This is a genomic window from Stenotrophomonas sp. KH_029 (assembly GCF_057839765.1).
In genome coordinates this window covers 707049-930219 of the sequence record NZ_CM174498.1, presented here as the reverse complement: position 1 = coordinate 930219, position 223171 = coordinate 707049, and the positions used below count along the sequence as shown (strand labels likewise).

Sequence of the window (223171 nt, the reverse complement as noted above, 5' to 3'; positions counted from 1 at the left end):
CGGATACACGCCGCGCCGGGCGTGCAGATGGTCCAGCAGCGCGCGCAGACTGGCCGGCGCCAGCGTGCAGTGCGCCTGCTCCGGCCCGGCCTGCACCGCGTCTACCGCGCCCGCCTCGAAGCGCCAGGCGCGCTCGCGGTCCATCAGGATCAGCGTGCGCCCGTGGCCCAGGCGCAGCGGCAGCAGCTCCAGCAGCCCCGGCACCTGCCCGGCCCCCAGCACCAGCTCGACCACGTCCCCGTCCTGCTCCCAGCCCAGCGTCTCGACGAACAGGGTGCCGGTGGTGGAGCCCTCGCGGGCACTGCCGGCCTCCACCTGCGCGGCCAGTGCCGGATCATCCAGCAGGCAGCCGCGCCCCAGGTCGGTGATCCACAGCGGCATGGCCGGTTCCAGCACCGCCAGCACGCCCTGCGTGGACCAGCGCCGCACCGCGGCCATCTCCTGCTCGCCCAGACCCACCACCTGCAGGAAGCGCACCCGGCCGTTGGCGGTGTCGCGCGCGGGCAGCTGCGGGTCCTCGACCAGCGCCAGGTGGCACAGCACGGTGGCGGTATCCAGCGCGATCGGGCCGTTGGCATCCAGGTGATGGCCGGCCTCCAGCACGTTGCCGGTGCCGAACACATAGCGCGCCAGGTTCTGCAGCAGGTGCATCGGCCACACCGGCGGCGCGTCGTCGGCGCCCTGCCCCGGTGCGGCGGCCACGCGGAAGGTCAGCTCGAAGCCGTAGCCACTGTCGGCCGGGTCATCGCTCTGCTTGTCGTACAGCTCCGAAAAGCCGTAGCTGACGTAATGCCAGTGCGGGCGCGGCGACGTCGCCCAGTACACGCTGATGCCGTCCAGCGGATCCTGCCCGCCCAGCGTGTGGGAGACGGCGGTACCGAAGTGCTTCGGCGCCTGCCCCGGGTACAGCGCGCCCAACGCCGCATTGAGGGCATCCCAGCCCGGCGTGCCGGTATTGCTGCTCGGTGTGTTGTCCATCGGTGCGGTTCCTGGCCTGCGTAGGCGGGCAAGGTAACCCCGCCGGCCGGATCCGGCCAGCCGGCGTCGTACCCGCTCAGCCGGGCACGGCAACAGGCTGCGGCGGCGCTTGTACCGCCAACAGCGCATGGGTATCGCTGAGCCAGCGGCTGGCCAATGCCGGGCTCCGCGCCTTGGACACCGCCGCGGCCATGTCCGGCCACAGCTTCTCCAGTGCGCCGGCATCGGTGCAGCGCTCGATCTTCAACTGCAGGAAATAGCCTTTCAGGCCCAGGTGCCTGCGCACCGATTCACTCATCCAGTCGTACAGCTGCTTGTACAACTCCGGGTCCTGCTCGCGGCCGGCGGTCAGCGCGCGTGCCGCCGGCGGCGCCACCGCCCCGCCGACGACCTCGATCAGGCCCATCTGCGCCAACTGCGCCAACGCGTCGTCGGGCGCGCGCAGGCCCGGCAACAATGCAGTCAACGCATCGTCATCGCGCTGACCATCGACCATCAGCAGAATGGAGCGCAATGCCGGCGGCAGCCGCCGCGCGCGGTCTTCGATTTCCTGACGGCCAGCGGCCGTCTTGGCATGGATGTAGGCCATGTGTTCCCCCTGTCACCTGGTGCCTTGCCACACGCGGCAGCGGCACTTGGCCGTTGCATACGCGCCCCCTTGCGGCCGCAGCGGAAGCTCGCCCTGGCACGCGCCGTATCCCCCGGCGCGCCCCCGTATCCCCGCCCCCGGCCGCCTCGGCAGCTTACCCCGACACGGCCGGCCATCGATAATGCGCTGCAGCACGTGCGCGTGCCATGCTCAGCCGCCCACCTTGCCGGTCACCGAGTACAACGGTTCGAGCAGCCATTCGTACAAACGGCGACGCTCGCCCATGATGTCGGCCTCCAGCCGCATGCCGGGCCGCAGGGGCTCGGGATGCCCATAGGCGAGGACACTTTGCCGGTCCAGAGTAACCAACACCCGGTACACCGGCTCCCCCGACTCCGGCCGGGTGCCGCTGACCGGCACGGCGCTGCGCGACACTCGAACCACGGTTCCCTGATGGCTGCCAAACTTCTGGTAGGGGTAGGCGTGGTAGCGCAGCAGGACGCGGTCACCTGCCTTCACAAAGCCGATGGCGGCACTGGGTACCAGCAGTTGTGCGCGCAGGGTGGACCCGTCCGGCAACAAACTGAGGACCGGCTGCCCGGCCTGCACCATCTGCCCGGCTTCGACCAGACGGCTGGCAACCAGGCCACCGACCGGGGCACGCAGCAGCAGTTCACCATTGGCCTCCATCTGAACCGCTTCCTGGCCGAGCGCAGCCAGGTCGCGGTTGGACGTGGCCAGGGCGGCCCGCAACTGCTGCGGCACTTCAGCCTGCATCTGCTCCAGCTGTGCCAGGTTGCGGCGCAGGGAAGTCGCCTGCCGCTGCAGAGCTTGCTGGGCATTGAGCACGTCCAGCATCGACTGCTCCTGCTGATTGAGCTGGACCAGGCTGACATAGCGTTGATCAGCGACCTGGCGATAACGCTGAACGGTCTCGCGGCCGATCCGCACCTGCTCGCTACGCGTCTGGATTTCGCCTTCAATCTGGGTCAACTCCCGACGCAATGCATCACGTTGCAGTTGCAGGCCCTGCGCCTGGGCCTGCAACTGCATCGCCTGTGCGTCCTGCAGTTCATGGAGGCTGGCGATCCGCGCCTGCTGGCCTTCGCGCAGCACGTTCAGCGCATCGTCGCCCGCCGCAGTGACACGCGGCACGTTGATAAGCAGCAAGGCCGCCTGCCGTTGGACCTGGTCGCCTTCGTCCGCATGCAACATGGCGACAACGCCAGCGGAAGGCGCCATCACCGTCGACAGCCCCAGATCGGGCACCAGCTCCCCCGCCACCCGGGAGCGACGTGTGTACTCACCAAACAACAGAAATCCCAACACCACGGCCGCCGATACCACGCTGGCCATCGTCAATACCCACAGCCGCATTGGTTGTCCCAGTGAAATGTTCCCTAACCAGCTTCCACGCCTTGCCTCGAGCACCTCCCGACGAAACAACCCGTTCATCGCCCAGCCCCGTCCTGTGACGGTGCTGACGGACAAAACGCCTGCACGATCGCGCCCGCATGCATCACCAGCACACGGTCGGTGCTGGCGATCGTCTCAGGTCGATGCGCAATGATCACCCGTGTCAGGTCCAAGCGGCGCACGGCATCGTTGACCAGGCGTTCGCGCTCCACATCCAGGTGACTGGTCGCTTCGTCCAGAAACAGCAGCCGTGGCTGCCGATACAGCGCCCGCGCCAGGATAACCCGTTGCTTCTGGCCACCGGACAAGGTTGTGCCCATGTCGCCAATCAAGCTGTTGTACCCCATCGGCATCGCAGCGATGTCATCGTGCACCGCAGCCAGTCCGGCTGCCTCCCTAACGCGCGCCTCGTCCAGGCCCTCGTCTTCGAATGCGATGTTGTCACTGATGCTGCCAGCGAAAAGCTGGTCATCCTGCATCACCGCGCCAACGACACGCCGGTAGTGCTCGATACCGATCCTGGGCAGCGGCACGCCACCTATCCGTATCTGCCCCTCGGTCAACGGCAACAGTCCGAGCAAACACTTCACCAAAGTGGTCTTCCCGCAGCCGGAGGCGCCCACGATCGCGACCGATTCACCCGGTTCGATGGTCAAACTGCAGTTGCGCAGCACCCATGGCTCGCCGGGCGCATAGCGAAACCCGGCCCCGTCCATATCGATGCGAAGATTGGCCGGAACGCCCTCGCTCATCGCGTCGCCGTCCGTCAACTCGGGATCTGCCAGTACGATGTCGGCGAGGCGTTCGCCGTGCAGGCGCAGCATCCGGAACTCGATCCATTTGTCGATCAGACCACCAATGCGCAGCGCGAACTGATCCTTGTAGGCCAGATAGGCGATGAGCATGCCGACAGAGAACACGTTCTGCATCGCCAAGCCCGCGCCGATCCAGATCACCGCGATGCGCTCGCCACCGAAAATCAGCTGATTGGCGCTTCCAAAGGCAAGGCCGAAGCGCGCCAGCCATACATCCCGATTGATCGTCTCGCTCATCAGATTGTAGTAGCGCGAGCGCCGCACGGTCTCACGCCCCGCCACCTTGACCGACTGCATGCCGCGAATGGATTCCAGCAGATGGCTTTCTTGGTGGGCTGCAGCAACGAGCTGTCGCTCGGTGCGGTTGCGCAGCGCGCCAAAGGCGATGGCACGAGCGGCCAGATAGAGCCCCACCGCCAGCAGAGTGACCAGCGCCAGCTTCCAGCTGTAAAGCAGCATCATGCCCAAGGTAACGATCGCCATCAGCCCATCGATCAACGCCTCAACGAAAGTGGTGGTCAACGTGCGCTGGATGGCCTGCACGCTGCCCATACGCGACGTGATGTCACCCAAGTGTCGCTTCTCATAGAAATCCAGCGGCAGACGGATCAGGTGACTGAAGACGTTGCCCATCCACTGAAACCCCAACCGGCTGGACAGGTGGATGATGGCCCAACCACGCACCAGCCCGATTCCAACCTGCAGCAGCAGTGCCAAACCAAAGCCAAGACCAAGCACGGTCAGAAGATCGCGATCGGCCGCAATCAGTACGTGATCGACAATCCACTGCATGAGGAACGGCGCCAACAGCACGAAGACCTGAAGCGCCAGCGACAACAGTACGATCATGCCGAGCGCACGCCATAGGCCGCTCACCTTGCCAGTCAACTGCACAACCGAGATGACCGGTACTGCCGGGGAGGCACGCAACTCCGCAGTGGGACTGAGTTCCAGCGCAACACCGGTGAAATGCCGCGAGAACTCGCTCAACGGCAACGTGCGCTTGCCGAAGGCAGGATCAACAATGGTGACGCCACGTTTGCGCACGCCACTGAGCACCACGAAGTGATTGAGGTCCCAATGCAGGATGCACGGCAACTGCAGCTTCCCAAGGTCCTCCAGGTCCAGTCGCAACGGGCGGCACATGAATCCCATCTTGCTCGCGATATCAAGCAACTGGGAAAGCGTTGCACCCTTCAGGGAAAGCGGATGGGCCCGACGCATTCCGCGCAGGTCAATAGCACAGCCGTGATGGGTAGCGATCATGGCCAGACAGGCCAAGCCACATTCCGAGGCTTCCGACTGGAGGATAGCCTCCATCTACTTTCTCCCGTATTCCCCAGCAGCCGCGCACGCGTTTCATTTGCGCCACCGCTCATACAGCGGTCAACTCAGCAGGGCTGATGAAGCTGAAATTCAACAACCTGCATAAGCGCGTGAAAGGATCAGTGATCGACGTTCTTCATCCTTCTCGACACGCTGCGGGACACAAAGAGCGCGGTCAACGCACCAATACCGGTGACAAGACTGCGCACAAACATCCCCTCAACGAAGAATCCGCCGACGATAGTCGCAACCACACAGACAGCGAGTGCAGCATGCCTCCCCGTTGAAGCAAGGGGAGGTGGCACGGCCTCAGTCATCGCTGCGACAGTACACTGCCGACCGTGACGAGGCCGCCGATGGAAAAACCTACTCCGCCAACAGGCCTTCCAACAACAAACCCGACACCGACACCCGCTACGGCACCAACCCAGCCGCCAGCCAGGCCCGTGGAGATACTGCCTGCATAACCCGAACCGCTCACCTGGTCGATCTCATCTCTGGTCAACTGACGCATGTTGAACCTACTCGTTCGCCCCGGGAGTGGGTTGATAAAAATATAGTCACCCCCGGAGTCAATGCACAACTGTCAATTGCGACATGGGCGAACCCGATCCGGCATTAATTTGGATCGCCTGCGCCTCCACATCAATCGCACTGCAAATGTACGTGCAACGATCGACCCGTCAATCGCATACACAAGGACGAGGCCTGCATGAGCAAATAGATAGCCATGATCAAGAACAAGGCGACCATAGAAAATTACGAAGCGCTGATGCCACCCTTGTACCTTCACCCGACACTGTCCCAAGCATAGACAGCGAAGTGCCCACCGACCGCATGCATCTACGTTCGTCCATCGGGACTGCGGGAAGGCGAAACAACTCCACAATCAGAGCAGCGGCAGCCAATCATCCAGCGAAGATGTTGATGCTGGCCCATACGGGCACAGAGTGCAGCTTGACTGCGCCACAGGGGCGGCGAAGCAAGGCACTCGAGCTGAGATTTACACTAACTTCGGCAGCATCGACGTAGCGATGCAACCAAGTGACACCACAACCAATCCGCGACTAAAAAAACGTCTTTCTCTAGGTTTTTGAGATCCAATCCACAGGTGTGATGTGCGCCCTTTGTCTTTTTCAGAAAAATCCGGATTTCACGATGGACGGCGATTCCAATGTGGCGCTAGGCTCTAAGCGCGGACCAACCCGCGATGCAACGAGGATATGAACATGCGCGAGATGACTGAGCTGGAAACCATGCAAGTTGGCGGCGGCGGAATTTACACGGACAACAATCGTCTTCAGCTACGGGATATGGCGGCCAACGCGATCATAGGTGGCATGCTCGGCGGACCTGTCGGCTTTGCCGGCGGACTGGTCTTGGGCGCCATCACCGGTTACCGTCCAAATTGAATGTGGCACGCTAACTTTCCATGCAACGAGCACCGCTCAAAAGAGCGGTGCTCTCTTGCACAAGTACACCTAGAGAGCCGAACTTATGAGGCTTCCAGCTCCATTACTGGCCGGGTGGTTGCTTCGCAAGCTCGGCAGAATTTTCCCAACGAAGCATGTCCAGCCATCCTTCTCACTGAAGCTGCTGGCTAACACGCTCAGCTTCCTGCTGACCTGGGGACTGCTCTTCATCGTGTGGATGCTGATGGGCAGTGAACACTCACTGCCGTTCATCCTCGGTGGTGCCTTGGCGGGTTCACTGCTGTATGGCGTGCTGACTGCTGCGGTCAAAACCAAAAGCGACCAAGCCACGAACAACGACCCACCATCCCAGAGATGGCCCTGACCCTGCCCTGGGGGCTAAGCGGATGCAGGCTGTCGACCCGTACCCGTTACTGGCTCAGCGCGCGACGGATTTCATCCAGTGCCGCCGGGTCGTCCAGCGTGGACAGGTCGCCCGGGTCGCGTTCTTCGGCCAGGGCCTGCAGCGAGCGGCGCAGCAGCTTGCCCGAGCGGGTCTTGGGCAGGGCATTGACGATATGGATATGCGCCGGCCGTGCCAGCGCGCCCAGCGACTGGGTCACCCGCTGCATCATTTCGGTGATCACCGTGCCCGGATCGCCCTGCACTGCCTGGCGCAGGGTGACGAACACCAGCGGCACCTGGCCCTTGAGCTCGTCCTTGACCCCGATCACCGCCGCCTCGGCCACCAGCGGATGGCCGGCGATGCACTCTTCGATCTCGCGCGTGCCCAGGCGATGGCCGGCGACGTTGATCACATCGTCGGTGCGGCCGAGGATGAAGGTGTAACCGTCCTCGTCGCGGATCGCCCAGTCCAGCGAGCTGTACAGCAGCTCCTTGAAATGGCTGAAGTAGCTCTGGATGAAGCGGTCGTCGTCCCTCCACACCGTGCTCATGCAGCCCGGCGGCAGCGGCGGGGTCATCACCAGTACGCCCTTCTGCCCGGCCGCGACTTCCTCGCCGGTGTTCTCGTCGATCACCTTCATCCTGTAGCCAAGATTGGGGAAGCCCGGCGAGCCGAAGCGGACCGGTTTCATGTCCACGCCGGGCAGCAGGGTCAGCGCCGGCCAGCCGGTTTCGGTCTGCCAGTAGTTGTCGATGATCGGCTTGCCGAGCGCGTCGTTGATCCAGTGCGCGGTGGGTTCGTCCAGCGGTTCGCCGGCCAGGAACACGTACTTGAGCGCATCCAGGTCGTGGCGGGCGATGAAGTCGACATCGTGCTTCTTCAGCACGCGGATCGCGGTGGGCGAGGAAAACAGCGTGCGTACGTTGTACTGCTCGCACAGCGCCCACCAGATGCCCGGATCCGGGTTGGTCGGCAGCCCTTCATACAGCAGCGAGGTGCAGCCGCCGATCAGCGGGCCGTACACGTTGTAGGAATGCCCCACCGCCCAGCCGACGTCCGAGGTGGAGAACATCACCTGGCCGGGTTTGCAATCGAACACGGTCTGCATCGACTGCGCCATCGCCACCGCGTAGCCGCCGACATCGCGCTGCACGCCCTTGGGCTTGCCGGTGGTGCCGGAGGTGTAGAGCAGGTAGCTGGGCTCGCTGGATTCCAGCCACACCACCGGAACGTCCTGGTCGCCCACCTCGGCACGCAGGGTGGCGTAGTCGACGTCGCGGCCGGGCAGCTTCGGTTCGGCCGGGTCCAGCCCGCGCGAGACGATCAGCACATGCGGCGGCGGCGAAGCCGCTTCGGCGCAGGCGGCATCGACCATCGCCTTGTACGGAATCACCTTGCCACCGCGCTTGCCGGCGTCGGCGGCGATCAGCAGCTTGGGCTGCGCATCGTCGATGCGCAATGCCAGGTTGTGCGCGGCGAAACCGCCGAACACCACCGAGTGGATCGCGCCGATGCGCGCGCAGGCCAGCATGGCGAACACCGCTTCGGCCATGTTGGGCATGTAGATCACCACGCGGTCGCCGCGCTGCACATCCAGCCGCTGCAGCACGGCGGCAAAGGCGTTTACTTCGCGGTACAGCTGGCGGTAGGTGATTTCGCGGGTGACCCCGGTTTCGCTGGAGATGGCCACCAGCGCGAGCTGGTCCGCACGCTCGGCCAGGTGGCGGTCCACCGCGTTGTAACACAGGTTGGTTTCACCGCCGACGAACCAGCGCCGGAACGGCGGGTTGCTGTAGTCGAGGATCTGCTGCGGCGCCTTGTGCCAGTAAATGCGCTGGGCTTCCTCGCCCCAGAATGCCTCCGGTTCGTCGATCGATCGTTGGTACAGTTCTTCGTAGCGCATGACAGCCCTCCCAGACAGAGTCATGGGATCGAGCATAGTCCGATGACGGCGGACGAACTGTCCGACCTTGGTCGTACGGAGGGCACGCGCGTCCTGAATTGGACGCGGCTGCCGGTGAATCGAGCGCCGGGCCGCCATACCCTTTCCGGCGAATGTCCCCCGGCGTCGGCCGGGGGACATTTGCACAGGGGCCTGCCGGCCGCGGCGGGGCCCTCAACGCTCGCGATGAAGGTGATCGAAGAGCGAAAAAAAACGCCGGGCAAGCCCGGCGTCTTTCAATACGTACCGACCAACGGCCGGTACCTGCCCTTGCAGGAAATCAACCCAACAGGTGGGCCACGCCGGCGCGCTCTTCTTCCAGCTCGGCCAGGGTCTTGTCGATGTACTTCTGGCTGAAGTCGTCCACCGGCAGGTCCTTGACCAGGGTGTACTCACCGTTCTCGGTGGTCACCGCGAAGCCGAAGATCACCCCTTCCGGGATGCCGTAGGAACCATCGGACGGCACGCCCATGGTCACCCACTTGCCGTTGCTGCCCAGCACCCAGTCGCGCACGTGGTCGATGGCGGCATTGGCGGCCGAGGCAGCCGAGGACGAACCACGGGCTTCGATGATCGCCGCGCCGCGCTTGCCCACGGTCGGGATGAAGGTGCCGGCATTCCATTCCTGGTCGTTGATCGCATCGGCGATGGAGGCGCCATCGGCGGTGGCAAAACGGTAGTCCGGGTACATGGTCGGGCTGTGGTTGCCCCACACCACCAGCTTCTCGATGCCACCGACCGACTTGCCCAGCTTGGACGACAGCTGGCTCAGCGCACGGTTGTGGTCCAGGCGCAGCATGGCGGTGAAGTTGCGCGGGTTCAGGTCCGGCGCCGACTTCATGGCGATGTAGGCGTTGGTGTTGGCCGGGTTGCCGACCACCAGCACCTTCACGTTGCGGCTGGCAACCTTGTTCAGCGCCGCGCCCTGGGCGGTGAAGATCTTGGCGTTTTCCAGCAGCAGGTCCTTGCGCTCCATGCCCGGGCCGCGCGGACGCGCGCCGACCAGCAGGGCGATGTCGGCATCCTTGAAGGCCACTTCGGCGTCGTCGGTACCGACCATGCCGGCCAGCAGCGGGAAGGCGCAGTCTTCCAGTTCCATCATCACCCCGCGCAGCGCGGCCTGGGCCTTGTCGATGGGCAGCTCGAGCAGCTGCAGGATGACCGGCTGGTCCTTGCCGAGCATTTCGCCGGAGGCGATGCGGAACAGCAGGGCGTAGCCGATCTGGCCGGCGGCGCCGGTCACGGCAACACGAACAGGTGCTTTCATGGGGATTTCCTCTGCTAAGAAGCTAGGTAGCTGTGTGGGAGATGGCCGCGCGGGCGGGGACTGGCCTGGCGGGGCGGCCGGAACGCAGAAACGGCCCCCTTCACAGGGGGCCGTCGGGATCGGATCAGGCGCTGGGGATGAGCTTGTTCCACTCCGCCACGCGCTCGGCCTGGGCGGCCAGCACGGCGTCGGTGTCGCCCTCCAGGGTGATCGAGTGGATCACGTCGCCCTGCTTGACCGAATCGACGATGGCCTGGCCATCGAGCACCTGGCCGAACACGGTGTGCTTGCCGTCCAGCCAGTCGGTCTTGATGTGGGTGATGAAGAACTGGCTGCCGTTGGTGTTCGGGCCGGCATTGGCCATCGACAGCGAGCCGACCTGGTGCTTGACGCCGTTCTTCTCGTCTTCGAACTTGTAGCCCGGGCCGCCGGTGCCCTGGCCCTTGGGGCAGCCGCCCTGGATCATGAAGTCGGGGATCACGCGGTGGAAGACCAGGCCGTCATAGAAGCCGTGCTTGACCAGGTTGACGAAGTTGGCGACCGTCAGCGGGGCCTTGTCGGCGAACAGTTCGACCTTGATCGGGCCCTGGGTGGTGTCGAAAGTGGCGATGAGGGACATGCAAATCCTTGGGGTACGGGGGTTTGTCGTTAGCCCCATAGGATACACCCGAGGGGGTGCCGAGCGCCTTCAACCATGGGTGAATACCCACCTGGGCCGCGGAGCCCGGGGCAGCCGCGACATGGTGGGGATGGGGCCGGCAAGCGGGCCCCACGGTCTGCGCTCACCGGCCGGCCAGCATTACCTGAATGGGCACCGAGGGGACCCTGAAACGCAGTTCTCGCGATTGGCCGCGCAGGCCGTATAATGTTGGACTCATTTTTCCAAATCCGGCGCCGACTGGCCCCCTTTCGCATGTCTATCGAAAATCTTCGCAACATCGCCATCGTCGCCCACGTCGACCACGGTAAGACCACCCTCGTCGACCAGCTGCTCAAGCAGTCCGGCACCCTCTCCGAGCGCACCGTGCTCGCCGAGCGCGTGATGGACAGCAATGACCAGGAAAAGGAACGCGGCATCACCATCCTGGCCAAGAACACGGCCATCACCTGGGAAGACAAGAAGACCGGCGTCAAGAACCGGATCAACATCGTCGACACCCCCGGACACGCCGACTTCGGCGGCGAAGTGGAGCGCGTGCTGTCGATGGTCGACACCGTGCTGATCCTCGTCGATGCGATGGACGGCCCGATGCCGCAGACCCGCTTCGTGACCCAGAAGGCCTTCGCGATGGGCTTCAAGCCGATCGTGGTGGTCAACAAGGTCGACCGCCCCGGCTCGCGTCCGGATTGGGTGATCGACCAGGTCTTCGACCTGTTCGACAAGCTCGGCGCCACCAATGAGCAGCTCGACTTCCCGATCGTCTACGCCTCGGCCCTGAACGGCTATGCCGGCCTGGAAGACAGCGTGCGCGACGGCGACATGACCCCGCTGTACGAAGCGATCATGCAGCACGCGCCGAAGCCGGAAGTGGACCCGGACGGCCCGTTCCAGATGCGCATCAGCCAGCTGGACTACAACAACTTCGTGGGCGTGATCGGCATCGGCCGCGTGCAGCGCGGCACCCTGAAGAAGAACATGCAGGTCGCGGTGATCGACCGTGAAGGCAAGAAGCGCAACGGCAAGGTCGCCCAGGTGCTGGGCTTCCTGGGCCTGGAGCGCATCGAGCAGGACACCGCCGAAGCCGGCGACATCGTCGCCATCTCCGGTATTCCGGAACTGACCATCTCCGACACCCTGTGCCATCCGGATACCCCGGAAGCACTGCCGGCGCTGACCGTCGATGAGCCGACCATCTCGATGACCTTCCAGGTCAACAACTCGCCGTTCGCCGGCAACAAGGACCTGTCCGGTGGCAAGTTCCTGACCAGCCGCCAGATCAAGGACCGCCTGGACCGCGAGCAGGTCCACAACGTGGCCCTGAAGGTGGAACAGCTGGAAGACGCCGACAAGTTCCTGGTCTCCGGCCGTGGCGAACTGCATCTGTCGGTGCTGATCGAGAACATGCGTCGTGAAGGCTACGAGCTGGCCGTGTCGCGCCCGGAAGTGATCATCAAGCAGATCGACGGCCAGGCCATGGAGCCGATCGAGCAGCTGGTGGTGGACATCGAAGAACAGCACCAGGGCGGCGTGATGGAAAAGCTGGGCACCCGCAAGGGCCAGCTGAAGAACATGGAACCCGACGGCAAGGGCCGTGTGCGCCTGGAATACCAGATCCCGGCCCGTGGCCTGATCGGTTTCCAGAACGAGTTCAAGACCCTGACCCAGGGTTCGGGCCTGCTGTTCCACGTGTTCGACCATTACGGTCCGAAGGAACAGGGTTCGATCGCCAAGCGCCAGAACGGCGTGATGATCGCCAATGCCCCGGGTGCCACCCCGGCGTACTCGCTGGGCCCGCTGCAGGAACGCGGCAAGCTGTTCGCTGCCGAAGGCGACAACGTGTATGAAGGCCAGCTGGTCGGCATCCACTCCAAGGACAACGACCTGACCGTCAACGCGATCAAGACCAAGCCGCTGACCAACATGCGCGCCTCGGGCAAGGACGATGCGATCCAGCTGACCCCGGCGATCAAGTACTCGCTGGAGCAGGCCCTGGACTTCATCGAAGACGACGAGCTGGTCGAGATCACCCCGAAGGAAATCCGCCTGCGCAAGAAGGGCCTGACCGAAAGCGACCGCAAGAAGGCATCGCGCGGCGGCTGATCGGACCCATTGTCGTGATCGACAAGCCCTACAACCCGGATCCTCACAAGCATCCGGGGCTTCACCTGATCGCCTTGCTGGAAGCCAGCAAGGCGGTCCTGGCGCTGTTGGCTGCGACCGGGCTGGAAATGCTCGGCCCGCAGCCCCTGCGCGATGCGGTCAATGCCCTGATCCGGCGTTTCAGTCTGGACCCGGATCACGGCACCCTGCCCTCACTGCTCAACATGATCAGCCCCGATGCGGTGCATCTGGCGGCTGCTGCAATGGTCGCCTACGGCGTCCTGCACCTGTTCGAGGCCTGGGGCCTCTGGCGCGCCAAGGCCTGGGCCTCCTGGCTGGGCTGTGTCACCGCGGGCATCTACCTGCCGTTCGATATCTACGCCATCCTCCGTCACCCGGGCTGGGCCTCGTGGTCGGTGCTGGTGATCAATCTGATCGTGGTCGGCGTGCTCGCCCGCGATATCCGCAAGCGCCACGGCACGCCGCCCCACCCGGCCGGCTGAGTTGCCAAGCGTGGCACCGGCTGGTTAGCCTGAGCGCCGGTTTCCGGAACACCCCCATGCGCCTGTCGCTGACATCGCTGCTGCTCGCCGTCGCGCTGTGCGGCTGCGCGCCATCGCCTGCGCCGGTACAGGCCAGCGAAGCACCGGCAGCGGTGCCGATCGATATCCCCTTCGCCTATGCCGAGACCGACATCGCCGACCTGCAGGCGCAGATGGCCGCCGGCGCGCTGGACAGCGTCACCCTGACCGGCGCCTACCTGGACCGCATCGTGCGGCTGGACCGCGCCGGGCCACGCCTGAACGCGGTGATCGAACTCAATCCCGATGCCCTCAAGGACGCCGCCGCGCTGGATGCCGAGCGCCGCCGCGGCCAGCTGCGCGGCCCCCTGCACGGCATCCCGCTGCTGCTCAAGGACAACATCGGCGCGCGCCCGATGCGCAACAGCGCCGGCTCGCTGGCACTGGCCGGGTTCGGCCCGGATGATGCCTTCCTGGTCACCCGCCTGCGTGCGGCCGGGGCGCTGATCCTGGGCAAAACCAACCTCAGCGAATGGGCCAATTTCCGCTCCAGCCAGTCGATCTCCGGCTGGAGCGCCCGCGGCGGGCAGACCCGCAATCCGTACCGCCTCAGCCACAACCCCTGCGGTTCCAGCAGCGGCAGCGCGGTGGCGGTGTCGGCCAACCTGGCCGCCGCCGCGGTGGGCACCGAAACCGACGGCAGCATCGTCTGCCCGGCAGCGGTCAATGGCGTGGTCGGGCTCAAACCCACGGTCGGCCTGGTCAGCCGCGAAGGCATCATCCCGATCTCCTTCAGCCAGGACACCGCCGGCCCGATGGCGCGCAGCGTGGCCGATGCGGCGGCACTGCTGACCGCCATGGCCGGGCGCGACGACGCCGATCCGGCCACCGCCACCATGCCCGGGCGCGCGGTCTACGACTACACCTCCCGGCTCAACCCGGACGGCCTGCGCGGCGCCCGCATCGGCGTCCTGCACGGGCCGCTGGAGCAACAGCCGGGCATCGCCCCGGCGCTGCGGCACGCCATCGCCATCCTCACCGAGGCCGGCGCGGTAGTGGTTCCGGTGGAACTGCCGACCCAGGGCCAATGGCAGGATGCCGAACGGATCGTGCTGCTGCACGAGTTCAAGGCCGGCCTGCAACGCTACCTGGCCACCTACAACGCCCCGCTGCGCGATCTGGACCAGGTGATCGCCTGGAACCGCGCGCATGCCGGCAGGGAGCTGGCGCTGTTCGACCAGGACCTGATGGAAGCCGCCGCCGCCGTCGGTGGCCTGGGCACGCCGGAGTACATCGCCGCGCGCAGCCAGGCACGCCGGCTGGCCGGCCCGGAAGGCATCGATGCGGTGCTGCGGGCCCAGCACCTGGATGCGCTGATCGCCCCGACCACCGGGGTGGCCTGGCCGATCCGGGCCGGTGCCGGCGATGACTTTCCCGGCGGCAGTTACAGCGCCGCCGCGGTTGCCGGCTACCCCAGCCTGAGCGTGCCGATGGCACATGTGAACGGGCTGCCGCTGGGCCTGCTGTTCATGGGGCCCGCCTGGAGCGAACCGCGCCTGATCGAACTGGGCTACGCCTACGAACAGCGCACCCGCGCCCGCCGCCCGCCGCGTTTCAGGACCGACACCCTGCTGCCGCACGCCAGCCCACCCCGGTAGTGCCGGCCGCTGGCCGGCAACCTCATGATCTCGTCCAGGTACGCCGGGTTGCCGGCCAGCGGCCGGCACTACCGGACGCGGCCCGCATTAACTGTTGGCTGGTTCCGGCTGGATCGCCGAGGCGCCGTCCTCGGCACCGGGCGAACGCACGTCTTCAGCCGGTTGCGGCCCCGGCCGCCGCAGGCCGAGATCGGGCTGCTGCAGCAGCTCGGCACGGGTCCGCGGCAGCGCCTGGGGGTGCTCGCGCGCCAGGAAATCGAGCATCCGTTCGCGCACGATGCAGCGCAGGTCGAAGGCATCGCCGGAATTACGTGCACTGACCAGCAGCCGCACCTGCAGGGTGTGTTCGGTGGTCTCGGTGACCTGGGTCACGCAGACCCGTCCATCCCACAGCGCCTGATCCGCGCAGATCCGTTCCAGCTCGGCCCGGATCGCCGCGATCGGGGCCCGGTAGTCCAGCCACAGGAAGGCGGTGCCCAGCAGGTCTGCGCTGCGCCGGGTCCAGTTCTGGAACGGGTGTTCGATGAACCAGGTCAACGGCACCACCATGCGCCGTTCGTCCCAGATCCGCACCACCACGTAACTGCTGCCGATTTCCTCCACGCGGCCCCACTCGCCCTCGACGATCACCACATCGTCCAGCCGGATCGGCTGGGTCAAGGCGATCTGCAGGCCCGCGATCAGGTTGCCGAACACCGGCTTGGCCGCGATGCCCGCCACCAACCCGATGATGCCGGCCGAGGCCAGCAGTGCGGTCCCGATCTGGCGCACCATCGGGAAGGTCAGCAGGATCAGCGAGACGCCGACGAGGATGATCGCGCCCATCAGCACCCGGCTGAGTACGCGGGTCTGGGTCTGCACGCGGCGGGCGGCGAGGTTGTCTGCCACCTCCATCGGGTGCTCGCGCAGGATCGCCTGTTCGCCGGCAGCGACCGCGCGGACCAGCAGCCAGATCACGCAGGCGGTAAGGCCGATATGCAGCAGCCGCAACGACTGGTCCAGCCAGCGCCCCTGCAGCGGCGTGGCCTCCAGCGCAGGGATCAGCACCAGCAACGGCAGCGCGAACGCCAATGGCCGGCTGATCACCCGCGCGATCCGCGCGCGCCGGTAGTCACGGCCCTTGAGCCGCCGGGTCAGCGCCATCAGCAGCCACCAGCCGGTGAGCCCCACCGCCAGCGCAATGCCGATCGGCCACAGATACAGCGCCGCCTGCTGCCAATCCACCGTCACTGCACGCTCCTGCGTTGGTCTGCAAAGACCGCAGGATGCCAGCACCGCCATGACCGGCACGTCAGCCGGATGTAAGCCGCGCGTGGACGCGGTGCCGCCACGCCAGGCGCGGCGGCGGCCGGGCTTATGCCGCGTAGTGCTGCTGCTTGCGCACGATCGCCATGGCGATCTCCAGCGACTGGTCGTAGTTCAGGCGCGGGTCCACCGACGAACGGTAGGCACGCTCCAGGTCGCGCTCGGTCAGCTCACGGGCGCCGCCGGTGCATTCGGTCACATCCTCACCGGTCAGCTCCAGGTGCACGCCGCCCAGGCGGGTGCCGGCCGCGGCGTGCAGGTCGAAGGACATCTCCACCTCGCCGCGCACGTTGTCGAAGCGACGGGTCTTGTAACCGTTGCTGGTGCTCTCGGTGTTGCCGTGCATCGCATCGCACACCCACAGCACGCGGCGGCCGTCGCGCTTGACCGCATCCAGCAGCGGCGGCAGCTTGTCGGCGATCTGCGCCGCGCCCATGCGATGGATGAAACTCAGGCGGCCGGGTTCGTCGTCGGGGTTGAGCACGTCGATCAGGCGCAGCAGCTGGTCCGGCTGCACCGACGGACCGACCTTGATCGCGATCGGGTTGCGCACCCCACGCAGATACTCCACGTGCGCGCCCTCCAGCGCGGCGGTGCGCATGCCGATCCACGGGTAATGCGTGCTCAGGTTCAACCAGCCCTGCTGGCGCGGCACCTGGCGGGTCAGCGCCTGTTCGTAGGGCAGCAGCAGGGCTTCGTGGGAGGTGTAGAAATCGATCCGGTTGAGGTTGTGCACGCGCACCCCGGCCAGGGTCTCCATGAAGTGCACCGCATCGCCGATCGACGCCACCATCTTCTGGTAGTCGGCGGCCATCGGCGAATGCTGTACCCAGTCCAGGTTCCAGTACTCGGGGTGGTGCAGGTCGGCGAAGCCGCCGTCGATCAGGGCGCGCACGAAGTTCATGGTCATCGCCGAATGCGCATGGGCCTGCAGCATCCGGCGCGGATCGGGCTGGCGCGCGGCCTGGGTGAACTCCGGGGCATTGATCACATCGCCGCGGTAGCTGGGCAGGGTCACCCCGTCGCGGGTCTCGGTGTCGGCCGAGCGCGGCTTGGCGTACTGGCCGGCAAAGCGGCCCACCCGGATCACCGGCTTGTGCATGCCATGCACCATCACCAGGCTCATCTGCAGCAGCACCTTGAGCCGGTTGGAGATCGTGGTCGATTCGCAGTCGCTGAAGTTCTCGGCGCAGTCGCCGCCCTGCAGCAGGAACCGCTTGCCCTCCTGGGCATCGGCCAGCTGCTGCTTGAGCGACAGGATCTCCCAGGAGGTCACCAGCGGCGGCAGCCGCTTGAGCTCGTGCAGGGCCGCATCCAGTGCCAGCGGATCGGGGTAGGCCGGCATCTGCAGCGCGGGCTTGCCGCGCCAGCTGTCCGGCGACCAGGCGGCGTTGGCGGCGGTCACGGCGGGATCGGCTACGGGCGGGGCGGACGGGCTCATCACGGACTTCCGGGGGTGGGGACCGGCCATGGTCGCAGAGCGCGGCCGCGGCGCAAAGGGCCGGGGGCCGGCCGGCGCTGGCTGAACGGTGGAAAACGGCGCGTGCGATCGGCCACGAACGGCATGGTCGTCGGCCGCTGGCCAGGCGCATGATTTGTTAGGGAGTAACACTTGCCAGGCCGGCGTCCCTCTCTCCGTCCAGCCCTTGAGGCCCCCCCCATGAAGCCGTCCCTGCTTGCCAGCAGCATCGCGTTCGCCCTGGCCCTGGCCAGCCTGCCCGTTCTTGCCGCCGTGCCCGATGCCCCCACCCCGGCGGTGACCGATCTCGATGCGGTTACCGTCAGTGCCCGGCTCGACCAGGCCCGCAACGCCCTGTCGCCGGACATCGGCAGCAGCCAGTACCAGATCACCGCCGAGGACATCCAGAAGCAGCCGCTGGGCGCTTCGGCCCCGCTGAGCCAGGTACTGCTGCAGGCGCCCGGGGTGGTCCAGGACAGTTATGGCGGCGTGCATGTACGCGGCGACCACGCCAACCTGCAGTACCGCCTCAACGGCGTGCTGCTGCCCGAGTCGATCTCCGGCTTCGGCCAGACCCTGGATGCGCGCACCATCAAGAGCATCCGCCTGATGGACGGCGCGCTGCCGGCCCAGTTCGGCGAGCGCACCGCCGCGGTGGTCGACATCACCACCCGCAGCGGCGCCGAGCTGGGCAACGGAGGCAGTGCCGGCCTCACCACCGGCTCCTACGGCACGCTCAACCCGAACGCCTCCTGGTGGGGCAGCCAGGGCCGCTGGAGCTGGTTCCTCACCGGCAACTACAACCAGAACGCGGTCGGCCTGGAGAATCCCACCGCCGCACGCCGGCCCGACCATGACGATACCCACCAGGGCAAGGCGTTCGCCGACCTGACCTACCTGCTCAACGACAGCACCCGCTTGAGCCTGTTCGCCGGCTTTGCCAACAACCGCTTCCAGATTCCGACCAATCCGGGCCAGCCACCGCAGTTCGGCTACCTGGACACGGCCGGCTACGACTCGGCCCGGCTCGATGAGACCCAACGCGAGAACACCCGCTTCGGCATGCTGGTCCTGCAGGGCACGCTGGGCGACACCGCCTACCAGGTCTCGGCCGGGCAACGTTACAGCGACCTGGGGTTCAATCCGGACGTTGCCGGCGACCTGGTGTTCAACGGGGTGGCTTCGCAGGTGCAGCGCAGCAACCGCGCCACTACCGCGCAGGCCGATTTCTCCACCCCGCTGGGCGACAACCACACCCTGCGCTACGGCCTGTACAGCAACAACGAGCAGGCGCGCGCGGCCAGCACGGCCTGGGTGTTCCCGGTCGATGCCGACGGCAACCAGGCCGGCACCACCCCGGTCGTGATTCCCGACGCCAGCGCCTTCCATGCCAGCACCACGGCAGTGTATGTGCAGGACCAGTGGCGTATCGGCGAGGACTGGACGCTCAACTACGGCCTGCGCGGCGACCGTTTCAGGGCGTTCGGCGGCAGTGAAGGGCAGCTGAGCCCGCGCCTGGGCGTGGTCTGGAACGCCGGCGACAGCACCACCGTGCACGCCGGCTACTCGCGCTACTTCACCCCGCCGGCCAGCGAGCTGGTCGCCGGCAGCGACATCGCGCTGTACGACGGCACCAGCAACCAGCAGCCCGGCACGGGCAGCACCACGCCGCTGTCCGAGCGCAGCGACTATGTCGACGTGGGCGTGTCACAGCAGGTCGGCGAGCACCTGACCCTGGGCCTGGATGCCTACGACCGCAAGGTCGACCGCCTGCAGGACGAAGGCCAGTTCGGCGCGGCCTACATCTACTCCACCTTCAACTACCGCCGTGGCCACATCCACGGCGTGGAGTTCAGCGCCGACTACAGCAACGGCCCGCTCAGCGCCTACGTCAATGCGGCCTACAACAAGGCGATGGGCACGCAGGTACTCACCGGCCAGTACAACCTGGACCCGCAGGCACTGGCCTACGTGCAGGACAACTGGATCCACCTGGACCACGACCAGAAGCTGACCTCCTCGGGCGGTGTCAGCTACGCCTTTGCCGGGCACAACCGGATCGGGGCCAACTACGTGTTCGGCAGCGGCCTGCGCTCGGACGCCGACGGGGTGCCCAACGGCGGCGAACTGCCCGCCTACCTGCAGGTCAACCTCAGTGCCGGGCATGACTTCAATGCCGGCAGCGGCCACCCGCTGCATGCGCAGCTGGCGGTGATCAACGCGCTGGACCGCAGCTACCAGCTGCGCGATGGCGGCGGCATCGGCGTGTTCGCCCCGCAATGGGGCCCACGCCGCGGCGCCTACCTCAGCCTGCAGCAGGACTTCTGAGCAGCGGGCCCGCCGGCAACCGCCGGCGGGCCGGTCATTACTGGCGGGTACTGCGCTTGCGCAGGGCGGCGAACAACGCCCAACCGGCCAGCAGCGCGAACCAGACCAGGCTCCACATCGGCATGGTCAGGCCCAGGAACTGCCAATCGATGTTGCCGCAGTCGCCGGTACCGGTCAGCACGGTGCGGAACACCTCCAGCGGGCCCATGGTCTCGCTGAGGAAGGCCAGCGGCGGACCGCAGCTGGAGCCCATGTCCTTGGGCAGCAGCTGCACGTACACATGGCGGCCGGCGATGCCGATACCCACCGCAGCCGCGATGAAGGCCAGCACCCCATAGGTGCCCCGCCCCGCCCGCTCGCGCGGGCCATGCAGCGCCCCGATCAGGAACAGCAGCCCCAGCGCAGCGAAGGCCAGCCGCTGGAAGATGCACAACGGGCACGGTTCCAGGCCGATCTTCAGCTGCAGGAAGATCGCATAGCCGAGCAGCCCGGCGCAGATCAGGAACCCCAGCAGGAACTGGGCGCGGTAAGTCCAGCGCAATGGATTCATTGCCAACACTCGTGAAAGTCCAGGGGGCAAGATTAACAGGCCCTCACGGTGTTCAGGCTGCTGGCCAATGCCGTATGTCGGCCTGGCGGACCAGACAGTAGTTTCTGGTCATGTCGGTGATACGAGCTGGGGGAACGGCCTCCGCCGCATCCGACGCCGATGCTTGCCCTGCAGTTGCTGTTGCAGTTGCCGCCTCTACCTGAAGCATCGACCCACCACCCCGCCGACACACGTGCAGCCAAGCGCCCTTGGCGTCCAGCCTCTCCAGAAACGGAAAAACCCGGCACAAGGCCGGGTTCTTCACCGAATTACGGGCGGTGCTCGAAGATTACTCTTCGACGGCTTCAGCCACGGCAGCCGGACGGTCGACCAGCTCGACGTAGGCCATCGGCGCATTGTCGCCGGCGCGGAAACCGCACTTCAGCAGACGCAGGTAGCCGCCCGGACGGGTCGCGTAACGCGGGCCCAGGGTGGTGAACAGGTTGCCGACGGCTTCGTTGTCGCGCAGGCGGGCGAAGGCCAGACGACGGTTGGCAACCGAATCAACCTTGGCCAGGGTGATCAGCGGCTCGGCGACGCGGCGCAGTTCCTTGGCCTTGGGCAGGGTGGTCTTGATCAGTTCGTGCTTGAACAGCGACGCCGCCATGTTCTTGAACATCGCTTCGCGGTGGGCGCTGGTGCGGTTGAACTTGCGGCCGGACTTCATATGACGCATGGGAATGGTTCCTTGATTGAATATTGAATCGGTTGGGTATCGCTGTCGCCTTCCTGGCGTTGTTGCTTGGACTGCGGATGGTCCGTCGTCGGCCCTCCTGGCCGACCGTCACCGCAGGCTATGGGCCTGTCGATGCGAAATGTTGCCGGTGAAGCCCCCGCACCCGAAGGTGCGGGGTCAAGCATCTTGCGTAACGCTGGATCAGCCGAGCATGCCGTGCTGGGCGACACCGGCCGGCGGCCAGTTCTCCAGCTTCATGCCAAGCGAAAGGCCACGCTGTGCGAGGACTTCCTTGATCTCGGTCAGCGACTTCTTGCCGAGGTTCGGGGTCTTGAGCAGCTCCACTTCGGTCTTCTGGATCAGATCGCCGATGTAATAGATGCTCTCTGCCTTGAGGCAGTTGGCCGAACGCACGGTCAGTTCCAGGTCGTCGATCGGGCGCAGCAGCACCGGATCCACGCCGTTGTTGGCCGGCTTGGCCGCACCGCGGTCGCGGTGGGTGAAGTCACCGAACACCGACAGCTGATCGCTGAGGATGTCGGCGGCGGTGCGCACGGCTTCCTCGGCATCGATCGTGGCGTTGGTTTCGATGTCCAGCACCAGCTTGTCCAGATCGGTACGCTGTTCAACGCGGGCCGCTTCCACCGAATAGGCGACGCGACGGACCGGCGAGAACGACGCATCCAGGACCAGACGGCCGATGGCACGGGTTTCTTCATCAGGACGACGACGGGCAGCAGCAGGCTGGTAGCCGAAACCGCGCTCGACCTTCAGACGCATGTTGATCGCCACATCCTTGGTGAGATGGCAGATCACATGAGCCGGATTGAGGATCTCGGTGTTATGGTCGATCTTGATATCAGCAGCGGTCACGACACCCGGACCCTGCTTGGACAGCGACAGGGTTGCGTTGTCGCCGGTATGCATGCGGATGGCCACATCCTTCAGGTTGAGCAGGACTTCAAGTACGTCCTCCTGCAGACCTTCAAGTGTGGTGTACTCGTGCAGCACGCCGTCGATTTCCACTTCCGTGATGGCGAAGCCCGGGATGGACGACAGCAGCACGCGACGCAGGGCATTGCCCAGCGTATGCCCGTAACCACGCTCCAAGGGCTCGATAACGACCTTGGCGCGGGTATCGGTAAGGCGTTCGATCTGCGGACCACGAGGACGCAGAACCTGGTTGGCGGTAACCGTCATGTTGCGGGTTCTCCTAGTGAATCCCCGGCCGTCGCCGGGGATTCTCCAATGTGAATTACTTCGAATACAACTCGACGATCAGCGCTTCGTTGATATCCGCAGGCAGGTCCGAGCGATCCGGCACGGCCTTGAAGATGCCGGCGAACTTGCCGGAATCCACTTCAACCCACGACGGACGCAGGTCGTGCGTGGCAGACACGGTCAGGGCTTCCTGAACGCGCAACTGCTTGGCAGCCTTTTCGGACAGCGCCACGGCATCGCCAGCCTTGACCTGGTACGAAGCCAGGTTGACGGACTTGCCGTTGACGGTGACGCCGCGATGCGAGACCAGCTGACGAGCAGCCGGACGGGTCACAGCGAAGCCCATGCGATAGACGACGTTGTCCAGACGGGTTTCCAACAGCTGCAGCAGGTTCTCGCCGGTGTTGCCCTTCTTGGTCGAGGCCTTCTTGTAGTAGTTGCGGAACTGACGCTCCAGCAGGCCGTAGATACGCTTGACCTTCTGCTTTTCACGCAGCTGGGTGGCGTAGTCGGACAGCTTGCCCTTGCGGGCGGTGGCGCCGTGCTGGCCGGGCTTCTGCTCCAGCTTGCACTTGGAGTCCAGCGCGCGCGCCGGGCTCTTGAGGGAAAGGTCGGCGCCTTCGCGGCGGGCGAGCTTACAGGTAGGACCGATATAACGAGCCATTTCTTATCGCTCCTTTAGACGCGACGCTTCTTCGGCGGACGGCACCCGTTGTGCGGGATTGGCGTCACGTCGATGATGTTGGTGATCTTGTAGCCCACGTTGTTCAGCGAGCGCACGGCCGACTCACGACCCGGACCCGGGCCCTTGATGCGGACTTCCAGGGACTTGACGCCGTAGTCGAGCGCGGCACGGCCGGCCTTCTCGGCAGCCACCTGGGCAGCGAACGGGGTGGACTTACGCGAACCGCGGAAGCCAGCGCCACCGGACGTCGCCCACGACAGCGCATTGCCCTGACGGTCGGTGATGGTCACGATGGTGTTGTTGAAAGAAGCGTGGACGTGGGCGACGCCGTCAGTGACGACGCGCTTGATCTTCTTCTTGGTCTTAGCGACGGGCTTAGCCATTTCTTAGGTCCCTTACTTCCTGATCGCCTTGCGCGGGCCCTTGCGGGTGCGGGCGTTGGTACGGGTGCGCTGGCCACGAAGCGGCAGGCCGCGACGGTGACGCAGACCGCGGTAGCAGCCCAGATCCATCAGGCGCTTGATCGCGATACCGATTTCACGGCGCAGATCGCCTTCCACGATGTACTTGCCGACTTCGAGACGCAGACGCTCGATTTCCGGCTCCGACAGATCGCGGATCTTGGTGGTCGAGGTCACGCCTGCGGCGTCGCAGACCTTCTTCGAACGGGTACGGCCGATGCCGTAAATGCTTTGCAACCCGACCCAGACGTGCTTCTGGGCTGGCAGGTTGACGCCTGCAATACGCGCCATGACGCGGTTCTCCAGCTGAGTGATGGCCGACAGCGCACCAACGGCGCGCCAATCCGGCAGGATGGATCAAAAAGTGAACTAGCGATACTAACAAGGTTCCGGTCTACTTGGAAGCCCGTGAAACACAAGGTTTCACGAACCCGGCCCAGGGAGTGTGCCCAGGCTCCGGCGCCGGATCAGGTTGACCCCGGAGAAAAGGCGCTTTCGTGCCCTTTCCCGGAACCGCCCGCGCTACTCCCGCGCGGGACGACCCGATCTCACCCCCACCCGGAACCGCTGCGGGGGCCGCCCTTCGTTTGTGTGGCCAGGTCCGCGAAGCGGAGGACCATCACGTCAGGAAGACGAAAGTGTAACAGGCTTATCAGCCGCGGGCAAAACCGCCGCGATTGCCGCCCTTCAGGTTGGCCTTCTTCAACAGGCTCTCGTACTGGTGCGACATCAGGTGCGCCTGGATCTGGGCGATGAAGTCCATCACCACCACCACCACGATCAGCAGCGAGGTGCCGCCGAAGTAGAAGGACGCGCCCAGCTGGGTACGCATGATCTCAGGCAACAGGCACACGATCACCAGGTACAGCGAGCCGGCCGCGGTCAGGCGGGTCAGCACGGCATCCACGTAGTCGGCGGTGGCCTTGCCCGGACGGATGCCCGGGATCAGCGCACCCGACTTCTTCAGGTTGTCGGCGGTTTCCTGCGAGTTGAACACCAGCGCGGTATAGAAGAACGCGAAACCGGTGATCAACGCCGCGAACACGATCATGTGCAGCGGTTCGCCCGGGCCCAGCGCATTGGCCACCTTCTGCAGCCAGGTAGCCGAGCTGGCCTGGCCGGACCACATGGCCAGGGTGGTCGGGAACGCGAGGATCGACGAGGCGAAGATGGCCGGGATCACGCCCGCCATGTTCAGCTTCAGCGGCAGGAACGAGGTCTGGTTCATGTACGCGTTGCGGCCGCCCTGGCGGCGTGCGTAGTTGACCGTGATCCGGCGCTGGCCGCGTTCGACGAACACCACGAAATAGGTGAAGGCCAGCACCACCAGCACGATCAGCAGCAGCGCGATGAAGCTCATGTTGCCGTCGCGGTAGGCTTCCACGGTGTGGATGACCGCGCCCGGCAGCCCGGCGACGATGCCGGCGAAGATGATCAGCGACACGCCGTTGCCGATGCCACGCTCGGTGACCTGCTCGCCGACCCACATCAGGAAGATCGTACCGGCGGTCAACGCGATGATGGCGGTGAGCACGAAGCCCATGCCCGGCGCGTATACCACCGGCGCGCCACTGGGGGACAACTGGTTCTGCAGCGCCAGCGCGATGCTGCCGCCCTGCACCACCGCCAGCAACACGGCGCCGATGCGGGAATATTGGGTGATCTTGCGGCGGCCGGATTCACCTTCCTTCTGCATTGCCTTCAATGCCGGGAAGATGTGCACCGCCAGCTGCATCACGATGGATGCCGAAATGTACGGCATCACGTTCAGCGCGAAAATGCTGAAACGGTGCAGGGCGCCGCCCGAGAACATGTTGAACATGTCCACGATGCCGCCGCCCTGCGCCTGCATGAGCGCAAGCATGGCATCGGGATTGACGCCCGGCACCGGCACATAACAGCCAATGCGATAGACGATCAAAGCCCCGACAACAAACAGCAGTCGCTGGCGAAGTTCCGTGAACTTGCCGAGCCCGCCGCCGAGGTTACCAATGCCAGCTTGCGCCATGTCTTACTCCTGTACGCTGCCGCCGGCAGCTTCGATCACAGCCTTAGCACCGGCCGTTGCAGCAATGCCCTTCAGGACGAAAGCCTTGGTCAGCTCACCCTTCAGCACGATCTTGGCGCGCTTGGCGCTGCTCGGGACCAGCTTGGCAGCGCGCAGCGCGGCAAAGTCGATCTCGCCAGCTTCCAGGCGATCCAGATGGTAGGACAGCACTTCAGCGGTGTCCTTGGCGATCTTGGAACGGAAACCGACCTTCGGCAGACGACGCTGCATGGGGGTCTGGCCGCCTTCGAAGCCGGCCTTGATCTTGCCGCCACCCTTACGGGCGAACGAACCCTTGTGGCCGCGGCCGCAGGTCTTGCCCAGGCCCGAACCGATACCACGGCCGACGCGGGTGCGCTCTTTGCGCGCGCCCGGTGCCGGGCTCAATTCATTCAGATGCATGGTCATTGGATTATTCCTCAACCTTGACGAGGTAGTGGACCTTGTTGATCAGGCCGCGAACCTGCGGGCTGTCCTTCAGTTCACGCACATCGTTGAGCTTGTTCAGGCCCAAGGCACGCACCGACAGGCGGTGACGCGACTGGGTGCCACGCAGGCCACCGACGAGGCGGACCTTGACGGTCTTGACGGTGTCATTAGCCATGGTTGAGATCCTCCACCTTCTTGCCGCGCTTGGCCGCGATGCGGACCGGCGACTGCATTTCGGACAGGCCCTTCAGCGTGGCGCGAACCAGGTTGATCGGGTTGCGCGAACCGACGGCCTTGGCCAGCACGTTCTTGACGCCAACCGCTTCCAGCACGGCGCGCATGGCACCACCGGCGATCACACCGGTACCTTCCGAGGCCGGCATCATGAACACGCGGGCTGCGCCGTGGCCGGACTTCACCGGGTGCCACAGGGTGCCGTTGTTCAGATCGACGTCGGCCAGGTTCTTGCGGGCCTGCTCCATCGACTTCTGGATCGCGACCGGCACTTCACGCGCCTTGCCGTAGCCGAAACCGACCTTGCCTGCGCCGTCACCGACCACGGTCAGTGCGGTGAAGGTGAACTGACGACCACCCTTGACCGTCTTGCTGACGCGGTTGACCGCGACCAGCTTTTCGATCATGCCGTCGTCGACTTTCTCTTCGCGGTTACGGTCGCGATCGCGACCCCGCTGCTGACGTTCTTCTGCCATGTTGATTCCTTGATTGATTGAGTATGTACGGCTCGAGGCCGCTTATAGCTGTGGAATGGTGCGGTGGACCGATCGCCCCTGCAGAAGAAGGACGTCGTCCGGCGTAACCCACGCCGGCGGGCAGGCGGAAACGGGGCGATGCCCCGCTTCCTTGTCCCTTAGAACTGCAGGCCGCCTTCGCGGGCTGCATCGGCCAGCGCCTTGATGCGGCCATGGTAGCGGTAGCCCGAGCGGTCGAAAGCGACCTTCTCGATGCCCGCGGCCTTGGCGCGCTCGGCGACCAGCTTGCCCACCTTGGCGGCGGCGTCGCTGTTCTTGCCGTTCTTCAGGCCTTCCTTGACGTCGGCCTGGGTGGTGTTGGCAGCAGCCAGCACCTTGGAGCCATCGGCGGTGAAGACCTGGGCGTACAGGTGCTGACCGGTGCGCAGCACCGACAGACGCGGCACGCCGAGAACGCGGATGTGTGCACGGGTCGACTTGGCGCGACGCAGGCGGGCGATGTTCTTGTTGATGCTCATGATTTGAGTTCCTTGAAAGCTGAAGTAAAGCGGGCTTTTGCTTTGAGAAACCCGGCCGCTGACGGCCAGGCTTCCGTGGAAGTTCCCGCGCCTGATTAGGCCTTCTTGGCTTCCTTACGAATGATGACTTCGCCGGCGTACTTCACACCCTTGCCCTTGTAGGGCTCCGGCGGACGGAAGCCACGAATCTTGGCGGCAACTTCACCGACGCGCTGCTTGTCGTTGCCCTGGACCAGAACTTCGGTCTGGGTCGGGGTCGAGATGGTGATGCCTTCCGGCGCCACGAACACGACCGGGTGCGAGAAGCCCAGCGACAGGTTCAGGTCCTTGCCCTGCATGGCGGCACGGTAACCCACGCCGACCAGCTCGAGCTTGCGCTCGAAGCCTTCGGTCACGCCGTGGACCATGTTGGCCAGGATGGCGCGCACGGTGCCGGTGAGGGCGACCAGCGAAGCATCGTTGGCGGCCAGGCTGGCAACGCCGTTGTCAACGGTGATTTCGACACCGGCAACCTTGGCAAGCGACAGGGTGCCCTTGGGGCCCTTCACGCTCACGGATTCCGGCTGGATGGTCAGTTCAACGCCCTTGGGCAGGTTGATTGGCTTCTTGGCTACGCGGGACATAGTAGTTTCCTTCTCGCCTTAGGCCACGAAGCACAGGACTTCGCCGCCGACGCCCAACTGGCGCGCCTGCGCATCGGTCATGATGCCCTTGGAGGTGGAGATGATGGAGATGCCCAGGCCGTTGAGGACCTTCGGCAGCTCGGACTTGCCACGGTACTGGCGAAGGCCCGAACGCGAGAAACGCTTCAGGGTCTCGATGACCGGCTTGCCCTCGAAATACTTCAGCACGATTTCCAGCTCGGACTTGTTGTTCTCGAGCGGGGTCACGCGCAGATCGGTGATGTAACCCTCGTCCTTCAGGACCTGGGCGATTGCCACCTTGATCTTGGACGACGGTGCCTTCACCGTCTGTTTGCCAACCGCGGCCGCATTCTTGATGCGTACCAGCAGGTCGGCGATGGGATCAGTCATGCTCATAGTCGATACCTTTGAGTGCACCGATATCCGCTTTCGCGAAAATCTTGTGTCTTCCTGGGATGGGCCAGGGCCCCTGGAACGATGGTGGGCCGGCCAGCAGCCGGCGCCATACCCCGCCCTTGTGAAAAGGCAAGACGCGGGAGTATACGGCAAAAAGAGCCCGACTTGCGCCGGGCTCTCTTAATCGGGAAGAAACCTGAACAACCGGCCCCTTCCCCCTGCCCCGCGCCGTGAAGCGCGGGCCAGGTTGCGGGAGCGATCCCTTACCAGCTGGCCTTGCGCAGGCCCGGCACGTCGCCGCGCATGGTGGCTTCGCGCAGCTTGTTGCGGCCCAGGCCGAACTTGCTGTACACGCCACGCGGGCGGCCGGACAGTTCGCAGCGGTTGCGGTGGCGGCTCGGCGACGAATCGCGCGGCAGCTTCTGCAACTTGATGACGGCCTCGGCCTTTTCGTCGTACGAAGCGGTGGTGCTGGCGATGATCTTCTTCAGCGCGTCACGCTTGCCGGCGTACTTGACAGCGAGCTTGGCCCGCTTCAGGTCGCGGTTGACCATGGAGGTCTTTGCCATTTCGGTTTCCTCGACGTATCAGTTACGGAACGGGAACTTGAACGCTGCAAGCAGCGCCTTCGCTTCCGCATCGGTCTTGGCGGTGGTGGTGATGGCGATATCCATGCCGCGAATCGCGTCGACAGCGTCGAAGTCGATTTCCGGGAAGATGATCTGTTCCTTCACACCCATGTTGAAGTTGCCACGACCGTCGAAGGAGCGACCCGAGACACCACGGAAGTCGCGCACGCGCGGCAGCGAGATGTTGATCAGGCGATCCATGAACTCATACATCTTTTCACGACGCAGCGTGGTCTTGCAGCCGATCGGCCAACCATCGCGGATCTTGAACGATGCCACCGAGACGCGGGACTTGGTCACGATCGGCTTCTGACCGGAGACCTTGGCCATGTCGGCGACGGCATTTTCCAGAATCTTCTTGTTCGTGGCCGCTTCGCCGACACCCATGTTCAGGGTGACCTTGACCAGCTTCGGAACCTGCATCGGATTGGTGTAGCCGAACTGCTTCATCAGCGCCGGCACCACTTCTTCCTTGTAGAACTTTTCGAGACGGGTATTCATCAGCGCATCCTCAGGCGTCGAGCGCCTCACCGCTGGAGCGGAACACACGCAGTTTGCGTCCATCCTCCAGCACCTTGAAACCAACGCGTTCGCCCTTGCCCGAAGCCGGGTTCAGCACATTCACGTTGGAGATATGGATCGACGCTTCACGCTCGACCACGCCGCCGGCAACGCCTGCCTGCGGGTTCGGCTTGGTGTGGCGCTTGACGATGTTCACGTTGGCGACGATCACACGATCGCCGTCGACGCGGACGACTTCGCCCTGCTTGCCCTTGTCCTTGCCGGTGTTGACGACGACCTGGTCGCCCTTCTTGATACGGTTAGCCATGATTATCTCCTGTCGCTCACAGCACTTCGGGAGCGAGCGAGACGATCTTCATGAACTTCTCGGTACGAAGTTCACGCGTCACCGGTCCGAAGATGCGGGTGCCGATCGGCTCTTGCTTGTTATTGAGCAGGACCGCAGCGTTGGCGTCGAAACGGATCAGCGAACCGTCGGCGCGACGCACACCCTTGCGGGTACGCACCACGACGGCGTCGAACACTTCACCCTTCTTGACCTTGCCGCGCGGAATTGCATCCTTCACGGTGACCTTGATGATGTCACCAATGTGGGCGTAGCGACGCTTGGAGCCGCCCAGCACCTTGATGCACATCACTTCCTTGGCACCGGAATTGTCCGCGACCTCGAGGTAGCTCTGCATCTGGATCATGATTCAGATCTCCTTATTCAGCCGCACGCGTGATGACTTCCACCACGCGCCAGTTCTTGGTCTTGGACATCGGAGCAATTTCGGTCACGCGGACGACATCGCCTTCGTTGCAGGCGTTGTCGGCGTCGTGTGCGTGCAGCTTGGTCGAACGCTTGATGTACTTGCCGTACAGGGCGTGCTTGACCAGGCGCTCCACCAACACGGTGACCGTCTTGTCCATCTTGTTGCTGACGACACGGCCTTCGACCGTACGCAGCGTTTTGTTTTCAGTATTTTCGCTCATCGCGGCCATCCTTACTTGGTGCTGCCGAGCAGGGTCTTGACGCGAGCAATCTCGCGGCGAACCCGGCGGGTTTCGTGGGTCTTCGGCAGCTGGCCAGTGACCTGCTGCATACGGAGCGAGAACTGCTCCTTACGCAGGTCGATCAGGTGGCTCTTCAAGTCGTCAGCCGACTTTTCGCGAAGTTGTTTGATATCCATCAGAGCACCGTCCGGGTCACGAAAGTGGTGGTCACGGAGAGCTTGGCGGCTGCCAGGCGGAACGCCTCACGTGCCACGTCCTCTGCGACGCCTTCGATTTCATAGATCATGCGGCCGGGCTGGATCTGGGCTACCCAGTATTCCACGTTGCCCTTACCAGAACCCATTCGCACTTCGATGGGCTTCTTGGTGATCGGCTTGTCGGGGAACACTCGGATCCACATCTTGCCGCCGCGCTTGACGTAGCGGCTGATCGAGCGGCGGGCCGCTTCGATCTGACGCGCGGTCAGCTGACCATGAGCGGTTGCCTTGAGGCCGTATTCGCCAAAGCTGACGGCGTTGCCGCTCCAGCTCAGACCATCGTTACGGCCCTTGTGTACCTTGCGGTATTTGGTTCGCTTGGGTTGCAACATTGTCGTTACCTCGCTTCACGAGCCGGGCGCGACGGGCGGTCACCGCGGTCGCCGCGATCATGACGATCGTTGCGCGGGGAGTCGTCCTGCTTTTCCTGGCCAACCTGGGAGAAATCGAAGACTTCGCCCTTGTAGATCCAGACCTTGATGCCGATGATGCCGTAGGTCGTCTTGGCTTCAGCGAAACCATAGTCGATGTCGGCACGCAGCGTATGCAGCGGCACGCGGCCTTCGCGGTACCACTCCGAACGGGCGATTTCCGCGCCGTTCAAGCGGCCACCGACGTTGACCTTGATGCCCAGGGCACCGAGGCGCATCGCGTTGCCGACCGAACGCTTCATCGCGCGGCGGAACATGATGCGACGCTCAAGCTGCTGCGCGATGGACTCGGCAACCAGCTGGGCGTCCAGCTCGGGCTTGCGCACTTCGGTGACGTTGATGTGCGCCGGAACGCCCATCATTTCGCTCACTTCCTTGCGCAGCTTTTCGATGTCCTCGCCACGCTTGCCGATCACCACGCCCGGACGGGCGGTGTGGATCGTCACGCGAGCGGTCTTTGCCGGACGCTCGATCAGGATCTTGCTGATGCCGGCCTGCGCGAGCTTCTTGCGCAGCATTTCCCGCACCTTCAGGTCGGCCGCCAGATAACCAGCGAACTCGGCCTTGTTGGCGTACCACTTGGAGTTCCAGTCCTTGGAAATGCCGAGGCGGATACCAATCGGATGAACTTTATGACCCATGGTGTTTTCCTTTCCGCTTACTTGCCGGCGCCCACAACCACAGTGATGTGGCTGGTGCGCTTGAGGATGCGGGTGCCGCGGCCTTTCGCCCGCGCCATGAAACGCTTCAGGGTCGGACCTTCATCTACCATGATGGTCTGAACCTTCAGCTCGTCGACGTCGGCGCCCTGGTTGTTTTCGGCATTTGCGATAGCCGACTCCACCACCTTCTTGATCAGGTGGGCAGCCTTCTTATCCGAAAACTTCAGCAGGTTGACCGCACGCTCGGCCGGCAGGCCGCGCACCTGGTCTGCGACCAGGCGGGCTTTCTGCGCAGAGATGCGCGCGGAGCGCAGGATTGCTTTCGCTTCCATTGTCATCTCTCCTTACTTGCCCGACTTCTTGTCACCACCGTGACCCTTGAAGGTCCGGGTGATGGCAAATTCGCCGAGCTTGTGGCCGACCATGTTCTCGTTGACGAGCACCGGAACGTGGTTCTTGCCGTTATGAACGGCGATGGTGATGCCTACCATTTCCGGCAGGATCATCGAACGGCGCGACCAGGTCTTGATCGGCTTCTTGCTACCCGCAGCGGCCTCCACCTTCTTGACGAGGTGGTGATCGACGAACGGGCCCTTCTTGAGTGAACGTGCCATGGTCGATTAGCCCCTACGATCGCGGACGATGAATTGCTGGGTGCGCTTGTTCTTGCGCGTCTTGTAACCCTTGGTCGGAACACCCCACGGGGTGACCGGATGCGGATTACCCTGGCCGGCCTTCGCCTCACCACCACCGTGCGGATGGTCAACCGGGTTCATGGCAGCACCACGAACGGTCGGGCGGACACCACGCCAGCGCTTGGCGCCAGCCTTGCCCAGCTTTTCCAGGTTGTGTTCGTCGTTGCCGACTTCACCGATGGTGGCACGGCACTCGACCGGAACCTTACGCATTTCACCCGAGCGCAGGCGCAGGGTGGCGTAGATGCCTTCACGAGCGACGAGCTGCACGGCAGCGCCGGCGGCACGCGCGATCTGCGCACCCTTGCCCGGCTTCAGTTCGATGCCGTGGACAGTGGTACCGACCGGGATGTTGCGCAGCGGCAGGGTGTTGCCGGTCTTGATCGGCGCATCCGAACCCGCGATCACCTGGTCACCGGCCTTGAGGCCCTTCGGTGCGATGATGTAGCGGCGCTCGCCGTCGACGTAGCACAGCAGGGCGATATGGGCGGTGCGGTTCGGATCGTATTCGATGCGTTCCACGCGCGCCGGAATGCCTTCCTTGTTGCGCTTGAAGTCGATGACACGGTAGTGCTGCTTGTGGCCACCACCAACGTGACGGGTGGTGATGCGGCCGTGGTGGTTACGACCACCGGACTTGCTCTGCGGCTCCAGCAACGCTGCGTGCGGTGCGCCCTTGTGCAGATCGGGCGTAACCACGCGCACGGCCGAACGGCGGCCGGGGGAAGTGGGCTTGAATTTCATCAATGGCATGGGATGTACCTCAGGCCTTGGCCGTTACATCGATGGACTGGCCATCGGCGAGACGCACGTACGCCTTGCGCCAATCGCCGCGGCGGCCGGTGCGGTTACGGAAGGACTTGTTCTTGCCCTTCACGTTCAGCACGTTGACCGATTCGACCTTGACGTCGAACAGCTGCTCAACCGCGGCCTTTACATCGGCCTTGGTGGCTTCGTTCGAAACTTCGAAGACATACTGGTTGGAATGTTCCTGCAGGCGCGCGGTCTTTTCGGAGACTCGCGGAGCGCGCAGCACGCTGAAGACTTTTTCGTTGCTGCTCATGCCAGCCACTCCTCGACCTTCTTGACCGCGTCAGCGGTGATGACGACCGTGTCGGCACCGACCAGCGACACCGGGTCCAGACCCTGCACGTCACGCACTTCCACGTAGGGAATGTTGCGCGCCGACAGGTACAGGTGCTCGGAAGCGTCTTCGGTGACGATCAGCGGGCGCTTGCCCACTTCCAGGCCGGCCAGCTTGGCGATCAACGACTTGGTGTTGGTCGCTTCGACATCGAAGGACTCCACGATCGTCAAACGGCCCTGACGGTTCAGCTCGGACAGGATCGCGCACATGGCTGCACGGTACTGCTTGCGGTTGACCTTCTGCTCGAAGCTGCGCGGCTTGGCCGCGAAGGTGACACCACCGCCGACGAAGATCGGAGCCGTCAGTGCGCCATGACGCGCGCCGCCGCCCTTCTGCTTCTTCGACTTCTTGGTGGTACCAGCCACTTCAGAGCGAGTCTTCTGTGCCTTGGTGCCGGCGCGACCGGCGTTGCGGTAAGCAACGACGACCTGGTGAACCAGATCTTCGCTGAAATCGCGACCGAACACGGCATCGGAAACCGAGACCTTGTTGTTGCTACCCGTGATAACGAGTTCCATCGTCATCTCTCCTTATGCCTTGCTAGCCGGACGAACGATCACGTCACCACCCGCTGCGCCCGGAACGGCACCACGAATAGCGATCAGACCACGCTCGACATCGACCTTCACCACTTCAAGGCCCTGGGTGCTCTGCTGCACCGAACCCATGTGGCCGGACATCTTCTTACCCGGGAAAACGCGACCCGGGGTCTGGCGCTGGCCCAAGGAACCCGGCGCGCGATGCGACAGCGAGTTACCGTGGGTTGCATCGCCCATACGGAAGTTGTAGCGCTTGATGGTGCCCTGGAAGCCCTTACCCTTGGTGACACCCTGGACGTCGACCTTCTGGCCAACTTCAAAGATGTCCGCCTTGACTTCGCCGCCGACGGCGAAATCGCCGAGCTGGGCGTCTTCAACGCGGAATTCCCACAGGCCACGACCGGCTTCGACCTTCGCCTTGGCGAAGTGACCGGCTTCCGGCTTGTTGACCAGGGCAGCGCGACGCGCGCCGACGGTCACCTGCACGGCGCTGTAGCCGTCAGATTCGACGGTCTTGATCTGCGCGATGCGGTTCGGGGTTGCTTCAATCAGGGTCACCGGGATGGCCTGGCCATCTTCAGTGAAAACGCGGCTCATGCCAGCCTTGCGGCCCACGAAGCCCAACGAATATTTCTTCGTCATGGTCGTAGTCCTCAGGTCAGCTTGATCTGAACGTCGACGCCGGCAGCCAGTTCGAGCTTCATCAGCGCGTCCACGGTCTTGTCGTTGGGGTCGACGATATCGAGCACGCGCTTGTGCGTGCGGGTCTCGTACTGGTCACGCGCGTCCTTGTCGACGTGCGGGGAAACGAGAATGGTGTAACGCTCGATCTTGGTCGGCAGCGGGATCGGGCCACGCACTTGCGCGCCGGTCCGCTTTGCCGTTTCTACGATCTCGCTGGCCGAACGGTCGATCAAACGATGATCGAACGCCTTCAGCCGAATCCGGATCTTTTGGTCCGCCATGACGGTGGGTTCCTTCGTTAAAAGAGCGACGGACAAGGCCTCTGGGTTGCCTTGTCCCATGAATATCCTGAATGCGGACGCCGCACATTCCTGCGCGGCGACAAGATCTTTCCATAGACCTCAAAAATCGAGGCAGACCGGTCTCCCGATCTGCCCAGACAAAAAGTATAGCGCGCATACAACTTGGCAGTCAACAGGGGTCCTGTTGACAAAGCCTGAATGGCGCGACCCTTCCTGGTCTGGGGAACACGAGGAGCATCCTGCGCCTCTTTTCCCGTTTGGTTACGCCCCGATGCCCTACCCAGGCAACATCGGGGCGCAGATTCTAACAGATTACGCGATGATCTTGGAGACCACGCCGGCGCCGACGGTACGACCGCCTTCACGGATGGCGAAACGCAGGCCTTCGTCCATCGCGACCGGGTTGATCAGGGTGACAACCATCTTCACGTTGTCGCCCGGCATCACCATTTCCACACCTTCCGGCAGTTCGCAAGCGCCGGTGATGTCGGTGGTGCGGAAGTAGAACTGCGGACGGTAGCCCTTGAAGAACGGGGTGTGACGGCCGCCTTCATCCTTGGACAGTACGTACACTTCGGCATCGAAGGTGGTGTGCGGCTTGATCGAACCCGGCTTGGCCAGGACCTGGCCACGCTCGACGTCGTCACGCTTGGTGCCGCGCAGCAGCAGACCGGCGTTGTCGCCTGCCTGACCCTGGTCGAGCAGCTTGCGGAACATTTCCACGCCGGTGACGGTGGTCTTCTGGACCGGACGGATACCGACGATTTCGATTTCTTCGCCGACCTTGATCACGCCGCGCTCGATACGACCGGTCACCACGGTGCCGCGGCCGGAGATCGAGAACACGTCTTCCACCGGCATCAGGAACGGCTTGTCGATGTCGCGCTCCGGGGTCGGGATCCAGCTGTCGAGAGCTTCGACCAGCTTGATCACGGCCGGCACGCCGATTTCGCTCTGGTCGCCTTCCAGCGCCAGACGGGCCGAGCCCGAGATGATCGGGGTGTCGTCGCCCGGGAAGTCGTACTTGCTGAGCAGCTCGCGGACTTCCATTTCGACCAGTTCCAGCAGCTCGGCGTCGTCCACCATGTCGGCCTTGTTCAGGAACACGACGATGTACGGCACGCCGACCTGACGCGACAGCAGGATGTGCTCGCGGGTCTGCGGCATCGGGCCGTCAGCGGCCGAACAGACCAGGATCGCGCCGTCCATCTGCGCAGCACCGGTGATCATGTTCTTGACGTAGTCGGCATGGCCCGGGCAATCGACGTGGGCGTAATGACGGTTTTCGGATTCGTATTCGACGTGCGCGGTCGAGATCGTGATGCCACGCGCCTTCTCTTCCGGCGCGGCGTCGATCGCCGAGTAATCCTTGAATTCGCCACCGAAACGCTCGGCACCGATCTTGGTCAGTGCGGCGGTCAGCGTGGTCTTGCCATGATCGACGTGACCAATGGTGCCGACGTTGACGTGCGGCTTGGTGCGCTCGAACTTACCCTTTGCCATTGTTTTATACCTTGGATATCAGAAAGAAAGAGGTGAAGGCCTGAGCTTACGCTCAGGACTTCTTGATCACGGTTTCGGCGATGTTGTTCGGCGCCGGCTCGTAGTGGTCGAACTCCATCGTGAACGTCGCACGACCCTGGGTCTGCGAACGCAGCGAGGTGGCGTAACCGAACATTTCGCCCAGCGGGATCATCGCGTTGATGATGCTGGCCGAACCGTCACCGGTGGTGCTCGAACCCTGCAGCACGCCACGACGACGGCTGACGTCGCCCATCACGTCACCCTGGTAATCCTCCGGGGTCACGATCTCGACCTTCATGATCGGCTCCAGCAGGACCGGCTTGGCCTTCTGGAAGCCCTGCTTGAAGGCCATCGAGGACGCGAGCTTGAACGCCATTTCCGAGGAGTCGACGTCATGGTACGAGCCGAACACCAGCTTCACCTTGACATCCACGACCGGGAAGCCGGCCAGCGGACCGCTGGTGATGGTTTCGCGCAGGCCCTTTTCGATCGACGGAATGAATTCCTTCGGAATCACGCCACCGGTGATGTCGTTGATGAACAGGAAGTCATCCTTGATCGCAGCGGACAGCTTGGGATCGGCACGGTCTTCAGCGGTGATCGGCGACAGCTCGATCACGACGTGACCGTACTGACCCTTACCACCGGACTGCTTGGCGTGCTTGTAGTCCGACTTGACGTCGGCCATCTGGATGGTTTCGCGGTACGCCACCTGCGGCTTGCCGACGTTGGCTTCAACGTTGAACTCGCGCTTCATGCGATCAACGATGATGTCCAGGTGCAGCTCGCCCATGCCGGAGATGATGGTCTGGCCGGATTCTTCGTCGGTCTTGACGCGGAACGACGGATCTTCCTGGGCCAGACGACCCAGTGCCAGACCCATCTTTTCCTGGTCGGACTTGGTCTTCGGCTCGACAGCCATCGAGATGACCGGCTCCGGGAACACCATGCGCTCCAGGATGATCGGGTGGTCCTGCGAGCACAGGGTATCGCCGGTGGTGGTGTCCTTCAGGCCCACCGCCGCGGCGATGTCGCCGGCCAGCACTTCCTTGATTTCTTCGCGATCGTTGGAGTGCATCTGCAGGATGCGGCCGATGCGCTCCTTCTTGCCCTTCACCGAGTTCAGCAGCTGGTCGCCGGCATTCAGCGTGCCCGAGTAGACACGGAAGAAGGTCAGCGCGCCGACGAACGGGTCGGTGATGATCTTGAAGGCCAGCGCCGAGAACGGGGCCTTGTCGTCGGACTTGCGGCTCAGGGCGATGGTTTCATCGTCCACGTCGGTACCGGTCACGTCCGGCACGTCGATCGGCGACGGCAGCAGCTGCACCACGCCGTCCAGCATGGCCTGCACGCCCTTGTTCTTGAACGCCGAGCCGCAGTACATCGGCACGATGTCGGTGGCCAGGGTGCGCACGCGCAGGGCTTCGACGATCTCGGCCTCGGTCAGCTCTTCGCCGCCCAGGTACTTTTCCATCAGCTCTTCGCTGGCTTCAGCCGCCGCCTCGATCATGAAGGTGCGGGCCGCTTCGGCCTCCGCCTGCATGTCGGCCGGGATCTCCAGGTACTCGAACTTCATGCCCTGCGAGGCTTCATCCCAATGGATGGCCTTCATCTTGATCAGGTCGACCACGCCCTTGAAGTTTTCTTCGGCGCCGATCGGCAGCTGCATCGGCACGGCGGTGGCGCCCAGCTTGGCCTTCAACTGGCCAACGACCTTGGTGAAGTTGGCGCCGGTGCGGTCCATCTTGTTGACGAAGGCAATACGCGGCACTTTGTACCGGTTGGCCTGGCGCCACACGGTTTCCGACTGCGGCTGCACGCCACCGACGGCGCACAGCACGAACACCGCACCGTCGAGCACGCGCAGCGAACGCTCGACTTCGATGGTGAAGTCGACGTGCCCGGGGGTGTCGATGATGTTGAAGCGATGCTCCGGCAAGGACTTGTCCATGCCCTTCCAGAACGCGGTGGTGGCAGCGGACTGGATCGTGATGCCACGCTCCTGCTCCTGCTCCATCCAGTCCATGGTGGCAGCGCCATCATGCACTTCACCGATCTTGTGGCTCTTGCCGGTGTAGAACAGGATGCGCTCGGACGTGGTGGTCTTGCCGGCATCGATGTGAGCCATGATGCCGAAGTTGCGGTAACGCTCGATGGGAGTGTTGCGGGCCACGGGAGCCTCTCAATTTCTTGGAATTCGGATGGCCGAACGCCGCCTTTCGGCGGCCTTCGGATTGGCGCGACACCCCAGGTGCCGCGAAGCGGCACTAGATAGTGCCGCTGCGCCTGTTTTGCAAGGCCGTCAAACTCACCAGCGGTAGTGGGCGAATGCCTTGTTGGCTTCGGCCATACGGTGGGTTTCTTCGCGCTTCTTGATGGCGCCACCACGGTTTTCCGAGGCGTCCAGCAGTTCGGCAGCCAGCTTCTTCGGCATGGTGTTCTCACCACGCTTGCGCGCCGAGTCGATCAGCCAACGCATGGCCAGCGCCATCTTGCGCGACGAACGCACTTCGACCGGCACCTGGTAGGTGGCACCACCGACACGGCGGGACTTGACTTCGACCGACGGAGCCACGTTTTCCAGAGCCTTCTGAACCAGCTCGACGGTGTTCGGGTTCTTTTCGCCGATCACGTCCATGGCGCCGTAGACGATCTTTTCAGCGACCGACTTCTTGCCACTCAACATGACCATGTTGATGAAACGGGCGATGGTTTCACTTCCGTGCTTCGGATCCGGCAGGACTGCGCGCTGCGGCGTATTACCTTTACGAGACATTGTACTTTCCCTTAGCTCTTCGGACGCTTGGCGCCGTACTTGGAACGGCCCTGGCGACGCTTGGCAACGCCGGAGGCGTCCAGCGAGCCACGCACAGTGTGGTAACGCACACCCGGCAGATCCTTGACGCGGCCGCCACGGATCAGGACCACGGAGTGCTCCTGCAGGTTGTGGCCTTCGCCGCCGATATAGCTAATCACTTCTTCCTGGTTGGTCAGGCGAACCTTGGCAACCTTGCGAAGCGCCGAGTTCGGCTTCTTCGGAGTGGTGGTGTACACGCGCGTGCAGACGCCACGTCGCTGGGGGCACTTATCGAGGGCCGGGGAGGCACTCTTATAAGTGGTTGCCTGCCGCGGCTTGCGGACAAGCTGATTGATCGTCGCCATCAGTATGTTCTTCTGAGAGAGGCCAGTGAAAAAACCGGCCATGAATGCGGATTTGTGCGAGCAGGCGTAAAACCGGCCTGCTGAGACAGACGATTGTAGCAACCTGGCGAAAACGCAGTCAAATGCGCACACGCCAAGCCAGCCCTGATCCCGGGCCGTTACAGGGGAGCCTTCTCCATGCCCCCCGTTCAGGTTGTCAAAACCGGCCCCCTTTCGCGGACCGGCCGGCATCCTACCGCATCGGTGGCGATTACGCCACCGCTGGGTTCGGCCGGGCGCGGCCAATGGCCGTGCCCTGCCCCTTCCGATCCGCCCGACCAAGGGTCGGCCACTACCGGAAGATGGTCCGGCCCGAGGGCCGGACCGGTTTCATCACTCGTCCGCTGCCTGGTCGGCATCGGTGGCTTCGACCACCACGTCCGCAACCGGTGCAGCCAGGACCGGCGAACCGGACAGGGTCTGCATTTCCGACTCGGTCAGCCCGGAGGCGTTGCGGCGGCGGTTGGCGTGGTACGCCAGACCGGTACCGGCCGGGATCAGGCGGCCGACGATGACGTTTTCCTTCAGGCCGCGCAGGTTGTCCGAGGTGCCGCGGACGGCAGCTTCGGTCAGCACGCGGGTGGTTTCCTGGAACGATGCGGCCGAAATGAACGACTCGGTCGCCAGCGAGGCCTTGGTGATGCCCAGCAGGACCGGATCGAAACGGGCCGGCAGCTCGTTGCGGACCGCCAGGCGGGCATTTTCCTCGATGACGCGCTGGCGCTCGGCCTGCTCGCCATTCAGGAACTTGCTGCTGCCCTGGTCGGTGATCTCGACCTTGCGCAGCATCTGGCGGGTGATCACCTCGATGTGCTTGTCGTTGATCTTCACGCCCTGCAGGCGGTACACGTCCTGGATTTCCTTGACCAGGTAGGCTGCCAGCGGTTCGACGCCCAGCAGACGCAGGATGTCCTGCGGGCTCGGCTCGCCGTCCACGATGGTTTCGCCCTTGGTCACGTGCTCGCCTTCGAACACGATCACCTGACGGTACTTCGGGATCAGCTCTTCGTGTTCGGAACCATCGGTGTCCTTGATGATCAGGCGCTGCTTGCCCTTGGTGTCCTTGCCGAAGCTGATGATGCCCGAACGCTCGGCCAGGATCGCCGGATCCTTCGGCTTGCGCGCCTCGAACAGATCGGCAACGCGCGGCAGACCACCGGTGATGTCACGGGTCTTGGACGCTTCCTGCGGGATCTTGGCGACCACGTCGCCCACGCCGACGGCGGCGCCGTCCTGCAGGTTGACGATCGAGCGCGGCGGCAACAGGTACTGGGCCGGCAGGTCGGTGTTCGGGATGGTCAGGTCATTGCCCTTGGCATCGACGATGCGCACGATCGGGCGCAGCTCCTTGGCCTGCGAACCACGACGCTTCGGATCGGTGATCTCGCGCGAGGCGAGGCCGGTCAGTTCGTCGGTCTTCTCGATGACGGTGACGCCGTCGATGAAGTCGATGAAGCGGATGAAACCGGCCACTTCCGAAACGATCGGGTGGTTATGCGGGTCCCAGTTGGCCACGGTCTGGCCAGCCTTCACTGCATCGCCGTCCTTGGACGCGATCATCGAGCCGTACGGCAGCTTGTAACGCTCGCGCTCACGGCCGTGGGCATCGAGCACCGAGATTTCGCCCGAACGCGACACCGCAACCAGCGAGCCGTTGGCGTGCTCGACCGACTTGAGGTTGTTGAACTTCACCGAACCGGTGGTCTTCACCGTGATGTTGTCCACCGCAGCCGCACGCGATGCCGCACCACCGATGTGGAAGGTACGCATGGTCAGCTGGGTACCCGGCTCGCCGATCGACTGGGCGGCGATGACGCCGACCGCTTCACCGATGTTGACGATGTGGCCACGGGCCAGATCGCGGCCGTAGCAACGGCCGCAGACGCCGAACGCCGAGGCGCAGGAGATCGTCGAGCGCACCTTGATGCTCTGCACGCCGGCATCTTCCAGCTTGGCGACCCAGGCTTCGTCGAGCAGGGTGTTGCGGGTCACGATCGGATCTTCGTCGTTGCCCGGCAGGAACACGTCCTCGGCCACCACACGACCCAGCACGCGGTCCTTCAACGGCTCCACGACGTCGCCGCCTTCCACGATCGGAGTCATGGTCAGGCCTTCGGTGGTACCGCAATCCACCTCGGTGATCACCACATCCTGCGCCACGTCGACCAGACGACGGGTCAGGTAACCGGAGTTCGCCGTCTTCAGCGCGGTATCGGCCAGACCCTTACGGGCACCGTGGGTGGAGTTGAAGTACTCCTGCACGTTCAGGCCTTCGCGGAAGTTCGCCTTGATGGGCGTCTCGATGATCGAGCCATCCGGACGCGCCATCAGGCCGCGCATACCGGCCAGCTGGCGGATCTGCGCCTGGCTGCCTCGCGCACCGGAGTCGGCCATGATGTACAGGGAGTTCATCGACTTCTGGTCGATGGTCTCGCCCTTGGCATTGATGACCTTCTCGGTACCGATGGTGTCCATCATCGCCTTGGCGATGCGTTCATTGGTGCGCGACCAGATGTCGACCACCTTGTTGTAGCGTTCGCCGGCGGTGACCAGGCCCGACTGGTACTGCTCCTGGATTTCCAGCACTTCGGCTTCGGCCTCGGTGAGGATGCCCTTCTTCTCGTCCGGGATCAGCATGTCGTCGATACCGATCGACACGCCGGCGCGGGTTGCGTAGGCAAAGCCGGTATACATCAGCTTGTCGGCGAACACGACCGTGTCCTTCAAGCCCAGCTGACGGTAGCTGGAGTTGATCAGGCGGCTGATGTTCTTCTTGGTCAGCTCGGTGTTGGCCAGCGCGAACGGCAGGCCTTCCGGCAGGATTTCAGCCAGCAGGGCGCGACCGATCGTGGTGTCCACGATCGAGGTCTTGTTCTGCTTGTTGCCTTCCTCGTCGGTCACCACTTCGGTGATGCGGACCTTGACCCGTGCGTGCAGTTCGACCACGCGGTTGTCGTAGGCGCGCTTGACTTCGGAGATGTTGGCGAAGGCCATGCCCTCGCCCTTCTTGTTCTCCAGCGAGCGGGTCATGTAGTACAGACCCAGCACCACGTCCTGCGACGGCACGATGATCGGCTCGCCGTTGGCCGGCGACAGGATGTTGTTGGTGGACATCATCAGCGCACGCGCTTCCAGCTGGGCTTCCAGCGAGAGCGGCACGTGGACGGCCATCTGGTCACCGTCGAAGTCGGCGTTGAACGCGGTGCAGACCAGCGGATGCAGCTGGATGGCCTTGCCTTCGATCAGCACCGGCTCGAACGCCTGGATGCCCAGACGATGCAGGGTCGGCGCACGGTTCAGCATCACCGGATGTTCGCGGATGACCTCTTCCAGGATGTCCCAGACTTCGGCTTCTTCGCGCTCGACCAGCTTCTTGGCGGCCTTGATGGTGGTGGCCAGGCCACGACGCTGCAGCTTGGCGAACACGAACGGCTTGAACAGTTCCAGCGCCATCTTCTTCGGCAGGCCGCACTGGTGCAGGCGCAGGTACGGACCGACCACGATGACCGAACGGCCCGAGTAGTCCACGCGCTTGCCCAGCAGGTTCTGGCGGAAGCGGCCCTGCTTGCCCTTGATCATGTCGGCCAGCGACTTCAGCGGGCGCTTGTTGGTGCCGGTGATGGCACGGCCACGGCGGCCGTTGTCCAGCAGCGCATCGACCGATTCCTGCAGCATGCGCTTTTCATTGCGCACGATGATGTCCGGCGCGTTCAGCTCGAGCAGGCGGCGCAGGCGGTTGTTGCGGTTGATGACGCGGCGGTACAGGTCGTTCAGGTCCGAGGTCGCAAAGCGGCCACCGTCCAGCGGCACCAGCGGACGCAGGTCCGGCGGCAGCACCGGCAGCACGGTCATCACCATCCACTCCGGGCGGTTGCCCGACTCGAGGAAGGCTTCGACCAGCTTGATGCGCTTGGTCAGCCGCTTGAGCTTGGTTTCCGAACCGGTGCTGGCGATTTCTTCGCGCAGGCGGGTCATCTCCGACTGCAGGTCGATGGTGCGCAGCAGTTCGTACACGGCCTCGGCGCCCATGGCGGCGTCGAAGTCGTCGCCGTGCTCCTGGCGGGCCTGCAGGTACTGCTCTTCGGTCAGCAGCTGGCGGCGCTCCAGGGCGGTCAGGCCCGGCTCGGTCACCACGTAGGCTTCGAAGTACAGCACGCGCTCGATGTCGCGCAGGGTCATGTCCAGCATCAGGCCGATGCGCGACGGCAGCGACTTCAGGAACCAGATGTGCGCGACCGGCGAGGCCAGGTCGATGTGGCCCATGCGCTCGCGGCGCACCTTGGCCAGGGTCACTTCGGTGCCGCACTTTTCGCAGACCACGCCGCGGTGCTTCATGCGCTTGTACTTGCCACACAGGCACTCGTAGTCCTTGACCGGCCCGAAGATGGCGGCGCAGAACAGGCCGTCACGCTCCGGCTTGAAGGTACGGTAGTTGATGGTTTCCGGCTTCTTCACTTCGCCGAAGGACCACGAACGGATCAGGTCCGGCGAGGCCAGCGCGATCTTGATCGCGTCGAAGTCCAGCGTCTGGCGCTGCTGGTTGAAGAGGTTCAGCAAGTCTTTCATGGTGTTTCTCCGAAAGGAGGAAATCTCTTGTCGATGGAGCTGTCAGTCACATCCGGCGGCGCGGCTGCCGGGGCAGCCGCGCCTGCGCGATCAGTTGTCTTCCAGTTCCATGTTGATGGCCAGCGAGCGGATTTCCTTCACGAGAACGTTGAAGGATTCCGGCATGCCCGCGACCATCTCGTGCTCACCGTCGACGATGTTCTTGTACATCTGGTTGCGGCCCTGCACGTCATCGGACTTCACCGTCAGCATTTCCTGCAGGGTGTAGGCCGCGCCGTAGGCTTCCAGCGCCCAGACTTCCATTTCACCGAAGCGCTGGCCACCGAACTGCGCCTTGCCGCCCAGCGGCTGCTGGGTAACGAGCGAGTACGGGCCGGTCGAACGGGCGTGCATCTTGTCGTCGACCAGGTGGTTCAGCTTCAGGTAGTGCATGTAGCCGACGGTGGTGTGGCGATCGAATGCCTCACCGGTACGGCCGTCATACAGCTGGGTCTGGCCGCTCAGCGGCAGGTCGGCCAGGGCAAGCATGTGCTTGATCTCGGCTTCGGTGGCACCGTCGAACACCGGGGTGGCCATCGGCACGCCGTCGGTCAGGTTGCCGGCCAGGCGCAGCAGCTCCTCGTCGCTGAACTGGGTCAGGTCGACGTGGTTGGCGTGCTGGGTCTTGTCGTGGTTGTACACATCGTCGAGGAACTTGCGCAGGTCGCTGATCGCGGCCTGTGCCTCGAGCATGCCCTGGATCTTGCGGCCCAGGCCCTTGGCGGCCCAGCCCAGATGCACTTCCAGGATCTGGCCGATGTTCATACGCGACGGCACGCCCAGCGGGTTCAGCACGATGTCCACGGTCTCGCCCGAGGCCATGTACGGCATGTCCTCGACCGGCACCACGTTGGAGACCACACCCTTGTTGCCGTGGCGGCCTGCCATCTTGTCACCCGGCTGGATGCGACGCTTCACGGCCAGGAATACCTTGACCATCTTCAGCACGCCCGGGGCCAGATCGTCGCCCGCGGTGATCTTGCCGCGCTTGTCGGCGAAGCGACGCTCGAATTCCTTCTCGTGCGCCTGGATCTGCTTCTGCGCGCGCTCGATGGCTTCCGAAGCGTCGTCGTCCTTCATGCGCAGCACGAACCAGTCGGCCTTCTTCAGGCCGTCCAGGTAGGCGTCGGTAACGGTGTCGCCCTTCTTCAGGTTGGCACCGCCGTTGACCACCTTGCCCACGATCTGCGAACGCAGACGGGCGTAGATGGCGCCTTCCAGGATGCGGAACTGGTCGTCGAAGTCCTTCTTGACGCGCTTGATTTCAGACTCTTCGATCTGACGGGCGCGCTTGTCCTTCTCGATGCCGTCGCGGGTGAAGACCTGCACGTCGATGACGGTGCCGTCCATGCCCGGCGGCACGCGCAGCGAGCTGTCCTTCACGTCCGAGGCCTTCTCGCCGAAGATCGCGCGCAGCAGCTTCTCTTCCGGGGTCAGCTGGCTTTCGCCCTTCGGGGTGACCTTGCCGACCATGATGTCGCCGGCGCGCACTTCTGCACCGATGTACACCACGCCGCTCTCGTCCAGGCGGTTCAGCGCCTGCTCGGAAACGTTCGGGATGTCGGCCGAGATTTCCTCCGGCCCCAGCTTGGTGTCGCGCGCGACGCAGGTCAGTTCTTCGATGTGGATCGTGGTGTAGCGATCCTCTTCCACCACGCGCTCGGAGAGCAGGATGGAGTCTTCGAAGTTGTAGCCGTTCCACGGCATGAAGGCGATCAGCATGTTCTGGCCCAGGGCCAGTTCGCCGATGTCGGTGGACGGACCGTCGGCCAGCACGTCGCCACGCGCCACCACGTTGCCCACTTCCACCAGCGGACGCTGGTTGATGCAGGTGTTCTGGTTGGAGCGGGTGTACTTGATCAGGTTGTAGATATCCACGCCGGCGTCGGTGGCGTCGGTGATCTCCACTTCGTTGACCTTGACCACGATGCGGCCGGCGTCGATCTGCACGATCTCGCCGCCACGACGGGCGTTCACGGTCACGCCCGAGTCACGGGCCACGGCGCGTTCGATACCGGTGCCCACCAGCGGCTTCTGCGCACGCAGGGTCGGCACGGCCTGGCGCTGCATGTTGGCGCCCATCAGTGCACGGTTGGCGTCATCGTGCTCCAGGAACGGGACCAGCGCGGCAGCGATCGACACGGTCTGCATCGGCGAGACGTCCATGAAGTGGACTTCCGCCGGCGGCTTGAGCAGCGACTCACCCTGGTAACGGCACGGCACGAACTGCTCGGTGAGCATGCTCTTGGCGTCGGTCAGGGCATTGGCCTGGGCGATGACGTATTCGTTCTCTTCGATCGCCGACAGGAACTCGATCTCGTCGGAAACCTTGCCGTCGGCAACCTTGCGGTACGGGGTCTCGAGGAAACCGTACTGGTTGGTGCGGGCGTACACGGCCAGCGAGTTGATCAGGCCGATGTTCGGGCCTTCCGGGGTTTCGATGGTGCAGACGCGGCCGTAATGGGTCGGGTGCACGTCGCGCACTTCGAAGCCGGCGCGTTCGCGGGTCAGGCCGCCCGGGCCCAGGGCCGAGACACGACGCTTGTGCGTCACTTCCGACAGCGGGTTGTTCTGATCCATGAACTGGGACAGCTGCGAGGAGCCGAAGAACTCCTTGATGGCAGCGGCGACCGGCTTGGCGTTGATCAGCTCCTGCGGGGTCAGGCCTTCGGACTCGGCCATCGACAGGCGCTCCTTGACCGCGCGCTCGACGCGGACCAGGCCCACGCGGAACACGTTCTCGGCCATTTCGCCGACCGAACGCACGCGACGGTTGCCCAGGTGGTCGATGTCATCGACGACGCCGCGGCCGTTGCGGATCTCGGTCAGGACCTTGATCACTTCCAGGATGTCCGAGCTGTCGCCGTGCTCGGCGACCAGGCGCTTGGATTCTTCGTCGTTGCGCTCGCCGAAATACTTGCGGTCGTACAGCACCGCTTCGCCGGTGACTTCCTTGCGGCCGACACGACGGTTGAACTTCATCCGGCCGACCGTGGACAGGTCGTAACGCTCGAAGGTGAAGAACAGGTTGTGGAACAGGTTCTGCGCGGCATCCTTGGTCGGCGGCTCGCCCGGACGCATCATGCGGTAGATCTCGACCAGGGCTTCCAGCTGGGTCTTGGTCGGATCGATGCGCAGGGTGTTGGACAGGTACGGGCCACGATCCAGGTCGTTCACCCACAGGGTGCCCACGGCATCGACGCCGGCCTTGCGGAAGGCCTGCAGCTGTTCGTCGGTGATTTCGTCGTTGGCCTGGGCCAGCAGCTCACCGGTGTTGGCATCGACCACGTCGTGCGACAGGATGCGGCCGACGATGTAATCGTCCGGCACGGCCAGGGCGGCGATGCCCGAGGCTTCCAGCTGCTTGACGTGGCGCGCGGTGATGCGCTTGCCGGCTTCGACGATGACCTTGTCGCCGTCGGCCAGGTCGAAGTTCAGGGTTTCGCCGCGCAGACGCTCGGCAACCAGTTCCAGCTGCACACCTTCATCGGGGTTGATGTGGAAGGTGTTGATCTCGAAGAACTCGGCCAGCATCTCTTCGTTGCTGTAGCCCAGCGCACGCAGCAGGATCGACACCGGCAGCTTGCGGCGGCGATCGATACGGGTGAACAGCGCGTCCTTCGGGTCGAACTCGAAGTCCAGCCAGGAACCGCGGTACGGAATGATGCGGGCGCTGTACAGCAGCTTGCCCGAGCTGTGGGTCTTGCCACGGTCGTGGTCGAAGAACACGCCCGGCGAACGGTGCAGCTGCGAGACGATCACGCGCTCGGTACCGTTGACGATGAAGGTGCCGTTGTCGGTCATCAGCGGGATTTCGCCGAGGTAGACCTCCTGCTCCTTCACGTACTTGATGGCCTTGGTCGACGACTCGCGGTCGTAGATCACCAGGCGCACGGTCACGCGCAGCGGCGCGCCGTAGCTCATGCCGCGCTGACGGCACTCGCGCTCGTCGAACACCGGGTCGCCCAGCTTGTAGCCGACGTATTCCAGCGCGGCGTTGCCGCTGTAGCTGGCGATCGGGAACACCGACTTCAGGGCGGCGTGCAGGCCCAGATCACGGCGCTTGGCCGGATCGATGTTTTCCTGCAGGAATTCGCGATAGGAATCCACCTGGATGGCGAGCAGGAAAGGCACTTCGAGAATCGAGCGCTGCTTGCCGAAATCCTTGCGGATACGCTTCTTTTCGGTGAACGAATATGACGTCATGGGGTCTCACCTTGGCTGTGCGGGCCGCCGTACAGGCGCGACCCGAAGGGAACATGAAAATTGTCAGTTGGAAGTCGCTGGTATTGCCGGCACCAGCACGCCTTCTCCCGCTACTTCCAACTGCCAACTCGCCGGCGTACGGCCGGTAAGGTTGGCCGACCAACAGTCGGCTCTACGCGTCGGCCCGACCGCGCAACAACGACCAAAGGCCGGGGGCTTGCGCCCCCAGCCTTGGCTGCATCGCCGTGATTCGATGGCGAGGCAAGGAACTGCTTACTTGACTTCGACAGTCGCGCCAGCAGCTTCCAGGTCCTTCTTGAACTTGGCAGCGTCGTCCTTCGAAGCGGCTTCCTTGATCATGCCGCCGGCTTCGGCCAGGTCCTTCGCTTCCTTCAGGCCCAGGCCGGTGATGGCGCGGACAGCCTTGATGACTTCGACCTTCTTCTCGCCGGCCGACTTCAGGATGACGTCGAACTCGGTCTGCTCTTCCACGGCAGCGGCCGGGCCAGCAGCAGCGGCTGCGGCGACCGGGGCAGCGGCGGAGACGCCGAACTTCTCTTCGATGGCCTTGACCAGCTCCATCACTTCCATCAGGGACTTCTCGGCGATGGCGTCGACGATCTGTTCGTTGGTAAGGGACATTTTGATTACCTTTGGATAATTTTCTGGGTTGAGGTTCCGTCAGGAACCACGGAAACGTCGACTCAGGCGGTCTCGGCGACCGGCTCGGCAGCGTCAGCGGTTTCACCGCCACCCTGCTTGTCGGCCACGGCCTTGACGGCACGGGCAAACATCGTGGCCGGCTCGGCCAGGACGCGGGCCAGCATGGCCAGGGCCTGATCGCGGGTCGGCAGCGAGGCGAGCACATCGACGTGGCCAGCCGGGAACAGTTCCCCGCCGATGGCCACGACCTTTGCCTGCAGCTTGTCGTTGGTCTTGGCAAAATCCTTGATCAGGCGACCGGCTGCGCCGGGCTCCTCGAGCGAGAACGCGTACAGCAGCGGACCGACGAGTGCGTCTTTGGCGCATTCGTATTCGGTACCTTCCACTGCACGTGCCGCCAGCGTGTTCTTGACAACTTTCAAGAAAACGCCGGTTTCGCGTGCCTGCTTGCGCATCGCGGTCATCTGGGAGACCGTGGTGCCAGCGTATTCGGCTGCGATCAAGGAGTGGGCCTTGGCGGCGACGTCTGCCAGCTCGGCGACTACTTCTTGCTTCTGGGACAGATTGAGAGCCATTGCACTCCTCCAATTGAACTCCGCTTACGGCTCCTGCCGTGTGCGGTCCTGGGCGGCATCCGTCCTGGACGCCGGGAACATCGGGCTGATGTTCCAAGGGTGGGCCGTTCTAGACCTGGATGGCCAACCTGGGAGAACCCAGACGTGCGTAAACCAGAAAAACTCCAGAAGGGCACCATCTACGCAGGGTGATTCCCGAAGGGATCGATTAAGCGGTCGGTACTGCGCCGGCGGCGACTCCTTGCCAATGCGAGCATCCCTGCCCGTCGCCGGTATGTACTGACCGCGCCTGCGGTCTTTGACGGCTATCGTCACGGGGCGGACCCCGCTCGGATTGCCTTCAAATATCGCGGGTGCCGGACCTGGGCCCGGCACCCGCTTGAAACGATTACTTCAGGGTCAGCGACGACTGGTCGACGGTGACGCCCGGGCCCATCGTCGAGCTGACCGATACCTTCTGCAGGTAGGTGCCCTTGGAGGTAGCCGGCTTGGCCTTGATCAGGTCCATCAGCAGCGCCTGCAGGTTCAACTTCAGCGCGTCTTCGGCGAAGTCGGCCTTGCCGATGGTGCAATGGATGATGCCGGCCTTGTCGGTGCGGTAACGCACCTGGCCCGACTTGGCGTTCTTGACCGCTTCGCCCGGGTTGGCCGACACGGTGCCGACCTTCGGGTTCGGCATCAGGCCGCGCGGGCCGAGCACGGTGCCCAGCTTACCCACGACGCGCATGGCGTCCGGGGTGGCGATGACGACGTCGTAGTTCAGATCGCCGGCCTGCATCTTCTCGGCCAGGTCTTCCATGCCAACGGCTTCGGCGCCAGCGGCCAGGGCTTCGTCAGCCTTGGCACCGGCCGGTGCGAACACGGCAACGCGCACGCTCTTGCCGGTACCGGACGGCAGCACGGTGGAACCGCGCACCTGCTGGTCGGACTTCTTGGCGTCCACGCCCAGGCGCACCGCAACGTCGAAGGACTCGACGAACTTGGCCTTGGTAGCGGTCTTCAGGATCTTGATGGCGTCCTCGAAGGCATATGCCTTGCCCGGGACGACGGCGGCCTTGATGGCCTTCTCACGCTTGGTCTGTGCCATCTTCTTAACCCTCCACCACGAGGCCCATGGAACGGGCAGAACCGGCAATCGTGCGCACCGCGGCGTCCAGGTCGGCGGCCGTCAGGTCCGCTTCCTTGGTCTTGGCGATCTCTTCGAGCTGCTTGCGGGTGACCTTGCCCACCTTTTCGGTGTTCGGGCGCTTGGAGCCCGAGGCAATGCCTGCAGCCTTCTTGAGCAGCACGGCAGCCGGGGTGCTCTTGGTGATGAAGGTGAAGGTACGGTCCGAATAGGCCGTAATGATCACCGGCACCGGCAGACCCGGCTCCAGCTTCTGCGTGGCGGCATTGAAGGCCTTGCAGAATTCCATGATGTTCAGGCCGCGCTGACCCAGCGCAGGACCGACCGGCGGCGAGGGGTTGGCCTGACCGGCCTTCACCTGCAGCTTGATGTAACCGACAACTTTCTTTGCCATGAGTATGCTCTCCGGGTGCTAGCGCCTTGCGACTACAGGCTCCCCATCGGACCGGGAATCACGCGTCCCGGCATCGCGTTTTGAATTCACGCAGAAGGCCACCTCGCGGCGGCCCTTGCTTTTGCCAGCTTCCTGGCAGGAAGCCGCGCACTATATCAGGTTTTTTCTTCACATGCCTGTACGGGCACGTGAACGAGGCAAAGCCGGGCGCTGCCCGGCTGGACCCTGCATGGCCGGGCAGCGCCCGGCCCTGCTCAGACGGCCTTTTCGACCTGGCCGAACTCGAGCTCGACCGGGGTGGCACGACCGAAGATCAGCACCGAGACGCGCAGACGGCTCTTCTCGTAGTTGACTTCCTCGACCACGCCATTGAAGTCGTTGAACGGGCCTTCGGTGACACGGACCATCTGGCCCGGCTCGAACAGCACCTTCGGACGGGGCTTTTCCACGCCTTCCTGAACACGGTCCAGGATGGCGGCAGCCTCTTCGTCGCGGATCGGCAGCGGGCGATCGGCGGTACCGCCGATGAAGCCCATCACCTTGGAGGTGTCCTTGACCAGGTGCCAGCTTTCGTTGTCGATGCGCGGAATGCCGTTTTCTTCGTGGGTCTCGATCTGGACCAGCACGTAACCCGGGAAGAACTTGCGCTCGGAACGGCGCTTCTGGCCGGCGCGCATTTCGACCACTTCCTCGGTCGGGACCAGGACATCACCGAAGCGCTCCTGCATCTCGTCACGCACGATGCGATCGCGCAGAGCCTGCGCAACCGACTTTTCGAAGCCCGAATAGGCGTGAACGACGTACCAACGCTTCACAGGTTTCTCCTTATCGACCCAGGAACCACTGGGTCGCTTTCTGAATCACAAAGTCAAATCCGCCCAGCAGCAAGCTGAGGATGATCACGACAACGACCACCACCCAGGTCATGCGGATGGCTTCCTGGCGGGTCGGCCAGACTACCTTGCGCAGTTCGAAACGCGATTCGGAAAGGAATTCACGCGTGTCGCGACCTTTGCCGGTCAGCAGGAACACGCCGAGGCCGGCCACCAGGCCGACCACAACGGCCAGGCCGCGCAGCGGACCGGCCCATGCACTCTGGGACGCATGCTCGGGAGCACCAAACCAGAACCAAGCAAAAAGACCCGCCAGCACCAGGATCGTTGCGGCGGCGTACTTGACGATGTCACCTCCATGGGAGGCGTTGTCCTTGGAATGCTCGATCTTGCTATTCATCCGGCTCTGGCTACTGAGGCGGCATTGCCGCTGGAAGGGAGAAGTGGCACGCCAGGAGGGACTCGAACCCCCAACCTGCGGTTTTGGAGACCGCTGCTCTGCCAATTGAGCTACTGGCGTACAGAAAAAACTTGCCTTCCCTTAGACGGCGAAGGCGGACCGAGGTTCCCGGCCCGCCATTCGCGAGACCGGCAGCGCAATGCAACCGCCGGTATTGCAAAAACTTATTCGAGGATCTTCGAGACCACACCGGCGCCGACGGTACGACCGCCTTCACGGATGGCGAAACGCAGACCTTCATCCATCGCGACCGGGTTGATCAGGGTGACAACCATCTTCACGTTGTCGCCCGGCATCACCATTTCCACACCTTCCGGCAGTTCGCAAGCGCCGGTGATGTCGGTGGTACGGAAGTAGAACTGCGGACGGTAGCCCTTGAAGAACGGGGTGTGACGGCCGCCTTCGTCCTTGGACAGGACGTAGACTTCGGCGTCGAACTTGGTGTGCGGCTTGATCGAACCCGGCTTGGCCAGGACCTGCCCACGCTCGACGTCGTCACGCTTGGTGCCGCGCAGCAGCAGACCGGCGTTGTCGCCTGCCTGACCCTGGTCGAGCAGCTTGCGGAACATTTCCACGCCGGTGACGGTGGTCTTCTGGACCGGACGGATACCGACGATTTCGATTTCTTCGCCGACCTTGATCACGCCGCGCTCGATACGACCGGTCACCACGGTGCCACGGCCGGAGATCGAGAACACGTCTTCCACCGGCATCAGGAACGGCTTGTCGATGTCGCGTTCCGGGGTCGGGATCCAGCTGTCGAGCGCCTCGACCAGCTTGATCACGGCCGGCACGCCGATCTCGCTCTGGTCGCCTTCCAGCGCCAGACGGGCCGAGCCCGAGATGATCGGGGTGTCGTCGCCCGGGAAGTCGTACTTGCTGAGCAGCTCGCGGACTTCCATTTCGACCAGTTCCAGCAGCTCGGCGTCGTCCACCATGTCGGCCTTGTTCAGGAACACGACGATGTACGGCACGCCGACCTGACGCGACAGCAGGATGTGCTCGCGGGTCTGCGGCATCGGGCCGTCAGCGGCCGAACAGACCAGGATCGCGCCATCCATCTGCGCGGCACCGGTGATCATGTTCTTGACGTAGTCGGCATGGCCCGGGCAATCGACGTGGGCGTAATGGCGGGCGCTGGATTCGTATTCGACGTGTGCGGTCGAGATCGTGATGCCACGCGCCTTCTCTTCCGGCGCGGCATCGATCGCCGAGTAATCCTTGAACTCGCCACCAAAGCGCTCGGCACCGATCTTGGTCAGTGCGGCGGTCAGCGTGGTCTTGCCGTGGTCGACGTGACCGATGGTGCCGACGTTGACGTGCGGCTTGGTGCGCTCGAACTTACCCTTGGCCATGGCTGCTTATCTCGAATCGTCTGAAGTGTGGTGCACTAGATGGTGCTCACGAAAGGAATCGAACCTTCGACCTCCTCCTTACCAAGGAGGTGCTCTACCGACTGAGCTACGTGAGCGAGTTTTGAATTATGGCATGAATTTGAATATATTCAAACTCATTCAATGGAGCGGGAGACGGGGATCGAACCCGCACCATCAGCTTGGAAGGCTGAGGTTCTACCATTGAACTACTCCCGCATCGGAAGCCTTGCCACAATCTGAAACTGGTGGAGGGAGGTGGATTCGAACCACCGAAGGCGTAAGCCAGCAGATTTACAGTCTGCCCCCGTTGGCCGCTTGGGTATCCCTCCTTACCACCCTGTCCCGTCGTGCCGAAGCGTTTTCGGTCTGGGGTGGAAGAGCCGTGAATTTTGGGGGTGAACGCGGGTTCTGTCAACAGCCTTTTTGAAATATTTCACGTCGGCCGGCAATTGCCCCGCAGCGACGGGCTATTGGCCCGGCCGCGGCAGGGGTTCGTCGGCGAAGATCGCCAGATGCGGCACGCCATCGGCACCGATCCAGCCGCGATACATGCCCTGGGTGTTGAATGGCGTGGCCGCGCGGCCATCGGCGGACAGCACGATCGCTCCGCCATTGCCGCCCAGTGCCGGGATGCGCTCGTTGATCACCGCACGCCCGGCCTGTTCGGGGCCCTGCCGCAGGTACTGCATGCGCGCGCAGATATCGTAGGCAGCCGCGGTGCGGATGTAGAACTCGCCCCACCCGGTACCGGACACCGCGCAGCTGGCGTTGGCGTAGGTGCCCGCCCCGATGATCGGCGAATCCCCCACCCGCCCGTAGCGCTTGTTGGTCATGCCACCGGTGGAGGTGCCGGCGGCGAGGCGACCCTGCGCATCCAGCGCGACCGCGCCGACGGTGCCGAAGTGGCGTGCGGTCTCCAGGTCGGCGTGGGCCTGGCCGCCAGCCTCTTCCTTCAGCGCCTTCTGCAGCTGCTGCCAGCGTTTTTCGGTGCGGAAATAGCCCGGATCGACCAGCGCGATGCCCTGGCTGGCGGCGAAGCTCTCCGCACCCTGCCCCACCATCATCACGTGCGGCGAATGCTGCATCACCGCCTGCGCCAGCAGGATCGGATTGCGCACCCGCTGCACACCGGCCACCGCGCCGGCGGCCAGCGTGGAACCATCCATCAGCGAGGCATCCAGCTCGTTGCGGCCGTCATGGGTGAATACCGCGTCCTTGCCGGCATTGAAGCTGGGATCGTCCTCCAGCACGGTGATCGCCGTGGTCACTGCCTCCAGCGCCGGCCTGCCTTCCGCCAGTGCCTGGTGGCCCTTCAGCAGGGCCTGGCGCAGGGCGGCGCGCGCGGCCTTTTCCTCGGCCGCGGACAGATCCCCGCGCTCGACCCCGGCACCGCCATGGAGGACCAGCACCGGCCCTGCCGCCTGGGCCAGCGGGATGGACAGGCACAGCGACAGCAGCAACGCGGCGGATCGGGACATCGGCGGGCTCCAGCATGAACGGGCCCCCATCATGCCGCCAAAGGCAGGCACCGGCAGGTCAGGCTCTTCCCTGCCGGAGGCCCTCTCGCCAGGGAATGCGCGCCGGCGGCGGCCACGTACCGGCCCACGACGGGGGCCTAGCGTTGGGGATGGAATCGCTTTCAGGCCTTGCCAGAGAACCTGCCAGTGGTCAACCCCGTAAAAAAGGCGTTAAATGCGCGCCGACCATTCGCGAAAAGTGAATGGGGGACGGGCCTCCCCTGAGGCCGACTCTTTCTTCTTGAGAATTCTCATGCGTAAACAGGCGATGGCGTGGTCGATCCAGCTGGCGTTGATGGGTGTGGCCGCGGCAGCGGGCGCGCAAACCCCGGCAACGACAGGTGTGCAGCAGCTGGACACGGTCCAGGTCACCGGCTCGCGCATTCCGCGCGCCCAGGTCGAGGGGCCGGCCCCGGTCACGGTGATCACCGCCGAGCAGATCCAGGCCAGCGGCTTCACCAGCGTGCCCGACGTCCTGCGCTCGATGACCCAGAACGGCGGTGAGACCCAGAGCCAGCAGTCCGCCGGCGGCGCCGACTTCTCGCCCGGTGCTCAGCAGGTGGACCTGCGCGGGCTGGGCCCGAACCACACCCTGGTGCTGGTCAACGGCCGCCGCATCGCTGATTTTCCGATGCCGTTCCAGGGCCGCAGCAACTTCAGCGACGTGTCCAACATCCCGATCGGGATGATCGAGCGGATCGAAGTGCTGACCGGCAGCGCCTCGGCGATCTATGGCTCGGACGCGATCGCCGGGGTGGTCAACTTCATCCTCAAGAAGCGTGTTGATGGCACCACCGTCGATGTGCGCATGGGCACCACCAGCGAAGGCGGCGGCGAGTCGTTCAATGCCAGCATCGCCAGTGGCTTCGACGCCGGCCGCTTCAGTGCGGTGTACAGCCTGGAACTGCAGTCGCAGACGCCGCTGTGGGCCTACCAGCGCGGCCAGCAGGACTCCACCCAGGACGCGCCGACCGAAAGCGCCCGCGCCGCGCGGCGCGCCTACCTGCGCACCGACTACAACGACGACTACCTGGACCCGGGCCAGCAGAGCTGCGACGCGCTGGCCGACCAGAACCGCGGCAGCACCCGGTATGCCGAGCGCCCGCGCTATGGCTTCTACTGCGGCAGCGACAGCTCGATCGGCTATGGCACCATCCTGAGCAAGCGCCGCGGCGTGAACGGCTACGCCTCGCTGAACTACGCCTTCGACAACGGCGCCAGCTGGTTCGCCGACGTGCAGATGGGCTACCACGACATCGCGTTGATGCGCGATGTAACCCAGTGGGGGCGGATGGCCGCCGATGGCAATGAAGACGGCTATTTCTACAACCAGGCCACCGACCAGGTCGAGTTCTGGCAGCGCCAGTTCTCGCCGGAAGAAATGGGCGGGTTGCGCAACGGCATGATCCGCAGCACCCAGAAGACCTTCAGCGTCACCACCGGTTTCAAGGGCAGCCTGGACGCGAACTGGGACTACGAGGCCTCGTTGAGCCACTCGCAGTACCAATCCTCGATCCGCTGGCCGCAGATCGTCGCCTCCAGGGCCAACGCGCTGTTCCTGGGCGAGCAGCTGGGCGAGTACACCGATGACGACGACAACGTGTTCCCGGTCTTCAATGCCGACCCGGCGCGCCTGTACCGGCCGCTGAACCGCAGCGAGTACGATTCGATCGCCGCCAGGACGACCTATACCCCGAAATCGCGCACCGATACCGCCGCGCTGACCCTGACCAATGGCGAGCTGTTCGAGTTGCCCGGCGGCAAGGCCGGTTTCGCCGCCACCGCCGAGTTCGGCAACCAGTCCTACGCGCTCAATCCCGATCCGCTGGCGACCGGGTACTACTACTACAGCTGGAAGGATTCCAATGGCCACGGCAGCCGCAACCGCTGGGCCACCGCCGCCGAGCTGCGCCTGCCGCTGCACGACACCTTGAACGTGAGCGTAGCCGGACGTTACGACCAGTACCGCTATTCGGGCAACACCATCGGCAAGGCGACCTGGAGCGGCGGCATCGAATGGCGCCCGGTCGACACCCTGCTGGTGCGCGGCTCGTACGGCACCGCGTTCCGCGCGCCGGACCTGCACTACGTCTATGCCGGCCCCGGCAATGACGAGACCAGCGCCAACGACTATTACGCCTGCGCCGTGGATGGCGCCGAGGATTGCTCGGATTACGAGGAAAACCTGATCCGCACCCGCGAGGGCAACCGCAAGCTGGATCCGGAAACCAGCACCTCCTGGAGTGCCGGCCTGGTGTGGTCGCCGGCTATCGGGCTGGACCTGTCGGTGGACTGGTTCGACATCGACATGCGCGACCAGGTACAGGACATGGACGTGGGCACCATCCTGCGCGATGAGGCCGCCTGCCGCCTGGGCGGCGCCGACGCGGCCTCGCCGACCTGCACGGATGCGATCAGCCGGGTTACCCGCACCAGCGATGGCCGCCTCTATGGCGTGCATGTGAGCCCGATCAACATCGCGCGCGAGACCACGCGCGGCATCGACGTGGGCCTGCGCTACCGCCTGGGCACCGGGATCGGCGACTTCATCTTCAGTGGCAACCACACCTGGGTGAAGACGCACGATTTCCAGCAGTTCGAGGGCGACGTGGTGGAGGACAAGTTCGCGGTCAACAGCGGCTTCGACATTCCGCGCACCAAGACCAGCGCCAGCATCACCTGGGAGAACGCCGCCTGGTCGGCCACGCTGTACGGCTCGCGCCTGGGCAGGCTGCCGACCTACGACAGCTACGACCAGAGCTTTGATCCGGACAGCGGCGACAGCCCGTGGATCGGCGCCACCTACCGTTACAACGTGTCGCTGCAGTATCGCTTCGACGACCATGCACGGCTGTCGCTGTCGGTGGTCAACGTGGGCAACAAGATGCCGCCGAAGGACGTGACCTACACCGCCTACCCGTACTACGACGTGTCCTGGTTCGATACGGTGGGCCGGACGATCAACCTGCAGTACACGCACAAGTTTGGCGGTTCGGCGCTGTAAGCGCGGTTTCTGGACCTGCACAGGGCCCGCCGCATGGCGGGCTTTGTGCTTTCTGCGGTATGCGGGATGCGCTCAGCCCCCTGCCGATGTCAACCTGGTCCACGCCGCGCGTACGACAGCAATCACTTCCGGGTCGTGCTCAGGGTGCTGTTGGCACCACACATGATGGGCGTCAGCGGCGTAGGAGTAGGAGTAGTTCACCGGTTGAAAGGAGCCGGGATCCGCGCCGGCAAGCAGATGCTGGTTGTACCAGACGCGGGTGTCGTCCCTGCACCAGGGGCCGTCCACCTTGGCCGTCCCCGGCGCGCAGCGCCCCAGGGCAATGAACTCGCATCCGGTTGAAGGGCGGAACCATAGCTGCTGACGGTCCTGGAAAAAATTACACCCCAGGTCCACCAGCGAAGCAGGATCAACGCCAATGCAGACGTGGCCATGCCGGTACACAGCCTTTCGCCCACGAGCGATACCTGACTCTAGTATCTCGAAGCTGTCCGGGGATTCAGGAAGGGGCCGCATGTCGTGCCACACCCTGCTGCCATCGCTGTAGTAGCCGCCATACCTGGAAAGGCATTTGAAACGCGCCGGATCAACCTGATCGTAGTAGAGGTCATTGCCGTCGCGATCCGCAAGGTAGGCCTGATCGCCCACCACAACCGCATTCCCGACCACGCGGACACGCCCTTGCAGCTTGGCGATGCGTCGCTCCTGGTAGAACAGGTGGTTGCCATCCCCCCAGATCAGGCCGGCCACCCGACGGAAATGATAGGGGTCCGCGCCGTCGACCCGCCGGACAGCTGACAGCCCGTGGGAGCTGCGAAACACATACACATGCTGACCGTCGGTGGTGTATTCGTCGCCAAACCACAGGCGGCAGTCCGGCGTGGCCCTGCGCACGAAGGCGTTGCCACGCTTGTTGAAGCGCAGTACCAGTTTGCGGAAGTAGAGCGCCTTCTGATGGCGCCGCTGCTCGGGCATCCACGCAATCAGCTTGGCAAGCAGAGGATCCAGCTCCGCCATCGCAGTTGATGGCAGGGCGCGTACCTTGCCCAGCCTGCCCTTGCCGACGCGCCACGCGCCCTCCTCGTCCATGCCACCATACGGATACCGTCCCGCAGCCACGTAGCCTTTGGCCTCATCCCCGGCCAGCGAAGCCAAGCACCGGAACATATCCAGTTGCGGGGCCACGTCCTGCAGATTTCTGCCGTCGCTCAGAAAGAACAGCAGCACCTGCTGTTCGGGCAGGTACTGGCAAAGGAACAGTTCTTCCGGGTTGCAATCCGAGCTGTCGAGCATGTCCGCCAGGGCATCGAGTACCTGGCGCTCGTCCGGCAACGGCTGTTTGAGCCACTGCTCGAACAGTGCGGCGGGGACGTGGATCTGGGCGGCGATTGACAGAGGCTCGCTCACGGGTGCTCCGGGTAATAGTGGTTGCCAACGCACGAATCCATTGCGGTGGTTGGCGCGGTGGGAATTGTCCAGCTCTGCTGGCCCCCCAGCCATGCAACTAGTTGAAAAAGCAGAGCCATCCGCCACGGATATCCGGCAGCCAACGTAGGCCCGCAATGCGGGCGAGCTGGCCTTCCGCCTCTGACGGCGCGGCTCTCCAGCGCCTGACGGTTCATCAATCAGCGGCAAAAAGCACTGCATGCACGGTAGTGCCGGCCGCTGGCCGGCTCCTCGCACTGCTGGACGTACCCATCCATCTTTTCCACACTGCGCGTGGAAAGCCATGGGGGTTTGGTGTGGACAAGTGCATGCAAGCCATGCAGCGCAATGCTTTCCGGGCGTGGCGATATTTTGCCCAGCCGTGGGTCGCGGTTTTCCACACACACCGTGGAAAGCGATGGGGGTTTGCTGTGGACAACCTATGGTGAGCGATGCACTGCAACGGTCTTCAGTGGTGGTCATAAATTGACCACGCCGCTTGCGGACGGGTGCGTCGGGGTGCCGGCCAGCGGCCGGCACTACCGGACAGGGGTTTTCCACACGGTGCGTGGAGAGGCGTGGGGGTTTGCTGTGGACAAGTGAGGCGGAGACATACCAGGCAAGGGTTTCGATGCCTGGTCATTTTTTATCCAGCCTACTCCGGTGTGGAATGTGCGCGGCACAAACGCAAACGCCCCGCGCGAGGCGGGGTGTTCGGGCATCAACGCTCGATGCAATCAGACGTTGAAGCGGAAGTGCAGGATGTCGCCTTCCTGCACGCGGTATTCCTTGCCTTCCAGGCGCAGGCGCCCGGCTTCCTTGGCACCGGCTTCGCCCTTGTACTTGATGAAGTCGTCATAGGCGATGGTTTCAGCGCGGATGAAGCCCTTCTCGAAATCGGTGTGGATCACCGCGGCCGCCTGCGGGGCGGTGGCGCCCTTGCGCACGGTCCAGGCGCGGACTTCCTTCACTCCGGCGGTGAAATAGGTCTGCAGGCCCAGCAGCTGGTAGGCGGCATAGATCACCCGGTTCAAGCCCGGCTCGGACAGGCCCAGGTCGGCCAGGAAGGTGTCGCGGTCTTCGTCGTCGAGCTGGGACAGCTCTTCCTCGATTGCCGCCGACACCGGCACCACCTGCGCGCCTTCGGTGGCGGCGCGGGCGCGCACAGCGTCCAGGTGCGGGTTGTTCTCGAAGCCGTCTTCCAGCACGTTGGCGATGTACATCACCGGCTTGAGGGTGAGCAGGAACAGGTCGCGGACCAGCGCCTTCTCTTCCTCGTCCAGGCCGACCGAACGTCCGGCCTTGCCGTCGGCCAGCGCGGCCTGCAGCCTGGCCAGCACCGGCTTGCGTGCAGCCGCGTCCTTGTCGCCGCCCTTGGCGGCGCGCTCGGCGCGGTTCAACGCCTTCTCGACGCTGTCCAGGTCGGCCAGGGCCAGTTCGGTATCGATGGTGTCGATGTCCGACAGCGGGTCGACCTTGTTGTTGACGTGGATGACGTCGGCGTTCTCGAAGCAGCGCACTACGTGGGTGATCGCATCCACTTCGCGGATGTGGGCCAGGAACTTGTTGCCCAGGCCTTCACCGCTGGCCGCGCCGGCAACCAGGCCGGCGATGTCGACGAACTCGACAGCGGTCGGGATGACCTTCTGCGGGTTGATGATCGCCGCCAGCTCGTTCAGGCGCGGATCGGGCACCGGCACGATACCGACGTTCGGTTCGATCGTGCAGAACGGGAAGTTGGCCGCAGCGATGCCCGCCTTGGTCAGCGCATTGAACAGGGTCGACTTGCCGACGTTGGGCAGGCCGACGATGCCGCATTTGATACCCATCTTTGACAACCTCTGGGGTGAAAGTGATTGGAGAAGCAGCGGCGGCGGGGCTGCTTTTCCAATCAATCTCCGCATCCACCAACGGTGGGTGCCTATCGATCCTCTTCCGTGTCCACCAACGGTGGATACCTACCGTACCCACCAACCGATCATTTTCCGCCCACCCATCGTGGGTACCGTCGCGCCGGGTTATTTCGGGGTGTGCAACCGCTTCATCGCCTCGCTGAAATCGCCCTGCACTGCCAGCGGCAGGACGTCGATCGCATCGTCCACGGCGTGGCCGATCAGTACGTCGTCGTCCTTGTTGGCACGGCCCAGCACCCAACCCACCACGCGGTCCTTGTGACCGGGATGGCCGATGCCGATGCGCAGCCGATGGAACCTGCCATGCCCCAGCAGGGCAATGGTGTCGCGCAGGCCGTTCTGGCCGCCATGGCCACCGTCGAACTTGAGCCGTGCCACGCCGGGCGGCAGGTCCAGTTCGTCGTGCGCCAACAGGGTCTGTTCCGGTTCGATCTTCCAGAAACGCTGCGCGGCGGTGACCGACTTGCCGCTGAGGTTCATGAAGGTGGCCGGCTTGAGCAGCCATACCGGTTGCCCGGCAATGTCGACCTTGGCGGTCTGCCCGAACAGCTTGCTGTCCACGCTCCAGCGCGCGCCGGCCTGTTCGGCCAGGGCGTCAATGAAACGAAACCCGGCATTGTGCCGGGTCTGGGCGTGCTCGGGCCCGGGATTGCCCAGACCAACGATCAATCGCAATCCTGTCATCACTCTTCTTCGTCGGTACCGGCGCTGCGCCGGCACATACAGAAACGGCGCCTGCCCCGAGGGACAGGCGCCGCAAACACTTACTCGGCAGCCGCGGCTTCGTCGGCAACGTCTTCCTTGCCGTGCTTGGCGGTCACGATGGCGTCATCGTGGTCCTTGCCCTGGGCCAGGGCCGGGATCTCCACGCCCTTGGGCAGCTTGATGTCCGACAGGTAGATCACGTCGCCCGCCTTCAGCTCGCCCAGGTCGACGTCGATCGACTCCGGCAGGTCGCCCGGCAGGCACGACACGGTCACTTCCTTCAGTTCGTGGGTGACCACGACGTCGGCAGCCTTGCCGGCCGGCGAGGTGTCTTCGTTGATGAAGTGCAGCGGGACGTTGGCGGTCAGGGCCTCGTTCTCGTTCACGCGCAGGAAATCCAGGTGCAGGATCAGCTGCTTGAACGGGTGGCGCTGCATGTCACGCAGCAGCACCTTGGTGACCTGGCCGTCCAGGTTCAGGTCCAGGATGGACGAGTAGAACCACTCGTTCTGCTGGGCCAGCCAGATTTCGTTGTGGTTGAGCTGGATCACGCTCGGCTCGGCGTCGCCGCCGTAGACGATCGCCGGGATCTGGCCAGCACCACGCAGGCGGCGGCTCGCACCCTTGCCTTGCAGTTCGCGCTGGACGACCTTGATTTCATGACTCTTGGCCATTGCTGTTTACTACCTTCGTTGGTTGCCCCGCCCTGCGGCGAAGCGATGAGGGGAACCCCGCGACCAGAGTCCCCCGGGAAACCGCCTGCCGTTGCCGGCAGGCGGGAAAAATCAATCCACGTACAGCGAGCTGACCGACTCACCGAAGGCGATGCGGCGCATCGTCTCGGCCAGCATTTCCGCCACGCTGAGCTGGCGGATCTTGCTGCACACCCGCGCCTCTTCACGCAGCGGGATGGTGTCGGTCACCACCAGCTCATCGAGCTGGGAGTTGTTGATGTTGTCCACCGCCGGGCCCGAGAGCACGGCGTGGGTGCAGTACGCGGCGACCTTGAGGGCGCCACGCGCCTTCAGGGCTGCAGCGGCCGCACACAGGGTGCCGGCGGTATCGACGATGTCATCGACCATCACGCAGGTCTTGCCTTCGACGTCACCGATGATGTTCATCACGGTGGAGACGTTGGCGCGCGGGCGGCGCTTGTCGATGATCGCCAGATCGGCATCGTCCAGGCGCTTGGCGACGGCGCGCGCGCGCACCACACCACCCACGTCCGGGGACACCACGATCAGGTTTTCGGTGCCGTAGGCGCGCCAGATATCGGCGAGCAGCAGCGGCGAGGCGTACACATTGTCCACCGGCATGTCGAAGAAGCCCTGGATCTGATCGGCATGCAGATCCACCGTCAGTACCCGGTCAGCCCCGACAGCGCTGAACATCTTTGCAGCCACCTTGGCGGTGATCGGCACGCGCGAGGAGCGCATGCGGCGATCCTGGCGCGAGTAGCCGAAATACGGCACCACGGCGGTGACACTGTTGACCGAGGCGCGCTTGAGCGCATCGATCAGGACCAGCAGTTCCATCAGGTTCTCGGCGCTGGGCGCACAGGTCGGCTGGATGACGAAGACGTCCTGCTTGCGGACGTTTTCCTCGATCTCGACCTGCACCTCACCATCGGAGAAGCGCGACACCAATGCCTTGCCAGGCCGCACCCCCAGTTCCTTGCAGATGCTCTGCGCAAGGCGCTTGTTGGCGTTGCCGGAAAATACCAGCAGGTTGGGGTGTTCTTGCATCATGACGGTCTCGGGCGGGAGCGATTGGCGGAGAACTGGGCCGCCGGCACCCGGAGGTGTCTGCGGTGACAACACCGCGGCGTATGCACCGCGCCCGCGCAGACATGCGCATGGAGTCGCGGCAGATATCCGCTAGTGGCAGGGGCGGGAGGATTCGAACCTCCGAATGCCAGGATCAAAACCTGGTGCCTTGGGCCTCTTGGCGACGCCCCTGCATCAAAATCAATAACGCTCGAGTACATCAAGCAGTGGCGAGCACTCCACGCCCGCTGCCACCCATGCCCGCAGTTCCTTCGGCAACCCCGCCAGGCCCTGCTGTGCGGCAGTGCGCGTGGCGAACTCGACGAAGCAACCGCTTCCCGACCCGGTGAGTCGTGCCCGGCCGATACTGCTCAACGCTGCAAGCACCGCCTCGACGGCAGGCTCGCGGCGGCGCAGGACCGGCTCGAACGCATTCCCGAGCAAAGACCCGGAAGCGAAGTCCGCTATTTTCGCCTTTGGGGCGTCGCGCGTCAAATCGGGGCTGGCAAAAAGTGCGGCGGTGGGAACGTGCACGCCCGGATCGGCCAGCACGTACCAGGCCGGCGGCAGCGCCAGCGCGGTGAGCTGCTCGCCCACCCCCTCGGCCCAGGCACTGTGGCCACGCACGAACACCGGCACGTCCGCGCCCAGCTGCAGCCCCAGCGCGGCCAGCGCGTCCACGTCCAGGCCGGCGTTCCAGAGCCGGTTCAGGGCGACCAGCACGGTCGCCGCGTCGGACGACCCGCCGCCGAAACCGCCACCGGCGGGAATATTCTTTTCGACGCCGATATCGGCACCTTGGGCGATATTGGCTGCAACTTTCAGCAATACCGCAGCGCGCACGGCCAGGTCGTCGGCCTCGGCCACGCCGGCCACCGAGGCACCGTCACGGCGGATCTGGCCGTCCTGGCGCACCCGCAGGCGGATCGCATCGCCCCAGTCCAGCAGCCGGAACACGGTCTGCAACTGGTGGTAACCGTCGGCGCGGCGGCCGGTGATGTGCAGGAACAGATTCAACTTGGCCGGCGCCGGCCAGTGCGACCAGCCACCGTTCAGCTTCGGCGCGCTCATGGCCCGCCCAGCACCCAGCTGTCGACCACCAGGCGCACCTTGGCGTCGCCGTTGACCGCTTCGATCCGGCGCGGCAGCACCGGGCGGTCGCCTTCGGCCGGATACCAGTCCAGGTACTGGATCTCCCAGCCCATCTGCCGCACCCGGCGCGGACGGCCCTCGCCGTCGCGCTCGACCTGCTCGGCCGGCGCCGCATCGTCGGCCACCAGGCCACGCACCCAGGCCGGCAACTGGTTGACCGGGATATCCCAACCGGTGGCTTCCAGCAGCACCTGCTGGGCGTCCTCGCCTTCGCGCGGCCCGCCGTCCAGCCCCTCCAGGCGCCCGCCTTCATGGTGGCTGTCGCCGGTCAGCTTCCAGCTCTGGCGGGTGACCGGCGCGCTCAGTTCGACCACATACTGGCGCGACTGCTGCTGCCAGTCGATGCGGCCGTTGCCGCCGTTGCGGCCCTTGTTGATCGCCACCCGGCCCTGGAAGGACCACTGCGGCTGCGCCTGCAAGGCCGCCACGCGGGCGGCTTCGGCCTGCTGCGCGGCAGCCGACACCGCGCTCACCACCACCGGCGCCGCCGGCGCCTTGCGCTCGCCCAGCGATACGCAGGCCGACAACGACAGCGCCATGGCCAGCGCGCCGGCGGTTTTCAGGGACAACATGTTCATACGCCGAAGGTCTCGATCACGCGCTGCAGGGCGCGGTTTTCAGGGTCCAGCTTGCGCGCCTCGTCGAAGAAGCGGCGCGCCTCGTCCTTGCGCCCCAGTACCCACAGCACCTCGCCGACGTGGGCGGCGATCTCCGGATCCCTGGCCAGGGTCCAGGCGCGGCGCAGCTGCACCAGGGCTTCCTCGTTGCGGCCCAGGCGATACAGCACCCAGCCATAACTGTCGACGATGGCCGCGTTGTCCGGCTCGGCCACGCGCGCGCGGTCGATCAGCTCCAGGGCCTCCTGGTAACGCTGGGTGCGGTCGGCCAGGGTGTAACCCAGCGCATTGAGTGCGGCCACGTTCTCCGGTTCGGTAACCAGGATCTTGCGCAGGTCCGCCTCGGCGCGGGCGACGTCGTCGCGGCGCTCCCAGGCCAGTGCGCGCGCATACAGCAGCGCGTTCTCGTCCGGGTAGGCGGCCAGGCCCCGGGCCAGCGCATCCAGTTCGCCGGGCAGGTCGTTGCCGCGCTGGCGCAGCTCGGCCTCCAGCAGGTAGGCGTCGCGGCGGGCCTCGTCATCGACGCTGGCGTCGGACTGGATCGCATGCACCTCGGCGAACGCCTTGTCGGCACGGCCGGCCTCGTATTGCGCATTGGCCGCGCGCAGGCGCGCCTCGTCCAGCGCTTCGCCGCCGGGCACGCTGTGGTACCAGTCCACCGCCTCGGCCGGGCGCTTGAGGAATTCGGCGATCTTGCCCAGCAACAGCCGCTGCGCCGGGTCCGGCTTGGCTGCCTGTTTGGACAGCTCGGTGTACAGCGCCAGCAGCGCGGCCTCGTCCTTCTGCTTGGCCAGCAGCGAGGCACGCATGCCATAGGTCTGCACATCCTGTGGGCCCACCGCCAGCACGCGCGCGGCCGAGCGCGCATCGCCCATGGCGTCGTAGGCGATCGCCAACGCATTGCGCAGTTCCGGGTCCTGGCGGCTCTTGGGTTCGACCCCGCGCAGCAACGCCACCGCCTGTTCGGTCTTGCCGGCCTGGTTGAGCTGGCTGGCGTTCAACAGCGCTACCCGCGGCTCGTCGGGGAAGCGCTTGACCACCTCATCGACCATGCGCCGGGCCAGTTCGGGCCGATCCATGCGCATGGCCAGGCGGCCCAGCTCCTGCCAGACCTCCAACTGGTTGGGGATGGCATCGTCATCGACCAGCCCGCCCAGCACCTGCGCCGGCACCGCCGGGTCGCGCCCGCCGCCGATCAGCGCGGCGATGGCGAACTTCCAGCCGCGCGGGTCGGGGTCCTTGAGCAGGGTGGCCAGTTCGCTGCGGGCGGCCTTCACATCGTTCTGGCGCATGTCCAGTGCCGCCGCGCTGCTGCGCATGGCCAGCGAACGCGGCGCGCGCGCCTGCCACAGCGCCAGCGCGCGGGCCGCGCGCGGGTCGTCGTCGGCCAGCATGGCGATGCGGGTGGCGCGTTCGGCCAGCCCGGCGTCGTCGCTGCCGGCCTCGGCCGCCTCCAGGTACCAGCGCGCGGCATCGCCGAGCTTGCCGGCCTGCAAGGCGAATTCCCCGGCCATGACCGGGGTCAGCGGCGCGGTTGGGGCCACCTTTTCCTTGCCGGCCGGGGCTGCCGCCGGCGCGGCCAGGGCATTGGCGGTGAGCAAAGACAGCAGTAGAACGCTGGAGATGCGAATCAATGCGGGCATCGGGGGCTTCTGGCCTTAAAATGACGACTTGAATGGCCAGCAGCTTATCGCAAGCAACTGAACAATGACCCTGTGGGTGCTCGGACTGAATCACCAGACCGCGCCAGTGGAACTGCGCGAACGCGCCTCCTTTGGCGGCGACGCCCTGCCCCGGGCATTGGCGTCGCTGCGTGATACCCCGCAGGTGGCCGAAGCGGTGCTGCTGTCCACCTGCAACCGCACCGAGCTGTACGCGGTGGCCGAATCGGGCGACGCGCTGGCGCAGTGGCTGGAAAGCCATGCCGGCCAGCTGCACGGCTACCTGTACCGGCACGCCGACGCCGACGCGGTGCGCCACCTGTTCCGGGTGGCCACCGGGCTGGACTCGATGGTGCTGGGCGAGCCGCAGATCCTGGGCCAGGTCAAGGACGCCTGGGCGATCGCGCGCGACCACGGCCTGCTCGGCCAGCGCCTGGACCGGCTGTTCCAGCAGACCTTCTCGGTGGCCAAGCGGGCCCGCACCGATACCCGGGTGGGCGCCAACCCGGTGTCGGTGGCCTCCACCGCGGTGCGCCTGGCGCAGAACTCGTTCGCGCGGCTGGAAGATTCCACCGTGCTGCTGGTCGGCGCCGGCGAGACCATCGAACTGGCCGCGCGCCACCTGAGCGAAGGCAAGGTGCGGCGGCTGCTGATCGCCAACCGTACCCTCGCCCACGCCCAGGACCTGGCCAGCCGCCACGGCGGCGTGGCGCTGCCGCTGAGCGAACTGGAACGCCATCTGGGCGAGGCCGACGTGGTGTTCTCGGCCACCGCCGCACGGGAGCCGGTGATTGCCCGGGCGCATGTCGCCGCCGCACTGAAAGCGCGCAGGCACAAGCCGATGCTGCTGTTCGACCTGGCCGTGCCGCGCGATATCGAGGCCGGCGTGGGCGAGTTGCGCGACGCTTTCCTGTACACCGTGGACGATCTGGAACGGGCGGTCGAAGACAACCGCCGCAGCCGCCGCGAAGCGGCCGCCGAAGCCGAGGCGATCATCGAACTGCAGGTCGCCCGTTTCGTGGAGACCCTGCAGGCCAGCGCCCACCAGGCCCCGCTGCGGCAACTGCGCGCCTATGGCGAGGCGACCCGGGTGGAAATGCTGGACAAGGCGCGCCAACAACTGGCCCACGGCAAGCCGGCCGAGGAAGTGCTGGAACTGCTGGCCCATGGCCTGACCAACCGCCTGCTGCACCCGCCCACCGCCGCGCTGCGCGCGGCCGCGTTGAGCGGCGATACTGAACTGACCCGCGCCGCCGAGCGCCTGTTCCCGGCCAAGCCGGGTTATCAACATCCTCCTGTGAAGCACGATGACGCCGACCCTGCGCCGTAAGCTGGAAGCGCTGGCCGAACGCCGCGAAGAACTCGAACGCCTGCTGTCCGACCCGGACGTGGTCGGCGACAACGACCGCTTCCGCGCCTTGTCGCGCGAGTTCGCGCAATTGCAGCCGATCGCCGCCGCCCTGGCCGACGAGGCCCGGGCCAAGGCCGACCTGGCGGCGGCCGAAGCGATGCGCAGCGACCCGGACCTGCGCGAACTGGCCGAAGAGGAAATAGGCGCCGCCCAGCAGCGCCTGCAACAGCTGGACCACGACCTGGCCCTGCTGCTGGTGCCGCGCGACCCGCGCGACGACGGCAACCTGTTCCTGGAAGTGCGCGCCGGCACCGGCGGCGACGAGGCGGCGATCTTCGCCGGCGACCTGTTCCGCATGTATGCCCGCTATGCCGAACGCCAGGGCTGGAAGGTGGAAATCGAGTCCGACAGCCCCGGCGAACACGGCGGCTACAAGGAAGTGGTGGCGCGGGTGGTCGGCCGCGGCGCCTATTCCAGGCTGAAGTTCGAATCGGGCACCCACCGTGTGCAGCGCGTGCCGGCCACCGAATCGCAGGGCCGCATCCACACCTCGGCGGCCACCGTGGCGATCATTCCCGAAGCCGACGAAGTCGATGAGGTGGTGATCAACCCGGCCGACCTGCGCGTGGACACCTTCCGCTCTTCCGGCGCTGGCGGCCAGCACGTCAACAAGACCGAATCGGCCATCCGCATCACCCATGTCCCCACCGGGGTGGTGGTGGAATGCCAGACCGAGCGCAGCCAGCACGCCAACCGCGACAAGGCGATGAAGCGCCTGAAGGCGCAGCTGCTGGATGCCGAGCGCAGCCGGCAGGCGGCGGCCACCGCCGCCAGCCGCCGCCTGCAAGTGGGCAGTGGCGACCGCAGCCAGCGCATCCGCACCTACAGCTTCCCGCAGGGCCGCATCACCGACCATCGGGTCGAAGGCCTGACCCTGTACGACCTGCCCAACATCATCGCCGGTGAACTGGATGCGCTGGTCGAGCGCCTGATCCAGGAACACCAGGCCGACGAACTGGCGCAGTTGGCGGCAGGCAACTGAGCATGGAACCGGGCCGCCAGCAGCTGCGCCAGGCGGTGCAGCGCCAACCGGCCGACTTCATCGCCTGGGTGATGCTGGCCGATGCCGAACTGGAAGCCGGCGACGTACTGGCCGGCGAACAGGCAGCCACGCGCGCGCTGCAGCTGCGCCCGGCGCATCCCGAAGCCCTGGCCCGGCTGGGCCGGGCACGCTGGATGCAGGGCCGGCATGCCGAGGCCGCCAGCGTGCTGCGCCAGGCCGGCGCGCTCGCCCCGCAGCACCCGGGCATCGCGCTGTGGTTGGGCCACGCGCTGGAAGATGCCGGCCAGCCTGAGGCGGCCGCCGACGCCTACCGGCATGCCCACACATTGCTGCCCGGCGAGCCCTACATCACTGCCCAGCTGCTCAACTGGCAGCGCCGCCTGTGCGACTGGCGCGACCTGGAGCGGCTGTCGGCGCAGGTGCGGCAGGCCGTGGCGCAGGGCCAGGCACTGGTCGAACCGTTCGCGTTCCTGAGCGAGGACGGGACGGCCGCCGAACAATTGGCCTGCGCGCGGCAACGGGCGGTGGCGGTCGGCGCCGAAGTGCATCCGCTGCCTGCCGCCAGCGTGCGCGCCCGGGGCGTGCTGCGCGTGGGCTTTTTGTCCAACGGCTTCGGCGCGCACCCGACCGGGCTGCTGACCGTGGCCCTGTTCGAACAGCTGCGCGCGCTGGGCACGCTGGAACTGCATCTGTTCGCGCTCAACCCCGCCGACGGCAGCGATATCCGCCAGCGCCTGCAGGCGGCCGCGCATACCCTGCACGAGGTCGGCGCGCAGCCGCACCGGCGCATCGCCGAGACCATCCGCGCCGCCGGCATCGATGTGTTGTTCGACCTGCGTGGCTGGGGCGGTGGCGGTACCCCGCAGGTGCTGGCAATGCGCCCGGCCCCGGTGCAGGTCAACTGGCTGGCCTACCCGGGTACCTCCGGCGCGCCGTGGATCGACCACGTGCTGGCCGATGCCTTCGTCCTGCCCGACGCCCTGGCGGCGGCCTTCAGCGAAAACGTGCGGCGCCTGCCGCGCGCGTTCCAGCCCTCCGACACCACCCGCACGCTGCAGCCCGCTCCCACCCGCCAGGACTGCGGGCTGCCGGCGCAGGGCGTGGTGCTGTGCTGCTTCAACAACAGCTACAAGCTCAACCCGCGCAGCATGCAGCGCCTGATGGCGGTGCTGCACGGCGTGCCGGGCAGCGTGCTGTGGCTGCTGTCCGGGCCGGGCAATGCCGATGCGCGGCTGCGCAACGCCGCGCGCCAGGCGCAGCTGGACCCGGCGCGGCTGGTGTTCATGCCGCGCCTGCCGCACCCGCAGTACCTGGCCCGCTACGCACTGGCCGACCTGTTCCTGGATACCCACCCCTATAACGCCCACACCACCGCCTCCGACGCGCTGTGGGCCGGCTGCCCGGTGCTGACCTGCCCGGGGACCACCTTTGCCGCGCGCGTGGCCGGCAGCCTCAACCACCACCTGGGCCTGGCCCGGATGAACGTGGCCGACGACCGCGCCTTCGTCGCCACCGCCATCGCCCTGGGCAACGATCCGGCCGCGCTGCGGCAGCTGCGCGCCGAGCTGGCGCTGCGCCGCGCCGACAGCGGGCTGTTCGACATGGCCGGTTTCGCCAGGGATTTCAGCGTGGCCGTGCAGGACATGGCGCGCGAGCGCGGCTGGCAGGGCGCACACGCCCCCTGAGCCACCGCTGCGCTAGGCTCGGCATTCTCCCGTGGATGACCGAGGCACGCCGATGGGCAAGCTCAAGCGCAAGGACTACCAGGCCCTGCTGGAACCGATGCAACTGGAACTGGCGGCGATGGCACGCTGGGTACAGCTCACCGGGCAACGCGTACTGGTGTTGTTCGAAGGCCGCGACACCGCCGGCAAGGGCGGTGCGATCCAGGCCATCGCCGAGCACCTCAATCCGCGCCAGTGCAGGGTGGTGGCACTGCCCAAGCCGACCGAGCGCGAGAGCACCCAATGGTATTTCCAACGCTATGCCGCCCACCTGCCGGCCGCCGGCGAAATCGTGCTGATGGACCGCAGCTGGTACAACCGCGCCGGCGTTGAACAGGTGATGGGCTACTGCACGCAGGACGAGTACCACGCCTTTCTGGCGCAGGCGCCGGTGTTCGAGAAGCTGCTGGTCGACGACGGCATCGTGTTGTTCAAATACTGGCTCAGCGTGGACCAGGCGCAGCAGGAAAAGCGTTTCGCCGAACGCCACCTGGACCCGCTCAAGGGCTGGAAGCTGTCGCCGGTCGACCTGCAATCACGCAGCAAGTACAGCGCCTACACCCAGGCGCGCGAGGCGATGCTGCGCGCCACCCACCACGACACCGCGCCGTGGACGCTGGTCGATTTCAACGACCAGAAGCGCGGCCGGCTGGGGTTGATCCGCAACCTGCTCGACCGCCTGCCCGACACCCGCGTGGACGAACCGGTGCTGGCGCTGCCGCCACTGAAAGGCAAGCTGCACAAGGAGCATTTCGGCGTGTTGAAGCCGATCCAGGCCTTCGATACACCGTAGATCCACACCATGCGTGGATGCTCTCCGTGGCGGCGTCATGGCGCCTGCAATGTTGGTTTTCCACCGGGCGGCAGCGCCGTTCCGGTGGGTGGATCGGTGTCGGGCTGCGCACGGCATCCACGCATGGCGTGGATCTACCCGCGCGCCGGATTGCCGGTCATTGGCGGGCACGCCCGGCGCCGCTCAGCCTTGCTTGATCCGCGCCTCGATGTCGGCGGCGGTCACCGGCCCCAGGAACTGCTTGGCGACCTTGCCGTCCGGTGCGATCAGATAGGTCAACGGCAGGCCCCGCGGGATGGCGAAATCTTCCGGCGGGTTGTAGGTGTCCACGATCACGATCGGATAGGTCACCGGGCGCTTTTCCAGGAACGCCTTCATTTCGGCCGGCTCGATGTCCTCGTAGGCCAGCCCGACCACTTCGATCTCGCTGCGCATCGCATGCAGGGCCGACAGCTCCGGCATTTCCTTGCGGCACGGCGCGCACCAGGTGGCCCAGAAATTGACCACCACCCATTTGCCGCGGTGGGCGCCCAGGTCGTAACTGCTGCCATCCAGCGCCGGCAGCACCAGGCGCGGGCGCTCGGCGGTCTTGCGCTCGAGCGCGGCGGCGGTTTCATCGACCGGGGCTGCCGGTTCGGGCGCTTCGGCCACCGCCGCCGGCGGCGCGGCGGGAGCGGCGGGTTCGGGGGTGGCCGCCGGCTTGTTGCAGGCGGCCAGGGTCAGCAGGCCCAGGGCCATCAGCAGGGGCTTGGCACTCATCGTTTGTCTCCGAGGGTCGTATAGATATCGCTGACGCGTCGCTTGAGCAGCTCGCGCAGCGGCAGCCGCAACGCATCCAGCGCGGCCATCGAGGCATCGCCCAGGCTGTCGTCGCGGTACGGCAGGTAGGCTTCCTTGACCGGAATGCGCATCTGCGTGGTTTCGTACAGATCGGCCAGGGTGAGCTTGTCCAGATCGCGCGCCAGCAGCCAGTCCCCCCGCTCATCGCGGCGTACCACCCGGATCGCCTCCAGGTCGCACAGCATGGTCTGCAGCAGCGAGTCGGTCAGCATCGGCTCCAACCGCAGGATTTCGTCATCGTCCAGGCTGTGGCCCTCGCTGCGGGCCTGCTGGAAGCGCCCGATCAGGCGCAGCAGGCCATAGATTTCATAGCCGGTGGGCAGGCGCAGATCGGCCGGCTGGTAGCGGAACGCGGCGATCGACGAGGCCAGCGACGCACCCAGCAATACCGACACCCAGCACAGGTAGATCCACAGCAGCAGGATGGGTACGAACGCCACCGTGCCGTACAGCTTCTGGTAGGACTGGAAACTGCCCAGGTAGGCGCCCATGCCCCACTTCACCAGCTCCAGCATCACCGCCGCCAGGATCGCGCCGGGCACCGCATGCCGCCATTTGACCGTGTGGTGCGGCACTACCCGGTAGACCAGGGTGATGCACACGAACTCGATCAGGATCGGCGCCACGGTCAAGGACACGTCGGCCAGCCAGCGGCCCTCGCTGGTACCGAACAGCGGCAGCGCGAACACCCGGGCCGATACCGCCAGCGAGGCGGCGGCCAGCATCGCGCCCAGGGTCAGTACGGTCCAGTAGACCAGGAACCGGGTCAGCTGCGGCCGGCCCGAGCTGACCCGCCAGATCTGGTTGAAGGTCTGCTCGACGCTGTTGAGGGTGATCAGCAGCGACACCACCAGCGCGATGAAGCCGGCGGCGGTGAGCTGGCCGGCGCTGGCCGAGAACTGGCGCAGGTAGCCTTCGGCCGCACGCGCGGCATTGGGCACGAAGTTGGAGAACACATAGTCGCTGAGCTGGTCGCTCCAGCGGTCGAACACCGGGAACGCCGACAGCACCCCGAACACCACGATCGCCAGCGGCACCAGCGCGAACACGGTGGTATAGGCCAGCGACGCGGCCGCCTGGAACAGGCGGTCGTCCAGGAAGCGCCGCCACAGGAAGCGGCCGAAGCTGGCGGCCCGGGCGCGATCGCGCACGCGCTCCATCCACAGGTTGAGGGTGTCCAGAGGTTCCATCGGCGCAAGGGTACCTGATGAGGGAGTACGGATACGCATTGGCCCCTGCCGGCGCGCACCTTGAACGGCAAAGGGGCTGTTCCACCGCAGGGCGGGATGTCGCTGCAGCCCCCGCATACGGCCACGCACTCGCCCTCGGTGTGCGGCATCGCCATACTGGTGCCCGGACACGGTGAAGACGGAAGCGAGATGGCGGAAATCCTGGTGCTGTACTACAGCCGCGGCGGTTCGGTGGCCCGGCTTGCCCGCCAGATCGCGCGCGGCATCGGCGAGGTGCCGGGCATGAGCGCCCGGCTGCGCACGGTGCCGCCGGTGGCGGCGGTGACGCAGACCGCACGGCCGCCGGTACCCGACGACGGTGCGCCGTATGTGGAGATCAGCGACCTGGCCGACTGCGATGGCCTGATCCTGGGCAGCCCGACCCGCTTCGGCAACATGGCCGCGCCGGTCAAGCATTTCCTCGACGGGCTGGGCGCCGAATGGGTCAACGGCACCCTGGCCGGCAAGCCGGCGGCGGTGTTCACCTCCACCGCCTCGCTGCACGGCGGCCAGGAATCGACTCTGCTGTCGATGCAGGTGCCGCTGCTGCACCACGGCTGCCTGATCGTCGGCATTCCGTTCACCGAGCCGGCCCTGAGCCACACCACCACCGGCGGCACCCCGTATGGCGCCAGCCATGTGGCCGGCGCCGACGACAACCCGGTGCCCAGCGAGGACGAGGCGATCCTGGCCCGCGCGCTGGGCCGGCGCGTGGCCGATATCGCCCGGCGGCTGGCATGAGCGCGCGCGCGCACGACGCCCTGCTGGCGCTGCTGCTGGTGGCGCTGGCGGCGCTGTATGCGCTGTGGTTCGCCCATGACAAGCACTGGCTGGCCACCCAACTGGTGTTCACCACCCCGCCGCTGCTGCTGGCGGCCGGGGTGTGGTGGCGCCGTGGCAAGGCGGCGTTCTGGGCCGGGGTACTGGCGCTGTTCTGGTTCAGCCACGCGGTGATGAGCGCCTGGAGCCACCCGCAAAGCGCCGGCTGGGCCTGGGCCGAGCTGCTGCTGGCGCTGGCGGTGATCGGGGTGGCCAGCGGGCCGGGCCTGCGCCGCCGCTTCGGGAAGCGCTGAACCGGCGCGTCGCCGCGGCTGCGAGGCGGCGCTGGCGGTCGTATCATCTGCATCCCGGCGCGGGTTGCCCGCGCGGTTCTGACCGCTATCCAGGATGCCCGCAATGGAAGAACTACTGATCATCACCACCGGTGGCACGATCGACAAGATCTACTTCGACGACAAGTCGGACTACCAGATCGGCGATCCGCAGATCGGGATGATCCTGCGCGAGCTGGGCGTGACCTTCCGCTTCAACGTGATCCCGATCCTGCGCAAGGATTCGCTGCACATCACCGACGAGGACCGCGAGCTGATCCGCGCCACCATCGCCGCGCAGCCGACCCGCCACGTGCTGATCACCCACGGCACCGATTCGATGGTGCAGACCGGCAAGGTGCTCAAGTCGATCACCGACAAGACCATCGTGATGACCGGCGCGCTGAGCCCGGCCCGCTTCCGCGGCTCGGACGCCGAGTTCAACATCGGCTGCGCGATCGGTGCGGTGCAATCGCTGCCGACCGGCATCTACATCGCCATGAACGGCCGCATCTGGAACCCGGAGCACGTGCGCAAGAACGTGGCGGCGAACCGCTTCGAAGAAGCCTGATCCGAGGGGCGCCGTTTTTTACTGTTTGCTGGATTTTTTGTAAAAGCACAGCCAGCAAAAAACACAGCTCGAAGCAGCACTTTGCCCGCACCCTCGACAGTTGGCTGGTAGCCATACAAAGCAAAGCACTGCCAAGCGAACAGCGATGCCGCTCTTTCGTTGCGCCCCAGCACACTGTCAAAGGTCGGGTACGGGTGGGTTGGCGGGACCGTTGGGCGCCATGGATGGCGCTCACGAGCCTACACGGACGTACTTGCGGCGTGTCCCGCCAACCCACCCGTACCCGGCCAAGCCAGAGCAGGCACAAACGCGCGGCCGTTGATCTTGATCCAGCTTTGGCTTTGGCTTTGGCTTTGGCTTTCAGCTTCTAAAAAGAAAACAAACCCCCAAAAAAACGCCCCGGCCGAAGCCGGGGCGTGCCCAGTGGAGAGGGATCCGGGCTCAGTACTGCGCGGTCAGGGTGACCCCGGAGAAGGTCGAGTACGCCTTCACCCGCACGTACCAGGTACCGGCCGTCGGTGAAGTGACCGTGCAGGTCTCGTTGTTGCCGCTCAGGTACGGGCGGCAGTTGTAGGCGCTGTCGGTCGGGGCGCTGCCCGAGCGCAGGTACAGGTCGGCATCGCCGCTGCCGCCGGCGATGGTCACCTTGAGCTGCGAACTGCCCGCCGGCACGGCGACGGTGTAGGACAACGATGCACCGCTGGCCGCGCCCAGGCCGGTGACCGGCACGTTGTTCTGCAGGACCGTGCCGCCCGGGTTCGGGTTGGTCCCGCCCAGCGCTGCGGTGACCGCCGCATCGGCATCGACGATGCCCGCACCGCAGCCGCCGGAGCAGGCGCCCGGCAAGGCGCGCGCGGTGTTCTTGAGCAGCGTTTCGACCGCGGCCGGAGTGAGCGCGGTCGGCGCCACCGACTGCACCAGGGCAACGACACCGGCCACATGCGGCGCCGCCATCGAGGTGCCGTTGTAGGACGCATACGAGGCGCTGCCCGGCACCGTGGTGCCGCTGTTGAGCGTGGACAGGATCGCCTGGCCCGGGGCCGAGATGTCGATACCCGCGCCGTAGTTGGAGAAGCTGGCGCGGGCGCCGGCCGACGTGGTCGCCGCCACCGCGATCACGTTGGCGCAGTTGGCCGGCACCGACGAGGACACATTGGTGTTGCTGTTGCCGGCCGCCACCACCACCGTGGTGCCGCGCGAGACCGCGCCGTTGATCGCGTTCTGGTAGGTGGCCGAGCAGCTGCCGCCGCCGCCCAGCGACATGTTGATCACCTCGGCCGGGTTGGCATTGGCCGGCACCCCGCTCACCGTGCCACCGGAAGCCCACACGATCGCATCGGCGATGTCGGAGGTGTAGCCGCCGCACTTGCCCAGTACGCGTACCGGTACCACCTTGGCGTTGAAGGCGGTGCCGGCCACGCCGGTGCTGTTGTTGGTGACCGCCGCGACGGTGCCGGCCACGTGGGTACCGTGCCAGCTGGAGTTGGACGCCGGGATGCCCGAGCCGCACTCGTTGGCGCCGTACCAGTCGCCCTCGTCATTGGGGTTGTTGTCGCGGCCGCCACCGTCGCGCGCCATCGCCGCGTCGTTGATGAAGTCATAGCCGGGCAGGATGTTGGCATTGAGATCGGCATGGTTGGTGATGCCGGTATCGATCACCGCCACCACCACGCCGGTGCCGGTGGCCTTGTCCCAGGCCGGGCGCACGTTGATCGAGGCGTTGCTGGTGCCAAAGCCCCACTGCTCGGACAGCCGCGCGTCGTTGGGCACCAGGGTGGCGTGCATCAACTGATCCACTTCCACGTAGTCCACGTTCGGGTCCGCGGCCAACCGGCGCATCAGCAATTCGGACTCGGCCACGTCCAGGTCGCGGTCGGTGCGCAGCACGGTCGGGCCGATCGCCAGCTGGCGCAGCTTCTGCACGCCCAGCGCGCGCCCCTGCTGCGCCGGTACTGCCGTGGCGGCGGCCTTGAGCGAACTGGCCAGCGCGCTGGGGGTCAGCGGCACGCTGGGGGTTTCCTTGTACTTGACGATGAACTGCCGGTGCACCGGCGCAGACGCCAGGCCACTGAGCTGCACATCGCCGGCGTACGCCGGGGCCGCCAACAGCAGGGTGGAGAGTACGGAAGCGCCCAGCACAACCAATGCACGCTGACGCAAACGGGGTTGCGGATCATGAGACATCGGATTTCCCTTTCAGACAGTGGATGCCGCGATCGCGGCTGAAAATCCGGCCCCGATCCGGGGGCTGCTGAAGCGATGGCGCGGATCGGAACCGGTGGTTGGATCGGTTCCCCTGAAATCAAACCGCCCACACCGACGCTAGTGCTTCGGGTCGCAATCAACAACGTTTCAGCGGCACTTCAGCCAGGTGAAATGTCCGATCTGAGACTTTTCGGGTCGACGGTTTGTGAAAGTGAAGGAACTTCGCGCCTTTCGAATGGTCGCACCACGTCACTTGGTGTCCGTTTTGACCCCATTTGTCCTCAAAGTCAGGACAAGCCTTGCGCGCCGGGGCCTGCGCGCTGTTGCCACCGCTGGACAATGGCTTCGCCGGCATGAAAAAACCCGCCTGTTGCCAGGCGGGTTCGTGGTTCGACAACAGGGGCCTGCGACGCTCAGGCGTCCAGGCGCACCAGCCAACCGTGACGGTCGGGCAGGCGGCCGTACTGGATGTCGGTCAGTTCCTTGCGCAGCGACATGGTCACTTCGCCGGCCGGGGCGTTGATGTCGCCCACCGAGAAGCCCTCGCCCTTGAGCTGGCCGATCGGGGTGACCACCGCGGCGGTACCGCAGGCGAACACTTCGGCGATCTCGCCGGAGGCCACGCCCTGCTTCCACTCATCGATGGTGACCTTGCGCTCTTCGACCTTCATGCCGCGGTCGCGGGCCAGCTGCAGGATGCTCTCGCGGGTGATGCCCTCCAGGATGCTGCCCGACAGCTGCGGGGTCACCAGGGTGCCATCCTTGTAGACCAGGAACACGTTCATGCCGCCCAGTTCTTCCAGGTACTTGCCTTCCACCGGGTCCAGGAACAGCACCTGCGAGCAGCCCTGCGCCTGCGCCTTCTGCTGCGGCAGCAGCGAGGCGGCATAGTTGCCGCCGCACTTGGCCGCGCCGGTGCCGCCCTTGGCCGCCCGCGCGTATTCGGTGGACAGCCAGATCGACACCGGCGCCACACCCTTGGCAAAGTACGGGCCGGCGGGGCTTGCGATCACGTAGTAGCCGGCCTTGTGCGCGCCGCGCACGCCGAGGAAGGCTTCATCGCCGATCATGAAAGGACGGAAATACAGGCTGGATTCGTCGGCCGACGGCACCCAGCTGGCGTCCACGGCGATCAGCTGCCTGAGCGATTCGACGAAGATGTCCACCGGCAGTTCCGGCAGCGCCAGGCGCTGGGCCGAGCGCTGCAGGCGGCGGCCGTTGGCATCGGGGCGGAAGGTCCAGATCGAACCGTCGGCATGCCGGTAGGCCTTGATGCCCTCGAAGATTTCCTGGCCGTAATGCAGCACCGCCGCGGCCGGGTCCAGCTGCAGCGGGCCGTACGGGCGCACTACCGCATCGTGCCAACCGGTGTCCTTGTCCCAGCGCACTTCCACCATGTGGTCGGTGAAGTGCAGACCAAAACCGGGGGCGGCCAGGATGCGCTCACGCTCCTCGCTGCTGCGCGGCTGGGCGGAACGGGTGGTGTTGAAGCTCACGGAAGACTGGGACACCGGATATTTCCTGTTCTGGTTACGGGGAACACCATCACCACCGCGGCGCGGCAGCGGGCGGTTACAGCATGCCGGTTTCGAGCCGGGCGGCCTCGGACATCATATGGCGGCCCCACGGCGGATCGAACACCAGCTCGACGTCGGCTTCGGCCACCGTCGGAATCATTTCCAGCTTGCTGCGCACATCGTCGACCAGGATCTCGCCCATGCCGCAGCCGGGCGCGGTCAGGGTCATCTTGATCTCGACTTCGCGCTGGCCGTTGTCCAGGTGCTTGAGGTCCACTTCGTAGACCAGGCCCAGGTCGACGATGTTGAACGGGATCTCCGGGTCGAAGCAGGTGCGCAGCTGCTGCCACACCAGCTTCTCGACTTCCTCGTCGGAGGCATCGGCGGGCAGTTCCAGCGCCGGTGGCGGCTCTTTGCCGATGGCATCGCCGTCCTTGCCGGCGATGCGGAACAGATTGCCTTCGACAAACACGGTATAGCTGCCACCCAGGGCCTGGGTGATGTAGCCATAGCTGCCGGCCGGCAGGGTGACCGTTTCGCCCTGCGGGACCATGACGGCCTCGCAGTCGCGTTCGAAGTGGACGGGTTCGCTGCTACGGGAGTACATGTGGATCGATATGGGGGTCGCGGCCAATTCCCGCAAGGCGGCCATTTTAGCCCAGCCGCCGCCCACGCGCCGGTCGCCCCGCAAGCCGGTATCCTGTGGCCACTCACAGGAAGATTGCATGTCGCCCACGTCCGTGCCTGTCCACAGCCGCCATTGGCTCTGGCCCCCGATGTTGTTGCTTGGTGTCGTCACGGCCACGCTGGCCTGGTTGTTCATCGCCCTGCTCAGCGGCCGCCAGGCCGGCTGGATGGCGGTTCTGGCCGCGCTGGACATCGCCTTCATGCTGCGCCTGGGTACCTTCCGCGCCGGCCCGGGCCGGGTCGCACTGACCCTGGCGGCGACCGTGCTGGTGGCCGTGGCGGCCAACTGGGGCATCGCTTCGGCTTACCTGGGCGGGTCGATGGGACTCAATCCATGGGATTCTGCGTTGCGGATGGGCCCGTTCATGGCCTGGACCCTGGTCCAGCTGGCCAACGGCGCCGCCGAGCTGCTGTGGCTGGCGGTGGCGCTGGTGATCGGATGGTGGGTGGCACGGTGATCTGCGCCACGACCAACGGTCGTGGGCTACCGCCGGTAGGTCGCCACCGTTGGTGGTGACCGGCCATCGCCACGCCGGAGGCGGCCGGTAGGTCACGACTGTTGGTCGTGACCGTTGCGGCCGCTCCTCAATGCCCGCCGTCGAGCGCCTTCAATTCGCTGACCAGCGCGCTGGCCGCGCCGGCGCCATCGCCGTAGAGCATGCGCGCGTTGTCGGCGTAGAACAGCGCATTCTCGATCCCGGCAAAGCCGGTGCCCTTGCCGCGCTTGATCACCACCACGTTGCGCGCGTTGACCACGTCCAGGATCGGCATGCCGTAGATCGGGCTGGCCGGGTCGGTGCGTGCGACCGGGTTGACCACGTCGTTGGCGCCGATCACCAGCACCACGTCGGTGTTGGGGAACTCGGGGTTGATGTCGTCCATGTCGGCGATCAGGTCGTACGGCACGCCGGCTTCGGCCAGCAGCACGTTCATGTGCCCGGGCATGCGCCCGGCCACCGGGTGGATGGCGAACTTCACCTTGATGCCGCGCTCGATCAGCCGCTGCGCCAGTTCCCAGACCTTGTGCTGGGCCTGGGCCACGGCCATGCCGTAGCCGGGCACGATCACCACCCGCTCGGCGAAGGCCAGCATGGCCGCCACGTCGCTGGCTTCGATCGGCTTCTGCGCGCCACTGATTTCCTGCGCCACGCCACCACCGCCGAAGTTGGAGAACAGCACCCCGCTGATCGGCCGGTTCATCGCCTTGGCCATCAGCCGGGTCAGCAGGATGCCGGCCGCGCCGACCATCATGCCGGCGATGATCAAGGCCTCGTTGCCCAGCACATAGCCTTCGAAGGCCACCGCCAGGCCGGTGAAGGCGTTGTACAGCGAGATCACCACCGGCATGTCGGCGCCGCCGATCGGCAGCGTCATCAGCACGCCCAGCGCCAGCGCCACCACGAAGAAGCTGATGATCGCCACCGGGCTGAGGCTGATCGCCGCCCAGATGCCCAGCACCACCATCGCCAGCGCCACCAGCAGGTTGAACGCCTGCTGGCCGGGGAAGGTGACGCGCCGGTCCAGCCGCCCGTCCAGCTTGGCCCAGGCGATGATGGACCCCGACAGCGACACCGCGCCGATCGCCGAGCCGATGATCGCCAGCGCCAGCACCGTGGCCGATGGCTGGCGTGCGGCCAGGTCGGCCAGCGCCTGCGCGCTCCAGTGGCTGGTATCGCGGTTGGCCAGGAACGAGAAGCGCAGCAGTTCCACCGCGCCGATCGCCGCGGCCGAACCGCCGCCCATGCCGTTGTAGAGGGCCACCATCTGCGGCATGTCGGTGATCGCCACCCGCTTGGCCGACCACCAGGCCACCCCGGTCCCGATCGCCAGCGCGGCCAGGATCAGCGGGACATTGTGCAGCTCGGGCAGGAAGAAGGTGGCCACCGTGGCGATCAGCATGCCCAGGCCAGCCCAGCGGATGCCGCTGCGCGCGGTCATCGGCGAGGCCATGCGCTGCAGGCCGAGCAGGAACAGGGTGGCCGCGGCCAGGTAGCTGGCCTGCACCAGCCACTGCAGCAATTGCGCGCTGCTCACGTTCAAGGCGCCTTCTCCCCGCTGCCGCGCTTGGCGCTGGGCTTGAACATGTCCAGCATGCGCTCGGTGACCACATAGCCGCCGGCGGCGTTACCGGCGCCCAGCACCACCGCGATGAAGCCGATGATCTTCTCCAGCGGGGTCTGCGCGTGGCCCAGCACCACCATCGCCCCGATCAGCACGATGCCGTGGATGAAGTTGGAGCCGGACATCAGCGGGGTATGCAGGATCACCGGCACCCGTGAAATGATCACATGGCCGGCAATGGCGGCCAGCATGAAGATATACAACGCCACGAACCCATCGTTCATTGCAGTCTGTCTCCCAGGCGGTGATCCCGTCCCGCCCATCATAACCATCCGCTGAACCGTTCTGCAGGCCGGTCAACCGATGGCGCGCTGGCGCGTTGTCACCGTATCCCCCTGCGCGAGCGTTACCCTGTGCTGGTGAGCCCCTCACTGCCGCCCCCGCCCACCCCGGCCGATGCCACGCTGCCGGCGTCGCTGGACGCGTTCCTGGCCGGCATCGGCCCGCGCGCGTTCCGCTTCGCCGAAGCGGGCCTGCGCCAGCGCGACGACGCGCTGGATGCCGTACAGGACAGCATGTTGCGGATGCTGTCCTACCGCGACAAGCCGGCCGCCGACTGGGCGCCGCTGTTCTGGAGCATCCTGCGCCGACGGGTAGTGGACCTGCAGCGCCGCCGCGGCTTCCGCCTGCGCTTCTGGCGCAGCAGCGACGAGGCCGGCAGCGAGCATGACATCGACTGGGCCGACCGCGCGCCCGGCCCGGCGCAGGCCCACGAGCAGCGCCAGCAGTACGCCCAGCTGGTGGCGGCCCTGCGCCAACTACCGGCGCGCCAGCGCGAAGCGTTCACCCTGCGCGTGCTGCAGCAGCTGGACGGCGCCAGCACCGCCCAGGCCATGGGCTGCAGCGAAGGCGCGGTCAAGACCCATCTTTCACGCGCCCGGCAGGCGCTGCAGCAACACCTGGAGATCGAACTGTGAGCCGCCCCGTCGCCCCTCCCCTGCACGATGACGACGCCCTGCATGCCCTGCATGCGCAGGCCCTGCAGCAGTTGTCGCCGGCCACCCTGCTGCGGCTGCGCAGCGCCCGCCAGGCTGCCCCCGCCGCGCGCGGCCGCGCCCATGGCTGGTGGATGGCCACCGCCTGCTCGGCGGTGGCCGCACTGGCCCTGGGCTACAGCTTCACCGCCAATCCCCCCGCCAGGCCGGCCACGCCTGCGGTGGCGGCCACGGTGGATGACAGCAGCGACGTGCTCGACGAAAATCCCGACCTGTACGTGTGGCTGGGCACGACCGACCTGGCAATGGAGTGAACATGAAACCGCGACTGATCCTGGCGCTGGCCCTGCTGTCGGCAAGCGCGACCGGCTGGGCGCAGAGCGCCACGCTGCCCGACTGGGAGCGGCTCACCCCGCAGCAGCGCGAGGCACTGATCGCGCCGGTCCGCGACCGTTGGAACGATGCCGCCCCGCCGCAGCGCGAACGCATGCTGCAACATGGCCAACGCTGGCAGAGCATGACCCCCGAACAGCGCGAGCTGGCCCGGCGCGGCCGCCATCGTTTCGAGAACATGAGCCCGGAACAGCGCGAGCAGGCCCGCGCCCTGTTCGCGCAGATGCGCCAGTTGAGCCCGGCCCAGCGCGACGAACTGCGCGCGCGCTGGGAGAAGATGACCCCGGAGCAGCGCCAGGACTGGTTGAAAGCCAACCCGGTGAAGGATCTGCCGCCGCCGAAGCGGTGATGCCCCCAGCGTTGCAATGCTGCCGGGCTGTGCAGCCACCCATGGGGTGGCTCTACCGGGCGCGGGGTAGAGCCACCCCATGGGTGGCTGCCTGGATCAAGCGGCGGCCACCCAGCGGGTTTTCGCCAGCAGTTCGTCGTCCCAGTCGAAGCCGATCGCCCCGTCCTTGAGGAACAGCGCCACGAAGTTGTACAGGTTGCGCGCGTACATCTCGCTGGCGTGCACCGCACCCAGGCTGGCCAGGTTGAGCGGGCCATCGATGGTGACCCCGTTGAACTCGATGGTGCGGCCCGGCTCGGTGGCCTCGCAGTTGCCGCCGGTCTCGGCGGCCAGATCGACGATCACGCTGCCCGGCTTCATGCCCGCCACCATCGCGCTGCTGAGGATCCTGGGCGCCGGGCGCCCGGGCACGGCGGCGGTGCAGACCACCACATCGACCAGGCGCAGGTGCTCGCCGAGGCGGCGCTGCTGTTCGGCGCGCTCATCGTCGGTCAGAGGGCGCGCATAACCGCCCTCGCCGACCGCACTCACCCCCAGGTCGAGGAATTTACCGCCCAGCGATTCGATCTGCTCGCGGGTTTCCGGGCGCACATCGAAGCCTTCCACCTGCGCGCCCAGGCGGCGGGCGGTGGCGATGGCCTGCAGGCCGGCCACGCCGGCGCCCACCACCAGCACCCGCGAGGGGCGGATGGTGCCGGCGGCGGTGGTCAGCATCGGGAAGAAGCGTGGCGCCAGCTGCGCGGCGATCAGCATGGCCTTGTAGCCGGCCATGCCGGCCTGCGAACTGAGCACGTCCATCGACTGGGCACGGGTGGTACGCGGCAGGCGTTCCAGCGGGAAGGCCTGCAGCCCGCGCGACTGGATCAACCCGGCGCGGGTCGCATCGGCCTGCGGGTACAGCATGCCGACCAGGCTGGCACCGGACTTGAGCTGGCCCAGCCGCGCATGGTCCGGCGGTTGCACGCACAGCACGATGTCGGCCTGGGCCAGGCGCGTGTCGTCGGCCAGTTGCGCACCGACCTCCAAGTAGGCTGAATCGGGAAAACCGGCCGCCTGCCCGGCACCGGGTTCGAACCATGCCGTCGCGCCGAGCGCGGCCAGCTTGCGCGCCGTTTCCGGCGTCATCGCCACGCGCCGTTCCCCCGGCGCGTGTTCCTTTACCACCAGTACCTCGACAGCCATGCCCGTCCCCGCCGATCAGCCGATTGTGGGGGGATCGTAACCTACCGATTCGGTTTGGGCAGAAACCATGCCTGTGCCGGGTCAGTGGACGGTGGCGTTCTTGTTGTCCAGCCGGTCGATCACGCCCTGCATGGCGCTGTCGAAGGCGCCGTCGTCGATATGCGCGCGCAGGCGGCCCAACCGCACCATCACCGCCAGTTCTTCCGGCGAGGCCACGCAGAAGCGTACGCCGCGGCGGTTGACGAACAGCAGGCGCGAGGAAATCGGGCTGACCCAGGACAGCTTGCCGGCCTGGACCTTGCCGTCCTTGTCGACAAAATCCAGCCAGCTGCCGATCTCCAGGCCGCGGAAACGGTCGGCGTCGGCATTGTCGAAGTCGCTGACATCGACCTTGCTGCCCAGTTCCACCGCGGCGCTTTCCTGCGCCGGCGGGGCCGGCAGCACCACCTGCGGCAGTTCGGGCAGCGCGCGCTCCAGTTCCGGGCGCGATTCGGCGATCGCCTGCAGGGTATCGTGCAGCGCATCGATCGCCCCGGTGGCGGCGTCGGCATGCACCCCGACACTGGCAAACACCTTGCGCAGCCCCGGATGCCAGGCCTGCAGCCAGGGCTTGCCGACGATCTGCCGGCGCGCCTCGGCCACTTCCTCCAGCATGCCGTCGGCCAGCGCCAGGGCCTCGCCCACCGACGCACCGTCTTCGCCTTCGCGCAGCACGGTCAGGGTCAGATGGTGCTGCCAGGGCTGGCGCAGGAACTCGCCGATCGCCTGCGGCAGGGTCGCATCGGCGATCCGGCGGTCCAGTTCGGCCGCGGCCCGGACCCGCGCCATTTCCAGTTTTTCCTGGCCACGCTGGGTCTCGGCGGCTCGGCGCTCGGCGATTTCGATGCGGCGGCGGTGCTGGGCCAGGAAGTCGCGGAACTCTTCTTCCAGGGTCAGGAAGATCGCCAGGTTCTCGTTGAACTCGGCCACCAGGCGTTCGATGATTTCCTCGACCTTGCCCATCAGCACGCGCTCGGCCTGGCTTTCGCCGGTATTGCCTTCGCAGGCCTCGGCCAGCGAATTGAGCAGCTTGCGCGCCGGGTGGGTCTTCTGCACGAACATGCGGCGGTCGAGCATGGCCACCTTGACGAACGGCACCACCAGCCGGCCGATCAGTTCGCGCGAGCGCCCTTCCAGGTCGCGCTCATCGAGCATCACGTCAAACAGCATGCCGACCAGGTCGATCGCATCCTCGTCCTGCGGGTCCAGCCGCGCCTGGGCCGGGTCCACGCCCAGGCGGGTGGCGCCGGACAGCACTTCGCTCTTCAGGCGCTGGGCCAGCGATTCGCCGTCCTCGCCGATCGCCGCGCGCAGGGTCGCACTCGGGGTGGCCTGCAGCAGCGACAGCACCGACATCATCTCGCGCTGGCTGAGCGGGCGCTGCTGGCCGACCGCCACGCTGGCCGCCGAAGTTGCATCCTCGCGCACATGCCGGGTCTGCTGCAGCAACTCGTGCAGCGCCTCCAGCAACATGCCCTGGTTGCCCTGCAGCGCCTCGCCGGCGTCGCCGCCGTCCTGGCCGGCATGCGCGGACTGCATGCGCCCGCGGCTTTGCGCCCAGCGGTCGGCAAAGCGCCGTGCCCAGGCCGGTGCGGCGGCATCGTCGGCCGCGCTGGCGTGCGGCTCCGGGTCGAGCGCATCGACCAGTTCATCCAGCTCATGGCGCGGCGCCGGCGGGCGCGGTAGCGCACGGCGCGGCGCGGCCATCTGCGGCATCACCCCGGCCGCAGCCAGTTGTTCGTCCAGTTTTTCGTAGTGCTTGCCGATCGGTGCATGCAGGTCGCGCTCGCACAGCTTGATCAGCACCAGGCGCACTTCCGGGGCCAGTTCACAGCCGGCGAAGGCCTCATGGATGGCCACGCCCAGGTGCTCGGGGCTGATCGGGTTGCTGTCGGCGTTGAGCTCCAGGCTGCCGGCGATCAGGCCCAGGCGGCGATCCAGCCGCCCCAGCACCGCTTTCCAGTCGCGCAGCAGCACCGTGGCGAAATTGCGTACGGCCAGCCGGGATTCCAGCACATGCTCGGGCACCAGGCTCAGGCCGTCTTCGATGTGCCCGGCCAGGGTCGCCTCGGCCGACAGCGGCTGCCCCTGTTCCAGTGCCGCCCAGGCCTGGCCCAGGTGGCCGCCGAAGCCGGCCACGATCTCTTCGCGGCGGCGGCGCAGTTCACGCATGCCGTCCAGGAACAGCAGCTGCGACGCACCGGCAGTGCCGGCACGATCGAACAATACGTCGTCGAAACGGGCCAGCACGGTCGCGAACGACGCGGTCAATGCCGGCAGCACCGCCTCCCTGGCAAGCTTCAACAACGCCGGGTCACGACCCGGCAATCCCAATGGATTGGGCGTGGCGATCATGCGAAAAGGCTCCCCACCCTCGCAGGCACAGAATGCAGCATGGAAACAATGAACGCCGGTGCCCCCCAGGCACCAATGTCCGAATGGTAGGCCGGCCGGCCGGTCAGGGACAGTGAAACAGTCCGCACTTTGAACCTCATGGCCGGGTACCGGCAGGCCTTGTATCGTACGGCCAGCGCACACGGGAAGCGAGTACAGGCACGTGAAGGAATGCCGCTAATTAGGTGATGTTCATCACGGTTTGTCGCAAATCGTGCAGAGATCGCGAAAAGGCGCGTCACAAACTGCCGTAACCACGCCGCGCCTATACTTGGCCCTCCGTGAAACCGACCGAGAGACCATGCCCGATTCCCCCGCGCTGCACGCCCTGGACGCCCGCCGTTCGGTCCCCGCCCTGCAACTGGGCGAGCCCGGACCGGACCCGGCGGCCCTGCAGCGGATGCTGGCCGCGGCGGTGCGGGTGCCCGACCACGGCAAGCTGGTGCCGTTCCGTTTCCTGCGCATCGCCGGTGATGCCCGTCACAGTCTGGGGGCCTTCCTGGCCCGGCGCAGCCGCCAGCGCGACCCGCAGGCGTCCGACGCCCAGGTCGAGAAGGACCGGCTGCGCTTTTCACATGCACCGCTGATCATCACCGTCGTCGCCCGGCTCACCCCCAACCCCAAGGTACCCGAGCAGGAACAGCTGATGACCGCCGGCTGCGTCTGTTTCGCCCTGCTCCAGGCCGCCCAGGCACTGGGTTTCGGCGCGCAGTGGCTGACCGCCTGGATGGCCTTCGACCCGGCCGTGCACGCCCACCTGGGCCTGGCCGACAACGAGCGCATCGCCGGTTTCATCCATGTCGGCACGCCCAGGACCGCCGTGCCCGAGCGCGAGCGCCCGGATCCGGCCGCCCTGCTGCAGGACTGGGTGGGCTGAGATGTCCAGCCTGCCCGACGCCGGCGCGCCGCGCCCACCGCTGTACTTGGTCGATGCCAGCCTGTACGTGTTCCGCGCCTGGCATTCGATGCCCGACGAGTTCCAGGACCAGCAGGGCTGGCCGACCAACGCGGTGCACGGTTTCGCCCGCTTCCTGCTCGACCTGCTCGAACGCGAGCGCCCACGGCACATCGTGGTTGCCTTCGACGAGGCGCTGGACGGCTGCTTCCGGCACCGCCTGTATGCGGCCTACAAGGCCAACCGCGATCCGGCCCCGGACGCCCTGCGCCGCCAGTTCGCGCACTGCAAGGCCCTGTGCATGGCATTGGGGCTGGCGGTGCTGGCCCACCACCAATACGAGGCCGACGACCTGATCGGCAGCGCCCTGCATGCGCGCCGCGACGCCGGCATGCGCGGGGTGATCGTATCGGCCGACAAGGACCTGTCGCAGCTGCTGCTGGAGCATGACGAGCAGTGGGACTACGCGCGCAACCAGCGCTGGGGCATGGCCGGGGTCAAGGCGCGCCATGGCGTGCATGCCCACCAGATCGCCGACTACCTGGCCCTGTGCGGCGACGCGGTGGACAATATTCCCGGCGTGACCGGGGTGGGCGCCAAATCGGCGGCGGTGCTGCTGGCCCATTTCGGCAGCCTGGACATTCTTTACGCGCGCCTGGACGAAGTGCCGTTCCTGCGCCTGCGCGGGGCAGCACAGATGGCGGTGCGGCTGCGCGAACAGCGCGAGCATGCGCTGCTGTGGCGACAGCTGACCACCATTGCCCTGGATGCGCCGCTGGACGGCGCACCGGGCGATTTCAGCCGCATCAGCGCCGATCCGCAGATGCTGCAGGGATTGTGCGATGCGCTGCGGTTCGGGCCGTTGACCCGCCGCCGCCTGTTCAGCGCTGCCGGCCTGACCGATACCTCTTCCATTGCCAGCGAGTTCGCATGAACCCCAACACCCAAGCCCCCCAGGTCGTCTACGAAGGCAAATACCAGCGCATGGTGGTGCGCGGCACGTGGGAATACAGCGAGCGCACCCATCCGGGCGGGTTGGCCGCGATCATCATCGCGGTCACCCCCGAGGACAAGGTGCTGTTCGTCGAACAGTTCCGGGTGCCGGTGCAGGCGCCCACCATCGAGATGCCGGCCGGCCTGGTCGGCGACATCGATGCCGGTGAGTCGATCGAAGTCTCGGCGGTGCGCGAACTGGAAGAAGAAACCGGCTGGACCGCCGCGCATGCCGAGGTGCTGATGATCGGCCCGACCTCCTCCGGCGCCAGCAGCGAGAAGATCGCTTTCGTGCGCGCCACCGGCCTGCGCAGGATCGGCCCGGGCGGCGGCGATGCCAGCGAGGACATCACCGTGCACGAGGTCCCGCGCGCGCGCGCGGCGGCATGGCTGGTGGAGAAAATGGGCCAGGGCTATGAACTGGATGCCAAGCTGTGGGCCGGCCTGTGGATGATCGAACACCATCTGGACGGCACCCCGCGTGGCTGATTCGTCCGCCCGACCAGATGCCGCCACGGCCCTGCTCGGGCCGGCGGACCCGCCGCCGTTCACCGTGCACCAGGCGCAGGGCCGCTCACCGTTCCTGCTGATCGCCGACCATGCCGGGCAGCAGGTGCCGGCGTCACTGGCGGGCCTCGGCCTGCCGCAGGCAGAGCTGAACCGCCACATCGGCTGGGACATCGGTATCGCCGGGGTTACCGTGGAACTGGCACGCCTGCTGGATGCCTGGGCGATCACGCAGACGTACTCGCGGCTGGTGATCGACTGCAACCGGCCGTTGGCCTCGCCCACGCTGATGCCGACGGTCAGCGACCACACCCTCGTTCCTGGCAACCAGCATCTGTCGACGCTGCAGCGGCAACAGCGTATCGATGCGATCCACGCGCCCTACCATGCGCGCATCGATGCCGAACTGGAGGCCCGCCAGGCGCAGGCCCGGCCGACGCTGCTGGTGATGATGCACAGCTTCACCCCGGTGATGAATGATGCCGAGCGGCCCTGGCATGCCGGCGTGCTGTACCACCGCGACACGCGATTCGCGCATCGCCTGCTGGATGCGCTGCGCGATGAAGGCGACCTGGTGGTGGGCGACAACCAGCCCTACGCGGTCAGCAGCACCAGCGACTATGCCGTGCCGGTGCATGGCGAAGGCCGCGGGCTGCTGCATGTGGAATTGGAGATCCGCCAGGACCTGATTGCCGATGCCGCCGGGCAGTTGGCCTGGGCGCAGCGATTGGCGCGGGTATTCCAGCAGTTGGAAGCCAACCTCCTATAGAGCCGGGCTCTGCCCGACTACTTCATGTTCGGCCGCCTACACATCCCGACGTCGGCTTCGGATGCTTACACCGCTACGCACCAATCGGCAGTAGCCGCCTGCTTCTAAGAAGTTGCCTGACGTCATGATCCCCAAGCGGCGACAAGCGAGGGTACTTCATCTGATCGAAGACTGAGGCGGCGGTCTCTCTGTCGAAGATATCGATTTTCTTGCACAAGCCCTCCAGGCCGTACACGAAGTAGACATCGTCAAGATCCACTGGTACGTAGTTTTCCTGGCACCCAATAATTCTCCAATCGCTGCCCTCCTCCACTTTTTTATCAAAGAGCGAGTACGCATCGATCAATGTCGGGGAAAGCGTTGCTTTCGCGTCACCAAGGCTTGAAATGGCAGCGTCAGGAGCTGGCGAGAAGAAATCAAAGAACTCGGCAACATGACCGCCGAATATCTTTGAAACTATCCTGCCAAAAGCATATTTACCCTCGTCCAGCCTCAAGCAAAACAGGTCTCCCGGCCGAATATATCTCAGCATTGTCCTAGGCTTCTTGTTCCACCCCCATATCTTCAATTGACTCATCCAGCTCCACTCCCAACGCGACAAACGCAACGCGCATGTTGAAGTGTCGAATACCACGCTTCAATGCAAAAATTTGCATTGCACACCTGGTGTTGGCAAGGAGCGCGAGGTCACCCGTAGAGTTATCACTATTACTTGATCTGGCACGGCTCAACACGGTGTTGTTCGCGCGCCCCCTGTAGCGTCGCCGTCAGACAGGGAACATCCCCCCTGCGGCCGCAGCCACAGCGCCACGCCTACGCCCAGCAGCGCGAACAACGCCGCGCCGTACTGCGCATGGATCATGCCCTGCAGGGCCGCGTCACTGCTGGCACCCGCGCTGCCGCGCCCGGCGTTGGCCAGCATCACCAGCACCGCCAGGCCCAGCGCCCCGCCGATCTGCTGCGCGGTGGCGGCCATGCCCGAGGCCACGCCCTGCTGCGCGGCCGGCACGCCCTGCCCGGCCACGATCCACATCGCCGTCCAGGTCATGCCCTGGCCGATGCTCAACACCACGATGCCCGGCAGCAGCGCCCAGTAGGTGGCACCAAACGGCAGCGCCACCGCCACCGCGGCGATACCGACCGCGCCGGCGGCCATGCCGCGGGCCAGCACCTGGCGCGGCGACCGCCGCTGCAGCATGCGCTCGGTGATGCCGATGCCATAGGTGCACACCAGCGTCGGCGGCAGGAACGCCAGCCCGGCCTGCAGCGCGCTCCAGCCATAGCCATCCTGGAAGTACAGCGCCAGGAAGTAGTACTGCACGCCGAAGCTGCTCATGAACAGCAGGGTCAGCAGCATTGCCGCGCGCAGGCTGCGCAGGCGCAGCAGCGCGAACTGCATCAGCGGATCGCCGCTGCGCCGCTCGATCCGCACGAATGCGGCCAGCAGCGCGGCCGACAACACCAGGCAGCCCAGCGTGCGCGGCGCCAGCCAGCCCCACTCCGGGCCCTGTACCAGGGTGGTGACCAGCAGGCTGCCGCCGAGGGTGACGGTCAGGCAGCCGGCCAGGTCGAACGAGCGCCCGGTCTGCCGGGCCCGGTCGCGCGGCAGCCACCAGCCGCCCAGCACCGCGCACGCGCTGGCGAACGGCACGATCACCAGCAGCACCGAGGACCAGCCCAAGGTCTGGGTGAGCACGCCGCCCAGCAGCGTGCCCAGCGCCAGCCCGCCGGCACTGGCCATCGACCAGATCGCCAGCGCGCGGTTGCGCGGCGCGCCTTCGGCGTAGATCGTATTGATCAACGACAGCGTGGCCGGGAACAGCAGTGCCGCACCGATGCCCTGCACCGCACGCGCGGCGATCAGCAGCCCGGCGCTGTTGCTGAGCCCACCGACCAGCGAGGCCAGCGCGAACAGCGCCATGCCCAGCCGGTACACCCGGCGCCGGCCGAGCAGGTCGGCCGCGCGGCCGCCCAGCAACAGGCATCCGCCGAAGGCCACCGTGTAGCTGCTGACGATCCATTGCAGCTGCTGGGCATTGATGCGCAGCTGCGCGCCCATCTCGTGCAGGGCCACGAAGATGATGGTGGCGTCCAGCGCGATGATCAGCTGGGCCATGGCCAGCAAGGCCAGCGCCAGGCGCGGAAACGCCGGTACCGGTGCGCCGGCGGGGGTCAGGGGGGAGGTCATGCCGACTCGAGGGTACGTAAGAAGGTGGGCAGTCTCATTGATGCCGCTGCATAGATAAACCCGGATACTTCGATATCTGTCATGCATATCCGCATGAATCGGAGCACCGATGGACCTCAATGCCGTACGCATGCTGGTGCAGGTCGCTGAAGCGCGCAGCTTCACTGTCGCCGCCGGCCAGCTGGGGATCAGCCAATCCGGGCTGTCGCGGGCGATCGGGCGGCTGGAGAGCGCGCTCGGCGTGCGCCTGCTCCACCGCAACACCCGCAATGTCAGCCTGACCCCGGATGGGCGCCAGTTCGTCGAACACTGCGCGCCGCTGCTGAGCGGGCTGGACGATGCCGAACGGCGGTTGGGCGATCGGCCGTCCACCCCGTCGGGCGTGTTGAAGCTGACGGCGCCGTCGATGTTCGGGCGCAAGGTACTGGTGCCGTTGGCCGGGCAGTTGATGGCGGCCCATCCGCTGCTGCAGTTCGAGCTGGTGCTCAATGACCGGCTGGTCGACCTGGTCGAAGAAGGTTTCGATGCCGCGCTGCGCACCGGGCCGATCAGCGATGTACGCATGGTGGCGCGTCCGCTGCGGCCGTTGAACTGGGTCACGGTCGCCTCGCCGGCGTACATCGCGCGGCAGGGAGAACCGGCCAGCGTCGATGCACTGCACGGTCACGCCTGCCTGGCGGTGCGCAATCTGCGCAGCGGGCGGCTGGTGGATTGGCAGTTCCGCGAGGCCGACGGCCAGCTGCGCGAGTTCGCTCCACCAGCGCGGATGGTGTTCGACGGCGGTGATCCGCTGGTGGAAGGCGCGCTGGCCGGAATCGGCATCGTGCAGGTGATGGATTTCGCGGTGGCCGACGCGCTCGCCGATGGCCGGCTGCAGCGCGTGCTGCAGCCGTTCGAGGGCCGCAGCCGCGCGCTGTCGCTGGTCTACCCACCCTCGCGGCAGGCTTCGCCGAAGCTGAAGGTATTGGCCGACGCATTGCTGGCCGGGAACTGGTGACCGGGCGTTCGATGACCCGGTAGTGCCGGCCGCTGGCCGGCTGCGCTCCGGTCAGGGGCAGGGTTGTCTGCACGTGCGTTGCGTGCCCGTGCATGGCGTGGAGCCGGCCAGCGGCCGGCACTACCCGGGTGGCATCGCCTGTCGGTGCCCTTCCCCCGAGATGCCGATCACGACCAACGGTCGTGATCTACCGCGCGGTGCCACGGGCGGGAGGCATCGGCCGCGCCGTGGGGGACAACGCAGGGTAGCTGCCGACCGTTGGTCGGCAGGTCGGCATCAACCGGCGAAGCGATCGGTGGCGCGCACCAGCGCATCCACGTTTTCGGCTTCGAACGCCGAATGGCCCGAGGCCGGGCTGATTTCCAGCGTGGATGCCGGCCAGGCCTTGTGCAGTTCCCAGGCGCTCTGCAGCGGGCACACCACGTCGTAGCGGCCGTGCACGATCACCCCGGGAATGTCGGCGATGCGGTGCACGTCGCGCAGCAGCTGCTCTTCCACCTCGAAGAAGCCGCCGTTGACGAAGTAGTGGTTCTCGATGCGGGCAAACGCCAGCGCAAACTGCGGGTCCTGGTGGCTGTCGACGAAGTCCTCGTCCACGTGCAGGAAGCTGGTCGCCCCTTCCCACACGCTCCAGGCGCGGGCGGCGGCCAGCCGGGTGGCCTCGTCGTCGCTGGTCAGGCGCCGGTGGAAGGCCGAAATCAGGTCATGCCGCTCCACTTCGGGAATCGGCTTGAGGTAGTGCTCCCACGCATCCGGGAACAGGCGGTTGGCGCCTTCCTGGTAGAACCATTCCAGCTCCCAGCGGCGCAGCATGAAGATGCCGCGCAGCACCAGCTCGGTGACCCGGGCCGGATGGGCCTGCGCATAGGCCAGCGCCAGAGTGGAGCCCCAGCTGCCGCCGAACACCTGCCAACGGTCCAGCTGGAGGTGCGCGCGCAGTTTTTCGATGTCGGCCACCAGGTCCCAGGTGGTGTTGTCGACCAGGTCCGCATGCGGGGTGGAACGCCCGGCGCCACGCTGGTCGAACAGGATGATGCGGTACTTGGCCGGGTCGTGGAACTGGCGCATCTTCTCGCTGCAACCGCCACCGGGGCCGCCGTGCAGCATCACCACCGGTTTGCCGTCGGGGTTGCCGCATTGCTCGAAGTACAGCGTATGGCGGTCGTCGACCTTGAGCGTGCCGACGTCGTAGGGGGTGATGGCCGGATACAGCGTACGCATGGTGGGACTCCGTGGTTGGGGGCAGGCGCGGACGGGCGGATTCACCACTCGCGCGGGCTGATCAGTTCTTCGACATCCACATCGTAACCATAGCTGCGCGCGACCAGTTCGAAATCGGCGGCGATGTTCTCGCGCGCGGCGGTTTCCAGTTCGCTGTCCTGCGCTTCGAAGGCTTCACCGAGCACGTTGAATTCCAGCGTCGCCGCATGGGTCAATGCCAGCAGCGCGGCGCCATCGGCCGGGCGCTCGCGCTCGATGCGCGCACACAGGCGCAGCAGGATCTGCTGGCCCTGCCGGACCAGCGCCGGCGGGAAGTAGGCGTCGTCGAGCATGTCGGACAGGAACGCATGCGCCTGCAGTCGCGCATTGGAAACGGTCGGGCTGGTAGTGGGCATGGCGCATCCTTTCGAGTGGACCGCCATTCTACCCACGGCGTGTTTCAGCCAGGGTCAGGCGGCGCCGGGCAGACAGCCGCAGGTCACCCGTTCGCGCTGTTCCAGATCGCGCATGGTGCCGACCTGGGTAAAGCCGGCCTGCGCGAACAGCGCGCGGATCGCCGCGCCCTGGTCCCAGCCGTGTTCGATCAGCAGCCAGCCGCCGGGCAGCAGGTGCACCGACGCGCCGGCGACGATCCTGCCGATGTCATCGAGCCCATCGTGGCCGGAGGCCAGCGCGCCCGGCGGCTCATGGCGCAGGTCGCCCTGCTGCAGATGCGGATCGTCGCTGGCGATATACGGCGGATTGCTGGCGATCAGGTCAAAGCGCAGGCCCTGCAGCGGGTCGAACCACGACCCGTGGCGGAACTGGACATTGGCCAGCCCGTTGCGCTCGGCATTGCCGCGCGCCACCGCCAGCGCCGCCGCGCTGATATCGGTGGCGATCAACCGGGCCTGCGGGCGTTCGCTGGCCAGGGCCAGTGCGACTGCGCCGCTGCCGGTGCCCAGGTCGGCCACGGCCAGCGGCCGGTCGGCAGGCAGGCGGGCCAGGGACAACTCCACCAGCAGTTCGGTCTCCGGGCGCGGGATCAGCGTGGCCGGGCTGACCGCCAGGTCCAGGGTCCAGAAACCACGCCGCCCGAGCAGGTAGGCCACCGGTTCGCCGGCCACGCGCCGCGCCAGCAGGGCGGCAAAGGCCGACGCCTCGGCGTCGCCGACCGTATCGGTGGCGTGGGCGAACAACCAGCTGCGTTCACGGCCCAGTACCTGCAGCAGCAACAGTTCGGCTTCATGCCGGCCTTCCACGCCCGGCAGGGCGGCGGCGGCATCGGCAAGCAGCTGGCGGACCTCACGCGGGGCGGCAGTCATGGCGGTTCGGGCAGGACAGGGGCGCGCAGTGTAGTGCAGCAGGCTGGCCCGGTCCCCGGCAGAAACGGGGCGACTGCGACGGAACAGGCGGCTCGGCACCCGGTACCGCCATTGCTTTCACGCATTAAAGATCACATATCAATGTGTATGAACTATCGACTTTTGGACGTTTTCCGACCGACGCTGTGCGTTTGGTCCCGGTTCGGTTCAGGAAACCGCCGCTACGGATAAGCAGGGGCTATCACCGCGGCGCGCAGGACCGAGCTGCAATGTCATTGCGCTGCAAGGCTTTCGGGCGATATGGGCGAAGACGTTCATCCTTCGATCAGACCATTTTGATAGTCTGCATCTATCGCATAGATGCAATCAATGGATTGTTCTTATCGCAAAGGAGCCGCTAACCTGTCATGGCTGCTTCAACCCACCCCCTTTCACCAAGAGGAACAACGATGTCGCTCATCAATACGCAGATCAAGCCGTTCGAAGCCAACGCCTACCAGAACGGCGAGTTCATCAAGGTCTCCGACAGCACCCTGAAGGGCCAGTGGTCGGTGCTGATCTTCATGCCGGCCGCGTTCACCTTCAACTGCCCGACCGAGATCGAAGACGCCGCCGACCATTACGCCGAGTTCCAGAAGGCCGGTGCCGAGGTGTACATCGTCACCACCGATACCCACTTCTCGCACAAGGTGTGGCATGAGACCTCGCCGGCCGTCGGCAAGGCCCAGTTCCCGCTGGTCGGCGACCCGACCCACCAGCTGACCCGCGCCTTCGGCGTGCACATCGAAGAAGAAGGCCTGGCCCTGCGCGGCACCTTCATCGTCAATCCGGAAGGCGTGATCAAGACCCTGGAGATCCATTCCAACGAGATCGCCCGCGACGTCTCCGAAACCCTGCGCAAGCTCAAGGCTGCCCAGTTCACCGCCGCCAACCCGAACCAGGTGTGCCCGGCCAAGTGGAAGGAAGGCGAAAAGACCCTGACCCCGTCGCTGGACCTGGTCGGCAAGATCTAAACCGCTGCCCCATCCCCATTCCCGCCGGTCGGGAATGGGGGTGAACCGAAGCCCGTGCCACGCCCGCGCAGCGCCCTCCAGGGGCCTCGCGCGCGGATTTCGGTTCACCCCCATGTCGCGCAGATGCACCCTTGGGGTACGTCGACGCCACCCCCTTGCCTGAACCAAGGAGTTTTTCGATGTTGGATGCCAACCTCCAGTCCCAGCTGAAGACCTACCTGGAACGCGTCACCCGCCCGATCCAGATCACCGCGCACGTCGATGACGGTGCCAAGTCGCAGGAAATGCTGGAACTGCTCAACACCCTGGTCTCGCTGTCGGCGCAGATCGGCCTGGAGGTGCGCCGCGACAGCGCCGAGCGCACCCCGTCCTTCGCGCTGACCACGCCGGGCCAGGACATCCACCTGGCCTTCGCCGGCCTGCCGATGGGCCATGAGTTCACCTCGCTGGTACTGGCCCTGCTGCAGGTCGGCGGGCATCCGTCCAAGGCCACCGCCGAGCTGATCGAGCAGGTGCAGAACCTGGAAGGCGACTACAGGTTCGAAACCTATTTCTCGCTGTCCTGCCAGAACTGCCCGGACGTGGTGCAGGCGCTGAACCTGGCCGCAGTGCTCAACCCGCGCATCCAGCACGTGGCCATCGACGGCGGCCTGTTCCCGGCCGAAGTGGAGGCGCGCCAGATCATGTCGGTGCCCACCGTGTACCTCAACGGTGAGATGTTCGACCAGGGCCGCATGAGCCTGGAGCAGATCGTGGCCAAGCTCGATACCGGCAGCGCCAAGCGCGAAGCGGCGAAGATCGCCACCAAGGCCGCCTTCGACGTGCTGGTGGTCGGCGGTGGCCCGGCCGGCGCGGCCGCGGCGATCTATGCCGCGCGCAAGGGCATCCGCACCGGCGTGGCGGCCGAGCGTTTCGGTGGCCAGGTGCTGGACACCCTGGCGATCGAGAACTTCATCTCGGTCAAGCACACCGAAGGCCCGCAGTTGGCCACCGCGCTGGAACAGCATGTGCGCGAGTACGAGGTGGACATCATGAACCTGCAGCGCGCCACCGCGCTCAAGCCGGCCGGCGATGACGGGCTGGTCGAAATCGTGCTGGAGAACGGCGCGTCGCTGAAGTCGCGCACGGTGATCGTGTCCACCGGCGCACGCTGGCGGCAGATGAACGTGCCCGGCGAAGACCAGTACCGCAACAAGGGCGTGGCGTACTGCCCGCACTGCGATGGCCCGTTGTTCAAGGGCAAGCGCGTGGCGGTGGTTGGCGGCGGCAACTCCGGCGTCGAGGCGGCCATCGACCTGGCCGGCATCGTGACGCATGTGACCCTTCTGGAATTTGATGACAAACTGCGCGCCGACGAGGTTCTGCAAAAGAAACTGCGCAGCCTGGCCAACGTCACCATCATCACCAGCGCCCTGACCCAGGAGGTCCTCGGCGATGGCCAGAAGGTGAACGGCCTGGTCTACCAGGATCGCATCGGTGGCGATGCGCACCGGGTCGAGCTCGAAGGCATCTTCGTGCAGATCGGGTTGCTGCCCAATACCGAGTGGTTGAAGGATTCGGTGGCGCTGTCGCCGCGTGGCGAAGTGATCATCGATGACCGCGGCCAGACCAGCATCCCGGGCGTGTTCGCCGCAGGCGATTGCACTACCGTTCCGTACAAGCAGATCATCATTGCGATGGGCGCCGGTTCGACCGCCGCACTGAGTGCTTTTGATCACCTGATCCGTACATCCGTTCCCAAGAGCAGTGGTGCTGTCGCCGAAGCTGCCTGAAACGTCCGGGTCCCGGTTTTCCGGGACCCACCTGCTGGGTAAGCCACGCCGTCACCCGGTCCATTACCGCTGAGAGGTCAAAGGAAATGAACCTACGTGATCTGAAATACCTGGTGGCGCTGGCCGACCATCGCCACTTTGGCCGGGCGGCGGCGGCATGCTTCGTCAGCCAACCCACGCTGTCCACCCAGATCCGCAAGCTGGAGGACGAGCTGGGGTTGCCGCTGGTCGAGCGTGCACCACGCAAGGTGATGCTGACCCCGGCGGGGGTGGAAGCGGCAGCGCGCGCGCGCACCATCGTGGCCGAAGTGGAACAGATGAAGGAAGCGGCCCGACGCAGCCGCGACCCCGAAGCGGGCACCGTGCGGCTGGGCATCTTCCCCACCCTGGGGCCGTACCTGCTGCCGCATGTGATTCCCAACATCCGCGAACGCTTCCCGCAGCTGGAACTGCTGCTGGTCGAGGAAAAGAGCGACGAGCTGCTGGGACGGCTGCGCGAAGGCAGGCTGGATGCCGCGCTGCTGGCGCTGCCGCTGGACGATGACCAGCTGCACGCCGAGTTCCTGTTCGAGGAACCGTTCCTGCTGGCGGTGTCCGGCCAGCACCCGCTGGCCGAGCGCCAGCAGCTGGACGTGCAGGAACTGTCTTCGCAGAAGCTGCTGCTGCTCGAGGACGGGCATTGCCTGCGCGACCAGGCATTGGCGGTATGCCGCCTGTTCGGTGCCAATGAAAAATCCGAATTCCGCGCCACCAGCCTGGAAACCCTGCGCCAGATGGTCGCCGCCGACGTCGGCATCACCCTGTTGCCGACCCTGTCGGTGAAGCCGCCGGTGCCGCGCTCGGACAATATCCGGCTGCTGGACTTCAGCGGCGACAACCGCCCCAGCCGCCGCATCGCGATGGTCTGGCGCCGCAGTTCGGCGATGAACGGTTTCCTGGAGCAGCTGGCCCAGCAGTTCAAACGCCTGCCGCAGCGGCTGTTCACGCTGGAGAACAGCGATTTCGCCACCAACGCAGGCAACGCGCCGCGCCGCGCCAGCTGAGCGGCACGCTGAACCGGCCACATCGGCGCCGGCAGCAGGCGGGTCGCATCCGCCCTCGATAGGCAGCACAATAGAACCCAGGCGGCGCCAGCAGGCGCCGCCTTTTGCATGGGCCTTCAACAATCGCAAGGAGCTTCACAATGTCCACTTCCAGCGGACTGCCCCCTTCAATCATCGTTTCCAGCCATGACATGGATCGCCTGGATGCCATGCTCGAATCCCCCGCCGTCAGCCAGACCCCGGCCGCAGTGGCCTTGGCCCAGGAACTGAACCGGGCTACCGTTGTGCCGCCCGAGCAGATGCCCGAGGGCATCGTCATGATGCATTCGCGGGTGGAATGCGAAGATGAGCTGCAGAACGAAAAACACGTGCTGACGCTGGTCTACCCGCGCGAAGCCGATGTCGAACAGGGCAAGGTCTCCATCCTTGCGCCGGTGGGCACCGCCCTGCTGGGCCTGTCGGTTGGCCAAACCATGGAGTGGGACGCCCCGGGCGGCCGCAAGTTGCGCCTGCGCGTCACCGCGGTCCACAACCAGCCCCACGCCTGACCCTGCTGCCGCGCTTGAGCGCTGCGTCCACGTCCCGTACCAGGAGTTGCAATGAGCACCGTTTCGCCGTCCAAACTCACCCAGTTGCGTGACCTGTCCATCGTGGTGGCCGATACCGGCGACGTGGAGGCGATCAAACGCCTGCAGCCGGTGGATTGCACCACCAATCCGACCCTGGTGAAGAAGGCGCTGGACCTGCCGGTGTATGCCGACCTGATCGAACGCGAACTGGCCTGGGGCCGCGAGCAGCAGGGCGCGCGCGAGACCATCGTGGAGGCCGTGGCCGACCGCCTGACCGTCGGAGTAGGCACGCTGCTCAGCAGCCTGGTGCCGGGCCGGGTCTCCACCGAGGTGGATGCCGATCTGGCCCACGATACCGCCGCCACCGTGGCCAAGGCGCGGCAGTTCATCGCCATGTACGCCGCCGCCGGCGTGCCGCGCAGCAAGGTGCTGATCAAGATCGCCGCCACCTGGGAAGGCGTGGAAGCGGCGCGTCAGCTGCAGGCCGAGGGCATCGACTGCAACCTGACGCTGATCTTCAACCCGACCCAGGCGCTGGCCTGCAGCGAAGCGGGCGCGTTCCTGATCTCGCCGTTCGTCGGCCGCATCCTGGACTGGTACGTGGCCAACGGCCAGGCCCCGGCCAGCATCGATGAAGATCCGGGCGTGGTGTTCGTGCGTGGGGTCTATGCCGAATTCAAGCGCCGCGGTTCGCCGACGGTGGTGATGGGCGCCTCGTTCCGCTCGACCGCGCAGATCGAAGCCTTGGCCGGTTGCGACCGCCTGACCATTTCGCCGGACCTGCTGGAGAAGCTGGACGCCGAGCATGGCGAGCTGCCGCGCAGGCTGGTGGCCGTCGCGCCGGAAACCTTGCAGGCCACGCCGGTCGACGCGGCGCGTTTTGCCGCCGACCTGGCCGCCGACCCGATGGCCACCGAGAAGCTGGCCACCGGCATCGACGCCTTCGCCAAGGACCTGGATGCCCTGCGCCAGACCATCCGCACGCGGTTGTAAGCGCGCCGGTGGCTGGATGACAAAGGCCCCGCATTGCGGGGCCTTTTGCTTTGCAGCGGTGCGTGCGCGGTAACGGCATGGCCGTGTGCGACCGTCCTCTCCGTCCAGGGGGATGCCTACGTCGCGCTGATCGGCGGTATCGGCAGTCGATCCGGATGCGACCCTACCGGGGCGCACTGGTAGGGTCGGGTCCCAACCGACTGCCGGTGCGGTGTCCGCGCCCGGTAACGCATGGCAATGATCGACAGCGCTCTCCGGCAGAGGTCATTCCTTCGCCGCGCTGATCGGCGGTACCGGCAGTCGATCCGGATGCGACCCTACCTTTACGGGTCCGGCCCGATCAGGCGTCCACGCCGATCGGGCAACTTACCCCGGTGCCGCCGATGCCGCAGTAGCCGTTCGGGTTCTTGGCCAGGTACTGCTGGTGGTAATCCTCGGCGTAATAGTAGGTCGGTGCCGGAAACTCGATCTCGGTGGTGATCGTACCGTGGCCGGCCTCGGTCAGGCGCTGCTGGTAGGCCTGGCGGCTGGCCAGCGCGGCGGCGTACTGGGCCTGGTCGGTGGCATGGATCGCCGAACGGTACTGGGTACCGGTGTCGTTGCCCTGGCGCATGCCCTGGGTGGGGTCATGGTTTTCCCAGAACACCTGCAGGACCTGGGCCACGGAAATGATCGCCGGGTCGAACACCACCTCGACGATCTCGGTATGCCCGGTCATGCCCGAACAGACTTCGTCGTAGGTCGGGTTCGGGGTCGAGCCACCGGCGTACCCCACCGAGGTCGAATAGACCCCCGGCAGGGTCCAGAATTTGCGCTCGGCCCCCCAGAAACAGCCCATCGCCACGCGGATGCGCTGCAGGCCGGTGAAATCGCCCTGCAGCGGGTGGCCGTTGACGTAATGCTGGTTGTGCAGCGGCAGCGCCTGTTCACGGCCCGGCAACGCCTCGTCCGGGCGCGGCAGGCGCTGCTTGAACGCACCGATGCCCAACAGGCCCTTGGCAATTCCCAACATGGCGGTCTCCTAGGCCGGCAACAGGCCGGCGCTTTCGTCTCCGTCGAATATGGGGTCGTCCGGGGCGCCACCCAAGTCGAGTCCGGCCACGATGCCCTCTGCCTCCGGCCGGGCCAGGTCCGGCACGCAGACCCGCAACACCCCGAACAACGGCAGCTCGCCCATGCCCCCCAGCAGCGACTCGCCGAACACGAACGCCGGGATCCCGGCATCCTCCAGCGCATGCTTGACCAGGTGGGCATCGAACAGGTTGTCGGCCTGGTAGATCACGTGCATGGGTGGGCTCCAGCGGGGGTCGGCCCAGCATACCCCCGGGGGCTGAAGGCGTGCCGACCAACGGTCGGCACCTACCGCATTCTGTCTGGAGAAGGAGCCCCCTGAGTCAGGGGGCGGCGCCGAAGGCGCGGGGGTCTGGGAGACGGTGAAAAGGGGCCCGCGGTTTGCGCAGCAAAGCGTGGGGCGACAGCGCGAATGCGATGGCGCGTCCCCGACAGGCTAAACTGTTGGTCTTTCTACCTTTTAGACTGCGACCGCGCATCATGTCCGAGCCTACCGCCGCCCCCACCGACGCCCTTCCGGAAACCCATGAAAAGCGGGATTTCATCCGTCAGATCGTGCGCGAGGACCTGGCCAGCGGCAAGCATGCTGCGATCAAGACCCGCTTCCCGCCCGAGCCCAACGGCTACCTGCACATCGGCCATGCCAAGTCGATCTGCCTGAACTTCGGCATCGCCGGCGAGTTCAGCGGCGTGTGCAACCTGCGCTTCGACGATACCAACCCGGCCAGGGAAGATCCCGAGTACGTCGCGGCCATCCAGGACGACGTGCGCTGGCTGGGCTTTGAGTGGAACGAACTGCGCCATGCGTCGGACTACTTCGACGCCTACTACCTGGCCGCGCGCAAGCTGATCAGCGACGGCAAGGCCTATGTCTGCGACCTGTCGGCCGAGGAAGTGCGCGCCTACCGCGGCACCCTGACCGAGCCGGGCCGGCCCTCGCCGTACCGCGAACGCAGCGTCGAGGAAAACCTGGACCTGTTCGGCCGCATGCGCGCCGGCGAGTTCCCCGATGGCGCGCGCACCGTGCGCGCCAAGATCGACATGGCCAGCGGCAACATCAACCTGCGCGACCCGGCGCTGTACCGGATCAAGCACGTCGAGCACCAGAACACCGGCAATGCCTGGCCGATCTACCCGATGTACGACTTCGCCCATGCGCTGGGCGATGCGATCGAAGGCATCACCCACTCGCTGTGCACGCTGGAATTCGAAGACCACCGCCCGCTGTACGACTGGTGCGTGGACAACGTCGACTTCGCCCACGACGATGCGTTGACCGCGCCGCTGGTCGAACGCGGCCTGCCGCGCGAAGCGGCCAAGCCGCGCCAGATCGAGTTCTCGCGGTTGAACATCAACTACACGGTGATGAGCAAGCGCAAGCTGATGGCGCTGGTCACCGAACAGCTGGTGGACGGCTGGGAAGACCCGCGCATGCCGACCCTGCAGGGCCTGCGCCGGCGCGGCTACACCCCGGCGGCGATGCGCCTGTTCGCCGAGCGCGTGGGCATCAGCAAGCAGAATTCGGTGATCGATTTCAGCGTGCTCGAAGGCGCGCTGCGCGAAGACCTGGACAGTGCCGCGCCGCGCCGCATGGCGGTGATCGACCCGGTCAAGCTGGTGCTGACCAACCTGCCCGAGGGCCACGAAGAAACCCTGAGCTTCTCCAACCATCCCAAGGACGAGGCCTTCGGTACCCGTGCGGTGCCGTTCGCACGCGAACTGTGGATCGAGCGCGAGGACTTCGCCGAAGTGCCGCCGAAGGGCTTCAAGCGCCTGCTGCCGGGCGGCGAAGTACGCCTGCGCGGGGCCGGCATCATCCGCTGCGATGAAGTGATCAAGGACGCCGACGGCACCATCACCGAACTGCGCGGCTGGCTGGACCCCGAATCGCGTCCGGGCATGGAAGGGGCCAACCGCAAGGTCAAGGGCACCATCCACTGGGTCAGCGCGATGCATGGCGTGCCGGCGCAGATCCGCCTGTACGACCGTCTGTTCTCGGTGCCCAACCCGGACGACGAGTCCGACGGCAAGACCTACCGCGACTACCTCAACCCCGAATCGCGCCGCACCGTCACCGGCTATGTCGAGCCGGCCGCGGCCAGCGCCGCCCCGGAGCAGTCGTTCCAGTTCGAGCGCACCGGCTATTTTGTTGCCGACCGCCGCGATCACACCGCCGCCACGCCGGTGTTCAACCGCAGCGTGACCCTGCGCGATACCTGGTCGGCCTGAGCCGTCCGGGGTCCGCGCGGCCGTACCAGCATCCACGCCTGGCGTGGATCTACGGCTGCGCACCATTGAAGAGGTTACTGTCCCATGTTGTACGCGCAAGTCCACCTCACCCTGCCCGCCTGGATCCACGACCAGATCGATCTGGGCCGGGCCTACCCCGATGACGTCGCCAAGGTGGCGCTGGCGATCGAGCTGTCGCGCCTGAATGTCGAGGCGGAAACCGGCGGCCCGTTCGGCGCGGTGGTATTCGGCCCGGACCACCGCGTGATCGCCGCCGGCGTCAACCGCGTGGTGCCGCACAGCACCTCGCTGGCGCATGCCGAGAACATGGCCTACATGCTGGCCCAGCAGCGCCTGCAGACCCCGCGCCTGAACGATGTACTGCGCCCGATTACCCTGGCCACCTCCTCCCAGCCGTGCTGCCAGTGCTATGGCGCCACCATCTGGGCCGGCATCGACCGCCTGCTGATCGGGGCCAGTGCGCAGGACGTGGAAGAACTGACGCCGTTCGATGAAGGCCCGCTGCCGGCCGACTGGATCGGTGAACTCAACAAGCGTGGCATCGAGGTCGTGCGCGACATCGAGCGCGACGCAGCGCGCGCGGTACTGCGCCAGTACGGAGAGACCAACGGTGCCCATTATTGATCCCCGCGCCGCTGGCGGCGCGCGATGAGCGGCCTGCTGTGCCTGTGCCGGCAGGGCTTCGAGCCGGAACTGGCCGGCGAACTGTCCGAACGGGCGGCCTATGCCGGCATCGCCGGCTATGCCCGCACCCAGCGCAACGACGGCTATGTGCTGTTTGCCACCGAGGAAGGCGCCGCGCTGTCCAAGGCATTGCCGTGGCGCTCGCTGATTTTCGCCCGGCAGAAGATGGTGGTGCTGGCCGAGCTGCCCCAGCTCGATGCGGCCGACCGCATCACCCCGATCATGGCCGCCCTGCAGGGCCAGCAACGCTTCGGCGACATGTGGGTGGAACACCCCGATTCGGATGAAGGCAAGCCACTGGCCGGCCTGGCCCGCGCGTTCGGCAATGCGCTGCGCCCGGCGCTGCGCAAGGCCGGCCTGCTCACCGACAAGCCCAACACCGGGCTGCCGCGCCTGCATATCGTGTTCGTCGACGGCCGCCACGCCTTTGTCTGCGTGGCCGATACCCGCGACAGCGCGCCGTGGGCGCTGGGCATCCCGCGCCTGAAGCTGCTGCCCGACGCGCCTTCGCGCTCGGCGCTGAAGCTGGATGAAGCGCTGCTCACGCTGATGACACCGGAAGAACGCGAACTTCTGGTCAAGCCGGGCATGCGCGCGGCCGACCTGGGCGCCGCACCGGGCGGCTGGACCTGGGTGCTGACCCGCCAGCACGTCAGGGTGATCAGCGTGGACAACGGCCCGCTGCGCGAGCACGTGCTGGAGACCGGCCTGGTCGAGCACCTGCGCGCCGACGGTTTCCACTGGCAGCCGGAGACCCCGCTGGACTGGATGGTCTGCGACATGGTCGAACAGCCGCGCCGGGTTGCCGAGCGCATGGCCACCTGGTTCCGCGAGGGCTGGTGCAAGCATGCGATCTTCAATCTCAAGCTGCCGATGAAGAAGCGCTGGGACGAAACCCGGATGTGCCTGGACCTGTTCCAGGAACAGGCCGGCAAGCCGCTGGTGGTGCGCGCCAAGCAGCTGTACCACGACCGCGAGGAAATCACCGTGCTGGCTTCGCCGTTGCGGTGATGGCATACCGGGGCGTCGGCGCCGGGCGGTGCCCGGCCGACGCCTCGATCATGGCCGTGGTTGCGCGGCCAGCCGGGCATGGCCCGGCCCTACTCCACGTCATGCAAGGAGACGTCCATGCAACCTCGTCCCGCCCTGGTCCCGCTGCTGATCCTGCTGCCCTGGCTTGCCCTGGCCCAGGCCTACACGCCGCCGCCGGCGATCAGCCAACCGCTGCGCGAGGTGCCGGCCGGCGTGCGCACACAGTCGTTGTCCGAAGGCCGGGTGACCCACCAGGTCACGATGTCGGCACCGGCCGGCGAAGCGGCCGTGACCGTGCGCTCGGTACAGCCGGTGAGCGTGGTCGGCCAGTACCGGTTCGCGTTCGCGGCGCTGGACGGGGACGGCGACGGCTTCATCAGCCGGGCCGAGGCACAGGCCAACCCGGCCTTGGCCGATGAGTTCGGCGCGCTGGACGTGAAGCGGCGCGGGAAGCTGGATCGCAGCGACCTGGCCGGTTGGCTGGTGGATTGAACCGCGGGGTTGCATCCACGCATGGCGTGGATCTACGCCGAACCGACAAATCCACGCCATGGATGGAACCACCCGAAGCGGGTAGATCCACGCCATGCGTGGATGCACTTACACCCCGGCCGCGCGCTTCCAGAGCATCGATACCAGCGGCGGCAGCTTGCCGGCGCAGCCCAGCACGCGGCCACGGGCCAGGGTCAGGTGCATCTCGTCGTTGGAGAACACCGTGTTGATCGCATCGAAGCTGTAGGCGGCAATCGTGTTCTCGCTGCGCCGCTCGCGCGCCCAGCGTTGCAGGCGGTGCGCCGACATCCAGTCCTGGCGTCGCTGCTGCGCCTGCAGGACCAGCGCACGCAGCGCGGCCACATCGCGCAGGCCCAGGTTGACGCCCTGCCCGGCCAACGGGTGCACCACGTGCGCGGCATCGCCCAGCGCCAGCACGCGGCCGGCCACATACCCGGTCGCCAATTGCCGCCGCAGCGGGAAGGCCGCACGCGGGGAGGCCAGCGTCATCGCGCCCAGCCGCCCGCCAAAGGCGCTGGTCAGTTCGCGTCCGAACGCGGCCTCGTCCAGGGCCAGCACGCGCTCGGCCTGCGCATCGGGCAGGGTCCAGACGATCGAACTGCGGTGCGCGCCAACCGGCAGCACCGCCAGCGGACCGGTCACCAGGAAACGCTGCCAGGCGGTGGCTTCATTGTTCCGCTCGGTATCGACATAGGCGACCACGCCACGCTGGCCGTAATCCTGGCCGGTCACCTCCAGCCCGGCCAGGCGGCGCAGGGTGGAGTTGGCGCCATCGGCGGCGATCGCCAGCGAGGCGTCCAGCCTGCGCCCGTCCTCCAGCCGCAGGCGCACGCCGTCGGCGTCCTGCTCCAGCGCGTCCACCCGCGCCGGGCAGCACAGCTGCACGCCGGCCGCCGGCAATGCCGCCCACAGGCGGTCGACCAGCAGTTCGTTCTCCACGATCCAGCCCAGCTGCTCGCGGCCCAGCGTGTCGGCGTCGAAACGCAGCTCTTCGCCGCCGGCGGCGTCCCAGACCCGCATGCGCCGGTAGGCGCAGGCGCGCGCGGCGGTCACCGCCGGCCATACCCCCAGCGCGGCCAGCAGCTGGGCATTGTCCGGCGCGAACGCATAGACACGCAGGTCCGCTGCCTGCCGCTGCCAAGCCGGCGGCTCGCGGCCTTCGACCAGGGTCACCTCGAGCCCGGCCCCGGCCAGCGCCAGCGCGCAGGCCGCACCGACCACGCCGCCACCGACCACGATCACATCGCGCGCGCGCCGGCTCATGCGCCCGCTCCCCGGCACAGGTCCGGTACTTCGCCACGGAAACCCATCGCGCCGCCGACCAGCATCGACTGCAGCGGCGTGGCCTGCGCGGCCAGCAAGCCCAGGCTGCGCAACGGCCGCATCAGCGGCGCCGGGTTGCTGGTCAGCCGGGCCAGTCCGCCGGAGAAGGCGATGGTCTGCCGGCGGTCCTCCTCGCGGCGCGCCACATGCGCATGCAGCAGGGCATCGCTGCCCGGGTCATCGGCCGCCGCCACCAGTTCGGCCAGGGTCAGCGCATCGCGCAGGCCCAGGTTGAAGCCCTGTGCGCCGAGCGGGTGGATGGTCTGTGCGGCGTTGCCGAGCAGCACCGCGCGTTCGCCGACCAGCGCCCGGGCCAACACCTGGACCAGCGGGTAGGCACTGCGCGGGCCGCTGTCGAGCAACCGCCCGGCGCGCCAGCCGATCGCCGCCTGCAGCCGCTGCAGCCATGCTGCATCGTCCAGCGCCAGCACCGTATCGGCCTGGTCGCGGGCCACCCCGTGCACCGCGCCGTAGTGGCGGTCGCCGCGCGGCAGCAGCGCGGTCGGGCCGGTATCGGTGAAACGCTCATAGGCGGTGCCGTCCGGTGCGCGCGCACTGCGCACCCGCGCCACGAACAGGGTCTGCTGGAAATCGTGTTCGTCCACGCCGATGCCCAGCGCCTGCCGCACCGCACTGCCGGTGCCGTCGGCGCCGACCACCAGCCGCGCCAGCAGGCAACGCTCGCCATCGGCATCGGCGATGAACACCTGCCGGTAGCCATCGATGGTCGCGCCCAGCCGCACAAAGCGCGCCGGGCGGTTGCGGACCAGCCCGGACAGCCCGGACAGCCGGGTTTCCAGCGCATGGCCGAAATCGCGCGCCACCACCACCTGGCCGAACCACGGCCGCTGGTACTGCGCGGCGTCCATCTGCACGCGGCCGAAATCGCCGGCGCGGCTGACATGGATGCGGGTGATCGCACCGGGGGCCGTGCCCAGCAGCTGCATCACGCCCAACGCGGTCAAGGCGTTGACGGTGGCGGCGGCGAAGCTGAGGTTGCGCTGGTCGAACACCGCCGGCAGCGCGCCGGCCGCAGTGGCTTCCACCAGCCCGACCTTGCGCCCGGCCCGGTCCAGGGCGATGGCCAGGCTGGCACCGACCAGCCCACCGCCCACGATCACTACGTCATGTCGTTCACTCATGCCGGCAATGATAAGCGGTCGGCCGTTGCCGGCGCGTGCGACGCCCTGCCGCGGCAGGCGCTAGAATGAATGCTGAACCCTTACCCGTCGCCGCCATGACTACCCCTGCCCAACGCGCCTTCGTCCTGTCCGTGCTCGTGCTGTTGATGGCCGCGACCCGGGTCAATCATTTCATGGCGATCCCCGATGCCTCCTGGGCGGTGTTCTTCATCGGCGGCTTCTACCTGCGTGCCTGGACGCGCTGGGCGTTCCCGCTGCTGATGGCGCTGGCGATCGTGATCGACGTGCTGGTGATCCGCAGCAGCGGCCTGGAATACCTGCAGCACTACTGCGTCTCGCCCGGCACCTGGATGTTGCTGCCGGCGTACTTTGCGCTGTGGGCCGGCGGCATGCTGCTGCGCCAGGGCTACCAGGGCGCGCACTGGAGCACGCTGGGCAAGGCCGTGGTGCTGCTGGTGGCCGCGGTGGCGGTCTGCCATCTGCTGGCCCAGGGCGGCTTCTACTGGAGCAGCGCGATGGTGGCCGACCCCAGCGTCGCGGGCTGGCTGCAGAACTATGCCGACTGGTTCGTGCCCTACCTGCGCACCGCGGCGACCTATGTCGGCCTGGCCGCGGCCCTGCAGCTGGCCGCCGAACAGTTCGGCAAGCTGCTGCAGGCCCGCCACGACGTGCTGCGCTGAGCAGGGCGCAGGCATGGGCAATCGGCTTTCGCGCATCTATACCCGGACCGGCGACGACGGCAGCACCGGCCTGGGCGACGGCACCCGGGTGCCCAAGGACGCGGCGCGGGTAAACGCCTACGGCACCGTCGATGAGGCCAATTCGGCCCTGGGCGTGCTGCTGGCAGTGCCGCTGCCCGAGCCGGTACGTGCGCTGCTGACCACCGTGCAGCACCAGCTGTTCGACCTGGGCGGGGAGTTGTGCATTCCCGGCCATGCCGCCATCCAGGCCGCCGACATCCAGGCCCTGGAACGCCAGCTGGACCACTACAACGCCGACCTGCCGGTCCTGAAGGAATTCATCCTGCCGGCTGGCGGCGAGGCCGCCGCACGTTGCCACCTGGCCCGCACCATCGTGCGCCGCGCCGAACGCGAGACGGTCGGCCTGGCCCGGCTGGAACCGGTCCGCGCCGAGGCGATCGGCTACCTCAACCGGCTGTCGGACCTGCTGTTCGTGCTGGCCCGCGTGCTGGCGCGGGCCGATGGCCAGGGCGAAGTGCTGTGGCAGCACCAGCGTCGCCACGCCTGACCGGCCCGCCCACCGGAGCCCCCGCCCGCATGCTGGTTTTCACCCACCCTGCCTGTCTGCACCACGATCCCGGCCGTGGCCACCCCGAATGCCCGGCCCGCCTGCAGGTGGTGCTCGATGCCCTGCGCGACGCCTTCCCGGACCAGCTGGACTGGCGCCAGGCCCCGCCGGCCAAGCTCGGCGAACTGGCCCGGGTGCATGACAGCGAACTGATCGACCTGGTGCTCGCGCCGCAGACCGAGCCGGTGCGGTTGATCGACATGGACACCATGACCTCGCCGGGCTCGGCCAGCGCCGCGCTGCATGCCGCCGGCGCCGGCGTGGCCGCGGTCGATGCGGTGATGCTCGGCGAGGACCCGGTGGCGTTCTGCGCGGTGCGACCGCCGGGCCACCACGCCACCGCCAGCACCGCGATGGGCTTCTGCCTGTTCAACAACATCGCCGTGGCCGCAGCCTATGCGCGCGACCGCTACGGCCTGGAACGGATCGCCATCGTCGATTTCGACGTGCACCACGGCAATGGCACCCAGGACATCTTCATCGCCGACCCCGGCGTGTCCTACTACAGCACCCACCAGGCCGGGCTGTTCCCCAACTCCGGGCTGCGCCGCGACCGCGGCGCCGGCAACCTGCTCAACATCCTGCTGCCGCCGGGCAGCGGCGGCTTCCGCTTCCGCAACACCTGGGCCGACGAAATGCTGCCGGCGATCGACGACTTCCGCCCCCAGCTGCTGCTGATCTCGGCCGGCTTCGATGCGCATATGCGCGATCCGCAGGCCGACCTGATGCTGGAAACCGACGACTTCGCCTGGATCACCGCCGAGCTGCGCGGCCTGGCCCGGCGCCATGGCGGCGGCCGGGTGGTGTCCATGCTGGAGGGCGGTTACGACCTGCAGGCGCTGGCCGAATGCGCCGTGGCCCACGTCGGCCAGCTGCGCTGAGGCACCGCGCAGCCGGCCCGGCGCATGAACCTGAACCCTTGCCCGCGCAAGGCCTTCATTGCCCCTATGCAAGGGATGGGGCAAGCTACGATCCGTTTTCGCCCGAATCCGACTACCGCGTGCGCCGAGTCCTCCGCCTGCTGCCCCTCCCCCTGAGCATCGCCATCTGCCTGCCGGCCATGGCCGACGACAAACCGGTGAACTGGGGCCTGTGCCCGGTCGCCGATGTCCTGCCGGTGTTCGACGATGCGCCCAAGGCCGACAAGGCCGCCGCCGCCACCCGCGACCAGCAGGACACCGACATCGAGGGGGACCAGCTGTTTGGCACCACCACGGTGCCGCAGTACCAGGGCAACGTGGCGCTCAAGCGCGGCGACCAGTTCCTGGGTACCGACCACCTGAGCTTCGACACCGAAAGCGGCAACTACATCGCCGAGGGCAACGTCCGCTACCAGGACTCCTCGATCCGCATGCTGGCCAAGCGCGCCGAAGGCAACCAGGAAGCGGACACCCACAAGATCAGCGACATCCAGTACCAACTGGTGTCCCGGCGCGGCAACGGCGTGGCCGAATCGGTCGACCTGCAGGGCGCGGTGGGGCAGATGCACCGCTCCACCTACACCACCTGCGACCCCTCGCAGCCGGTCTGGAAGCTGTCGGCGCCGCAGATCGAAGTGGACAACGATGAAGGCTTCGGCACCGCGCGCAACGCGGTGCTGCGGATCGGCAAGGTGCCGGTGCTGTGGGCGCCCTACTTCAAGTTCCCGATCGACGACCGTCGCCAGACCGGCCTGCTCTACCCCGAGCTGGGCCTGTCCGGCCGCAACGGCTTCGATTACGCCCAACCGATCTACTTCAACCTGGCGCCGAACTACGACGACACCCTGACCCCGCGCTACATGAGCAAGCGCGGTTTCATGCTCGACAACGAATTCCGCTACCTGTACGACGGCGGCCGCGGCGAACTGCTGACCGCCTACCTGCCCAACGACAAGTTGCGCGACAAGGACCGCGGCCGGGTCGAGTACACCGGCTACCACAACATCAACGCCAACTGGCAGGCGCGCGCCAACCTGGCCTGGGTCAGCGACGAACGCTATACCGAGGATTTCTCCAGCAAGCTGCTGGGGGTGACCGCCTCCAACCTGCAGAGCCAGATCGGCATCTACGGTACCGGCGAGAACTGGACCGGCGGCCTGATGGCCGACTACTGGCAGCTCACCGACTACACCCTGACCGAAGACGCGCTGCCCTATGCGCGCCAGCCGCGGGCGTTCTTCAATTGGGACAAGCCGCTGCTGCCGTGGCTGGAAGCGGGCGTCTACGCCGAAGCGGTGCGCTTCACCCACGACGACAACCGCCAGAAGATCATCGATGCCGACGGCGAATACATCCGCTCCGGAGTGGTCGACCCACGCTTCAACGGGTCGCGCCTGGACATCAAGCCGTACGTGTCGATGCCCTTCAGTGGCGCCTCCTGGTATGTCACCCCGACCGTGGCCTGGCGCTACACCGGCTATGAGCTGGACCAGGGACTGGCCAACCAGATCCGCCTGCAGAACCTGGCCGCCGCCGGGGTCACCAACCCGACCCCCGAGCAGCTGCGCGGCAACACCTCGCCCAGCCGCAGCCTGCCGGTGGCCAGCCTGGACGCGGGCATGTTCTTCGACCGCGAAACCACCATCGGCGGCAAGTCGTTCCTGCATACGCTGGAGCCGCGCCTGTTCTACCTGCGCACGCCCTACCGCGACCAGAGCGACCTGCCGATCTTCGATACCCGCGACTTCACCTTCAGCTGGGGCCAGCTGTTCCGCGACTCGCGCTATACCGGCGCCGACCGCCAGAACGATGCCAACCAGCTGACCATGGCCCTGAGCACCCGCTTCATCGACCAGACCACCGGCAAGGAACGCTTTTCCGGCAGCATCGGCCAGATCCTGTATTTCGACGACTCGCGGGTGACCATCAACAACGCCCAGTCGCCGGTGGAACAGGGCAAGTCGGCGTGGATCGCCGATGCCAACTACGCCATCAACGACCGCTGGAACCTGGGCGCCACCTACCAGTGGGACCCCAAGTACAAGCGCGAAGACCTGGCCAGCGTGCGTGCGCGCTACCTGATGTCCAACGATGGCGTGGTCAACCTGACCTACCGGCACCGCTTGAATTCGCTGGCTTCCAGCACCGCGACCAAGGAACAACGCACCCTGCTGGAGCAGGTGGACCTGTCCTTCCTGTATCCGCTCAATCAGACCTGGAGCCTGGTCGGCCGCTACTACTACTCCATCCAGGACAAAGCCCCGCTGGAAATCATCGGTGGCGTGCAATGGGACAGCTGCTGCCTGGCCGTACGCGCCATCGCCCGCCGCTACGTGCGCAACCGCGAGGGTGAGCTGAACAATTCCTTCCAGATCGAGTTCGTGCTCAAGGGCCTGAGCTCCATCGGCCAGAACACGGACCGCACCTTGCGCCGTGCTATTCTCGGGTACTACCGAGACGACCTCTATCTCGTGCCGCCCAGCAATACCGGGGCCGACCGTGACGACTACGATCCGAACCTGATCCCATGACCAAGACCCTTCCCGTTCTACTCGCTTCCCTGCTGGCGGTCTCCACCGTCACCGCACCGTTGCCGGTGCTGGCCCAGCAGGGCCAGCCGCTGGATCGCATTGCCGCCATCGTCGATGAGGACGTGGTGCTGCAGAGCGAACTGGACCGTGCGATCCAGAACATCAAGGCGCAGTACGCCGGCCGCGAGGCCCAGCTGCCGCCGGACGACGTGCTCAGCCGCCAGGTGCTGGAGCGGCTGGTACTGGTCAAGCTGCAGGTCGCCCGCGCCGAGAGCAGCGGGGTCAAGATCAGCGACCAGGAACTGAACCAGGCCCTGAACGCGATCGCCCAGCAGAACGGTTCCAACCTGGATGCCCTGCGCCAGCGCCTGGCCCAGGACGGGATCGATTTCAACGATTTCCGTGCCTCGGTGCGCGACGAAATCACCGTGCAGCGCCTGCGCCAGAGCTTCGCGCAGAGCCGCATCAGCGTCAGCGAGGGCGAAGTGGATGCCGCGCTGAAGCAGCAGGCCACCGTGGGTACCCAGTACCACCTGGCGCACATCCTGGTTGGCCTGCCCGAGGGCGCCACCGCCGAACAGATCGGCACCGGCCAGAAGAAGGCCGATGGCGTCAAAGCGCTGCTGGACAAGGGCGAGCTGGACTTCAACGCGGCAGCCGTGCGCTATTCCGACAGCCCCAACGCGCTGGAAGGCGGCGACCTGGGCTGGCGTTCGCTGGATGAAATCCCCAATGCGTTCGCGCAGATGATGACCCAGATGAAGCCTGGCGACGTGGTCGGCCCGCTGCGCGGCCCGAGCGGCTTCCAGCTGCTGAAGCTGGTCGAAGTACGCGACGCCAGCGCCGCCGGCAGCGGCCAGACGATCACCGAGTTCCACGGCCGCCACATCCTGGTGCGCATCACCGACCAGCAGGACAATGCCGCCGCCAAGGCCAAGATCGACACCCTGCGCGCCCGCATCGCCGGTGGTGCCGATTTCCAGACCGTGGCCAAGGAATCCTCCGAGGACAACAACAGCAAGGGCCAGGGCGGCGACCTGGGCTGGTTCCCGGCCGACGCGTTCGGCCCGGACTTCGGCAAGCAGATCGAAGGCGTCACCGACGGCGGCGTGAGCCCGCCGTTCCGCACCGACGCCGGCTGGCATATCGTGCAGCGCGTGGCCACCCGCCAGACCGATGCCACCACCGACAACCAGCGCGCCCAGATCCGCGAAACGATCGGCCGCCGCAAGCTGGAAGAAGAGTACAACCGCTTCCTGCAGGAACTGCGTGGCGAAGCCTACGTGAACCTGCGCAGCGGCGACCGCGCCGAAGGCGCCAGCACCACCACGCCGCCGCAGTCCTGAGCCCGGCCCGATGATCCCGCAGCTCGCTCTGGTACCGGGCGAGCCCGCCGGGATCGGCCCGGAACTCTGCCTGCGCCTGGCGCAGCAGCCGCGCACCGATTGCCGGCTGCTGGCTTTCGCCGACCCGGACACCCTCCGCGCGGCGGCCACCGCCCTGGCGCTGCCGCTGCAACTGCTGCCCGAAGATGCCATCGCCCGCCAGCCGGGCGATCTGCCGTTGCGCGTGGTCGCCAATGCGCGGCCCTCGCGCTTCGGCCACGCCGACCCGGCCAATGCCGGGGCGGTGATCGGGGCGCTGCTGCAGGCCGGCCAGGCCTGCCTGGATGGCGACCTGGCCGGGGTGGTGACCGGCCCGGTGCACAAGGCGGTGATCAACCAGGGCGGCATCGCCTACAGCGGCACCACCGAACTGCTGGCCGACCAGGCCGGGGCCGAGGTGGTGATGATGCTGGCCAACGACATCGTGCGGGTGGCCCTGGCCACCACGCACCTGCCGCTGCGCGCGGTCGCCGATGCGATCACCGCCGACGGCCTGGCGCGCACCCTGCATACCGTGCACGCCGCGCTGGCCGGGCAGTTCGGCATCGCCGCCCCGCGCATCGCCGTGCTCGGGCTGAACCCGCATGCCGGCGAAGACGGCCACCTCGGCCGCGAAGAGCTGGACCTGATCATCCCGCTGCTGGCGCGCCTGCGCGCCCAGGGCATGGACCTGGTCGGCCCGCTGCCGGCCGACACCGCCTTCCTGCCGGCCAAGCTGGCCGGCTTCGACGCGGTGCTGGCGATGTACCACGACCAGGGTCTGCCGGTGCTCAAGTACAGCGGCTTCGAACAGGCGGTCAACATCACCCTGGGCCTGCCCTACCCGCGGGTGGCGGTCGACCACGGCACCGCACTGGAACTGGCCGGCCGCAGCATCGCCGACCCGTCCAGCCTGCTGGCTGCCACCGGCCTGTGTGCCCGGCTGGCGCGGCAACGTACACTGGCGCCATGACTTCTTCGTATTCCCCCTCCGCCGCCGGGTTCACCGCGCCGGCCAAAAAGCAGCTCGGCCAGCACTTCCTGGCCGACCGCAGCTATATCGACAAGATCGTGCTGGCCGTCAGCCCCAAGGACGACGACCGCCTGGTCGAGATCGGCCCCGGCCAGGGCGCCATCACCCTGCCGCTGCTGCGCCGCCATCCGCGCCTGACCGTGATCGAATTCGACCGCGACCTGATCGCGCCGTTGACCGCCGCGGCGGCCCCGCTGGGCGAGCTGACCATCGTGCACCGCGACGTGCTGCAGGTGGACTTCACCGAGCTGGCCGCCGGCGGCCAGATCCGCCTGGTCGGCAACCTGCCCTACAACATCTCCTCGCCGATCCTGTTCCATGCCATGGAGCACGCCGCGGTGATCCGCGACATGCACTTCATGCTGCAGAAGGAAGTGGTCGACCGCATGGCCGCCGAGCCGGGCAGCAAGGTGTTCGGCCGCCTGAGCGTGATGCTGCAGGCCTGGTGCAAAGTGACTTCGCTGTTCGTGGTGCCGCCGGGTGCATTCCGGCCGCCGCCGAAGGTCGATTCGGCGGTGGTACGCCTGGTTCCGCGCGATCCGGCCACGGTCGACATCCGCGACCGGAAACGGTTTGCCGAGGTGGTCAAGGCCGCCTTCGGGCAACGCCGCAAGACCCTGCGCAACGCCCTCAACAACGTGGTCAGCCCGGCGCAGTTCGAAGCGGCCGGGGTGCGCAGCGATGCCCGCGCCGAACAGCTGGAAGTAGCGCAGTTCATCGCACTGGCCAACGTCCCGCCGCTGGACGGCGACGACGCCGCGCCATGAACCGCACCCGCGCGCGCCGATACCGGGCCGCGCATGCGTAGCACTGCGGGATGGCCACGCCGGGCTGCACGCCGGCGCGGTGATGGGCTCACCTTAAATTGCACGACATTCACTAAACTGCCTGCATGAACGACGCTGCAAACTATGCGATCTCCGTCGAGGTCGCCCCCCGCTTCCTCGACGACCAGTCCACGCCGGAGGACGGGCGCTATGCGTTCGCCTACACCATCCGCATCCACAACCAGGGCCGCATCGCCGCGCGCCTGGTGGCCCGCCACTGGCGCATCACCGATGCCAACGGCCGCACCGAACACGTCGATGGCGATGGGGTGATCGGCGAGCAGCCGCGGCTGCGCCCGGGTGAAGACTTCCGTTACACCTCCGGTGTCATGCTGGAAACCGAACACGGCACGATGCAGGGGCATTACGACATGGTGGCCGACGATGGCACCGAGTTCGCCGCCCCGATTGCGCCGTTCGTGTTGACCGTTCCGCGCACACTGCACTGATGGAGGCGCGCGCATGAGTGTCTGGGCCATCGGCGACCTGCAGGGCTGCTACGACGTCACCCAACGGCTGCTGGAGAAGATCCGCTTCGACCCGGCGGTGGACAAGCTGTGGTTCTGCGGCGACCTGGTCAACCGTGGCGGGCAGTCGCTGGAAACGCTGCGGCTGGTGCATTCGCTGCGCGAGAGCAGCGTGGTGGTGCTGGGCAACCACGACCTGAGCCTGCTCGCTGTCGGTGCCCGCACCGAGGAAGAGCAGCGCAAGGTCAATCCGGACCTGCTGCGCATCGTGCTGGCCGAGGACCGCGACGAGCTGCTGGAGTGGCTGCGCCTGCAGAAGCTGGTGCACGTGGACCGCGAGCTGGGCTGGATGATGATCCATGCCGGGCTGGCCCCGAAGTGGACCACCCAGCTGGCCGAAAAACACGCCCACGAAGTGGAGCTGCAGCTGCACGGCAGCGGCTACCGCAAACTGTTCCGCAACATGTATGGCGACAAGCCGAGCTGGTCGCCGGGCCTGGCCGGCTACGACCGTTCGCGCGCGATCATCAACCTGTTCACGCGTATGCGTTACTGCACCCCGCGTGGCCGGATCGGGATCGAGGACAAGGGCACCCCGGGTACCCAGGAACAGGGCCTGTACCCCTGGTTCGAAGTGCCCGGCCGGGTCGAGCGCGACCTGAAGATCGTCTGCGGCCACTGGTCGGCGCTGGGCCTGACCATCACCCAGGGCGTGCACGCCATCGATACCGGCGCGGTGTGGGGCGGCAAGCTGACCGCGCTGCAGCTGGATACCGATGAACTGCGCGTGGTGCAGGTGCCCGGCCGTGATGTGCCCAAGCCGGTGTCGACGCCACGCCCACCGGCGCGCCGCCCGGCCGGCGATGGCGAGGCCGGCAACGGCCGCGCGCCGCGGCAGCCGCAAGGCCAGCGCCGCGAGCGCGGGCCGCGCAGCCAGCCGCCGCGCCGTGCCGCCGAACCGGCCGGCGACAACGGCGGCAGCACCCCCACCACGGCATGATCCAGACCCGCCACCTGCTGCTGGGCGTACTGGGCCTGCTGGTCGCGGTGGCCGCAGCCTGCCAGCGCGCCCCGGAACCGGCCGCCGCGCCGGCATCGACAGCGCCCAGCGCGGCGGCCCCGGCCGCGGTGCCAGCCTCCCCCCCACTGGTGGCCGCCGCCCGCGGCCAGATCGGGCAGACCGTCCGCTACGACCCGGCCTATGTGGTGCTGGGCTATCCCGGCGGCGATGTGCCGGCCGACCGCGGGGTGTGCACCGACGTGGTGGTGCGTGCGCTGCGCACCCAGGGCATCGACCTGCAGCAGCAGATCCACGAGGACATGCGCGGCAACTTCAGCGCCTATCCGGCGCTGTGGGGGCTGGCGCGCCCGGACCGCAACATCGACCACCGGCGCGTGCCCAATCTGATGCGCTGGTTCGAGCGCCAGGGCTGGCAACAGTCGCGGTCTGCGCAGCCTGCCGACTTCGCCGCCGGCGACATCGTGGCCTGGAAGCTCAACGGCAACGGCCTGCTGCACGTGGGCATCGTCTCGGACCGGCAGCTGGCCGACGGTACCCCGCTGGTCCTGCACAACATCGCGCGCGGCACCCGGGAAGAAAACCTGCTGTTCCAGCACACCATCATCGGGCACTACCGCGCACCGCAATCCAGCGGCGGCCGGCAAGCCAACGGATAACGGCGACCCACGGGTAGGCATCCACCGTTGGTGGATGCAACGCAGCCCGCGCTACCTGCGCCTGGCGTAATCGACGAAATCGAACGCGAACGCGTGCCGCGCATCGGCCGGGTGATGTTCGCGCGCCACTTCCACCCAGACCGCCGGATCGACCGGCGGGAAATGGGTGTCGGCCGCCACCGCCGTATCCACCCAGGTCAGGTGCAGCGTGCTGGCCTGGTGGAGCAGCTGGGCGAAGATCTCGCCGCCGCCGATCACGCACAACTCGCCAGCGCCCTCGCCCTCGGCAAGCGCCGTGGCTTCTTCCAGCGATGCCACCGCACGCATGCCGTCGAACGGAACCTGCCCGCTGCGGGTCAACACCAGGTTGGACCGGCCCGGCAGCGCGCGGCCCAGCGACTGCGCGGTCTTGCGCCCCATCAGGATCGGCTTGCCCAGGGTCAACGCCTTGAAATGCTTGAGGTCGTCGGGAAGCTGCCAGGGCAGGTCGTTGTCGCGACCGATGCCACGGTTGCGGTCCAGCGCCACGATCATCGACAGCTTCATGGCACTCATACCGCCACCGGCGCCTTGATCGCCGGGTGCGGGTCGTAGCCGTCGATGCGGATATCGTCGAACTGGAAGCCGAACAGGTCGGTGACCTGCGGGTTCAACCACAGCGTGGGCAGCGCGCGCGGCGGCCGCGCCAGTTGCTCGCGGGCCTGCTGGACATGGTTGGAATACAGGTGGGCGTCGCCCAGGGTGTGCACGAAGTCGCCCACGCCCAGCCCGGTGGCCTGCGCCACCAGGTGGGTCAGCAGCGCATAGCTGGCGATGTTGAATGGCACGCCCAGGAAGATGTCGCCGCTGCGCTGGTACAGCTGGCAGCTGAGCTTGCCGTCGATGACGTAGAACTGGAACAGGTTGTGGCAGGGCATCAACGCCATCTGCGACAGCTCGCCCACGTTCCAGGCGCTGACCACCAGCCGGCGCGAATCCGGGTTGCGCCGGATCTCCTCCACCAGCCACTGCATCTGGTCGATGCTGCCGCCGTCGGCGGTGGCCCAGCTGCGCCACTGCTTGCCATAGATCGGACCGAGGTCGCCGTTGGCATCGGCCCACTCGTCCCAGATCCGCACCTGGTTGTCCTTGAGGTAGCCGATATTGGTATCGCCCTTCAGGAACCACAGCAGTTCGTGGATGATCGAGCGCAGGTGCAGTTTCTTGGTGGTGACCAGCGGGAAACCGTCATTGAGGTTGAAGCGCATCTGCCAGCCGAACACGCTGCGCGTGCCGGTGCCGGTGCGGTCGGCTTTCTCCGCGCCATGCTCGAGCACGTGCTGGAGCAGGTCCAGGTAGGGCTTCATGCCTTGGCCCCCGCGGCCTGCACCGGCAGCTGCGGCTGCAGCACCGGGGCACGCCGCGACAGGGCCAGCAGCACCAGGCCGAAGGCGATCAGCGGCACGCACAGGATCTGGCCCTTGGTCAGCCAGCCGAAGGCGATATAGACGCCATTGTCGGGCATGCGCACGAACTCCACGGCAAAGCGGAACAGGCCGTACATCAGCGCGAACAGGCCGGCGATCACGTAACGATGGCGCGGCTTGGCCGACACCGCCCACAGCACCACGAACATCACCAGGCCTTCCAGCAGGGCCTCATACAGCTGCGAGGGATGGCGCGCGTACGGGTTGAGCGCGCCGCTGGCGAACTGCTGCTTCAGCGTGGCCAGGTCCAGCTGGTTCAACGGCGCCGGCAGGCCGCTGGGAAACACCACGCCCCAGCTGCCATCGGTGTACTTGCCCCACAACTCGGCGCCGATGAAGTTGCCGATCCGGCCAAAGCCCAGCCCCAGCGGCACCAGCGGGGACATGAAATCCAGGGTGTCGAACAGGTGCAGGCGCTGCTTGCGCGACCACCACCAGGAGGCCAGCAGCACCCCGAGCAGGCCGCCGTGGAAACTCATGCCGCCGTCCCAGACCTTGAACAGCAGCAGCGGGTTGTGCAGGAAGTCCGACAGCGCATAGAACAGCATGTAGCCCACGCGCCCGCCCACCACCACGCCGAGCATGGCGTAGAACAGCAGGTCGGAGAAGCCGTTGGCATCCACCCCGGGCAGGCGCCCGGCCGCGATCCGCCTGCGCCCCAGCCACCAGGCCGCCGTGAAACCGAGCAGGTACATGATGCCGTACCAGTGCACCTTGACCGGCCCAAGCGAGATGGCGATGGGGTCGATGTCGTGGAAATAGATCATGGGCGATGCCTTGCAGGTCAGCGGATATTCTACGGCCGCAACACCTTAACCCAGCAGTTGGGGCGTGTTGGGCAGGTCGTCATCCTCAGACCCGGGAACCGGCGGATAGTGCCCGGCCAGCAGCTCGGAGACCTCCTCGATGGCCAGCAGCACCGCGTCCTGCAACGCACCGTCGCGCAGGCGCTGCTGCATATGCGCGCAGATCGCCAGCCATTGCGCCTGCCCGACCTTGCCGCGCAGCCCGCGGTCGGCCACCAGCTCGATGGCGTGGTCGGCCAGCAGCAGGTAGACCAGCACGCCGTTGTTGTGTTCGGTATCCCAGGTGCGCAGCTGGGCGAAGGCCTGCTCGGCGCGCTGGCGCGGGCTGACCCGGCGCCACAGCGCCAGCAGCGGCAGGTCGGCCTCCACCGCGAACATCACTTGCCCGCCGTGGCGGCGCTCGCCGGCGCTGATCGCCTCGGTGATCGCCTGCAGCCGGGCCGGCGGAAAGGTGCGCCGCACCGAGGGTGAGAACAGATGTCGCCACCAGCGCATTACCAGCCCCCCGAGGCGCCACCGCCTCCCGAACGTCCACCGCCACCGCCCCAGCCACCGCCCCCACCACCAAAGCCGCCACCGCCCCCGAACCCGCCGCCGCTGCCCCAGCCGCCACCACCGCCCCAGCCGCTGTTGCGGGCGAACGCACCGGCCCGGCCCGAGGACAGGCCCATCGCCAGGCCGATCAGCCCGGCCAGGCCGCTGGCCAGCCACAGCGAGGTGAACAGGAAGGCCGCCACGGCCGCGCCGCCGCCGCCAAGCAGGGCGCGCAGCGGGCGCGGCAGCCAGCCCAGGATGGCGCGCAGGAAGCTGCCGACGAAGAAGCCGATCACCAGCGCGAAGGTCCAGCCGTCGCCATCGGGGTTGCGGCTGGCGCGGTGGGTGCTGACCGGCGCCGGCAGCTGCTCGCCGTCGATCAGCTTGACCAGTGCCGCGCTGGCCTCGGCCAGCCCGCCAGCGTAATCATTGGCGCGGAAGCGCGGGGCCAGGTATTCCTGGATCACCCGGTTGGCGATCACATCGGGGATCGCCCCCTCCAGCCCATAGCCCGGTTCGATCCTGACCCGACGGTCGTCCTTGGCCACCACCAGCAGCACCCCGTCGTCCACGCCCTTGCGGCCGATCTGCCACTGCTCGAACACCCGCTGGGTGTACTGCTCGATGCTTTCCGGGGCGGTGCTGGGCACCATCAGGATCTGCAGCTGGCTGCCCTTGCGCTGCTGCAGGGCCAGCGCCTGGGCCTGCAACGCCTGGGTCTGCGCTGCATCCAGGGTGCCGGTGGTGTCCACCACCGGCGAGCTCAGCGGCGGGATCGCCGCCTCGGCCTGCGCCCAGGCCGGCAACGCCAGGCCCAGGCCCAGGCACAGCAGCAACAGGCCACCCAACAGCTGGCGGATGCGCATCGGCTTACTGCGCCGGGGCCTGCTGCGGCTGCGGCGCGGGCGCCGGGGCCGGGGCGGCCTGCGTACCGAACTTGACCGCCGGCGGCTGCGAGATCTGCGCTTCGTTGTCCACGCTGAAGTTCGGTTTGACCGCATAGCCGAACATCTTGGCGGTGATCAGCTGCGGGAACTGGCGCAGGTAGGTGTTGTAGTCCTGCACCATCTGGATATAGCGGCCGCGCGCCACGGTAATGCGGTTTTCGGTGCCTTCCAGCTGCGCCTGCAGGTCGCGGAAGCCCTGGTCGGACTTCAGGTTCGGGTAGTTCTCGGTGACCACCAGCAGCCGCGACAGCGCCCCGCTCAGTTCACCCTGGGCCTGCTGGAACTGCTTGAGCGACTCGGCATCGTCGGCATTGACGTTGACCTGGCCCACCCGCGCACGCGCGTTGGTCACATCGGTCAGCACCTGGCGTTCCTGGTTGGCATAGCCTTCCACGGTCTGCACCAGGTTGGGGATCAGGTCGGCACGGCGCTTGTACTGGTTGAGCACCTCGGCCCAACCGGCCTTGACCTGTTCATCCTTCTGCTGGATGGCGTTGTAGCCACAGCCGGACAGCAGGGTGGCCAGCACGGCCAGCAGCAACAGACGGGAGAACGATCGCATGGCCGGCTCCGGATCTCGATGGACGGGACCGGGAGCATGCCACGTTTGCGGTAAAGCCGATGTGGGTACCGGCGGTTGGCCGGTACCCACGGCGTACCGACCAACGGTCGGTACTTACCAGTTGCCGGCGCCCGGCACGTGGTGCTCGACGGCCCGGCGGCGCATCAGCAGGTTCAGCCATTCCACCAGCACCGAGAAGCCCATCGCCGCGTAGATGTAGGGCTTGGGCACGTGAACGCCCAGGCCATCGAGGATCAGCACCGCGCCGATCAGCAGGATGAAGGCCAGCGCCAGCATCTTCACGGTCGGGTTGGCGTCGATGAAGCGGCCCAGCGGGTTGGCCGCCAGCAGCATCACCGCCACCGACAGCAGGATCGCGGCCACCATCACCGGGACATGGTCGGCGATGCCGACGGCGGTGATCACCGAGTCCAGCGAGAACACGATATCGATCAAGGCGATCTGCGCGATGACCATGCCGAACACCGCCGAGGTCTTGGTGGTGGTGGGGTCTTCGTCTTCGCCGCCGGTGATCAGCTCGCGGATCTCCATGCCGCCCTTGATGATCAGGAACAGGCCGCCAAGGATCAGCACCAGGTCGCGGATGGAGATGCCCATGCCGGCCACGGTGAACAGGTTGGCTTCCATGTGCGCCAGGTAGGCCAGCGACACCAGCAGCAGGATCCGGGTGATGCAGGCCACCGCGATGCCGAGCTTGCGCGCGAACGGGCGGCGCGCTTCGGGCAGCTTGCTCACCGCGATCGAGATGAACACCAGGTTGTCGATGCCCAGCACGATTTCCAGCGCACTGAGGGTAAACAGGGTCAACCAGACGTTCGGGTCGGACAGCAGCTCAAGGTACATGGAAGGAATCCTTACAGGAGGGGACGAGCCGGAGAGGGCTCAGAACAGTTGCGGCAGCAGGACCAGGCCCCAGCACACCAGTACATTGACCATCAGCACGAACACCGCCGCCGAGCCCATGTCCTTGGCGCGGCCGGCCAGTTCATGGAATTCGCTGCCATAGCGTTCGATCACCGCTTCGATGGCCGAGTTGGCCAGTTCCATCGCCAGCACCAGCAGCAGCGAGCCGATCATCAGCGCGCGCTCGACCGGGCTCTGGCCCAGCCACAGCGCCAGCGGGGCCAGCACGACCAGCAGGTAGACCTCCAGCCGGAACGAGGATTCATGCAGCCAGGCCGCACGCAGGCCCTGCCAGGACCAGACCGCGGCCATCAGGATGCGCCTGGGGCCGCGCGGCATATGCCCGATTTCATCAGCCACGGGCGTACGCTCCATGGCTCGGGGCGGGCCGGGACGACGGGGACAGCTCACGGCGGACGGTCATGGGCATCGCTGAATGGGCAATCAATCGATCATTTTGCCACAAGCCCGGCAGACCATTGTTGAACGCGGTCATTGCCCGGGCGCGGTAAAGCGGCGTCGGCGGCCAACTCCTATGATGGGGATCCGCCCGTTCTGGACGCCGGTGCCGGCGCCCGCCCCGAGGAGTCTGCCGATGTTCGACCGCTGCGCCCGCCCCCTGCTGCTCGCCCTGGCCCTGTCGGCCGCCCTGCCCGCCCTGGCCCGCACGCCGGCCGCGCCGCCGCAGGTGCCGGCCCAGGTCTCCAACGCGGCCTGGGGCCAGGACATGGCGCGGTTCGCCACCGCCGACCGCACCGCCCCGCCGCCACGCGGGGGATCGAGTTCATCGGCAGCAGCTCGATCCGGATGTGGGACAGTCTGGCCGCCGATTTCCCCGGGCAGCCGGTGTTCAACCGCGGCTTCGGCGGTTCGGAGGTGCGCGACAGCACCTGGTATGCCGACCGCATTGTGGTGCCGTATGCGCCCTGCAAGGTGTTCTTCTACGCCGGCGACAACGACCTCAACAGCGGCCGCAGCCCGGTGCAGGTACGCGACGATGTGCTGGCGTTCGTGCAGCGGGTGCACCGCGACCTGCCCGGGACCACGGTGGACTACATTTCGATCAAGCCCAGCCCGTCGCGCGCGAACCTGCTGCCGGCGATCATCCAGGCCAACGCGATGATCAAGGCGGCGCTGGCCAGGCTGCCGAACACCGGCTACACCGACATCTACACGCCGATGCTGGGTGCCGACGGGCAGCCGCGGGCGGCCTTGTTCCGGGAGGACATGCTGCATATGACCGGGGAGGGGTACGCGATCTGGCGGGAGGCGTTGGCGCAGAAGGTTTCTTGCGATTGAGGCGGGGGCAACAGCAACAGCAAAAGCAATTGCTTGGTTGCTGAGGGTTGGGCTGGCACGGGTGGGTTGGCGGGACACGCCGTAAACCCATCCTTGGGGGCTTGGCGAAAACATCCATGTTTTCGACAGTCCCGCCAACCCACCCGTGCCAACCCTTCGATGGCAATTCGGCGCGTTTGGGATAAAGAGGGAGAGCGTGCCGACCAACGGTCGGCACCTACCGCAGGGGCGGATTACGGTCGATTCGTCGGTGTCGATTCGTCGGTAGAGCCGAGCCATGCTCGGCTGCTCTTCCCCAAACCAGCGACGAACTGTCCAGGGGGCGGCGGGTAAGGGTTTGCGGGGGTATCTGCGGCATGGATGCCGCGGATAAGCCCCCAGGGATGGGTTCACGGCGTCCCCCGCAAACCCTTACCCGCCGCCCCCACACGCAGACAATCAGGCAATAGCTGCTGTTGCTGTTGCTGTTCCAGCAGTCACCGTCGCCAACACCCTCACCGATAAACGATCGTCGCCTGCGTCCCCTGCCCCAACTCACTGGTCAAGGCGATCTTCCAGCCGAAGCGGTCGCACAGCCGGCGCACGATCGACAGCCCCAGCCCGGTGCCCTGCGGCCGGCTCGGCTCGGCGCGGTAGAACGGCTCGAAGGCCCGCCCCAATGCCTCGGCCGACATCCCGATCCCGGTATCGCCCACCACCACCCGGTCCTCCAGCACCTCCACCTCGATCCGCCCCTCATCGGTGAAACTGCAGGCATTGCGCAGCAGATTGCTGACCACCACCTGCAGCACCCGCGGCGGCGCGTGCAGGTACACCGGCCCGGCGCTGTGCACGAACACCTGCACCGGCCGCCCGGCCAGCAGCTCGCGCGCGTTGTCCACCTCGTAGCGGACGATGTCGTTGACATCGAACAGCTCGATCTGCGGCTCCACGTCTGCCTCGCGGGCCAGGATCAGGAAGGCATCGATCACCGCCTCCATATCGCGCCCGGCGCGCTGGATGCGGTGCAGGCCGCGGCGCAGACGCGGGGACAGTTCGTGGTCGCCCAGCGCCATGTCGCTGGCCACCCGGATCACCGTCAACGGCGTGCGCAGCTCGTGGCTGGCGTCGCGGGTGAAATTGCGCTCGCGCGCCACGTGCGCGGTCACCCGCGTGGCCAGCGAATGCAGTGCCGCGGCCAGCTGCCGGGTCTCGCCCTGCATGTCGGCCGGCAGCTTGTCCGGGGCCAGGTCGGTCGCCTCGGGGTGCCCCGGGTCCCAGCGCGACACCCGCCGCGCCAGCCAGTTCACCGGCGACACCAGCCGCTTGGAGGCCCGGTAGGTGATCCAGGAGGCCCCGTACACCGCCAGCAGGGTCAACAGCACCGGCACGATCCCGAACCAGAACGCCAGCATCTCCGCGCGCGAGCGCAGGAACACCAGGTACAACCGCCCTTCCGGCTGCGCATCCACCAGCACCAGCTGGTCGTCGCCCTTGAGCTCATGGAAGCCGGGCTCAAGACGGCGCAGATTGGCCGGCAGGCTCAATGGCGACTGCCCGGTCTCCAGCAGGTAACCGCGGATGTTCTGGGTATTGGGCGGCGGCTGCATCGCCGAGGCGTCATGCAGCTGCCAGAAATAGGCCGCTTCCTCCCGCAGCGCGCTGCTGACCAGACTGTGCTTGATCACCAGCGACACCAGCCAGGCGCCCAGCAGGATGCCCAGGCTGGCCAGCACGGCTTGGAGGATGAAGACGATACGTATCTTGCGCGGCAGACCGTGCGGCATTACGGGGTCCAGAGCGGTTCTCCGCGATTATAGGAAAGCGCGCCGTGATTCCATCGTGCAAAAAACGACAACGCCCCGGCAAGAGCCGGGACGTCGCCTCGATCCGGGGCCCGCAGGACCCCGCCGGTCATGGCCCAGCCACGAAAAGCAGCGTCAGCTCATCGGTTGGGCGATATCGGCAATACGGTAGCCGGCGCTCTGCACGGTGTGCAGCAGCGGGCGGTCGAACGGCTTGTCGATGATCTTGCGCAGGTTGTACAGATGGCTGCGCAGGGTGTCCGAGTCCGGCAGGCCGTTGCCCCAGATCTCGCGCTCGATTTCCTGGCGGGTCACCACCCGCGGCGATTCGCGCATCAGGATGGTGAGCAGGCGCAGGCCGATCGGCGACAGCTGCAGTTCGGTGCCGGCACGGGTGGCGCGCATGCTGACCGGGTCCAGCACCAGGTCGGCCACCTTGAGCACTTCCGACCCCACCTGGCGGCGCTCGCGGCGGATCAGCGCACGCAGGCGTGCCTCCAGCTCCTGGATCGCGAACGGCTTGGTCAGGTAGTCATCGGCGCCAAACCCCAGGCCGGTGAGCTTGTCGTCCAGCGTGTCGCGGGCGGTCAGCATCAGTACCGGGGTCGACTTGCGGGCATCGTTGCGCAGCCGGCGACAGACTTCGATGCCGTCCAGACGCGGCAGCATCAGGTCCAGCACGACCACGTCGTAGCTGTTCTCCGCCGCCAGCCGATAGCCGTCCAGCCCGTCCTGGGCGTAATCGACCTCGAAGCCGCGGCCTTCCAGGTATTCACCGATCATCTCGGAAATATTGCGGTTGTCTTCGACCACCAGCACCAGGCCGGAGGTCTCCTTTGTCTGACGCATGGGATTCCCTCTTTCTTCAGCTTTGTGAAACATGCCGCATCGGCAGTGGACGCGATGTGAAGCCGCTCACATCCGGATCGGGAATAGGGTCAGACCCCGGTCACAGCAAGGGTTTGAGCAGGGGCCACACGTTGTCCAGCACCCGCGGCTGCCCGGCCGCGGTGGGGTGCAGGCCGTCGGCCTGCATCAGCCCGGGCTGCAGCGCCACCCCCTCCAGCAGGAAGGGCAGCAGCGGCACCCGGTACTGGCGCGCCAGCCCGGCGTAGACCTCCTTCAGCCGCTGGCGGTAGGCCGGGCCATAGTTGGGCGGCACGTCGATGCCCAGCAGCAGCACCTTGGCCCCGGCCTTCTGGCTGGCCACGATCATCTTCTCCAGGTTGCCGCGCAGCTGCACCGGGGTCAGCCCGCGCAGGGCGTCGTTGCCGCCCAGCTCGATCACCACCACCGACGGCCGGTGCCGGGCCAGCAGGCCCGGCAGGCGGGTCAGGGCACCGGCGGTGGTCTCGCCGCTGATGCTGGCATTGACGATCGCCGGCGGCGCCTTCATCTGTTGCCTAACCCGCTGCTGAAGCAGGTTTACCCAGCCCGAAGCGGCCGGGATATTGTGGGCGGCACTGAGGCTGTCGCCGACCACCAGCACCGTAGGGCCGGTGGTCACCGGTTGCGCGCTGGCCAGCAACGGCACCAGCAGCAACCAGGCCAACAGCCAGCGCATCGGGCCGGTACCGCCCTTCCACATCGTTGCATGCATTGGAGAATCCTCATCGACAGCCTGTCCCCCCGCAGCGCGCCCGTCGCCATCGCCGCCCACCAAGTGGGCAAATCCGCGCGTGGCCCGGAGGGTGAAGTCCACATACTGGACAACATTGGCATGACCGTCCATGAAGGCGAGAGCGTGGCCATCGTCGGCGCTTCAGGTTCCGGCAAGACCACCCTGCTCGGCCTGCTGGCCGGGCTGGACCTGCCCAGCCGCGGCCGCATCGCCCTGGCCGGCGCCGAACTCAACGACCTGGACGAAGAAGCCCGCGCGCAGCTGCGCGCACGCGAGGTGGGCTTTGTGTTCCAGAGCTTCCACCTGCTGCCGGCCTTGACCGCCGCCGAGAACATCGCGCTGCCACTGGAACTGGCCGGCCGCGAAGACTCCGCGCGGGTGCGCGAGGTGCTGGAACAGGTCGGGCTCAGCCATCGCGCGCGCCATTACCCGCGCCAACTGTCCGGCGGCGAGCAGCAGCGGGTGGCGCTGGCGCGTGCCTTCGTGGCCCGGCCGCGCATCCTGTTCGCCGATGAACCCACCGGCAGCCTGGACCAGGCCACCGGCCAGCAGATCAGCGACCTGCTGTTCGCGCTCAACGCCACCAGCGATACCACCCTGGTGCTGGTCACCCATGACCTGCGCCTGGCCCAGCGCTGCCAGCGCATCTACCAGCTCGACGGTGGCCGCCTGGTCGACCGCGTTGCCGGCGCTACGGCATGAATGTGTTCCAGCATGCCGCCCGGGCGCTGCGCCGGGAATTCCTGGCCGGCGACCTGCTGACCGTGTTCGCCGCGCTGGTGCTGGGCGTGGCGGTGATGACCGCGGTGGGCACCCTGGTCAACCGGGTCACCCTGGCGCTGACCGGCAGTGCGGCCGAGATGCTCGGTGGCGACCTCGGCCTGAGCGGGCGCGAGGATATTCCGCCGGCCTTCGCCGCCGCCGCGCAAGCGCGTGGGCTGGCCAGCACGCGCCTGGTCAGCTTCCCCAGCGTGCTGTTCCATGGCGATGCCAGCCAGATGGCCAACATCAAGGCGGTGGGCGCCGGCTACCCGTTGCGCGGTGAACTGCGCGTGGCCCGCGACCTGCACGGCGGGGCCAGCGAAGCCGCCGGCACGCCACCGCCCGGCCAGGCCTATGCCGACCCGCGGCTGATGCAGGCACTGGGCCTGGAGGTTGGCGATGCGTTGGAGTTCGGCGCCGGCACACTCACCGTCAGCCGCGTGCTGCAGGCCGAGCCGGACACCTCCGGCGAACTGATGCAGTTGTCGCCACCGCTGCTGGTCAACCGCGCCGACGTGGATGCCGCCGGCCTGCTTGGCCCGGGCAGCCGGGCGTCGTACCGGATGATGTTCGCCGGTGACGCGGCGCGCATCGCCGACTTCCGTACCTGGCTGGCACCGCAGGCCAAGGGTTACCGCATCGTCGGCATCGCCGATACCCAGCGCGGCGTGCGCGGCGCGTTCGACCTGGCCGGGCGCTTCCTGTCGCTGGCCGCCTTGCTGGCGGTGCTGCTGGCCGGCGTGGCCACGGCGCTGGCGGCCAACCGCTTCGCGCTGCGCCGGATCGACCAGGTGGCCATCCTGCGCTGCCTGGGCGCGCGCCAGCGCGACATCCTCGGCGCGATGGCGCTGCAGCTGGTGATGCTGGCGGTACCGGCCTGCCTGGTCGGGATCGGCCTGGGCATGGCCGCACAGGCCGGGCTGGTACAGGCGCTGGGCGGGTTGATCCCCAACCGGCTGCCGCTGCCGCAGGCCACCCCGGCGCTGAGCGGGGCCGGCATCGGCCTGGTGCTGCTGCTCGGTTTTGGCCTGCCGCCGCTGCTGCGGCTGCGCCGCGTGCCGCCGATGCGGGTACTCAACCGCAGCTTCGCCGCGCTGCCGCCCAGCTCGCTGCTGGTCTATGCGGCGGCCCTGGCGGCCACCGTGGCGTTGACCGTGCAGGCCACCGGCGATGTGAAGCTGGCCGGCTGGGTGCTCGGTGGGCTGGCCGCGCTGGCGGCGGTGGCCGGGGCGGTGGGCGCGCTGCTGCTGTGGCTGCTGCGCATCCTGCAACCGCGCCTGCGCGGACGCTGGAAGCTGGGCCTGGCCGCCCTGACCCGGCGACGCGGGCTGGCGGTGGTGCAGCTGGTGGGGCTGTCGCTGTCGCTGTGCGCGCTGTTGCTGCTGTCGGTGATCGGGCCGGGCCTGCTGGCGCAGTGGCGCGACCGCCTGCCCACCGACACGCCGAACTACTTCCTGATGAACATCCAGCCCGAGCAGCGCGGCGCGGTGGTGGCGGCACTGGGCGCCCTGGGCGTGGCCGCCCCGGGCATCGAGCCGTTCAGTACCGGGCGCCTGTTGACGGTCAACGACCGCCCGCCGCAACGGCAGCAGCGCCAGGACAACAGCAACGAGGACGACGATGCCAACCGCCCGGTCAATTTCTCCTGGCGGCACGATTTCCCGCCGGCCAATACGCTGCTGAGCGGGCGCTACTGGGCAGCGGGCAGCACGGCGGCCGAGGCCTCGATCGAACAGGGCTGGGCCGAACGCTACGGCATGAAGCTGGGCGACCGGATCGCGCTGCAGATGGGCGAGCAGCAGCGCAGCTTCACCATCACCAGCATCCGCAAGGCCGACTGGGATTCGTTCCGGGTCAACTTCTTCCTTCTGCTCAACGAGGGGGCGGTCGGCGATGCGCCGTACAACCTGATCACCGCCTTCCACCTGCCGCGCGCGCAGGCGCCGGCACTGGCCGGGCTGACCCGCGACTACCCGAACATTTCGCTGCTGGACATCGACGGCATCCTGGCGCGGGTACGCGAGGTGGTCGACCGGGTGACCCAGGCGGTGCAGCTGGTGATGGGCTTCAGCCTGCTGGCCGGGCTGCTGGTGCTGCTGGCCGCGCTGCAGGCCACCGCCGGCGAGCGCCGCTACGACAGCGCGGTGCTGCGCACGCTGGGCGCCACGCGCACCCAGCTGCGCGGGGCGGTGCTGGTCGAGTTCGGGGCGCTGGGGCTGTTGTCGGCGCTGCTGGCGGTGGGTACCGCGGCGGTGCTGGGCAGCGTAGTGGCGCGGCAGGTGTTCGAGCTGACGCTGAGCCCGCCGTGGGCGCCATTGCTGGCCGGTGGGGCGATCGGGGTGGGCTTGAGCATGCTGGCCGGCTGGTGGGGCACGCGGCAGATCCTGCATACCCCGCCGGCACTGGCATTGCGCGAGGTGTGAGGGCGCGGTGGTGGCGGCGGCCTTCGGGCGGCGCTGACACCGTGCGCGGGCGCGTGGCGTTATGCTGCGCGCCCCTGCCTCGTTGAGACCGCCCGGATGCCCGGCACGCCGTTCACTGCCTACCTCTATCCCGTGCTGCTGCTGTTGGGCAGCAACATCTTCATGACCGTTGCCTGGTACGGGCACCTCAAGTACAAGAGCGCGCCGTTGCTGACGGTGATCCTGGTCAGCTGGGGCATCGCCTTCTTCGAATACTGCCTGCAGGTGCCGGGCAACCGGTTGGGCAGCGCGGTGTATTCGGCGCCGCAGCTCAAGGGCATGCAGGAAGTGATCACCCTGGTGGTGTTCGCGGTGTTCTCGGCGGTGTACCTGGACCAGCCGTTGAAGTGGAACCACTATGCCGCGTTCGGGTTGATCGTGGTGGCGGCGTTGCTGATGTTCAAGGAATGAGGGCAACGCCATCGTTCCGGTAGCAACCGACCGTGGGTCGGTTGACGCACTGGCGTCTCTCTACAGAGTGAAGGGCAACGGGCCGCCATTCTCCATGGATGGCGTTGGGCGGGTGGGAGAGCAGCCACGCATGGCGTGGCTCTACCGCGCGACTTCCGCAGGCGCCTTTTCCACCCATTGCTTGAACACCGCGTCGATCTGCGCGTCCTTGACCTTCTTGCCGTCCTGGATGTCCTGGGCCTGGGTGAACAGCGGAATGATCATCGCCATCCCGTCCAGTTTCGTCTTCAGGTGCACGCCCGGCGCCTGGCCGAGGAAGCCGTCCCATCGCTGGCGCACCTTGCCCCAGTAGCCGGCCGTTGCGGTCCAGTAATCGTAGGCCGGCTTGAAGTCCACCTCGGTGGTCTTGTTGTAATCGTTGAAGCCGAACTCGCGGGCGATCTCCTGCTGGCTGCCATCGGCACCGCGCAGGATCTTGGTGTTGAACTGTTCGTGGGTCCAGCCGTTCGGCGTCAAGGTATGCCGGTTGACCACCGCCAGCGCGTTGTAGTCGCTGCGCCGGGTGTACTCGCGGCGCGGCAGCGGGCGCCAGCCCAGGTCGCTGGTCCAGGTGGCCACGCCGTTGGCGTAGGCCCACTTGCCGGTGCCGCAGTAGCGTGGCGCGTCGCTGACCTCGTATACGCACTGGGTCCATGCACCGGCATTGACCGCCGCCGGAATGCTGCGCACCTGCCAGGTCTGGTCGGCGCTGAACTCGAAGCGGTTCGGCGCCTCGTAGACCCAGTCCTGCCGCCAGTGCTTGGTCACGTGGCCGCTCTTGCCGTCCACCAGCAGGTGCTGCAGCACAATGCGCCTGGGGCTGTCTTCGATCACGATCACCACTTCGTTGCCGCCGCTGCGCACCGCTGGGGCACGCTCGTAGCCCGGCTTGAGCAGCACGGTTTCGTCGAAGGCGAAATCGACGATGTATTCGCCCTTCATCGCCATGATGCTGTCGTGGTCGCGCTGCAGCGTGGAGGGCTGGGCGTAGGCGGCGGCGCTGCTGGCAAGCAGCACCGCTACGCTGGCTGTCTGGAGTTTCATCTGGGGTTCCTTCAGGAGTGGCATGCAGAAAATCCTGGCCGTCCCTGGCCAACAAGGTTCCTTGGTTCGATCACAACCGGATCAGCGGCGCCTCGGCGGGGTCGCGCAGCGGCGGGGCCAGGCGCGTGGCCGCGGCACAGCAGCAATCGCCGACCCACAGTTCGCCTTCGGCCCCTTCCATATGGCCGATGCGGCGCGCCGCGTCGGCCCCCAGCGACGACAGCGAGGCCAGGCTGGCCGACAGCGGCTGCCCGTCGCCGGCGTGCAGGCGCAGCGCGCACATCCGCCACGGCTCGGCGCCCAGGCGCGTGGCCAGGCGCCGCCACAGCCGCTCGGCCACGCTGCCATCGTTGACCGGTTCCGGCCGCGCCGGGAACGCCGACACCAGCCGGTCCCAGGCCAGGAAGTCGCTGTCCGGCAGCAGGTACAGCCGCCAGCAGCAGCGGCCGCGCGCATCGGAAAAGCACAGGCTTTCGCGGATGCCCTCGCTGTCCACGCCGTGGCAGGCATGCGCGCAGACCGCGTGTTTCCAGCCGCCCAGCTCGCTGCTCTCCGGGCGGTACAGGCACAGCACGGTGCCCAGCGACGCCAGCTGCCGCGCGGTGGGAAGGCGGCCGGGGTACAGCGCCCGGTCGGTCGATCGCAGTGCGGACAGGGCGCGGCTCATAGGGCTACCAGCTCACGGAAAGACTGGCCGACACGGTGCGGCCGGGATTGGTGAAGCGGTCGATCACCGCGCTGTTGGTGGCCAGCGCCGTGGTGATCGCCGAGTAGTCGATGTAGCGGCGGTCGCCGAGGTTGAACACGCCCACGTTGACCTTGGCGCCGGGCGCGAAGTCCCAGTGCGCCATCAGGTCCAGTACGCCATAGCCGGCCGGCGCGAACGGCGGGCTGGTGCCGATGGCCGGCGGCAGGCGGTCCTTGCGCCTGGCGAAAGTACCGGCCAGTTCCACGCCCCAGCGGTCGCGGTCGAAGGCGATGCCCACCGTGCCGCGCAGCGGATCGATCGATTCCAGCGGAATGTCTTCGGTCTTGTTCTGGCCGCGCGACCAGGCCACCGAGCTGTTCACCGACCAGCCCTGCAGCGCGCTGCTGATCTGGCCGAAATCGACCCCGGCCTTCAGCTCGGCACCGTAGATTTCCGCATCGGCCACGTTCTGCGACTGGAACACGATCAGGCCCTGGCTGTTGGTACCGACCTGGCGCTGGGACTCGATGAAGTCCTGGTAGTCGTTGTAGTAGCCGCTCAGGCTGACATAGGCCGCCGGGCTGATGAAGCGCACGCCCAGTTCCAGCCCATCGCTGGTTTCCGGCTTCAGGTCCGGGTTGGGAATGGCGGTGTAACCGAACATCACGTTGGTGAAGCCCAGGTTGACATCGTTGTACGGCGGCGAGCGGAAGCCATGGGCGTAGCCGGCGAACAGCGACCACTGGTCGGCGAAGCGCCAGACCATGCCCAGCTTGGGCGACACGCTGGTCTTGGTCAGGTTCGACACGGCCACGCCGGGGTTGTCGGCGGCGAAGATGGCGTCCACGTCCGGGCGCAGTTCGTAGTGGTCCACGCGCACGCCCGGCACCAGCGAGAAGCGGCCGTCGGCCAGGCGCATTTCATCCTGCGCATACAGGCCCAGCTCGGTGGTCCTGCTGACCGGGAAATCGCGCACCGGGAAGGCGTCGGGCAGGATCGTGCTGCTGACCTGGCCGTTGGCCAGCACCTGGTAGCCATCGCGCTTCTGCCGCGTTTCGGTCCAGGTGCCATCCACGCCGTAGGTGAGCGCATGCTCGACCGTGCCGGTCTGCAACGCCTTGTGGAACGCGGCCTGCAGGCCGTATACGCGCTGGTCGAAGTTGAACTGGCGGTGGCGGGTGCTGCGGTTGGCGCGGCTTTCATCGGTGCGCTGGGTGGTTTCGCTGTCCTGGCGGTACAACTGCCAGGACAGACTGTCGGCCAGGCCCAGGCCGACCTCGTCCATCTCGTGGGCCAACGACACCCGCGCGCGGGTCTGGTGGTCGCGCGCCTTCATGCCGGTGGTGGTGGTGTGGTCGATCGCCGACAGCACATCGGTGTCCACGCTGTCTTCGTTGCCTTCCACGGTCAGGCGCAAACGCTGGGTGTCGCTGGGCGCATAGACCAGTTTGCCCAGTACGCTGCGGCCGTCGCGGTCCTGCGGATTGGCGGCGGTGCGGGTGCGGTCCTGGCTGCGCACATCGCCGTGGCTGGCCGTTTCCTGGCCCTGGCGGTGGTTGAGGTTGACCATGCCGCTCCAGCGGTCGCCGCCAAAGGCGGTAGTGACGCTGCCGAGCAGGCCCTGCCACTGGCCGTCGTAGCCGAACTTCAGCCCGACATGGCTGTTGTTGCCGTCCTTGAGGTAGTCGGCCGGGTCCTTGGTGACGAAGGCGACCACGCCGCCGAGCGCATCGGAGCCGTACAGGGCGCTGGCCGGGCCACGCACGATCTCGACCCGCTTGAGCGTTTCCAGGTCGGTGAAATTGCGGTTGGCGTCGGAGAAGCTGCCGATGTCGAACGCCTTGGGCATGGCGATGCCGTCGGTCTGGATCAGCACGCGGTTGCCGTCCAGGCCACGGATGCGGAAGCCGCCCAGGCCGAACCGGGCCGGGCTGCTGGTCACCGAGATGCCCGGCTCGTAGCGGACCAGATCCTTGATGCTGTGCACCAGCCGGTTGTCCAGCTGCTCGCGGTCGATCACATCGACGGTGGCGGCTACGTCGCTCAATGCGCGCTCGGTGCGGGTGGCGGTGACCTGCACCCGGTCGAACTGGCGCGCGTCGGGGGCGGCATCGGCGGCGGCATGCGCGGCCATCGGCAGCGCCAGCCACAAGGCGGCGCTCAGGGCATCGGGACGGATCTTCATGGCGTGGCAGGCATCGGCGGGTGGCGAAGAGACCCCCGACCGACGCCAGCGGCCGCAGCCACTGGCGAAGCATCGAGGGGGAGAGAGCAGGGACAACGGCATGCCCGGGACGGCAGGCGATCGCGCGGCCGCGCGCTGGTCGGCCTCCCCGCGGGGGAGGCGGTGCCGTTATTTGGTCAGGATCAGCTTGTCGTTGCTGGTATGACGCAGGCGGTAGAAGCGATCGCCGTGCTGGATCAGGATTTCGCGGCGGCCCTTGAGCAGGGCTTCGCTGTCGATCACTTCTTCCGGCGGCACCACGCGCACCGGGCGGTCGCGCAGAGTGAGCGTTTCAGGGCGCAGCAGTACAGCAGCTTGAGTGTTCATCATCGTCTGGACTCGTGCGAGGGACGATTCAAATGATAATGATTCTCAGTTCACAATCAACAATCATTCGCAAATTCATTGATGGAATTGATGATTGTTTCAAGTGTTTCGATAGTTTTTATCTATCAAAAAGGCGCCTGATCGGGCCCATGGAGGGTATGCCGGCCGCTGGCCGGCCCCCCGGAAAACCCGATCATCGCGCGCAGGACAGCGCCCGGCACTACGCGAACGCCGCCTCCACCCGCTCCCACCCGGCCGCGTCGACCTGCAGGTCCAGCGCACCGAGGTTCTCTTCCAGCTGGCCGACCCTGCTGGCGCCCAGGATCACACTGGACACGTTCGGGTTGCGCAGGCACCAGGCAATGGCCAGCTGCGCCGGCGGGCAACCCAGTACGGCAGCCACGGCGGTGTAGCGGCGCACCTTGTCCAGGCGCTGCCCTGCCGGCTCGCCCAGCACCAGGTCCCGGAGCCAGCCCAGCTGCTGCTGGCCCAGCCGCGACTGCGCCTCCACCCCGGCGTTGTACTTGCCGGTCAGCAGGCCCGAAGCCAGCGGCGACCAGACCGTGGTGCCCAGGCCCGGGTCGGCATACAACGGGGCGTACTCGTGCTCCACCCGTTCCCGGTGCAGCAGGTTGTACTGCGGCTGCTCCATCGAGGGCAGGTGCAGGTGGCCGGCGCGGGCGATGGCAACCGCCTCCTGGATCTGCGCGGCCGACCACTCCGAGGTGCCCCAGTACAGCACCTTGCCCTGGCGGATCAGGGTGTCCATGGCCAGCACGGTCTCGGCGATCGGGGTGTCCGGGTCCGGACGATGGCAGTAGTACAGGTCCAGGTAGTCCACCCGCAGGCGCTTGAGTGCGGCGTGGCAGGCGTCGGTGACATGCTTGCGCGACAGGCCGTGCTGGGTCGGGCGCGGGTCGTCGACCGCGCCGAAGAACACCTTGCTGGACACGCAGAAGCCATCGCGGGGCAGGCGCAGGTCGGCGATCACATCGCCCATCACCTGCTCGGCGCGGCCGCGGGCGTAGCCCTCGGCATTATCGAAGAAGTTGATGCCGTGGTCCCAGGCGCTGGCCACCAGGTTGCGCGCCTCGTCGCGACCGATCTGGTCGCCAAAGGTGACCCAGGCGCCAAAAGACAAGGCCGACAGCTTCAGGCCGGTAGGGCCAAGACGGCGGTACTGCATGCGATTCTCCGTGTTGCGGGCCCGCATTCGGGCAGGAACGATTCGCATCCAGTGTAGCCCTGCACGGCCCCAAACCCTTGTGGATACTTGCCCGATCACGGCCGATCGGCCCGTGGACGCCGCTTTTCCTTGCTCCGCCCCTGCCACCGCTATAGGCTTCCCGTTTTTCGCCGCACCCCCAAGGGAAGTCTCATGGTCGAAGGTTTGGGCAGGATTGGCTTCGGCCTGTTCGGGTTGGCAGTGCTGATCGGCATCGCCTGGCTGTTCTCGAACAACAAACGCGCCGTGGACTGGCGCCTGGTGGTGACCGGCATCACCCTGCAGATCGCCTTTGCGGCGGTGGTGCTGCTGGTGCCCGGTGGCCGGGAGGTGTTCGACGCGCTGGGCAAGGGCTTCGTCAAGGTCCTGGAGTTCGTCAATGCCGGCTCGAGCTTCATCTTCGGCAGCCTGATGGACACCAAGCAGTTCGGCTTCATCTTCGCCTTCCAGGTGCTGCCGACCATCATCTTCTTCTCGGCGCTGATGGGGGTGATGTACCACCTCAACGTGATGCAGGCGATCGTGCGCGGCATGGCCTGGGCGATCACCAAGGTGATGCGCGTGTCCGGCGCGGAGACCACCAGCGTCTGCGCCAGCGTCTTCATCGGCCAGACCGAGGCGCCGCTGACGGTGCGCCCGTACATCGCCAAGATGACCGAGTCCGAGCTGATCACCATGATGATCGGCGGCATGGCCCACATCGCCGGCGGCGTGCTGGCCGCCTACGTGGGCCTGCTCGGTGCCGGCGACCCGGTCGAGCAGGCGTTCTACGCCAAGCACCTGCTGGCCGCCAGCATCATGGCCGCCCCGGCGACCCTGGTGGTGGCCAAGCTGCTGGTGCCCGAGACCGGCACCCCGCTGACCCGCGGCACGGTCAAGATGGAAGTGGAGAAGACCTCCAGCAACATCATCGACGCAGCCGCAGCCGGCGCCGGCGACGGCCTCAAGCTGGCGCTGAACATCGGCGCGATGCTGCTGGCCTTCATTGCCCTGATCGCCCTGGTCAACGCCCCGCTGACCTGGCTGGGCGAAGTGAGCGGGCTGCAGGCCAGGCTCGGCCACCCGATCGACCTGTCGACCATCTTCGGCTACGTGCTGGCCCCGATCGCCTGGGTGATCGGCACCCCGTGGGCCGATGCCACCACGGTGGGCTCGCTGATCGGCCAGAAGGTGGTCATCAACGAATTCGTGGCCTATACGGAGCTGTCCAAGATCATCAACGGCCAGGTACCGGGCGTAAGCCTGTCGGCCGAAGGCCGCCTGATCGCCACCTACGCCCTGTGCGGGTTCGCCAATTTCAGCTCGATCGCCATCCAGATCGGTGGTATTGGTGGGCTGGCCCCGGAACGTCGCCACGATCTGGCCAGGTTCGGCCTGCGCGCGGTGCTGGGCGGTACCATCGCCACCTTCATGACGGCGACCATCGCCGGCGTGCTGACGCATTTCAGCTGATATCCGTTCTTCGAGAAACAGTCTTTATGAGTAGCAGTGTCGTGGTCGTCGGTTCCTTCAACGTGGATCATGTCTGGCGTTGCGAGTCGCTCCCCGCCCCGGGTGCGACCATCGCCGGGCGCTACAGCACCGGTCCCGGCGGCAAGGGTTTCAACCAGGCCGTGGCGGCCCGCCGCGCCGGCGCGCCGACCACCTTCGTCTGCGCGCTGGGCGATGACCCGGGCGGCGCGATGGCCCGCGGCCTGGTCGCACAGGACGGCTTCGCGCTGGCTGCCGAGGCCAGCACCGAGCCGACCGGTACCGGCGGCATCTACGTGGACAGCCGCGGGCGCAACACCATCGTGATCGGCCCCGGCGCCAATGCCGCGTTGAGCGTGGACTTCGTCCAGGCCCAGCGCGCGCTGCTGGCCGGTGCCAAGGTGGTGCTGGCGCAGCTGGAGTCGCCGGTGGAAACCATCGAAGCGGCGCTGGCACTGGCCCGCCAGGCCGGTGTCACCACCGTGCTCAACGCCGCCCCGGCCGACGCACCCTCCAGCATCGGCCTGCTCAAGCTGGCCGACGTGCTGACCCCGAACGAAACCGAGTTCGCCGCCCTGCTCGGCCGCCATGTCGGCGAACGCGTGGACGCCGACGACGTGGCCGCCCTGGACGGCGCCAGCCTGCACGCGCTGTGCCGCAAGCTGGTCGGCAACGGCACCGTGGTGGTGACCCTGGGGTCGGTCGGCGTGTTCGTTTCCCATGCCGAAGAAAACCTGCGCGGCGATGCCCAGCCGTACTACCGGGTCGGTGCCGAACAGGTGCAGGTGCTGGACACCACCGGCGCCGGTGATGCGTTCAACGGCGCGCTGTGCGCGTCGATCGCCCAGGACGGCGAGGCGGCGTTCATCCGCCACGTGCGCTTTGCCAATCAGTTCGCCGGCCGCTCCACCGAGAAGGAAGGCGCCGCCGTGGCGATGCCGCACTTCACCCCGGATGATGCCGAGAACAAATAAGCGTCATCGTTGCCGATAACGAAACCAAGGCCAGCGTTCGCGCTGGCCTTTTTTTTGGTTCTTCGCCGATCTGCGTGAGGCCAGCAGCGAACTACAGGCTCAGATCAAAGGCAACTATCCGCGTATGCGCTGATTGGGTTGGCGGGACACGCCGTGAACCCCGCTCCGCGGCCCGGCCCAGCCGCCGGCGGCTGGGCGTTCAGTCGCATGCGAGGCAGTGCCTCGCAAGCAATGTGCCTTCACCCATGGGGGCTTGGCGAAAACTTGCTCGCATGCGCTGTCCTGCGCATCCGGCAAGGCCTGGGTTGGGCGTCCTGCCCAACCCGTCCGGCGTATACGCCGGACCCATGTTTTCGACAGTCCCGCCAACCCACCCACGCCAACCCTCCACACATGGCTGGCACGCATAGGAAAGCGTAGGTCCGAGCCACGCTCGGACAACGTGTTGCCGAGAGACGAAGCGTGTCCGAACGTGGTTGGACGCTGTTGCTGTTGCCCGTGATTTGATCTGGAGCTACCTCCCCTTGGAGCGAGCCGAGCATCGCAATCCCACTCGTCTGGAAACAGGCGCGTAGCGACGCGCTCAAACAAACAGCAGCAGTAACCGCATCCGGACAACGACCGGCACTACCGGTGGCATGTCCGCAAAATGCCACAGCATTTGACGGGCTGTAGCCCCGCACATGAGAGAAAAACCTACTTTGTTGATCGTCGTCTCCGGCCGGTCAGCCACTTGGCCTGCGCGGCATCGGCACCGATCGGGCGATCCACAGCGCCAGCGCCCCGAGCAGCAGCCCGGCAAGCACGTCCAGCAGATCGTGCTGCCAGGTGGTCAGGGTCGACAGCAGGATCAGGCCACAGGCGCCATGCCACAGCCAGCGCAAGGGCGCCGCAGCGGCCTGCAACCCGCCCAGCCACGCCTGCCATACCAGCACCAGTACCGCGGCATGCAGCGACGGGGCCATGTTGAACGGCGCCTCGAACGCCCGCAGTTGCGCGAACAGCAGCCCGCTGGCGCCCTCCGGCTGCGGCAATGCCCGGATATTGCCGGTCGGCCAGCACACGAAAGCGACCATGCAGACGGCCTGCACAAGGGCGACGGCAAGCGCATGGCGGCGCAGTGCCGATCGACTCGGGCAGATGAAGAAGGTCAGCGGGTAAAGCAGGTTCAGCGCCAGGTAGGGCCAAATCGTCCACGCCAAGAACGGGACCGCGTCGTCCCAGCGACCATGCAGGCTGTAGGTCTGGGCCTGGCTGGCGGCCCAGTGGTTGGTCCAGCTGTAGCCATGGATGAACATCGCGCCGAGCAGCAGCATCCACAGCATGGCCTCGCGCCAGGGCGGCTGGGGAACCGGAGCGTTGGCAGAAGAGGGTTCAGGCACGCGCGCACCGTAGCAGAACGTGGCCAGCCTGTTTGCCGCTATGCTTGCGCTTTGGCGGATGCACGGACTGGGCGCAGTGACAGCAGCAGGCAGTCAGGGACACGCAGGCACGCACACTGGCCAACCGCGCTGGACGCGCAATCCGGCCTGGACCCTGTTCGCGCAGACCCATGCGCAGCGCCAACTGCTGCTGGTATCCGGCGGCGCCGACGAGGTGTATGTCGTCGATGAGGCCGATACCCCGGCGGTCGTCGAACGGATACTCGGACACTGGCAGGACGACACGCTGGCGACCTTGCAGGACGATGCCGACTGCGGCCCGGCGGTCCGCCAGTTGGTCCGCCTGGGTGTGCTTGCACCACTGCAGGCGCTGCACCCGGTGCAGCGCTATGCACTGGATTGGCTCGGCGAACCACTGCCCGGATTGGCCGACGCCTTCGACCGCCATGGCAGTGCGGCGCTGCAGCGCGTCGATGCCCACGCCGATGCCGAACTGCTGGTACTGGTCCGGCATGGGCTCGGCTGGGAACAGGCCTTGAGCCGCTACCGCGCACGGATGCCGGCGCAACCGCACCTGCTGCTGGACCTCAGCTATCACCACACGCTCGCGCTCGGGCCCTATGTGGTGCCGGGCCAGAGCGCCTGCGTGTACTGCCTGGGCAACCGGGTGCTGCGCCGCTGGGGCGAAGCGGCGGTGCCGGCGATGCCAGCGGTCGCCGCGCAGCCGGCACGGATCGCCGCGCTGGTCGCGCCCTTGCTGGATCAGCCACAGCTGTTGCTGGGGTATCTCGAACGCAGCGTCTGGCTCGACCTGCACCGCCTGCACGGCGAGCGCGACCGGGTGCTGCGGCTGCCCTGGTGCCCCGCCTGCCAGGGCGGCGGGGCAACGCTGCCGGCGCCGCTGTCGTTGCCCTGGAACGCCGGGCCGCCGTGATACTGTCGCCCATGTGCCGGGCCTTTGCCTATCCGTCAATGGAGTGACCGTATGTACCGCCTGCCTACCCAGTTCGATGCCAGTGCCTCGCGCCAGGATCTTGCCGCGGCAGGCGGCGGTTCGACGTCTACCACCTGCAGCTCCTGCATCGTCACCCTGCTCGGCACCTCGGTGCTGTCGGCGGTGGTGCTCGGCTCGCTGCAACCGATGGCGCCCGCAGCGGCCGGCAGCGCAGCGCAGGCCGCTGCCGACACCGGCGATAGCGACACCGGTATTGGCACCCAGCCGCCCGGGCCGCTGCAGGAACCGGCCGTCGCGGTGGACCCGGACCTGACCAGGACAACCACACCCGCCGTGCCGGTGGCCGGGCTGAGCCGCACCAGCCGGGTGCTGCTGGGGCTGTTCGCCTTGCCGCTGGCAGCGGTCGGCGGTGGCCTTTTCATGAGCATCGGCAGTCCGATATTCGGCCTGTTCGTCGCTGTCGCGGTGTTCGTCGGCCTTTACGCCATCGTCCACGAGCGCTCGGGGCGTTCGCTCGGGCGCGGCATCGGCATCGGCATCTGCCTGCTGCTGGGCCTGTTCGCCGCCGGCGCGCTCGAAATGGTGCTCTGGCTGAGCCTGATGAAATGAACCGGTCCGCCGTGGATGCGGCGGAGCGGCACATGCCCACGCTGTCTTCGCACCTGCTGCATGGCGCGGCGCGTCCGCGCTGCGGCCTGGTGCGTCCGGCGCAGCCGATCCAGGCCAGCGCCTGCGATGCGACCGGCCCGTTGTTCGACGGACGGCGGGTGCACAATGCCGCCACCCCGGCCGACCCGGCCAATCCCTGGCAGGGCGTTTCAGGCGCGGTCGCGCTGGATGCCGATGCGGCCGCCGATGGCGCGGTCGCCGAAGCGCTGGAGCGCCTGGCGGCGGCGCAGGCCGGCCTGGAGGTGCGTGCCCGCGGTGCGCTGACGCCCGCACAACGCCTGGACGAATCGGCATTCGCACTGTTCTCGGCCGGCCAGCGCGCAGCGCCGGGCTTCCCATGGCCGATGCCCGAGCACGACGAGGATCTGTTCGCCGCGGTGCATGCGCTGGACGACAACCGGGTGACCTGGGTGCCGCAGGAACTGGTCGGGCTGGGGCCGCGCAGCGGCCATGCGCGACTGCCGTCGACCTCCACCGGCCTGGCGGCCTGGCGTGATGGCCGCGATGGCGCCTGGCTGGCGCTGCTGCGCGCGGCCCAGGAGCTGCTGGAGCGCGACGCGCTGGCGGTCACCTGGCTCAACGGCCTGGCCGGTCGGAGAATCGCCCTGCCGGCGCAGTGGCAAGCCTATGCAGCCGAGCGCGGTGGCCAACTGCAGGCCTTCGACCTGACCCAGCAATGGAACCCGCACCCGGTGATCGCCGTCGCCGGCGGCATCCCGTTTGAAGGCCGCCCCCGACACGTCCTCGGCATCGCCTGCCGCGCCGATCCGGGCGAAGCGCTGCACAAGGCGCTGCTGGAATGGCAGCAGGCGCTGACCTTCGCCGCGCATCTGTGTGGCCGCCAGGGCGCCCGGCTTCCGCGCGAACCGGCCGCGCTGCGCAGCTTCGACGAACATGCCGCGTTCTACACCCTGCGCCCGGAACTGTGGCCGCAACTGCCGCTGCTGAAGGATGCGGGCACCAGCACGTTGCAGCTGCCGCCGCCGGACGCCGTTGCCGGCCCTGCGGCGCAGCGCGCGATCGCCGAGCTGGATCTGCTGCGGCGCCGGCTCGGCAGTGCCGGCATCGCGCTGTACTACCGCGAATTGACCACCGCCGATGTGGCCGCGGCCGGACTGCGGGTGATGCGGGTGCTGTCGCCGCAACTCAGCGGCCTGCATGCCGACGAGCGTGCGCCGTTCCTGGGCGGCCGTTGCCGGGACGTGGCGTGGCGGTATCCCGGCGTGCCGCACGGCCGCGACTTTCCCAATCCCTTCCCACATCCATTGGGCTGAGGCACGAGGACTGCATGCCGTCACCACCTTCCCCCTGGCAGGATGCCCCGCTGTTCCATCTGTTCTGGCACAACGGCGAACTCAATCCGGCGCGCGCCGAGGTGATGCGCGCGCGCATCGCCGAAGATGCCGCGCGCGTCGGCTCGCCGCCACGGCCGATGCATGCGGCCGCCGGCATCGCCTTGCCGGACCCGGTGCAACCTGACCACGCCTTGGCGCAGCGCCACAGTGGCCGCCGTTTCGGTGACGCCCGCTGGGGCGCAAGCGAACTGGGCCGCGTGCTGGCCCCGTTGCGGGCCCGCCCCGGCAACAGCGACACCCGGCGCCTGCCTTCCGGTGGCGCCAAGTATCCGATCCAGGCCTATGCCGCGCTGTATGGCACCGACGATACGATCGCCACCCAGGGCATCCATTGGTACGACCCGCTTGAACATGCACTGGTGCCGGTGGCGCCCTGCCCGGCGTGGCCGGCACTGTCCAGGCTGCTCGGCGTGGATTGGCCGGAAAGGCCGGCAGCCGTGCTGTTCCTGATCGCCGAGCCGGCCGGCACGCTGGCCAAGTACGGTGAGCGCGGTGGCCGCTTCGTGTTGATCGAGGCCGGGGTCTGGCTGGGGGCGCTGGGGCAGGAAGTGGCGGCGATGAACGCGGCCGGCTGCGCGATCGGCTCATTCGAGGATGCCGCCGTACTGGCCCTGCTCGGGCTAGACCCGCAGCGGCATCTGGCCGTGTTGGCCTATGCCTGTGGTCCGGCGCCCTGAACGACCGCCGGGCAGGCCCCGCCGGCCACCGAATCTGAACGCAGGCAGGGCGCGGCGGCCGATGATCGCCCGGGCACGGGCACTACAATAGCCGGCATGCAGATTGGCCCCTACAACATCCAGCCCAACGTGGTGCTGGCGCCCATGGCCGGCGTCACCGACAAGCCCTTCCGCCTGCTGTGCAAACAGCTGGGCGCGGGCCTGGCGGCCTCGGAGATGACCATCTCCGACCCGCGCTTCTGGAACACCCGCAAATCCCTGCACCGCATGGACCATGCCGGCGAGCCGGACCCGATCAGCGTGCAGATCGCCGGCACCGAACCACAGCAGCTGGCCGAGGCGGCGCGTTACAACGTCGACCACGGCGCGCAGATCATCGACATCAACATGGGCTGCCCGGCCAAGAAGGTCTGCAACGCCTGGGCCGGCTCAGCGCTGATGCGCGATGAAGACCTGGTCGCGCGCATCCTCACGGCGGTGGTCAACGCGGTGGACGTGCCGGTAACGCTGAAGATCCGCACCGGCTGGGACTGCGACCACCGCAACGGCCCGCGCATCGCGCACATCGCCGAAGACAGCGGCATCGCCGCGCTGGCCGTGCATGGGCGTACCCGCGACCAACATTACACCGGGCAGGCCGAATACCAGACCATCGCCGCGATCAAGGCCGCGCTGCGCATCCCGGTCCTGGCCAACGGCGACATCGATTCGCCGCACAAGGCCGCCCAGGTGCTGGCCAGCACCGGCGTGGATGCGGTGATGATCGGCCGAGCCGCGCAGGGACGCCCGTGGATCTTCCGCGAGGTCGCCCACTACCTGGCCACCGGCGAACTGCTGGCGCCACCGGCGCTGGAGGAAGTGCGCGACATCCTGCTCGGCCACCTGCACGCCCTGCACGACTTCTACGGCCAGGAGCAGGGCGTGCGCATCGCGCGCAAGCACCTGGGCTGGTACGCCAAGGACCGGCCGGAGAACGCCGCGTTCCGCGCGGTGGTCAACCGCGCCGAGGATGCCGCCAGCCAGATCGCCCTGACCACCGAGTACTTCGACCGTCTTGCCACTGCCGCGCCCTGCGCGGTTGCCACCTGATCGGCCGGCACCGCCCGGCACTACCTGAAGAGCCCGCCATGACCTCCCCGATCGCCGCACCGACCTATCTGCATGGCTTCTCCGACACCGAGCAGCACCGCCTGGTCACCCAGGCACGGCTGCTGGAGGCCAGCATCTTCAGCAGCATCGACTACAGCGGCGCCAGGCGCCTGCTCGAGGTGGGCAGCGGCGTCGGCGCGCAGACCGAAATCCTGCTGCGCCGCTTCCCGGACCTGCACGTGACCGGGGTGGACCTGAGCGAGGCCCAGCTGGCCACCGCGCGCGACAACCTGGAAAAAACCCCATGGTGCAGTCAACGCTACACCCTGCTGCAGGCCGATGCCGGCGACCTGCCGTTCGACGCACGCCAGTTCGATTCGGCCTTCCTGTGCTGGGTACTCGAACACGTGCCCTCGCCGGCGCGCGTGCTCAACGAAGTGCGCCGGGTACTGCTGCCCGGCTCGCCGGTGTATGTGACCGAAGTGATGAACGCCTCGTTCCTGCTCGACCCGTACTCGCCGCATATCTGGCGCTACTGGATGGCCTTCAACGATTTCCAGTACGACCACGGCGGCGACCCGTTCGTCGGCGCCAAGCTGGGCAACCTGCTGCTGGCCGGCGGCTTCCGCGATGTGCACACCGAGATCAAGACCATCCACCTGGACAACCGCGAGCCGGCCCGGCGCAAGACCATGATCGCGTTCTGGGAGAAGCTGCTGCTGTCGGCGGCCGAGCCGCTGCTGGAGGCCGGCCTGGTCGGGCAGGACACCGTCGACGGCATGCGCCACGAGTTCGGCCGGGTGCAGAACGACCCCAATGCGGTGTTCTTCTTCTCCTTCGTGCAGGCCCGCGCCACGGTCTACTGAGCCCGGCCCACGCCGCCGCACGGTGTCGTGGATGGCTGCTGCCGCCACTGCGCCCACGGCAACCGGCTAGAATCTGCGGCGGGTTGGTGCCTGGCAGGGCGCGCCATGCCCGTGCCACGACACCGCCGCATGCGGGTCGCCGCGCCTGCATGGATACCACCGGAGAACGTGCGCAATGACCGAAGCCAGCCATTGGCCACGCCCCACCCCCGACGGCAGCCCGGGGGGCGGGCTTGACCGCCGCCACGTGCGGCTCTGCCTGTGGGTGCTGGCGGCGCTGTGCGTGCTGTATGTAGCATTGGCGCTGACCCCATCGTCCTACGCCCGGGCCTTCGAGTATCTGGGCCTGCCCGCGCAGAAACCGCTGCTGGGCACCGCGCACCTGATCCGCTCCGATGAGTGGATGGTGTATACGCCGTATGTGCAGATCGCCGTCGCCAACGGCTTTGCCGACGTCAACGCCCACTCCCCGTACCACGAGACGCTGCGTTCGTTCCAGGCACTGCCGCTGCTGGACTGGGGCCTGCTGTTCAAGCCCTACCACTGGGCCTTCCTGGTGCTGCCGCCGGCCAACGCCTATTCGTTCTTCTTCATGTTCATGGCGATGGCGTTCCTGTTCGGCTGGGCACTGTTCCTGCGCCAGTTGCGGGTGCCGGCGCTGGCGGCGGCGCTGGTATCGCTGACCTTGCTGTTCTCGCCGTTCGTGCAGGTCTGGTGGACCAGCAACGCCGGCGTGTTCGCGCTGGCACCATGGGCAGCGGTGGCCTGGCTGTACATCCGCCGGCGCTGGCTGCGCGTGCTGGCCAGCGGCTTCGCACTGGCGGTGTGGTTGGTGGCGGTGGCCTACCCGCCCTTCATCATCGCCATGCTGCTGGCCATGGCGGTGCTGGTGCTGGCTCTGCGCCGCGATGCCCTGACGGTGGCGCGGCTGGTCGATGCGGCACTGGCCGGCGTGCTTGCCGCAGCGGTGTTCTTCGGCTATTTCCACGAGCTGATCGCGGTGATGCGCAATACCGTGTACCCCGGCCAGCGTGAAGTCGGCGGCGGCGGTGTCAGCGTCATCTCGCTGCTGGCGCACCTCTTCCCCAACCTGATGACCTACCGGTTCAATCCGCTGCCGGCCTTCGCCCCTTCCAATGCGTGCGAGATCGCGGTGCTGGGCAGCCTGCTGCCATTGTTCACCGCGGTCCTGGCCGACGGGGCGCAACTGCGCCGCTGGGCCCGGGCACACATACGCACCGTAGCGCTGTTTGCCGTGGGCACCGGTTTGATCGCCTGCTGGGTGTTCCTGCCGGTACCGGTGGTGGTCGGCAAGCTGACCGGCTTGTCGATGGTGCCCGGCGCGCGTGCGCTGCTCGCCTTCGGGCTGCTGCTCAACATCGGCTGCGCCATCGCGCTGGTGCAGGCAGGCGTGCGCCTGACCGGGGCGCGCCTGCTGACGCTGGCCGCCTTGCTGGTCGCCGGCAGCCTGGCCAAGCTGGCGTTCGGCCAGGGCAGCTTCAGCCGCCTGCACAGTGCGATGGATGCGCTGCCCTACCTATGCCTGGGGCTGCTGGCCATCGCCGCCAGGCGACCGCGGCTGGCCGCGCACGCCACCAGCGTGGTGCTGGCGGTGGCCTGTATCGGCAACCTGCTCGGCCATGGCCTGTTCAACCCGGTGCAGTCCGCGCGCCCGATCTTCGCCATGGACCGCGCCGCGGTCCTGCAATCGCTGCAGGCCCGCGGCGCGCAGACCACGGCCGATGGCACGCTGGTGGTGCCCGGCCACTATGGTGCGCTGCTCTCCGGGGTGGGCATTGCCGCGGTCAACCATGTGCTGTACGCCCCGCAGCTGCCGTATTTCCGCCAGCACTTCCCGACGATGGACGCGGACGCCTTCAATTTCACCTTCAACCGTTATGCGCACATCGCGGTCGGCCAGGGCGATGCCCCCCAACTGCCCCAGGCCGACCTGATCGAGGTGCCTGCCGCGACGATGCTGGCCGGCCCGTCGGCGCAGCCGGCCACAGCCTGCGCCGGCGATGGCCAACCGCCGTGCCCTGCCGCGCCGGCCCAGCCCTGAGTACCATGCCCATGCGCACAGTCCCCAGCCTGACCGCCGCACCGAAGATCGCGGTGATCATTCCCTGCTACCGGGTCACCCGCCATGTGCTGGGAGTGCTGGCGGCGATCGACGCTGCGGTGACGGCGATCTACTGCGTCGACGATGCCTGCCCCGATGGCAGCGGCGAACTGATCCGCACTGCGGCCACCGACCCGCGCATCACCGTGCTGGTCCATCCGGCCAATCTGGGCGTGGGCGGAGCGGTCAAGACCGGTTACCGCGCTGCCATCGCCGATGGCATGGATATCCTGGTCAAGGTCGACGGCGACGGTCAGATGGACCCGTCGCTGCTGATGGACTTCGTCGCCCCCATCGCCGAGGGCCAGGCCGACTACACCAAGGGCAACCGCTTCTGGAACCTGGCCCACATCCGGCGCATGCCGCCGCTGCGCCGCGCCGGCAATCTGCTGCTGTCGTTCATGACCAAAGCCTCCTCGGGCTACTGGCAGGTGTTCGACCCGACCAACGGCTACACCGCCATCCATGCGCGGGTCGCCAGCCACCTCAAGCTCGACGCCATCAGCGACCGCTATTTCTTCGAGACCGACATGCTGTTCCGGCTCAACACCGTGCGCGCGGTGGTCCAGGATGTCGCCATGGATGCCCATTACGCCGACGAAACCAGCCACCTGCGGGTCAGCCGCATCGCCGGCGAATTCGCCTTCAAGCACCTGCGCAATACGCTCAAGCGGATCGGCTACAACTATTTCCTGCGCGATCTGTCGATCGCTTCGCTGGAGCTGGTCGCCGGCGTCGGCCTGCTCGGTTTCGGCAGCCTGTTCGGGCTGTACCACTGGACCCAGTCGGCGGCGGCCGGGGTGGCCACGCCGGTGGGGACCATCATGATCTCCACCGTCGCGCTGATTTCCGGCCTGCAGTTCCTGCTGGCGTTCGCCGGCTTTGACATCGCCAACGTGCCACGCCAGCTGCTGCACCGCTCGATCAAGGTCAACCGCGCCCTGCTGCCACCGCAATGACGCCGGTGGTGGCCCGTGGCGTGCTCAGTGCGCGGCGGGCACCGGTGCGGCACCGGCCGGTGCCTGCGTGGGCGCTACCGGCTGCTGCCAGATCCGGTCCCACATCACCGCGAACCGGCGCCTCACCATCGCCCTGCCCTGGGGGCCCTGGTAGGCCGGCCGCAGCTGTTCGGGGGTGATCTCCACCCATTGCCCGCTGTCGGCACGGGCCACTGCGAAGGTAAAGGTGTAGTCCGGTTCCAGCCCCATGCGCAGGTCGCTCAGCAGCAGCCGCCCGTCGACCACCTGGGCGCGCATGAAGCCGCGGTTGAACCAGTTCAGGCGCGTCACCGCCGGGATCGCAGCGGCCTGGCGCAATGCCTGCACATGGGACGGATGACCGTCGAAGCGCATCGGGCCGTGGTCGGCCACCAGCGAGCGCTCCCCTATCACATAGCCGCTGGGGGTCATCGCCACCACCTGCCACAGCAGGGTGTTGAACGGGGTGGCCACTGAAAACCGTGGCGCATCGCCCAGCCCCATCGCGGCCAGTGCCCGGTCGGCCTCGCGTTCGACCATCTGCTTGGCCAGCAGCGACCAGCCCAGGTAGCCGCAGCTGAGCACCAGCCCGGCCACCAGCGCTTTTTGCGCCAACGGACGCGCGCGCGCGAACCAGGCCACCAGGCAGGCGACCAGCAGCCACACCGTGTACAGCGGGTCGATGATGAACACGCTGGACCACATCGTCGGGGCCGGGGTGAACGGCCACCACAGTTGGGTGCCGTAGACGGTGAACGCGTCCAGCAGCGGGTGGGTGATCAACGCCAGCTGCATCGCCCAGAACCAGCGGCCCGGTGCCTGCGCCACCCGGCCGTGGCCGAAGCGCTTGAAGGCCCACCAGATCAGCGCGGCGACCCACGGCAACACCAGCAGGGAATGGCTGTAGCTGCGGTGCTCGACCATCAGCGCCACCGGGTCGGCCGCGGTGAAGGCCAGTACCAGGGCATCCAGGTCCGGCAGGGTGCCGAGCGCGGCACCGGCCAACAGGGCGGCGCGGCGATGGCCGGCCGGTGCGATGGCGGCGGCAACCGCGCCGCCGAGTACGATCTGGGTAAAGGAGTCCATTGGCCGATGCTAGCAGCCGAAACGGGACGTGCGCCGACGGCGTTTCGCTCAGGCCGCTCTTGCCAGGGCGGCGTTGCCGGGCAGCGCCACCAGGGTCTGCCCGGTGTGGTCCAGCAGCCGCAGGCTGCCGTCGGGGTCCTCGGCCAGCACGGTCAGGCTTTCCACCCAGTCGCCGTCGTTGGCATAGATCAGCCCGTCGCGCTCCACCAGCGCGGCGCGGTGGATATGCCCGCAGACGATGCCGTCCAGGCCGCGCCGGCGCACATCATCGAGACCGGCCTGGACGAAGCGCTCGATATAGCGCTCGGCCGCGCCGCTGCGCTTCTTCAGGAATTCGGAGAGGGACCAGTAGCGCTGTCCCAGCCGCCGCCGCGCGGCATTGAGCAGGTGGTTGCCGGTGAGGATGCGGTAATACAGCCAGTCACCGAACTTCTCCTGCAGGCCGCCGAAGTGGGTGACGCCATCGTAGTCATCGCCATGCACGACCAGCAGCCGGCGCCCGTCGGCGGTCACGTGGATCGCCCGCCGGCGCACCTGCATGGCCGGCAGCATCAGCCCGCAGACCTTGCGCAGCGAGGCATCGTGGTTGCCGGGGATATAGATGATCTCGGTGCCGGCACGCTGCAGCGCGTGCAACGCCTGGATCACCTCGCTGTGGGCCGGCCGCCAGCTGGCCCGGCGGTGCGCCATCCACCACAGGTCGATGATGTCGCCCACCAGGTACAGGCGCTCGCAGCGCAGCTCGACCAGGAACCGGGCCAGTTCGGCGGCGTGGCAGTGGCGCGAGCCCAGGTGGACATCGGAGAGGAAGACGGCCCGTCGATGGGGCGCCAGGGCCGTCAGCGCCCGCCTGGTGGCCTCCCGCGCGTTGCGCTGCTCGAGTTCCTGCATGGCGTGCCCTCATGCCCGGCGGCCGGATGCGCCGAAGCCTGCGCCTGCCGCGCGACAAGCCGATGGCGGTTCGGCGACAGCCAGATGACGATCGCCCGCGTCCTGCGCCACGGTCCCGGGCACGGTACGCCGGGGAACAGGCGCCCGGCTGCGGACCGCCGGCCATTTGTCACGCTGGTGGAACACTGGGCGGCGACGCTGGCGCTCAATCCCGTCCCACCGGGCCCTGCGACGGGCACGCGGGCTTAACCACGGGCAACCCGCGCTGGCGCACAATGCAAGCACGCGGCTTGCCGTGTATCATTCGCGACCATCTTTCCATCCGAATCAAAGGATATTACGCCTGATGTCCAGCTACCTGTTCACCTCCGAATCGGTCTCCGAAGGCCATCCGGACAAGATTGCCGACCAGATCTCCGATGCGGTGCTGGACGCGATCCTGGCCCAGGATCAGCGCGCCCGCGTGGCTTGCGAGACCATGGTCAAGACCGGTGTGGCCATCGTGGCCGGCGAGATCACCACCAGTGCCTGGATCGACCTGGAAGCGGTGACCCGCAAGGTGATCCTGGACATCGGCTACGACAGTTCCGACGTCGGCTTCGACGGCGCCACCTGCGGCGTGCTGAACCTGATCGGCAAGCAGTCCCCGCACATCGCCCAGGGCGTTGATCGCAAGAAGCCCGAAGAAATGGGCGCTGGCGACCAGGGCCTGATGTTCGGCTATGCCACCAACGAGACCGACAGCTACATGCCGGCCGCGATCCACCTGTCGCACCGCCTGGTCGAGCAGCAGGCCAAGATCCGCAAGAAGAAGAACTCGCCGCTGTCCTGGCTGCGCCCCGATGCCAAGAGCCAGGTCACCCTGCGCTATGAAAACGGTGCCGTCTCGGCCATCGACGCGGTGGTGCTGTCGACCCAGCACGCCCCGGGCGTGAAGCAGAAGGACCTGATCGAGGCCGTCCGCGAAGAGATCATCAAGCCGGTGCTGCCGGCCAAGTGGCTGCACAAGGGCACCAAGTTCCACATCAACCCGACCGGCAAGTTCGAGATCGGCGGCCCGGTGGGCGACTGCGGCCTGACCGGCCGCAAGATCATCGTCGACACCTACGGCGGCTGGGCCCGTCACGGTGGTGGTGCGTTCTCGGGCAAGGATCCGTCCAAGGTCGACCGTTCGGCTGCCTATGCTGCCCGCTACGTGGCCAAGAACGTGGTTGCCGCCGGCCTGGCCGACCGTTGCGAAGTGCAGGTCTCCTACGCCATCGGCGTGGCCGAGCCGACCTCGATTTCGGTCACCACCTTCGGCACCGGCAAGATCAGCGATGACAAGATCGAAAAGCTGATCCGCAAGCATTTCGACCTGCGCCCGTACGGCATCATCAAGATGCTGGACCTGATCCACCCGATGTACCAGCAGACCGCCGCCTACGGCCACTTCGGCCGCAAGCCGAAGGACTTCAGCTACCTCAACGGTGCTGGCGAGACGGTCAACGCCACGGCCTTCTCCTGGGAGAAGACCGACCGCGCCGCCGCCCTGCGCGCGGATGCGAAGCTGAAGTAAGACGCAGCGCCGGGTTCTGCCCGGCATGCATTGAGAAACGGGCCGCACATGCGGCCCGTTTTTTTTCGGCCGCATTGCCTACGCTGTTTCGGCAGGTCAAGATGCAGCTTCGGACAAGGAAGGTCACATGCTCTCGACACTGTTGGACAGGCTGTTCAAGGACAAACCCGGCAACGATGCATTTGCCGAGCGTTTCATTGCCAGCGCACGCCGCAATGGCGTCAGCGCGCCCATGGACTACGAGGCGGACCTGTTCCGCATCCGGGTGGGAGATGGCTCGTACTTCAACCTGCACAACGCCCACCGCGCCTACCTGGATGCCGAACGCGGCAGGCAGCGGGAGGCACTGGAGATTTTCGTGCGTGGCCTGCACCATCGGGACGACCGTGACGCGGAGTGGGACGAGCTGCGTCCGATGCTTCGGCCGATCATCCGCAGCATCTCCCAGCTGGAGCAGCTGCGCCTGCAGTCCATCGAGAAGGTGGGCTGGGACCACCCGAGCACCCTCCAGTTCCGCAGGATCACCGAGGAGTGCGTGGAACTGCTTGCGATAGATCACCCCGAGCATACGCTGACCAAGCAGGATGGTCCGGACCCGGCGTGGGGGGGTATCCCTGTATGAAGCGCTGGATATGGCACGCGGCAACCTGCGCGGCATTGAACAGTTGCCCTTCCAGCCACTGGGGCCTGGCCTGTTCCAGGCAGTGTGGCAGGACAGCTACGACAGCAGTCGCGCGCTGCTGCCGGAACTAGTGAACCGGGTTCCGGTCACCGGACGACCGGTGTTCATGCTGCCCACGCGCGATCTGTTCATGGTCGCCGGGGAACGGGACCTGGACGCCCAGGCCCGGATGTTCGACATCGCCGAGGATGCCGTCGCGGCAGGGCGCGCGATCTCCTGGGAACTGCTGCGCCACGACGATGAAGGCCGCATCCAGGCGGTCGAGCCGGCGTCGGACGCACTGCGTTCCAGACAGGCCCGCCTGCGCTACGCATTCCGGCAGGATGCCTACCAGATGCAGCAGAAGTTGCTGCAACGCGTGTATGAAGCGCAGGGCGACGATGTGTTTGTCGCCACCTACCTGGTGAAGGAAAAGGATGGCGAACGCATGTCGATCTGCAGCTGGGCGGACGTGACTGCCGCATCGCTTCCACAGACCGATCTGATCGGGTTCGCGGTTCCCGATGCCGAAGCCCCCCGCGTCATGTTTGTCGGCTGGGAAACGGCCATGCCGGTGATTGGCCACTTGCTGCAGCCCGATCCCCGTCACCTGCATCCGCCGCGCTATCTCACCCTTGGTTTCCCTTCGCCAGACCTGCTGGCGCGCCTGCTCCCCCAGTAGTTGCCGCTTTTCCAGTCGTGGGGGCTACACTTCGGCCATGCCTACCGAGATCAAATCCCACCAGCTGACCATGACCGTGCTGATGTCGCCGGAGATGGCTAATTTTTCCGGCAAGGTCCACGGCGGTGCGGTCCTGCGCCTGCTCGACCAGGTCGCCTATGCCTGCGCCAGCCGCTATGCCGGCCGCTACGTGGTCACCCTGTCGGTGGACCAGGTAGTGTTCCGCCAGCCGATCGCGGTGGGCGAGCTGGTCACCTTCCTGGCCTCGGTCAACTACACCGGCACCTCCTCGATGGAAATCGGGGTCAAGGTGGTGGCCGAGGACATCCTCAAGCGCAGCGTGCGCCACGCCAACAGCTGTTTCTTCACCATGGTGGCAGTGGACGAAGACGGCAAGCCGACCCCGGTGCCGCCGCTGCAGCTGGAGACCAGCGACGAGCGCCGTCGCCATGCCGCCGCGCTGATCCGGCGCCAGTTGCGCGAGGAGATGGAGCAGCGCCAGCGGGAGCTGCTGGCCTCCAGCCCACCCTCGCCGGGCGACCTGGTCGAGCAGGTCTGACCGGCAACAGCGGGCAGCGCCTCAAGGATTGTCGGCGCTGACCAGGGCCAGGTCGGACAGGAACACCTCGCCCGCGCCGGTGGCAGGGGTCAGTTCAACCGCCACGATCTCGGCCAGATTCACCCCGGCGAATGCCTTCAGCGGAAGCTGCACGCTGCGCAGCAGCCAGTTGACCTGCGCCGGGCTGCCGCCCGGCAGCGGCCCCAGGGCATCGGCGCCCTTGGGAATACGCACTTTCGCCCGCCGCCCCTGCCGGTCCACCAATGCAACCGTCAGTGCCGGCGCTGCCAGGCCGTGCCGGCGCTCGCTGGGCATCGCACGCAAGCCCAGTACGCTGTAACCGGACACGTCGGTGACGCCTGCCGGCAGCAGGATCCGGGTCTGGCCACGGCCACCGCTCCAGCTCAGCCGCAGCATCTGCCCGGTGCCCAACCCGGTCCAGTGCGGTACGGTCCCTTCCCAGCGTTCGTCGGCACAGTAGGCCTGCGTTGGCCCGGGCCGGTATCCCTGGCCATCGCAGTACAGCGCATTCCAGCCCAGATGGCTGATGCCGGCGGTGTCCTGTTGGAAGCTGGCCAGGTCCAGCTGGCGCGGCGGCGGTGCCGCTGCCACGCTCTGCACCACCGCCTTGCCCGGCACGCGGGTGGCCGACCCGTCGAACAGCGTGGCAAGCGCCTGCTCATCCCCCAGATGCAGGCGGAAGAACGCGGCGATGTAGGCCGCACCGGCACGATACTGCGCCGCTGCCGGCAGCCGGTACGGCGAGGCTTGCCGGCACAAGCCCATACGGTCGAAGTACAGCGCATCGTCGGACGCACCCGGGCCGGTCCCGGGGGTCCACACCGAATTGTAGAAATTATGATTGGCGCCGTGGGCGATCAGGGTGGTCTGTGGGACATTGCCGATACGCGCATGCCGCGAAGCATCCACGTAACGCTGGCCATGCAGATCGGACACGTCGCCGTCGCAGTACGGCAGCATCACCGCCAGTGCCGCCTGCGGGACACGCGCATCATCGGCAAAACTGGTGGGCGCCAGCGCGAACACGGCCTTGAGCCGGTGCGGGCCGACCCCGGCGGCCGCATCGACTGCGGCGGCCACCGCGCCCTCGCCACCGCGCGAATGTCCCATGATGCCGATGCGCTCCATGTCCAACCGCCCGCGCAGGCGCTCGCCCAGTTCATCGGTCGCCGCTGCATTGGCACGCTGCAGGTAGTCCAGATGGTGGCGCAGCAGGGCCGCGCGCGCCGAGCGGCCGTAGTCTTCGGCATCGTTGTCGAACGCGTTGATGCCATTGGCCGATACCGACACCACCACATACCCTTGGCTGGCCAGCGCATGCGCCGGGCCGTCGTAGCCCAGATGGCTGTTCACCACCTCGCTGTCGGCCGGGCACGGCCACGCCAGGCCGGGGCCCTCGCTGGAATGGCAGGTCTGGTGGCGGCCATGCAGGAACAGTACCAGCGGCATCGGCCCGCCCAGGTCCTGCGGCAGGTACACGCGTGCGCGTACTTCCCCCCGGGCGATCCGGTTGCCGCGCAACGGGAAGGCAAAGGCCTGCTCACCCAGCGCGTAATCGAGCACATCGACCTGCAGCGGGCCGTTGTCTGCCGGATCGGCGTCGGTCACCTGCTGCAAGGGAGGCGTCCACCCGCCCTGTCCGCCGGGGGCCTGGCGTGCCTGCCCGGTGTAGTCGGCGAGGCGTATCCGGCTGTCCGGCCCCACCCGGATGGAGGCCGGCAGCGGGACGCTGAGGCTGCGCAGGTCCGCGCTTTCGCGCGCCGGCCCGAGCCGCTTGCCGTCAACCTCGATCCAGCTCAGCCGTGCCATCACCGGGTAGGCCCGGTCCAGCATCACCCGCAGCTGGCGCTGCGCCGGTGCATCCGATGCCACCGCCACACCGCGTGCTGATGGTGCTTCGACCTGCCAGCCGATGATGTTCACCGGCGCCGGCTGGGCAAGCGCGCTGCCTGCCAACAGGCCAACGACGAGCAGCACGGTGGCAGGCAGACGGTTGCGCCAGACACGCCAACGCAGCGAGCCTGCAGCGATCAACGCAGAGGACAGCGGCACACGATTGCAGGAGTTGAGGCAACGCGGAAGAACAGCCATGGGCAGGGCTCCGATGCAGGGTCCGCTACTGCGGACAGCGCGAATTGAACATGCCGCATCACCGCGCGCTCCCCGCTGCCACGCATGGCCGGAAACGGGAGATGCAGCTTGATGCCGGTAGGTTCACGCTAGTGCATCGACGCACTGCATTTTTTGCAGCGGCGCACAGTTGTTGGAAGTCGATAGCGCGTTGTGATGTAGGAAAAACCATCACGGCGATGTAATCCAGCCACTCCCGGGCGGGTGACGAAGGCGAGGTGCCGGCGGTCACGACCAACGGTCGTGACCTACCGCAGAACGCCGCCTAGCCGGTGTTCTGCACGCCCTGCGCGACGCCATTGACGCAGGCCACCAGCGCACGCAGTACCTCGTCGTCTTCGCCTCCGCTTTCGCGCCAACGCCGCAACAGATCCACCTGCAGCACGCTGATCGGGTCCACATAGGGGTTGCGCAGGCGGATCGACAAGGCCAGCCGCTGGTCGTGCTGAAGCAGTTCGTGCTGTCCGGTCAGGGCCAGGATCTGCCCGGCGGTCAGTTCCAGCTCGCGCTGGATCTGCGGGAAGAACCGGGTGTGCAACGCGCCGGACAGTTGCGAGAACTGTTCGGCGATGGTGATGTCGCCCTTGGACAGCACCATCGCGATATCGTCCAGGAAGGTGCTGAAGAACGGCCAGTCACGCGCCATTTCCTGCAGCGTGGCGGTATGCCCGGCATCGATCGCGGCCTGCAGGCCACTGCCCACGCCATACCAGCCGGGAATCACCGCACGCGCCTGGCTCCAGGCGAACACCCAGGGAATCGCGCGCAGGTTGGTCAGTGCGGCATCCTCGCCCAGCCGCCGCGACGGCCGCGAACCCAGCGTCATGCGTTCGATCACGTCGATCGAGGTGGCGTGGCGGAAGTACTGCATGAAATCCTGCTGCCCGACAAAGGCGCGATAGGCATCGGCGCTCTTCTGCGCCACCAGGTCCATGACCGGCCGCCATTGTTCCTCGCGCGGCTCCGGCGCGCGCGGGCGCAGGCTGGAGCGCAGCACCGCGCCGGTGGACTGCTCCAGCGAGCGCAGCGCCAGCGCGCGGATGCCGTACTTGCGGTGGATCACCTCGCCCTGCTCGGTAACGCGCAGGCGGCCATCGATGCTGCCGCGTGGCGAGGCATCCACCGCGTGGGTGGTCTTGCCACCCCCACGACTGATCGAGCCACCGCGGCCATGGAAGAAAGTCAGGCCGATCGCGTTCTCCTCGGCCACCTCGAGCAGTTCCACCTGGGCCCGCTGCAGACCCCACCGCGAGGCGGCGATACCGCCGTCCTTGCCGCTGTCCGAATAGCCCAGCATCACCATCTGCACATCGCCGCGGGCGCGCAGATGCGCGCGGTATACCGGGTCGGCGAGCAGATCGCGCAGGGTGTCGGTGCCGCGCTTGAGATCGTCGACGGTTTCAAACAGCGGCGCGATATCCAGCGGCACCGCGCCGGCCGCATCGACCAGGCCGCCACGGCGGGCCAGCGCCAGCACCGCCAGCACATCGCTGCGGTCGTGCGCCATGGAGATGATGTAACTGCCCAGCGCGTCGGCACCATGGCGGCGCCACGCATCGGCCAAGGCGGCGAACACTGCATCCAGGCGCGTGCCACCGTCCTCGGTGCTGGCCGGCAATGCCTGCCCGCCACTGGCGAAAGGTGCCAGGCGCGCGGCACGGGTGACCGCATCGGCGGCGTCCCAGGCGTCCTGGCCATCCAGCACGCTGGCCAGCGCGCGGCCGTGCACGCTCGATTCCTGGCGCACGTCCAACCGCGCCAGATGGAAACCGAAGGTACGCACCCGCCACAGCAGACGGCGCACCGCAAATCCGCCGGCATGTTCGCCCTTGTTGGCGTGCAGGCTGTCCAGGATCAGTTCAAGGTCGTGTTCGAGTTCCTGTGGCGAGGCATAGGCGCCGTCGGCATCGTCGAGCGTGGCCTGCACGCGCGCGCGCATGCGGTCGTTGAGCAGCCGGTAGGGCATGTCGGCGTGGCGCGGGCGCGAGGTCACCTGCGGCAGCAACTGCCGGTACTGCGCCACGCGCGCCTGCAGCGCGTCGCTGACCGCGATCCGTTCGGTGGACTGGCTGAGCAGGCTGGCCAGCTGCAGCAGGTCTTTCTGGTAGCGGCCCAGCACCGCCTGGCGCTGCGCATCCAGGGTGTGGCGGATGGTGCCGGCATCCACGTTCGGATTGCCGTCCATGTCCCCGCCCACCCAGGTGCCGAAGCGAAGCAAGCGCGGCAACGGCAGGCTTTGGCCATAGGTATCGAGCAGGGCCTGCTGCAGCGACTCGTACAGCACCGGAATCACCCGGTACAGCACCTGCACCAGGTAGAAGCCGACGTGCTCGCGCTCATCATCCACGCTCGGCCGCACCGGCGAGGAATCGGTGGTCTGCCACGATGCGGTCAACGCCATGCGGAAGCGCGCGGCATCGGCCGCCGCTTCACCGGGGGTGCGCTGGCCGTCGAGGTTGTCGACCAGGCTGGCCACCATCAACTGCTCTTTTTCCAGCAGCGCCCGGCGCACCGCTTCGGTGGGATGGGCAGTGAACACCGGCTCGATATCGATGCGCGGCAGCCACTGGCCCAGCTCGTCCAGGGTCACGCCCTGCGCCTTGAGCTTGACCAGCGCATCCTGCAACCCATCCGGCTGCGGCGCGGCGGTGCCGGCGCGCTGGTAGTCGCGGCGGCGGCGGATGCGGTGCACGCGTTCGGCGATGTTGACCACCTGGAAATAGGTGCTGAACGCACGCACCATCGCTTCGGCACGCTCGGGCGCCAGGCCGGTCAGTGCATCGTTGAGATCGGACAACGGGGCGTCACTTTCGCGGCGGGCGATGGCGCGCGTGCGCACCTGTTCCACGTCTTCGAGGAACTGCGTGGAGACCTGCTCGGCAAGCAGGTCGCCGACCAGCGCGCCGAGTCGGCGCACATCGTCACGCAGGGGAATATCGGGAGTGGCAAAGACGATGCTGCTGCGGTACTCGTTCATCTGCGACGCACTGGCCTCGGGAACCGGATCCACCCAAGCCTAACCCACAACGGGGTCAATGCTGCGTCGCGCAAATAGTTACATCTGGTAGTGCCGGACGTTGGCCGCCACGCGCCGGTCATTTTCCCGTACCGGCCAACGGCCGGTACCTACCGGTTATTTTCAGGTACCGGCCAATGGGCCGGTACCTGCCGCCTCAGCGCTTCGCCTTGACCGCCTTCCCCGGGCCCACGGTCTGCTCCAGCCAACGCTCGCTTTCGGCCAGCATGGTCATGATCGATTCGCGCGCGCGGTAGGCATGCGATTCGTTGGGCAGCATCACCAGCCGCGCGGTACCGCCCAGGCCCTTGACCGCGGCGAACATGCGCTCGCTCTGGATCGGGAAGGTGCCGGAGTTGTTGTCGTCCACGCCGTGGATGAACAGGATCGGATCCTTGATCCTGTCGGCGTAATTGAACGGCGACATCTTCTGGTACACGTCCTGCGCCTGCCAGTAGTTGCGCTCCTCGGCCTGGAAACCGAACGGGGTCAGGGTGCGGTTGTAGGCACCGCTGCGGGCGATGCCGGCCTTGAACAGGCGGGTGTGCGCCAGCAGGTTGGCGGTCATGAAGGCGCCATAGGAATGCCCGCCGATGGCGATGTGGTCGCGGTCGGTGACACCGCGGCGCACCACCTCGTCCACCGCCGCTTCGGCATTGGCGATCAGCTGCGGCAGATAGGTGTCGTTGGGTTCCTTGTCGCCCTCGCCAATGATCGGCATCGACGGGCTGACCAGCACCGCATAGCCCTTGGCCAGGAATGCCTGCGGCCCCCAGGCGCTGATCGCATTGAAGCGGTATGGCGAATCGGTGACCTGGCTGGCCGCGGCGGCGGTCTTGAACTCGCCCGGGTAGGCCCACATCAGCAGCGGCAGCGGGCCGTCCTTCTTCGCGCTGTAGCCCGGCGGCAGCATCAGCGTGGCGGTCAGGTCGATGCCATCGTTGCGCTTGTAGCGGATCAGTTCCTTGCTCACCCCACGCAGCTGCGGCAGCGGGTGCTGGAAGTGGGTCAGCGCCCTCGGTGCCTGGCTGGCATCGGCCAGCGACTGCACATAGACGTTGGCCGGTTCGTCCGGCGATTCGCGGGTCAGCAGCAGCGAGGTGCCTTCGGCATCGAGCAGGGCCTGCGGTACGGCATAGACCGGCGCGGTGGAATGGAACAGGCGGGTGGTCTGCCTGCTGTCCAGGTCCAGGCGGTCCACGAACGGGCGGTCGCCTTCCGGTGAGGCGCCCTGGCCGTACAGGAAGATGCTGCGGCCGTCGGCGGTGATCTGCAGGCGCGTGCGGCCGTTGACATCGCGCACCAGGCCCGGCCGGCCCGGATCGTTGTAGCGGTCCTGCGAAGAACGCTCGGACAGCAGCTCCGGCGCCTTGTCCTGCTGGTCCGGGGCGATCCGCCACTGCTTGACCACCCGGCTCTTCCACCACGATTCGTTGAGCAGGGCCAGGTCGCCACGGCCCCACTGGATGCCCGCATAGCGGCTGCCCAGCTGGGCCAGGGTGACCGGCGGGGTATCGAACGGCGCGGCCTGCATCAGCACCGCATCGCGCACCTTGGCCTGGCGGGCGGGATCGCCACCGTCCTGCGCTTCGGCCCAGACCAGCGTTGCCGGTGCATCGGCGCGCCATTCGATCCGGCGCACGCCGGTGGCCACCGCATCGTTGCCGGTCGGCAGGCCTTCCTGCAGCGGCAGCTCGGCCACGGTGTGCTCGAGCTTGCCGTCGGTGGCCGACAGCACTTCGATGCGGCGCGCAAACGCGCTGGCCGGAACCAGGTAGGAATACGGGCGCTGCACCCGCTCGCTGAGCAGATGGCGGCCATCGGGCGACACACTGAGGTCCCAATAAATACCGCCGGTGGACAGTGGCGTGGTCACGCCATTGAGCGCGACCGTGGCCGGCTGCGCGCTGGCGTAATGATCGAACAGGCGCGCATCGGCCTCGTTGCCGAGCAGGTCCTGGTAGGTGCGGATCGCGCGCACCCCGGCATCGGCCTGGGTCTGCTGGATCGCCGGCCCGGTCGGGACGCCACCGGCAGCCGGGACCGGGCCCTGGCCCTTGAGCTGCTGCATCACCAGCAGGCCGCGGCTGTCGGGCAACCAGCTGTAGCCATCGCCCAGCACCGTGTTGAGATCGGCCAGCAGGCAGCGCGCCGACCCGGCGGCCACATCGACGACCCACAGCTCGTTGCTGCCACTGGCGGCATGCACCTGGTTGAAGGCCAGGTACTGCTGGTCCGGCGACCAGGCCAGGGTAGCGATCGACAAGGGCTGCGGCAGCCCGCTGATCTGGCGCGCCTTGCCATCGTCGATGCGCATCAGCCACAGCGTGTCGGCGAAGCTGAAGCGACTGGCCGAATGGGTGGCCGGGTTGATGCGCAGGCCGGCCAGCTTCAGTTCCGGCTGGGCCACCTCGGCGATCGACGGCAACGACGGGGCCTGGGTCAGCGCGGCGATGTCGCGGCGCGGCGACAGGCTCAGGCTTGGCGCGCGGGGGGCATCCACCACCGCCTGCAATGCCGCCGACGGCAGCTGGTAGCCCTGCCCGCCCTTGGCCGCGACCACCTGCGGGGCCTGGGGCGTGCCGGCAGCGGCGGGCAGTGCCAGCGGGGCGACCGCGAGCAGGGCCATGCCCGCGATCAGCCGGCAGCCCCAGCGCGGGGCGCGACGATGGTCGTTGCGTGTCATCTTGCATTCCAAATGGCGTACCAGTGGCCGACCTTAACAGCCGGCCGCCGGATCCCCCCCTGCCGATGGTTGGGGCAGACGCCGATTCATGCCAATGCAACGCGCCGCGATATAATGGCCGCCCCTCCACCGAGGGGCGCTGCGACCGTTCCGGACCCTGTCCGGCCGGCCAGGCTCGGTGGCCAGGATTGTTCCAACGGCGCCCGGCGAATGCGAGTTTTTTTCTTGTTGGGCGCGGGCCTGTTTGCCGGGTGTGCTGCCTGACGAGTAACACTCGTCACTACCGGAGCTTACGTATGAATGCTGTTGCCAAGACCTTCTCCACCGAAGGTGATTACAAGATTGCCGACATCTCCCTGGCCGATTGGGGCCGCAAGGAGCTGGACATCGCCGAGCACGAGATGCCGGGCCTGATGTCGATCCGCCGCAAGCATGCCCAGACGCTGCCGCTGAAGGGCGTGCGCGTGACCGGCTCGCTGCACATGACCATCCAGACCGCGGTGCTGATCGAGACCCTGAAGGACATCGGTGCCGACGTGCGCTGGGCCTCGTGCAACATCTTCTCGACCCAGGACCACGCCGCTGCGGCGATCGCCGCCTCGGGCACCCCGGTGTTCGCCTGGAAGGGCGAGACGCTGGAAGAGTACTGGGACTGCACCCTGGACGCGCTGACCTTCACCCTGGCCGACGGCACCCTGACCGGTCCGGAACTGGTGGTGGACGATGGTGGCGATGTCACCCTGCTGATCCACAAGGGCTATGAGCTCGAAAACGGCAGCACCTGGGTCGACGAGAAGGCCGCCTCGCACGAAGAGCAGGTGATCAAGAACCTGCTCAAGCGCGTGGCCAAGGAACGCCCGGGTTACTGGGCACGCGTGGTCAAGGACTGGAAGGGCGTCTCCGAAGAGACCACCACCGGCGTGCACCGCCTGTACCAGCTGGCCCAGGCCGGCACCCTGCTGATCCCGGCGATCAACGTCAACGACTCGGTCACCAAGAGCAAGTTCGACAACCTGTACGGCTGCCGCGAGTCGCTGGCCGACGGCCTCAAGCGCGCGATGGGCGTGATGCTGGCCGGCAAGGTCGCCGTGGTCTGCGGCTACGGTGACGTGGGCAAGGGCTGCGCCGCCTCGCTGCGTGCCTACGGCGCGCGCGTGGTGGTCACCGAGATCGACCCGATCTGCGCCCTGCAGGCGGCGATGGAAGGCTTCGAGGTCAACACCCTGGAATCCACCCTGGGCCGTGGCGACATCTACGTCACCACCACCGGCAACAAGGACATCATCCGCATCGAACACCTGAGCGCGATGAAGGACCAGGCCATCGTCTGCAACATCGGCCACTTCGACAACGAGATCCAGGTCGATGCGCTCAATGCGATGTCGGGCGTGCAGAAGATCAACATCAAGCCGCAGGTCGACAAGTACATCTTCGACAACGGCAATGCAATCTTCCTGCTGGCCGACGGCCGCCTGGTCAACCTGGGCTGCGCCACCGGCCACCCGAGCTTTGTGATGTCCAACTCGTTCGCCAACCAGACCCTGGCGCAGATCGACCTGTGGGCGAACAAGGACAGCTACGAGAAGAAGGTCTACCTGCTGCCGAAGAAGCTGGACGAGGAAGTCGCGCGTCTGCACCTGGAAAAGATCGGCGTGAAGCTGACCACCCTGAGCCAGGACCAGGCCGACTACATCGGCGTGCCGGTGGAAGGCCCGTTCAAGCCGGAGCATTACCGCTACTGATCGGCCTGCCGGTCCTGTTGCGTTGAACTAGGACGGGCGCCGAAAGGCGCCCGTTTTTTGTTCCCCGCCTATTCGAGGCAGGCCCGCGACGAGAGGTGCCAGCAGACTGAGCAATGTGAATCTGTGGCGAAAAAACAGCACCTCGACCTTCCGGGCGGGAGGAGGACGGGCAGCCCTATGCGGGACACGCGCGTAAACCCCTCCATGGGGGCTTGGCGAAAACATCCATGTTTTCGACAGTCCCGCATAGGGCTGCCCGCCCTCCTCTGGAAAGATGCCGGTCTGGGGAACGTAAAGCAGGTGGGGCCTTGAGGCCTGCCCGACATCTCCAAACGAGACCGAAAGTACGCGGACGCGACAGAACATGGATAGATCCGCCCCATGGTCGGATGCCCCTCGTTCCAGCATCAGGTTGCCGAGGCCTCCCTCGGGCACGCCGACCTTCTATGCGCGACAGTGACGTGTAGATGGTTGGCAGGGCAGAGGCGAGCGGAGTTCGGCTCTACCCGAAGCTCTGCCGATCGTCTCCCAGTGCCACCCGGCACTGCTCACCGAAAGCCCGTTGCCATTGCACACGATCGAAACGCTCGCGCTCCTGAAACGACACAGTCTCCCCAACAAGCACGTAGCAGCGGTTCTGCGACAGCCTCAGTGCCGCAAGCATGTCGCCCGCCATCCAACAATTGTCGATGCATACCTGCATCAGCGCATAATCCGGATTGGTTTTGGCACCCCCGAAGGCAAGGCGCAATTGCTTGGCCATTATGACCACTGGATCGTCTTTGTCCTCGGCCGACTGCAGGATACGCAACACGCCAGCCTCAGGAACACCAAACGCCCAGTTGGATAGCAGAGCCGATCGCGCCGCACGTGTAGCGGCTAGCCGATCGCCGACGCGCAACAGCTGACCTGCCAGCAACGCCCAGCCCTTCTGCATATCCGGAAATGCCCGACAGGCCGCCTCCAACAAAGGAATGGCCTCCTCCGGCTTGCCAGCGACAGTATTTGCATACGCCCGCTCGACCATCGTAAGCGGGGAACTGGCATCGGCAGCATCATGCTCACGATTCTCCCAGGCCTCATCGTCCCCCCAGCCATTGCGTTCCAGCCACTGCGCGAAGACATCAAGCGAAGAGTGGCTCATCTCCATCCGCCATTCGTCATGGAACATCTCACAGACGACCGGTGGCTCTGCCTCTCTGCCCAGCGGCCAGTAAAGTCCAAAGCAATCGCCGTTGCCCAGTGCGGCTTCGGTGATTGGCACGAATCCCTGTGGTGGATAGGGACCGGGAGCGACTTCATTTTCCACGGTCAGGTCGTAAAGGCTATCGGGTGCGCGCATACCAGGCTTCCAGATTCGGCTCGCCCTGATTATCGCAGTGCCACCAGGAGTTTCGGTCAAGGCGGGACGCATACGCCGCGTTACGATACGCCCATGACCCCGGCCATCAACCTGCTCCTCAAGCACGGCATCGCCCACCGCGTGCTGTCCTACCACCACGATCCGGCTGCCGACTCCTACGGAAGCGAGGCGGTGCAGCAGCTCGGGCTGGATCCGGCGCAGGTGTTCAAGACCCTGCTGGCCAGCACCGAGAAGCACGAACTGCTGGTGGCGATCGTGCCGGTCAGTGGCACGCTGGACCTGAAGGCGCTGGCCGAGGCCGCGGGCTGCAAGAAGTGCGAGATGGCCGACGTGGAGCAGGCACAGCGCGCCACCGGCTATCTGGTTGGCGGCATCAGTCCGCTGGGACAGAAGAAGCGGCACCGCACCTTCCTGGATGCCAGCGCACAGGCGCTGCCGGCGGTACACGTGAGTGCCGGGCGGCGCGGGCTGGAAGTGGCGCTGGCACCGGCCGACCTGCTGCAGCTCACCGGCGGCGCGTACGCACCGATCGGCAAGACGCGATGATCGGCAGCCTGTTCGACCGCCTGTTTGGCACACCCCTGCCCCCGCTGCAGGAAGGCCGCCCCGGCACCGCCCTGCTACGGGCATTGGGCAGTGCAGACTATGGCCTGCTGGGCACTGCAGCTGCCACCATCGCCCTCACCCGGGATGCGGCATTGCTGGATGACCTGGCGTTGCAGTTGCCGTATGTGGAGGCCGCCCGGGCACGCTACAACACCGACCCGAAGTGGATCCGTGAACGCTACGAACTGGACTTCGTGCTGCGCAAGCTGCGCCACTGGTGCGACCAGAGCGGCTGCCTGTGCCAGCTGTATCCGTACTGGATGTACTACCAACCCGGCCGCGAGGTCGCCAGCGGCCATCTGCTGCCCATCGCAACCGGCGTTGCCGAGGGTGGCTGGGGCGACACCCTGGATGGGGCCTGCACCGCATGCGGGCGCGAGTGGCGCTGCACCGACCGCGAGTATCACGCCCCGTGGTGGGAGTGGACCGCGCGGCCGCAGTGAATCGGCCGATGCAGTGCCCTGCGCGCTAGTCGAGCAGGTAGGTCATCGGTACCTGGGCCAGGGTGAAGCGCGGCGGTACTACTGCCGGGTCGGCGCGGGTGAAGCGCCAGGTGCGCACATCGGCAAGCGCGGCATCGTCGAGTATCGGGTGGCCGCTGGACTGGCGCAGTATCGCCGCCACCACGGTGCCGTCCCGGCCGACGATCATCGCCACCCAGCTGCGCCCCTGCAGGCCCTGCTCCACTGCGGCAGGCGGGTAGCGCGGCGCCAGCGAACGCGGCGGTATCCAGCCCGACGCATCGGCGCCGAACAACGCCGTCGCCGACAGTTCCGCACATCCGGCCGGCATGCGCATGCTCAGCTTGGGGGCGCCCAGCGGATCGGGCGTCAGCACCGGCAGTGCCGCACAGACGGCCTGGGCGATCGCCTCCACCACCCGCTGCTGCCGGACCAGCGCGCGCCCGCTGGCAGCCTCGATGTCGACCTCGCAGCGCCCCTGCCGGGCACGGGTTTCCAGCGAAATGACGCCCTGGTCGCGCAGCATCGACAGCGCCGTGCATGCGCCCTGGTGCGGCGCTTCGGCTGCGTGGAGGCGCGGCGACAGCAGCCCCCACGTCGCCAGCAGCAGCGTGCTCATTGTGATCGTTGCGGTTCTTTCGAGCATTGCATGCACTCCCTGCATCCACACCGGTTGACCAACGCGGCGGTCACGGCCGCCAGTTGGCGTTGCTGTCCCAAAACGCCACCGCACGTTGATACGCCGCGCGGTCCAGCGGCACGCCCGAACCTCCCTCATCCACGCCCAGGGCGTTGCGCATCATGGTGATCGGCGCCATCGGCACTTCTTCCGGCTCGGCGGTGTAGATGCAGCCGACGATGCCCCACTCGGCGTCGATCGGCGAGCCCTCCCTGGCCAGCTGCTCGGCGCTGTACAGGATCACCACCAGGTAGTTCGCCCGCGGTGATTCCACCCCTTCGAACCAGCGCACCAGCACCGGCAATTCGTCGCGGTTGCGCGCCTCGTAGCCGGTATGCAGCTGATGCCGGTTGGCGTCGGTGATCGGCACGGTCAGGCAGCGCGTAGAGGTCCAGTTTTCGTACACGAACAGCTTGCAGAACGGCGCATAGCCATCGAGTACCTTCAGCGGCGCGTGCGCGTTGAGGTGCGCCTGGAACTGCTCGGCGCTGCAGTCCTGGATGGTGTTGCCGCGCGGCACGCGCGGGAACAGGCGGGGACGGGCGAATTCGGTGAGGACGATGGACATGGCGCACGCGGCTGGAGACAGGCGCCTAGGGTAACCGCCCGACGTCTCCGTGCAGCGGGCTCAGTCCAGGATCGCCTGCAACGCCGGTTCCAGCCGGGGATACTGAAAGCGGTAGCCCTCGGCCAGCGCGCGGGCCGGTACCACGTGCTGCCCGGTGAGCAACAGGCCGGCCATTTCGCCAAATGCCAGTTTCAACGCGAACGCGGGGACGGTCAGCCGCGCCGGGCGGCCGAGCACGCCCCCCAGCGTGCGCGCGAACGCGGCGTTGTCCACGGCCGCCGGGGCGGTGCCGTTGTAGGCGCCCTGCGCCTGCCCGTTGGCCAGCAGCCACAGGATCATCCCGACCAGGTCCTCGCGGTGGATCCAGCTCATCCATTGCCTGCCATCGCCCATCGGCCCGCCCAGGCCCATCCGGAACGGCGGCAGCATGCGCACCAGCGCGCCACCGTCGCGATCCAGCACGATGCCGGTGCGCAGCACGCAGGTGCGCACGCCCAGGGCCTGCGCCTGCAATGCCTGCGCCTCCCACTGCCGGCACAGCATCGCGGCGAAGTCATGCCCCGGGCAGGCCGCTTCATCCAGCGCGGTGGCATCGCGCGGCCCGTAATAGCCGATCGCCGAGCCGGACACCAGCACCTGCGGCGGTGCCGGCAGGGTCTGCATCCAGGCCAGCAGCGCCCGGGTGGTGCCCAGCCGCGAGTCCAGCAGGACCTGCTTGCGCGCCGGGCTCCAGCGCCCTGCGGCGAGCGGTTCACCGGCCAGGTTGACCACCGCCTGCACCGGGCCCAGGTCGTCCAGCCGGCCGATGTACTGCACGCCGTGCGGCGGCGTCCTCCCGGGACTGCGGGTCAGCACATTGACCCGGTGCCCCTGGGCAAGCAGTGCCGTGCACAGGCGCTGCCCGATGAAGCCCGTGCCGCCGGTGATCAGGATATCCATCGTCGCTGTGCCCTCTGTGGACACGCACTGTAGCCGCCGCGGCGTGGAGGCCCTGCGAGCCATTTTTTACATTCATCGCGATGGAGCGATATGATGTGACCACACCCGCCGCCGCCCAGCCCCATGACCGCCATCAGCTTCGAGTTCTACCCGCCCAAGACCGATGACCAGCGTGCCCAGCTGGACCGCACCGCGGCCAAGCTCAAGGCATTCGCGCCGGAGTATGTGTCGTGTACGTTCGGCGCCGGCGGTTCGACCCTGAGCTATACCTCCGAAACCGTGCGCCACCTCAAGCAGCACCACCGCTTCGACGCGGCGCCGCACCTGTCCTGCGTAGGCGGCAGCCGCGAGGAGATCCGCGAGCTGCTCAAGCTGTACCGGGCGATCGGCTGCCAGCGCATCGTTGCCCTGCGCGGCGACCTGCCCTCGGGCATGGGCCACCCCGGCGATCTGCGCTATGCGGCCGAACTGATCAGCTTCATCCGCGCCGAACATGGCGATGCGTTCCGGATCGAGGTGGGCGCCTATCCGGAAACCCACCCGCAGGCCAACGACGCGCTGCTGGACCTGCGCTACTTCAAGGCCAAGGTCGATGCCGGTGCCGACGCGGCGATCACCCAGTACTTCTACAACGCCGATGCGTATTTCCATTTCGTCGACGCGGTACGCGCGCTGGGCGTGAGCGTGCCGATCGTGCCGGGGATCATGCCGATCTCCAACTTCAGCCAGCTGCGCCGTTTCTCCGAGCAGTGCGGCGCGGAAATCCCGCGCTGGATCGGCAAGAAGATGCTGGCCTTCGGCGATGACGCCGAGTCGGTGCGCGCCTTCGGCGCCGAGGTGGTGGCCAGCCTGTGCGAGCGGCTGGTCGCCGGTGGCGCACCCGGGCTGCACTTCTACACCCTCAACCTGGCCAAGCCGACCACCCAGGTGCTGAAGCTGCTGAGGGGCTGACCCCTGCGTAAATCGCTTGCAGATAACGCCGTCGCGGCTACTCTGCTGCGATGAAACTGCTTCTGCCGCTGCTGCTGTGCGCGCTGTGCCTGCCTGCCCCGGGATCGGCGCAGGCGCAGCGCGTGAACCGGTGTACCAACGCGCAGGGCCAGGCCGTCTTCACCGACCGCCGCTGCGATGCACTTGGCGCCACCGAGCGGATGCCGGCACGCACGCCCACCGTGGGCAACACCGGCATCTACCGCGCCGGTTGCGCGCGTCGGCTCAGCGAGTTGACTGGGCAGATCCGCGATGCGGTCAGCCAGCAGGATGTGAACCGGCTGTCGTCCATCTACCTGTGGAACAACGTCTCCAACGCCACCGCCAGCCAGATCATCGGCCGGCTGGAAGCGGTGGTGCAGCGCCCGTTGGTGGATATCGCGCCGGTGTACCCCACCAGCGAGGACACGGCCGGGGTGGAGCCTGCCACGGTGCCGTTGCCGGGCAACGATGGGCAACCGCTGGCCGAGGTAGCGCCACGCCGGCCGCGCCCGGTCGGGCTGCGCCTGGAACAGACCCTGGGCAATACCGCCACGCCGTCGCGCACCGTGTTCGGGCTGCGCCGGCAGTACGGCTGTTTCTGGATCACGCTGTAGCGCCGACAGGGGGCCGGCCAGCGGCATGCGGGTCCGGTTTCGGGCGGGATGACGTTGCCGGCCAACGGCCGGCACTACCGGGTCCTGGGTTATGCCGGCCTGTTACGCCGGCCACAGCGCGCTGATCGCGGCGATGCCCTGCGCGCCATGCCGGCGCGCCTGCACGATGTCGCCTGGATGCAGCCCACCGAGCGCGTACAGCGGCAGCGATACCTGCTCGCGCAGCTGTTCGAACGCCGCCCATCCCAGCGGCATGGTATCGGGATGGCTGGCGCTGGCCTGGACCGGGCCGAGCACCGCGAAATCGCAGCCCAGCCGCTGCGCGGCCTGCAGCTGCGCCAGGTCGTGGCAGGAAGCGGCCACCAGCTGCCCGGCCGGCAGCGGGCGCGCCTGCAACTGCAGCAGCTGCTCGCTGCCCAGGTGCACGCCCACGCCAAGCCGGCGGGCCAGCTCGATATCGCGGTTGAGCAACCATTGCACGCGGCCGCGGTGGGCGCCGATGGCCTGCTCGGCCAGCGCCACCCGCGCCGGGCTGGACGGCGTGCGCAGCTGGACCCGGCTCACCCCGGCGGCCAGGGCCTGGGCCAGGCGCTGGTGCCAGGCGTGGTGGGCCTGGTCGTGGTCGGCCTCCGGTTCGGGGGTGATCAGGTAACGGTCGGGTTGGCGCAGGGCGGCCACCACCGGCAGATCGGCCGGCGGCATCGAGTAGCGCGACAGCTTTTCCGGTGCCACCCAGGTGATCGCCTGGCCTTCGCGGCCGCGCGGGGAGCCTTTCCAGCTGCTGATCCGGCGCACTTCCAGGCGCAGCCGCTTGTCCGGGTAGATCTGCGGCACGTCCATGATCCACTCGCCGACCTCGGCCTCGATGCCCAGTTCCTCGCGCAGCTCGCGCACCAGCGCCTGTTCTGAACTTTCGCCGGGCTCGCGCTTGCCGCCGGGAAACTCCCACAGGCCGGCCATGTCACGGTTCTCGGTGCGGCGGTTGAGCAGGATGCGGCCGCGGGCGTCGGTGATGACGCCGGCCACGACGTGGATCGATCGTTTGGGGGATGGCATGGGGGCAGCATGCCCAATACCGGGCGTACCGCGCAATGTCGGGGCGTGAATCGGCCGTCCAGTTTCTGCTTGAGTGCAGGGCAGAAACGGAAAAGCCCCGCTCGACGCGGGGCTCCTCTGACCGGTGCCATCCTCCCTCTGGTGCAACAGCCCCCTTTAGTAAAGGGGGCGCGCCGACAGGCGCGGGGATGTGGGTGATGGAGAGCCGGGGCCCGCGATTTGCGCAGCAAATCGTGGGGTGGTTGCGCGATTGCGCAACGACTAGGTCAGCTGACCGTGGCAGTGCTTGTACTTCTTGCCACTGCCGCACGGGCACGGGTCGTTGCGGCCGACCTTGGGCTCTTCGCGGGTCACCTGCGAGACACCGGCCTGGGCCTGCATGTCGTCCACTTCTTCCTTGGCGCTGTAGCTGCCGGCGTCCTGGTGCTGGAACTGCGACTGCAGCAGGCGCGCTTCGGCCTGCTGGCGTTCGGCCGCTTCCAGCGCCGCCACTTCTTCTTCGCTGCGGATGCGCACGCGTGCCAGCAGGGTCACCACTTCGCGCTTGACGTCCTCGAGCATTCCCGAGAACAGCTCGAAGGCTTCCTTCTTGTATTCCTGCTTGGGCTGCTTCTGCGCGTAACCGCGCAGGTAGATACCCTGGCGCAGGTAATCCATGCGCGCCAGGTGCTCCTTCCAGCTCTGGTCGAGCACGGTCAGCATCACGTGCTTTTCCAGCGCGCGCATGGTCTCGTCGCCGACGCCGGCTTCCTTCTCGGCGAAATGTTCGTCCACGCGGGCCTGGACCTTGTTGGCGATCGCCTCGGCGTCCAGTTCCTCATGCAGCTTGACCAGGCCGGTGATGTCCATCTGCACGCCCAGGTCGGCGGCCAGGGTGGCTTCCAGGCCCTGCAGGTCCCACTGCTCGTCGATCGAGTTGGGCGGCACGAAGCGCGCCACGATGTCGTAGATCACATCGCCGCGGATGCCGTCGACGTTGTCCTTGACCGACTCGGCGTCGAGCAGTTCGTCGCGCTGGGCGTAGATCACCTTGCGCTGGTCGTTGTTGACGTCGTCGAAGTCCAGCAGGTTCTTGCGGATGTCGAAGTTGTGCGCTTCCACCTTGCGCTGCGCCTTTTCGATCTGGCGGCTGACCAGGCGGTCCTCGATGACGTCGTCTTCCTTCATGCCCATCATGCGCATGGCCTTCTGCACCCAGTCCGAGGCGAAGATGCGCATCAGGTTGTCTTCCAGCGACAGGTAGAAGCGGGACGAGCCCGGGTCGCCCTGGCGGCCGGAACGGCCGCGCAGCTGGTTGTCGATACGGCGCGATTCGTGGCGTTCGGTGCCGACGATGTGCAGGCCGCCGGCCGCCTTGACTGCTTCATGGCGCTTCTGCCAATCGGCCTTGACCTGGGCGCGCTGCTCATCGCTGGCGTCTTCGCCCAGTTCGTGCAGCTGCGCTTCCAGCGAACCGCCGAGCACGATGTCGGTACCACGGCCGGCCATGTTGGTGGCGATGGTCACCGCACCGGGCATGCCGGCGTTGGCGATGATGGTCGCTTCGCGGTCATGCTGCTTGGCGTTGAGCACCTCGTGGTGCACGCCGGCCTTGCGCAGGTGCTCGGAGAGCATTTCCGAGGTTTCGATCGAGGTGGTGCCCACCAGCACCGGCTGGCCGCGCTTGTTGCATTCCTGGATGTCGGCCAGCACCGCGTTGAACTTGCCGGCGCGGTTGAGGAACACCTGGTCCGAACCGTCCTTGCGGATGGTCGGGCGGTTGGTCGGAATCACCACCACTTCCAGGTTGTAGATGCTCTGGAATTCGTAGGCTTCGGTGTCGGCCGTACCGGTCATGCCGGACAGCTTCTTGTACATGCGGAACAGGTTCTGGAAGGTGATGCTGGCCAGGGTCTGGTTCTCGCGCTGGACCGGCACCCCTTCCTTGGCTTCCACCGCCTGGTGCAGGCCATCGGACCAGCGGCGGCCGGCCAGGGTACGGCCGGTGAATTCATCGACGATCACCACTTCGCCGTCGCGCACGATGTAATCGACGTCGCGCTGGTAGATCGCATGCGCGCGCAGGGCGGCATTGAGGTGGTGTACCACGGTCAGGTTCTGCGCCGCGTACAGGCCTTCGGTCTCGGCATTGAGGATGCCCGCCTCGACCAGCAGCTGCTCGGCGTGTTCCATGCCCGCTTCGGACAGGTGCACCTGCTTGCCCTTCTCGTCGACCCAGAAATCGCCCTCGCCGTCTTCGGCTTCCTGCTTGATCAGGCTGGGGACGACGCGGTTGACGCGGATGTACAGTTCCGGCGAATCGTCGGCCGGGCCGGAGATGATCAGCGGAGTACGCGCTTCATCGATCAGGATCGAGTCGACCTCATCGACGATGGCGTAGTGCAGGCCGCGCTGGTAGCGGTCGGCACGCGACAGCGCCATGTTGTCGCGCAGGTAGTCGAAACCGAATTCGTTGTTGGTGCCGTAGGTGATGTCGCTGGCATAGGCCTCGCGCTTGTCGCCATGCGGCATGCCCGGGTAGACCACGCCAACGCTCATGCCCAGCCAGTTGTACAACTTGCCCATCTGCGCCGAGTCGCGGCGGGCCAGGTAGTCGTTGACGGTGACCACATGCACGCCCTTGCCTTCCAGCGCGTTGAGGTACACCGGCAGGGTCGCCACCAGGGTCTTGCCTTCACCGGTGCGCATTTCGGCGATCTTGCCCAGGTGCAGGACCATGCCGCCGATCAGCTGCACATCGTAGTGACGCATGCCCAGCACGCGGCGGCTGGCTTCGCGGCAGACCGCGAAGGCTTCCGGCAGCACCTTGTCCAGGGCTTCGCCGTCGGCGATGCGCTGCTTGAACTCCGGGGTCTTGGCCTTGAGCTGCTCGTCGGAGAGCTTTTCGATTTCCGGCTCCAACGCATTGATCTTGGCGACGATGCGGTTGAGCTGGCGCAGCTGTCGTTCATTACGACTGCCGAAGACGCGGGTAAGCAGGCTGTTGATCATTGAAGGAACCGGTTGGAATGAGACGCCCCAACGGCGAGGCGTCCCCGAGGGAGCCGTCGACCGCAAACGAAACAGGGCGCACTGCGCCCTGTCTATGGCAATACCCATTGTAGCTTGGGACGGGGGTCGGGGGTTTCAAGCACCCCCATACGGGCCGATTGGCGCGATCAGCCGCGGGAAACGCGCCCGACCGGGGTATTGCCGCCGTCGCCGAGGAACTTGCGCGGATTGACCACCTGGCCCCGTTCCCAGACCTCGAAGTGCACGTGGGCACCGGTGGAACGGCCGGTGGAGCCGGCCTTGGCCACTTCCTGGCCGGCCCGGACCAGGTCGCCGGGTTTGACCACCAGGCGCGAGTTGTGCGCATAGCGGGTGACATAGCCATTGCCGTGGTCGACGTCGACCACGTTGCCGTAGCCGCCCTTCACGCCGGCGAAGCTGACCACTCCGTCGGCCACCGACATCACCGGGTCGCCGACCTTGGCGTGGAAATCCATGCCCTTGTGGGTGGCCGCACCGCGCCCGAACGGGTCGCTGCGGGTACCGAAGTTGGAGGTGATATAGGTGTTGCGGATCGGCATGCGGCCGGGCACCGCGTTCTGCTCAAGCTGGTGGTCGAACAGCAGCGACTCCATCACCGACAGCTGGCGGCCTGAAGCAGCGAAACGCTGCTCCAGCACCTGTAAGTCGGCATTGACCGCGCTGACCGGAATGTCCTGGGTCGGGCCGGGCTCGCCTTCACCGAGGCCGGGGGTCTCGTTGAAGTCGAATTCGCCGTCCTCCAGCTTGCCCATCTGGGTCAGCCGTTCGCCGAGCGCGTTGAGACGGGTGGCCTGCGCCTGCAGCTCACCCATCCGGGCGGCGAGCGCATTGACCTGGGTCTGGGCGTCCTTGCGGGCCTGCGCCAGTTCGCGGTCCTGCTGCGCGACCTTGGCGTGGAGCCGGGAATCGTTGAACATGCTGCCGCCCAGGCCGGCACCGAAGCCGATCAGGCAACCTACCCCCAGCACACTGCCCAGCAGGGCACGGGGTCTATCCTCGAAGTAGAAACGCAAACGCGCCAGCGGCGTCTTGGCCTGTCCTTCACGCGTTTTGATTACGATCTTTTTGAATGCCATCAGTGAGTTTTCATGTCTGAGCCGAAATCCAGTGCCCGTCCTGCTTCAGCGCCGAAACCGGCACTGGATGCAGTCATGGCGGACAAAACCGGGAACCCGCTGCGGCGAGCCTTGTGGCTCGAAGCACTGGACCGGCAGTTGCGCCCCCATTTGCCGCCCATGCTGGCTTCCCGTTGCCGGTTGGCCAATGTGAACGGCGAGCACCTCGTTTTTCTCGTCCAATCCCCGGTCTGGCATGCCAAGGTGCGGCTTGCCGAAGCCCAGTTGATCGACGCGGCCCGGTCCATCGGGCTGAAAGTCACCAAGGTGACCGTCAAGACTGCGTCTTCCACGCCCCCGCGCTCCCCAGCGCACGACAACGGCAGTGGACCCCACGCAGTTTCAGCCGCCACGCACAAAGGACTACGCGACGCTTTGGCTTGCCTGCAGGACGTGGAATCCAAGAAGTCCTGAGGGCAGCGGGGCATCCCGCCCCTTCCCCACCGCGTCACGACGAGGTGAACATTGCAGGGAGCCGGCCAGCATCGTAGCCGCGTAATGGCCGCCAGTCGTTAGTGTTTTATTAAAAATACGTTAAATATGGCAAGAAGCTGGACCGGGTTCACAAATCCGTGACCTACGTCCGGACGCGGTTCACTGACGTCAACGCCCTGCCCAACGCCGCCCCGGAAACGCCAACGGCGCCTGCGGCGCCGTTGTATTCCCTTTTGAATCATGGGCTTGAGCCGGATCCGGGTTACGCGTAGGCCGGCAGCCCGTAGACCACCGGCGGCGCGTCGGCCGGGGAGGCATAGCTCACCCATTCCCAGGCGCTGGCATCGGCCATCAGCGCACGCACCAGCTTGTTGTTGAGCGCATGGCCGGACTTGAAGCCTTCATAGGCACCCAGCACCTGGCCACCAGCCAGGTACAGGTCGCCGATCGCATCGAGGATCTTGTGGCGCACGAACTCGTCGGCGTAGCGCAGGCCGTCGTCGTTGAGCACGCGGAATTCGTCGAGCACGATGGCGTTGTCCATCGAACCGCCCAGGCCCAGGTTGCGCTCGCGCATGTACTCCAGGTCGCGCATGAAGCCGAAGGTGCGCGCGCGGGAGATTTCCTTGGTATAGGCGGCGGTGGAGAACTCGATTTCGGCGCGGGACTGCTTGGCCGGGATCATCGGGTGGTCGAACTGGATGGTGAAACCGAGCTTGTAGCCCTCATAGGGCTCGAAGCGGGCGACCTTGTCGCCGTCGGTGACTTCCACCGTCTTGAGAATGCGGATGAAACGCTTGGGGGCGTCCTGTTCGGCGATGCCCGCCGACTGCAGCAGGAACACGAACGGACCGGAGGAACCGTCCATGATCGGCAGCTCGGCCGAGGACAGCTCCACGATGATGTTGTCCACACCCAGGCCGGCCAGGGCCGACATCAGGTGTTCGACGGTCTGGATCTTGGCCTCGTGGTAGGTCAGCCCGGTGCACAGGGTGACTTCGGTGACCAGGTCCGCGCGCGCGGGCACTTCCACCACCGGCTCCAGGTCCACCCGCCGGAACACGATGCCATGGTTGACCGGGGCCGGGCGCAGGGTCATGTAGACCTTGTCGCCGCTGTGCAGGCCAACGCCGGTGGCGCGGATCGTGTTCTTGAGGGTGCGTTGCGGAATCATGGGGGGCAGGACCGGGAATGCGCGCGGTCAGCGCGACTGAGACAAACAAGAATAACACGCAGTACCACTACCGCTTTCTGAACCGAAAGGCGGGCGGCAGACTGCCGGGCCGATCCTGGCCCGGCAGCATGGGACATGGAGGCGCTCACCGGGGGGGACAAGGCCCCGGCAGGCAATCCTCAGTCCGCCTGGCGGCGCAGGAACGCCGGGATGTCCAGGTAGTCGTTGGGCAGTTCAGCGGCCGCCGGGCCGGAGGACGACGGGGCCAAGGCGGCCACGGTGTCCGCGCTGGGACGACGCAGGCCCATGCCCAGGCCCATGCCGCCGACGGCCTTGGACACGGCATCGCCGCCGTTGTCGAACTCGCCGAATTCCGGCTGGCCGGTGGTGGCGTTGCGGACCAGCTTGATCGGCGCGCGCTCGCCCGGGCGCTGGCTCTTGGCCGCCACGGCACGGTTCAGGCCGGTGGCCACCACGGTCACGCGGACTTCGTCCTGCATGTCCGGGTCCAGCACGGTACCCACCACCACGGTGGCGTCCTCGGAGGCGAAGCCATCGATGGTGCGGCCGATCTCGTCGAACTCGGCCATGGTGAAGTCGGCACCGGCGGTGATGTTGACCAGGATGCCGTTGGCGCCGGCCAGGTTCACATCGTCCAGCAGCGGGTTCTGGATGGCCGCTTCGGCCGCGGCCTGGGCGCGGTCATCGCCACGCGCGGTGCCGGTGCCCATCATCGCCAGGCCCATTTCCGACATCACGGTGCGCACGTCGGCGAAATCGACGTTGATCAGGCCCGGGCGCACGATCAGGTCGGCGATGCCCTGCACGGCGCCCTGGAGGACGTCGTTGGCGGCACGGAAGGCCTGGATCATGGTGGCGTTGCGGCCCAGCACGGTGATCAGCTTTTCGTTGGGGATGGTGATCAGCGAGTCGCAGTGCTGGCTCAGTTCCTCGATGCCCTTCAGCGCGACCTGCATGCGGCGGCGGCCTTCGAACGGGAACGGCTTGGTGACCACGGCCACGGTCAGGATGCCCATTTCCTTGGCCAGCTGTGCCACCACCGGTGCCGCACCGGTGCCGGTGCCGCCGCCCATGCCGGCGGTGATGAACACCATGTCCGCGCCCTGCAGAGCGTCCATGATGCGCTCGCGGTCTTCCAGGGCGGCCTGGCGGCCCACTTCCGGGTTCGCGCCTGCGCCCAGGCCCTTGGTGACGTTGGTGCCCAGCTGCAGCTGCAGCTTGGCACCGCAATTCTTGATGGCCTGCGAGTCGGTGTTGGCGGTGATGAATTCCACGCCGTCCACGCTGGTGCTGACCATGTGCGCCACGGCGTTGCCGCCGCCGCCGCCCACGCCGATCACCTTGATCACCGCATTGGGTGCCATCTTTTCAATCAGTTCGAAATGCGCCATGTCCGTGTCCTCTGGTTGCCGTTTACGCCGGATGGGGGCTTCGGAGAATCCTTCTCCTGTCCTCCCCACCGTCGTGCCGGCGAGTTGTTGTTGGTTTGCCTTGGCCGGATCGCTCCGGGTGTTGCCGGTGGTAGGTGCTGCAGTTGCGGGTGTTGCAGGTGCTGCGCGTTGCGGTGGTGCGCCGACCGGGGGGCCGGGGTGGTGCGGCCCGGGGCTAGAATTCGCCCCGGAACCAGGTTTTGAGTTTCTTGAACATGCTGCCGGCGCGCCCGGTGGGCAGCGACGGGCGGCGCGGGTGTTCGATCTGGCTGCCCATCAGCAGCAGGCCCACGCCGGTGGCGTGAACCGGGTTGCCGACCACTTCGCCCAGGCCGGTGACGTGCTGGGGAATGCCCACGCGTACCGGCATCTGCAGCATTTCCTCGGCCAGTTCGACCACCCCTTCCATCTTCGAGGCGCCACCGGTGAGCACCATGCCGGCGCGCACCAGTTCCTCGAAACCGGAACGGCGCAGTTCGGCCTGCACCATTTCGAAGATTTCCTCGTAGCGGCCCTGCACCGCCTGGGCCAGGGCGTGGCGCGGCATCCGCCGCGGCGGGCGGTCGCCGACGCTGGGCACCTGGATGCTTTCCTCGGCGGTGGCCAGCTGGGCCAGCGCGCAGGCGTAGCGCACCTTGATCTGTTCCGCTTCCGGGGTCGGCGTGCGCAGCATGTGCGCGATGTCGTTGGTGACGTGGTCGCCGGCGATCGGCAGCGAGGCGGTATGGCAGATCGCGCCCTGCACGAACACGGCCAGGTCGGTGGTGCCGGCGCCCATGTCGACCAGCACCACGCCCAGCTCGCGCTCGTCGGCGGTCAGCACCGCCACGCTGGAGGCCAGCGAGGACAGCACCAGGTCGTCCACCTGCAGGCCGCAGCGCTGCACGCACTTGCTGATGTTGGCCGCGGCCGACTGCGCGCACACCACCAGGTGCGCGTGCACCTCCAGGCGCACGCCGGTCATGCCGACCGGGTTGCGGATGCCTTCCTGCGAATCGTCCAGCACGTACTCGCGCGGGATCGCGTGCAGGATCTTCTGGTCGGCCGGAATGGCCACCGCCTTGGCCGCGTCCAGGACCCGGTCCAGGTCGCCCCAGGTCACCTCGCCGTCGCGGATCGGCACGATCCCCGGCGAGTTCTTGCACTGCACGTGGTTGCCGGAGATCGAGGCGTACACCGAACGGATCTCGCAGCCGGCCATCAGCTCGGCCTCTTCGACCGCACGCTGGATCGACTGCACGGTCGATTCGATATCCACCACCACGCCGCGCTTGAGGCCGCGCGATTCGTGCGAGCCGATGCCGATGACCTCGATCGGATTGCCCGGCGAATACTCGCCGACCAGCGCCACCACCTTGGAGGTGCCGATGTCCAGTCCGACGATCAGTGATTTGTCACCCTTGCGATTCATGTCCTGTCCTGCGCCGGCTTGGGCGTAGTTGCGGCCGGGGTACCCCAGCTCAGCGTGAAACCATTGGTATATCGGAGGTCGGCGCGTTCGATCGGCGCCTGTTGGTTGGCCAGCTGCGGCAGCACGCGCACGAAGCGCTGCAGGCGCGAGCGCGCGTCGTCGCGGCCCACCACCACTTCGGTGCCGTTGCTGAGCAGCAGCGACCAGCTGCCGCGCGCGTCCATGCTGACGCGCTTGACGTCCACCCCGGCCGGGGCGAACAGCGCGCGGGCATCGTTGTACAGCGCCACCACTTCTGCGGTCTGGGAATCCGGGCCATCCAGGTCGGGCAGCGCCAGGTCCTGCAGTTTCTTCGGGGTGGCAAACAGCTTGCCCTGCTCGGACAGCAGGCGGTCGTTGCCCCAGCGCGCGAACGGCTTGTGCTCGACCAGGCTGATCTCCAGCACGTCCGGCCACTGCTTGCGCACCTGGGCGCTTTCCACCCACGGCAGTTTTTCGATCGCGTCCTGCGCATCCTGCAGCTTGACCGCGAAGAAGCCGGCCTTGGCATACGGCAATACCACCTGCTGCAGCTGCTCGGCCGGCACCCGCTTGAACTCGGCGTGCACGCGCAGCTTGGCCAGCGGCCAGCGTTCGGCACCGACCCAGCCGTTGAGCACCGCCACCACGGGCAGCGCCACCAGCGACAGGGCCAGCAACCAGACGAAGATGCGCAGCACCGCGTTCATGCCGTCGGGGCCTCCAGGGTCTGTTCCAGCACGCGCCAGACCAGCTCTTCAAAGCCGATACCGGCCTGCGCGGCCGCCTTGGGCACCAGCGAATGGCTGGTCATGCCCGGCGCGGTGTTCACTTCCAGCAGGTAGAAACGGCCGCTGGCGCGGTCGCGCATGACATCCACCCGGCCCCAGCCACGGCAGCCAGCGGCCTGGAAGGCGGCCAGCGCGATGCGGCCGATCTCCAGCTCGTCATCGCCATCCAGGCCCGGGCACAGGTACTGGGTGTCTTCGGCGATGTACTTGGCGTTGTAGTCGTACCACTGGCCCTTGGGCACGATGCGGATCGACGGCAATGCCTGGTCGCCCAGGATGGCCACGGTGAGCTCATCGCCGACCACCATCTGTTCCATCAGCAACTGGCCGTCATAGCGCGTGGCCAGCGCCACCGCCTGGTCCAGCCCGGCATCGTCGACGACCCGGCTGATACCCACGCTGGAGCCTTCGTTGGCCGGCTTGACCACCACCGGCAGGCCCAGTTCGGCCGCGGCGGCGTGCACGTCCACGCCTTCCACCAGCTTGACGTAGCGCGGCGTGGGCAGGCCCAGCGACAGCCACACCTGCTTGGTGCGGATCTTGTCCATGCTCAGCGCCGAGCCGAGCACGTCCGAGCCGGTGTACGGCACGCCGAAGGCTTCCATCAAGCCCTGCACGATGCCGTCCTCACCGCCGCCGTTGTGGCCATGCAGGATGTTGAACACGCGGTCGAAGCGTTTTTCCACCAGCGCCAGCGCCAGCGCCGGGATGCCGTCCACCGCCACCGCGTCCACGCCACGCGCGCGCAGCGCGGCGATCACGTTGCGGCCGGAGTCCAGCGACACCTCGCGTTCGCTGGAGGTGCCGCCAAGCAGCACGGCGACGCGGCCGAATGCGGCCGGGTCGGTGCAGCGCAGTGATGGGAAGAAGATCGGTTTCATGCCGCCGGGGTCTCCGTGAAGCCTTCGGTTGCGATCAGCTGGGCGACGTGGCCGATATCGCCGGCACCCATCATCAGCAGCAGATCGCCGTCCTGCAGCACATCGGGCAGCACATGCGACAGCTCGGCGGTGTGGCCGACCACCACCGGCTCGCTGCGGCCGCGCGCGCGGATGGCACGGGCCAGCGAACGCGAATCGGCGCCGGGGATCGGCGCTTCACCGGCCGGATAGACCTCGCTCAGGACCAGCGCGTCCACTTCGGACAGCACCGCGGCGAACGCGTCGAACTGGTCGCGGGTGCGGCTGTAGCGATGCGGCTGGAAGGCCACCACCAGGCGCTGGTCGGGCCAGCCGCCACGGGCCGCGGCGAACACCGCCGCCAGCTCGCGCGGGTGGTGGCCGTAATCGTCGATCACCCGCACCGTGGCGCCACTGTGGGTGGTGACCAGGCCAAGGTCGTTGAAGCGACGGCCGATGCCGGCGAAGCTTTCCAGCGCGCGCGCGATCGCCTCCGGCGCCACGCCCAGCTGCCAGCCCACCGCGGCGGCGGCCAATGCGTTGAGCACGTTGTGCGCACCCGGAAGCGCCAGCGTCACCGGGTGGCTGCTGCCCTCGGGCAGGCGCAGGGTGAAGCGCATCCGCGGGCCGTCCTGGACCACGTCCTCGGCACGCACGTCGGCGTTGCTGCTCATGCCGTAGCTCATCACGTGGCGCGGGGTCTGCGCGGCCAGCGCGGCCACTTCCGGATCGTCGATGCACAGCACCGCCAGCCCGTAGAACGGCAGGCGCTGCAGGAACTCGGCGAACGCGGCCTGGACCCGGGCGAAATCGTTGCCGTAGTTCTCCAGGTGGTCCGAATCGATATTGGTGATCACCGAGACCAGCGGATTCAGGCGCAGGAAGCTGCCATCGCTTTCGTCGGCCTCGGCCACCAGCCACTGGCCACCGCCAAGCTTGGCGTTGGCCCCGGCGGCCAGCAGCTGCCCACCGATCACGAAGGTCGGGTCCAGCCCGCCTTCGCTGAGCACCGCCGCGGTCAGGCTGGTGGTGGTGGTCTTGCCGTGGGTGCCGGCCACCGCGATGCCGCGGCGGAAGCGCATCAGTTCGGCCAGCATCGCCGCGCGCGGCATGATCGGAATGCGCTGGCTGCGCGCTTCCATCAGTTCCGGGTTGTCGTCGCGGATCGCGCTGGAGACCACCACGCAGTCGGTGCCGAGCACGTTGGCGGCGGAATGGCCGCGCATCACCCGCGCGCCCAGGCCGGCCAGGCGGCGGGTCGCGGCGTTGTCGGCGTTGTCCGAGCCGGACACTTCATAGCCCAGGGTCAGCATCACTTCGGCGATGCCGCTCATGCCGGTGCCGCCGATGCCGACGAAGTGCACGCGCGGAAAGGCGCGGACCAGGTCGTTGGTGTCATGCAGGCGGCGGATCATGCGCGGCCTCGCGTCTGGCGCGGAGCGGTGGTCATTTGGATTCCTCGAGAATGATATCGGCGATGCGCTCGGCGGCATCGACCTTGGCCAGGGCACGCGCGGCGTCAGCCATCTGCATGCGACGGGCGGAATTTTCGGACAATTCGCGCAGCACGCCTGCAAGGTGCGCCGCCAGCGTTTCATCCTGCTTCAGCAATACAGCTGCGCCACGGTCGACCAGGTACTCCGCGTTGCGGGTCTGGTGGTCGTCCACGGCGGCGGCGAACGGCACCAGCACGCTGCCCACGCCGACCGCGCACAGCTCGGCCAGGGTCGAGGCACCGGAGCGGCACACCACCAGGTCGGTCCAGGCGAAGGCCTCGGCCATATCGGCGATGAACGGCTGCACCGACGCGCTGACACCGGCGTCCTGATAGGCCTGCAACGCTTCGGCATGCAGTTTTTCACCGCTCTGGTGGCGCACCTGGACGGCCACGCTGTCGCCCAGCGCGGCCAGTGCCTGCGGTACCGCGTTGTTCAACGCGCGCGCGCCCTGGCTGCCGCCGAGCACCAGCAGGCGCAGCGGCCCCTGGCGGTCGGCCAGGCGCTGCTGTGGCGGCGCGATCGCCGCGATCTCGGCACGCACCGGGTTGCCCACCGCTTCTTCGCGCTGGGCGAAGCTGCCAGGGAAGCCGGTCAGCACGCGCCGCGCGAACCGCGACAGCACTCGGTTGGTCAGGCCCGGGGCGCGGTTCTGTTCGTGCACCAGCAGCGGCAGGCCATGCAGGCGCGCGGCCAGGCCGCCGGGGCCGGAGGCGAAACCACCAAAGGCGATCACCGCGCGCGGCTGGCGGTCGCGGATCAGGAAGCCGGCCGCGCGCACCGCGCGCAGCAGCCGCCATGGCGCGCCGAGCAGGGCCAGCTTGCCCTTGCCGCGCAGGCCGCTGATCGCCAGCGTATCGATGTGGATGTCGTGCTGCGGCACCAGGCGGGTTTCCATGCCGCCGTCGCTGCCCAGCCAGGTCACCGGGATGCCGCGCTCGCGCAATACCCGGGCCACGGCCAGGCCGGGGAAGATATGGCCACCGGTACCGCCGGCCATGATCATCACCGGGCGCGCGGAGAAGGTCGGGCGCATGCTCATCCCATCCTCCCCAGGGTCGGTTCGATCCGCTGCTGCATGCGGCTGGTGCCGCGCGGCGCGCTGTCACGCGAACTGCCGTCGTGCGTCGCTGCGCCCACGCCACTGGCGCCGCCCGCATCGGCGTGGATCGATTCATCGCCTTCCGGCGCGCCCATGCGCACGGCCTGGCGGCGCTCGGCGCGGTCCAGTTCATAGGACACCCGCAACAGCAGGCCCATCGCCACGCAGGTCATCAGCACGCTGGAACCGCCGGAGGAAATCAGCGGCAGGGTCAGGCCCTTGGTCGGCAGGATGCCCAGGTTGACCCCGATCGAGACGAAGCTCTGCATGCTGATCCACAGGCCGATGCCGAAGGCGATATAGCCGGAGAAGTGGCGCTTCATCTCCACGCAGCGCATGCCCAGCCAGAAGGTGCGGCCGACCAGCAGGGCGTACAGACCGATGATCAGGCAGGTACCGATGAAGCCCAGCTCCTCGGCGGTGACCGAGAAGATGAAGTCGGTATGCGCCTCGGGCAGGTAGTACAGCTTCTGCACCGAGTTGCCCAGGCCCACCCCGGTCCACTCGCCGCGGCCCACGGCCATCAGCGCGTTGGACAGCTGGTAGCCGTCGCCCTGCTGGTCGGCCCACGGGTCCAGGAAGGAGGTGATGCGGCGCATGCGGTAGGGTTCGATGATCGCCAGCGCGCTCATCGCCACCAGGCCGAACACCACCGGCATCGACATGCGCGGCATGTTGACCCCGCCCAGCACCAGCATGCCGGCAGTGATCGCCAACAGCAGGGTGGACGAGCCGAAATCGGGCTGCAGCAGCAGCAATACCACCAGCGCGCCGGCCACGCCCAGCGGCTTGAGCATCGCCGGCCAGGTCGCATTGACCTCGTCGCGGAAGCGCACCAGGTAGCTGGACAGCCACACGATGTACAGCACCTTGACCGCTTCGACGGTCTGGAACTTGGAGATGCCCAGGTTGATCCAGCGGCGGGCGCCGTTGACGCTGCTGCCCAGGCCGGGGACGAACACCACCACCAGCAGCGCGAAACAGCCCAGCAGCAGCACCTGGTTGTATTGTTCGATGGTCTTCAGTTCGGTGCGCATGGCGATGATCGCCAGCACGATGCCGACCGCCAGGAAGATCAGGTGGCGGTTGAGGTAGTAGAACGGACTGCTCATCAACGCGATCGAGCTCGACGCGACCATCACCACGCCCAGCCCGGTGAGCGCGATGATCGCGCCCAGCAGCCACTTGTCGAAGTGGCCTCCGATGGCTTCAAGGCGGGTTGCCTGGCGCGACAGGTCGTTCATCAGCGGACCTTCAACGTGGCCAGGCCGACCAGGACCAGCACCACCGAGATGATCCAGAAGCGCACGATCACGCGCGGCTCCGGCCAGCCCTTCAGTTCGAAGTGGTGGTGGATCGGGGCCATGCGGAATACGCGCTTGCCGGTCAGCTTGAACGAAGCGACCTGGATCATCACCGACAGCGTTTCGATCACGAACACCCCGCCCATGATCACCAGCACCAGTTCCTGGCGGGTGATCACCGCGATGGTGCCCAGCACCGCACCCAGCGCCAGCGCGCCGATGTCGCCCATGAACACCATGGCCGGGTAGGTGTTGAACCACAGGAAGCCGAGGCCGGCGCCGGCGATCGCCGCGCAGATGATCACCAGTTCACCGGCACCGGGAATCTGCGGGATCTGCAGGTAGCTGGAGAACACCACGTTGCCCGAGGCATAGGCGAACACGCCCAGCGCGCAGGCGACCAGCACCGTGGGCATGATCGCCAGCCCGTCCAGGCCGTCGGTCAGGTTGACCGCGTTGGAGAAGCCGACGATCCAGAAGTAGGCGATGGCCACGAAGCTGATTCCGGCCAGCGGCAGCGCCACCGACTTGAACATCGGGATGTAGAAGGTGAGCGCAGCGGGCACGTCGGCGGTGTAGAACAGGAACAGGCCGGCGGCCAGGCCGAAGATCGACTGCAGCAGGTACTTCCAGCGCGACTTCAGACCGTTCGGGTCGCGGCGCACGATCTTGATCCAGTCGTCGTACCAGCCGATCGCGCCGAAGCACAGCATCACCGCCAGCACCACCCACACATAGCGGTTGCGCAGGTCGGCCCACATCAGCACCGACAAGGTGATGGTGAGCAGGATCAGCGAGCCGCCCATGGTCGGCGTGCCGGCCTTGGAGAAGTGGCTCTGCGGGCCGTCGGTACGGATCGGCTGGCCGCCCTTGAACTGGGCCAGTTTGCGGATCATCGCCGGGCCCAGCCACAGCGACAGGAACAGCGCGGTCAGGGCGGCGAGGATGCCACGCAGAGTCAGATAGCCGAACAGCCCGAACAGGCTCTCCAACTGCTGCAACCATCGGGCCAGTTCAAGCAACATGGGGGGTTTCCTCTCCTCGCGCCAGCAGCGCTTTCACAATTTTGTCCATGGCACTGCCGCGCGAGCCCTTGACCAGGCAACGCACGCCGGCATGCAGGTCGACGGCAAGCGCGGCGGCCAGGCTGTCGTGGTCCTGGAAGTGCCGGCTACCGTCGCCGAAGGCGGCCGATGCGGCCGCACTCAGCGGGCCTAGTGTGTACAGGCGCTTGAGCCCGGCATCGCGCGCGCGGCGGCCGGCCTGGGCATGCAACGCCTCACCGTCCGGGCCGAGTTCGCGCATGTCGCCCAGCACCAGCCAGCCTTCGGCCTTGGTACCGGCCAGGGCGTCGATCGCGGCGGCCAGCGAGCCGGGGTTGGCGTTGTAGCTGTCGTCGATCAGCACCGCGCCGTTGGGCAGCTGGTGCGCGATCTGGCGGCCGGGCACCGGTTCGGCGCGGGCCAGGCCGGCGGCGATCTGGTCCAGGCCGATACCGGCGGCCAGCGCCAGCGAGGCGGCGGCCAGCGCATTGCTGATGTTGTGGCGGCCGGGCAAGGCCAGGGCGATTTCCACCTGGTGCTCCATCGCATCCTGCGACCGCTCCACTTGCGCATCCATGCGCGGCGCGGCCTTCACGGTGAGCAGGAACTGGCTGCCGGTGGCGCCGGGACGGATCGCCAGCGCGGACACATCGGCGCTGTGGTCCAGCCCGTAGCGCAGCATGCGGCTACGCGGCGGCTGGCCGAGGATGTGCTGTTCGAACCAGATACCGAAGGCGTCGTCGGCATTGATCACCGCCACGCCATCGGCCGGCAGCGCGGCGTAGATCGCGCCCTTGGTGCTGGCCACGCCCTGCAGGCTGCCCATGCGCTCCAGGTGCGCCGGGGCGATGTTGTTCACCAGCGCATAGCGCGGGCGCACGATGTCGGTCAGGTAGGCGATGTCGCCCGGCTTGCCGGCGCCCATCTCGTAGATGGCGAAGTCGGCGTCTTCGGGCGCATCGAGCACGGCCAGCGGCAGCCCGATCTCGTTGTTGCGGTTGCCCGGGTTGGCGTAGACCACCTTGTGCTGGTCGCGCGCAACCTGTTCCAGGATGGCCAGCAGCAGGCTTTTGACGCTGGTCTTGCCGTTGCTGCCGGTGATGGCGAACACCTGGGTGCTGCGGTCGCGCTGCATGCCGTGGGCGATGCGGCCCAGCGCACGTTCGCTGTCGGCGACCACGATCTGCGGCAGCGCCACGTCCAGCAGGCGCTCGACCAGCAACGCCGAGGCACCACGTGCGATCGCGTCGGCGGCGAAATCATGGCCGTCGAAACGTTCGCCACGCAACGCCACGTACAGGCTGCCCGGGCCCAGGGTGCGGGTATCGTTGCTGATGGCATCGATGGCGGTGTCTTCGCCGTGGATTTCGCCACCGGCCCAGTGCGCGACCAGCGACAGCGGAGTGCGCTTCATGGCGCGTCCTCCGCATCCACGCGCGGGGTTCCGGCCTGCCGCGCGGCCAGCGCCCGGCCAGCCACCTCGGTGTCATCGAAGGGATGCTGGATGCCGTGCACTTCCTGGTAGGGCTCGTGGCCCTTGCCGGCGATCAGCACGATATCGCCCTGCCCTGCCTGATCGATCGCGGTGGCGATGGCGGCGGCGCGGTCGCGCTGCACCAGTGCGGCCTGCGGCCTGGCCAGCCCGGCCACGATGTCGGCCACGATCGCATCGCCGTCTTCGCCGCGCGGGTTGTCGTCGGTGACGATCACCACGTCGGCGTATTTCTCCGCGATGGCGGCCATCTGCGGGCGCTTGCCGGTGTCGCGCTCGCCGCCACAGCCGAACACGCACAGCAGGCGGCCGGCCAGATGGCCGTGCAGGCTGGACAGCGCCTGTTCCAGCGCGTCGGGGGTATGGGCGTAGTCGATCACCACGGTGGGCTGGTCGCGCTCGCCGCCCAGCCGGTTCATGCGCCCGGCGATCGGCTGCAGCCGCGACAGCAGCGCGGCGATCACGGCCGGGGCATGGTCCAGCGCGTACAGCGCGCCCGCCACGGCCAGCAGGTTGTCGACATTGAAGCGGCCCAGCAGCGGCGACTGCACCGGATGGCGCGCGCCGTCGACCACCAGGTCGAAGGCGATGCCACGACCATCGAGCTTGAGCGAGTCGGCACGCAGGGTGGCCTGCTGGGCACCGCGCGAGCTGAGCCCAACCTGGCGGACGCCGGCATCGACGGTGCGCAGCAGTTCGCTGCCGAAGCTGTCATCGAGGTTGACCACCGCCGCCTTGAGGCCGTCGCGGTGGAACAGCCGGGCCTTGGCCGCGCCGTACTGGGCCATGTCGCCGTGGTAATCGAGATGATCGCGGGTGAGATTGGTGAACACCGCCACGTCATAGTGCACCGCGTCCACACGGCCCTGGTCGAGCGCGTGCGAGCTGACTTCCATCGCCACCGCCTGGGCGCCGTCATCGCGCAGCTGCGCCAGCACCTGGTGCATCTGCAGCACCAGCGGGGTGGTGAAGCCGGTCGGAACGACCTGGCCATACAAGCCCACGCCCAACGTGCCGATGCTGCCACTGGCGGTGCCGAGCAGGTGCCAGGCCTGGGCCAGCAGCTGCACGGTGGAGGTTTTGCCGTTGGTACCGGTCACCCCGACCATGGTCATCGCGCGCGAAGGCCGGCCGTGGAACTGGTCGGCCATCGCGCCCATGCGCGCGCGCAGGCCCGGCACGGCGATGGCATCGCCCGGCGCTGGCAGTTCGGCCGGGGCCGGCGGTTCGAACAGGATCGCACCGGCGCCGTTGGCGCGCGCCTGCTCGACAAAGCCCAGCCCGTGCGCGCCGAAGCCGGCGATCGCCACGAAGGCATTGCCCGGGCGCACCGCACGGCTGTCCAGCACCAGGCCGGTGATGGACGGGTCGTGGCTGAGTACCACGTCGGGAAGCAACTGCGAAAGCAACATCATCTGGCTCATTGGGTGCCTCCCTGCGCGGGCGGCACCGTGGCGTGCGCGCTGGGCAGCGCGGCATCGAATTCGGCCGAGGCGTCCGGGGCGATCACCGTTTCCGGCGGCGGTACCGGCAACGAACCGGCGCTATGCCCCAGCTTTCCGGACTGCTGGGCGGCCAGCCAGGACTGGATGTCGTCCGGCGGCACGTCCATCAGGCGCAGCGCGCCTTCCATCACGTTGTGGAACACCGGCGCGGACACCAGCCCGCCGTAGTACTTGCCGCCCTGCGGGTCGTTGATCACGATCACCGTGGCAAAGCGCGGGTTGGTGGCCGGCACCACGCCGGCGAACAACGCGTTGTAATGCCCGCGCTCGTAACCGCCGGGGCCGGCCTTGCGTGCGGTGCCGGTCTTGCCGGCCACGTGATAGCCCAGCACCGCCGCCTGCTTGGCGCCGCCCTGGGTGACCACGGTTTCCATCATCGCCACCACCTGCTTGGCGATGCCTTCGTCGATGATCTGCTTGCCTTCGTTGCGCTGGCCCTTGACGAAGGTCGGGGCGATCAGCCTGCCACCGTTGCCCAGCGCCGCATACGCGGTGGCGATCTGCAGCGGGCTGACATTCAGACCATAGCCGTAGGACATGGTGGTCTTGGACGAGCCGCTCCAGCGCGCCGGCCGCGGCAGCACGCCGGCCGATTCACCGGGAAAGCCGCTGTGCGGGGACACGCCATAGCCGAAGCTGTGCACGTGGTCGTAGAAGACCTGGTCGGGCATCCTGGCGGCGATCTTGGCCGCGCCGATGTTCGAGCTGCGGGTGATCACCCCGGTGACGTTGAGCACGCCGTTGTTGCGCGGCACGTCCTTGATGGTGAACCGGCCCACGGCCATGTAGCCGGGGTTGGTGTCCACCGTGGTGTCCTTGGTCACCACCCCCGACTGCAGCGCCGAGGCGATGGTCAACGGCTTCATGGTCGAGCCGGGCTCGACCAGGTCGGTCACCGCGCGGTTGCGACGGGTGTCCGGGGCGGCGCCGCCGACCGAATTGGGGTTGTAGGTGGGCAGGTTGACCATGGCCAGGATCTCGCCGGTGGCCACGTCCATGATCACCATCGACCCGCCGGCCGCCTTGTTGGCGATCAGCGCGTTGCGCAGCTCCTTGAAGGCCAGGAACTGGATGCGGCGGTCGATGCTCAGGGTGAGATCCTTACCCGGCTCGGCAGCGCGCAGCAGGTCGCTCTCGACGGTGTCGCCCTTGCGGTTGCGGATCACCCGCTTGGCGCCGGCCTTGCCGCGCAGCCATTCGTCGAAGGCCAGCTCCAGCCCTTCCTGGCCGCGGTCGTCGATATTGGTGAAGCCCAGCACGTGCGCCATCGCCTCCCCCTGCGGGTAGAAGCGGCGGAATTCGCGCTGCGAGGCCACGCCCGGGATCTTCAGCGCCACCACCCGCTCCGCCTCGTCCGGGTTGATCCGGCGGCGCAGGTACATGAATTCCTTGTCCGCTTTCTGCGAGAGCTTGGAGGTCAACTCGTCCAGCGGCATGCCCAGCGCACTGGCCAGTTCGGGGATGCGGTCCGGCGAACGCAGCAGTTCCTGCGGGTTGACCCAGATCGAGGCGACCGGGGTGGACACCGCCACCGGCTCGCCGTTGCGGTCGGTGATCATGCCGCGCGAGGTGTTGATCGGCAGTTCGCGCAGGTAGCGCGCCTCGCCCTGGCGCTGGTAGAAATCGCTGTTGATGATCTGCACGTAAGCGGCGCGGCCGACCAGCGACACCGAGCACAGCCCGAGCGCCAACCCCACCCATTTCAGGCGCTGGCGCAGGTTGAAGCTGTTGCGGGCGCGGTTGCGGCCGGTCTTGTTCATGGCCGCACCACCACGACGTCGGCCGCTTCGGGGAACTTCATACCGAGCTTTTCGCGCGCCAGCCGATCGACCCGGGTGGACTCGGCCAGGGTCGCCTGCTCCAGCTGCAGGCGGCCGAATTCGATATTGAGCTCATCGCGTGCACGCTCGACCTTGGACAACTCCACGAAGGTCTGGCGGTGGCGATGGCGCATGAACACCACCCCGATCGCCGAGGCGATGGTGCAGGCCAGTAGCACGATGAGCAGCAGCCGGCTCATGCGGCCACCGCGCGCTTTTCGGCCACGCGCAGCACCGCGCTGCGCGAACGCGGATTGACCGCCAGTTCGTCGTCTTCGGCCTTGATCGCGCCGCCGTGCAGGTCCAGGATCGGCACGAACGGCTGCGCCTCGGGCAACCGGCGGTTGCTCGGCGGGGCCTTGGCGTGGCGGTTCATGAACTGCTTGACGATGCGGTCTTCCAGCGAATGGAAGCTGATCACCGCCAGCCGGCCGCCGGGCTTCAGGCGCGCCATCGCCGCGTCCAGGCCGGCTTCAAGGTCGGCCAGTTCGCGATTGATATGGATACGGATGGCCTGGAAGCTGCGCGTGGCCGGGTTGATCTTGTCCTTGCCACGCGGCATCACCGCCGCGATCGCCTCGGCCAGCTCGGCGGTGCGGCTGAACGGCTGCTTCTCGCGACGCGCCACCAGCGCGCGGGCGATGCGCCGGCTCTGGCGTTCTTCACCGTAAGTCCACAGTACGTCGGCGATTTCGCGCTCTTCGGCACGATTGAGCCACTGCGCCGCGCTCTCGCCGCTGTCCGGGTCCATGCGCATGTCCAGCGGGCCGTCCTTGCCGAAACTGAAACCGCGCTCGGCCACATCCAGCTGCGGCGAGGACACGCCCAGGTCGAACAACACTCCGTCCAGGCCCTCGGCGGTCGCCTCCCAATGCAGCAGGTCGGCGAAGCTGCCCCGGAAGATCGACACGCGCCGGTCCGGCGCGAAATCGCGCTCGGCCACCGCAATCGCTTCGGGATCCTTGTCCATGACCAGCAGCCGGCCTCCGGGACCGAGTTGCTCGAGCACGCCACGGGCGTGACCGCCACGACCAAACGTGCCATCGAGATACGTACCGTTTTCGATCACCCTCAGGCCATCCAGGACCTGTGTGTACAGGACCGGCAGGTGCCCCGCCGGCGACTGCGACACCGGAAGGTGACCGGCCTGCGCTGCTCCGCGCATCCGGGCACCCCGGCTCACAACTTCAGGTCGAGCAACCCATCGCCCAGATCCCCGTCAGACAATGTCTGCTGGATCAACGCGCGATGTGCCTGCTCGCTCCACAATTCGAATTTGTCGCCCATGCCGAGCAGAACCGCCTTCTTTTCAATACCAACGGCACCGCGGTGGCTGGCAGGAATACTGATGCGGCCGTTGCCGTCCAGCTCCAGATGCGCGGCCGAACCGACCAGCTTCTGTTGCAGCAGACGCACGACGCGCTGTGTGTTGGGCTTGGCCATGACGTCGTCGCGGACCCGTTCCCATTCCTGCTCGGCGTACAGCCACAGGCAGCCGGACTCGAAGGGGTTGTAGGTCAGGACCAGCCGGTTGTTGCTCACGCGCGCGACCAGGTCGCGATGCGCGGTGGGAACCGCCATGCGCCCTTTATCGTCAACTGTGATGGCCGTCTCGCCCTGAAACACGACGCGTGCACCTTTTCCTTCGCCCGGTGAAACATTGAACCACGAAAAACCACAAAAAACCCGGTTTTGCCTCTGTTGCCCACCTTAGCAGTGCCAATTGGGTTGTCAACAACTTTGCGAGCCGGAAATCACTTTGCGCATCAAGGGCTTGCAGCAATGTTTAGAGACTTGTTCAAGGCTTATCCACAAGTTGCTGTTTCGTCTCATTTTTTGAGATTGGGCCGAAGTTCAGTCCCGTGCAGATGGCGTGAAACATGGCGCCGCATTCATCTGCACCGCTGTCGCCACCGGCCCGTGCCTGCGCAAACCCGGCACAATGCGGGCCATGTGCCTGCTCGCTCTTGCCTGGAAAACCCACCCACGCTGGCAACTGGTCATGGCCGGCAACCGCGATGAGTTCCACGCCCGCCCGACCGCCCCGCTGACGGCCTGGCCGGCCCCGGATACCGGGGTCATCGCCGGACGCGACCTGCGCTCGGGCGGCACCTGGGCCGGGGTGGGACGGCAGGGGCGGATGGCGGTGGTCACCAATGTGCGCGACCCGCTGGCCCGCCAGACCGGCCCTTCGCGCGGCGCGCTGGTGGCCGATTACCTGCGCGGCACCGCCCCGGCGGCCAGCGTTGCCCACACCGTGGCCGCCGCCGCGGCCGCCTACGCCCCGTTCAACCTGCTGCTGGCCGACGCCGACAGCTGCCAGTTCCTGGGCAACCACCCGGCGCGACGGCAACCCCTGGCGCCGGGCATCCATGGCATGTCCAACGGGCCGCTGGACGCGCCCTGGCCGAAAACCCTGGCCTTGAACGCGGCGCTGCGCGCCTGGGTGGCGGCCGGCGAAGACGCGCTGGACCCGCTGTGGCAGGCGCTGGCCGACCCCAGCCAGGCCGCCGAGCGCGACCTGCCTGATACCGGGATCGGCCTGGAGCGCGAACGTTGGCTGTCGTCGGCCTTCATCACCAGCCCCGACTACGGCACCCGCGCCAGCACGGTGATCGCACTGGATGCCCGTGGCCACGGTTTCATCAGCGAACGCCGGTTCGACCCGGATGGGCACTGCGTGGGCCAGACCACGCTGCCGATCGGCACCGCCGGCTGAACACAGACCGCAGGCGCGGATCATTCCGCCTGCGGCCCTCCTCTACAGGAATGCCGACGCCTGCCGCGCCGGTGGCGCCACGCGCCTTTCCAGAGGGAATTTCCTGATGAACCGACGACTGTTGATCCTGGCCGCCACCCACGCCCTGGCCCTGGGCCTGGGTGTTGGCCTGGGCGTCTACCTGCTGCCGATCCTGACCGCCCCGGACGGCCCATCGGCCCAACAGGTGGACGAAGTGATGGGCAAGGCCAGCTACCGCAGCACCTTCCGACGCGACCTCAAGGGCAGCGACGCGGTGCACTGGGCCGACGGCAAGGTCAGCGTCAGCCACGACCAGATCGCCTTCCACGGCAAGATGGGCCCCGGCCCGGATTACAAGCTGTACCTGACCCGGGAGTTCGTCGACACGCGCAGCGATTTCCTGCGCATCAAGCAGGACGCGCAGCTGATCGGCGACGTCAAAACCTTCGAACGTTTCCTGCTGGAGGTACCCGACACCGTCGCCGTGGACGACTACACCACTGTGGTGGTCTGGTGCGAAGCCTTCAGCCAGTTCATCTCCGCCGCGCAATACCGCGACAGCCTGGCCCGCGAACCGGCGCACCTGGGAGAGTAAGTGGAGCAACCGCGGCCGGAGAAACCGCCCCGGCCGGGTTGCGGCCTGCTCAACGGCCGGCAACGTGCAGGCGCGGTGCCGGCATGACCGGGCGACAAAGCCGCCTTCGCCCAGGGTCATGTCGCCAACGCGACGCTCACCGTTATCGGCAGTCGACCAAGGTTCGACCCTACCGAGACCGACACATCGCCGTCGGTAGGGTTGCAGCTTGCTCAACCGCACGGAAGGTATCCAGGCGCGATGCCGGCATGACCGACAAACGGAGAGCAGTGCGGTGCATTTCCACCCAGGCTCATGTCGCCAAAGCGATGTCACCGCTATCGGCAGTCGACCAGGGTTCGGCCCCACCGATGTCGTCAAACCCTCTGGTGGAACAGCCCCCTTTAGTAAAGGGGGCGCGGCGCTAGCCGCGGGGAATTGGAGGCTGGTGGCCTGGGGCCCAAGGTTTGCGCAGCAAACCTTGGGGCTTTTTTCGCGAATCCGCGAAAAAAGCGGCGGAGCCGGCCGATAAGCCGGGTTTTGTCGTGGACAGTCATTCTTCTAGGCACTGCGTCACCGCAGTGCTCAAGCAACCTACCCGGACCCGACGCGGGCCACGCCATTAGGTCCCTATTTGGTCTTGCTCCAGGTGGGGTTTGCCGTGCCGGTCTGTTACCAGACTCGCGGTGCGCTCTTACCGCACCATTTCACCCTTACCGGCTCCCCGAAGGGAACGTAGGCGGTATCTTTCTGTTGCACTAGTCCGTCGGCTCGCGCCGCCCAGGCGTTACCTGGCACCTTGCCCTGTGGAGCCCGGACTTTCCTCGGCATCCGCAAGGGATGACGCGACTGTCTGGCCGACTCCGCCGTGCGCATTGTCCCACAAAACACGCCCGCGCCGGTCAACCGCCGTACAAGGCCTTGCGCGGCGCGCCAGTCAGTTCGGCGGCCAGTTTGGCCGCCGTCGACGGCGGCAGGTGCTCGCTGAGCTTGGCATACAGGCGCCGGCCCTGGGCCAGCTGGGCCTCCTCGTCGCTGGCCGCGCCCTGCACCATCACCACGAATTCGCCCTTGCGCTGGTTGTCGTCGGCCTCCACCTGGCGCAGCAGCGCGGCCAGGTCGCCATCGAGCACGGTCTCAAACAGCTTGGTCAGCTCGCGCGCCAGCACCGCCGGGCGCTCGGCACCGAAGGCGGCCACCATGTCGGCCAGCGATTCGACGATGCGGTGCGAGGACTCGTAGAACACCAGGGTGCGGGTCTCGCCGGCCAGGCCCTGCAGGCGCTCGCGGCGGCCGGAGGCCTTGGCCGGCAGGAAGCCTTCGAAAGTAAAACGGTCGCTGGGCAGGCCGGCCACGCTCAGCGCGGCGATCGCCGCACAGGCCCCGGGCACCGGGCTGACCCGGATGCCGGCGGCACGCGCCGCGCGCACCAGGCGGTAGCCGGGGTCGCTGACCAGCGGGGTGCCGGCATCGCTGACCAGGGCCAGCGACTCCCCGCCCAGCAGGCGGCCGACGATGCGCTGCGCCAGGGCTTCCTCGTTGTGGTCGTGCAGCGCCACCAGCGGTTGCTGGATGCCGAAATGGGCCAGCAGCTGGCCGCTGCGGCGGGTGTCCTCGGCACAGATGGCGGCCACCGAGCGCAGCACGTCCTGCGCCCGCGGCGTCAGGTCGGCCAGGTTGCCGATCGGGGTGGCAACGACATACAGCGTAGGGACAGCACTCATCGCAACGGCACTCATGGGTCAAGGGTAGAATCGTACCGTTCCCCGGCCACGGCCGCTGCCCCCATCGAATGGACCTGATCATGAACAAGCCCGCTGCACGGATCTCCGCCCTATCGTTGTCGCTGCTGCTGATGGCCGGCTGCGCCACGACGAGCCTGACCAGCGCGCCCGAATCGCCGGCCCAGGCCCAGGCGCTTGCCTTGATCGAACAGGGCAAGCCGCGCGATGCGGCCGTGCAGCTGGAAGCCCTGGCCAACACGCTCAAGGGCGGCGCGCGCAGCGCCGCACTGGCCGATGCGGCCTTTGCCTGGAACGAGGCCGGCGACAGCGCCCGCGCGCGCAGCCTGCTGACCCAGCTCACCGCACGCCAGCTGGGCGGGGCCAGCCTGCAGCGTTACCAGCTGACCAGCGCCGAACTGGCCCTGGCCGACAAGCAGCCGGCGCAGGCACTGGCCCTGCTGAAGGAATCCTCCGACACGGTGGTGCCGACGCTGCGCACCCGCTGGCAGCTGGCCCGCGCCAATGCGCTGCAGGCCACCGGCGACAACATCGGTGCCGCCCAGGAACGTGCGCGCGCGCATGCAGCGCTGGCCGGCAAGGCGCGCAGCGACAACCAGCAGGCGATCGCCAGCCTGCTCGGCAGCCTGGACGATGCCACCCTGCGCGCCCGCGCGGCCGCCCTGCCGGCCAACGAGCCGCTGTACAACTTCGCCGGCCGTGCGCTGATCGCGCGCGGCCTGCCGCTGCCGCGTCCGTTCGATCGTGATGGCGCCGCGCAGTTCGATACCAGCAAGCGCCCGCCGGCGATGAGCGATGGTTACCGCCCACCGGTCAAGCTGGCGGTGCTGTTGCCGCTCAGCGGACGCCTGGCCACGGCCGCCCAGCCGGTCCGCGATGGCCTGCTCAGTGGCTACTACGGCGAGAACCGGCGCCGTCCGGACATCCAGTTCATCGATACCGCCGGCACCGCCGCCGGTGCCGTGGCCGCCTACGACAAGGCGGTGAGCGCCGGCGCGGACTTCATCGTCGGCCCGCTCGGCCGCGACGAGGTCGATGCGGTGTTCGGCCGCGCCCAGCTGCCGGTGCCGGTGCTGGCCCTGAACCGCGGCAAGGGCAGCCCGCCGTCAGGCAGCGCCGGGTTCTCGCTGGCACCGGAAGACGACGGCATCATCGCCGCCGAATACCTGCGCGGCCGCGAGCGCAGCAAGGTGCTGGTGATCCACAGCAACGACGACAACGGCCGCCGCGCCGCGGCCGCCTTTGCCGAACGCTTCGCCCAGCGCGGCGGCCAGGTGCTGGCCAGGATCGCGGTCGGCGACAACGTCGGCGACATCGGCGCGCAGGTGCGCAATGCCGGTGCGGTCGATGGCGTGCTGTTGGCGGTGAAGGCCCCGCAGGCACGCGCGCTCGCGCCGCAGCTGGCGCTGGCCGGTGCCGGTGGCGCCACCCGCGTGGGCACCTCGCAGCTGACCGTGGGCGCCGGCAAGGTGGAAGAAGACATGGCGCTGGACGGCATCGTCTATCCGAACGAAGCCTGGAACGTGCGCGGCGTGGCCGGGCTGCCGTCGGCGACCACCGCCGGGCAGATCCTGCCGTCGGCGCGCGGCGCATCCGGCCGCCTGTTCGCGTTCGGTTTCGACGCGTGGAAGATCAGCGCCTACCTGGACAAGATGGCCAACGAAGGCGGCCTGGCCGGCGCCACCGGCACCTTGTTCCTGGACAGCAACGGCAACGTGCTGCGGGTGCCGGCGTGGTCGACCTTCAGCGGCGGCCGGCCGATGCCGATCGCCAGCAGCAACTGACGGCCATGCCCAGCGAGCGGGCACGCCGCGGCGCGGCGGTGGAAACCGCCGCGCAGGCGTACCTGTGCCAGGCCGGGCTGAGCCCGATCAGCCGCAACGCGCGTTACCGCGGCGGCGAGCTGGACCTGATCATGCGCGACGGTGAAACCACGGTCTTCGTCGAAGTGCGGTACCGCGCCAGCGCCGGCTTCGGCGGTGGCGCGGCGTCGGTGGACCTGCGCAAGCGGCGCAAGCTGGTCCTGGCCGCGCAACTGTTCCTGGCCGCCCACCCGGCCCTGGCCGAGCGTCCGTGCCGCTTCGATGTGATCGACGCCAGCGGCGACCCGCCGCAGTTGCACTGGCTGCGCGACGCCTTCCGGCTGGAGGATTGTTGATGGACCGCACGCACTGATGCCCAGCATTTTCACCCATGCGGCCATTCCGCTGGCGTTGTGGTGCGCGGCCGACCGCGGGCGCATATCCCGCCCGTTGCTGGCCGCCGGCGTGGTCGCGGCCATGCTGCCCGACGCCGACGTACTGGCCTTCGCCCTGCGTGTTCCCTACGCCGACAGCTTCGGCCATCGCGGCGCCAGCCATTCGGTGCTGTTCGCCGCGCTGCTGGCCCTGCTGGCCGCCGCCGGGCACCGCCCGCTGCGCGCCGGCGCGGTGCAGGCCGCTGCGTTCGTCGGCATCAGTGCACTGTCGCATCCGCTGCTGGATGCATTGACCTCCGGCGGGCTCGGCGTTGCGCTGTGGTGGCCATGGAGCGGCGAACGCCTGTTCGCGCCATGGCGGCCGATCCGCGTATCGCCGTTCGCCGGGCAGTTCTTCAGCGCGCGCGGGCTGGCCACGCTGCTGTCCGAACTGCGCTGGGTGTGGCTGCCGCTGGCCGCCGCGGTGATCGGCTGGAAGCTGGTCCAGCCCGCCCCTGTCCCGCCCCGGAATCGCTGATGACTGCTGCCCTGCCCGCCACTTTCCTCGCCGCCGTACAGGCCCTGCTCGGCGAGGACGGCTGGCGTACCGATGACGCCGCGCTGGCCGCTGCCGCGCAGGACAACTCCTGGCGGCACCAGTTGCCGCTCGGCGTGGCGTTCCCGCGCGACCGCGCCCAGGTGGTGGCGCTGGTACGCGCCTGCCGCGCGCACCGCATCGCGCTGGTCGCGCGCGGCGCCGGCACCGGCACCACCGGCGCGGCGGTGCCGGTCAACGGCAGCATCGTGCTGTCGTTCGCGCGCATGGACCGCATCGTCGACATCCAGCCCGGCAACCGCTGCGCGGTGGTCGAGCCGGGCGTGCTCAACGGCGACCTGCAGCAGGCGCTGGCGCCGCACGGCCTGTTCTGGGCGCCGGACCCGTCCAGCGCGGAGATCTGCAGCATCGGCGGCAACCTGGCCTGCAATGCCGGCGGCCCACGCGCAGTGAAGTACGGCACCAGCCGCGACAACGTGCTGGGGCTGGTGGCGGTGACCGGCGCCGGGGAACTGATCCAGTGCGGCGGCGCCTATACCAAGGACGCCACCGGCTACGACCTGACCCACCTGCTGGTGGGCAGCGAAGGCACCCTGGCGCTGATCGTGGAAGCCACCTTGAAGCTCACCCCGCTGCCGGTGGCCCAGGCCGGCCTGCGCGTGCTGTACCGCGATGCCGATGCCGCCGCCGCGGCGGTGTCGCGGCTGATGGCGCAACCGGTGGTGCCGACCCGGCTGGAGTTCATGGATGCGCGCAGCCTGCAGCTGCTGCGCGGCAATGGTGCGCAGGTGCCCGACGCCGGCGCGATGCTGCTGGTGGAGGCCGACGGCGACCACGACACCCTCCCCTATCTGCTGCAGGCGCTGGCCAGTGCGGCCGAAGGCGAGGGCCTGCTGGCGCTGGACGTGGCGATGGAAGGGGCCGCGCGCGAAAAACTGTGGGCCGCGCGCAAGGCGCTGTCACCGGCGCTGCGCAGCATCGCCCCGGGCAAGATCAACGAGGACGTGGTGGTGCCGGTGTCGCGCATTCCCGAACTGGTCGCCGGGGTACAGGCGCTGGCGCGGGAATTCGGCCTGACCATCGTCACCTTCGGTCATGCCGGCAACGGCAACCTGCACGTCAACATCCTCTACCACCCCGACGATGCCGACGAGAACGCACGCGCGCAGGCCGCGCTGCCGCGCATTTTCCAGCTGACCCTGGCGCTGGGCGGCACGCTGTCGGGCGAACACGGGATCGGCCTGGCCAAGCGCGATTTCATGGCCCAGGCCTTCAGCCCGGCCACGCTGGCGGCGATGCGCGCGATCAAGCACGCGCTGGACCCGGACCATATCCTCAACCCGGGCAAGGTGCTGCCCCCGCTGGCCTGAGCGCCGCGTACCCGATCGACCAGGCGACGGCCGCAGGCCGCACGCTCAGCCGGCGAAATGCTGGTAGCCGTCCGCGCCGGGCAGGTTGTCGCCGTGCACGCCCTGGCCGGCGGTGATCCGGCCGATCCGGGTCAGCGGCAGGGCCAGCATGTTGGCCAGTGCGTGCAACGCATCGCGCTGGTCGGCGGCGGCGGTGAAGCACAGTTCGTAGTCATCGCCGCCGCGCAGCGCGCAATCGCGCGCCTGCTCGCGGCCCAGCGCGTTGCGCAGCGCCGCGGACACCGGCAGGGTGTCCACCTCCAGCTGCGCGGCCACGCCGCTGCGCGCCACGATATGGCCCAGGTCGGCGAGCAGACCGTCGGAGATATCGATGGCCGCGTGCGCGTAGGCGCGCAGGCGCTGGCCGAGCTTGACCCGCGGCAGCGGGCACAGCAGGCGCTGGCGCAGCTGTTCGTGGTCGTCGTCGGCGGCGACCGCGGCAACGTCCAGCCGGCCCTGCTGCCACAGGCGCAGCGCACCGGCCGCATCGCCCAGGGTGCCGCTGACCCAGATATCGTCGCCCACCTGCGCCGCATCACGGCGTAGCGCCTGGCCGGCGGCGACCTGGCCGATCGCGGTGACCGACAGCGACAACGGGCCGCGGGTGGTATCGCCGCCAATCAGCACGATGTCGTGTTCGTCGGCCAGCGCGAAGAAACCGTCGGCGAAGGCGTCGACCCAGGCCGCTTCGGCCGTCGGCAGCGACAGCGCCAGCGTGCACCACGCCGGGCGCGCGCCCATCGCGGCCAGGTCGGACAGGTTTACCGCCAGGGTCTTCCAGCCGATCTCGAAGGCCGGGGTTTCCGACGGAAAATGCACGCCGCTGTTGAGCGTGTCAGCGGTCACCGCCAGCTGTTCGCCGGCGCGCGGCTGCAGCAGCGCGGCATCATCGCCGATCCCCAGCGCCACGTCGGCGCGTGCGCCGGTGCGGGCACGGATGCGTTCGATCAGCAAAAATTCGGCGAGGGACATGAGGGTTCCTGCGGGGGGCGTGTGCCGACCAACGGTCGGTACCTACCGGTCTCCGAAGATCCTGCAGACACCGCAGCAATGGCCGGAGGACATAGCCCCCCTTGAGTCAAGGGGGCGCGGCGGAGCCGCGGGGGTGTGGAGGCTTATGAGCCGGGGGCCCGCGTTTTGCAACGCAAAATGTGGGGCGACAGCGCGAATGCGCCGTCGTTACCCCCCGTTTTCGGCCTTGCGCCATTCCACCGCCGCGCGGTCCAGTACGCCGTTGACGTAGGTGTGGCCGTGCTCGGAGCCAAAACGCTTGGCCGACTCGATCGCTTCGTTGATCACCACCCGGTACGGCACGTCCAGGCGATAGCGCATTTCATAGGCCGCCACGCGCAGCGCGGCACGCTCGATCGCGTCCACTTCCTCGATGCCGCGGTCCAGGTACGGGTCCAGCGCCTCGTCCAGGTCCTTGCGGTGGTCCAGCACGCCGTGCACCAGGGCTTCGAAATAGGCCAGATCGGCGATTTCGCGGGCCTGTTCGTGGGCGAACTGCGCCACCACCGACTGCACGTTGCCACCGGAGATCTGCCAGGCGTAGATCGCCTGCAGGGCGCGGCGACGGGCGCGCGAGCGCAGCACCGGGTCGACGCCATCGCGGCGGACCGGCTTGCCGGAGGGCTTGCCCGGGGTTGACTTGTTCACGGCAACTGCTCCAGAAGATTGACCATTTCCAACGCCGTCAGTGCGGCTTCCTCACCCTTGTTGCCGTGGCTGCCACCGGCGCGGGCTTCGGCATCCTCGGCCCGCTCGACGGCCAGTACGCCATTGAGCACCGGCACGCCGAAGTCCAGCTGCACGCGCATCAGGCCGTCGGCACAGCCATCGGCGACGTGTTCGTAGTGGCGGGTGTCGCCACGGATCACGCAGCCCAGGGCGATGATGGCCGCATGTTCATGCGCGGCGGCCAGGCGCGCGGCGACCAGCGGCAGTTCCCAGGCGCCGGGCACCCGGATCACGTCGATGGCGGTCTCGTCGATCCCGTTGCCGGCCAGGCTCTGCCGCGCGCCGGCCACCAGCACGTCGGTGATGCGGGCGTTCCAGCGGCTGGCGAGGATGGCGAAACGGGCCTTTTCCGGAGTACGGAGGTCGCCTTCGTAATGGCTCATGTTCGGCGTGGGGTCCATTTAATAGATGAATATTCTAGCGCATGGCCGCGTGTAGCCGGGTCGCCGCGCGTTACGGGACGGGTCGGATGGGAAAGCCCCCTGAGTCAGGGGGCTGCCGCGAAGCGGCGGGGGTCTGGATGATGGTAAGAGGGACCCGCGGTTTGCGAAGCAAATCGGGGGGCGTCAGCGCGCATGCGATGACGTGTTCCCCCTGAGTCAGGGGGCTGCCGCGGAGCGGCGGGGGTCTGGATGATGGTAAGAGGGACCCGCGGTTTGCGAAGCAAATCGGGGGGCGTCAGCGCGCATGCGATGACGTGTTCTCCACCGTCTCGACCACTTCCAGGCCATAACCGGCCAGGCCGATCTGACGGCGCGGGGTGCCCAGCACGCGCAGCTTGCCCAGGCCCAGGTCGGACAGGATCTGCGCGCCGGCGCCGTTGCGGCGCCACTGGCCCACGTCCTTGTCCTTGCCGGGGGTGACCGGGGCCGGCTGCTGGCGCAGGCGGGCCAGCAGGCTGTTGCTGTCGCGCGGCGCCGACAACACCACCATCACCCCGCGCCCGGCCGCGGCGATGGCGCGCAGGGCATCGGTGGAGGCCACCCCGAAATCGTCGCGACGCCAGTGCAGCAGGTCGGCCAGCGGGTTCTCCACCTGCACCCGGACCAGGGTCGGAGCGGCATCCACCGGGCCGCGGACCAGGGCGAAATGCAGGTCATGGGCGATCCGGTCGCGGTAGGTGACCAGCGTGAACGGGCCGAACTCGGTGTCGATCTCGCGCTCGTCGACGCGCTCGACGGTCTTTTCGGTGGCCAGGCGGTAGGCGATCAGGTCGGCGATCGAGCCCATCTTCAGGCCGTGCTCGCGGGCGAACACCTCCAGTTCCGGGCGGCGCGCCATGCTGCCGTCGGGGTTGAGGATTTCCACCAGCACGCCGGCCGGTTCCAGCCCGGCCAGCATGGCCAGGTCGACCCCGGCCTCGGTGTGGCCGGCGCGGGTCAGCACCCCGCCGGGCTGGGCGATCAGCGGGAAGATATGGCCCGGCTGGTGCAGGTCGGCCGGCTTGGCATCGGGCTTGACCGCGGTACGGATGGTATGGGCGCGGTCATAGGCCGAGATGCCGGTGGTGACCCCCTCGGCAGCTTCGATGCTCACCGTGAAGTTGGTCTGGAACTGCGCGGTATTGGCCTGCACCATCGGCGCCAGGCCCAGATCGGCGGCGCGCTCGCGGGTCAGCGGCAGGCACACCAGGCCCCGGCCATGGGTGACCATGAAGTTGATGTCCGACGGCTTGACCAGCTCGGCGGCCATGATCAGGTCGCCTTCGTTCTCGCGGTCTTCGTCATCGACGATCACCACCATGCGGCCCAGGCGGATGTCCTCGAGGATTTCGGGGATGGGGGCGAAATTCATGCGCGCGCTCCTGCACCGTGCAGCGGTTGGGCATTGGCCGGCATGGCGAGCAGACGCTCCACATAGCGGGCGACCAGGTCGATTTCCAGGTTGACCGCGTCGCCCACGGCGGTGGCGCCAAAGGCGGTGTTGGCCACGGTATGCGGGATCAGCGCGACCTCGAAGCCGGCATCGTCGACCTCGTTGACGGTCAGGCTGACCCCGTCCACGCAGATCGAGCCCTTCCTGGCGATGTAGCGCAGCAGCGCGGCCGGGGCGGCGAAGCGCCAGCGTTGGGCACGGGCGTCCTCGTGCACCGACAGCACCCGGCCCAGGCCATCGACGTGGCCGCTGACCAGGTGGCCGCCGAGACGGTCGGTCGGGCGCATCGCGCGCTCCAGGTTGATCACCGCGCCGTCGGCCAGTTGGCCAAGCGTGGTCAGGCCCAGCGTCTCGGTCGAGGCATCGGCCTGGAAACTGGTGGCGTCATGGGCGATGACGGTCAGGCACACGCCATTGACGGCAATGCTCTCGCCCAGCTGCACGGCGTCGAACGGCAGGCTGCCGACGTTGAAGGTGAAGCGGACATCGCCGCCGATGGTGTCGCGTGCGGCCAGACGGCCGACGCCTTCGATGATTCCAGTAAACAAGGAACGTTCTCCGCGGAAAGTGAGCGAAAAACGCCGCAAGGCATAGTGGTGCACGCCGCGCGCAAAGGCCCGGCCGCACCGTCTTCTTTCATCCGGACTATACCGTCGGCTCCGGCATCGGACCGGATCTGCTGACCTTCCAGCGGGGCTGGAAGCGCTCGCGGGCTCGTGCTTGCGCACCTACCGCCGGTGGGGAATCGCACCCCGCCCTGAAGACGTTTGTGTACCGGCGAACCGGCCCGCGCATTGTATCAGGGCGAGCTGAGCGCCCGCTTTCCGTAAAAAACTTGTTAACATCCGGCCCGCGCGGCACCGATCGCCGCCCTGCCGTCCTGTCGGGCCGGCTGAAATGGACCTCACTACCCAAGGAATCCACATGCGCAAGATGCTTCTGGCCGCCGCCCTGCTGGCCGCAACTCCGTTCGCCGCCTCGGCCGCCGAACGCGTCAGCTACACCTACGTCGAAGCCGGCTGGACCCAGATGGACACCAACGACGACGGCTTCAACGATCCGAAGGTGGACGGCGGCTACATCCGCGGCTCGTTCGACATCGGCCCGCAGGTCAATGTGTTCGGTGCGTGGTCGTACCTGTCCAAGAGCTACAACGGCAACGTCGCCGGCTACGACGCCCGCCTCAAGCTGGAGCTGAACCAGCCGGAGCTGGGTATCGGTTACCACATGGAAATGAGCGACCGGGTCGACTTCACCGCCGACATCGCCTGGGTGCGCCAGAACGTGGAAGCCAAGCTGTCGGTCGACGGTTTCGACAGCGCCAAGGACAAGGACCACACCAACGCCGGTCGTGCCACCCTGGGTGTGCGCGGCAAGCCGTCGGTGCGTACCGAAGCGTGGGCCAAGGCCGGTTACCTGGACGGTGGCAGCGATTTCAAGGGCACCTGGGTCGGCAATGTCGGCGGCCAGGTCAACTTCACCCGTACCTGGGGCCTGGTCGGCGAAGTGCAGGCTTACCGCGACGTCACCCAGTACTCGGTGGACATGCGCGCCAGTTTCTGATCGGGCCGCAGCGGTCTCGCTGCGCCATGATCGAACGGGCCCCGCAAGGGGCCCGTTTTTTTTGCGTCGCAGGGCGTTGCTTCGATCATTGCCATGCGTGCGATGAACGCGGCAGGGGTTATCGGCAGTCGCTCGGGAACCGACCCTACTGGCGCACGAAGGCGCCTGGTAGGGTCGAACCTTGGTCGACTGCCGGTAGCGGTGCAACGCGCGGTGACGACATGACCGCTGAACGCAGCAGGCTCCACCGTCGTCAGGGCATTGCCTCGAGCATTGCCGTGCATGCGACGAACGCGGCAACGGCCAACGGCAGTCGTTCGGGAACCGACCCCACCGGGAGGCGCGCCACGGCACCGCCATGGCACGAATGCGGTAGGATTTTGCGCCCCCCGCATTGGACGCTGACCATGAAAACAACCTGCGTGGCACTGGCCGCAGCCCTGCTCTGCACCCCCGCACTGGCCATCGCTGCGCCGGCCACCACGCTCAGCCCCGAACAGACCTTCGACCTGTACGCACGCGTGCTGCTGGAAGACGATGCCGCCGCCGCGCGCACCCTCAACGATGCGCTGCGCCCGGCCTTCGACGGCCAGGATGCGGTGACGCCCACACCGGGCGGGCTGGCAGCGGCGATGGCCGCGCCGCTGCAGGCGCTGCTGGCCAAGAGCGGCGACACCAGCGGCGGCAGCGCGGTGCCGGCACTGCTCAGTGCCAACCTGCACAAGACCCACTGCCGCGCAGACCAGGCGCAGATTCGCGACAACCCGTCGGTGGCGGGCAAGATCGCCGCGGTCGGCTTCACCTGCCAGGTAACCGCGCTGGACGGCCTGCGTCCGCTGTTCGAGGCGGCCGTGCGCGAGGATTCCAGCGCCAACCTCACCCGCTTCACCGACGCTTATCTTGCCGCCCTGCGCGACGGCCCGCGGCAGGCGGTGCGCGGCACCCTGGATCTGTATCCGGCCGGTGAAGGCGCCGGTTGGCACAGCGCCAACCTGGACGATCTGGTGGCGCCGGTGGTCAACGCGTTGCTGCCGTTCGCGGTGTGGTCGCAGGAAGCAGCCGCGCTGGAGGCGCCCAAGGTTACCGGCGTACCGGGCTGCGACCTGCTGCTGCAGCAGCATCGCCAGTGCCTGGCCAGGACCGCGCCGGACCAGGTGCCCGGCGTGGACGCCATGGCCGAGGAACTCAAGGCCAAGGCCAAGGTGATGACGCCGGAGGCAATGACCCGGGAATGCAAGGCGCTGCGTTCGATGGCCGAGGCGATGTGGGGCGACGACTGCGGCTGAGGTGAGGCGTACCGACCAACGGTCGGTACCTACCGCCCCCTGCCCGGTGCCAATCGGCTCCGGGTCGATGCCAACCGGCTCCGGGTAGGCGACGACCGTTGGTCGTCGCGCAGACCACCGGTTACGCCCGCAACAGCAGTCGCATATCTTCGCCAACCTGGCGCTGGTCCACCACGCGCAGCCGTTGCTGCTGGTCCATCGCATGGATGCCCAGCCCGGACAGCAGCGGCAGGCCGTGTTCGCCCAGCAACGTGGGTGCCTGGTAGAGCAGCAGTTCATCGGCCCAGCCGCCGGCCAGCAGCGCCCCGGCCAGGGTGGCGCCGGCTTCGGTGTGGACCTCGTTGATGCCGCGCTCGGCGAGCAGGGCCAGCACCGCGCCCAGGTCCAGGCGGCCGTCTTGGCAGCGCACGCTGGCAAATTCCGCATCGGCCGCATCCGGTGCACTGATGGCCGCATCGTGCAGGTACAGCGTTGGCGCCCCGCCCTCGCGCACCCGCGCGCACTCCAGCGAGCGCAGCCGCGCATCGAGCACCACGCGCAGGGGCGGCAGCACCTCGGTATCGGCCAGGCGCACGGTCAGCATCGGGTCGTCGGCCAGCACGGTGGCCGCGCCGGTCAGGATCGCGCCGGCACGCGCGCGCCAGTGCTGCACATCCTCGCGTGCGGCCGCGCCGGTGATCCACTTGGAACGGCCGTCGGCCATCGCGGTGCGGCCATCCAGGCTGGCGGCCAGCTTGACCCGCACCCACGGCCGGCCGCGCTCGATGCGCGACAGGAAGCCCCGGTTGAGTTCGCGCGCCGGCCCGGCCATCAGCCCTTCGGCGACCGCGATGCCGGCCTGGCGCAGCAGGTCGAAGCCACCGCCGTCGACCTTCGGGAACGGGTCGCGCATCGCCGCCACCACCCGGCCGACCCCGGCCTGGATCAGCGCCAGTGCGCACGGCGGGGTGCGCCCCTGGTGCGCGCAGGGTTCCAGGGTGACGTAGGCGGTGGCGCCCCGGGCGCGCGCGCCGGCCTGGCGCAGCGCGAATACTTCGGCATGCGGCCCGCCGGTGCGCTGGTGCCAGCCTTCACCCACCACTTCGGTGCCATGGGCGATCACGCAGCCGACCATCGGGTTGGGCCGGGCGGTATAGGCAGCGCGTTCGGCCAGGCGCAGGGCGTGTGCCATGTGCAGGTGGTCGAGGGCGGAAAAATCGGTCATGGCAACAGTCGTCGGGCGGCAGGCGTGCAGCGCCGATGGTAGCCCAGCAGGGGGGCCGCAACGCGGCGCCGGTCAGCCTTTCTTCTTCTTGCCCAGCGCGATCACATCGAGCAGCTGCAACTGTTCGGTACTGGCCGGCAGGTCGCGTTCGAGCTTTTCGATTTCCTCGCGGAAATCGGCCACGTCGCCGAAGCTGCGGTAGACCGAGGCGAAGCGCACATAGGCGACATGGTCGAGTTTGCGCAGTTCGTTCATCACGAACTCGCCGATCTTGATCGAGGGGATTTCGCGTTCGCCGCAGATGCGCGCCTGCTGCATCACCGCGCGCACCGCCAGTTCGATCTCGTCTTCGGGCACCGGGCGCTTCTGCAGCGCGCGGTCGAAGCCACTGCGCAGCTTGCGCGCATCGAAGGCCTCGCGGCTGCCGTCGCTCTTGACGATCGCCGGCAATTTCAATTCGATGGTTTCCAGGGTACTGAAGCGTTCGTTGCAGGCCTCGCACTCGCGCCGACGCCGGATCGTCGCCCCGTCTTCAGAGACGCGCGAATCGATCACACGGGTATCGGCATGCTGGCAGAACGGACAGTACATGGAACGCCTTGCATCAGGAAAACGTCATGCCGTGGTCACGGCAGCGTCGCAACGGTACCTGAGAAGACCGGTGCATACAAATAGAGACGCCCGTCAGGCTCCGTGCGGCGGGGTGCGCCGCCAGCGCATCCACACCAGCTGCGCGCTGGGAACCAGCAGCAGCGGGCCGGCCACCAGGTAGACCAGGGCCTGCCAGTCGCCGTCCCACCACATCCTGCCGATCAGACCCATGACCGCCAGTGCGCCGGCTGCGCCCAGTGCGATACCGATCCATCCCAGCGGGCCGGTGCGGCGCAGGCCGTCGCAGCCGTGCCGCAGGTAGACCCCGCTCAGCCACAGCCAGCCCAGCAGGCCGCTGAGGCCCGACAGCCCCCAGGCCAGCAGCACCAGGCTTTCCACGGTGCCCATGTAGCTGTTGTTGGCGAAAAAGACATAGACCGCAACGGCCGCGAGGCTACCCCCGGCGGCCAGGGTCGGAATGCCCAGCAGCAGTGCCTGCGCGATATACAGGCGCCGCTGCCGGGCAAGCTGCATCACCCGTAGACCGGGTACTTGCGGCACTGCGCGCTGACCGCCTCGCGGACGCGGGCGATCACCGCCTCGTCGGCCGGGGCGTCGAGCACGTCGGCGATCCAGTTGGCCAGGTCCACGCAGTCCTGTTCCAGGTAACCGCGCGTGGTGACCGCCGGCGTGCCCAGGCGCAGGCCCGAGGTCACGAACGGCGAACGCGGGTCGTTGGGCACCGAGTTCTTGTTGACGGTGATATGGGCCTTGCCGAGCGCGGCTTCGGCATCCTTGCCCGAGACGTCCTTGCCGATCATGTCGACCAGCATCAGGTGGTTCTCGGTACCGCCGGACACGATCTTGTAGCCGCGCGCGATCAGCGTAGTCGCCATCGCCTGGGCATTCTTGACCACCTGCTGCTGGTAGGCCTTGAAGCCCGGCTCCAGGGCTTCCTTGAAGGCCACGGCCTTGGCGGCGATGACGTGCATCAGCGGGCCGCCCTGGATGCCCGGGAATACGATCGACTGCAGTTTCTTCTGCAGCTCTTCGCTGGCTCCCTTGGCGATGATGATGCCGCCGCGCGGACCGCGCAGGGTCTTGTGGGTGGTCGAGGTGACCACGTGGGCATGCGGCAGCGGGCTGGGGTAGACGCCGGCGGCGACCAGGCCGGCTACGTGCGCCATGTCCACGAACAGGAAGGCGCCAACCTTGTCGGCGATGGCGCGGAAGCGCGCCCAGTCCACGACCTGCGAATAGGCCGAGAAACCGGCCACGACCATCTTCGGCTTGTGTTCCAACGCCAGCCGTTCAACTTCGTCGTAATCGATCAGGCCGGCTTCGTCGACACCGTACTGGATGGCATTGAACAGCTTGCCCGAGGCATTGACCTTGGCCCCGTGGGTGAGGTGGCCGCCGTGCGCCAGCGACATGCCCAGGATGGTGTCGCCCGGCTGCAGCAGCGCGAAGTACACCGCCTGGTTGGCCTGCGAGCCGCTGTGCGGCTGCACGTTGGCGTAGTCGGCATCGAACAGTTGCTTGAGGCGGTCGATGGCCAGCTGCTCGGCGATGTCCACGTACTCGCAGCCACCGTAGTAACGCTTGCCCGGGTAGCCCTCGGCGTACTTGTTGGTCAGCTGGCTGCCCTGGGCTTCCATCACCGCCGGGCTGGTGTAGTTCTCGCTGGCGATCAGCTCGACGTGGTCTTCCTGGCGCTGGGTTTCGGCGGCGATGGCCTTGGCCAGTTCGGGATCGTAGGTTTCGATGCGGACGTCACGCGGGAACATCGGTTACTCCAGGCAGGCAGGGGGGTACAGCGCGAGCCTTGGATTGTAGTCCGCGGGGGCGGGGCTGACCAATTGCGCCGGCCCTGCCCGGCCGCGCCCGGGCCCGGACGCAGGACGGCGCCCCGCAGGGCGCCGTCGATGCCAGCCGGGTGATACCCGGGGGTCAGCGGTTGTTGATCACGTAGTCGGCGATGATGCCGGTGGCGATGGCCACCAGCAGCAGGTTGCCGCGGTCGTCGCGGATCCAGTGATGCCCGTAGGGCGGGCGGCGCACCGAGTAGCGGCTGTAGTCGTTGACCACGTAGACCGGGCCGCCGTAATACTCGCGGTAGCGGTGGCCGCGCGCCCAGCCATAGCCGTGGCCATGCCCGCCGCGGTAGACCACCCGCGGCGGCGGGGCCGGGCGGTAGTAGCCACGGTTGTCGTAATACCGGCGGTCGTGGTGGCTCTGGCGGCGATCGTCGCGCCATTCGCGGCGATCATGCCGGTCATGGCGGTCGTCGTGGCGGTCATGGCGGTCATGACGGTCATGACGGTCATGCCCGCGGCCACGGTCGTTGTCGGCGAAGGCCGGGGCGGCCATGCCCAGGGCCAGCAGCGAGGCCACGGTCCCGACCACAATTCGATTCATACGCATGATTGGCCTCGCTTGGTGGATTGATGGCTCCCATCATGCTGACGTCATCTGAACGGTTTCCAGCTGGAAACGGTTTCCCTTTCAAGGGCCTTGACGGCCTGTTCAGGCCCCGGCAAGCCCCGGCCGGGCGGGGGCCAACGGCGGCCGGCACCGCTTCCGGCTATAATCGGCGGTACCCCTTTTCATCCTGCCCCTGTTCCCATGGAACGGGGGCAGGGCTGCGTCTTCGGAGACCTCATGTCCTCGCAATACATCTACACCATGAACCGCGTCAGCAAGGTGGTCCCGCCCAAGCGGCAGATCATCAAGGACATTTCGCTGTCGTTCTTCCCGGGTGCCAAGATCGGCCTGCTGGGCCTGAACGGCTCGGGCAAGTCCACGGTGCTCAAGATCATGGCCGGCGTGGATACCGACTTCGAGGGCGAAGCCCGCCCGCAGGCCGGCATCAAGGTCGGCTACCTGGCCCAGGAACCGGAGCTGGACCCGACCAAGACCGTGCGCGAATCGGTCGAGGAAGGCGTGGGCGAGGTGCTGCAGGCCCAGGCCGCGCTGGACGCGGTGTACCTGGCCTATGCCGAGGAAGGCGCCGACTTCGACAAGCTGGCCAAGGAACAGGAGCGCCTGGAGGCGATCCTGGCCGCCGGCGACGCGCACACCCTGGAAAACCAGCTGGACGTGGCCGCCGATGCGCTGCGCCTGCCGCCGTGGGAAGCGGTGGTCGGCACCCTGTCCGGCGGCGAGAAGCGCCGCGTTGCGCTGTGCCGCCTGCTGCTGCAGAAGCCGGACATGCTGCTGCTCGATGAACCGACCAACCATCTGGACGCCGAGTCGGTGGAATGGCTGGAACAATTCCTGGCGCGCTACACCGGCACCGTGGTGGCCGTCACCCATGACCGTTACTTCCTGGACAACGCCGCCGAGTGGATCCTGGAACTGGACCGCGGCCGCGGCATTCCGTGGAAGGGCAACTACACCGACTGGCTGACCCAGAAGGACGACCGCCTGCGCCAGGAAGACAACCAGGAAAAGTCCCGCCAGAAGGCGATCCAGAAGGAACTGGAATGGTCGCGCCAGAACGCCAAGGGTGGCCGCACCAAGGGCAAGGCCCGTCTGGCCCGCCTGGAAGAGCTGCAGTCGGTGGATTACCAGAAGCGCAACGAAACCAATGAAATCTTCATCCCGCCGGGCGAGCGCCTGGGCAATGCGGTGATGGAGTTCAAGAATGTCTCCAAGAAGTTCGGTGATCGCCTGCTGTTCGACGACCTGAACTTCCTGGTGCCGGGCGGCGCGATCGTGGGCATCATCGGTCCCAACGGTGCCGGCAAGTCGACCCTGTTCAAGATGATCACGGGCCAGGAAAAGCCCGATACCGGCGAGATCGTGGTCGGCCCGACGGTCAAGCTGTCCTACGTGGACCAGAGCCGCGACGCGCTGGAAGGCAACCACAACGTCTTCCAGGAAATCGCCGGCGGCCTGGACATCCTCAACATCAACGGCGTGGAGATCCAGTCGCGCGCCTACATCGGCCGCTTCAACTTCAAGGGCCAGGACCAGCAGAAGCTGGTCGGCTCGCTGTCCGGTGGTGAGCGCGGCCGCCTGCACATGGCCAAGACCCTGCTGCAGGGTGGCAACGTGCTGCTGCTCGATGAACCGTCCAACGATCTGGACATCGAAACCCTGCGCGCGCTGGAAGATGCGCTGCTGGAGTTCCCGGGCAACACCTTCGTGATTTCGCATGACCGCTGGTTCCTGGATCGCATCGCCACCCACATCCTGGCGTTCGAAGGCAACTCGCACGTGGAGTTCTTCCAGGGCAACTACCGCGAGTACGAAGAGGACAAGCGCCGCCGCATGGGCGACGACGCCGCACCCAAGCGCCTGCGCTTCAAGGCGCTGAAGTAAGAAGGGAAAAACGGCTGCGCCCTGCGCGGCCGTTTTTTTTGATGTCCGATTCGATCAGCGAAGAGCAGCGCCTCATTGCTATGGGCTGGGGGAGGTGTCCGGGTACCCCCACTCCGGGACATCGTGTGGCGTGGCGGCAAGACCAGCCGCGCACGGCGCGGCTCTACGCGTTCTCCAGCCGAACCACACGATTCACCCGGGGGAGGCCGACAGGCAGCCCCCGGAGGGACGCTCCAAAACATGGATGTTTTGGCGCAGCCTACACGGACGTACTTGCGGCGTGTCCCGGAGCGGGGCTGCCTGTCGGCCTCCCCAGCACGTAGCGATCGAAACGCCGCCGCTCTCCTCTCCAGTGAATGGCCATTCCTTGGATACCTGCCATGAAATCGCTTGAACGCCTGTTCCAGCTGAAACAGCACGGCACCTCGGTGAGCACCGAGCTGCTGGCCGGGCTGACCACCTTCCTGACGATGTCCTACATCGTCTTCGTCAACCCGGACATCCTGGCCACCACCGGCATGGACCCCGACGCGGTATTCGTGGCCACCTGCCTGGCCGCGGCACTGGGATCGCTGGTGATGGCCTTCGCGGCCAACTTCCCGGTCGGCATGGCCCCGGGCATGGGCTTGAATGCGTTCTTCGCCTTCACCGTGGTCGGTGCCGCCGGATTGCCGTGGCAGCAGGCATTAGCGGCCGTGTTCATTTCCGGGCTGGTGTTCCTGGTCCTGTCGCTGACCGGCGTGCGCGCCTGGCTGGTGGCGGGTATTCCGGCCTCGCTGCGCGCGGCGATCGTGGCCGGCATCGGCCTGTTCCTGGCGATCATCGCGCTGCAGAAGTCCGGGGTGATCATCGCCAACACCGACACCCTGGTCGCACTCGGCCCGCTCGATACCGCCCCGCCGCTGCTGGCGCTGGCCGGCTTCCTGCTGATCGCCATCCTGGAAGCGCGCCGCGTGCGCGGTGCGATCCTGATCGGCATCCTGGCGGTCACCGCTGCGGCATGGCTGCTCGGCGATGTGGCCTACGTCGGTTTCATGTCGCTGCCGCCGAGCCTGGCGCCCACCTTCCTGCAGCTGGACCTGCCCGGCCTGCTGCACCACGACGGCGGCGCGCCGGTGGCGGTGCTGCTGCAGGTGGTGCTGGTGTTCGTGCTGGTGGAAGTATTCGACGCCACCGGCACCCTCTACGGCGTGGTCGGCCGTGCCGGCCTGCTCAAGCTGCCGGGCGCACCGAAGCGTTTCGGCCGGGCCCTGCTGGCCGACAGCACCGCGATCGTGGCCGGCTCGCTGCTGGGCACCAGCAGCACCACCGCGTTTGCCGAAAGCGCCTCGGGCGTGCAGGCCGGTGGCCGAACCGGACTGACCGCGCTGGTGGTGGCCGGCCTGTTCCTGGCCGCGCTGCTGTTCTCGCCGCTGGCCAAGATGGTCCCCGGCTATGCCACCGCGCCGGCCCTGCTGTTCGTGGCCGGGCTGATGCTGCGCGAACTGGTCGACGTGGAATGGAGCGATGTGACCGAATCGGTGCCGGCCGCGCTGTGTGCGTTGGCGATGCCGTTCACCTACTCCATCGCCAATGGCCTGGCCTTCGGCTTCATCGCCTACGCCGTGCTCAAGGCCGGCACCGGCCGCTGGCGCGAGGTGCATCCGGCGGTGTGGCTGGTGGCCGGGCTGTTCGTGCTGCGTTACGCGCTGGAATGACCGGGGAGTTGCGTGCCGACCAACGGCCGGCACCTACCGCTCGGGCGGCAGCTGGAACACCTGGCGCAGATAGGCTAGGTAACCGGGGTCGTCGCACATGCTCTTGCCGGGCGAATCACTGAGCTTGGCCACCGGCTGGCCGTTGCAGCGGACCATCTTGATCACGATGTTGAGCGGGGTCGGCCCCAGGTCGTTGGTGAGGTGCGTGCCCACCCCGAACGCCACCTGGCAGCGGCCGCGGAAATAGTCGAACAGCTGCATCACCTTTTCGATGTTCAAGCCATCGCTGAACACCAGTACCTTGCTGCGCGGGTCCACGCGGCGATCCTTGAAGTGGGCAAGCATGCGGTCGCCCCAGGCGAACGGGTCGCCCGAATCGTGGCGTACGCCATCGAACAGCTTGCAGAAATACATGTCGAAGTCGCGCAGGAACGCATCCAGCCCGACCACGTCGGACAGGGCGATGCCGAGATCGCCGCGGTACTCGCGCGCCCACGACTCCAGCGCGGCCACCTGCGAATCGCGCAGCCGCGGGCCCAGCGCCTGGAACGCCTGCAGGTACTCATGGGCCATGGTGCCGTGCGGGGTCATGCCGTACAGGCGGGCGAAATGCACGTTGCTGGTACCCACGAACTGCGCGCCCAGCGCATCGCGCAGCAGCGGCAGCATGCGCGCATGCCAGTGGCGCGAATAGCGGCGGCGGCTGCCGTAGTCGGCAATGCGGCACAGCTCGAAGCCGGGCGTATCGCGCAGCAGCGCGGTCTTGGCCTGCAGCCGGCGCTCGCCCTCGGCGAAATCGGCGGTGGTGGTGTTGCGGAACCAGACTTCGTTGATGATCGCCAGCAGCGGCACTTCGAACAGGATGGTGTGCAGCCACGGGCCGGTGATGTCCAGCTCGATCTCGCCGGGCACGCTGGCCGAGGGCCGCAGCTGGATGTACTTGCGGTCCAGGTGGAACAGGCCGAGGAAATCGGCGAAATCGGCTTTGACGAAACGCAGCCCGCGCATGTATTCCAGTTCGTCGGCGCTGAAGCGCAGCCGGCACAGGTGGTCGATTTCCTCGTTGATCTGGTCGATGTAGCGGGCCAGGTCGATGCCGGAGGTGCGGCACTTGAAACGGTACTGGACCTGGGCGCCGGGATGCTGGTGCAGCACCGCCTGCATCATGGTGAACTTGTACAGGTCGGTGTCGAGCAGGGACTGGATGATCATGGGGGATCCATGCGCGTGGGGGGTTGCGCAGTGGAAGTATGCGCCTGCGTGGAAGTACCCACCAACGGCGGGTACCTATCGGAATGGGTGGCAATTCAGGGTAGGTACCGACCGTTGGTCGATACCGGTGCCCGGCAACGGCCAGTGCCTGCCGGTACGCCTGCCGGCCAACGGTCGGCAGCTACCGCGCGCGCAGCAGTCGCGGTACCTGCACCAGCGCGTGCGCCCAGATCGCGGCCCACACCGCGCCCTGTACCGGCAGGCTGCGCTGGCCGGCCTCGAACTTGCGGAAGTAGCGCCACAGGCCGCGGTGCTTGTGCCATTCCACGAAGAACGGCCGCGAGCGGCTGGACACCCCGCGCACATGCACCACCTGCAGATCGTTGGCAATGGCCACCTGGCCACCGGCCTGGCGCACGCGCCGGCACAGGTCCAGGTCCTCGGCATGCAGGCGGTAGCCGGCATCCCAACCGCCGATGCGGTCGAACAACGCGCGCGGCATCAGCAGCAGCGCACCGGACAACGCCGGTACCGGCTGCAGCGCCTGGCCGGGGTCGGCCGGGATCGCCAGCCGCGCGCCCTGCCCGGGCGAACGCAGCATCGCGCCGAAATCCGGATCGCGGCGACGTACCGCGGCATCGGGCTGGCCCTGTTCGTCGACCTGCTCGACCCCCAGCAGGCAGTCGCCGATGGCGGCCGCGCGCTGGCATAGCTGGGCCAGCGTATCGCGCTCGACCAGCAGGTCCGGGTTGATGAAGGCCAACCACGGCGAATGGCTGTCGGCCACGCCCTGGTTGTTGGCGGCAGCGAAACCGGGGTTGTCCGGGTTGGCGATGAAGCGCACGCGCGGGTCGGCGCTGGCATGGCGCTGCACGATCTCCAGGGTGGCATCGGTGGAGCCGTTGTCGACCACGCGGATTTCCGCCACGCCCTCGGCGGCGCGCAACCGGGCCAGGCAGCCCTCCAGCGTGCTGGCACTCTGGTAGCTGACGATGATCGCGGCGATGGCTGGGCTCAAGCAGGTTGCTCCGGTGGGGCGGTGGCGGGCACGGCGAACAGATCGCCCTGCGACCGCGGCATTATCGCCTGCCGGTGCAACTGCTGCAGGGCCTCGCGCTGCTGCCGCAGCGGGTCGGCCATCAGGAACGCGGCCAGCCGCGGCTGCCAGCCCGGCCAGCGCGTGCCCAGCGCATCCAGGTCGCCCTCGTACGCCCGCGCCTCCTCGGCGCGGGCCACGAAGGCGGTTTCGCACAGCGCATTGCGCCAGCCCAGCCCGGCCATGCGCAGGCTGAGGTCGACCAGGGCGGCGTTCCACGAACCGTAGCTGTGCATGTCCAGCCCGCCGGCCTTGCGCCGCGCGTTGCCGCGCAGCAGCACCGCGTGGGCCACCGCCGAGGGCAGCTCGGGATGCTGCGGTGGCAGCGCGGCGCAGGCCTGGGCCAGCGCCGCCAGGTCGTCGGGCAGCGGGTTGATCTCGCCCAGCCGTGGCCAGGCGGCGGTCTCGCCGCTGTTGCACCAGGGCGTGGCCGAGCCGATCGAGGCATCGCGGGCAAAACAGGCCTCCAACTGCAGCAGCCAGCCCGGCGCGGGCACCGCATCGGGCGCCAGCACCACCACGTCGGCGCCGGCACAGGCGCGCAGCATTTCATCCAGGTGCGCGACCTCGCCGATGCCGCGCGCGCGCCGGGTGTACTCGGCACGCAACGGGGTCTGCGCCAGCCAGTGCTCGATCACCGCCTGCGCGCGCGGCCCGGCCTGGCCGTCATCGGCCAGCCACAGCGCGGTATCGGCGGGCGTGCCGGCATCGAGCGCACCCAGGCAACGGTCCAGGGCGCTGTCATCGACCCCGATCGGCAACAACACGATCGTCCCCATCAGTCCCCCTGTGCGCGGCGGTCGGGCGGCGGCCCGGTCCAGCCGGCCGCCGTTTGCCCGCAGCGTAGCAGGCGCGGCCGGCGTCGGGGCGACGCGCGGCGGCTCAACGCTTGCTCTTGCGTTCCGGGAACGGCTCCATCGCGCGGAAGCGGCTGCTGTACTCGTCAGTGAGGTCGCGCGATTCCTGGGCGTTGCGCACGATGGTCGGGGTCAGCAGCACGATCACTTCCGAGCGCCCGCTCTTCTGGGACTTGCTGCCGAACAGCGCACCCAGCACCGGAATCTTGCTCAGCCCGGGCACGCCATTGGAGCCACTCTCGGCGTTGTCGGTGATCAGCCCGGCCAGCATGATGGTGTCCCCGCTCTGCACCGCCGCCTCGGTGGAAATCTTGCGGGTGTTGATCGGCGGGTTGCAGGTGGTCTTGGTCGGGTCGCAGCCGGACGGGGTGGCGCCGGCCGAGCTGACTTCCTGCACGATATCCAGGAACACCACCCCGTCGCGGGTGATCCGCGGGCGTACCTTGAGGATCACGCCGGTGTCCAGGTACTGCACCTGGCTGTAGGTGTTGTCGCCGCCGGTGCCGGTGTTGACCGAGACCGAGTTGATCGGAATCTTGGTGCCCACGTTGAGGGTGGCTTCGGCGTTGTTGCGCACGAACAGCGACGGGGTCTGCAGCAGGCGCAGGTTGGTGATCTTGTCCAGCGCGCTGACCACCGCGGCGGCGTTCTTGCCCAGGAAGGTCCAGCCGACGCCGGTGCCGCCGACCGTGCCGGAAATGCTGCCCCAGATCGACCTGCCCAGCGCGCTGGGCAGGTCGATGCCGCTTTCGGTCTTGCCGGTGGTCACGGCCTGTTCGAAGAACCAGTTGACGCCGTAGCTGAGGTCGCCGGTCAGCGCCACTTCGGCCACCTGCGCCTCGATATGCACCTGCATCGGCATCACGTCGAGCTTCTCGATCACCTCGCGGATCGAGCGCCAGGCCTGTGGGGTGGAGCGCACCAGCAGGGTGTTGGTTTCCTCCACCGCCGACACGCCGACGGTATCGCCCTGCACTTCCAGGCTGAAGCTGGCGTTGCCGGACTGGCGCTGCGGCAGGTTCAAGGTGCCGTTGCCCAGCCCGCCGCTGCCACTGCCGCCGGTGCCGTTGTTGTTGAAGGAGGTGTTGTTGCGGTCGCCGCTGCCCAGGTCCATCTGCGAGCCGCCCGGGGCCAGCGCGCCGCTGCCACCGCCACTGCCGCGGCCGCCCCGGCTGTTTTCGTTGGCGAAGGCTTCGGCCAGGCGCTCGGCCAGGTCCTTGGCCTTGACGTAGCGCAGCTCATAGGAGAACAGGCGGGCGCTGCCGCCGGCGGTGTCGATACGTTCCAGCCATTGCTGGATCTGGTCCAGGTAGCGCACCTGCGGGGTGATCACCAGCACCGCGTTGGCGTTCTCCAGCGGCAGGAAACGGAACATGCCGGCGCTGGGGGTCTTGCTTTCTTCGCCGAACACCTTTTCCAGATCGGCGGCGACCTGCTCGGCCTTGCCGGTC

General features: G+C 67.2%; 213 protein-coding genes, 5 tRNA genes, 1 other RNA gene, 1 pseudogene and 2 riboswitches (2 of these 222 only partly in view). Of the genes and pseudogenes, 77 read left to right on the top strand and 143 right to left on the bottom strand.

The genetic code is table 11. The annotated features are described in order from the left end of the window. The 4 genes from AC3ITM_RS04255 to AC3ITM_RS04240 form a co-directional block, all read right to left on the bottom strand. Positions 1–978, bottom strand: the 5' portion of a protein-coding gene (locus tag AC3ITM_RS04255) for a suppressor of fused domain protein (RefSeq protein WP_489268670.1). Its footprint begins 84 nt before the window's first position; 978 of the gene's 1062 nt are visible here — the first part of the coding sequence; its start codon is at positions 976–978; the stop codon falls past the left edge of the window. A gap of 76 nt (positions 979–1054) precedes the next feature. Further along, entirely contained in the window at positions 1055–1567 is a 513-nt protein-coding gene (locus AC3ITM_RS04250; protein ID WP_489268668.1) for a hypothetical protein, read from the bottom strand. Between the two features lie 210 nt (positions 1568–1777). Then, positions 1778–3022, bottom strand: coding sequence for an HlyD family secretion protein (locus AC3ITM_RS04245; protein WP_489268666.1), 1245 nt, complete (start codon positions 3020–3022; stop codon positions 1778–1780). Next, positions 3019–5118 carry a peptidase domain-containing ABC transporter gene (locus AC3ITM_RS04240; protein ID WP_489268665.1) on the bottom strand — a complete coding sequence of 700 codons (2100 nt, stop codon included), beginning with the start codon at positions 5116–5118 and terminating at the stop codon, positions 3019–3021. Before AC3ITM_RS04240 ends, AC3ITM_RS04245 begins: the two co-directional genes overlap by 4 nt. Before the next feature lie 83 nt (positions 5119–5201). On the opposite strand from AC3ITM_RS04240, the gene AC3ITM_RS04235 reads away from it, so the two are divergent. Next, the gene (locus tag AC3ITM_RS04235) at positions 5202–5411 is read left to right on the top strand and encodes a hypothetical protein (RefSeq protein WP_489268663.1); all 210 of its coding nucleotides are present in this window, start codon (positions 5202–5204) and stop codon (positions 5409–5411) included. Positions 5412–5437: 26 nt separating this feature from the next. Here AC3ITM_RS04235 and AC3ITM_RS04230 read toward each other — a convergent pair whose 3' ends face one another. Then, a complete protein-coding gene (locus AC3ITM_RS04230; RefSeq protein WP_489268661.1) occupies positions 5438–5638 on the bottom strand; it encodes a hypothetical protein in 201 nt (66 codons plus the stop codon). A gap of 715 nt (positions 5639–6353) precedes the next feature. Here AC3ITM_RS04230 and AC3ITM_RS04225 point away from each other — a divergent pair. Continuing rightward, positions 6354–6536, top strand: a complete 183-nt coding sequence (locus AC3ITM_RS04225) for a hypothetical protein (RefSeq protein WP_489268659.1) — start codon at positions 6354–6356, stop codon at positions 6534–6536. A gap of 118 nt (positions 6537–6654) precedes the next feature. Next, positions 6655–6921, top strand: a complete 267-nt coding sequence (locus tag AC3ITM_RS04220; protein WP_489268657.1) for a hypothetical protein — start codon at positions 6655–6657, stop codon at positions 6919–6921. A gap of 46 nt (positions 6922–6967) precedes the next feature. Here the strand turns inward: AC3ITM_RS04220 and prpE are convergent, their stop codons facing one another. The 3 genes from prpE to AC3ITM_RS04205 all read right to left on the bottom strand — a co-directional run bounded on the left by prpE (position 6968) and on the right by AC3ITM_RS04205 (position 10770). Then, a complete protein-coding gene (gene prpE / locus AC3ITM_RS04215; RefSeq protein ID WP_489268655.1) occupies positions 6968–8845 on the bottom strand; it encodes a propionate--CoA ligase in 1878 nt (625 codons plus the stop codon). 319 nt (positions 8846–9164) lie between these two features. Beyond that, entirely contained in the window at positions 9165–10151 is a 987-nt protein-coding gene (locus AC3ITM_RS04210) for a malate dehydrogenase (protein WP_228886401.1), read from the bottom strand. A 124-nt stretch (positions 10152–10275) separates the two neighbouring features. Next, positions 10276–10770 carry a peptidylprolyl isomerase gene (locus tag AC3ITM_RS04205; RefSeq protein WP_121042904.1) on the bottom strand — a complete coding sequence of 165 codons (495 nt, stop codon included), beginning with the start codon at positions 10768–10770 and terminating at the stop codon, positions 10276–10278. Positions 10771–11064: 294 nt separating this feature from the next. On the opposite strand from AC3ITM_RS04205, the gene typA reads away from it, so the two are divergent. The 3 genes from typA to AC3ITM_RS04190 are packed head-to-tail and all read left to right on the top strand — an operon-like array spanning position 11065 to position 15091. Then, the gene (gene typA / locus AC3ITM_RS04200; protein ID WP_489268653.1) at positions 11065–12912 is read left to right on the top strand and encodes a translational GTPase TypA; all 1848 of its coding nucleotides are present in this window, start codon (positions 11065–11067) and stop codon (positions 12910–12912) included. 14 nt (positions 12913–12926) lie between these two features. Beyond that, positions 12927–13415: a DUF2127 domain-containing protein gene (locus AC3ITM_RS04195; protein ID WP_489268651.1), complete on the top strand. Its 489-nt coding sequence runs from the start codon at positions 12927–12929 to the stop codon at positions 13413–13415. A gap of 56 nt (positions 13416–13471) precedes the next feature. Next, a complete protein-coding gene (locus tag AC3ITM_RS04190; RefSeq protein ID WP_489268650.1) occupies positions 13472–15091 on the top strand; it encodes an amidase in 1620 nt (539 codons plus the stop codon). Between the two features lie 87 nt (positions 15092–15178). Here AC3ITM_RS04190 and AC3ITM_RS04185 read toward each other — a convergent pair whose 3' ends face one another. Then, complete coding sequence (locus AC3ITM_RS04185) at positions 15179–16315, bottom strand: mechanosensitive ion channel family protein (RefSeq protein WP_489270022.1); 1137 nt, start codon at positions 16313–16315, stop codon at positions 15179–15181. Positions 16316–16445: 130 nt separating this feature from the next. Continuing rightward, positions 16446–17837, bottom strand: a complete 1392-nt coding sequence (locus tag AC3ITM_RS04180; protein ID WP_489268648.1) for a class II 3-deoxy-7-phosphoheptulonate synthase — start codon at positions 17835–17837, stop codon at positions 16446–16448. A gap of 219 nt (positions 17838–18056) precedes the next feature. Between AC3ITM_RS04180 and AC3ITM_RS04175 the strand changes: the two genes are divergently transcribed. Beyond that, on the top strand, positions 18057–20183 hold the full coding sequence (locus AC3ITM_RS04175; protein ID WP_489268646.1) for a TonB-dependent receptor: 2127 nt from the start codon (positions 18057–18059) through the stop codon (positions 20181–20183). 37 nt (positions 20184–20220) lie between these two features. Here AC3ITM_RS04175 and AC3ITM_RS04170 read toward each other — a convergent pair whose 3' ends face one another. The 46 genes from AC3ITM_RS04170 to AC3ITM_RS03945 form a co-directional block, all read right to left on the bottom strand. Then, positions 20221–20733 (bottom strand): disulfide bond formation protein B, encoded by a 513-nt coding sequence (locus AC3ITM_RS04170; RefSeq protein WP_489268644.1) that lies wholly within the window; start codon positions 20731–20733, stop codon positions 20221–20223. Between the two features lie 328 nt (positions 20734–21061). Beyond that, positions 21062–21448, bottom strand: a complete 387-nt coding sequence (rplQ, locus tag AC3ITM_RS04165; RefSeq protein ID WP_123728453.1) for a 50S ribosomal protein L17 — start codon at positions 21446–21448, stop codon at positions 21062–21064. Positions 21449–21649: 201 nt separating this feature from the next. Then, positions 21650–22648, bottom strand: coding sequence for a DNA-directed RNA polymerase subunit alpha (locus AC3ITM_RS04160; protein WP_121042890.1), 999 nt, complete (start codon positions 22646–22648; stop codon positions 21650–21652). A 55-nt stretch (positions 22649–22703) separates the two neighbouring features. Beyond that, complete coding sequence (gene rpsD, locus AC3ITM_RS04155) at positions 22704–23333, bottom strand: 30S ribosomal protein S4 (protein WP_019186164.1); 630 nt, start codon at positions 23331–23333, stop codon at positions 22704–22706. Between the two features lie 14 nt (positions 23334–23347). Further along, positions 23348–23737 carry a 30S ribosomal protein S11 gene (rpsK, locus tag AC3ITM_RS04150; protein WP_017355427.1) on the bottom strand — a complete coding sequence of 130 codons (390 nt, stop codon included), beginning with the start codon at positions 23735–23737 and terminating at the stop codon, positions 23348–23350. A gap of 12 nt (positions 23738–23749) precedes the next feature. Next, a complete protein-coding gene (gene rpsM / locus AC3ITM_RS04145; RefSeq protein WP_019186163.1) occupies positions 23750–24106 on the bottom strand; it encodes a 30S ribosomal protein S13 in 357 nt (118 codons plus the stop codon). A gap of 361 nt (positions 24107–24467) precedes the next feature. Next, entirely contained in the window at positions 24468–25823 is a 1356-nt protein-coding gene (gene secY, locus AC3ITM_RS04140; RefSeq protein ID WP_489268639.1) for a preprotein translocase subunit SecY, read from the bottom strand. 3 nt (positions 25824–25826) lie between these two features. Continuing rightward, positions 25827–26270 carry a 50S ribosomal protein L15 gene (gene rplO / locus AC3ITM_RS04135; RefSeq protein WP_228886392.1) on the bottom strand — a complete coding sequence of 148 codons (444 nt, stop codon included), beginning with the start codon at positions 26268–26270 and terminating at the stop codon, positions 25827–25829. A 4-nt stretch (positions 26271–26274) separates the two neighbouring features. Continuing rightward, complete coding sequence (rpmD, locus tag AC3ITM_RS04130; protein ID WP_228886391.1) at positions 26275–26466, bottom strand: 50S ribosomal protein L30; 192 nt, start codon at positions 26464–26466, stop codon at positions 26275–26277. Further along, complete coding sequence (rpsE, locus tag AC3ITM_RS04125) at positions 26459–27001, bottom strand: 30S ribosomal protein S5 (protein WP_070209003.1); 543 nt, start codon at positions 26999–27001, stop codon at positions 26459–26461. The genes rpmD and rpsE overlap by 8 nt, the downstream gene beginning before the upstream one ends. A 158-nt stretch (positions 27002–27159) precedes the next feature. Further along, positions 27160–27519 carry a 50S ribosomal protein L18 gene (rplR, locus tag AC3ITM_RS04120; RefSeq protein WP_038690277.1) on the bottom strand — a complete coding sequence of 120 codons (360 nt, stop codon included), beginning with the start codon at positions 27517–27519 and terminating at the stop codon, positions 27160–27162. A 95-nt stretch (positions 27520–27614) separates the two neighbouring features. After that, positions 27615–28142, bottom strand: a complete 528-nt coding sequence (gene rplF / locus AC3ITM_RS04115) for a 50S ribosomal protein L6 (RefSeq protein WP_228886390.1) — start codon at positions 28140–28142, stop codon at positions 27615–27617. An 18-nt stretch (positions 28143–28160) separates the two neighbouring features. After that, on the bottom strand, positions 28161–28559 hold the full coding sequence (gene rpsH / locus AC3ITM_RS04110) for a 30S ribosomal protein S8 (RefSeq protein ID WP_228886389.1): 399 nt from the start codon (positions 28557–28559) through the stop codon (positions 28161–28163). A gap of 263 nt (positions 28560–28822) precedes the next feature. Further along, a complete protein-coding gene (gene rpsN / locus AC3ITM_RS04105; RefSeq protein WP_228886388.1) occupies positions 28823–29128 on the bottom strand; it encodes a 30S ribosomal protein S14 in 306 nt (101 codons plus the stop codon). A gap of 18 nt (positions 29129–29146) precedes the next feature. Next, positions 29147–29689 carry a 50S ribosomal protein L5 gene (rplE, locus tag AC3ITM_RS04100; protein ID WP_176990876.1) on the bottom strand — a complete coding sequence of 181 codons (543 nt, stop codon included), beginning with the start codon at positions 29687–29689 and terminating at the stop codon, positions 29147–29149. 10 nt (positions 29690–29699) lie between these two features. Further along, complete coding sequence (gene rplX, locus AC3ITM_RS04095) at positions 29700–30017, bottom strand: 50S ribosomal protein L24 (RefSeq protein ID WP_017355416.1); 318 nt, start codon at positions 30015–30017, stop codon at positions 29700–29702. Positions 30018–30033: 16 nt separating this feature from the next. After that, positions 30034–30402, bottom strand: a complete 369-nt coding sequence (rplN, locus tag AC3ITM_RS04090) for a 50S ribosomal protein L14 (protein ID WP_038690286.1) — start codon at positions 30400–30402, stop codon at positions 30034–30036. Between the two features lie 13 nt (positions 30403–30415). Next, on the bottom strand, positions 30416–30685 hold the full coding sequence (gene rpsQ, locus AC3ITM_RS04085; RefSeq protein WP_228886386.1) for a 30S ribosomal protein S17: 270 nt from the start codon (positions 30683–30685) through the stop codon (positions 30416–30418). A gap of 11 nt (positions 30686–30696) precedes the next feature. Next, the gene (gene rpmC, locus AC3ITM_RS04080) at positions 30697–30882 is read right to left on the bottom strand and encodes a 50S ribosomal protein L29 (RefSeq protein ID WP_019186151.1); all 186 of its coding nucleotides are present in this window, start codon (positions 30880–30882) and stop codon (positions 30697–30699) included. Then, positions 30882–31295, bottom strand: a complete 414-nt coding sequence (rplP, locus tag AC3ITM_RS04075; protein WP_019186150.1) for a 50S ribosomal protein L16 — start codon at positions 31293–31295, stop codon at positions 30882–30884. Before rplP ends, rpmC begins: the two co-directional genes overlap by 1 nt. Before the next feature lie 5 nt (positions 31296–31300). Continuing rightward, on the bottom strand, positions 31301–32035 hold the full coding sequence (rpsC, locus tag AC3ITM_RS04070) for a 30S ribosomal protein S3 (protein ID WP_228886385.1): 735 nt from the start codon (positions 32033–32035) through the stop codon (positions 31301–31303). 17 nt (positions 32036–32052) lie between these two features. Continuing rightward, positions 32053–32388: a 50S ribosomal protein L22 gene (gene rplV, locus AC3ITM_RS04065; RefSeq protein ID WP_017355410.1), complete on the bottom strand. Its 336-nt coding sequence runs from the start codon at positions 32386–32388 to the stop codon at positions 32053–32055. Between the two features lie 12 nt (positions 32389–32400). Further along, positions 32401–32670, bottom strand: coding sequence for a 30S ribosomal protein S19 (gene rpsS, locus AC3ITM_RS04060; RefSeq protein ID WP_017355409.1), 270 nt, complete (start codon positions 32668–32670; stop codon positions 32401–32403). A 6-nt stretch (positions 32671–32676) separates the two neighbouring features. Then, entirely contained in the window at positions 32677–33504 is an 828-nt protein-coding gene (rplB, locus tag AC3ITM_RS04055; protein ID WP_038690292.1) for a 50S ribosomal protein L2, read from the bottom strand. Between the two features lie 10 nt (positions 33505–33514). Then, the gene (gene rplW, locus AC3ITM_RS04050) at positions 33515–33814 is read right to left on the bottom strand and encodes a 50S ribosomal protein L23 (protein ID WP_019186147.1); all 300 of its coding nucleotides are present in this window, start codon (positions 33812–33814) and stop codon (positions 33515–33517) included. Then, positions 33811–34416 carry a 50S ribosomal protein L4 gene (rplD, locus tag AC3ITM_RS04045; RefSeq protein WP_128095571.1) on the bottom strand — a complete coding sequence of 202 codons (606 nt, stop codon included), beginning with the start codon at positions 34414–34416 and terminating at the stop codon, positions 33811–33813. The genes rplW and rplD overlap by 4 nt, the downstream gene beginning before the upstream one ends. 12 nt (positions 34417–34428) lie before the next feature. Further along, positions 34429–35079, bottom strand: coding sequence for a 50S ribosomal protein L3 (rplC, locus tag AC3ITM_RS04040; protein ID WP_489268632.1), 651 nt, complete (start codon positions 35077–35079; stop codon positions 34429–34431). Positions 35080–35090: 11 nt separating this feature from the next. Continuing rightward, positions 35091–35402 (bottom strand): 30S ribosomal protein S10, encoded by a 312-nt coding sequence (rpsJ, locus tag AC3ITM_RS04035; RefSeq protein ID WP_010341589.1) that lies wholly within the window; start codon positions 35400–35402, stop codon positions 35091–35093. A gap of 333 nt (positions 35403–35735) precedes the next feature. Next, positions 35736–36926 carry an elongation factor Tu gene (gene tuf, locus AC3ITM_RS04030; RefSeq protein ID WP_228886374.1) on the bottom strand — a complete coding sequence of 397 codons (1191 nt, stop codon included), beginning with the start codon at positions 36924–36926 and terminating at the stop codon, positions 35736–35738. Positions 36927–36978: 52 nt separating this feature from the next. Continuing rightward, positions 36979–39120 carry an elongation factor G gene (fusA, locus tag AC3ITM_RS04025; protein ID WP_228886382.1) on the bottom strand — a complete coding sequence of 714 codons (2142 nt, stop codon included), beginning with the start codon at positions 39118–39120 and terminating at the stop codon, positions 36979–36981. Positions 39121–39255: 135 nt separating this feature from the next. After that, on the bottom strand, positions 39256–39723 hold the full coding sequence (gene rpsG / locus AC3ITM_RS04020) for a 30S ribosomal protein S7 (protein ID WP_228886381.1): 468 nt from the start codon (positions 39721–39723) through the stop codon (positions 39256–39258). Between the two features lie 11 nt (positions 39724–39734). Next, the gene (gene rpsL / locus AC3ITM_RS04015; RefSeq protein WP_017356008.1) at positions 39735–40109 is read right to left on the bottom strand and encodes a 30S ribosomal protein S12; all 375 of its coding nucleotides are present in this window, start codon (positions 40107–40109) and stop codon (positions 39735–39737) included. A gap of 372 nt (positions 40110–40481) precedes the next feature. Continuing rightward, positions 40482–44714: a DNA-directed RNA polymerase subunit beta' gene (gene rpoC, locus AC3ITM_RS04010; RefSeq protein WP_228886380.1), complete on the bottom strand. Its 4233-nt coding sequence runs from the start codon at positions 44712–44714 to the stop codon at positions 40482–40484. A 90-nt stretch (positions 44715–44804) separates the two neighbouring features. After that, positions 44805–48959 carry a DNA-directed RNA polymerase subunit beta gene (rpoB, locus tag AC3ITM_RS04005; RefSeq protein WP_228886379.1) on the bottom strand — a complete coding sequence of 1385 codons (4155 nt, stop codon included), beginning with the start codon at positions 48957–48959 and terminating at the stop codon, positions 44805–44807. Between the two features lie 273 nt (positions 48960–49232). Then, on the bottom strand, positions 49233–49601 hold the full coding sequence (gene rplL, locus AC3ITM_RS04000) for a 50S ribosomal protein L7/L12 (RefSeq protein ID WP_068849444.1): 369 nt from the start codon (positions 49599–49601) through the stop codon (positions 49233–49235). Positions 49602–49663: 62 nt separating this feature from the next. After that, complete coding sequence (rplJ, locus tag AC3ITM_RS03995) at positions 49664–50197, bottom strand: 50S ribosomal protein L10 (RefSeq protein WP_121044660.1); 534 nt, start codon at positions 50195–50197, stop codon at positions 49664–49666. Positions 50198–50585: 388 nt separating this feature from the next. Then, positions 50586–51284: a 50S ribosomal protein L1 gene (gene rplA / locus AC3ITM_RS03990; protein ID WP_038690311.1), complete on the bottom strand. Its 699-nt coding sequence runs from the start codon at positions 51282–51284 to the stop codon at positions 50586–50588. 4 nt (positions 51285–51288) lie between these two features. Then, entirely contained in the window at positions 51289–51717 is a 429-nt protein-coding gene (gene rplK, locus AC3ITM_RS03985; protein WP_228886376.1) for a 50S ribosomal protein L11, read from the bottom strand. Between the two features lie 254 nt (positions 51718–51971). Next, on the bottom strand, positions 51972–52532 hold the full coding sequence (gene nusG, locus AC3ITM_RS03980) for a transcription termination/antitermination protein NusG (protein ID WP_019186115.1): 561 nt from the start codon (positions 52530–52532) through the stop codon (positions 51972–51974). A 10-nt stretch (positions 52533–52542) separates the two neighbouring features. After that, a complete protein-coding gene (gene secE / locus AC3ITM_RS03975; protein ID WP_228886375.1) occupies positions 52543–52950 on the bottom strand; it encodes a preprotein translocase subunit SecE in 408 nt (135 codons plus the stop codon). A gap of 44 nt (positions 52951–52994) precedes the next feature. Next, positions 52995–53070: transfer RNA gene (locus AC3ITM_RS03970), tRNA-Trp, on the bottom strand. 104 nt (positions 53071–53174) lie between these two features. After that, positions 53175–54365, bottom strand: a complete 1191-nt coding sequence (gene tuf, locus AC3ITM_RS03965) for an elongation factor Tu (protein WP_489268623.1) — start codon at positions 54363–54365, stop codon at positions 53175–53177. Between the two features lie 40 nt (positions 54366–54405). Continuing rightward, positions 54406–54481, bottom strand: a tRNA-Thr gene (locus AC3ITM_RS03960). Positions 54482–54528: 47 nt separating this feature from the next. Continuing rightward, positions 54529–54602, bottom strand: a tRNA-Gly gene (locus tag AC3ITM_RS03955). A 27-nt stretch (positions 54603–54629) separates the two neighbouring features. Beyond that, a tRNA-Tyr gene (locus AC3ITM_RS03950) sits at positions 54630–54715 on the bottom strand. A 138-nt stretch (positions 54716–54853) separates the two neighbouring features. After that, the gene (locus AC3ITM_RS03945) at positions 54854–55864 is read right to left on the bottom strand and encodes an isoaspartyl peptidase/L-asparaginase family protein (RefSeq protein ID WP_489268621.1); all 1011 of its coding nucleotides are present in this window, start codon (positions 55862–55864) and stop codon (positions 54854–54856) included. Positions 55865–56156: 292 nt separating this feature from the next. Between AC3ITM_RS03945 and AC3ITM_RS03940 the strand changes: the two genes are divergently transcribed. Further along, positions 56157–58907 carry a TonB-dependent receptor plug domain-containing protein gene (locus AC3ITM_RS03940; protein WP_489268619.1) on the top strand — a complete coding sequence of 917 codons (2751 nt, stop codon included), beginning with the start codon at positions 56157–56159 and terminating at the stop codon, positions 58905–58907. A gap of 72 nt (positions 58908–58979) precedes the next feature. On the opposite strand, the gene AC3ITM_RS03935 is transcribed toward AC3ITM_RS03940, so the two are convergent. From AC3ITM_RS03935 to AC3ITM_RS03895, 9 genes are all read right to left on the bottom strand, one after another. Then, the gene (locus tag AC3ITM_RS03935) at positions 58980–60314 is read right to left on the bottom strand and encodes a hypothetical protein (RefSeq protein WP_489268617.1); all 1335 of its coding nucleotides are present in this window, start codon (positions 60312–60314) and stop codon (positions 58980–58982) included. 755 nt (positions 60315–61069) lie between these two features. Then, positions 61070–62161 (bottom strand): redox-regulated ATPase YchF, encoded by a 1092-nt coding sequence (gene ychF / locus AC3ITM_RS03930; protein ID WP_228886370.1) that lies wholly within the window; start codon positions 62159–62161, stop codon positions 61070–61072. 189 nt (positions 62162–62350) lie between these two features. Continuing rightward, positions 62351–62929 (bottom strand): aminoacyl-tRNA hydrolase, encoded by a 579-nt coding sequence (gene pth / locus AC3ITM_RS03925; protein ID WP_489268614.1) that lies wholly within the window; start codon positions 62927–62929, stop codon positions 62351–62353. An 80-nt stretch (positions 62930–63009) separates the two neighbouring features. Continuing rightward, positions 63010–63624 (bottom strand): 50S ribosomal protein L25/general stress protein Ctc, encoded by a 615-nt coding sequence (locus AC3ITM_RS03920; protein WP_489268612.1) that lies wholly within the window; start codon positions 63622–63624, stop codon positions 63010–63012. Between the two features lie 111 nt (positions 63625–63735). Next, entirely contained in the window at positions 63736–64695 is a 960-nt protein-coding gene (locus tag AC3ITM_RS03915; protein ID WP_026070235.1) for a ribose-phosphate diphosphokinase, read from the bottom strand. Between the two features lie 136 nt (positions 64696–64831). Further along, a tRNA-Gln gene (locus AC3ITM_RS03910) sits at positions 64832–64908 on the bottom strand. A gap of 9 nt (positions 64909–64917) precedes the next feature. Beyond that, the gene (ispE, locus tag AC3ITM_RS03905) at positions 64918–65787 is read right to left on the bottom strand and encodes a 4-(cytidine 5'-diphospho)-2-C-methyl-D-erythritol kinase (RefSeq protein ID WP_489268610.1); all 870 of its coding nucleotides are present in this window, start codon (positions 65785–65787) and stop codon (positions 64918–64920) included. Further along, positions 65784–66446 (bottom strand): lipoprotein insertase outer membrane protein LolB, encoded by a 663-nt coding sequence (gene lolB / locus AC3ITM_RS03900; protein ID WP_489268608.1) that lies wholly within the window; start codon positions 66444–66446, stop codon positions 65784–65786. Before lolB ends, ispE begins: the two co-directional genes overlap by 4 nt. Beyond that, positions 66443–68128, bottom strand: a complete 1686-nt coding sequence (locus tag AC3ITM_RS03895; protein ID WP_489268607.1) for a tetratricopeptide repeat protein — start codon at positions 68126–68128, stop codon at positions 66443–66445. Before AC3ITM_RS03895 ends, lolB begins: the two co-directional genes overlap by 4 nt. 64 nt (positions 68129–68192) lie before the next feature. On the opposite strand from AC3ITM_RS03895, the gene hemA reads away from it, so the two are divergent. The 4 genes from hemA to ppk2 are packed head-to-tail and all read left to right on the top strand — an operon-like array spanning position 68193 to position 73077. Further along, complete coding sequence (gene hemA / locus AC3ITM_RS03890) at positions 68193–69476, top strand: glutamyl-tRNA reductase (RefSeq protein WP_489268605.1); 1284 nt, start codon at positions 68193–68195, stop codon at positions 69474–69476. Continuing rightward, a complete protein-coding gene (gene prfA / locus AC3ITM_RS03885) occupies positions 69454–70539 on the top strand; it encodes a peptide chain release factor 1 (protein WP_489268603.1) in 1086 nt (361 codons plus the stop codon). The genes hemA and prfA overlap by 23 nt, the downstream gene beginning before the upstream one ends. 2 nt (positions 70540–70541) lie before the next feature. After that, the gene (locus AC3ITM_RS03880; RefSeq protein ID WP_489268601.1) at positions 70542–72245 is read left to right on the top strand and encodes an O-linked N-acetylglucosamine transferase, SPINDLY family protein; all 1704 of its coding nucleotides are present in this window, start codon (positions 70542–70544) and stop codon (positions 72243–72245) included. A gap of 52 nt (positions 72246–72297) precedes the next feature. Next, the gene (gene ppk2 / locus AC3ITM_RS03875; RefSeq protein ID WP_489270021.1) at positions 72298–73077 is read left to right on the top strand and encodes a polyphosphate kinase 2; all 780 of its coding nucleotides are present in this window, start codon (positions 72298–72300) and stop codon (positions 73075–73077) included. Between the two features lie 183 nt (positions 73078–73260). On the opposite strand, the gene AC3ITM_RS03870 is transcribed toward ppk2, so the two are convergent. Together AC3ITM_RS03870 and AC3ITM_RS03865 are read right to left on the bottom strand one after the other, a co-directional pair. Then, positions 73261–73836 (bottom strand): TlpA family protein disulfide reductase, encoded by a 576-nt coding sequence (locus AC3ITM_RS03870; protein WP_489268599.1) that lies wholly within the window; start codon positions 73834–73836, stop codon positions 73261–73263. Beyond that, positions 73833–75107, bottom strand: coding sequence for a YihY family inner membrane protein (locus AC3ITM_RS03865; protein WP_489268597.1), 1275 nt, complete (start codon positions 75105–75107; stop codon positions 73833–73835). The genes AC3ITM_RS03870 and AC3ITM_RS03865 overlap by 4 nt, the downstream gene beginning before the upstream one ends. A 189-nt stretch (positions 75108–75296) precedes the next feature. On the opposite strand from AC3ITM_RS03865, the gene wrbA reads away from it, so the two are divergent. The 3 genes from wrbA to AC3ITM_RS03850 all read left to right on the top strand — a co-directional run bounded on the left by wrbA (position 75297) and on the right by AC3ITM_RS03850 (position 76808). Then, positions 75297–75887 carry an NAD(P)H:quinone oxidoreductase gene (wrbA, locus tag AC3ITM_RS03860; RefSeq protein ID WP_228886359.1) on the top strand — a complete coding sequence of 197 codons (591 nt, stop codon included), beginning with the start codon at positions 75297–75299 and terminating at the stop codon, positions 75885–75887. Beyond that, a complete protein-coding gene (locus AC3ITM_RS03855) occupies positions 75884–76219 on the top strand; it encodes a DUF2069 domain-containing protein (protein ID WP_489268595.1) in 336 nt (111 codons plus the stop codon). The genes wrbA and AC3ITM_RS03855 overlap by 4 nt, the downstream gene beginning before the upstream one ends. Positions 76220–76322: 103 nt before the next feature. Continuing rightward, positions 76323–76808 carry an asparaginase domain-containing protein gene (locus AC3ITM_RS03850; protein ID WP_228886357.1) on the top strand — a complete coding sequence of 162 codons (486 nt, stop codon included), beginning with the start codon at positions 76323–76325 and terminating at the stop codon, positions 76806–76808. Between the two features lie 441 nt (positions 76809–77249). Here AC3ITM_RS03850 and AC3ITM_RS03845 read toward each other — a convergent pair whose 3' ends face one another. From AC3ITM_RS03845 to sufT, 3 genes are all read right to left on the bottom strand, one after another. Continuing rightward, a complete protein-coding gene (locus tag AC3ITM_RS03845) occupies positions 77250–78992 on the bottom strand; it encodes a S8 family peptidase (RefSeq protein WP_489268593.1) in 1743 nt (580 codons plus the stop codon). A gap of 434 nt (positions 78993–79426) precedes the next feature. Further along, complete coding sequence (locus AC3ITM_RS03840; RefSeq protein ID WP_228886355.1) at positions 79427–80524, bottom strand: branched-chain amino acid aminotransferase; 1098 nt, start codon at positions 80522–80524, stop codon at positions 79427–79429. Between the two features lie 61 nt (positions 80525–80585). Next, on the bottom strand, positions 80586–81137 hold the full coding sequence (gene sufT, locus AC3ITM_RS03835; RefSeq protein WP_228886354.1) for a putative Fe-S cluster assembly protein SufT: 552 nt from the start codon (positions 81135–81137) through the stop codon (positions 80586–80588). 118 nt (positions 81138–81255) lie between these two features. Between sufT and AC3ITM_RS03830 the strand changes: the two genes are divergently transcribed. Continuing rightward, positions 81256–81675, top strand: coding sequence for a hypothetical protein (locus tag AC3ITM_RS03830; protein WP_489268591.1), 420 nt, complete (start codon positions 81256–81258; stop codon positions 81673–81675). A 127-nt stretch (positions 81676–81802) separates the two neighbouring features. Here AC3ITM_RS03830 and AC3ITM_RS03825 read toward each other — a convergent pair whose 3' ends face one another. Both AC3ITM_RS03825 and AC3ITM_RS03820 read right to left on the bottom strand, forming a co-directional pair. Then, the gene (locus AC3ITM_RS03825; protein ID WP_489268589.1) at positions 81803–83257 is read right to left on the bottom strand and encodes an NAD(P)(+) transhydrogenase (Re/Si-specific) subunit beta; all 1455 of its coding nucleotides are present in this window, start codon (positions 83255–83257) and stop codon (positions 81803–81805) included. Then, complete coding sequence (locus tag AC3ITM_RS03820; protein WP_228886351.1) at positions 83254–83562, bottom strand: NAD(P) transhydrogenase subunit alpha part 2; 309 nt, start codon at positions 83560–83562, stop codon at positions 83254–83256. Before AC3ITM_RS03820 ends, AC3ITM_RS03825 begins: the two co-directional genes overlap by 4 nt. A gap of 129 nt (positions 83563–83691) precedes the next feature. Between AC3ITM_RS03820 and AC3ITM_RS03815 the strand changes: the two genes are divergently transcribed. From AC3ITM_RS03815 to AC3ITM_RS03805, 3 genes are read left to right on the top strand one after another with little or no spacing between them, the layout of a single operon-like run. Beyond that, complete coding sequence (locus AC3ITM_RS03815; RefSeq protein ID WP_489268587.1) at positions 83692–84255, top strand: RNA polymerase sigma factor; 564 nt, start codon at positions 83692–83694, stop codon at positions 84253–84255. Beyond that, positions 84252–84587, top strand: a complete 336-nt coding sequence (locus AC3ITM_RS03810) for a hypothetical protein (protein WP_489268585.1) — start codon at positions 84252–84254, stop codon at positions 84585–84587. The genes AC3ITM_RS03815 and AC3ITM_RS03810 overlap by 4 nt, the downstream gene beginning before the upstream one ends. 2 nt (positions 84588–84589) lie before the next feature. Next, the gene (locus tag AC3ITM_RS03805) at positions 84590–85015 is read left to right on the top strand and encodes a DUF3106 domain-containing protein (RefSeq protein ID WP_489268583.1); all 426 of its coding nucleotides are present in this window, start codon (positions 84590–84592) and stop codon (positions 85013–85015) included. A 96-nt stretch (positions 85016–85111) separates the two neighbouring features. Here the strand turns inward: AC3ITM_RS03805 and AC3ITM_RS03800 are convergent, their stop codons facing one another. Together AC3ITM_RS03800 and AC3ITM_RS03795 are read right to left on the bottom strand one after the other, a co-directional pair. Next, the gene (locus AC3ITM_RS03800; protein WP_228886347.1) at positions 85112–86197 is read right to left on the bottom strand and encodes an NAD(P) transhydrogenase subunit alpha; all 1086 of its coding nucleotides are present in this window, start codon (positions 86195–86197) and stop codon (positions 85112–85114) included. An 81-nt stretch (positions 86198–86278) separates the two neighbouring features. Beyond that, positions 86279–88591, bottom strand: a complete 2313-nt coding sequence (locus tag AC3ITM_RS03795; protein ID WP_489268580.1) for a DUF1631 domain-containing protein — start codon at positions 88589–88591, stop codon at positions 86279–86281. Positions 88592–88931: 340 nt separating this feature from the next. Here AC3ITM_RS03795 and AC3ITM_RS03790 point away from each other — a divergent pair, with 340 nt between their 5' ends. The 4 genes from AC3ITM_RS03790 to AC3ITM_RS03775 are packed head-to-tail and all read left to right on the top strand — an operon-like array spanning position 88932 to position 91794. Beyond that, positions 88932–89507, top strand: a complete 576-nt coding sequence (locus tag AC3ITM_RS03790) for a nitroreductase family protein (protein ID WP_489268579.1) — start codon at positions 88932–88934, stop codon at positions 89505–89507. 1 nt (position 89508) lies between these two features. After that, positions 89509–90459 carry a 5'-3' exonuclease gene (locus tag AC3ITM_RS03785; protein WP_489268577.1) on the top strand — a complete coding sequence of 317 codons (951 nt, stop codon included), beginning with the start codon at positions 89509–89511 and terminating at the stop codon, positions 90457–90459. Continuing rightward, positions 90456–91007, top strand: coding sequence for an NUDIX hydrolase (locus AC3ITM_RS03780; protein WP_489268575.1), 552 nt, complete (start codon positions 90456–90458; stop codon positions 91005–91007). The genes AC3ITM_RS03785 and AC3ITM_RS03780 overlap by 4 nt, the downstream gene beginning before the upstream one ends. After that, complete coding sequence (locus AC3ITM_RS03775; protein WP_489268573.1) at positions 91000–91794, top strand: N-formylglutamate amidohydrolase; 795 nt, start codon at positions 91000–91002, stop codon at positions 91792–91794. Before AC3ITM_RS03780 ends, AC3ITM_RS03775 begins: the two co-directional genes overlap by 8 nt. 73 nt (positions 91795–91867) lie before the next feature. On the opposite strand, the gene AC3ITM_RS03770 is transcribed toward AC3ITM_RS03775, so the two are convergent. Together AC3ITM_RS03770 and AC3ITM_RS03765 are read right to left on the bottom strand one after the other, a co-directional pair. Continuing rightward, entirely contained in the window at positions 91868–92371 is a 504-nt protein-coding gene (locus AC3ITM_RS03770; RefSeq protein ID WP_489268571.1) for an Imm26 family immunity protein, read from the bottom strand. Between the two features lie 150 nt (positions 92372–92521). Then, a complete protein-coding gene (locus AC3ITM_RS03765) occupies positions 92522–93982 on the bottom strand; it encodes an MFS transporter (RefSeq protein ID WP_489268569.1) in 1461 nt (486 codons plus the stop codon). Between the two features lie 109 nt (positions 93983–94091). Here AC3ITM_RS03765 and AC3ITM_RS03760 point away from each other — a divergent pair, with 109 nt between their 5' ends. Continuing rightward, complete coding sequence (locus AC3ITM_RS03760) at positions 94092–94979, top strand: LysR family transcriptional regulator (protein ID WP_489268568.1); 888 nt, start codon at positions 94092–94094, stop codon at positions 94977–94979. A 276-nt stretch (positions 94980–95255) separates the two neighbouring features. On the opposite strand, the gene pip is transcribed toward AC3ITM_RS03760, so the two are convergent. Genes pip through prmC form a run of 3 tightly spaced genes read right to left on the bottom strand, consistent with a single transcriptional unit; the run spans position 95256 to position 97504 of the window. Next, positions 95256–96200, bottom strand: coding sequence for a prolyl aminopeptidase (pip, locus tag AC3ITM_RS03755; RefSeq protein ID WP_489268566.1), 945 nt, complete (start codon positions 96198–96200; stop codon positions 95256–95258). A gap of 41 nt (positions 96201–96241) precedes the next feature. Continuing rightward, complete coding sequence (locus AC3ITM_RS03750; protein WP_489268564.1) at positions 96242–96595, bottom strand: DUF5713 family protein; 354 nt, start codon at positions 96593–96595, stop codon at positions 96242–96244. A 54-nt stretch (positions 96596–96649) separates the two neighbouring features. Beyond that, entirely contained in the window at positions 96650–97504 is an 855-nt protein-coding gene (gene prmC, locus AC3ITM_RS03745) for a peptide chain release factor N(5)-glutamine methyltransferase (RefSeq protein ID WP_489268562.1), read from the bottom strand. A 449-nt stretch (positions 97505–97953) separates the two neighbouring features. On the opposite strand from prmC, the gene ahpC reads away from it, so the two are divergent. The 5 genes from ahpC to AC3ITM_RS03720 all read left to right on the top strand — a co-directional run bounded on the left by ahpC (position 97954) and on the right by AC3ITM_RS03720 (position 102894). Continuing rightward, positions 97954–98517, top strand: coding sequence for an alkyl hydroperoxide reductase subunit C (gene ahpC / locus AC3ITM_RS03740; RefSeq protein ID WP_228886336.1), 564 nt, complete (start codon positions 97954–97956; stop codon positions 98515–98517). Between the two features lie 179 nt (positions 98518–98696). After that, positions 98697–100289 (top strand): alkyl hydroperoxide reductase subunit F, encoded by a 1593-nt coding sequence (gene ahpF, locus AC3ITM_RS03735; protein WP_489268560.1) that lies wholly within the window; start codon positions 98697–98699, stop codon positions 100287–100289. 86 nt (positions 100290–100375) lie between these two features. Beyond that, a complete protein-coding gene (oxyR, locus tag AC3ITM_RS03730) occupies positions 100376–101332 on the top strand; it encodes a DNA-binding transcriptional regulator OxyR (protein ID WP_489268558.1) in 957 nt (318 codons plus the stop codon). Between the two features lie 140 nt (positions 101333–101472). Continuing rightward, positions 101473–101880: a nucleoside diphosphate kinase regulator gene (rnk, locus tag AC3ITM_RS03725; protein ID WP_228886333.1), complete on the top strand. Its 408-nt coding sequence runs from the start codon at positions 101473–101475 to the stop codon at positions 101878–101880. Between the two features lie 51 nt (positions 101881–101931). Then, positions 101932–102894: a transaldolase gene (locus AC3ITM_RS03720; RefSeq protein ID WP_489268556.1), complete on the top strand. Its 963-nt coding sequence runs from the start codon at positions 101932–101934 to the stop codon at positions 102892–102894. A 340-nt stretch (positions 102895–103234) separates the two neighbouring features. On the opposite strand, the gene msrA is transcribed toward AC3ITM_RS03720, so the two are convergent. Beyond that, positions 103235–103885 (bottom strand): peptide-methionine (S)-S-oxide reductase MsrA, encoded by a 651-nt coding sequence (msrA, locus tag AC3ITM_RS03715; RefSeq protein WP_489270020.1) that lies wholly within the window; start codon positions 103883–103885, stop codon positions 103235–103237. 30 nt (positions 103886–103915) lie between these two features. Further along, positions 103916–104182, bottom strand: a complete 267-nt coding sequence (locus tag AC3ITM_RS03710; RefSeq protein WP_038690397.1) for a putative signal transducing protein — start codon at positions 104180–104182, stop codon at positions 103916–103918. Between the two features lie 263 nt (positions 104183–104445). Here AC3ITM_RS03710 and AC3ITM_RS03705 point away from each other — a divergent pair, with 263 nt between their 5' ends. The 4 genes from AC3ITM_RS03705 (at position 104446) to AC3ITM_RS03690 (ending at position 108423) form a co-directional block, all read left to right on the top strand. Further along, a complete protein-coding gene (locus AC3ITM_RS03705) occupies positions 104446–106194 on the top strand; it encodes a glutamine--tRNA ligase/YqeY domain fusion protein (protein ID WP_489268554.1) in 1749 nt (582 codons plus the stop codon). An 84-nt stretch (positions 106195–106278) separates the two neighbouring features. Next, positions 106279–106839 carry a nucleoside deaminase gene (locus tag AC3ITM_RS03700; protein WP_489268552.1) on the top strand — a complete coding sequence of 187 codons (561 nt, stop codon included), beginning with the start codon at positions 106279–106281 and terminating at the stop codon, positions 106837–106839. Between the two features lie 24 nt (positions 106840–106863). Next, positions 106864–107910 carry a 23S rRNA (cytidine(2498)-2'-O)-methyltransferase RlmM gene (gene rlmM / locus AC3ITM_RS03695; RefSeq protein WP_228886328.1) on the top strand — a complete coding sequence of 349 codons (1047 nt, stop codon included), beginning with the start codon at positions 106864–106866 and terminating at the stop codon, positions 107908–107910. A gap of 117 nt (positions 107911–108027) precedes the next feature. After that, on the top strand, positions 108028–108423 hold the full coding sequence (locus AC3ITM_RS03690) for an EF-hand domain-containing protein (protein ID WP_489268550.1): 396 nt from the start codon (positions 108028–108030) through the stop codon (positions 108421–108423). 108 nt (positions 108424–108531) lie between these two features. Here the strand turns inward: AC3ITM_RS03690 and AC3ITM_RS03685 are convergent, their stop codons facing one another. Together AC3ITM_RS03685 and ubiH are read right to left on the bottom strand one after the other, a co-directional pair. After that, positions 108532–109707: a UbiH/UbiF family hydroxylase gene (locus AC3ITM_RS03685; RefSeq protein WP_489268548.1), complete on the bottom strand. Its 1176-nt coding sequence runs from the start codon at positions 109705–109707 to the stop codon at positions 108532–108534. Next, positions 109704–110909, bottom strand: coding sequence for a 2-octaprenyl-6-methoxyphenyl hydroxylase (ubiH, locus tag AC3ITM_RS03680; protein ID WP_489268546.1), 1206 nt, complete (start codon positions 110907–110909; stop codon positions 109704–109706). Before ubiH ends, AC3ITM_RS03685 begins: the two co-directional genes overlap by 4 nt. A 95-nt stretch (positions 110910–111004) precedes the next feature. Here ubiH and AC3ITM_RS03675 point away from each other — a divergent pair, with 95 nt between their 5' ends. The 10 genes from AC3ITM_RS03675 (at position 111005) to AC3ITM_RS03630 (ending at position 121036) form a co-directional block, all read left to right on the top strand. Further along, complete coding sequence (locus tag AC3ITM_RS03675) at positions 111005–111589, top strand: hypothetical protein (RefSeq protein WP_489268544.1); 585 nt, start codon at positions 111005–111007, stop codon at positions 111587–111589. 13 nt (positions 111590–111602) lie between these two features. After that, the gene (locus AC3ITM_RS03670) at positions 111603–112157 is read left to right on the top strand and encodes a cob(I)yrinic acid a,c-diamide adenosyltransferase (protein ID WP_489268542.1); all 555 of its coding nucleotides are present in this window, start codon (positions 111603–111605) and stop codon (positions 112155–112157) included. 29 nt (positions 112158–112186) lie between these two features. Then, positions 112187–113098, top strand: coding sequence for a histone deacetylase family protein (locus tag AC3ITM_RS03665; protein WP_489268540.1), 912 nt, complete (start codon positions 112187–112189; stop codon positions 113096–113098). Positions 113099–113217: 119 nt separating this feature from the next. Continuing rightward, on the top strand, positions 113218–115668 hold the full coding sequence (gene lptD / locus AC3ITM_RS03660; protein ID WP_489268539.1) for an LPS-assembly protein LptD: 2451 nt from the start codon (positions 113218–113220) through the stop codon (positions 115666–115668). Continuing rightward, a complete protein-coding gene (locus AC3ITM_RS03655; protein WP_489268537.1) occupies positions 115665–117014 on the top strand; it encodes a peptidylprolyl isomerase in 1350 nt (449 codons plus the stop codon). Before lptD ends, AC3ITM_RS03655 begins: the two co-directional genes overlap by 4 nt. 10 nt (positions 117015–117024) lie before the next feature. Then, positions 117025–118005 (top strand): 4-hydroxythreonine-4-phosphate dehydrogenase PdxA, encoded by a 981-nt coding sequence (gene pdxA, locus AC3ITM_RS03650; RefSeq protein WP_489268535.1) that lies wholly within the window; start codon positions 117025–117027, stop codon positions 118003–118005. Continuing rightward, a complete protein-coding gene (rsmA, locus tag AC3ITM_RS03645; RefSeq protein ID WP_489268533.1) occupies positions 118002–118832 on the top strand; it encodes a 16S rRNA (adenine(1518)-N(6)/adenine(1519)-N(6))-dimethyltransferase RsmA in 831 nt (276 codons plus the stop codon). Before pdxA ends, rsmA begins: the two co-directional genes overlap by 4 nt. 125 nt (positions 118833–118957) lie before the next feature. Beyond that, a complete protein-coding gene (gene apaG, locus AC3ITM_RS03640) occupies positions 118958–119341 on the top strand; it encodes a Co2+/Mg2+ efflux protein ApaG (RefSeq protein ID WP_228886317.1) in 384 nt (127 codons plus the stop codon). Between the two features lie 13 nt (positions 119342–119354). Beyond that, positions 119355–120359, top strand: a complete 1005-nt coding sequence (locus AC3ITM_RS03635) for a symmetrical bis(5'-nucleosyl)-tetraphosphatase (RefSeq protein ID WP_489268531.1) — start codon at positions 119355–119357, stop codon at positions 120357–120359. After that, positions 120356–121036, top strand: coding sequence for a DUF1287 domain-containing protein (locus AC3ITM_RS03630; RefSeq protein WP_489268530.1), 681 nt, complete (start codon positions 120356–120358; stop codon positions 121034–121036). Before AC3ITM_RS03635 ends, AC3ITM_RS03630 begins: the two co-directional genes overlap by 4 nt. A gap of 51 nt (positions 121037–121087) precedes the next feature. Here AC3ITM_RS03630 and AC3ITM_RS03625 read toward each other — a convergent pair whose 3' ends face one another. From AC3ITM_RS03625 to AC3ITM_RS03590, 8 genes are all read right to left on the bottom strand, one after another. Further along, complete coding sequence (locus AC3ITM_RS03625; protein ID WP_489270019.1) at positions 121088–121582, bottom strand: dihydrofolate reductase; 495 nt, start codon at positions 121580–121582, stop codon at positions 121088–121090. A 5-nt stretch (positions 121583–121587) separates the two neighbouring features. Then, on the bottom strand, positions 121588–122382 hold the full coding sequence (locus tag AC3ITM_RS03620; RefSeq protein WP_489268528.1) for a thymidylate synthase: 795 nt from the start codon (positions 122380–122382) through the stop codon (positions 121588–121590). Continuing rightward, complete coding sequence (lgt, locus tag AC3ITM_RS03615; protein WP_489268526.1) at positions 122379–123269, bottom strand: prolipoprotein diacylglyceryl transferase; 891 nt, start codon at positions 123267–123269, stop codon at positions 122379–122381. The genes AC3ITM_RS03620 and lgt overlap by 4 nt, the downstream gene beginning before the upstream one ends. 45 nt (positions 123270–123314) lie before the next feature. Continuing rightward, complete coding sequence (locus tag AC3ITM_RS03610) at positions 123315–123803, bottom strand: TPM domain-containing protein (protein WP_489268524.1); 489 nt, start codon at positions 123801–123803, stop codon at positions 123315–123317. Continuing rightward, entirely contained in the window at positions 123803–124708 is a 906-nt protein-coding gene (locus AC3ITM_RS03605) for a TPM domain-containing protein (protein WP_489268522.1), read from the bottom strand. The genes AC3ITM_RS03610 and AC3ITM_RS03605 overlap by 1 nt, the downstream gene beginning before the upstream one ends. Positions 124709–124712: 4 nt before the next feature. Continuing rightward, positions 124713–125351 (bottom strand): LemA family protein, encoded by a 639-nt coding sequence (locus AC3ITM_RS03600; RefSeq protein ID WP_489268521.1) that lies wholly within the window; start codon positions 125349–125351, stop codon positions 124713–124715. Positions 125352–125465: 114 nt separating this feature from the next. Next, a complete protein-coding gene (locus AC3ITM_RS03595; RefSeq protein WP_489268519.1) occupies positions 125466–126215 on the bottom strand; it encodes a TerC family protein in 750 nt (249 codons plus the stop codon). Positions 126216–126254: 39 nt separating this feature from the next. After that, positions 126255–126635, bottom strand: coding sequence for a diacylglycerol kinase (locus AC3ITM_RS03590; protein WP_228886309.1), 381 nt, complete (start codon positions 126633–126635; stop codon positions 126255–126257). A 235-nt stretch (positions 126636–126870) separates the two neighbouring features. Between AC3ITM_RS03590 and AC3ITM_RS03585 the strand changes: the two are divergent. Continuing rightward, a pseudogene (locus AC3ITM_RS03585) lies at positions 126871–127574 on the top strand (SGNH/GDSL hydrolase family protein). Between the two features lie 494 nt (positions 127575–128068). Here the strand turns inward: AC3ITM_RS03585 and AC3ITM_RS03580 are convergent. From AC3ITM_RS03580 to AC3ITM_RS03570, 3 genes are all read right to left on the bottom strand, one after another. Continuing rightward, entirely contained in the window at positions 128069–129340 is a 1272-nt protein-coding gene (locus AC3ITM_RS03580; protein ID WP_489268517.1) for a sensor histidine kinase, read from the bottom strand. A 153-nt stretch (positions 129341–129493) separates the two neighbouring features. Further along, complete coding sequence (locus AC3ITM_RS03575) at positions 129494–130207, bottom strand: response regulator transcription factor (RefSeq protein ID WP_019182442.1); 714 nt, start codon at positions 130205–130207, stop codon at positions 129494–129496. A gap of 100 nt (positions 130208–130307) precedes the next feature. Continuing rightward, positions 130308–130958, bottom strand: coding sequence for an arylesterase (locus tag AC3ITM_RS03570; RefSeq protein WP_489268514.1), 651 nt, complete (start codon positions 130956–130958; stop codon positions 130308–130310). A gap of 120 nt (positions 130959–131078) precedes the next feature. On the opposite strand from AC3ITM_RS03570, the gene AC3ITM_RS03565 reads away from it, so the two are divergent. From AC3ITM_RS03565 to AC3ITM_RS03555, 3 genes are all read left to right on the top strand, one after another. Further along, positions 131079–131681 carry an ABC transporter ATP-binding protein gene (locus AC3ITM_RS03565; protein WP_489268512.1) on the top strand — a complete coding sequence of 201 codons (603 nt, stop codon included), beginning with the start codon at positions 131079–131081 and terminating at the stop codon, positions 131679–131681. Then, positions 131678–134164: an ABC transporter permease gene (locus AC3ITM_RS03560; RefSeq protein WP_489268510.1), complete on the top strand. Its 2487-nt coding sequence runs from the start codon at positions 131678–131680 to the stop codon at positions 134162–134164. Before AC3ITM_RS03565 ends, AC3ITM_RS03560 begins: the two co-directional genes overlap by 4 nt. A 96-nt stretch (positions 134165–134260) precedes the next feature. Next, a complete protein-coding gene (locus tag AC3ITM_RS03555; RefSeq protein ID WP_489268508.1) occupies positions 134261–134614 on the top strand; it encodes a DMT family protein in 354 nt (117 codons plus the stop codon). A gap of 141 nt (positions 134615–134755) precedes the next feature. Here the strand turns inward: AC3ITM_RS03555 and AC3ITM_RS03550 are convergent, their stop codons facing one another. The 5 genes from AC3ITM_RS03550 to AC3ITM_RS03530 form a co-directional block, all read right to left on the bottom strand. Then, entirely contained in the window at positions 134756–135697 is a 942-nt protein-coding gene (locus AC3ITM_RS03550) for a DUF6607 family protein (RefSeq protein ID WP_489268506.1), read from the bottom strand. Positions 135698–135767: 70 nt separating this feature from the next. Next, complete coding sequence (locus AC3ITM_RS03545) at positions 135768–136364, bottom strand: Hemin transport protein (RefSeq protein ID WP_489268505.1); 597 nt, start codon at positions 136362–136364, stop codon at positions 135768–135770. A gap of 4 nt (positions 136365–136368) precedes the next feature. Then, a complete protein-coding gene (locus tag AC3ITM_RS03540; RefSeq protein WP_489268503.1) occupies positions 136369–138570 on the bottom strand; it encodes a TonB-dependent hemoglobin/transferrin/lactoferrin family receptor in 2202 nt (733 codons plus the stop codon). Positions 138571–138738: 168 nt separating this feature from the next. Further along, positions 138739–138939 (bottom strand): hemin uptake protein HemP, encoded by a 201-nt coding sequence (gene hemP, locus AC3ITM_RS03535; RefSeq protein ID WP_017357220.1) that lies wholly within the window; start codon positions 138937–138939, stop codon positions 138739–138741. Positions 138940–139156: 217 nt separating this feature from the next. Next, positions 139157–140122, bottom strand: coding sequence for a potassium channel beta subunit family protein (locus AC3ITM_RS03530; RefSeq protein WP_489268500.1), 966 nt, complete (start codon positions 140120–140122; stop codon positions 139157–139159). A gap of 192 nt (positions 140123–140314) precedes the next feature. On the opposite strand from AC3ITM_RS03530, the gene AC3ITM_RS03525 reads away from it, so the two are divergent. Continuing rightward, positions 140315–141613, top strand: a complete 1299-nt coding sequence (locus AC3ITM_RS03525) for a NupC/NupG family nucleoside CNT transporter (protein WP_489268498.1) — start codon at positions 140315–140317, stop codon at positions 141611–141613. Beyond that, positions 141613–142605: a ribokinase gene (locus AC3ITM_RS03520; RefSeq protein ID WP_489270018.1), complete on the top strand. Its 993-nt coding sequence runs from the start codon at positions 141613–141615 to the stop codon at positions 142603–142605. Before AC3ITM_RS03525 ends, AC3ITM_RS03520 begins: the two co-directional genes overlap by 1 nt. 725 nt (positions 142606–143330) lie before the next feature. Here the strand turns inward: AC3ITM_RS03520 and AC3ITM_RS03515 are convergent. After that, positions 143331–143930 carry a phosphatase PAP2 family protein gene (locus tag AC3ITM_RS03515; RefSeq protein ID WP_489268496.1) on the bottom strand — a complete coding sequence of 200 codons (600 nt, stop codon included), beginning with the start codon at positions 143928–143930 and terminating at the stop codon, positions 143331–143333. Positions 143931–144063: 133 nt separating this feature from the next. On the opposite strand from AC3ITM_RS03515, the gene AC3ITM_RS03510 reads away from it, so the two are divergent. The 8 genes from AC3ITM_RS03510 (at position 144064) to AC3ITM_RS03475 (ending at position 152679) form a co-directional block, all read left to right on the top strand. Next, positions 144064–144921 carry a hypothetical protein gene (locus tag AC3ITM_RS03510; protein ID WP_489268494.1) on the top strand — a complete coding sequence of 286 codons (858 nt, stop codon included), beginning with the start codon at positions 144064–144066 and terminating at the stop codon, positions 144919–144921. Between the two features lie 51 nt (positions 144922–144972). Beyond that, a complete protein-coding gene (locus tag AC3ITM_RS03505; RefSeq protein WP_489268492.1) occupies positions 144973–145551 on the top strand; it encodes a hypothetical protein in 579 nt (192 codons plus the stop codon). A gap of 32 nt (positions 145552–145583) precedes the next feature. Further along, positions 145584–146885: a YcaO-like family protein gene (locus tag AC3ITM_RS03500; RefSeq protein ID WP_489268490.1), complete on the top strand. Its 1302-nt coding sequence runs from the start codon at positions 145584–145586 to the stop codon at positions 146883–146885. A gap of 14 nt (positions 146886–146899) precedes the next feature. Then, positions 146900–147643 carry a SagB/ThcOx family dehydrogenase gene (locus tag AC3ITM_RS03495; protein ID WP_489268488.1) on the top strand — a complete coding sequence of 248 codons (744 nt, stop codon included), beginning with the start codon at positions 146900–146902 and terminating at the stop codon, positions 147641–147643. A gap of 96 nt (positions 147644–147739) precedes the next feature. Beyond that, positions 147740–148732 carry a tRNA dihydrouridine synthase DusB gene (gene dusB, locus AC3ITM_RS03490; RefSeq protein WP_489268486.1) on the top strand — a complete coding sequence of 331 codons (993 nt, stop codon included), beginning with the start codon at positions 147740–147742 and terminating at the stop codon, positions 148730–148732. Positions 148733–148770: 38 nt separating this feature from the next. Further along, entirely contained in the window at positions 148771–149598 is an 828-nt protein-coding gene (locus AC3ITM_RS03485; RefSeq protein WP_489268484.1) for a methyltransferase domain-containing protein, read from the top strand. A 175-nt stretch (positions 149599–149773) separates the two neighbouring features. After that, the gene (locus tag AC3ITM_RS03480) at positions 149774–151660 is read left to right on the top strand and encodes a DUF7657 domain-containing protein (protein ID WP_489268482.1); all 1887 of its coding nucleotides are present in this window, start codon (positions 149774–149776) and stop codon (positions 151658–151660) included. Between the two features lie 11 nt (positions 151661–151671). Then, positions 151672–152679, top strand: a complete 1008-nt coding sequence (locus AC3ITM_RS03475; protein WP_489268480.1) for a glycosyltransferase family 2 protein — start codon at positions 151672–151674, stop codon at positions 152677–152679. Between the two features lie 24 nt (positions 152680–152703). Here AC3ITM_RS03475 and AC3ITM_RS03470 read toward each other — a convergent pair whose 3' ends face one another. After that, a complete protein-coding gene (locus AC3ITM_RS03470) occupies positions 152704–153783 on the bottom strand; it encodes a metal-dependent hydrolase (RefSeq protein ID WP_489268478.1) in 1080 nt (359 codons plus the stop codon). 48 nt (positions 153784–153831) lie between these two features. After that, positions 153832–154674: a UDP-2,3-diacylglucosamine diphosphatase gene (locus AC3ITM_RS03465; RefSeq protein ID WP_489268476.1), complete on the bottom strand. Its 843-nt coding sequence runs from the start codon at positions 154672–154674 to the stop codon at positions 153832–153834. A gap of 346 nt (positions 154675–155020) precedes the next feature. Here AC3ITM_RS03465 and metK point away from each other — a divergent pair, with 346 nt between their 5' ends. The 4 genes from metK to AC3ITM_RS03445 all read left to right on the top strand — a co-directional run bounded on the left by metK (position 155021) and on the right by AC3ITM_RS03445 (position 158134). Beyond that, positions 155021–156232 carry a methionine adenosyltransferase gene (metK, locus tag AC3ITM_RS03460; protein WP_489268474.1) on the top strand — a complete coding sequence of 404 codons (1212 nt, stop codon included), beginning with the start codon at positions 155021–155023 and terminating at the stop codon, positions 156230–156232. A 127-nt stretch (positions 156233–156359) separates the two neighbouring features. Then, the gene (locus AC3ITM_RS03455; protein ID WP_489268472.1) at positions 156360–156854 is read left to right on the top strand and encodes a hypothetical protein; all 495 of its coding nucleotides are present in this window, start codon (positions 156360–156362) and stop codon (positions 156852–156854) included. A 10-nt stretch (positions 156855–156864) separates the two neighbouring features. Continuing rightward, complete coding sequence (locus tag AC3ITM_RS03450) at positions 156865–157575, top strand: hypothetical protein (protein WP_489268470.1); 711 nt, start codon at positions 156865–156867, stop codon at positions 157573–157575. 37 nt (positions 157576–157612) lie between these two features. Further along, entirely contained in the window at positions 157613–158134 is a 522-nt protein-coding gene (locus AC3ITM_RS03445) for an acyl-CoA thioesterase (RefSeq protein ID WP_489268468.1), read from the top strand. Positions 158135–158155: 21 nt separating this feature from the next. Here AC3ITM_RS03445 and AC3ITM_RS03440 read toward each other — a convergent pair whose 3' ends face one another. The 3 genes from AC3ITM_RS03440 to AC3ITM_RS03430 form a co-directional block, all read right to left on the bottom strand. Continuing rightward, positions 158156–160246, bottom strand: coding sequence for a poly(ethylene terephthalate) hydrolase family protein (locus tag AC3ITM_RS03440; RefSeq protein ID WP_489268466.1), 2091 nt, complete (start codon positions 160244–160246; stop codon positions 158156–158158). Positions 160247–160550: 304 nt separating this feature from the next. Next, entirely contained in the window at positions 160551–163262 is a 2712-nt protein-coding gene (gene ppc, locus AC3ITM_RS03435; RefSeq protein WP_489270017.1) for a phosphoenolpyruvate carboxylase, read from the bottom strand. Positions 163263–163458: 196 nt separating this feature from the next. Further along, positions 163459–165987, bottom strand: coding sequence for a S9 family peptidase (locus AC3ITM_RS03430; RefSeq protein WP_489268465.1), 2529 nt, complete (start codon positions 165985–165987; stop codon positions 163459–163461). 125 nt (positions 165988–166112) lie between these two features. Continuing rightward, a riboswitch (S-adenosyl-L-homocysteine riboswitch) is annotated at positions 166113–166199 on the top strand. An 84-nt stretch (positions 166200–166283) separates the two neighbouring features. Between AC3ITM_RS03430 and ahcY the strand changes: the two genes are divergently transcribed. Further along, positions 166284–167729, top strand: a complete 1446-nt coding sequence (ahcY, locus tag AC3ITM_RS03425) for an adenosylhomocysteinase (protein WP_489268463.1) — start codon at positions 166284–166286, stop codon at positions 167727–167729. Positions 167730–168231: 502 nt separating this feature from the next. Here ahcY and AC3ITM_RS03420 read toward each other — a convergent pair. Beyond that, positions 168232–169071, bottom strand: coding sequence for a tetratricopeptide repeat-containing protein (locus tag AC3ITM_RS03420; protein WP_489268462.1), 840 nt, complete (start codon positions 169069–169071; stop codon positions 168232–168234). A gap of 93 nt (positions 169072–169164) precedes the next feature. Between AC3ITM_RS03420 and ybaK the strand changes: the two genes are divergently transcribed. Next, on the top strand, positions 169165–169638 hold the full coding sequence (ybaK, locus tag AC3ITM_RS03415) for a Cys-tRNA(Pro) deacylase (protein ID WP_489268460.1): 474 nt from the start codon (positions 169165–169167) through the stop codon (positions 169636–169638). Then, positions 169635–170141, top strand: a complete 507-nt coding sequence (locus AC3ITM_RS03410; protein WP_489268458.1) for a hypothetical protein — start codon at positions 169635–169637, stop codon at positions 170139–170141. The genes ybaK and AC3ITM_RS03410 overlap by 4 nt, the downstream gene beginning before the upstream one ends. A 25-nt stretch (positions 170142–170166) precedes the next feature. On the opposite strand, the gene AC3ITM_RS03405 is transcribed toward AC3ITM_RS03410, so the two are convergent. From AC3ITM_RS03405 to AC3ITM_RS03395, 3 genes are all read right to left on the bottom strand, one after another. Further along, entirely contained in the window at positions 170167–170778 is a 612-nt protein-coding gene (locus tag AC3ITM_RS03405; protein WP_489268456.1) for an energy transducer TonB, read from the bottom strand. A 70-nt stretch (positions 170779–170848) separates the two neighbouring features. Continuing rightward, on the bottom strand, positions 170849–171406 hold the full coding sequence (locus AC3ITM_RS03400) for a DUF3228 family protein (RefSeq protein ID WP_489268454.1): 558 nt from the start codon (positions 171404–171406) through the stop codon (positions 170849–170851). A 60-nt stretch (positions 171407–171466) separates the two neighbouring features. Beyond that, a complete protein-coding gene (locus tag AC3ITM_RS03395; protein WP_489268452.1) occupies positions 171467–172345 on the bottom strand; it encodes a TIGR01777 family oxidoreductase in 879 nt (292 codons plus the stop codon). A gap of 123 nt (positions 172346–172468) precedes the next feature. Between AC3ITM_RS03395 and metF the strand changes: the two genes are divergently transcribed. Together metF and AC3ITM_RS03385 are read left to right on the top strand one after the other, a co-directional pair. Beyond that, the gene (gene metF / locus AC3ITM_RS03390) at positions 172469–173296 is read left to right on the top strand and encodes a methylenetetrahydrofolate reductase [NAD(P)H] (protein WP_489268451.1); all 828 of its coding nucleotides are present in this window, start codon (positions 172469–172471) and stop codon (positions 173294–173296) included. 50 nt (positions 173297–173346) lie between these two features. Further along, on the top strand, positions 173347–173931 hold the full coding sequence (locus tag AC3ITM_RS03385; protein WP_489268449.1) for a DUF4124 domain-containing protein: 585 nt from the start codon (positions 173347–173349) through the stop codon (positions 173929–173931). A 102-nt stretch (positions 173932–174033) separates the two neighbouring features. On the opposite strand, the gene AC3ITM_RS03380 is transcribed toward AC3ITM_RS03385, so the two are convergent. The 3 genes from AC3ITM_RS03380 to AC3ITM_RS03370 form a co-directional block, all read right to left on the bottom strand. Then, positions 174034–174987: a Nudix family hydrolase gene (locus AC3ITM_RS03380; RefSeq protein WP_489268447.1), complete on the bottom strand. Its 954-nt coding sequence runs from the start codon at positions 174985–174987 to the stop codon at positions 174034–174036. Between the two features lie 261 nt (positions 174988–175248). Continuing rightward, entirely contained in the window at positions 175249–177978 is a 2730-nt protein-coding gene (gene secA, locus AC3ITM_RS03375; RefSeq protein ID WP_489268445.1) for a preprotein translocase subunit SecA, read from the bottom strand. 167 nt (positions 177979–178145) lie between these two features. Continuing rightward, positions 178146–179096: a M23 family metallopeptidase gene (locus AC3ITM_RS03370; RefSeq protein ID WP_489268443.1), complete on the bottom strand. Its 951-nt coding sequence runs from the start codon at positions 179094–179096 to the stop codon at positions 178146–178148. 12 nt (positions 179097–179108) lie between these two features. On the opposite strand from AC3ITM_RS03370, the gene AC3ITM_RS03365 reads away from it, so the two are divergent. Next, positions 179109–179549, top strand: coding sequence for a DciA family protein (locus AC3ITM_RS03365; RefSeq protein ID WP_489268441.1), 441 nt, complete (start codon positions 179109–179111; stop codon positions 179547–179549). Between the two features lie 283 nt (positions 179550–179832). On the opposite strand, the gene lpxC is transcribed toward AC3ITM_RS03365, so the two are convergent. The 15 genes from lpxC to mraZ all read right to left on the bottom strand — a co-directional run bounded on the left by lpxC (position 179833) and on the right by mraZ (position 196702). Beyond that, positions 179833–180744 carry a UDP-3-O-acyl-N-acetylglucosamine deacetylase gene (lpxC, locus tag AC3ITM_RS03360; protein WP_489268439.1) on the bottom strand — a complete coding sequence of 304 codons (912 nt, stop codon included), beginning with the start codon at positions 180742–180744 and terminating at the stop codon, positions 179833–179835. Positions 180745–180923: 179 nt separating this feature from the next. Next, positions 180924–182156, bottom strand: coding sequence for a cell division protein FtsZ (ftsZ, locus tag AC3ITM_RS03355; RefSeq protein WP_489268437.1), 1233 nt, complete (start codon positions 182154–182156; stop codon positions 180924–180926). A gap of 214 nt (positions 182157–182370) precedes the next feature. Further along, complete coding sequence (ftsA, locus tag AC3ITM_RS03350; protein ID WP_017355446.1) at positions 182371–183606, bottom strand: cell division protein FtsA; 1236 nt, start codon at positions 183604–183606, stop codon at positions 182371–182373. Continuing rightward, positions 183603–184334: a cell division protein FtsQ/DivIB gene (locus AC3ITM_RS03345; protein ID WP_489268434.1), complete on the bottom strand. Its 732-nt coding sequence runs from the start codon at positions 184332–184334 to the stop codon at positions 183603–183605. The genes ftsA and AC3ITM_RS03345 overlap by 4 nt, the downstream gene beginning before the upstream one ends. Then, on the bottom strand, positions 184331–185296 hold the full coding sequence (locus AC3ITM_RS03340) for a D-alanine--D-alanine ligase (protein ID WP_489268432.1): 966 nt from the start codon (positions 185294–185296) through the stop codon (positions 184331–184333). Before AC3ITM_RS03340 ends, AC3ITM_RS03345 begins: the two co-directional genes overlap by 4 nt. Then, positions 185293–186729 (bottom strand): UDP-N-acetylmuramate--L-alanine ligase, encoded by a 1437-nt coding sequence (murC, locus tag AC3ITM_RS03335; protein WP_228887486.1) that lies wholly within the window; start codon positions 186727–186729, stop codon positions 185293–185295. The genes AC3ITM_RS03340 and murC overlap by 4 nt, the downstream gene beginning before the upstream one ends. Before the next feature lie 31 nt (positions 186730–186760). Beyond that, on the bottom strand, positions 186761–187852 hold the full coding sequence (murG, locus tag AC3ITM_RS03330) for an undecaprenyldiphospho-muramoylpentapeptide beta-N-acetylglucosaminyltransferase (protein ID WP_489268430.1): 1092 nt from the start codon (positions 187850–187852) through the stop codon (positions 186761–186763). Beyond that, entirely contained in the window at positions 187849–189156 is a 1308-nt protein-coding gene (gene ftsW, locus AC3ITM_RS03325) for a putative lipid II flippase FtsW (protein ID WP_489268429.1), read from the bottom strand. The genes murG and ftsW overlap by 4 nt, the downstream gene beginning before the upstream one ends. Continuing rightward, positions 189156–190241, bottom strand: coding sequence for a phospho-N-acetylmuramoyl-pentapeptide-transferase (mraY, locus tag AC3ITM_RS03320; RefSeq protein WP_228887489.1), 1086 nt, complete (start codon positions 190239–190241; stop codon positions 189156–189158). The genes ftsW and mraY overlap by 1 nt, the downstream gene beginning before the upstream one ends. Then, positions 190231–191673 carry a UDP-N-acetylmuramoyl-tripeptide--D-alanyl-D-alanine ligase gene (locus tag AC3ITM_RS03315; protein ID WP_489268427.1) on the bottom strand — a complete coding sequence of 481 codons (1443 nt, stop codon included), beginning with the start codon at positions 191671–191673 and terminating at the stop codon, positions 190231–190233. Before AC3ITM_RS03315 ends, mraY begins: the two co-directional genes overlap by 11 nt. Further along, a complete protein-coding gene (locus AC3ITM_RS03310) occupies positions 191670–193175 on the bottom strand; it encodes a UDP-N-acetylmuramoyl-L-alanyl-D-glutamate--2,6-diaminopimelate ligase (protein ID WP_489268425.1) in 1506 nt (501 codons plus the stop codon). The genes AC3ITM_RS03315 and AC3ITM_RS03310 overlap by 4 nt, the downstream gene beginning before the upstream one ends. Further along, positions 193172–195016 (bottom strand): peptidoglycan D,D-transpeptidase FtsI family protein, encoded by a 1845-nt coding sequence (locus AC3ITM_RS03305; RefSeq protein ID WP_489268423.1) that lies wholly within the window; start codon positions 195014–195016, stop codon positions 193172–193174. The genes AC3ITM_RS03310 and AC3ITM_RS03305 overlap by 4 nt, the downstream gene beginning before the upstream one ends. Continuing rightward, the gene (gene ftsL, locus AC3ITM_RS03300; protein WP_228887675.1) at positions 195013–195276 is read right to left on the bottom strand and encodes a cell division protein FtsL; all 264 of its coding nucleotides are present in this window, start codon (positions 195274–195276) and stop codon (positions 195013–195015) included. Before ftsL ends, AC3ITM_RS03305 begins: the two co-directional genes overlap by 4 nt. After that, positions 195273–196241, bottom strand: coding sequence for a 16S rRNA (cytosine(1402)-N(4))-methyltransferase RsmH (rsmH, locus tag AC3ITM_RS03295; RefSeq protein WP_489268421.1), 969 nt, complete (start codon positions 196239–196241; stop codon positions 195273–195275). Before rsmH ends, ftsL begins: the two co-directional genes overlap by 4 nt. Before the next feature lie 14 nt (positions 196242–196255). Next, positions 196256–196702 carry a division/cell wall cluster transcriptional repressor MraZ gene (gene mraZ, locus AC3ITM_RS03290; RefSeq protein WP_259209259.1) on the bottom strand — a complete coding sequence of 149 codons (447 nt, stop codon included), beginning with the start codon at positions 196700–196702 and terminating at the stop codon, positions 196256–196258. A 325-nt stretch (positions 196703–197027) separates the two neighbouring features. Between mraZ and AC3ITM_RS03285 the strand changes: the two genes are divergently transcribed. Together AC3ITM_RS03285 and AC3ITM_RS03280 are read left to right on the top strand one after the other, a co-directional pair. Beyond that, positions 197028–197795: an NRDE family protein gene (locus tag AC3ITM_RS03285; RefSeq protein WP_489268418.1), complete on the top strand. Its 768-nt coding sequence runs from the start codon at positions 197028–197030 to the stop codon at positions 197793–197795. 106 nt (positions 197796–197901) lie between these two features. After that, positions 197902–198411, top strand: a complete 510-nt coding sequence (locus AC3ITM_RS03280) for a DM13 domain-containing protein (RefSeq protein ID WP_489268416.1) — start codon at positions 197902–197904, stop codon at positions 198409–198411. A gap of 492 nt (positions 198412–198903) precedes the next feature. Here the strand turns inward: AC3ITM_RS03280 and rnpB are convergent. Both rnpB and rsmI read right to left on the bottom strand, forming a co-directional pair. Further along, positions 198904–199255: RNase P RNA component class A (rnpB, locus tag AC3ITM_RS03275), an RNA gene on the bottom strand. A gap of 37 nt (positions 199256–199292) precedes the next feature. Next, entirely contained in the window at positions 199293–200114 is an 822-nt protein-coding gene (gene rsmI, locus AC3ITM_RS03270) for a 16S rRNA (cytidine(1402)-2'-O)-methyltransferase (RefSeq protein ID WP_228887680.1), read from the bottom strand. An 80-nt stretch (positions 200115–200194) separates the two neighbouring features. Between rsmI and AC3ITM_RS03265 the strand changes: the two genes are divergently transcribed. From AC3ITM_RS03265 to AC3ITM_RS03250, 4 genes are read left to right on the top strand one after another with little or no spacing between them, the layout of a single operon-like run. Beyond that, positions 200195–201916 carry a penicillin-binding protein activator gene (locus tag AC3ITM_RS03265; RefSeq protein WP_489268414.1) on the top strand — a complete coding sequence of 574 codons (1722 nt, stop codon included), beginning with the start codon at positions 200195–200197 and terminating at the stop codon, positions 201914–201916. A gap of 5 nt (positions 201917–201921) precedes the next feature. Then, on the top strand, positions 201922–202290 hold the full coding sequence (locus AC3ITM_RS03260) for a YraN family protein (RefSeq protein ID WP_489270016.1): 369 nt from the start codon (positions 201922–201924) through the stop codon (positions 202288–202290). Between the two features lie 16 nt (positions 202291–202306). Beyond that, entirely contained in the window at positions 202307–202846 is a 540-nt protein-coding gene (locus AC3ITM_RS03255) for a metal-dependent hydrolase (protein WP_489268412.1), read from the top strand. After that, positions 202846–204234, top strand: coding sequence for an FAD-binding oxidoreductase (locus AC3ITM_RS03250; RefSeq protein ID WP_489268410.1), 1389 nt, complete (start codon positions 202846–202848; stop codon positions 204232–204234). The genes AC3ITM_RS03255 and AC3ITM_RS03250 overlap by 1 nt, the downstream gene beginning before the upstream one ends. Before the next feature lie 45 nt (positions 204235–204279). Here the strand turns inward: AC3ITM_RS03250 and thiL are convergent, their stop codons facing one another. The 5 genes from thiL to AC3ITM_RS03225 all read right to left on the bottom strand — a co-directional run bounded on the left by thiL (position 204280) and on the right by AC3ITM_RS03225 (position 208436). Then, positions 204280–205245 carry a thiamine-phosphate kinase gene (gene thiL / locus AC3ITM_RS03245; protein WP_489268408.1) on the bottom strand — a complete coding sequence of 322 codons (966 nt, stop codon included), beginning with the start codon at positions 205243–205245 and terminating at the stop codon, positions 204280–204282. Between the two features lie 207 nt (positions 205246–205452). Further along, positions 205453–205932, bottom strand: a complete 480-nt coding sequence (gene nusB / locus AC3ITM_RS03240) for a transcription antitermination factor NusB (protein WP_489268406.1) — start codon at positions 205930–205932, stop codon at positions 205453–205455. Continuing rightward, positions 205929–206396, bottom strand: a complete 468-nt coding sequence (gene ribH / locus AC3ITM_RS03235; RefSeq protein WP_489268404.1) for a 6,7-dimethyl-8-ribityllumazine synthase — start codon at positions 206394–206396, stop codon at positions 205929–205931. Before ribH ends, nusB begins: the two co-directional genes overlap by 4 nt. A gap of 295 nt (positions 206397–206691) precedes the next feature. Beyond that, complete coding sequence (ribB, locus tag AC3ITM_RS03230) at positions 206692–207807, bottom strand: 3,4-dihydroxy-2-butanone-4-phosphate synthase (protein ID WP_489268402.1); 1116 nt, start codon at positions 207805–207807, stop codon at positions 206692–206694. Further along, complete coding sequence (locus AC3ITM_RS03225) at positions 207804–208436, bottom strand: riboflavin synthase (RefSeq protein ID WP_489268400.1); 633 nt, start codon at positions 208434–208436, stop codon at positions 207804–207806. Before AC3ITM_RS03225 ends, ribB begins: the two co-directional genes overlap by 4 nt. A gap of 76 nt (positions 208437–208512) precedes the next feature. Next, positions 208513–208657, bottom strand: a riboswitch (FMN riboswitch). A gap of 155 nt (positions 208658–208812) precedes the next feature. Here AC3ITM_RS03225 and AC3ITM_RS03220 point away from each other — a divergent pair. Next, entirely contained in the window at positions 208813–209451 is a 639-nt protein-coding gene (locus AC3ITM_RS03220) for an outer membrane beta-barrel protein (RefSeq protein ID WP_489268398.1), read from the top strand. Positions 209452–209858: 407 nt separating this feature from the next. After that, positions 209859–210737 carry a hypothetical protein gene (locus tag AC3ITM_RS03215; RefSeq protein WP_489268396.1) on the top strand — a complete coding sequence of 293 codons (879 nt, stop codon included), beginning with the start codon at positions 209859–209861 and terminating at the stop codon, positions 210735–210737. 121 nt (positions 210738–210858) lie between these two features. On the opposite strand, the gene ribD is transcribed toward AC3ITM_RS03215, so the two are convergent. The 5 genes from ribD to AC3ITM_RS03190 all read right to left on the bottom strand — a co-directional run bounded on the left by ribD (position 210859) and on the right by AC3ITM_RS03190 (position 214956). Beyond that, the gene (ribD, locus tag AC3ITM_RS03210) at positions 210859–211941 is read right to left on the bottom strand and encodes a bifunctional diaminohydroxyphosphoribosylaminopyrimidine deaminase/5-amino-6-(5-phosphoribosylamino)uracil reductase RibD (RefSeq protein ID WP_489268394.1); all 1083 of its coding nucleotides are present in this window, start codon (positions 211939–211941) and stop codon (positions 210859–210861) included. A gap of 72 nt (positions 211942–212013) precedes the next feature. Continuing rightward, on the bottom strand, positions 212014–212532 hold the full coding sequence (nrdR, locus tag AC3ITM_RS03205; RefSeq protein ID WP_228885661.1) for a transcriptional regulator NrdR: 519 nt from the start codon (positions 212530–212532) through the stop codon (positions 212014–212016). A gap of 93 nt (positions 212533–212625) precedes the next feature. Then, positions 212626–213066, bottom strand: coding sequence for a hypothetical protein (locus AC3ITM_RS03200; RefSeq protein ID WP_489268392.1), 441 nt, complete (start codon positions 213064–213066; stop codon positions 212626–212628). Continuing rightward, positions 213066–214319: a serine hydroxymethyltransferase gene (glyA, locus tag AC3ITM_RS03195; RefSeq protein WP_489268391.1), complete on the bottom strand. Its 1254-nt coding sequence runs from the start codon at positions 214317–214319 to the stop codon at positions 213066–213068. Before glyA ends, AC3ITM_RS03200 begins: the two co-directional genes overlap by 1 nt. A gap of 163 nt (positions 214320–214482) precedes the next feature. Continuing rightward, entirely contained in the window at positions 214483–214956 is a 474-nt protein-coding gene (locus AC3ITM_RS03190; RefSeq protein WP_489268389.1) for an RcnB family protein, read from the bottom strand. Between the two features lie 237 nt (positions 214957–215193). On the opposite strand from AC3ITM_RS03190, the gene ettA reads away from it, so the two are divergent. After that, positions 215194–216858 (top strand): energy-dependent translational throttle protein EttA, encoded by a 1665-nt coding sequence (gene ettA / locus AC3ITM_RS03185; RefSeq protein ID WP_176990420.1) that lies wholly within the window; start codon positions 215194–215196, stop codon positions 216856–216858. Positions 216859–217238: 380 nt separating this feature from the next. Then, positions 217239–218555: an NCS2 family permease gene (locus AC3ITM_RS03180; RefSeq protein ID WP_489268386.1), complete on the top strand. Its 1317-nt coding sequence runs from the start codon at positions 217239–217241 to the stop codon at positions 218553–218555. Between the two features lie 33 nt (positions 218556–218588). On the opposite strand, the gene pncB is transcribed toward AC3ITM_RS03180, so the two are convergent. From pncB to gspD, 4 genes are all read right to left on the bottom strand, one after another. Next, positions 218589–219767, bottom strand: coding sequence for a nicotinate phosphoribosyltransferase (pncB, locus tag AC3ITM_RS03175; RefSeq protein WP_489268385.1), 1179 nt, complete (start codon positions 219765–219767; stop codon positions 218589–218591). Between the two features lie 181 nt (positions 219768–219948). Continuing rightward, positions 219949–220785 (bottom strand): glycosyltransferase family 2 protein, encoded by an 837-nt coding sequence (locus AC3ITM_RS03170; RefSeq protein ID WP_489268383.1) that lies wholly within the window; start codon positions 220783–220785, stop codon positions 219949–219951. Beyond that, entirely contained in the window at positions 220782–221642 is an 861-nt protein-coding gene (locus AC3ITM_RS03165; RefSeq protein WP_489268381.1) for a glycosyltransferase family 2 protein, read from the bottom strand. The genes AC3ITM_RS03170 and AC3ITM_RS03165 overlap by 4 nt, the downstream gene beginning before the upstream one ends. 103 nt (positions 221643–221745) lie before the next feature. Continuing rightward, positions 221746–223171 carry the 3' portion of a type II secretion system secretin GspD gene (gene gspD / locus AC3ITM_RS03160; protein WP_489268379.1) on the bottom strand. The gene runs 794 nt beyond the window's last position, so the window shows 1426 of its 2220 coding nt (coding positions 795–2220); the start codon falls outside the window, past its right edge — the gene reads right to left on this strand; its stop codon occupies positions 221746–221748.

What these genes read in the sequence shown, in the direction of transcription:
- AC3ITM_RS04250 (WP_489268668.1), bottom strand. Translation starts at nt 1,567, where the DNA reads ATGGCCTACATCCATGCCAAGACGGCCGCTGGCCGTCAGGAAATCGAA.
- AC3ITM_RS04245 (WP_489268666.1), bottom strand. Translation starts at nt 3,022, where the DNA reads ATGAACGGGTTGTTTCGTCGGGAGGTGCTCGAGGCAAGGCGTGGAAGC.
- AC3ITM_RS04240 (WP_489268665.1), bottom strand. Translation starts at nt 5,118, where the DNA reads ATGGAGGCTATCCTCCAGTCGGAAGCCTCGGAATGTGGCTTGGCCTGT.
- AC3ITM_RS04235 (WP_489268663.1), top strand. Translation starts at nt 5,202, where the DNA reads ATGAAGCTGAAATTCAACAACCTGCATAAGCGCGTGAAAGGATCAGTG.
- AC3ITM_RS04230 (WP_489268661.1), bottom strand. Translation starts at nt 5,638, where the DNA reads ATGCGTCAGTTGACCAGAGATGAGATCGACCAGGTGAGCGGTTCGGGT.
- AC3ITM_RS04225 (WP_489268659.1), top strand. Translation starts at nt 6,354, where the DNA reads ATGCGCGAGATGACTGAGCTGGAAACCATGCAAGTTGGCGGCGGCGGA.
- prpE (WP_489268655.1), bottom strand. Translation starts at nt 8,845, where the DNA reads ATGCGCTACGAAGAACTGTACCAACGATCGATCGACGAACCGGAGGCA.
- AC3ITM_RS04210 (WP_228886401.1), bottom strand. Translation starts at nt 10,151, where the DNA reads ATGAAAGCACCTGTTCGTGTTGCCGTGACCGGCGCCGCCGGCCAGATC.
- AC3ITM_RS04205 (WP_121042904.1), bottom strand. Translation starts at nt 10,770, where the DNA reads ATGTCCCTCATCGCCACTTTCGACACCACCCAGGGCCCGATCAAGGTC.
- typA (WP_489268653.1), top strand. Translation starts at nt 11,065, where the DNA reads ATGTCTATCGAAAATCTTCGCAACATCGCCATCGTCGCCCACGTCGAC.
- AC3ITM_RS04190 (WP_489268650.1), top strand. Translation starts at nt 13,472, where the DNA reads ATGCGCCTGTCGCTGACATCGCTGCTGCTCGCCGTCGCGCTGTGCGGC.
- AC3ITM_RS04180 (WP_489268648.1), bottom strand. Translation starts at nt 17,837, where the DNA reads ATGAGCCCGTCCGCCCCGCCCGTAGCCGATCCCGCCGTGACCGCCGCC.
- AC3ITM_RS04175 (WP_489268646.1), top strand. Translation starts at nt 18,057, where the DNA reads ATGAAGCCGTCCCTGCTTGCCAGCAGCATCGCGTTCGCCCTGGCCCTG.
- AC3ITM_RS04170 (WP_489268644.1), bottom strand. Translation starts at nt 20,733, where the DNA reads ATGAATCCATTGCGCTGGACTTACCGCGCCCAGTTCCTGCTGGGGTTC.
- rplQ (WP_123728453.1), bottom strand. Translation starts at nt 21,448, where the DNA reads ATGCGTCATATGAAGTCCGGCCGCAAGTTCAACCGCACCAGCGCCCAC.
- AC3ITM_RS04160 (WP_121042890.1), bottom strand. Translation starts at nt 22,648, where the DNA reads ATGACGGTTACCGCCAACCAGGTTCTGCGTCCTCGTGGTCCGCAGATC.
- rpsD (WP_019186164.1), bottom strand. Translation starts at nt 23,333, where the DNA reads ATGGCTCGTTATATCGGTCCTACCTGTAAGCTCGCCCGCCGCGAAGGC.
- rpsK (WP_017355427.1), bottom strand. Translation starts at nt 23,737, where the DNA reads ATGGCTAAGCCCGTCGCTAAGACCAAGAAGAAGATCAAGCGCGTCGTC.
- rpsM (WP_019186163.1), bottom strand. Translation starts at nt 24,106, where the DNA reads ATGGCGCGTATTGCAGGCGTCAACCTGCCAGCCCAGAAGCACGTCTGG.
- secY (WP_489268639.1), bottom strand. Translation starts at nt 25,823, where the DNA reads ATGGCGCAAGCTGGCATTGGTAACCTCGGCGGCGGGCTCGGCAAGTTC.
- rplO (WP_228886392.1), bottom strand. Translation starts at nt 26,270, where the DNA reads ATGACCATGCATCTGAATGAATTGAGCCCGGCACCGGGCGCGCGCAAA.
- rpmD (WP_228886391.1), bottom strand. Translation starts at nt 26,466, where the DNA reads ATGGCTAATGACACCGTCAAGACCGTCAAGGTCCGCCTCGTCGGTGGC.
- rpsE (WP_070209003.1), bottom strand. Translation starts at nt 27,001, where the DNA reads ATGGCAGAAGAACGTCAGCAGCGGGGTCGCGATCGCGACCGTAACCGC.
- rplR (WP_038690277.1), bottom strand. Translation starts at nt 27,519, where the DNA reads ATGAGCATCAACAAGAACATCGCCCGCCTGCGTCGCGCCAAGTCGACC.
- rplF (WP_228886390.1), bottom strand. Translation starts at nt 28,142, where the DNA reads ATGTCCCGCGTAGCCAAGAAGCCAATCAACCTGCCCAAGGGCGTTGAA.
- rpsH (WP_228886389.1), bottom strand. Translation starts at nt 28,559, where the DNA reads ATGAGCATGACTGATCCCATCGCCGACCTGCTGGTACGCATCAAGAAT.
- rpsN (WP_228886388.1), bottom strand. Translation starts at nt 29,128, where the DNA reads ATGGCAAAGACCTCCATGGTCAACCGCGACCTGAAGCGGGCCAAGCTC.
- rplE (WP_176990876.1), bottom strand. Translation starts at nt 29,689, where the DNA reads ATGAATACCCGTCTCGAAAAGTTCTACAAGGAAGAAGTGGTGCCGGCG.
- rplX (WP_017355416.1), bottom strand. Translation starts at nt 30,017, where the DNA reads ATGGCTAACCGTATCAAGAAGGGCGACCAGGTCGTCGTCAACACCGGC.
- rplN (WP_038690286.1), bottom strand. Translation starts at nt 30,402, where the DNA reads ATGATCCAGATGCAGAGCTACCTCGAGGTCGCGGACAATTCCGGTGCC.
- rpsQ (WP_228886386.1), bottom strand. Translation starts at nt 30,685, where the DNA reads ATGAGCGAAAATACTGAAAACAAAACGCTGCGTACGGTCGAAGGCCGT.
- rpmC (WP_019186151.1), bottom strand. Translation starts at nt 30,882, where the DNA reads ATGGATATCAAACAACTTCGCGAAAAGTCGGCTGACGACTTGAAGAGC.
- rplP (WP_019186150.1), bottom strand. Translation starts at nt 31,295, where the DNA reads ATGTTGCAACCCAAGCGAACCAAATACCGCAAGGTACACAAGGGCCGT.
- rpsC (WP_228886385.1), bottom strand. Translation starts at nt 32,035, where the DNA reads ATGGGTCATAAAGTTCATCCGATTGGTATCCGCCTCGGCATTTCCAAG.
- rplV (WP_017355410.1), bottom strand. Translation starts at nt 32,388, where the DNA reads ATGGAAGCGAAAGCAATCCTGCGCTCCGCGCGCATCTCTGCGCAGAAA.
- rpsS (WP_017355409.1), bottom strand. Translation starts at nt 32,670, where the DNA reads ATGGCACGTTCACTCAAGAAGGGCCCGTTCGTCGATCACCACCTCGTC.
- rplB (WP_038690292.1), bottom strand. Translation starts at nt 33,504, where the DNA reads ATGCCATTGATGAAATTCAAGCCCACTTCCCCCGGCCGCCGTTCGGCC.
- rplW (WP_019186147.1), bottom strand. Translation starts at nt 33,814, where the DNA reads ATGAGCAGCAACGAAAAAGTCTTCAGCGTGCTGCGCGCTCCGCGAGTC.
- rplD (WP_128095571.1), bottom strand. Translation starts at nt 34,416, where the DNA reads ATGGAACTCGTTATCACGGGTAGCAACAACAAGGTCTCGGTTTCCGAT.
- rplC (WP_489268632.1), bottom strand. Translation starts at nt 35,079, where the DNA reads ATGACGAAGAAATATTCGTTGGGCTTCGTGGGCCGCAAGGCTGGCATG.
- rpsJ (WP_010341589.1), bottom strand. Translation starts at nt 35,402, where the DNA reads ATGGCGGACCAAAAGATCCGGATTCGGCTGAAGGCGTTCGATCATCGT.
- tuf (WP_228886374.1), bottom strand. Translation starts at nt 36,926, where the DNA reads ATGGCAAAGGGTAAGTTCGAGCGCACCAAGCCGCACGTCAACGTCGGC.
- rpsG (WP_228886381.1), bottom strand. Translation starts at nt 39,723, where the DNA reads ATGTCTCGTAAAGGTAATACGCCGCAGCGCGCAGTCCTGCCGGATCCG.
- rpsL (WP_017356008.1), bottom strand. Translation starts at nt 40,109, where the DNA reads ATGGCGACGATCAATCAGCTTGTCCGCAAGCCGCGGCAGGCAACCACT.
- rpoC (WP_228886380.1), bottom strand. Translation starts at nt 44,714, where the DNA reads ATGAAAGACTTGCTGAACCTCTTCAACCAGCAGCGCCAGACGCTGGAC.
- rpoB (WP_228886379.1), bottom strand. Translation starts at nt 48,959, where the DNA reads ATGACGTCATATTCGTTCACCGAAAAGAAGCGTATCCGCAAGGATTTC.
- rplL (WP_068849444.1), bottom strand. Translation starts at nt 49,601, where the DNA reads ATGTCCCTTACCAACGAACAGATCGTCGACGCCATCGCCGAGAAGTCC.
- rplJ (WP_121044660.1), bottom strand. Translation starts at nt 50,197, where the DNA reads ATGGCTCTCAATCTGTCCCAGAAGCAAGAAGTAGTCGCCGAGCTGGCA.
- rplA (WP_038690311.1), bottom strand. Translation starts at nt 51,284, where the DNA reads ATGGCACAGACCAAGCGTGAGAAGGCCATCAAGGCCGCCGTCGTCCCG.
- rplK (WP_228886376.1), bottom strand. Translation starts at nt 51,717, where the DNA reads ATGGCAAAGAAAGTTGTCGGTTACATCAAGCTGCAGGTGAAGGCCGGT.
- secE (WP_228886375.1), bottom strand. Translation starts at nt 52,950, where the DNA reads ATGAATAGCAAGATCGAGCATTCCAAGGACAACGCCTCCCATGGAGGT.
- tuf (WP_489268623.1), bottom strand. Translation starts at nt 54,365, where the DNA reads ATGGCCAAGGGTAAGTTCGAGCGCACCAAGCCGCACGTCAACGTCGGC.
- AC3ITM_RS03945 (WP_489268621.1), bottom strand. Translation starts at nt 55,864, where the DNA reads ATGTCCCGATCCGCCGCGTTGCTGCTGTCGCTGTGCCTGTCCATCCCG.
- AC3ITM_RS03940 (WP_489268619.1), top strand. Translation starts at nt 56,157, where the DNA reads ATGCGTAAACAGGCGATGGCGTGGTCGATCCAGCTGGCGTTGATGGGT.
- ychF (WP_228886370.1), bottom strand. Translation starts at nt 62,161, where the DNA reads ATGGGTATCAAATGCGGCATCGTCGGCCTGCCCAACGTCGGCAAGTCG.
- pth (WP_489268614.1), bottom strand. Translation starts at nt 62,929, where the DNA reads ATGACAGGATTGCGATTGATCGTTGGTCTGGGCAATCCCGGGCCCGAG.
- AC3ITM_RS03920 (WP_489268612.1), bottom strand. Translation starts at nt 63,624, where the DNA reads ATGGCCAAGAGTCATGAAATCAAGGTCGTCCAGCGCGAACTGCAAGGC.
- AC3ITM_RS03915 (WP_026070235.1), bottom strand. Translation starts at nt 64,695, where the DNA reads ATGCAAGAACACCCCAACCTGCTGGTATTTTCCGGCAACGCCAACAAG.
- ispE (WP_489268610.1), bottom strand. Translation starts at nt 65,787, where the DNA reads ATGAGCGCGCCGAAGCTGAACGGTGGCTGGTCGCACTGGCCGGCGCCG.
- lolB (WP_489268608.1), bottom strand. Translation starts at nt 66,446, where the DNA reads ATGAACATGTTGTCCCTGAAAACCGCCGGCGCGCTGGCCATGGCGCTG.
- AC3ITM_RS03895 (WP_489268607.1), bottom strand. Translation starts at nt 68,128, where the DNA reads ATGCCCGCATTGATTCGCATCTCCAGCGTTCTACTGCTGTCTTTGCTC.
- hemA (WP_489268605.1), top strand. Translation starts at nt 68,193, where the DNA reads ATGACCCTGTGGGTGCTCGGACTGAATCACCAGACCGCGCCAGTGGAA.
- prfA (WP_489268603.1), top strand. Translation starts at nt 69,454, where the DNA reads ATGACGCCGACCCTGCGCCGTAAGCTGGAAGCGCTGGCCGAACGCCGC.
- AC3ITM_RS03880 (WP_489268601.1), top strand. Translation starts at nt 70,542, where the DNA reads ATGGAACCGGGCCGCCAGCAGCTGCGCCAGGCGGTGCAGCGCCAACCG.
- ppk2 (WP_489270021.1), top strand. Translation starts at nt 72,298, where the DNA reads ATGGGCAAGCTCAAGCGCAAGGACTACCAGGCCCTGCTGGAACCGATG.
- AC3ITM_RS03870 (WP_489268599.1), bottom strand. Translation starts at nt 73,836, where the DNA reads ATGAGTGCCAAGCCCCTGCTGATGGCCCTGGGCCTGCTGACCCTGGCC.
- AC3ITM_RS03865 (WP_489268597.1), bottom strand. Translation starts at nt 75,107, where the DNA reads ATGGAACCTCTGGACACCCTCAACCTGTGGATGGAGCGCGTGCGCGAT.
- wrbA (WP_228886359.1), top strand. Translation starts at nt 75,297, where the DNA reads ATGGCGGAAATCCTGGTGCTGTACTACAGCCGCGGCGGTTCGGTGGCC.
- AC3ITM_RS03855 (WP_489268595.1), top strand. Translation starts at nt 75,884, where the DNA reads ATGAGCGCGCGCGCGCACGACGCCCTGCTGGCGCTGCTGCTGGTGGCG.
- AC3ITM_RS03850 (WP_228886357.1), top strand. Translation starts at nt 76,323, where the DNA reads ATGGAAGAACTACTGATCATCACCACCGGTGGCACGATCGACAAGATC.
- AC3ITM_RS03845 (WP_489268593.1), bottom strand. Translation starts at nt 78,992, where the DNA reads ATGTCTCATGATCCGCAACCCCGTTTGCGTCAGCGTGCATTGGTTGTG.
- sufT (WP_228886354.1), bottom strand. Translation starts at nt 81,137, where the DNA reads ATGTACTCCCGTAGCAGCGAACCCGTCCACTTCGAACGCGACTGCGAG.
- AC3ITM_RS03830 (WP_489268591.1), top strand. Translation starts at nt 81,256, where the DNA reads ATGTCGCCCACGTCCGTGCCTGTCCACAGCCGCCATTGGCTCTGGCCC.
- AC3ITM_RS03820 (WP_228886351.1), bottom strand. Translation starts at nt 83,562, where the DNA reads ATGAACGATGGGTTCGTGGCGTTGTATATCTTCATGCTGGCCGCCATT.
- AC3ITM_RS03805 (WP_489268583.1), top strand. Translation starts at nt 84,590, where the DNA reads ATGAAACCGCGACTGATCCTGGCGCTGGCCCTGCTGTCGGCAAGCGCG.
- AC3ITM_RS03800 (WP_228886347.1), bottom strand. Translation starts at nt 86,197, where the DNA reads ATGGCTGTCGAGGTACTGGTGGTAAAGGAACACGCGCCGGGGGAACGG.
- AC3ITM_RS03795 (WP_489268580.1), bottom strand. Translation starts at nt 88,591, where the DNA reads ATGATCGCCACGCCCAATCCATTGGGATTGCCGGGTCGTGACCCGGCG.
- AC3ITM_RS03790 (WP_489268579.1), top strand. Translation starts at nt 88,932, where the DNA reads ATGCCCGATTCCCCCGCGCTGCACGCCCTGGACGCCCGCCGTTCGGTC.
- AC3ITM_RS03785 (WP_489268577.1), top strand. Translation starts at nt 89,509, where the DNA reads ATGTCCAGCCTGCCCGACGCCGGCGCGCCGCGCCCACCGCTGTACTTG.
- AC3ITM_RS03780 (WP_489268575.1), top strand. Translation starts at nt 90,456, where the DNA reads ATGAACCCCAACACCCAAGCCCCCCAGGTCGTCTACGAAGGCAAATAC.
- AC3ITM_RS03770 (WP_489268571.1), bottom strand. Translation starts at nt 92,371, where the DNA reads ATGAGTCAATTGAAGATATGGGGGTGGAACAAGAAGCCTAGGACAATG.
- AC3ITM_RS03765 (WP_489268569.1), bottom strand. Translation starts at nt 93,982, where the DNA reads ATGACCTCCCCCCTGACCCCCGCCGGCGCACCGGTACCGGCGTTTCCG.
- AC3ITM_RS03760 (WP_489268568.1), top strand. Translation starts at nt 94,092, where the DNA reads ATGGACCTCAATGCCGTACGCATGCTGGTGCAGGTCGCTGAAGCGCGC.
- pip (WP_489268566.1), bottom strand. Translation starts at nt 96,200, where the DNA reads ATGCGTACGCTGTATCCGGCCATCACCCCCTACGACGTCGGCACGCTC.
- AC3ITM_RS03750 (WP_489268564.1), bottom strand. Translation starts at nt 96,595, where the DNA reads ATGCCCACTACCAGCCCGACCGTTTCCAATGCGCGACTGCAGGCGCAT.
- prmC (WP_489268562.1), bottom strand. Translation starts at nt 97,504, where the DNA reads ATGACTGCCGCCCCGCGTGAGGTCCGCCAGCTGCTTGCCGATGCCGCC.
- ahpC (WP_228886336.1), top strand. Translation starts at nt 97,954, where the DNA reads ATGTCGCTCATCAATACGCAGATCAAGCCGTTCGAAGCCAACGCCTAC.
- ahpF (WP_489268560.1), top strand. Translation starts at nt 98,697, where the DNA reads ATGTTGGATGCCAACCTCCAGTCCCAGCTGAAGACCTACCTGGAACGC.
- oxyR (WP_489268558.1), top strand. Translation starts at nt 100,376, where the DNA reads ATGAACCTACGTGATCTGAAATACCTGGTGGCGCTGGCCGACCATCGC.
- rnk (WP_228886333.1), top strand. Translation starts at nt 101,473, where the DNA reads ATGTCCACTTCCAGCGGACTGCCCCCTTCAATCATCGTTTCCAGCCAT.
- AC3ITM_RS03720 (WP_489268556.1), top strand. Translation starts at nt 101,932, where the DNA reads ATGAGCACCGTTTCGCCGTCCAAACTCACCCAGTTGCGTGACCTGTCC.
- AC3ITM_RS03710 (WP_038690397.1), bottom strand. Translation starts at nt 104,182, where the DNA reads ATGCACGTGATCTACCAGGCCGACAACCTGTTCGATGCCCACCTGGTC.
- AC3ITM_RS03705 (WP_489268554.1), top strand. Translation starts at nt 104,446, where the DNA reads ATGTCCGAGCCTACCGCCGCCCCCACCGACGCCCTTCCGGAAACCCAT.
- AC3ITM_RS03700 (WP_489268552.1), top strand. Translation starts at nt 106,279, where the DNA reads ATGTTGTACGCGCAAGTCCACCTCACCCTGCCCGCCTGGATCCACGAC.
- rlmM (WP_228886328.1), top strand. Translation starts at nt 106,864, where the DNA reads ATGAGCGGCCTGCTGTGCCTGTGCCGGCAGGGCTTCGAGCCGGAACTG.
- AC3ITM_RS03690 (WP_489268550.1), top strand. Translation starts at nt 108,028, where the DNA reads ATGCAACCTCGTCCCGCCCTGGTCCCGCTGCTGATCCTGCTGCCCTGG.
- AC3ITM_RS03685 (WP_489268548.1), bottom strand. Translation starts at nt 109,707, where the DNA reads ATGAGCCGGCGCGCGCGCGATGTGATCGTGGTCGGTGGCGGCGTGGTC.
- ubiH (WP_489268546.1), bottom strand. Translation starts at nt 110,909, where the DNA reads ATGAGTGAACGACATGACGTAGTGATCGTGGGCGGTGGGCTGGTCGGT.
- AC3ITM_RS03675 (WP_489268544.1), top strand. Translation starts at nt 111,005, where the DNA reads ATGACTACCCCTGCCCAACGCGCCTTCGTCCTGTCCGTGCTCGTGCTG.
- AC3ITM_RS03670 (WP_489268542.1), top strand. Translation starts at nt 111,603, where the DNA reads ATGGGCAATCGGCTTTCGCGCATCTATACCCGGACCGGCGACGACGGC.
- AC3ITM_RS03665 (WP_489268540.1), top strand. Translation starts at nt 112,187, where the DNA reads ATGCTGGTTTTCACCCACCCTGCCTGTCTGCACCACGATCCCGGCCGT.
- AC3ITM_RS03655 (WP_489268537.1), top strand. Translation starts at nt 115,665, where the DNA reads ATGACCAAGACCCTTCCCGTTCTACTCGCTTCCCTGCTGGCGGTCTCC.
- pdxA (WP_489268535.1), top strand. Translation starts at nt 117,025, where the DNA reads ATGATCCCGCAGCTCGCTCTGGTACCGGGCGAGCCCGCCGGGATCGGC.
- rsmA (WP_489268533.1), top strand. Translation starts at nt 118,002, where the DNA reads ATGACTTCTTCGTATTCCCCCTCCGCCGCCGGGTTCACCGCGCCGGCC.
- apaG (WP_228886317.1), top strand. Translation starts at nt 118,958, where the DNA reads ATGAACGACGCTGCAAACTATGCGATCTCCGTCGAGGTCGCCCCCCGC.
- AC3ITM_RS03635 (WP_489268531.1), top strand. Translation starts at nt 119,355, where the DNA reads ATGAGTGTCTGGGCCATCGGCGACCTGCAGGGCTGCTACGACGTCACC.
- AC3ITM_RS03630 (WP_489268530.1), top strand. Translation starts at nt 120,356, where the DNA reads ATGATCCAGACCCGCCACCTGCTGCTGGGCGTACTGGGCCTGCTGGTC.
- AC3ITM_RS03625 (WP_489270019.1), bottom strand. Translation starts at nt 121,582, where the DNA reads ATGAAGCTGTCGATGATCGTGGCGCTGGACCGCAACCGTGGCATCGGT.
- AC3ITM_RS03620 (WP_489268528.1), bottom strand. Translation starts at nt 122,382, where the DNA reads ATGAAGCCCTACCTGGACCTGCTCCAGCACGTGCTCGAGCATGGCGCG.
- lgt (WP_489268526.1), bottom strand. Translation starts at nt 123,269, where the DNA reads ATGATCTATTTCCACGACATCGACCCCATCGCCATCTCGCTTGGGCCG.
- AC3ITM_RS03610 (WP_489268524.1), bottom strand. Translation starts at nt 123,803, where the DNA reads ATGCGCTGGTGGCGACATCTGTTCTCACCCTCGGTGCGGCGCACCTTT.
- AC3ITM_RS03605 (WP_489268522.1), bottom strand. Translation starts at nt 124,708, where the DNA reads ATGCGCATCCGCCAGCTGTTGGGTGGCCTGTTGCTGCTGTGCCTGGGC.
- AC3ITM_RS03600 (WP_489268521.1), bottom strand. Translation starts at nt 125,351, where the DNA reads ATGCGATCGTTCTCCCGTCTGTTGCTGCTGGCCGTGCTGGCCACCCTG.
- AC3ITM_RS03595 (WP_489268519.1), bottom strand. Translation starts at nt 126,215, where the DNA reads ATGTACCTTGAGCTGCTGTCCGACCCGAACGTCTGGTTGACCCTGTTT.
- AC3ITM_RS03580 (WP_489268517.1), bottom strand. Translation starts at nt 129,340, where the DNA reads ATGCCGCACGGTCTGCCGCGCAAGATACGTATCGTCTTCATCCTCCAA.
- AC3ITM_RS03575 (WP_019182442.1), bottom strand. Translation starts at nt 130,207, where the DNA reads ATGCGTCAGACAAAGGAGACCTCCGGCCTGGTGCTGGTGGTCGAAGAC.
- AC3ITM_RS03570 (WP_489268514.1), bottom strand. Translation starts at nt 130,958, where the DNA reads ATGCATGCAACGATGTGGAAGGGCGGTACCGGCCCGATGCGCTGGCTG.
- AC3ITM_RS03565 (WP_489268512.1), top strand. Translation starts at nt 131,079, where the DNA reads ATGACCGTCCATGAAGGCGAGAGCGTGGCCATCGTCGGCGCTTCAGGT.
- AC3ITM_RS03560 (WP_489268510.1), top strand. Translation starts at nt 131,678, where the DNA reads ATGAATGTGTTCCAGCATGCCGCCCGGGCGCTGCGCCGGGAATTCCTG.
- AC3ITM_RS03555 (WP_489268508.1), top strand. Translation starts at nt 134,261, where the DNA reads ATGCCCGGCACGCCGTTCACTGCCTACCTCTATCCCGTGCTGCTGCTG.
- AC3ITM_RS03550 (WP_489268506.1), bottom strand. Translation starts at nt 135,697, where the DNA reads ATGAAACTCCAGACAGCCAGCGTAGCGGTGCTGCTTGCCAGCAGCGCC.
- AC3ITM_RS03545 (WP_489268505.1), bottom strand. Translation starts at nt 136,364, where the DNA reads ATGAGCCGCGCCCTGTCCGCACTGCGATCGACCGACCGGGCGCTGTAC.
- AC3ITM_RS03540 (WP_489268503.1), bottom strand. Translation starts at nt 138,570, where the DNA reads ATGAAGATCCGTCCCGATGCCCTGAGCGCCGCCTTGTGGCTGGCGCTG.
- hemP (WP_017357220.1), bottom strand. Translation starts at nt 138,939, where the DNA reads ATGATGAACACTCAAGCTGCTGTACTGCTGCGCCCTGAAACGCTCACT.
- AC3ITM_RS03530 (WP_489268500.1), bottom strand. Translation starts at nt 140,122, where the DNA reads ATGCAGTACCGCCGTCTTGGCCCTACCGGCCTGAAGCTGTCGGCCTTG.
- AC3ITM_RS03525 (WP_489268498.1), top strand. Translation starts at nt 140,315, where the DNA reads ATGGTCGAAGGTTTGGGCAGGATTGGCTTCGGCCTGTTCGGGTTGGCA.
- AC3ITM_RS03515 (WP_489268496.1), bottom strand. Translation starts at nt 143,930, where the DNA reads ATGCTGTGGATGCTGCTGCTCGGCGCGATGTTCATCCATGGCTACAGC.
- AC3ITM_RS03505 (WP_489268492.1), top strand. Translation starts at nt 144,973, where the DNA reads ATGTACCGCCTGCCTACCCAGTTCGATGCCAGTGCCTCGCGCCAGGAT.
- AC3ITM_RS03500 (WP_489268490.1), top strand. Translation starts at nt 145,584, where the DNA reads ATGCCCACGCTGTCTTCGCACCTGCTGCATGGCGCGGCGCGTCCGCGC.
- AC3ITM_RS03495 (WP_489268488.1), top strand. Translation starts at nt 146,900, where the DNA reads ATGCCGTCACCACCTTCCCCCTGGCAGGATGCCCCGCTGTTCCATCTG.
- dusB (WP_489268486.1), top strand. Translation starts at nt 147,740, where the DNA reads ATGCAGATTGGCCCCTACAACATCCAGCCCAACGTGGTGCTGGCGCCC.
- AC3ITM_RS03485 (WP_489268484.1), top strand. Translation starts at nt 148,771, where the DNA reads ATGACCTCCCCGATCGCCGCACCGACCTATCTGCATGGCTTCTCCGAC.
- AC3ITM_RS03480 (WP_489268482.1), top strand. Translation starts at nt 149,774, where the DNA reads ATGACCGAAGCCAGCCATTGGCCACGCCCCACCCCCGACGGCAGCCCG.
- AC3ITM_RS03475 (WP_489268480.1), top strand. Translation starts at nt 151,672, where the DNA reads ATGCGCACAGTCCCCAGCCTGACCGCCGCACCGAAGATCGCGGTGATC.
- AC3ITM_RS03470 (WP_489268478.1), bottom strand. Translation starts at nt 153,783, where the DNA reads ATGGACTCCTTTACCCAGATCGTACTCGGCGGCGCGGTTGCCGCCGCC.
- AC3ITM_RS03465 (WP_489268476.1), bottom strand. Translation starts at nt 154,674, where the DNA reads ATGCAGGAACTCGAGCAGCGCAACGCGCGGGAGGCCACCAGGCGGGCG.
- metK (WP_489268474.1), top strand. Translation starts at nt 155,021, where the DNA reads ATGTCCAGCTACCTGTTCACCTCCGAATCGGTCTCCGAAGGCCATCCG.
- AC3ITM_RS03455 (WP_489268472.1), top strand. Translation starts at nt 156,360, where the DNA reads ATGCTCTCGACACTGTTGGACAGGCTGTTCAAGGACAAACCCGGCAAC.
- AC3ITM_RS03450 (WP_489268470.1), top strand. Translation starts at nt 156,865, where the DNA reads ATGGCACGCGGCAACCTGCGCGGCATTGAACAGTTGCCCTTCCAGCCA.
- AC3ITM_RS03445 (WP_489268468.1), top strand. Translation starts at nt 157,613, where the DNA reads ATGCCTACCGAGATCAAATCCCACCAGCTGACCATGACCGTGCTGATG.
- AC3ITM_RS03440 (WP_489268466.1), bottom strand. Translation starts at nt 160,246, where the DNA reads ATGGCTGTTCTTCCGCGTTGCCTCAACTCCTGCAATCGTGTGCCGCTG.
- ppc (WP_489270017.1), bottom strand. Translation starts at nt 163,262, where the DNA reads ATGAACGAGTACCGCAGCAGCATCGTCTTTGCCACTCCCGATATTCCC.
- AC3ITM_RS03430 (WP_489268465.1), bottom strand. Translation starts at nt 165,987, where the DNA reads ATGACACGCAACGACCATCGTCGCGCCCCGCGCTGGGGCTGCCGGCTG.
- ahcY (WP_489268463.1), top strand. Translation starts at nt 166,284, where the DNA reads ATGAATGCTGTTGCCAAGACCTTCTCCACCGAAGGTGATTACAAGATT.
- AC3ITM_RS03420 (WP_489268462.1), bottom strand. Translation starts at nt 169,071, where the DNA reads ATGCGCGCACCCGATAGCCTTTACGACCTGACCGTGGAAAATGAAGTC.
- ybaK (WP_489268460.1), top strand. Translation starts at nt 169,165, where the DNA reads ATGACCCCGGCCATCAACCTGCTCCTCAAGCACGGCATCGCCCACCGC.
- AC3ITM_RS03410 (WP_489268458.1), top strand. Translation starts at nt 169,635, where the DNA reads ATGATCGGCAGCCTGTTCGACCGCCTGTTTGGCACACCCCTGCCCCCG.
- AC3ITM_RS03405 (WP_489268456.1), bottom strand. Translation starts at nt 170,778, where the DNA reads ATGAGCACGCTGCTGCTGGCGACGTGGGGGCTGCTGTCGCCGCGCCTC.
- AC3ITM_RS03400 (WP_489268454.1), bottom strand. Translation starts at nt 171,406, where the DNA reads ATGTCCATCGTCCTCACCGAATTCGCCCGTCCCCGCCTGTTCCCGCGC.
- AC3ITM_RS03395 (WP_489268452.1), bottom strand. Translation starts at nt 172,345, where the DNA reads ATGGATATCCTGATCACCGGCGGCACGGGCTTCATCGGGCAGCGCCTG.
- metF (WP_489268451.1), top strand. Translation starts at nt 172,469, where the DNA reads ATGACCGCCATCAGCTTCGAGTTCTACCCGCCCAAGACCGATGACCAG.
- AC3ITM_RS03385 (WP_489268449.1), top strand. Translation starts at nt 173,347, where the DNA reads ATGAAACTGCTTCTGCCGCTGCTGCTGTGCGCGCTGTGCCTGCCTGCC.
- AC3ITM_RS03380 (WP_489268447.1), bottom strand. Translation starts at nt 174,987, where the DNA reads ATGCCATCCCCCAAACGATCGATCCACGTCGTGGCCGGCGTCATCACC.
- secA (WP_489268445.1), bottom strand. Translation starts at nt 177,978, where the DNA reads ATGATCAACAGCCTGCTTACCCGCGTCTTCGGCAGTCGTAATGAACGA.
- AC3ITM_RS03370 (WP_489268443.1), bottom strand. Translation starts at nt 179,096, where the DNA reads ATGGCATTCAAAAAGATCGTAATCAAAACGCGTGAAGGACAGGCCAAG.
- AC3ITM_RS03365 (WP_489268441.1), top strand. Translation starts at nt 179,109, where the DNA reads ATGTCTGAGCCGAAATCCAGTGCCCGTCCTGCTTCAGCGCCGAAACCG.
- lpxC (WP_489268439.1), bottom strand. Translation starts at nt 180,744, where the DNA reads ATGATTCCGCAACGCACCCTCAAGAACACGATCCGCGCCACCGGCGTT.
- ftsZ (WP_489268437.1), bottom strand. Translation starts at nt 182,156, where the DNA reads ATGGCGCATTTCGAACTGATTGAAAAGATGGCACCCAATGCGGTGATC.
- ftsA (WP_017355446.1), bottom strand. Translation starts at nt 183,606, where the DNA reads ATGAATCGCAAGGGTGACAAATCACTGATCGTCGGACTGGACATCGGC.
- AC3ITM_RS03345 (WP_489268434.1), bottom strand. Translation starts at nt 184,334, where the DNA reads ATGAACGCGGTGCTGCGCATCTTCGTCTGGTTGCTGGCCCTGTCGCTG.
- AC3ITM_RS03340 (WP_489268432.1), bottom strand. Translation starts at nt 185,296, where the DNA reads ATGAAACCGATCTTCTTCCCATCACTGCGCTGCACCGACCCGGCCGCA.
- murC (WP_228887486.1), bottom strand. Translation starts at nt 186,729, where the DNA reads ATGATCCGCCGCCTGCATGACACCAACGACCTGGTCCGCGCCTTTCCG.
- murG (WP_489268430.1), bottom strand. Translation starts at nt 187,852, where the DNA reads ATGAGCATGCGCCCGACCTTCTCCGCGCGCCCGGTGATGATCATGGCC.
- ftsW (WP_489268429.1), bottom strand. Translation starts at nt 189,156, where the DNA reads ATGAACGACCTGTCGCGCCAGGCAACCCGCCTTGAAGCCATCGGAGGC.
- mraY (WP_228887489.1), bottom strand. Translation starts at nt 190,241, where the DNA reads ATGTTGCTTGAACTGGCCCGATGGTTGCAGCAGTTGGAGAGCCTGTTC.
- AC3ITM_RS03315 (WP_489268427.1), bottom strand. Translation starts at nt 191,673, where the DNA reads ATGAAGCGCACTCCGCTGTCGCTGGTCGCGCACTGGGCCGGTGGCGAA.
- AC3ITM_RS03310 (WP_489268425.1), bottom strand. Translation starts at nt 193,175, where the DNA reads ATGAGCCAGATGATGTTGCTTTCGCAGTTGCTTCCCGACGTGGTACTC.
- AC3ITM_RS03305 (WP_489268423.1), bottom strand. Translation starts at nt 195,016, where the DNA reads ATGAACAAGACCGGCCGCAACCGCGCCCGCAACAGCTTCAACCTGCGC.
- ftsL (WP_228887675.1), bottom strand. Translation starts at nt 195,276, where the DNA reads ATGAGCCGGCTGCTGCTCATCGTGCTACTGGCCTGCACCATCGCCTCG.
- rsmH (WP_489268421.1), bottom strand. Translation starts at nt 196,241, where the DNA reads ATGCGCGGAGCAGCGCAGGCCGGTCACCTTCCGGTGTCGCAGTCGCCG.
- AC3ITM_RS03285 (WP_489268418.1), top strand. Translation starts at nt 197,028, where the DNA reads ATGTGCCTGCTCGCTCTTGCCTGGAAAACCCACCCACGCTGGCAACTG.
- AC3ITM_RS03280 (WP_489268416.1), top strand. Translation starts at nt 197,902, where the DNA reads ATGAACCGACGACTGTTGATCCTGGCCGCCACCCACGCCCTGGCCCTG.
- rsmI (WP_228887680.1), bottom strand. Translation starts at nt 200,114, where the DNA reads ATGAGTGCTGTCCCTACGCTGTATGTCGTTGCCACCCCGATCGGCAAC.
- AC3ITM_RS03265 (WP_489268414.1), top strand. Translation starts at nt 200,195, where the DNA reads ATGAACAAGCCCGCTGCACGGATCTCCGCCCTATCGTTGTCGCTGCTG.
- AC3ITM_RS03260 (WP_489270016.1), top strand. Translation starts at nt 201,922, where the DNA reads ATGCCCAGCGAGCGGGCACGCCGCGGCGCGGCGGTGGAAACCGCCGCG.
- AC3ITM_RS03255 (WP_489268412.1), top strand. Translation starts at nt 202,307, where the DNA reads ATGCCCAGCATTTTCACCCATGCGGCCATTCCGCTGGCGTTGTGGTGC.
- AC3ITM_RS03250 (WP_489268410.1), top strand. Translation starts at nt 202,846, where the DNA reads ATGACTGCTGCCCTGCCCGCCACTTTCCTCGCCGCCGTACAGGCCCTG.
- thiL (WP_489268408.1), bottom strand. Translation starts at nt 205,245, where the DNA reads ATGTCCCTCGCCGAATTTTTGCTGATCGAACGCATCCGTGCCCGCACC.
- ribH (WP_489268404.1), bottom strand. Translation starts at nt 206,396, where the DNA reads ATGAGCCATTACGAAGGCGACCTCCGTACTCCGGAAAAGGCCCGTTTC.
- ribB (WP_489268402.1), bottom strand. Translation starts at nt 207,807, where the DNA reads ATGAATTTCGCCCCCATCCCCGAAATCCTCGAGGACATCCGCCTGGGC.
- AC3ITM_RS03220 (WP_489268398.1), top strand. Translation starts at nt 208,813, where the DNA reads ATGCGCAAGATGCTTCTGGCCGCCGCCCTGCTGGCCGCAACTCCGTTC.
- AC3ITM_RS03215 (WP_489268396.1), top strand. Translation starts at nt 209,859, where the DNA reads ATGAAAACAACCTGCGTGGCACTGGCCGCAGCCCTGCTCTGCACCCCC.
- ribD (WP_489268394.1), bottom strand. Translation starts at nt 211,941, where the DNA reads ATGACCGATTTTTCCGCCCTCGACCACCTGCACATGGCACACGCCCTG.
- nrdR (WP_228885661.1), bottom strand. Translation starts at nt 212,532, where the DNA reads ATGTACTGTCCGTTCTGCCAGCATGCCGATACCCGTGTGATCGATTCG.
- AC3ITM_RS03200 (WP_489268392.1), bottom strand. Translation starts at nt 213,066, where the DNA reads ATGCAGCTTGCCCGGCAGCGGCGCCTGTATATCGCGCAGGCACTGCTG.
- glyA (WP_489268391.1), bottom strand. Translation starts at nt 214,319, where the DNA reads ATGTTCCCGCGTGACGTCCGCATCGAAACCTACGATCCCGAACTGGCC.
- AC3ITM_RS03190 (WP_489268389.1), bottom strand. Translation starts at nt 214,956, where the DNA reads ATGCGTATGAATCGAATTGTGGTCGGGACCGTGGCCTCGCTGCTGGCC.
- ettA (WP_176990420.1), top strand. Translation starts at nt 215,194, where the DNA reads ATGTCCTCGCAATACATCTACACCATGAACCGCGTCAGCAAGGTGGTC.
- AC3ITM_RS03180 (WP_489268386.1), top strand. Translation starts at nt 217,239, where the DNA reads ATGAAATCGCTTGAACGCCTGTTCCAGCTGAAACAGCACGGCACCTCG.
- pncB (WP_489268385.1), bottom strand. Translation starts at nt 219,767, where the DNA reads ATGATCATCCAGTCCCTGCTCGACACCGACCTGTACAAGTTCACCATG.
- AC3ITM_RS03165 (WP_489268381.1), bottom strand. Translation starts at nt 221,642, where the DNA reads ATGGGGACGATCGTGTTGTTGCCGATCGGGGTCGATGACAGCGCCCTG.